This window comes from Bifidobacterium sp. KRGSERBCFTRI (assembly GCF_025908335.1).
Window position 1 is genome coordinate 2,531,885 of sequence record NZ_CP109653.1, and the last position, 230,686, is coordinate 2,762,570.

Here is a 230,686-nt window from a genome sequence, read left to right on the forward strand (position 1 = left end):
TGTCGGTCGCGCCTCCCCGGCTCGACCGGCTCGTTCCGCCCGGGCGTGCGGTTGTCCGCGGCCCGGGTGGAGCCGCTGTCGCGGATGCCTTGGACCCAGCGCCGCGGGGTCGATCGCGCGATGTCGTGCCTGGCCCTGATCTCCCGGGATGGCTTGCCGCTCTCGCACGACTGCGCGATCTGCCGTTTGAACGCCTCGTCGTGGTGGCGGGGATGCTTCGGGTCGGCCATCGTCGGCCTCCAATCCCATGTCATTCGTCCCTCATCGGACTGTCTAATACATTGTAGCCAATCCAATGATGCCCTCGACCTGGTGTTCGAACATGAACGAGAAGGTTCTGCGCTCCACGTCTTTTCTGCCGTCGGTATCCACCACCAGCAGAATTTTCCCATTACGCCAGGCTTCATCCTGCGCGCCTTGGATCACCTGGCCGGCGAAGGGCGATGTGGCCACTCCGTCGCTGATGAAGCCGATGATGTCGGAGCGGCCTCGGGCCAATCCGCGGGCGAGCGCGTTGTGATGGTAGCCGAGTTCGTCAGCGGCCCTGCGCACCTTGCGGCGTGTGGATTCCGTGATCCGCACGTCCCGGTTGTCGTTCACCGCCCATGAGGCGGTTGCGATGGAGATCGGCCACGTCCCGCAATGTCACTTTCGCCATGCCCGCGTATCAGCCCCGTCCGACGCCTAGCGCATCAGGTTGCGCAGGACGTACTGGAGAATACCTCCGTTGCGGTAGTAGTCCGCTTCGCCTGGCGTATCGATGCGAACGACGGTATCGAATTCGGTCGTGGAACCGTCCGCGTGGGTGGCGGTGACGTGGACCGTCTTCGGGGTGACGCCCTTGTTGAGTTCCTCGACACCGGAGATGTCGTAGGTTTCGGTGCCGTTCAGGCCGAGGCTCTCATACGATTCGCCTTCGGGGAACTGCAATGGCAGCACGCCCATGCCGATGAGGTTGGAACGGTGGATGCGTTCGAAGCTTTCGGTGATGACGGCTTTGACGCCCAGCATGACGGTGCCCTTGGCGGCCCAGTCACGGGAGGAGCCGGTACCGTATTCCTTGCCTGCGAGCACGACGAGCGGCACATCATGGTCGATATAGTCGCGAGACGCTTCGAAGATTGTGGTCGGCTTCTTGTCGAGGAAGTCGTAGGTGTAGCCACCAGGGGTGATTTCCTCGCCGACGGAGGCGAGCAACTGGTTGCGCAGGCGGATGTTGCCAAACGTGCCACGGACCATGACCTCATGGTTGCCTCGACGGGAACCGTAGGAGTTGAAGTTCTTCGGTTCGACGCCACGGTCGGTCAGGTATTTGCCTGCCGGGCTGGAGGCCTTGAACGCGCCTGCCGGGGAGATGTGGTCGGTGGTCACGGAGTCGCCGAGCAGTGCGAGCACGCGGGCGCCGTGGATGTCCTTGACCGGATCCGGGGTGGCCTTCATGCCGTCGAAGAAGGTCTGCTTGCGCACGTAGGTGGAGTTCTCATCCCATGCGAACAGTTCGCCTTCCGGCACGTCAAGGCCCTTCCAACGGCGGTCGCCTTCGAACACGGAGGCGTAATCCTTGAGGAACATCTCGCGGCTGACGGTGCCATCCACCACTGCGGCGACTTCCTCATTGGTAGGCCAGATGTCCTTCAGGTACACGTCGTTGCCGTCCTGGTCCTTGCCGAGCGGCTGGGTTTCGAAATCGAAATCCATAGTGCCGGCGAGCGCGTAGGCGATGACAAGCGGCGGGGACGCGAGGTAGTTCATCTTGACGTCCGGGCTGATGCGGCCTTCGAAGTTACGGTTGCCGGACAGCACGGAGGTGACGGTCAGGTCGTTGGCGTTGATGGCCTCGGAGATTTCCGGCAGCAGCGGGCCGGAGTTGCCGATGCAGGTGGCGCAGCCGAAGCCGACCAGCTGGTAGCCGAGCGCGTCGAGATCATCCTGCAGACCGGCGGCCTTCAGATAGTCGGCGACGACCTGGGAGCCCGGAGCAAGTGACGTCTTGACCCACGGCTTGGGCTTCAGTCCCTTGGCATGCGCGTTGCGGGCGATCAGGCCGGCGGCGATCATGACGGACGGGTTGGAGGTGTTGGTGCACGACGTGATGGACGCGATCGCCACGTCGCCGTTCTTGATATCGAAGTCGCCGCGGAAGTCAGTGGATACCGCGATCGGCTTCTGCACGGTTTTGTCGGTTTCGTATGCCGGTAGCGTGGCTTCGAACTTCTCTTTCGATTCGGACAGCCTGATGCGGTCCTGAGGACGCTTCGGGCCTGCGATGGACGGCACAACGGTTCCGAGGTCGAGTTCCAGGTATTCGGAGTACTGCGGTTCTACGTAGTCCGGATCGGTGGCGTCGCCCCAGAGCTTGTTGGCTTTCGCGTAGGCTTCGACGAGAGCGATCTGCTCTTCGGAACGGCCGGTCAGACGCAGGTAGTCGAGGGTGACGTTGTCGATCGGAAAGATGCCACAGGTGGAGCCGAATTCCGGTCCCATGTTGCCGATGGTGGCGCGGTTGGCCAGCGGCACGGAAGCGATGCCTTCGCCGTAGAATTCCACGAATTTGCCGACCACACCGTGCTGGCGGAGCATGTCGGTGATGGTGAGGACCACGTCGGTGGCGGTGACGCCTTCCGGAATGGATCCGGTGAGCTTGAAGCCGACGACGCGCGGCACGAGCATGGAGATCGGCTGGCCGAGCATGGCGGCTTCGGCTTCGATGCCGCCGACGCCCCAGCCGAGCACGCCCAGACCGTTGACGGTGGTGGTGTGCGAATCGGTGCCCACGCAGGAGTCGAGGTAGGCGAGGTCGCGACCGCGCTCCCCCGCCTTGGTCATGACGACTTTGGCGAGGTATTCGATATTGACCTGGTGGATGATGCCGGTTCCCGGCGGCACCACGCGGAAGTTGCGGAAGGCCTGCTGTCCCCAGCGCAGGAACTGGTAGCGTTCGCCGTTGCGCTGGTATTCGATGTCCATGTTCTGTTCGACCGCGTCGGCCACGCCGTACTTGTCGATCTGCACGGAATGGTCGATGACCATGTCGGACTGGACCTGCGGGTTGATGACTTCCGGATCTCCGCCAAGCTCCTTGACGGCGTCACGCATGGTGGCGAGGTCGACGATGCACGGCACGCCGGTGAAGTCCTGCATGACCACGCGGGACGGGGTGAACTGGATCTCGTGGCTCGGCTGTGCGGCCGGATCCCAATCCAACAGAGCCTTGACATGATCATCCGTGATGTTGGCGCCATCGATGTTGCGCACCAGGTTCTCAACGAGAACCTTCAACGAATACGGGAGATGATCGATGCCCGGCAAATCCGCGATACGGTAAAAGTCGTAATCCTTGCCGCCCACCTTCAGGGTGTCGAGCTGGTCGTCGCGCACAGACATGCTACCTCCGAGCTTTTGTGGCTGGTTGAAACTTTCCAGCAGCCGATTATCCGTTGCCAACGATACAGCCACGTTACTTCAGCACTGGCGTGTCTTCTTGAAACGTGAGAAAATGGCGACTATTTTCGGCACGCACCACAGGCACAGCACGAAAACGATGGCGGACACCACAAGCGCGACGCCCGTCGCCGCGAGCATTTCGCCGGACGGTATCACGAGCGCGAAGAAACGCGCGACGGGCGGAATGAACATGCCGGCCACGCCCGCCACGGCGAACGCCAATACCAGACCGCCTCTCCACGAGTTGAGTGGACGGGCCACGCGCGCCAGTACGAAGATGCCCATCATCAGCAGGATAATCGCGTTGACGCCACGAAGCATGCCCAGCTGCGCGGCGGAATGCTGTGCGTCCCAGCCCATGAACTTCGGCAACAGCCACGAATCGGCGAGAATCGACAGAGCCGTGGCGATGCCTCCCGGCAATGCGAAGTGCACCACGCGCCTGAGGAAGCCCGGAATGTAGCGGCGCGTGTTCGGCGCAAGCGCGAGGATGAACGCCGGCATGCCGATGGTGAGTGCGCCGATGTAGGTGATATGGCGGGGCAGGTATGGGAATGGGATCTGCGTCAGCACCACGCCGAGCGAGATCAGCGCGGAATATACGGTTTTGACGAGGAACAGGCTGGCCACGCGTTCCATGTTGGCCATGACCTGGCGTCCACGTGCCACCACATCGGGCAGATGCGAGAATTTCGAATCGACGAGCACCACTTGTGCGACGGCTTTGGTGGCGGGTGCCGCGTTGCCCATCGCGATGCCCAGGTCGGCCTCCTTGATGGCGAGCGCGTCGTTCACGCCGTCGCCGGTCATCGCCACGACATGATCGCCTAGGTGCAGCGCCTGGACGATCGCCTTCTTCTGGTCGGGCAGGACACGGCCGAGCACGTCCACGTTCTCCAGTACTTTCGCCAGTTCCGTGATGTCGGCGGGCAGTTCTCGCGCGTCCATGAACCGTGGCTCCTCGTCTCCGGTGAGCCGTACTTTTCTTGCGATCGCACCGACGGTGACGGGATTGTCGCCGGAGATGATGCGGCAGCGCACGCCCTGTTCGCGGAACCAGGCGAGTGTGGCTTCGGTGTCGTCGCGAATGTGCTCGGAGCATAATACCAGCGCGACGGGCCGCGATGCGGGGTCGATGGCGGGATCGCTTTCGTAATCGGCGGGCGCCTTGCCGTCATGCCGTGCGATCAGCAGCACGCGGTTGCCGTCGTGTGCGGAATCGTTGACCAGTCGAAGAACGTCGGCGTAATCGCCATCCAAGTGGGACAGCACGACTTCCGGCGCGCCCATCGTCCATACCGCGCCGTCATCGGCAATCGAGCTCCATTTGCGTGCCGACGAGAACGGAACGCGCGCCGCGACGGGACCGGCGGAGAATCCCTGCTTGCCCAGTCCGTTGAGAATCGCCAATCCGGTGCCGTTCGGCTGTCCTTCGTTCGACAGGTCGTACAGCGCCTGTTTCACGGCATGTTCGTCAACGGTATTGGCTCCGATGCCATCCAGCATGCGTATTTCGTTGAGCATGATGCCGCCGTCGGTGACGGTGCCGGTTTTGTCGAGGTTCAGGCAGTCCACGCGTGCGAGGGTCTCCACGGATTCGAGCTCCTGCACGAGCGTGTTCTTGCGTGCCAAACGGATGGCGGCGAGCGCGAAGTTGAGCGAGGTGAGCAGTACGAGGCCTTCGGGGATCATGCCGACCACGCCAGCCACGGCGGACACCACGGCGGAACGCCATTGGCCGGTGGAGATGGCTACGTCCCAACCGCCGACCGCGTGCACCTGCGACCAGATGAGCAGCACGCACAGCGGCACGACGAGGAAGGTCATGAATTTGAGGATGGTGTTGATGCCCTTGTTGAGGTCGGACACGGTCTTTTTGTAGACCTTCGCCTGCGCGGTCAAGGTGGCGGCATAGCTGTGCGCGCCGACCGCGTTGACCTTGACCAAGGCCATGCCGGAGACCGCGGTGGATCCGGAATAGATGTCGTCGCCTTCGTTCTTGCGCACGGTGCGCGATTCGCCAGTGAGCATGGATTCGTCGAGTTCCAGGCCCCAGGTGCGCACGATCTGCGCGTCGGCGGGAACCTGTTCGCCGGAGCGGATCCACATGAGGTCGCCGAGCACGATTTCGTTGTGCGGCACTTCGACGTCCTTGCCGTCGCGTCGTACGAGATAGTCGGAGGCTACGAGGATGGAAAGCTTGTCGAGCGTTCGTTTGGCTTTCAGCTCGGTGACGATGCCAATGCCGGTGTTGATGAGGATGACGAGGCCGAACACGGCGTCTCTCCATGATCCCGTGACCAATACCATGACCATGGCGGCGAAGACGATGCCGTTGAACAGGGTGAACACGTTGGCTCGCACGATGTCGGCGAACGAACGTGACGTGGACGATTTGACGGCGTTGACCTGCCCGCTTTCCGTAAGGGCGGCGACTTCCGCTGCGGTGAGCCCCTTTTCACTGGTTTCAGGCATGGTTTGACTTTCACTCATGCTGCCAGCCTACCGCTTGGCGATGCGCACCCGCAGGCTTTTCCCGTAAAGCTCCGGCAAAATTCAGGGTTTTCTCAGGGTGCGTTCAGCGCCACTCATCCGAACCGATTCGAACTCACCCGAATGCGTGGAGCGGTTCACTGTTTGCCGCCGTGGCTGATGGTGGTGACGAGGATTGTTCTGTCGTGCGGGTCATTGTTGGCTATGCCGGCTACCGCGTCGGCAAGCGGCGTCGCATCCGTCATGCGGTCGTTGATTGTGAGCGTCGCAGCGAACAGCGTGCTGTCGGTCGGCGTGGCGATCGGGTTGAGCAGTGCCACTGGAATGCCCGCCTGTCTTGCGGTTGTCAGCGTGTCGTACCAGCCGTCATGGTTCACGCCGGACATGTCGATTCCCGAAATGACGATGATGCTGACCATGCGTTGCGCCATATCCTCGACCGCTTGCCGGGCGGTGTCCTGCATGTCGACCGTGCCGGCGACCGGCAGATACACCGGCCTGAGCCCGCCCGCCTCCATGGCATCCAACGCCAGGCGATCGGTCTGTTCGTCTTGGGAGCCGATCATGGCCACGTCGAGACTGTTGCGGTCCTTCATGCTGTGGGCGACCGCATCGCCTGCGGACTGCGTATCTCCCACCGCGGCATTGTTCGGCGTGCAGCCGGCCAGCATGGAGATGCCGAAGACGGCTGCAAGGAGACCGGCTGCGGCACGCCGCGCGAAACCGGTCATCGTGTGGCTTTCCTGAATAGCGCCACCGTTTCGACATGGTGGGTGGTCGGATAGATGTCGAATGCGCGAATATCGGCAAGATCGTATCCGAGCGAGGCCAATGTGGCGGTGTCGCGTGCCAGCGATGCCGGGTCGCAGGCGATGTATACGACGCTTCGCGCGCCGGATTCGGCGATCTGCCTGCATACCTTCGCACGTGCGCCGGCACGCGGCGGATCAAGCACCACGATATCGGGTTTGGCCAAATCGTTGCGTACGTTGGCAAGCGTCTTGGCCACATCGCCCACACGGGCGTCGACATTGCCCAAATGGATGGCCCTCAGATTGCGTTGCGCGTGTTTGACAGCGGTCTTGCCACCTTCCACGCTCAGCATGCGCGTGCGGCCGGCGCTTAACGTGGCCAACGGCAGCGTGAACAGGCCGGAACCGGAATACAAATCCCACAGGCATGCGGAAGTGGCGCCGTCAAGCTCGCCATGCACCAAGGACATCACATGGCCGGTCAACGCGATCGGCGCGTGACGGTGCATCTGCCAGAATCCGCCGGCGTCCACACCATATTCGAATTCACGTCCGCACACCGTCACCTTTTCGGTAAGCTCGCGATTGCCCGCCGTCACCTCGCCATCGACGAGCACGGCGTAGTTGTCGGCGATTTCGGCATTGCCGCGAGGCTCGGGAACAGACAGACGAATCTGCGATCCGGGAGTGAATCCCCCATCCCACACGTGTTCCTTCTCGGCCACGTTAAGCAACGCGCGACTGGCCAACGGCATGGTGTCGATCGGCACACGCACGTGGGTGCCGCGTCTGCGCATGGACGGTCGGCCGTTCTCGTCCGCGATCATCTCGATGCGGGTACGCCAGTGCAGCCCCTGCTCCGCCTCATCCTCGGGCATGCGCTCGATCGGCACGTCAACGTCGACATGGCCGAGACGTCTCATCTGTTCGGCGATGGACGTGGATTTCCATTTAAGCTGTCCGGGCAGTGAGACGTGCACCAAATCGGCACCGCCGACGCCGCCGCCCATGGCAAGCGGACCCGCCAACGGCCATACGGGTTCGACGCGGTCCTCGCTGGCTTCCAGCACTTCCGTCACTTCGCCAGTCCAAAAACGGTCCTCGCGATCATGTGGCTCGTCCAACACGACGCGTACCAGCTCGCCCGGCAACGCGAATCGCACGAACACGACGCGTCCGTCGATGTGGCCGACGCAACGGCCTTGGTCGGCATATCGTTCGATGCGGATGGTCGATTCCATCAGTGCTGTTCCTCCGTTTCGTTGTTGTCGTCCATCGCGTCGGCGTTTGGTTCGGCCAACGTCTTATGCCGATGCATGGGGGTGGCCACGATGAGGTACGACACCCAGATGGCCAACGCCCAGAACGGAATGCCCATGAGCAGACGTGCAGTGCCGAGCCAGCCGACCTGGTTGGACAGGTACAACGGCACCTGCACCACCAGTCGCAGTGAGAACACACCGATCCACAACGCGGTGATGATGGTGTACGCGCGGTTCAATGCCTTGTCGCCACGCCAATCGGCAAGCCATGCGCGCAGATGCTCGGTTGGCAGTGTCCGGATGAATTCGATCACCAAGCCAAGTCCCGGTACACGTACCATCAACGAAATGGCGAGCAGCACGATGTAGAAGGCGTTGGTCAGGAATCCGAACATGTAGTAGTTGCGCGCCTCGTGGCTGTTCCATGCCCAGATCAGGCAGATGCCGACTGCCAGAAGGCCGGAGACGGCGCCCATGACGGATTGGCGTTGGCATAGGCGGACGATCACCTGCAGTACGGCGAGGGCTGCGGATACGCCGATGGTCAGATGCAGGTCGGAGGTAATGACGAACATCACCACGAACACCACGCCCGGCAGCATCGATTCGACGACGCCGCGCGGACCGCCGATCGCGTCAATGACGGAGAAATCGTCGGCATCGCCGGCGTCGGCGAGCGCGCCGAGGCCGGTTCTTTTCTTGATTTCGGTTTCAGCCATGCGTTTGTGTTTTCGTGGTCGTCGTTCGCTCAGCGCACTTCGGAGAACATCGGTCCACGCGACAACGTGGTCTTGACCTCGACCTGCTGGTCGGAGTCAAACGGTCCCTTCGGCTGGCCTGGAATGTCCATCGTCCTGCCTGCCTGTTCGGCTTCGGCGGCTTCCTTGGCGGCCTTGCGTTCGGCCGGGGCGACCGGCGGATGCATCGGGATGAGGTCACGCGGGGCCAGCGGGTCCTCGCCGCGTTCCACGACGATGTTGGAGAAAAGCTGGTTCAGCGCCTTGGTTTCGGCGTGGTCCGGATCGGTGGCGGCTTTGCCGGAGAAGATGCCGCGCAGCATCCACCGCGGTCCGTCCACACCGACGATGCGGGTGACGACCTTGCGTCCGCCCTTGACCACGACCGGCAGTGTCAGTTCGGTGCCGAACACGCCGTCGGTCTCCTTGGCGTCTTTGTTGGCCTCAACCAAGTCGGCGCGCACGTCATCCCACAGTCCCATGGTCTTCGGCGCGGCGAAGGCTTCGATCTCCACGCTGGAGGATCCGTAGGTGATGGTGGTGCCGAGCACCTGCTGGGTGGCGCGGTTGGCCTTCACGCGCAGTTCGATGCCTTGGAGGAACGGCAGATAGTAGGCACCCATGTCGAGGTATTCGTCATAGTCGGGCACGTTCTCGTCGTCGACGTCCCACGGACCGTGCTCATCGCCACGGCCGTCGTACTCATCGGACGGTTCCGGAAGGATGGTTTCCTGAATTCCACCGGCGGGCGCCTCGGCGGTTTCGGAGATGGCCTCATCGGCCTTGTCGTTCTCTTCGGCGGCGGCTTCAGCGGCTTCCTCGCTCTGACGCTTCTTCTTGCCGAATCCAAACAGTCCCATGATGTTCCTCATTTCATTACGGTTGCAACCGTGACTAGCCTAGCACCCATGCTTAATACGGGCTGGGAATCGGAGTGTGTCCTCCCGTTGCCCGGCATTGGCCGGATGACGGCCGCAAAAACTCACACGTCGTAGGTGATGCTCAGCGGCGCATGATCCGACCATCGCAGGTCGTAGGTCGGAGCTTTGTCGATGACGAATCCGCGGGCCGTTTCGGCGAGTTCGGGTGTGGCGAACTGGTAGTCGATCCTCCAGCCGACGTTGTTGTCGAAGGCGCGGCCCCGCTGGCTCCACCAGGTGTACGGTCCTTGGATGTCTCCGCACAGGGAACGCATCACATCCACGAATTCCAACTCCCCCAGCCATTTGTCCACGTAGGCGCGTTCCTCGGGCAGGAAGCCGGCGTGCTTCTCGTTGGCTTTCGCGTTCTTGATGTCGAGCGGCGTGTGCGCGATGTTGAAATCGCCGCACAATACCGCCTGCTTGCCGCCGTGCGCCGCTTCATCGCGCAGTTGTCCCATACGTACCAGCATGGTGTCGAGGAAACGGTATTTCTGCTTCATTTTCTCCGGATCGTCAGTGTTGCCGGCGTGCACGTACACGCATACGACAGTGACGGTGTACCCTTGCGGGGTCTTCACATCCGCTTCGATCCAACGGCCGGAATCGACGTCCTCGGCAAGTCCCGGCAGTCCGTAGCGCTTGTCGATGACGGGCAGCGCGGAGAGCAGACCGACGCCGGCGCGTCCCTTGATACGGCAGATCTCGTTCATGCGATCAAGCCCGCTTTGGTCGGCGATGCGTCCGGCGGTCGCGTATTCGAAGCCGAATTCGTCGAAGATGGGGTCGATTTCGTTTTGCGGGGCGCGTACTTCCTGCATGCACCACACGTCCGGCGTGTTCTTCGCGGCCCATTGCTCGATGCCTTTGCGTTTCGCCGCGCGGATTCCATTCACATTCGATGTCGTGATTGTGATCGTCATAGCGCCTTAGCCTAGCCGGAATACAAGAAAACCTCCCTTGTGGGAAGGGAGGTTTTCCAGATGGCTGACGCGATCAGTCGAGTCCGAGCTGCAGCTTGCCGCCTGGGATGGCGTCCAGCAGGTCGCGGGTGTACTGCTTCTTCGGATGGTCGAAGACCTCGTCGGTGGTGGCATGCTCCACCAGCTTGCCGTGCTGCATCACCACGACCTCATCGGCGATCTGACGCACCACCGCCAGATCATGGGTGATGAACAGGTAGCTCAGTCCCTTTTCCGCCTGCAGGTCGTTGAGCAGGCGAAGCACCTGGTCCTGCACCAGCACGTCCAATGCGGAGACGGCCTCGTCGCAGACGATCACATCCGGATCGAGGGCCATGGCGCGCGCGATGGCGATGCGCTGCCTTTGGCCGCCGGAAAGCTCGTTCGGATAACGGCTCATCACCGATTCCGGCAATTCCACCATGTCGATGAGCTCGCGCACACGCTTGGCACGGCTCTTCTTGTCTCCGATGCCGTGGATGCGCAGCGGCTCCTCGATGGACCGGTAGATGGAGTACATGGGGTCGAGCGATCCGTACGGGTTCTGGAACACCGGCTGCACATGACGTCGGAAGTCAAGCAACTCCTTGCCCTTGAATCCGGAGACGTCTTTGCCGTCGTAGGTGACGGTGCCGGCGGTCGGCTCAAGCAGTTTCAGCACCATGTTGGCCACGGTGGATTTGCCGGAACCGGATTCGCCGACGATGGCCAATGTGGTGCCCTTCTTGATGGAGAAGCTCACATCGTCGACCGCCTTGAACATCTCCTTCTTGCGCGGCAGTTTAAATTCCTTGGTCAGGTGATCCACCGTGATGATGGCTTCGCCCTTCTTCAGGGAATCCTCGTTCACCGCGTGCTCCATGACCGCGGTGGCGTCGCCGCCATGCTCCTTGACGGAGATGATGCGCTGCGATGCCAAGGACGGCGCAGCGGCGACCAAACGCTTGGTGTACGGATGCTGCGGATGCTGCAGCACTTCCAGTGAAGGACCGGATTCCACGACCTGGCCCTTGTACATGACCACGATATGCTGGGCGCGTTCCGCGGCCAGACCGAGATCGTGGGTGATGAACAGCACCGCGGTTCCCAGGGAATCGGTCAGCATGTGCAGATGGTCGAGGATCTTCTTCTGCACGGTCACGTCAAGCGCGGAGGTCGGCTCGTCGGCGATGAGCAGTTCCGGACGGCAGGCCAGACCGATGGCGATCAGCGCACGCTGACGCATGCCGCCGGAGAATTCGTGCGGGAACTGGCGGGCACGGGTGGCGGCGTCAGGCAGACCGGCCTCGGACAGCAGACCGGCGATGCGGTCGTCCATGGTGGAGCCGACCACATACTTCTTGGCGATGTACCATGCGTCATCGTCCTTCACCCCGGCCTTGATCAGGCCATCGGCCACACGCCAGCGGGTTTCGGATCCCGGAACCCATTCCTCGGCGAACCGGGCCATGATCTTGTCAAGCTCGTCACCGCTCTTGCCGATCTTGACAAGAGCCTCCTTGGCCGCGGCGATCAGATCAGGCAGTTCCTTGGAACCAAGGAAGGTCTCATCGTCATTGCCCTTGAGCTCCACTTCGTCACCGGCCAGGGCCTTGGCGAATTCGGAACGCTTTTCGTGGTCGATGTCCATGTTGTTGGCCACCAACGCTTCCTTGACCTGGGTGCCGATGCGCCACACCGGGTTCAGGTTGCTCATCGGATCCTGCGGGACAAGACCCATCTTGCTACCACGGAGCTTGTCGAAATCCTTCTGCTTGAAGCCGGAGATCTCCTGGCCATCAAGCTTGATGGAGCCGCCGACCACATGGCCGGTTCCCGGAAGCAGGCCAAGCACGGCCATGGCGGAAGTGGATTTGCCGGAACCGGATTCGCCGACGATGGCCACCCACTGGCCGGGATACACGCTGAAGGACGAGTTGCGCACGGCATGCACGGCCTTGCCTTCATCGGTGGTGAAGTCGACCTGGAGGTTCTTGACCTCCAACAGCGGCCCGTGGGCGCGCTGCATGGCCTCGAGGTTGTTCTCGGTATTCATTTCAGTCATCGAATATCCCTTCACTTACACTCAGGCCGTACGGCTCTTCGGATCGAGCGCGTCCTTGACGGCGTCGCCCATCATGATGAATGCCAGCACGGTGATGGCCAGCGCGGCGGACGGGTAGAACAGCACCATCGGGTCAGTACGCAGGATGGACTGCGCGTTGGAGATGTCTCCGCCCCAGCTGACCGTGGTGGTGGGCAGGCCGACGCCCAGGAAGCTCAGCGTGGCCTCGAGCACGATGTAGGTGGCCAGCGAGGTGGTGCCGACCACGATGATCGGAGCCAGCGAATTCGGCAGGATGTGGCGGAACAGGTTGCGGATCGGGGTGGATCCCAGAGCGGTGGACGCCGTGTTGAATTCAAGGTTCTTGGCTTCCATCACAGCACCTCGCGCGATTCGTGCCACGGAGGTCCAGCCGAACAGCGTCATCACCAGAATGATCTTCCAGATGGAGCTGCTCGTTTTGAACATCTGGAGCACCACGATGGCGCCAAGCAGAATCGGCAGCGCGAGGAAGATATCGGTCAGTCGGCTCAGCACGGCGTCGACCCATCCTCCGAAGAAGCCGGCGATTGCGCCGATCAGCGTTCCGAGCAGCACCACCAGCAGTGTGGCGAACACGCCGACGCTCAGCGAGGTGCGGGTGCCGTAGACCACACGGGAGTATACGTCGCAACCTTGCAGGTCGAAGCCGAACGGATGGCCTGAGGAAGCCGGCTCAAGGGAATTGTCGAGCGTGCAGTAGTTCGGGTTCTGCTTGGTCAACACGCTCGGGAACAGCGCCACGAACACGATGAAGATGATCAGCAGTCCGGAGATGATGAACAGCGGGTTCTTACGCAGGGTTCGCCATGCGTCGGCCCACATGTTCGAAGCCGGTGCGGATTCGTCCATCGAGTCGACGGCCTTCAGGGGCGTCTCATCGAGCGGTGCCACATAGCGTTCCTGTCCCGGAAGCACGGTGGAAGGATTGGTCTCATTCATTTCGGTCATTTCTTGTTCCCTCCCTCGACTCACGCGTAACGGATTCGCGGATCAAGCGCGGCGTACAGCATGTCGACCAGCAGATTGCAAACCACGAAGATCAGCATGAGCAGCGTCACGATGGACACCACCAGGTTGCCTTCTCCCTTGAGGATGCTCTGATAGGTCAGGTAGCCGATGCCATGCACGTTGAAGATGGTTTCGGAGATCATCGCGCCGCCCATCAGTGCGCCAAGATCCTGGCCCAGATAGGTGACGACGGGGATCATGGAGTTGCGCAGCACGTGGCGCAGCATGACGGATTTGTTGTCCATGCCCTTGGCGCGCGCGGTGCGCACATAGTCGAGGGCGATGTTGGACGAAATCTCCGTACGGCTCAGACGGATGATGTACGCCATCGATACAGAGCCAAGCACCATGGCCGGCATCAGCAGATCAAGGAATCCTGGATTCGTTCCGGCGGTGACCGGCAGCAGATGCCACTTCACACCGAGGAAGTACTGGCAGAGGAAGCCGGTGACGAAGGTCGGCACGGAGATGAGCAGCAGGGAGAAGATCAGGATGACGGTATCGCACCACTTGCCCTTCTTCAGGCCGGAGATCACACCGAAGATCACGCCGAAAACCGCTTCGAACACGAAGGCCATCAGGGCGAGCTTGATGGTCACGGGGAAGGCGCGGCCGATCACGTCGATGACAAGCTGTCCGGAGAAGGTCTTGCCGAAGTCGAGGGTCAGCGCGTTCTTCAGGAACAGCAGATACTGGACGATGAACGGCTTGTCCAGATTGTATTCGGCACGGATCTGGGCCGCGACCGCTTCGTTGACCGGCTTGTCGCCGAACATCGCCTTGACCGGGTCGCCCGGCAACGCGAACACCAGGGCATACACCAGAAGCGTCGTGCCGAGAACCACAGGGATCATCTGCAGAATGCGTCGCAGAAGATACTTGCCCATTGGTTTCTCCTTTTGATTACTCACTCGTTCGCCAGCCGTTTGCGGCTTCGTCCCCTACGCTCACGCGTATAGGACATGAGGCCCGGGGCGGCCGGCGCTTGCCCCATTACGTATCAGTGATACTGCACCACAATGCTTTATATTGCAGTTTCATGAAAGACAGCTGAAAATATACCCCACGCGCGGACATCTTCTGTTGATGTCGCATGTCCAGCCGTCATGGACCTCCGATGGAAGCCCCGTTTATTACGCGGAAAGGAAGGAACGGATATTCGAATCCGTTCCTTCCTTCATGTCGATCCTACGAAATCAAAATCAGAGAACGGCTCACTTGCCGGACTTGGTCATGTTCTCGTAGACCGGCAGGTTCTGCCAGTTCATCTCGAAGCCGGAGACACCGGTCGAGGCCACACCATAGGCATTGGCGTAGTACAGCGGAACGGCCGGCAGGTCGTTGAGCAGCACTTCCTGTGCCTGCTGGTACAGCTTGTTGGCGTCTGCGACGGACTTGGAGGCAGCGGCCTTGTCGCACAGCGCATCGAACTCCGGGTTCTTGTAGTCGCCATCGTTGGAGCCGTTGCCATCGGCAGCGGCGGAGGCGAAGTTCTGCACCAGGTAGTTTTCGGCGGACGGGTAATCCGGCTGCCAGCCGCTACGGAACGCGCCGTTCACCTTGCGGTCGGACACGGCGGTGCGGAAATCGTTGAAGGTCGGGTACGGGTTGGTGGCGGCCACGCCGGCGCCCAGCACGTTGTTGATGGAGTTGACCACGGCGGTGTAGATGACTTCGTGGCCACCATCGGCGTTGTAGGCGAAGGTGAGCTTGTCATCGGAGGTCCACGGGCTGATGGCGTTGGCCTTCGCCCACAGTTCCTTGGCTTTCTTCTCGTTGTACTTCAGGTTGCCGGAACCCTTGAGGGAATCGGAGTAGCCCGGGGTCAGCGGGGAGGTGAAGTCGGCGGCCGGGGTGCCGGTGCCGTTGAGCACCTTCTTGCAGATGTTCTCGCGGTTGATGGCCATGGAGACGGCCTGGCGACGCAGGGTGCCTTCCTCGGTGTCGGCTTCGAAGTGCTTCAGCTTGGCCGGGATGGTGAACTGCTGGATGACGGAGCCGGCCTTGTTGTAGGCCTGTACGGTGGAGTCCTTCTGGAAGGTCTTGGTGGCGGAGGCCGGGACGGACTCCATCACGTCGAGGGAACCGGACTGGATGTCGGCGTAGGCGGCCTCATCCTTGGTGTAGACCTTGAAGGTCACGCCGTCGTTCTTGGCGACGCGGTTGCCCTTGTAGTCGGGGTTCTTCACCAGCACGATCTGGTTGTCGTGGTCCCAGGACTGGAACTTGTACGGGCCGTTGCCGACCGGCTTCTCGCCGAAGGCCTTCGGATCCTTGAAGAAGGATTCCGGCAGCGGAGCGAATGCGGTGTAGCCGACCTTGATGGCGAACACGGAGTCGGAACGGTTCAGGTCGACGGTGAATTCATGGTCGTTGACGACCTTCAGGCCCTCGAGCTGTTCGTCGCCCTTGAGCTTGTCTCCATCCTGGAGCTTGTCGTAGCCCTTGATGGTGGAGAAGAAGGAGGAGCCGAGCTGTGCGTTCTTGGCGTTGGCCGTGTAGCTCCATGCCTTGGTGAAGGATTCGGCGGTCACCGGGGTGCCGTCGGTGAACTTCCAACCATCCTTGAGCTTGATGGTGTACTGGGTGGCGTCATCGTTGGACTTGATGGACTCCGCCACTTCGTTGGAGGCGTTGCCCTTGGCGTCGAAGGAAATCAGACGTGCGAACAGCAGGTCGAGCGGCTTGCCGCCGCCGGTCTCGTTGCAGTCGCCCGGGATGAGCGGGTTCTGCGGTTCGGAATTGTATGCGGTGATGACGTTGGAACCCTTGTCAGCGGTGGAGTCACCGTTGGAAGAGCCGCAACCGCTGAGCAGCATGCCGAATGCGCATGCGGCCGCAGCGAAAGCCAGAGCTTTCTTCTTCATGGAATTCATATTCTCCTTATCCATTATTTCCAGAGCCGTAAGACCCTGCTCAAAAAGAAGGCGGGCGTCAATACCGTGGCATCAACGTCCGTCTTCGTTCTGATGGTGGGTTCATTATCGCTCGATTGAGGGACAACCGCTCCATATCCGAGGGAGGCCCATGCAAAATAGCCAAATCAAAACTCATCATCTGATAAAACAATCCGTTTTTCCCTCTTATCGCCGGGACAACTTATCCGCATCGTGTGTATGGACGGACGCGGACATATCCGTTCGCTGTCAGCGTACTTTGCCAATCCGCGTCACGCCCGTGGAAACGCCTGCCCGTATCGTGCCTTCAACTGTTCGATGGACACGTGTGTGTAACGCTGCGTGGTCTTCAGCGAGGAATGCCCCAGCATCTCCTGCACCTCACGCAGGTCCGCTCCCCCGTCGAGCATATGGGTCGCCGCACTGTGGCGCAACGCATGCGGACTGATGTCTGGCACGCCGGCCTCCCGTGCCCGGTCGTGCACCACCTTGCGCACCATACGTTGATCGATCCGCCCGCCCTGCGATCCCAAAAAGAACGCGTCGTCCGACATGTCACCGCATAGTACGGGACGGCCATGTTCCAGCCAATCGCGCAAGGCCTTGTCGGCTGGTGCGCCGAATGGCATGACACGCTGCTTGTCGCCTTTGCCGGTCACTTTCACCGTGCGGTTGCCGAATGTCACGTCGGCCACGTCGAGTCCGACCAGTTCCGCCACACGCATGCCGGTGGCATAGAGCAGTTCCAGCATGGCCGCGTCACGCAGCGCGATCGCCTGTTTTTTCATATTCGGTTCCTGCGATCGCGCCTCCATGCCGTCCTCATCAACGCGGTCCATCAGCTGCTGCGCCTGCGTTTCGTTCAATACCGCCGGCAGCGTATCGGGGATTTTCGGCGTCTGCAACGAAGCCGCCGGGTTGGCGGACGCCATGTCATGGTCGTACGCCCATGCGAAGAATCCACGCACGGCGACGGTTTTGCGCGCCATGCTGCTGCGTGCGTGATTTTTGGACGATTCGGCCATCCACAGGCGCAAATCCTCGATGGTCACCTCATTCAGATCCACGCAACCCTGTTTCCGCAACGCCACCAAGCATTCCTCGACATCGCTGCGGTACGCCCTGCGGGTGTTTGCACTCAATCCACGGTTGGCTTTCAGATAGGCGTCGAATCCGTCCAACGCATCATCGAAACACATGCAAACCACCTTCCGCTTCGTCTGAAATGAACAGACACCACGCAGACACCGTATAAATGCCATTCCGCAACGCGATCGAATGTCATCTCACGCGATGGCACGATTCCATTATGTCCCCATACCGATAGACTGATGACGATTAGGCATCCTACGAACAGGCGGTATTATGACTCGTCATTCCATTCATGACGTACAGCATCCGACAGCCGAAAACCCCGATGATGGGATTGTGGCCCGCGCCATCGACCTGACCAAGGTCTACGGCTCAAAAGACAACGAAGTGATGGCGTTGGATCATGTGAATGTGGAATTCAAGCGCGGTGAAATGACCGCCATCATGGGCCCTTCCGGTTCCGGCAAGTCCACGCTCATGCATTGCATGGCCGGACTCGACGCCCCTTCGTCCGGCAAGGTGATGGTGGAGGGCCTCGAGGTCTCCTCCATGAACCAGAAGCAGCTGACGGATCTGCGCCGCGAACAGATCGGGTTCATTTTCCAGTCGTTCAATCTGGTGCCGACGCTGTCCGCCGAGGAGAACATCCTGCTGCCATTGCAGATAGCGAAACGTCCGATCGACCGCGACTGGTTCAACCAAGTGGTCAAGGTGGTCGGTCTGGAGAAGCGGCTCACGCACCGTCCAAGCCAGCTGTCCGGCGGCCAGCAGCAGCGTGTGGCCTGCGCCCGCGCCATCATGGCACGACCGTCCGTGATCTTCGCCGACGAGCCGACCGGCAACCTCGACTCGCGTTCCAGCCGTGAAGTGCTTGGCTTCCTGCGCGATTCGGTACGCGACTACGGCCAGTCGATCGTCATGGTCACCCACGATCCGCGTGCGGCCTCCTTCGCGGACCGTGTGCTGGTGCTCGCCGACGGCAACATCACCCGCGACATGCAGCATCCGACGTACAACGAGATTCTTGAGGTGTTCGCCGGCGACGACGACATCGACGATGTTTCCAAGTACGCCGCCTCCACCGCCGTTCCGACCGTGACGGAGGACTCGCAGGCATGATTCGCATAGGATTGCGCGACGCGCGCAGCCATTTCGGCCGTTTCATCATGTCGATCGTGGCCATCGCGCTCGGCGTGAGTTTCGTGGTCGGCTCGTTCTGTTTCCGCGAAATGCTCAACAACCAGGTTTCACAGATGATGTCCACCAATGCGGACCATGACGTGTACGTGCGCGGTTCGCAGGAGAAGAAAAAAGATTCGTCGGCGATGTCGATGGGATCGACGAAAAACTACAACGATGTCGACGTCGATCTGGCGGGTACGATAGCCAAGGTCGACGGTGTTTCCTCGGCACGCGTCGTGCACATGCTGTCCGGCGTAGTGCTGCTCGACAAGCATGGCGATGCGGTGACCACCATGGGGTCTCCGACGCTCGCCATAGGCATGGGCAAGTCGTCGCCGTGGCGGTCCGCCAAGTTCACGACCGGCACGTGGCCGAAGAACGGCGATGAGATCGCCCTTCATTCCTTCGCCGCCGAACAGTCGGGTCTGAAGGTCGGCGATAAGACGAAAATCGTCTATCCGGACGGCGCTCATAAGGTGACCGTCAGCGGCATCTTCACCACCGATGCCAGCCAGGCAGGCGCCATCATCATCGCCATCGATCCCGCGACGGCCAAGGAACAGGCGAACAAGCAATCGGACGATCCGGACAAGACTGCGTTGATCAGCGTCTACGGCAATAAGACCACGCCGCTTGACGACAACGCGCAGCAGCAGCTGGCGGACCGTATCAACAAGGCGCTGCCGAGATCGGCGAAGGCACATGCCATCACCGGTGATGAATACCGTGACGAATCAACCAAATCCACGCAGGACGCGCTCGGCTTCATCCAACCGCTTATTCTGATTTTCGCGGTGATCGCATTGTTTGTCGGCTCGTTCATCATCGCCAACACGTTCTCCATGATCGTGCGCGAGTCGATGCGCGGCTATGCGCTGCTGCGTTCCATCGGCGCTTCTCCCCTGCAAGTGTTCTCCACGGTGATCGTGCAAGCTCTGTTGCTGGGCCTGGTAGGTTCGCTCGCAGGCATCGGGCTCGGCTGGGGCATGGTCAAACTCATCGCATCCGGTTTGGCGAATATGGGTATGCCATTGACCGGCGCCACCAATCCGACCGTTTCCGACATGCTCGTCGGCCTTGTGGTCGGCATTGTGGTGACGTTGATCGGTGCGGCCCTGCCGGCGCGAAATGCGGCGCTTGCCCCGCCGATTCAGGCGATGAACGAAACCGTCAATCCGGAAAAGTCTGTCCTCGCACGTGGCATCCTCGGCACCGTCATGGTGCTGTTGGGCTTCCTGAGCTGGGGCTTCACCTACGCTTTGGCCGCCGCGGATGGTGACGGCGGTCCGACGCCGTGGAAGGCGCTCAACAGTATCGCTGTCGGCTGGCCGCTCGGTATTGGCGCGGCGCTGGCCGTGATCGGCGTGATTGTGGCGGGACCGGCATACGTGTCCACCGCGGGCGCGGTGCTCGGCTGGCTGCCATCGAAGGTCTTCACCGTGACCGGGCGTCTCGCGCAACGTAACATTTCTCGTTCGAAACGTCGCACGTCCAACACCGCAGCCGCCCTGTTCGTGGGAGTGGCGATTGTCAGCTGTCTGGGCGTGGTGGCCACGTCGGCGAAGGCTTCGGTCAATTCGCTGGTGGATACCGGGCTCAAAGCCGATTTCGCCGTATCTTCGGCTTCGGCCGGGCAGATTCCCGACCAGGCCATCAAAGACATCAAAAAGGTCGATGGCGTGAATCATGTGGTGTCGAACCGTGTGGTGCTTGGTGTGAAATATGACGGCAAAGCCATCAACGGGTTCACGTTCGCCACACAGCCGGAACTGTTCACCAAGATCTTCGCCGCCGAAACCACCGAAGGTGATGCCGCTGCCGCGTTGAAGGATGGCAAGCTGCTCGTCGGCAAGACCATTGCCGACGATCGTGGATGGCATGTGGGTCAGAAGGTCAAGGCCACGGCCGAGAACATCGTGGTAGACAAGGAGGCCACAGCCAAGGCGCAGGCCGATTACCAGGCCAAGGTGCAGGCGCATGTGCAGGAATTGCAGTCGCAGGCCCAGCAATTGGCCGCATCCGGCGACTTGACAGGAGCGCAGGCCAAGGCTTCGGAAATCGAACAGTACACGAACGACGCCAAGAACGTCGATCCGAAAACGCTGGTCAAGACGAAGAAGGTCACCACCGGAAAGACGCTGACCATCGGCGCGATCGTGTCGAATTCCGTATACCGCGATTTCGCGATCGTCAACGACGATTTGGCCGAGCAAATCGGCAACAAGCAGACCATGTTCGTCATGCAGGCGTTCGTCACGGACAAGCGGGGCGCCGACACGGCCCAAGTCAAGAAGGCCCTGAAGAAAACAATCAAGAAATACTATACAATCGTCGTGTTCGATCGTGACGAGTACAAGTCCACGATGAGCTCGATGATCGATCAGATGCTCATGGTCCTGTACGCGTTGCTGGCTTTGTCCATCATCATCGCCATTTTCGGCATCGTGAACACGCTGGCGTTGAGCGTGTCGGAACGCACCAAGGAGATTGGTCTGCTCCGTGTCATCGGCACGTCACGTGGCCAGGTGCGTGGCATGCTTGGCATCGAAGCGGCGATCATCTCCGTGTTCGGCACGGTGTTGGGTTTGATCGTCGGCGTCGCCGCGGGAGTGGTGATTCGTGCGGTCTACGCGTCCGAAGGTTTGGAGACGCTGGCGATTCCGTGGTTGCAGCTGCTCGTGTTCCTGCTGCTATCGATTGTGGTCGGTCTGGTGTCCAGCATCTCCCCCGCCTCCCGCGCGTTGAAGCAGCCGGTCCTTGACGCCGTGGCGAGCGAGTGAGACAGTTGGAGCGGAACATCGAAAGGAGGCAGCAATGCCTATTCCCAATGAGATTCCAGTAGGAGCGCGCATCGTGGTGCGCACCTTGGAAGGCGTCGATCCTACCGATCATCGTATGAAGTTCCGCGATTACGTAGGCCACGTGCGTTCGTGGGACGGTCAGAAACTGGAGATGACGCGCGATGCGGCGGCGAACGGCTCACGTCCCGAGCAGCGTGTCACGATTCCCGCCGACGAAATCGTGACGATCAAGCCGGTGCCGGAACGTTCCATGACTCGGCCACGTCCGTAGTCGCATACCTCCCCCTACCGCGCGCAAAGACAAGAGCGCCGCAATCGCACTGATTTTCTGCGATTGCGGCGCTTTTGCATAGCGATGGCGTCAGTCGTCAGACCACGGAACGCGCCTGCGCGATCGCGGTACGCTCGCCGTCGAATCGCACGATATGCTCGCCTCTGCGGGCGGATTCCAGCAGCGTGCGCTGCCAATCGTTTTCGGGAATCGACAGTTCGACCGTCGCGCAATGTTCGGCGTACTCCGGCTGCCTGCTGGCGGCCTTGTAGTCGCGGAACGGTTGGCCTTGGGCGAAGAAACGGTCCATTTGCTTCACGTCGCCTTCCGTAGGGCGCACGCCGGTATCGGCCATGTCATGCAGCACGTTGGCCACCAACGTCAATCGGTTGGCCATGTTGCGTAGCAAGGTCTCCACGTTGGCCGCGTCCTCCTCCACCATGGCACGTGTGCGGTTCGGATCGGTCAGCGCCACGCGCGTCATGTCACGCCAGGACCCGGCTGCGAGCGCGGCCGCGATGTTGCGGTTCGGGTTGGCCACCAGCTCGTTGATCATGGCGGTGGCGATGACGTGAGGCATATGTGAGATGAGCGCGGCGCAACGGTCATGGGTGGCGTCGTCAAGTACGATGAGCCGGTTGCCGCAACGGTTCACGATCATGTCGGCCACGGCGCGGAACCGGCGGTATTCGGTGTGTTCGTCGACGGTGATGGCCCAGAGCGCGTCGTCATAGAGTGTCGGGTCGGATGCCTCCCAGCCGGACAGTTCGTTGCCGGCCATCGGGTGTGCTCCGACGTAGCAGCCGTCAAGACCAATGGCTTTGACTTGGTCGCGGACCATGCCTTTGACGCTGCCCACGTCGGTGAGCGTGGTTGTTTCCGTGTCGATCAATGGTTTCAATGCGCCGAGGATTTCGGGCATGGCCTTGAGCGGGTTGCACAGTACGAGCACGTTCGGTTTGGTTTCGGCGAGTGCCGCCAAGGTGGGTTTGCAGATGATGCCGTCGGCTTCGGCGGTGGCGTAGGGGCGGTCGTTGTGGTTCCATGCGGTCACTTCGCAGCCGGCGTTGACGAGTCGGCGTGCCAGTGATCCTCCGATGAGGCCGAGTCCTACGATTGCGATGCGTGGCTTCACCACATCAGCTCCCTTCTGACGGTTTCGTCGTTCTGCCAATCGTCCGGCAGGTGGCTGTCGTCGAGTCGTACGCCGCCTTGCGGCAGCATCCATGAGGTGACGGGCGGGTTGGGGTGTTCCCTCCGCGGGTAGACGGCGAGTGTTTTGGCCCAGTCGCCATGTTCTGCGATTTCCACAAGCGCGTCGCGGAAACGTTCCTTCCAAGGGGCGGCGTCGAGGGTGACGATGAAGCTGTATGTGCCGGTGCGTCCTTTGATGGGCCGTGAGATGAAGCTGGTCATGTTCAGTCCCGCGTCACGGAACACGTCGAGCAGGTTGGCGAGCACGCCTGGGCCGGTGACGAGCGGGATGAGCGTCAATACCGATTCGTATTCGACGTTAGCTTCGGCGCGTGGTTTGGCGAGCAGCCGTGCGACTTCGGCGCGTGGCGAGAGCACGAGGAAGTCGGTGGCGGCTCCTTGGTAGTCCTGGATGGCGGTGCCGATGCGGGTGATGTCGTACAGTTCGCCGCAGATGGCGGGACCGAAGGCGATTTCACCTGGGATAAGGTCCCGGCAGGCCGCCGCGTTGGATGTGGCCGGCTGTGTGGAGAGCCGATGTTCGGCGATGAATCGTTTGCATTGCGCGAGACCGTGCGGATGGGCTGTGGCGATGCGCGCTTCGGCTGGATCGGCTCCTTGCGCCACGTATGCGTCGAATTCGACGTTCACACCGACGCGTGCGAATCCGACAAGGTCCTTCGCGTCGATCAGCGCGTCGAGGTTGGGCACCACGTACCCTTCGACGTTGTTCTCCCAGGCCACGATTCCCCAGCCGTCGCCGTGCTGTGCGGCGTCGAGAATCTGCGGCACATCGTCCATGGGCATCAGGTCGAAGCCTTGCGGTTCGAACCGTGCCAACTCTTGGGCGGCATTGACGGCCGCCTGATGGGTGAAGGTGCCTTGTGGCCCCAGATAGAACAGCTTGCGTGCGCTCATTGCCGCCTGTGCCTCCTTGTTGCGGGTCATCCTAAGCACCTTAGCGCATTCGCGAGGCTGTGGAGGGGTCTAGTCCACCGGTTGGGCGGTGTCATGGTCCGGTTCAGACGATTCGTTCTGGTCATATTCCGTGGAGTCATCCTCAGTGCGCGGCGGCATCGTGAACCAGCTCTTGGGCAGCGCCAGCATGATCAATGGAATCAGCACCACGCCGTATAGCCAGAAATAGCCGGCGTTGTTGCTGAAATACGGCAACGTCGCCGTCTCGCCGAATCCGACGGGAATCATGGCGTCCCCGCCCGGACCGTAACCGGCCATGACGGTCCAGACCACCAGTGATGAACTGATCAGATGCAATGCGAGGCCCGACACGCCATCACGTGAACGCGCCGACCATGTCGAGATGATGACCAGAGCATATGCGATCACAAGACCGTAGGGAATATTCGCCGACGCGCCCATGCGGTGCGCCATCGTGCCGATCACGCCGACGACGGCACCGGCGAGCAGGTCAACCAAAAACCGCGCCCATACCGGTAGACGATGCGACCACGGCAGCAGCCTGCGGTCGATGCCGTCCTGTGATTGCGATTGCGGTTCCGGCTGTGTTTCCTGCGTGCGTTGCGTCATGTCCTCCACTATGCCCTACGTTCCTTACAAAACAGCAAGAAAGGCAAGAGATACGCGGAAAACCGCCGACATCTCTTGCCTTTCTTAAGCGTTTAGCTCACTAGCGGAACACACTACCGTTCCCGCGAAGCGCCAAAACAATGCGAAGAATCACTTGTTATTCTGAGCGTTGTTCTGGCGACGCTGCTTGGCGCGCCACTTGTACCAATCCTCACGGCTCAGAATGATCTTGCGCACGCGGATGGACTCCGGAGTGACTTCCACGCACTCGTCCTCGTTGGCGAAGTCCAGGGACTCTTCGAGGCTCATCTTGATCGGCGGGGTCAGGGTTTCCAGCACGTCCGCGGTGGCGGAACGCATGTTGGTCATGTGCTTGGCCAGCGTGATGTTCACATCCAGCTCGTCCGGCTTGTTGTTGATGCCGACGACCTGGCCCTCGTACACCGGGGACTGCGGCTCGACGAAGAAGTTGCCGCGTGCCTGCAGACGCTGCATGGCGTATGGGGTGGCGACGCCCTGACGGTCGCAGACCATGGAGCCGTTCTGGCGGGTCACGATCTGGCCGGCCCACGGAGCGTAGCCAGCGGAGATGGAGGAGGCGATGCCGGTGCCGCGGGTGGCGGACAGCAGCGCGGTGCGGAAGCCGATCAGACCACGGGACGGCACAGTGAACTGCAGACGGACCCAGCCGGTGCCGTGGTTGGTCATGTTGTCCATGCGGCCCTTGCGGTCGGCGAGCAGCTGGGTGACGGCGCCCATGTACTCTTCCGGCACGTCGATGGTGGTGTTTTCCATCGGCTCGTTGACCACGCCGTCGATGGTCTTGGTGACCACCTGCGGACGGCCGACGGTCAGTTCGAAGCCTTCACGGCGCATCTGCTCGGCAAGCACGGCCAGTGCGAGTTCGCCACGGCCCTGCACTTCCCAGGCATCCGGACGGTCGGTCGGCAGCACCTTGATGGACACGTTGCCGATGAGCTCGCGGTCGAGGCGGTCCTTGATCATGCGGGCGGTGAGCTTGTGGTCCTTGCCTTCGGTGCCGGCAAGCGGGGAATCGTTGATGCCGAAGGTCATGGAGATGGCCGGGTCGTCAACGTGGATGAGCGGCAGCGGACGCGGATCGTCCGGGTCGACGATGGTCTCGCCGATCATGATGTCGTTCACGCCGGCGACGGCGACGATGTCGCCAGGACCTGCGGATTCGACCGGGGTGCGCTCCAGGCCCTGCGTACGCAGCAGCTCGGACACGCGGAAGTTCTCGATGGAGCCGTCCACACGGGACAGGCCGTAGGTCTTGCCCTTCTCAAGGGTGCCGTTGTAGATACGGACCAGACCGAGTCGGCCGAGGAAGTCGGAGGAATCGATGTTGGCGACGTGGGCCTGCAGCGGAGCGCCCTCCTCGTATTCCGGAGCCGGAATGTTCTTGATGATGGCCTCGAACAGCGGCTCGAGGTTGTCGTTGTCCGGCAGACCGCCGTTTTCCGGCTGGTTTTCGGAAGCGTAACCGGCCTTGGCGGCGCAGTAGATGACCGGAAGGTCGAAGAGGGAATCCTCATCGAGGTCGATGCCTTCCTCGATGACGTCCTGGGCCAGGCCGAGCAGCAGGTCGGAGGATTCACCGACGACTTCGGAGATTCGGGCGTCCGGACGATCGGTCTTGTTCACGCACAGGATGACCGGAAGCTTGGCTTCGAGGGCCTTGCGCAGCACGAAACGGGTCTGCGGCAGCGGGCCTTCGGAAGCGTCGACGAGCAGCACGACGCCATCGACCATGGAGATGCCGCGCTCCACCTCGCCACCGAAATCGGCGTGGCCAGGGGTATCGATGATGTTGAGGGTGATGCCTTCCGGATGGCCGTACTTGGCGGCCAGCGGGCCGGTGTACTGCACCGCGGTGTTCTTGGCGAGGATGGTGATGCCCTTCTCGCGTTCCAGATCGTTGGAATCCATCACACGGTCCGGGACTTCCTCACGCTCGTTGAACACGTGGGACTGGGCCAGCATCGCGTTGACCAGGGTGGTCTTACCGTGATCGACGTGTGCCACAATCGCTACATTTCGGATATCGCCGCGAACCGCCATCGAAACCTCTCTTAGTGTTGCTGTTCTCTTACGTAAACGTTCGGTACGTACATGCTATCGGTACTTAAAAATCCGTACTTACACACAAACCGAGCCAATTCTAGCGAAGCATTACGACACATGGAAAACGGCGGACCTGTCAGATCATGCCGACAGGCCCGCCGTCAATCGCGCGAAGAGACGCGCGGACCTTAATCCTCAAGCTCCTTGCCAGTGCGTTCAGGCAGGCACAGGGCCGCCACGCAGGCGAGAATGAACGCCACGGCGAAAACGATGAATGCCACGGCCTTGTTGCCACCGGACAAGGTCAGGAACCATGGCATCAGCAGCGGCGCGATGATCGCGGCCACACGACCGCAAGCCGCGGCTGCACCGGAGGCGGCGCCGCGCAGACGCGTCGGATAGATTTCCGGAGTCACCGCGTACAACACGCCCCAAGCGCCAAGGTTGGACGCGGACAGCAGCATGCCGAAGCCCAGCACAGCGGCCACGGAACCGGCTTGGGAGAAGGCGAACGCGGCCACGGCGGACACGGCGAGGAACACGCTCAGGGTCTTCCTGCGGCCCCAGATCTCCACCAGCCATGCCGCGAGGAAGTAGCCGGGCAGCTGTGCGATGGCGATGGCGAGCGTGTAGCCGAACGACTTGGTCAGCGAGCCGAACTGGTCGGCCAGCAGAGACGGCATCCACGTGAACGCGCCGTAGTAGGAGAAGTTCACGAAGAACCATGTGGCCCAGATGGCTGCGGTGCGCGCAAGATACTTCTTGCCGAACAGCTCGCGGGTTTTGATCTTCGGCAGCGGCTCGCCCTTCGGGGATGCGACCGGTTCGACGCCTCCGGCCTGTTCGAAGTAGCGCACGGCCTGCTCGGCCTCATCCTCACGTCCCTTGGATTCGAGGAATCGCACGGACTCAGGGATATGAATGCGCGTCACGATGGCGTACAGCAGCGGCAATGCTCCGATGAGCAGCGCCCAGCGCCATCCCCAATCGCCGGTGTTAGGAATGACGAAATAGCCGATGCAGGCGGCGATGATCCAGCCGATTGCCCAGAAGGATTCCAGCAGCACCGTCATACGGCCGCGTTGTTTGGTCGGAGAGAATTCCGAGACCAATGTGGAGGCGACCGGCAGCTCGGCGCCCAGGCCGAGGCCGATGACCAGTCGAGCGATCAGCAGAGCCGCCAGCGACCATGACAACGCCATACCGCCATTGGCCAGACCGAAAATCACCAGCGTCGCGGAGAAGACCGTCTTGCGGCCAACGCGGTCGGCCACGAAGCCGCCAAGCGCGGCGCCGATCGCCATTCCGACGAAACCGATGGACAGCACCCAGCTTTTCTCGGTCGGCGTCAGATTGAAATGCGGGTCGGCCGCGATGGCGGCCACGACGAACGACACCAGACCAACGTCCATCGCGTCGAACGCCCATCCAATACCCGAAGCCACCAACAGCTTCCTGTGCGCCTTGTTGAACGGCAGTCGGTCAAGACGCTCGTTGCGAGTCAGCGAGACCTCTCCCCCAACAGTTTGTTGCGATGCGGACATCAACACCCCTTTATCATTGTTTTCCTATTGTGTCGTGAGCTCGTTCAAGCCCGACGATGGCAGGCGATCACGCCGTCATCAATGCGGATAACGCGTCGTCATCCTGGAAAGCAATTCGAGTGTCGTCCGATTCGGATGCCGTTCCGGCTTCGGTCCACAAATCCGTTCCCGGCTTCCGGCTGTACCGGTAGACCGCCGCCGGCCTGTTACGGCCGATCCGCAGTTTCTCACCGGTGTCTTCCAACAGTCCGGAAGCAAGCATTTTACGGCGGAAATTCGCCAAATCGATACGCTGTCCGGCAATCGCCTCGTACACGTCATGCAGTTGGCTCAACGTGAATCGCTCGCCCACCAATCGAGTGGCGATGTCAGGCGATTCGATTTTGCCGCGAAGCCGGTTCATGGCGTATTCGACGATGGTGCGATGGTCGAACGCAAGTTCCGGAAGATGGTTGACGGGGAACCACTTGACGTTGTCCCCTCCGGCGAAGTCGATTCGTCCATCGGCCTCGCCCACCAGGGCCCAGTACACGATGGACACCATCGGCAGACCGCCATGCGAACGTGCCGGATCGCCGAACGTGTAAAGCTGCTCAAGATATTTCGGATGCAGCGACGTCGTCGATTCCAGTGCGGCATACGCCGACTGTTCCAATGAATGGTCGGCCCTCAGACCGCCTCCCGGCAACGCCCATTGCCCCAAAAAAGGCTGACGGACGCGTTTGACCAGCGGCATCCACAGGGTGGAGCCCATGCCGGACGAAGCGGCACCAGCGCCCACATCTGACTGCGGAACCGGTCCCAAAGCCAGAATCACCACGGATACGCCGACCTGCGGAGGCTGCTTGCGCCGTTCCGAGACATTGCCCATGATCAATTGATGGCCTCTTCCAATACTTCGAATTGCTTACAGGAAAGGAGTCTAACACTTATAGTCAACATGACTATAAGTGTGTCGAGTCGCTCATAAACACCAAGAGCCCCCAACGGGGCTCTTGCAAAGTTCAGGCCACGATGTCGTTGGCGATCAGCTCGCGGGCCACTTCACGGTATTCCTTCGCCGTCTTGTGGTTCGGCGCGTAGATGGTGATCGGCGCGGCCGCCACCGTGGAATCCGGCAGCTTGATGGAACGCGAAATCACGGAATGGAACACCTTGCCTTGGAACGCCTCGTAGATACGCTGCAACACCTCCTCGCAATGCAGGGTACGGGTGTACATGGTGACCAGCACGCCATACACTTCAAGGCTCGGATTGATGCGCGACTGCACCTTCTCGATGGATTGCATGAGCAGCGCCACGCCACGCAGCGCGAAGAATTCGGCAGCGACCGGAATGATCACACCGTCGGCCGCGGTCAACGCGTTCACCGTCAGCAGGCCCAACGATGGCTGGCAGTCGATGATGATCACGTCGTACTCGTCCTTGACCTGGCGCAGCACACCGGCAAGCACCTGCTCACGTCCCACTTCGGTGACCAGTTGCACTTCGGCGGCGGACAGATCGATGTTGGCCGGCATAATGTCGAGATTCTCGAAATCGGTGTGGTGAATCACGCTGTGCACGTCCATGCGCGGATTGAACAACGCCGTGTACACGGTATCCTCCACCGCGTTGGCGTTGATGCCGAGACCCACCGTGGCGGCGCCTTGCGGATCGAAGTCGACGATCAGCACGCGCCTGCCGTATTGGCTTAGCGCGCCGCCGATATTGATGGAACTGGTGGTCTTGCCGACGCCACCCTTCTGGTTGCACATGGCGATGACCCTTGCCGGACCGTGCGTCTGCAGCGGCTCCGGTGCGGGAAACGTCTCATAATCACGTCCAAGCAAATCCGTAGGCATACCGTTTACCTTACCAACATCCTCGTGTCAAAAATTCCACTGTTTCCATGCTAGCCCATCATCGCCGTCAGAAACGGCAGCAACACATGCATCTCATGCTATCTTGCCCTTGGATGCGAGGTCAGATATGTCTCGATGAGGTTCTCCGGGCTTACATGCGTGTAGATCTGCGTGGTGGTGACGCTCGCGTGACCCAGCAGTTCCTGCACGGTGCGCACGTCGGCCCCGCCTTGGATCAGATGCGTGGCGAAGGAATGGCGCAATGTGTGCGGATGCAGGGGCTTGTCGATATGCGCGCGTTCCCCGGCCGCACGGATGATCTCCCACACCGATTGCCTTGACAGTCGTTTGCCGCGCTTGTTGAGGAACAACGCGCGTCGTTCGGTGGGCCCTTTCGCCTTCGACTCGAGCTGCGGCCGTCCGTTTTTGAGGTATCTTGCGATCGCCTCACATGCGTAACTGCCGACCGGCACCAGACGTTGTTTGGAGCCTTTGCCCATCAATCTCGCAACGTTCGATTCCAAGTCGACATCGTCAAGATTCGCGCCGCACGCTTCCGACACGCGGGCTCCGGTGGCGTACATGAATTCCAGCAACGCCTTGTCGCGCAGCATCGCGGGATCATCGGGCATGTCCGCCATGCCTTCGGATTGAGGCCGATTCTGCGAGACGGGGATCGCGTCCAGCAAACTGGCCACCTCGTCCACAGTGAGCACGTCAGGCAGCGTCGTCGCGCCTTTGGGAGCCTTGACCTGTGCCGCAACGTCATTGGACACCACATGTTCGTTCAGTGCGAAGCGATGGAATGCATGGATGCTGGCCAGTCTTCGTGCCTTGCTGCGCGCGGATTCTCCGGAATCGTCAAGAAAGGCGATGTATCGTTCCACGTCCTGCGTGGTCACTGCATTAAGGTCTTGAATGCCTTGCGTCGCAAGCCAGCCGTTGTATTTGCGCAGGTCCGAGTCATATGCGCGCACCGTGGCTTTCGCAAGTCCTCGTTCCACGTCGATGTACGCGAGGAACTGATCAATCAAGCGTTCGATATCCGTCATCGTGGTCCTCCGTTTGCATCGTCATCATTTGTCGTGTCCGTTCCGTCACGCTCCCGTACGGAACGCGTTGCCCGCATGGAGGATTCCAAGGACGTTCGTTCCAAGTGGAAGCCGTCATTGGATGGAAATCAACATTCCGGAAAGTCTATTCAAAGTATCCGGTATGGGGAACGCGATACGCAAGAACCCCCGTCCGTTTGCCGGATCGGGGGTTCTGAAGTTCACAGGTGAACCGTCGGGGAAACTCAGGCTTCCTTCGGAGCGTTCACGTCAGCCGGAAGAGCGGCCTTGGCCTGCTCGACGATGGCCTTGAAAGCCTCCGGATCGGAGACGGCCAGCTCGGCGAGAGCGCGACGATCCAGCTCGATGCCGGCAAGGTGCAGGCCCTGGATGAAGCGGTTGTAGGTGATGCCTTCGGCGCGGACGGCAGCGTTGATGCGCTGGATCCACAGCTTGCGGAAGTCGCCCTTGCGAGCCTTGCGGTCGCGGAAGTTGTAGGTAAAGGAGTGCAGCAGCTGCTCCTTGGCCTTACGGTACAGGCGGGAGCGCTGGCCGCGGTAGCCGGAAGCCCTCTCGAGAACGACGCGACGCTTCTTGTGGGCGTTTACTGCGCGCTTGACACGTGCCATATTTGATTCCTCAGCTTTCTATTAAGTCTTTGTTTCTAAGCTCTCGCTATGCTCAGCGACCGAGCAGCTTCTTCATGTTCTTGCTCTGGGAAGTGGCCAGAACACCGTCGGCCTTCAGCTCACGGCGCTTACGAGCGGACTTGTGCTCGAGGTTGTGGCGCATTGCGGAGCCGGCGTGCATCAGCTTGCCGGAACCGGTCACGCGGACGCGCTTGGAAGCGGCGGAATTAGTTTTCATCTTCGGCATTGCTGCCCTCCTTGTTTGTTACTTCGTTTCGGAAGTCTTCGGTTTGTCGGATGCCACGGCTGCCTTGGCTGCGGCTGCGGCCGCTGCCTGGGCCTCCTGCTTGGCCGCCAGACGAGCCGCCTGACGAGCCTGGCGCTCGGCACGGGACTGATCGCCACGACGACGCTGCTCGGACTGGGTATGGACCTTCTTGCCCTTCGGCGCAAGCGTCATGATGATGTTGCGGCCTTCCTGCTTCGGAGCGAATTCGACAGTGCCGTATTCCTCCACTTCGCTGGCGAGACGCTGCAACAGCTCGACGCCGCCGATCGGTCGGGACTGCTCGCGACCGCGCAGCATAATGGTGACCTTGACCTTGTCTCCGCCGTTCAGGAAGCGCACAACATGGCCCTTCTTGACCTCGAAGTCATGGTCGTCGATCTTCAGACGGAAGCGAATTTCCTTGATTTCCGCGGTGCTCTGGTTGCGGCGCGCCTCACGAGCCTTGATCTTCTCGTTGTACTTGTACTTGCCGTAATCGATGAGCTTGGCGACCGGAGGCTTCGCGTTGGGCGCCACCTCGACGAGATCGAGGTTCGCTTCCTTTGCCAGGTTCAGTGCGACGGAAGTCGCGATGACTCCCACCTGCTCGCCGTTCGGGCCGATCAGACGCACCTGGGAGACGCGAATCTCGTCGTTAATGCGTGGTTCGTCGCTGATGATGACTCCAATCCTCATATTCCATGCAACGGAACATCCTTTGATTGGCAGTTTTCCAAAGTCTCGATTGTTCAAGGCATGCCAAAACGCATCACAACGCGCCGTAAACCCGTAAGAGCGGCTTACATATCTCACCGAGACGACCGGTGGAAGGCATCTGCCTGAACCCGAGGCCCTGAAAGGCTTCCAGGTGGGGATATCCCGCTTTCTTGATTTCTCAAGCCTTGTAGATAATACCACACCCCGGGACCAGCGCGTGTCGCACCGGTCCCGGGGTGTTCGTCACCATTCGGACGGCATCCGCCGTCAGGCGATGGCGATGACGTCTGGCTTCTCGCCGTCGTGCACGAAGTAGACGTCGTACCACGTCAGGAACGAGTACACGGTCCAGATCTTGCGGCGATCGTCGGTTTTGCCGGCATAGTTGTCATCGATCATCTTCAGCAGCGCGTCCTGGTCGAAGAACTGGCTGACGTAATCGCGTTCGAACACGGAACGGACGTACTTGTAGAACTTCTCCTCACGCAGCCACTTCTTGATCGGCACCGGGAAGCCAAGCTTCTCACGGTCGTACCATTCCTTGGGCAGATGACGTCCCGCCGCCTGGCGGAACGCGTATTTCGTGTTCTCGTCGGTGATGAGGTACTTGGTCGGCACCTGCTCGGCCACGCCCATGAGCTCCTTGTCGAGCAGCGGCACACGCAATTCCAGCGAATGCGCCATGGTCATCTTGTCGGCCTTGAGCAGAATGTCACCCGGCATCCACTGATGCATGTCAAGGTACTGCTTCTTCTTCAGTTCGCTCAGACCCTTGCCTTCCACACGCGCATACGTCTTGTCGACGATGCTTTGCACGCTCGGCGCCTTGCGGTATTCAGGCTTGAGCAGCTGTTCGGACTGCGATTCCTCAAACACACGTGCCTGTCCGATGAAGCTTTCCTCGGCCGGCGCAAGATTGGCGTACAGATGCCATGCGCCCGGGAAGGTCTTGCCCTTGCAGAACCGGGCGATCGCCTTGCGCGCGCCGGCTGGCAGATGCGTGAGCCAGCGAGTCACCACCTTGATGGGCTTGAATTTGGTGTGCACGCCGTAGTCGATGTATCCGGCGAACAACTCGTCGGCGCCTTCGCCGCTCAGCACCACCTTCACGTCTTTGGCGGCCAATGCGGACAGGAAGTACAGCGGCACGCAGCTCGGATTGGAGTCCGGCTCGTCGAGATGCCATTGGATGCGCGGGAACGCGGCGAACGCCTCCTCGTCGGTCAACGACTCGGCGGTGTTGTTCAGTTTGAGCAGTTCCGCCAGTTCGCCGGCCTGCTGCGATTCGTTGTACGTGCCTTTGCCAAAACCGATCGAATACGTGTGCTGCGGACGCGCCACGGCGGCGACGTAGCTGGAGTCGACACCGCTCGACAGGAAGGAGCCGACCTCCACATCGGCGATCTGGTGCGCCTTGACGGAATCGCACACCGTCTGGTCGATCGAGTTCACCAGCTCGCCCAGCTTCTGCTTGCCTTCGCGGAAATCCTCGTCGTAATACCGGTGGATGTCCATCTTGCCATCCCGGTACGTGAAATAGTGCCCTTCCGGCAGCTTGTAGACGCCTTTGAAGAAGGTCTCACCGATCGCCGGATACTGGAAGGTCATATACGGCTTCAACGCCTCGGCGTTGAGCTCCTTGACGAAATCGGGGTGGCGCAACAGGCTCTTGATCTCCGACGCGTACATGAACGTGCCGTTCATCTTCGCATAGTAGAAGGGCTTGATGCCGAAATGGTCGCGCGCGCCGAACAGTTCCTGCTTGTTCTTGTCCCAGATCACGAAAGTGAACATGCCACGTACGCGCTGCAGCAAATCCACACCCCACTGCTCATAGCCGTGCAGCAGCACCTCGGTGTCGCTTTTGGTGGTGAAGGTGTGTCCGGCCGCGATCAATTCCTCACGCAGCGTCTGATAGTTGTAGATCTCGCCGTTGAAGGTGATGACCTTCGAACCATCCTCGTTGTAGATGGGCTGCTGGCCGCCGCCGAGGTCGATGATGCTGAGCCTTCGATGGCCGAGCGCCGCATGCTCGTCGATGTAATGGCCTTCGCTGTCCGGCCCGCGATGCGCGATCATGTCGGTCATACGTTGGAGGACCGGGCATTTCACGTCAATGGGCATATCGTTGACGAAACCAGCAATTCCGCACATTATCTGCAATCCCTTCAAAACAAACTCGGTGTCAGTGTACCAGCATCCGCATGTCGAAAAACCGCCGCCGCGCCTCCGAACCGATTCATGCGTGACAATCTCCACAGGTTTCAGACATTTTAGGTATGCCGCATAGCCATGAAAATGACGATTCTTTCCTTTCGTCCGTCACGGCTACACTACCGGGTATGGATTTCCACGATGCCCGCACCTGCGTGATCTTCGGCGCAGGCGATTATTACGATGAGACCCCTGCGATTCCGGATGACGCCTTCGTCGTCGCCGCGGACGGCGGCCTCGACCACGCCCGCGCCTTCGGCATCGACGCCGATTTCGTGGTCGGCGACTTCGATTCGATTACCGGCGACCGCCCCACGCAAAACGACCGCACCATCGCATTGCCTTCGGAAAAGGACGATCCCGACCTGCTGTCGGCTTTGAAGATCGGCTGGCTGCGCGGCGCGCGCACGTTCCACATATACGGCGCGCTCGGCGGACGAATCGACCATACGATTTCCAATATCCAGCTTATGGCGCTACTGGCCGACCGTGGCGCGACCGGCTACCTGCACGGCGACGGATCGATCGTCACCGCGATCTGCGACGGCGCGCTCGATTTCCCGGCGGACGACGCCGTTGCGGGACGCATGGTCTCCGTGTTCTCCCACAGCGATATCTCGACCGGCGTAAGCGAAACGGGATTGAAATACGAGCTGCACCACGCCGACATGAGCAGCACGCGCGTCAACGGACTGAGCAACGAGTTCCTTGCCGGCAGGCCGTCCCGCATCACGGTGGAGCATGGCACGCTCATCGTCACGTTCCCCATCGAGGCTCCCCTGCCGCACGTGGCGCGATGGCATGGCTTCTCCGGAGATCTCGGTGCATTGGACACGGACGTATCCTCCGCGCTGGTCGAGCCAAGCGGCCGTTGAACGCATGCGGGACATGCATGTGAGCGTTCACTGAAAATCGCACTGCATTTTGGAACACGCGCCTCGGAACGTTGCCCTAAGTACAGGTGACGCACTACAGTGGACGGTGTTGGTAAACAATGGCTTCAGTGTGCCTGGCACACGCGTGGCCTACCCTAAAGGGAGAATTACATGACAGTTAAGATTGGTATTAACGGCTTTGGTCGTATCGGTCGTCTGGCTTTCCGCCGTATCTTCGAGCTGCAGGCTCGTGGCGGCCAGGCCGGTGACATTGAGGTCGCTGCAATCAACGATCTGACCACCCCGTCCATGCTGGCCTACCTGCTGAAGTACGACAGCACCCACGGCACCTTCCGTCATGACGATGGCACCCCGGTCGAGGTCACCTCCACCGACGACTCCATCGTGGTCGACGGCAAGGAATACAAGGTCTACGCCGAGAAGGATGCCAACAACATCCCGTGGGTCAAGAACGACGGCGTTGAGTTCGTGCTCGAGTGCACCGGCTTCTACACCTCCGCTGAGAAGTCCCAGGCCCACATCAACGCTGGCGCCAAGAAGGTCCTGATCTCCGCTCCGGCCAAGGACGAGACCACCCCGACCATCGTGTTCGGCGTGAACCACGAGACCCTCAAGGCTTCCGACGTGATCGTGTCCGCCGGCTCCTGCACCACCAACTCCATGGCCGCCATGGTCAAGCTGCTGGACGAGAACTGGGGCATCAAGGCTGGCTTCATGACCACCATCCACGCCTACACCGGCACCCAGATGATTCTCGACGGCCCGCGCTTCCCGAAGGCTCGCAACAACCGCGCCGCCGCCATCAACACCATTCCTCATTCCACTGGCGCCGCCAAGGCCATCGGCAAGGTCGTTCCGTCCGTGAACGGCAAGCTGCAGGGCCACGCCCAGCGCATCCAGGTTCCGGATGGCTCCGTCACCGAGCTGACCACCGTCCTGAACAAGGAAGTCACCGCCGATGAGATCAACGCCGCCTTCAAGGCCGCCTTCTCCGACACCGACTTCTACGGCTACAACGAGGATGGCATCGTGTCCTCCGACATCATCGGCGACACCCACGGTGGCGTGTTCGATCCGACCCAGACCGATGTCAACACCGTTGACGGCCTGACCATGGCTCGCACCGTCTCCTGGTACGACAACGAGTACGGCTTCACCTGCAACATGGTGCGTACCCTGCTGTACTTCGCCGAGATCTCCGAGTGAATCGGCGCGGAGTAATCCGCACGGTTCGTCTCTGAACCTCAGAACAAAGGGGCTTTCGCTTCGGCGGAAGCCCCTTTTCGTATCCGAAACGCCGCAACGGACACGTGGAAGGCTTATTATGGGCGGCATGGCAAAGAAAAAGCATGAGAAGGGCGCCGGTTCCACACCGGCCACCGTGCAGTTGGAAAAAGCCGGAGTTCCGTTCAAAACCTACGAATACGCGCATTCGAACGATCACATGGATGACGGTTATGGGGTTGAGGCCGCCACCAAGCTCGGTTTCGACGAGCATCAGGTGTTCAAGACGCTGATGGCGGACACCGGCTCCGAACGCGTGGTCGGCGTGGTGCCGGTCAGCGGACATATGGATCTGAAGGCGCTGGCCGCGGCAGTCGGCGCGAAGAAGGCGGCGATGGCCGATCCGAAGGTCGCCATGCGCGAATCCGGCTACGTGGTCGGCGGCATCTCCCCGCTTGGCCAGCGCACACACCACAAGACGGTGCTTGACGAAAGCGCGCTGCAATACGACGAAATCCTGCTGTCGGGCGGCAAACGCGGTTTCTCAGTCGGCGTCAATCCCAACGATCTGCTCAAGGTGCTCGACGCGGTAGCGGCGCCGATCGGCACTTGGTAAAAAACACGCCGATACATCACACCAATACATAAGTGGGTGGTCGGAACAACACGATGTTCCGACCGCCCACTTGCGTAAGCGAAAGGTTCGCGCTATTTGCGCAGTTCCGCAGGAAGCACGAAATGCATGTTCTCCTTGATGGTTTCGATGGTGCTCACATCCTGGTAGCCAAGTTCTTGCAACGCTGCGACCACGCCGGAAACCAGCTCGTCCGGCACGGAGGCACCCGAGGAAATACCCACGGATTCGACACCTTCAAACCATGCGGGGTCAAGTTCCGAAGCATCATCAACACGATGGGCGCGACCAGCGGCGCCAACAGCCGTTTTTGAGGCGTACCGCGCGCTAAGTCCCTCCTGAGCGACTTCCATCAACCGCACGGAATTCGAGGAATTCGCGGAGCCGACAATCACCACGCAATCGGCTTGCTCGGCAACGAGCTTGACCGCCGCCTGACGATTCGACGTGGCATAGCAGATATCGGAGTTCGGCGGCATTTCAAGCCATGGGAAACGAGCTTTGAGCGCGGTGATCGTGCCAGCGGTCTCATCGACGCTCAACGTGGTCTGCGTAAGCAGCACCAATTTCGTGTCAGGTTGGAAATCCAACGAGTCGACGTCGGACGCATGCTCGATCAAATGCACATGTTCCGGCGATTCCTCCACCACGCCAACGGCCTCATCGTGGCCTTTATGCCCAATGTAGATGATCTCGTAACCTTCCTTGACAAAACGCAGCACCTCGCGATGCACTTTGCTTACCAGCGGGCAGGTGGCATCGACCACATGCATGCCGCGCGCCGTGGCCTCGGCTTTGACCGCCGGAGACACGCCGTGGGCGGAAAATACGATTGGGATGCCGGCTTCGGCGGCGGCATCGGGGATCTCAGCCAATTCCTGCACGAACACCGCGCCCTGCGCGGCCAAATCCTCGACGACATGCTTGTTGTGCACGATCTGGCGGCGCACATACACCGGCGGCAATCCGTCGGCACGTGGCGTATCGGCGGATTTGAGAATCGTCCGCACCGTCAGAATCGCCCTATCCACGCCGGCGCAGAATCCGCGCGGATCCGCCAGCACGATGCGTTTGCCCATGTCAAGCCGCCTTCCAATCGTATCCATCCATCACAACAGCAATCACCAATATTAAGGCACGGGCGCCGTCAATCGACATCGGCCGTCTTCATCCGCAGAATTTCCACACGACAAACGCATCCACCACCACATCGTGAGCGGTAACATAGTAGCGGAAACACAGTCGACAACACTATGGAGTGATTTATGACCTGCACCAATCTGCCGCCACGCACCGGACAGCAATTTTCCATTTCGCATGGCGATTACCATGCCGTCGTCACCGAGTTGGGCGCGACGCTGCGCAAACTGACCTACCAGGGCGAGGACATCATCGTCTCCCCCGGTCCGGATGACATGGTGACCTGCTGCCACGGCCAGCTGCTCATCCCGTTCCCGAACCGCATCGAGAATGGCGAATACACCTTCGAAGGCAAGACCTACACGCTGCCGATCGACGAGCATGAGCGCCACAACGCCATCCACGGCTACGGCAAGCGCGCGTTCTGGAAGCTTGTCTCCCTTAAAGAGGATGCCGTGACCCTCAGCTGGCGCGCCCCCAACATGGAGGGATATCCGTTCGACATCGTGGTGACCGCGACGTACAGCCTCGCCGACGATGGCCTGCATCTGAACATCAGCGCCTACAACAACGGCGATGCGGACGCACCGTGGGCCTTGGCCATCCACCCGTGGCTCGCCAACGGCTTCAACGGATACGGCGATGAGATCGACGCCCACAACGCCAAGTGCAGCCTGACCGTGCCGGGGCGCACGCATGTCACCGTCAACGAGAACCTCATTCCGACCGGCACCGAGCCGGTGGACGGCACCAAGTACGACCTGCGTAAGGACACGCTGCTCACCGAGCAGCCGTTCGACGACGCTTGGACGGATCTGGAGCATGCCGAAGACGGCACCGTCACCGCGGTGTTCACCCGTCCGGACGGCAAGAAGGTGCGTGTGGGCGGCGACGAGACCGTCACCTCGTTCCAGGTGTGCACCGGCACCGGTTTCCCGGCCATCAAGCATCCGGCCGGCGTGGCGGTGGAACCGCAGACGGCATACGCGAACGCGTTCAACACCGGCAAGGACCTCATCGTCATCAAGCCGGGCGAGACGTCAAGCACGGCGCTGTTCATCGGGATGCTCGACTGATATAATCACCATCGGAATAAGTCCCGGCCACACAGCGGACGCCGAATTTGGCAAACGTCTCGCTCGTGTGCGATAATCCCGAAGGCTTATTAATCGCAAGTAAAGGAGTCCAATCATGGGCATGCGCGGACGTAAGCGCAAGGATCGTCGTAAGAAGGCCGCCAATCACGGCAAGCGCCCGAACGCCTGATCCCTGCCGGCGCGAATAGCGTCACAGAGCATGGAAAACCCCGCGGAATCATTACGGTTCGCGGGGTTTTCCCATATTCAGACGCTGATGCGGCGGGCACGCCTCGCGTCACATCAGCGTGGCACTTGGCGCATGAAACGCCGCACGTCCTTCCAATTACTCGTCACAACAGTGGTCGAGTGTCGCCTCAAGCCTGTCGATCAGGCTTTGCGGCGCGTGTTTCGGCCGCAGGTACGCGCGCATCGCTGCGATCAGCGCACGTTCGCGTTCATCGCAACAGGTCTCCGGGTCGAAGCAGTCCCCGGAGGCCACGACATGCACGCTGGCATGCGTCACCTGCGTCACCACACCGTTCGTGTTGGTGGTGGTCGAAGTAATGGAGATGTGCCGTTCCATTGGTTCGCTCATGGTCGATCCTTCCCGGCAGTGGCATAGCCACGTTCCTTGGCGTAATTGGCAAGCTCACGTTTCAGCTGTGTGCGGGCGCGGTTGAGCCGGCTCATCACAGTGCCGATTTTCACGCCTTGTTCCTCAGCTACCTGGCTGTATGATTTGCCGTCGATCGCGGCGTCGATGAAAACCTGCCTGCGTTCCGGGGAAAGCCGGTTCAAAGCGGCCATGATCTCCTCCGGCGCGTAGGCGTCCAAGTATTCCTGTTCGGCGGATTTGAGCTGTTCGGAGGAATGTTCGGACGCGGAATACAGGTCCCAGTCGTCGTATTCGCCGGTGGAATCGTTGGCGCGTTGCGGCCGTCGCTTGGCTTTGGCGTACTGGTTGAAATAGGCGTTGCGTTCGATGGTGGTCATCCAAGCCGCGAAATTCGTTCCTTCTTTGAAGGAGTCGAACGCCTTGAATCCACGTTCGAAGGTGTCCTGCACCAGATCCTGCGCGTCGTCGGGATTGTTGGTCAGTTTCATCGCCTGCCGGTACAGCGAGTCCACAACGGGCATGGCAAGCTTCTCAAACCGCGCGCGCCGGCCCGCCATGGATTCCATTTCTTGTTCAGTCACACCCTCATTGTAACTTCCCCGACGTCACACGTCGTGCACATGGTTGCCGCTAAAATGGCTCTTCGGTATCCGCTCGGCGTCTCATACACAGGGAGAACACGAAAACATGGCTTTGACTCTGGAATCGGCGGCCCGACTGCTCGATAGGCACGGACTGCTGCGCGAAATCATCCGCGGCGATGTCTGGACGCTTGATCCGCACGACATCAAGGGATTCGACGAGCCGTTCTCCGCAATCACCTACGACACCCGCAAGGTGGAGCCGGGCACGTTCCTGTGCTGCAAGGGCCGTTTCAAGGCCGAATATCTGCAGGGCATCGACGAACGCGGCCTTGCCGCCTATGTGTCGGAGAACGACTTCTCCGACGCCACGCAAGCTCCGGGCCTTATTGTGGATGACGTGCGCAAGGCCATGGCTTTGCTATCGGCTGAATTCTATGGTCGTCCGCAGGACCAGTTGAAGGTGGTCGGCATCACCGGCACCAAAGGCAAGACCACCACCGCCTATCTCACGCAGGCGATGCTCAATGGCTGTTCCGGCGGCAAGTGCGCGCTGTTTTCCTCCGTGGACAATTGTCTTGACGGCCACACCTACGTGGAATCCGATCTGACCACGCCGGAATCCATGGATGCGTTCCGCATGATGCGCGAGGCCGTTGATAACGGCATGGAATATCTCGTCATGGAGGTCTCCTCGCAGGCCTACAAGGTGGACCGCGTGTTCGGTCTCACATTCGACGTGGCCGCGTTCCTCAACATCAGCCCGGACCATATCAGCCCGATCGAGCATCCGACGTTCGAGGATTATCTCCACTGCAAGCGTCAGATCGTCAAGAACTGCCGTGCCCTCGTATTGGGTGCCGATTGCGCGCGCGCCGACCTCATCCGGCAGGACGCACGTCATACCAGCGTTCCCGTCACCACGTTCGCGCTTGGCGGCGATTCCATGGCAGACGTCATGGCCGCGCCGGCGAATGACGATCACAGCCGCTTCTCCATCGTCATCGACGGCACCTCGATCGGCGAGTTGAGCCTGACATTGGACGGCGATTTCAACTATGCGAACGCGGCGGCGGCCGTCGCGATCGCCCGTGCGGCCGGTTTCGATTTCGGTTCCGCACAGGCCAAGGACGCGTTGCGTGAGATGGAGCCGGTACGCATCGCCGGACGTATGGAGCATTTCAAGGACACGCGGTCGAACACCATCGCCATTGTTGATTACGCGCATAACTACGCGTCTGTCACCGCGTTGCTTGACTACGTCGATCAGCGTTACGGCAGCGAAAAGCCGGAAATCACGCTCATCACCGGCTCCGCTGGAAACAAGGCATACGATCGTCGCGCCGAAATCGTCCACGCCGCGCAGGACCGCATCGACCATCTCGTGCTTACTTTCGAAGACACCGACGACGAGCCTGTGGAACAGGTCTGCGCGGACATGAACGACAGCGTCACCAACCCGCAGCTTGACGTGAAGACCATTCTCGACCGTGCCGAAGCCGTGGAGACCACGGTAAGCCGCGATCGCAAGGATCCCGAGCATCTGCACATCATCCTCATCATCGGCAAGGGCAACGAACGTTGGTTCAAAGACCACGGCAAGCACATCCCTTACGAGGGCGACGACCGCATCGTGGAACGTGTGTTCCGTCTCAAATAACAACTAAGGTGAAGGCATTATGACACGATTCCAACCGATTCTGCTGGGCAGCGACATCAACGTCTACGGCATGGCCAGGGCGTTCCATGAGGAGTACGGCATCGTTTCCGAGGCGTATGCGTATTTCCAGCTGAGCCCCACGAAATTCAGCCGTATCGTCAACGCGCACATCGTCGACGATTTCAACAACTTCGTCACGTTCCGTAATTTCATGCTCAAGCTCGGCAAGCGTATGAAGGCCGAGGATCCGGAACGCGTGCTGCTGCTCATCCCCTGCGGCGACGTGTACGCCAATCTGCTGAGCCAGTGCGGCGACGATCTTCGCGAATATTTCGTATACAACACGCTTGACGTGAACCTTTCGCGCCGGCTCGCCTACAAGTCCACGTTCTACCAGATCTGCGAGCAGTATGATCTGCCCCATCCGAAGACGCGCACCGTCACCGCCGATGAGGTGAAGGCAGGAGCCTACTGTGATTTGCCGTTCAGCTATCCGGTGGCCATGAAGCCCGCGAATTCGGTGGAATGGCTCAACATCGATTTCGAGGGCCGTCGCAAGGCCTACATCTTCAACGATCCGGCCGAATTGGAGACCATCATCAAGCGTGCGTACGATGCCGGATACACGTCCGAAATGGTGATTCAGGACTTCATCCCCGGCGACGATTCCCGTATGCGTGTGCTGAACGCCTATGTGGACCAGCATCATCGCGTGCGTATGATGTTCCTCGGCCACCCGCTGCTGGAGGATCCCTCCCCTGTCGCCGCGGGCAACTATGCGGCCATTCTGCCCGACTACAACGAGGGTGTGTTCCGTCGTATCAAGGCTTTCCTCGAGGACATCAAGTACGAGGGCGTGGCCAATTTCGACATGAAGTACGACGAACGCGACGGCGAGTACAAGCTGTTCGAAATCAACCTTCGCCAGGGACGTTCCAGCTATTTCGTCACGCTGAACGGCTTCAATCTGGCGAAGTATTTCGTCGACGACCTCGTCGAGGACACGCCGTTCGACGGCAACACCCTGTTCGGCCGCGGTTCGAAGCTGTGGCTTGAGATTCCGAAGTCGATTTTCCTTGATTACGTCGCAGAAGGCGCTGACAAGGAAACCGGCAAGCGCATGCTCAAGTCGGGCGATTGGGGTACCACCTTGGAGTATTCCAAGGATATGAATCCGCTGCGTTGGCTGATGATTCGGCACATGTTCTCGATTTACAAGAAGAGCTATGCCAAGTACTTCACCAAGAAGGGCGAGCTTAAGTGAAACGACCGTTTTTCGCCGTACTGGGCGGCATGGGCACGCTGGCCACCGAAAGCTACATCCGCTTGGTCAACCGCGCCACGCATGCCCATTGCGATCAGGATTATCTGGACTACATCGTCTTCAACGATTCCTCCGTGCCGGACCGCACCGCGTACATTCTCGGCGAATCCGACGAGAATCCCTTCCCCGTACTCGCCGACGATATCGAGAAGGCAACGGCGATGGGCGCGAGTTTCATTGTGCTCACCTGCAATACCGCGCACTATTTCTATGACGATTTCCAGGCGTTGACGACGGTGCCGATTCTGCATATGCCACGCGGCGCGGTGGCACGCATGGCTCAGCGTTATCCGAAGGATCGTTTTCCGCGGGTCGGTTTCCTCGGCACCGTGGGTTCGCGCAAATCCGGCGTGTACAAGCGTGCCGTCGAAGAGGCCGGGTACACGTTCGTCGAACCGACCGACGAGTTGCAGGCCCGTATCACTTCGTTGATTTATGACGATGTGAAAGGTAGTGGCGAGCTCAATCTGGAACGCTACGAATCGGTGTTGCGCGATATGCTCGATCCGGCAGGCCCCTGCGCGTGCGACACGCTGATATTGGGCTGCACCGAGCTGAGCGTGCTCAACGAGGCGTTTCCGCTGCCCCAGCTGCCGGTCATCGACGCGCAGGCCGTGCTGGTGGAAGATACCGTGGCGCGGGCCGAAGCGTTGCGCGCGTAGCTATTATTTGTCACGCCTATCTTCGACTGCTTAGGCGTCGGACGATAAAACAAGATTGTGGGTGGCTTCCCATTGCCTGGGGAGCCACCCATAATCTGTTTTACATGGACGGTGTACGCCGCACGTATGGCGTCATCGTCCGATGTTGTTTCGCTTCGTCACTTCGTTTCGTTTTCCGAAGCCGTTTCCGCATCCGCCGGTTCGTTGGCATCCGCCGCCTCATCCATTTCATCCGCATCGGCGTCTGCTAAAACGGAATCGTCCGGACCGACGCTGCCGAAATCGTTGATGTTGAAATCAGGGTTGGCGTCGGATTCGAAATCCACGTCAGCCTCGTCCTGCTTTTTGCGCGGTTCCGGATCGACGGCTTCCTGGAACACACGTTCGGCCTTTGGCTTCTTCAGGTCGGGGTTGATCTTCTCCTCCAGCATGAGTCGCGCATCACCGGCGGTTGTGAAGCTGCCACAGACGAGCACGCCATGACCGTAGCCGACGCCCAGTTCGTCATCGGCATCAACCATGTTGACGGCTTCCTGGATGGCGTCCGGCAATTCGGGAATGCAGGTGACGCGTTCCGGCCCGAAAACACGGTCCGCGATCTTCTTCAGATCCTCAGCCGGCATCACTCGGTCACGCCACGAGTTCTCGGTGACGATCACATGGCTCAGCAACGGTTCGAGCACGCCCAGATACTCCTCGACCTGCTTGTCCCCCATCATGGCGACCACGCCGACGAGCTGCTGGAAATCATAGTTCTCTTCAATGGCGGCACGCAGCGATTCGGCCGCGTTCACGTTGTGCCCGCCATCAAGGATGATGGTAGGCGAGGTACGAATTTGTTCGATACGTCCCGGAATGCGTACGCTGCTCAACGCTTCGGCCACCAAATCGCCGTCCAACGCGCCGTTGACGGGAATCACCACTTCCGCCGCGCACAGTGCGGCGAGCGCGTTGTGTGCCTGATGCTCGCCGAATTTGGCGATCGGCACTTCCGTGTAGGTGCCGTTCGGGGTGCGCAGGGTGGCCACCTGGCCGCCGACGGCCGGCACTCGGGTAACGACTTCCGATTCGACGCCGTCGCGCACCAAGCTGGCGTGGTTCTCCTTGGCCGCGGCCTCGATAATCGGCATGACCTCGTCCTCGTGTGGCTGGCGGCCGATGATGGCGGTGCAGTTCGGCTTGATGATGCCGACCTTTTCCGTGGCGATTTCCTCCACGGTGTCGCCGAGCCATGCCATGTGGTCCATGTCGACCGGGCCGATGATGGCCGCGTCCGCGTCGAGCACGTTGGTGGCGTCCCATCGGCCGCCCATGCCGACTTCCACGATGGCGACGTCGACCGGCGCGTCGGCGAATTTCCAGATGGCCATGGCGGTGAGCACTTCGAAGAAGCTCATCTTCGGCTTGCCCAGCTCGTCCATTTTCATGTCCACGATGGCGACAAGGTCCTTGACCTGGTCCCAGGTGTCGACGAAATCGTCGTCGGACAGCTGCTGGCCGTCGATGGCGATGCGCTCGTTGACGTGTTCCAGATGGGGCGAGGTGTATAGGCCCGTACGCATGCCGTAGGCGCGGCAGATGGCTTCGGCCATGCGTGCCGTGGAGCCTTTGCCGTTGGTGCCGGTGATGTGGATGACGCGGAACGACTGCTCCGGATGGCCCATGATGTCGAGGATCATCTTCATGCGTTGCAGGTCGAGATTGGTGGTGTTGCGTTCCGATGGACGGCTCATGATGTCGCGTTCGACGTCGATCATGCTTTCGTTGTTGCGATTGGGATGTTCGAATGACATATTTCCCGTTTTCCTCCCGTACCTTGCGGACAGCACACTAAACTTTTCCCATTCTAGATGTCCGCATGAACGTTGCGCGCCGGGAAAAGTTATAGGATGGGTTGCGGTAATTTCCGTACGTTACGAATGCATGTTCAGGAGATGTGATGGGCGAAGTCATTACTGACAAGGACAAGGAATACGAGAAGATGGAGCGGGAGTCCGCTCCGGGACCGGATCAGGCCATGAGCGATCGTGTGAACAATCGTTCGCTGCGTCCGCGTTCCGAGGCGTTCAAGGAGTTCATGACCACCGGTTGGGATGACAACGAGCCGCAGATCGAGCCGTTGGAGTCCTCCAAGTACACGCCGGCGCGTCTGGAGGCGTTGGGCAAGGCGTTCCCGGGCGAGCGTATCGTGATTCCGGCCGGACAGCCGAAGGTGCGCAACAACGATTGCGATTACGCGTTCCGTCCGGATACGACGTTCTCCTACTACACCGGTTTGGGTGAGGATTTCGAGGCCGGCGCGGTGCTGGTGCTGAATCCCGTCGATCCGGATTCTCCGGAAGCGAAGGCCGGCAAGACGCATGTTCCGGAACTGTTCGTGGCTCCGCGTGCCAACCATTACACGCAGGACTTTTTCATGAACGCCCATTATGGCGAGTATTGGGTGGGTCCGCGTGCCGGTGTGAAGGAAATGACCGCGATGACCGGCATCGAAACCAACGACATCGCGCAGCTGCCCGACGCGTTGAGCAAGGATGTCGGCACTGAGGCCGGCGCGGTGCGCGTGCGCGTGATTCGTGAAGCCGATCCGGCGATTACCAGCATGGTCGAGGAGATCCGTGAAGCCAACGGTTTCGCTGATCCGGACAATAACACCGCTGCCGATGACAAGCTGCACGAATTCGCCGCCGAGGCACGCATGTGCAAGGATGAGTATGAGGTTCGCGAGATGCGCAAGGCCGTGGCCGCAACCAAGCACGGTTTCGACAACATTCTGCGCAAGATTCCGTCTTCCCTTGGCAAGCCGCGTTCGGAGCGCATGCTGGAGGGCGCGTTCAACGCCATCTCCCGCGAGGAGGGCAACGAGGTCGGCTACGACACCATCATCGCTTCCGGCGCCCACGCTCCGATTCTGCATTGGATGCGCAATACCGGTACCGTGGAGTCGGGCGAGCTGCTGCTCATCGACGCCGGTGTGGAGGTCAACAGCCTGTATACCGCCGACATCACCCGCACGTTCCCGACCAACGGCAAGTTCACCGATTTCCAGAAGAAGCTGTACCAGGCCGTGTTGGATTCCCAGCAGGCCGGTTTCGAGGCGGCCAAGCCGGGCGCCACGTATTCGGACATCCATCATGCGTGCATGCGCGTGATCGCCGAACGTCTGCATGACTGGGGTATTCTGCCGGTCGATGTCGAGGAGTCGCTCTCCCCTGAAGGCCAGCAGCATCGCCGTTGGCTCGCCTGCGGCGTGGCCCACCATCTGGGTCTCGACGTGCATGATTGCGCGCAGGCGCGTTATGAGTCGTATCAGAACGCCAAGATTCGTCCGGGCATGATCTTCACCATCGAACCGGGCCTGTACTTCCGTGAGGATGATCTGCTGATTCCGCCGGAATACCGTGGCATCGGCATTCGTATCGAGGATGATGTGCTCATGACGGAGGATGGTCCGGAATGGATTTCCGCGGGCATTCCGAAGCGGATCGACGATGTCGAGGCGTGGATGGCCGATATGGCCGCCGAAGGTGCGAAGGCCTGAGGATGCATCATGCCCACGCCTGAATTCGTACTCGAACTTCGTAAGAAGATAGGCCACGATCTGTTATGGCTCATGGGCGTCTCCGGCTATGTCGAGGACGAGCAGGGCCGTGTGCTGTTGGGACGGCGCTCCGACACCGGCGAATGGGCCATGGTGTATGGCATCAACGAGCCCGGAGAGGAACCGGCCGATACCGTTGCCCGCGAGGTCAAGGAGGAGACCGGCGTGGATGTGGTCGTCACCGATCTGGTGTCGGTCAAATCGTCCAGAAAGGTCCTCACCTATGCGAATGGGGACAACACCATGTACATGGATCACCTGTTCATCTGCAGGCCCGATCCGAATGGCAACACGGAGCCGTTCGTCGGCGATGAGGAAAGCCTCAGCGTAGGCTGGTTCTCCCCTGATGCTCTGCCCGAACCGTTGGCAGCCACCACGGTGGAACGCATGGCTTACGTACGCGAATATCTGAAGGCCAAGGCGAATGGTGATTCCCATGCCCAGTTTGCCTTCAACGGCACCATCCGCTGAAATCGCCTTCCATACATCATAAAATGGAATCCCCGCAACGTTTCAAGCGTTGCGGGGATTCCTTTTTATTAGATTCCGTGGATCAGCTCACTGCTGGGCGGCAAGCAGCTCATGCAGATGCTCGCGATGCTTGCGCTGTTCGCGCGGATCGGGCACCGGCAGGGAGGCCAGCAGCTTCTGCGTGTACGGGTTCTGCGGATTCTGCATGATCTGGTCCGCATCGCCATGTTCCACGATCTGGCCCTTGTGCATCACCATGATGCGGTCGGCGAGCATGTCGACCACGGCGAGGTCGTGCGTGATGAACAGGCATGCGAAGCCGATTTCGGCCTGCAGCTTCTTGAACAGTTCCAGCACCTTCGCCTGCACCGACACATCCAACGCGGAGGTCGGTTCGTCGGCGATGAGCAGGCTTGGCTTCAACGCCAACGCGCGTGCCAAGGAGGCGCGCTGGCGCTGGCCGCCGGACAGCTCGTGCGGGAAACGGTTCATATAGGCGCGCGGAAGCTGCACCATCTCAAGCAGATCGCCCACATACTTGCGGGCGTCTGATACCGACGAAAACTTCTTGTGCACGATCAACGGTTCGGCCACGTTTTCCGCGATGGTCATCAGCGGATTGAACGAGCTGCCCGGATCCTGGAACACGAAGCCGATGTCGGCGCGTTTGGGTTTGAAGTCGCGTTCCTTCACACCGTTCATTTCTATGCCTAGAACGTTCAGGGAACCGCCGGAAATCTTCTGCAGGCCTGCGATGGCACGGCCAGTGGTGGATTTGCCGGAACCGGACTCGCCTACCAGACCGAGCACTTCGGAACGGTGGATGGTGAAGTCGATGCCGTCCACGGCCTTGAAATCAGGCTGCATGAGATGACCCGGATACGTGATGGTCAGTCCCTTGGCCTCGACCGCGATGGGCTGATCGCGCCAATCCTTCTCACGTTCGATGACCTTGCCATCGGCATCCTTGACGACCAGTTTCTGGCCAATACGCGGCACGGCGGCAAGCAGACGCTTGGTGTAGTCGTCCTTCGGCGAGTAGAAGATCTGCTCGACGCTGCCCTGTTCGACGACGTGGCCGCGGTACATGACCACGACCTCATCGGCGATGTCGGCGATCACGCCCATGTTGTGGGTGATGATGAGCACGGATGCGTCGAACTCGTCGCGCGCCAGACGCAGCAGGTCGAGGATTTCGGCCTGCACGGTCACGTCGAGGGCGGTGGTCGGCTCGTCGGCCAGAATCAGGCCGGGGTTGAGCACCAGGGCCATGGCGATGACGATGCGCTGCTTCTGGCCGCCGGAGAACTGGTGTGGGTAGTAGTCGATGCGGGTTTCCGCGTCCGGAATGCCGACCTTCTTGAGAATGTCGATGGACTTGGCACGGAGTTCCTTCTTGTCCTTCATGCCATGGGCGCGAAGGCCTTCCTCGATCTGCCATCCGATGGTGTACACCGGGTTGAGCACCGAATTGGGCTCCTGGAACACCATGGCCGCTTCGGCGCCGCGCATTTCGCGCAGCTGTTCGCCGGACAGCGACAGCACTTCCAGCTCTTCGGTGCCCGCGCGGTTCGACAGGTACACCGCGCCGGAGGTCGTAGCGGTCTCCGGCAGCAGCTTGATGAGGGAGCGTGCGGTCACGGACTTGCCGGAGCCGGACTCGCCCACCACGCCGATGACCTTCTTACGGGGAATTTCGAAGCTGATCTTGTCGATGGCTTTGATGGAACCGGCGTCGGTCATGAACGAGACGCTGAGGTCCTTGATCTCGGCGAGATTGCCTTCCTTGATTTCACTCATCGGTTCACTCCCCTTCCTCGGAAGCCCATTCGGAAGCCACGAATGACGGATCACGGTCGGTGACGGTCACCGGTTTGTCGCTGGCTCCCATCGGATTCTTCGCCGCCTCAAGTTCGGCGACGACCTCGTTGCGCTTGCCTGGCTCCTGGCTGGGGTCCACGGACGTGTCCTCGATGGAACCCACCACTTCGCCTGCGGACTTGCGGGCGCGCAGACGCGGATCGGCCAGATCGTTCAGCGATTCGCCCACCAGGGTGATGCCCAGCACGATGAGCACGATGGCCAGACCCGGGAACACGGCGGTCCACCAGATGCCGGCGGTCACATCGGAGACGGCGCGGTTGAGGTCGTATCCCCATTCGGCGGCCGCGGTCGGTTCGATGCCGAAGCCCAGGAAGCCCAGGCCCGCAAGGGTCAGGATAGCTTCGGAGGAGTTCAGCGTCAGGATGACCGGCAGGGTTCGTGTGGAGTTCTTGAACAGGTGCTTGGTCATGATGCGCCACGTGGAGGCGCCGACCACGCGGGCGGATTCCACGTACGCGGATTCCTTGATGCGGATCACTTCGGCACGGATGGTACGGAAGTATTGCGGAATATAGACCACGGTGATGGAGATGCCGGAGGCGAAGATGCCGCTCCACAGGCCGGACTGGCCGTGGGAGATCATGATCGCCATCAGAATCGCCAGCAGCAGCGACGGGAAGGAGTACACGGCGTCGGCGATCATGACGAGCACACGATCGACCCATCCGCCGAAATAGCCGGAGACCAGGCCGAGCAGCACGCCTGCGAAAATCGACAGCAATACCGCGACGACGATGGCGATGACGGCGGTGCGGGCACCCCAGACCACACGGCTGAACACATCGTAGCCACCTGCAGTGGTGCCCCAGATGTGTTCGGAGGACGGTGCCGCCTGGGCCGGGAAGGAAACGCCGTCGGCGCCCTTGAGCTGCGCGTAGCTGTATGGCGCGATGAGCGGCGCGAAAATGGCGACCAGCAGGAAGAACGCCGTGAGCACGAGGCCCGTGATCAGCATGCCTTTCTGCCAGCCGACTGCGACGCGCAGTTCCTTGATGATCGGAATCTTATGCCAGAATGGCGTCTTGTTGCCGAGCTTGAGCTCGTCCAGACGATTGTCGCCTGGAACGGTGACCTTGTTGGCAGATGCTGCGGTCATGTCAGTACCTCACTCTCGGGTCGACCAACGCGGCGATGACGTCGACGATGAAGTTGACGACGGCCACGATGATGGCGATTAGGATAACGATGCCCTGCACGGCCACGAAGTCGCGTGCCTTCAGGTACTGCGACAGCATGAAGCCGAGACCCTTCCATTCGAAGGTGGTTTCGGTGAGCACCGCGCCTGCGAGCATCAGGGCGATCTGCATGCCCATGACGGTGATGATTGGAATCAACGCCGGCTTCCATGCGTGCTTGTTGAGCAGGCGTTTCTCGGAGACGCCGCGGGAACGTGCCGCTTCGACGTAGCCGGAATTGTAGGTGGCGATCACGTTGGTACGCACCAAACGGATGAACACGCCGGCGGTCAGCAGGCCCAACGCAAGGGCCGGCAGCACAGCGTGACGGAGCACATCAAGCAACACGGACATGTCGCCCAACTGGATCGCGTCGATGATATAGAAGCCGGTCGGCGAGACCAGTCGGGAGAACTGCATCTCGCTGCCAAGCGATGAGCGCCCGGATGCCGGCAGCACGTTCAGCCAGATGGCGAAGATGAGCTTCAGAATCAGGCCGAGGAAGAACACCGGGGTGGCATAGCACAGGATGGCGAAGGTGCGGATGCCCGCATCGGCCGCGTGGTCACGCTTGCGTGCGGCGATGCGTCCCAAGCCGATGCCGACGATGAGCGCGACGATGAGCGCGAGGAATGCCAGTTCGAATGTGGCGGAGCCGTAGTGGACGAGGATGCTGCTGACCTTCTGGTTGTCGGTCAGCGTGGTGCCGAGATCGCCGTGCAGCAGGCCGCCAAGATAATCGATGTACTGCACGATGAGCGGACGGTCGTAGCCGGCCGCATGGATGCGCTTCTGCAGTTCTTCCGGGGTCAGGCGGCCGCCGAGTGCGGCGGAGATCGGGTCGCCGGTGGCGCGCATCACGAAGAAAACGATGGTTACAAGAATGAATACTGTAGGAATGATCAGCAGAAAGCGTGTGAGCACGAAACGGAAGAATCCGCTTGAAAGCTTGTTTTTCTTGGCTTTCGGCTGAGCCTCGGTTGCGCTTTGCGTCACGTCGGGCTCCTTTTTCCTTATTGGTGTTTCAGATACAAATTGAGCCCCTGCCCATCTTAAGGGTGGGCAGGGGCGATCAAAACCTTTATCAGGCCTTGGTCACGGAAGCGTAGCGGAAGCGGAAGGAGGCGTCGAGGACGACACCCTTCACGCTGGATCCGGTGACCGCGACCTGGGCACCCTGCAGCAGCGGGATGGTGGAGAGGTCTTCGGTCTCGAGCTTCTGGATTTCCTTCAGGGTGTCTTCGCGGGCCTTGGCGTCGGTCTGGCCGGCCTGCTTGACGATCAGGTCGTTGACGTCCTTGTTGGAATAGCCGTTGTTCACGAAGTTGCCGTCACGGAAGAACGGGGACAGGTAGTTGTCCGGATCGGAGTAGTCCGGGAACCAGCCGAGCTGGTAGACCGGGTAGGAACCGTCCGAATCCTTGGTGACGTTACGGTCCTTGTTGTACTGGGTCCATTCGGTGGACTGCAGGTCGACCTTGAGCAGGCCGCCTTCCTCGAGCTGGGCCTTGATGGCCGCATACTCGTCGGCGGAGGACTGGCCGTAGTGGTCCGGGTTGTACTGGAGCTTCAGGTCTACCGGGGTCTTCACACCGGCGGCTTCGAGGGTCTTCTTGGCCTTGGCCGCATCCGGCTTGCCGGAACCGTCGCCATAGGCTGCCTTCAGGGTGTCGTCGTGGCCGGACAGGCCATCCGGAATGAAGGAGTACAGCGGGGTGTAGGTGCTCTTGTAGACCTTGGTGGCCAGCTCGTTGCGGTCGATCAGGCTTGCGACGGCCTGACGCACGGCCTTGGCCTTGTCGGCGTTCGGCTCGCTGGACTTCTCGCCGTACGGCATGATCTTGAAGTTGAAGGCAAGGAAGCGCTCTTCGCCGCCCGGTCCCTTGACGACCTTGACCTTGTTGTCCTTGGACAGGTCCTCGACGTCGGTCGGGGTCATGGAGCGGTAGGCCACGTCGACCTGGCCCTGCTGCACGGCCATCTTCAGGTTGGAGGAATCGGCGAAGTACTTGACCTGCACAACGTCGTTCTTAGCTGGGGTCAAACCCTTGTAGGAATCGTTCTTGGCATATGCCAGGGCCTCGTTCACCTTGTAGGAGGTGAGCTTGTACGGGCCTGCGAAGGCGTTGTCCTTGACGACGGTGTTGGCATCGGTCAGTTTGTCGGCGGAGAAGGACTCTTCGTCGACGATCGGGCCGGCCGGGCTGGAGAGCACCTGCTTCAGGGTCACGTCGTCCTTGACCGCGGAGTGGAACACGACGGTGGTGTCATCCTTGGCCTCGACGGACTCGATGTTGGCCAGCAGGGAGGACGGACCGTTCTCGTCGTTGATCTTCTTGATACGGTCGAAGGAGAACTTGACGTCGGAGGCGGTCAGATCGTGGCCGTTCGCGAACTTCAAGCCCTTCTTGAGCTTGACGGTGAACTCGGTGCCGTCGGCGCTCCAGGTGCCGTCATCGGCGGCGATGTCCGGAGACAGCTCGGAAGTGTTGTAGTTCTGCGCGTACAGGAACGGGAACACCTGAATCTGCACGGCGTAGGAACCGTTGTCGTAGGAGCCAGCCGGATCAAGGCTGGTGATCTTATCGGTCGTGCCGACGGTGATGGTGTTGCCAGTTGCGGCGCCACCGTCCTTCACGCCGCCGCAGGCGGCCAGGGAAGCCAGAGCCGCGACAGAAGCCAGAGCGGCGATAACTTTCTTGCGATTCACTATGGAATCCTCTCTTTTCTATCCGAATCGCCCCTGTGCAAGGCGATATAGTGACAAGAATCGGCGCGCAATGTTAACCGTACGTTTCATTGGAGGCCGTTTTACCCACCTACCTTATATTCGCCGTTTTCTGCTATGCATTAAAACGGCGAAATTCCAACGTTTTAACGACTAGTGAAAGAAAATAAGAAAAACCAGCCATTTTATGAGACGGACCCAGCCAAAGTCGCATTCAAGGTCTACGTCCTTCTTTTTTACTCATTGCTTTCGCACAGAGAGACCCAGATAAGCGCGCGACACGCGGCACAACATGAATTGCATTAATCAATTAACGGCGTTAATATATTAAGAAGTTCAACGAGGGTCCATGCACTGTCGCAAGGAGGTGAGCATGAGTAGGTACAGCGCCCAACAGTCATCGATTTCGGAAAACAACCGTTCCCGCATCCTGCAATACCTGTACCACAATGGCATCTGCTCACGCGCGCAGATCGCCAAAGCCATCAAGCTCACTCCGGCGGCAATCACCAAAATCACCGCGAAACTGCTGGCGCAGGGCATCATCGACGAAACCGGCGACATGGACGGAGACAAGAACCGCCGTTCCATCGGCCTGAATCTCAATTGTGCCAAATACCACATCATCGGCGTGAAGTTCGCCCGCAGTCTGGTGCAAATCGCGGTCTTCGACCTCAAGTGCAACCGTATCTTCCTGTCCGACTTGCCTACCGTCAGCGAAGAGCACATCCCCGAAACGGTGGAGCGCATTCGAGATACCGTACGCCAGCTCATCAAGGACGACCCCAGCATCGTGGCCGTCGGCATGGCGGTTCCGGGGCCCTATTTAAAGGACGAAGGACGCACCGCTTTGGTCTCCTCCATGCAGGGCTGGAGGCAAATCAACTTCATCGACGAATTCAGCAACGCATTCAGCGTCCCCGTGTTCGTCGAACAGGACGCCCGCGCCGGCGCGCTGGCGCAGTTCCTGTTCAATCCGGAACTGTCGGAAGGTTCCCTCGCCTACTATCTGCTTGGCGAAGGCATCGGCCTCGGAGTCATCGACAACGGCACCATCTACTACGGCGAGCACGGCACCGCCACGGAAATCGGACACGTCTCCATCGACGTGAACGGCAAGCCATGCGACTGCGGCAATGTCGGATGCCTGGAACGCTACTGCTCCGCCAACGCCATCCACGAACAACTCAACGCCAACCCGAGCATCGTTCCCGGATGCGAGACGATGACGCATGCGCAGGCTTGCGCAGCACTGTTCGCCAAGGCGAACGCGGGAGACGAGACCGCGACGCTTCTGATGCTCGATGTTGCCCGATACGTTGGGTACGGCGCGGTCACCATCATCAACGCTTTCAATCCGACACACATCGTTCTTGGAGACATCATCGCGCAAGCCGGCCAGCCGTTGCTCGACGAAGTCACACAAGTCGTGCGCGAACGCACGATCCCCGAAATCGGGCGCAACACCCGAATCACCCTGTCCGCCCTGCCCACCGACGCCACCGTTACCGGTGCCGCCGCCGTGGCCATCACCAATTTTCTGGAACATCCATCGATGTTCTTCGACGTCGCATAGCACGCCGCCCACCAAAGAAAGGAACCACCCATGTCCAAGCCAATCGTCATCGCCCTCGGTGAAATCCTGTGGGATATGCTCCCCACCGGCAAGCGCGCCGGCGGCGCTCCCGTCAACTTCGCCTACCACGCGTCCCAGAACGGCGCAGAAAGCTACGCCATCAGCGCCGTCGGTAACGACGAGCTGGGCGCCGAGCTGCTCAACGATGCGCACAAGGCCGGCATCAACACGCTGGTGCAGACCAACGAATACCCGACCGGCACCGTCGCCGTGGCACTGACCAACGGCATTCCGGAATACACCATCGTGCAGAACGTGGCTTGGGACCACATCGGCTACACCGACGAACTCGCCGAGGCCGTGTCCAAGGCCGACGCCATCTGCTTCGGCACGCTGGGTCTGCGTTCCCAGGAATCGCATGACACCATCATCAAACTGCTCCAGCATGCCAAGGAAGGCGCGCTGAAGTTCTTCGACATCAACCTGCGCGCCAACTTCTACTCCAAGGAGCTGATCGAGGAGCTGCTGGGATACGCCAACATCTTCAAGATCAACGACGACGAGCTCATCATGATGCGTGAGATGTTCTCCATTCCGGAGGGCAACGACGAAGAGGCCTGCAAGTGGTTCATGGATCGCTTCGATCTGGAGTACACCATCCTGACCGGCGGCGCGACCTTCAGCACCATCATCGCCAAGGACGGCGAGACCTCCACTCTGCTGACCCCGCATGTCGAGGTGGCCGACACCGTCGGAGCCGGCGATTCCTTCTCCGGCTCCTTCACCGGCAAGATCCTGTCCGGTGCCTCCCTCAAGGAAGCGCATCGCGCGGCCGTGAACACCGCCGCCTACGTGTGCACCAAGGAAGGAGGCTGGCCGGCCTACCCGACCGAAGGCGTTCCGGATTACCTCGCCGCAGCAGCCAAGTAAGCGTATCTTCTCCTTTCATCATCACCGATTCCGCATGCCGTCAAATAACGGCATGCGGAATTTTTTTTACCGGTTTTGCGAAGTTTCGTCGGTATGATGAATCGCCGATAGCATAATTTGGTTTGTCGGATAAACCGTGGTATCTTGAAATGTCTGGCTATAAAGCTGGAAGGTTTGATAATTCAATATTTGGGGATGATCGGTTTCGACGGTGACCTGTTCGTCGCAGGGAAGCGTGCCGAGAACGTAGGGTCCGCTCGTGGATGCCCCCTACAAAAGAATAAGTGCTAAATCTAACCGCACTGAGTTCGCTCTCGCTGCCTGAGCTTCGCGCCAGGATTAACCAGTGAGCAGCCGCTCCGTTCACTCCCCCTCGTCTTTGGGGGGATGTTGAGCGTCGTTTAGAAGACTTGCCTTACCGGCTGAGCCACAGGGCCGGCAAGGGACTTTTACTGTAGATATGCTCGCCATCAGTTGTCTGCGACATCGATGGGGGCAGAAAAACCGCCGCACGGCCAGCAGACTACGCACGTAGAAGACTGAGGGTTCGGTCATCGGACCGGGGTTCGATTCCCCGCATCTCCACGGATTGAAAGCCGCCAGAAATGGCGGCTTTTCCTTTATTTCCAACGGTTTCCGCCACTTTTGCAATTCGCTGCAATTCACCCTTTATCGCGATATTTCTCAAAAACATGGGCAAAATGTGGGCACGAATCATGTGTCAGCAATGACGGCTTTCTGTATTGGTAATCACATTTCTCGTTCGGTGAAACAGCGCATGTCGGCAGCAACGCCTCCGTATCATCGAAATAACCGTCCGGCGCCTTCCAATATTACAAGCCGCCGGCCAGCCAACCATCGAAAGGGACGATATCATGGCGAAGCTTACAGAGGAAATGAAGGATTTCATCAGCAGCAATCTCGCTTGGGTGGCCACCATCGGCAAGGATGGACACGTCGATTTGGGGCCGAAAATGAGCACGTTCGTCATCGATGACACTCATATCGGCTATCACGAGCGTACCGCCGGTCAAATGTACCGTAATCTGCTCGACGGCAGCGAACTGGTCATCGCAGTGGCCAATCTTGAGCAGAAGCGAGGTTATCGTTTCCGTGGCAACGTCACTCTGCATTCCGATGATGCGATCTACGATGAGCAGGTCGCCGTGGCCGAACATAACGGCACGAAGAAGCCCATGACCATTCCCGTTCTGGAGATCACGGAGATTCAGGACTTGACGCCAGGGGCGACCGCAGGCAAGACCATCGTCAAGGACTGACGCCCGTTCAACGCATACGGCTAATACCATCCATCCAAACGCGGAAACGCGCTCTGGCCCTCCCTTGGAAAGAAGGTCCAGAGCGCGTTTCGTTTTTCTGTCAAGACAAAAAGAGCTAGATCAAAGTATTTCCGCTCCGTCATGCAGTGACGTTGCGCAATAACGCTATTTGATGATCGGTCTCAACGGCGCGGACACGTCCACGTTATGCTTGTCTCCAATCACGTTCGGATCATTGACGATCTTGTCCACCACCGCTTTCTTGAGCTTCAGGTCCGAGGAATCACCCCATACGATCACGCGGTCTCCCCCATTGAGTTCCGTGGTGATGGAATCCTGGGTCGCCGCGGTGACCTTGGTGATGGAGTTGCGCATCGATTCCGGCAGTGAGCTGAGAATCTTCAACGCTTCCTTGATAGGACGCCTAGACAGGCTCGCATCGACGTTCTGCACTTCGATGACGGGAATGCCTTCCACGGAAACGCCGCTGACGGAATTGAGCACGCGGCCCTTGCTGTCGACCGCCGTCATATGGTCCTCGCTGGTTTTGAGCATGGCCGCGGGTTTCTGCGCCTTGATCGTCACTTCAAGCGAGTTCGGCAGCTGTTTCTTCGACTTGGCTGACGTGACTCCCGGAATCGCCTTGATCTGCTTCTCCACGGCTCCATCCGAAACCAGGAACAACGATTTTCCGGACTGCTGCCTCGCGATGTCAAGCACCTGCGATTCACTCACCCATTCGTTGGCGCCGACCACGCTGATGTTGCCTGGCTCCAAACGGAACACCGACGAGAAGAGGAACAGCCAGACGACAGCTCCCAAAACCACGGCTACGACAAGACCGATGAGCACGCGCAGGACTATGGCTCGCGCGCCGGCCTGACGGCGTTCCTTGAGCCGTTCGCCGAAATCAACCACTTTCGGACGTGTCATGATGCCGATCGTGCCGGTGGTCTCCTGCAGGGTTTTGGAAACCAGGTCCTCGCTTTGCAAACGTCGCGCGTCTACGAAGCCTTCGGCTTTTGAACGGTCCGCGTACCCTTCAATCGACCGTCCTTCGGCATGCTCCGATGAGATGGACCGTCCGGAACGTCGTCCGCCCGACTGGTCCGTCTCCTGCACATCCTTGCCGGAACTGATGACCCGTCGAGCCATCAGCCCTCGCAATCCCAACGATGCGCTTCAAGAGCATGCAGGATGACCTCGTCCATCTGCGTGATGTCGCCGGCGCCTACGGTGAAGATGACGTCGCCATGATGCGCGCGCATCACCATCATCTGGGCCGCGGTGTGCATGTCTTCGACGCCACGGATCCAGTCCTTTGCCGGTTCATGCTCAAGCTTGAGCGCCTCGTCCACGATGGTGGCCGGAGTCACGTCGGGGAAATCCTCCTGCTTCTCGCGCGCGGGGAAGATGCCGGTAACGATGACGTCATCGGCCTTGGCAAGCGCCTGCGCGAATTCAGAGCTGAAGAAACGCGTGCGGGAGAACAGGTGCGGCTGGAAGATCACACGGATCTTGGACTGCGGGTAGCGGCGACGGGCCGCATCCAGCAGCGCAGCGATTTCGGTCGGATGATGCGCGTAATCATCGACGACCGTCACTTGGCTGACGGTGCCACGGACCTGGAAGCGGCGTGCGGCACCGAGGAACGAGGTGACCGCCGCGGAGGCACGTTCGACGTCCATGCCCAACAGCGCGGCCGCGATAATCGCCGCGGAGGCGTTGCGTGCGTTGTGGATGCCGGGAACGGTAAGCGTCACTGCGATGCGGCGCTCCTCTTCGCCGATCAGTCCGCCCGGAATATGCAGCGTGAAATGTTCGGCTCCGCTTTCGGCGGTTTCGCTTTCCGATTCGATGCGTACCAGCGTGGCACCGTTCAGGTCGCCCAATTCGGCGGCGTTCCGTGTTGAATAGACGATCGTGCGTCCGGCCACGGTGGCGTCAAGCGCACGTAGCACGGCAAGGTTGCCTTCGTCGTCGCCGCACATGATTACGGCTTTGGTGGCGTGTCCGGCATGGTCCACGAATGCGGCCCGATAGTTGTCCTGCGTGCCGTAGTGGTCAAGGTGGTCGGCTTCGGAATTGGTGATGATGGCGATTTGCGGATGGTATTTGGCGAAGCTGCCGTCCGATTCGTCGGCCTCGGCCACCAGCACGTTGCCCTTGCCGGCATGGCCGCCGTCCAAAATGGCACCGTCTTTGCCTTGGATGGAACCGCCGATGGCGTAGCTCGGATCGGCGAGCTCGCCTTCTCCGGCGTTCACGAGAATGTGCGCCAGCATGGAGCTGGTCGTGGTCTTGCCGTGGGCGCCGGCCACGGTCACCGCACGTTTCGCGTTCATCAGCAGGGCGAGGATGTCGCTGCGGTGCACGATGCGCTCCCCTGCCTCATGCGCGGCGACGATTTCCGGATTGTCCGGCTTGATGGCGCTGGAGAACACGACGGTGTTCTTGCCTTCGACGTTCTTCGCCTGCTGGCCGAATTCGACGGTGATGCCGAGGCTTTGCAGACGGTCGGTTTTGGCGCTTGGCTCACGGTCCGAACCATCGACCTCGACACCCTGCTCATGCAGCATTTCAGCGAGCACACTCATGCCCGCGCCACCGATGCCGATGAAATGCGTGGCACCTAGGTCATGCACCGTCTCTTCAGGTGCGAACGACGCATGGGTTGGGTCAAGAATTATGGTACCGGCTTCACGCTGGTTGTCAGACACGATTGCTCCTCGTAAATTGTTTTCAAGCTCATTTCATTATGGCCGCACCCATGGTCTCCCACGGGGTGCGGTCATGATTGTTCGGCCGGTTAATCAGCTGGCTGATCGATTAGCGCGAGCACGCGCTTCGCCATGACTTCGGCGGCGTCGCGGATGCCGTATTTCCACGCGTTGGCACCGTATCGGGACAGCTTGTCCGGATCGGCGAGCAGTTCCGGCACATGGCCACGGACCCAATCCGGGGTGAAATCGCCATCCGCCACCATCAAGCCCCCTTCCGCGTCGACCACGGGCTGCGCGTTGAAACGCTGCTCGCCATTGCCGATCGGCAGAGGCACGTAAATCGCCGGCAGTCCCAAAGCCGTCAGCTCGCTGACCGTGCCGGCTCCGGAACGGCAGATGATCAGATCGGCGCAGGCGAACGCCAGATCGATGCGTTCCAGATAGGGAGCCACACGGTAGTCGCCATCCGAAACGTGGTCGGGGCCAAGCTCGCCGAGCACGTCCTCTCCGGCGCTTACCGACACCAAGGAACGCACTTCGTCGTCTTTGCCCTTACCGGTCAGATGAATCACCTGGGCGTGCGCAAGCAGATCCTTGGCGGAAGCGGCCACAGCCCTGTTCACGTTCACCGCGCCCAAGGATCCGCCGGTGATGACCACGAGCGGACGGTCCGGATCGACGCCAAGCTGCGCCGCGGCGGCTTTACGAGTGGCGGTACGGTCATGTTCCAGATCGGACGCCAATCGTGCGATTGCCGGACGAAGCGGCAGGCCCACGCGTTCGACTTCGACGCCCCTGCGTGGTTTCAGTCCTGGCTGGGCGTATGCGGCACCGATCATGGACGCCCAACGCGCGCCCAGCTTGTTGGCCATGCCTGCGCGTGCGTTCTGTTCGTGAATCGCAATCGGAATGCCCATGCTGTGCGCGGCCGCGTATACGGGTGCGGACGTGTATCCGCCGAAACCGACGACCACTTGGGCCTGATGCCGGGTGAGGATGTCACGTACTTTGGCCTTCTCGGCCTTCCATTTGGCTGGAAACTGCAGCGCAGCCTTGTTGGGCCTGCGCGGGAACGGCACTTTTTCGATGGTTTCCAGTTCGAAACCGGCCTGCGGAACCAAATCACGCTCCAGACCGACGGCGGTGCCCACCACCGCGATATCCGCTTCCGGTTCAAGCTCGCGAATCACATGCGCCACGGCGAGCAGAGGATTGACGTGGCCTGCCGTGCCGCCACCGGCAAGAACGATATGCTTCTGATTGCTCATAATCCACGAGCTTAGCCCACCATGCGGCGGCAGGCCACGCGGCATACCGCCGCCGATGCAGATACTTACATTTCGTCTACGTTTCTTTTGCTTGCTTCGCAACTCGCATGACGGGAACCGATTACAGTATGCGGTTCTCGGCTTTGACCTGCGGCTGCTCCTTCATCAGGCTGATGGCCACGCCGGCGGCCCCCAGACACATGATAAGAGACGATCCGCCTGCTGATACGAACGGCATCGGCACGCCCATGACCGGCAGCAGGCTGACGACGACGCCGATGTTGACAAACGCCTGGCCGACGATCCATACCGCGATGCACACCAACGCCATGGTGATGTACCGGTCGCGGACCTGCACGGCCACCATCAGCATGCACCACGTCATGACGATGAACAGCAGAATCACCATGGCTGCTCCGACGAATCCGGTTTCCTCGCCGATGATGGCGAAGATGAAATCGTTGTGCGCTTCGGGAAGATAGCCCCATTTCTCGCCGGAATTGCCGATGCCGACGCCCAACAAGCCGCCGGATGCGATCGCGTATTTGCCGTGGACCGCCTGATAGCACACGCCCTGCAGGTCGGACGGAGAGCAGGTCCGGTAGGCCGCCATGATGCGGCCGAGTCGGTTGGGGCTGGTCAGAATGAATCCGACGATACCGCATATGCCAAGCAGCGCGGCTCCGGCAAGCCATTTGCCGGGGAATCCGCCAAGCAGCAATGCAATGCCGCCAATTGCGAGAATAATCAAGCCCGTACCAAGATCCTTGCCGGACATGACCAGGCAGAACGCGCACAGATAGCCGAGAATAAGCTTGGAGTACGCGCGGGGCGCGCCGACCTTCTTCACCTGCTTGCGCGCGTTGATCAGCTCGTTCGGCATCCAGATGCATAACGCCAGCTTGACGATTTCCGCGGGCTGCATGGTGAACACGCCCGGAATGCCGATCCATCCTTTGTTGCCGTTGACTTCGACGCCCAATGGCGTCAGTGTGGCGGCCTGCATGACCATGGCGCCAAGCAGGAACCAGAAGCTGATCTTTCGGTAGAAGCTGGCCGGCAGCATCATCGTGATGAATGCTATGACCAGGCCGAACACGCAGTACATGCCCTGTTTCAGCGCCTGCGCCCATGGCGACTGCCCGTTGGCGATCATGTTCACCGAAGAGCTGGAGAACACCATGATCACGCCGAAGATCGTGAGGATGATCACGCATAGGCGGAATCCGTGGAAGCACCATAACGGGTTGGCGAGATTACGCGTTCCGCCGTTCTTCAACGGTTCTCGTGTCTGTGCCGCGGCGCCGTCCGTCATGTTCGGGCGGCTTGCGGAAGACGTGATGCTACGGCTGGCCTCAGGCTTCCCCATGCTCATTCACCCAACGCTGAGCCTGCTGCGCGAACTGGTTTCCGCGATCGGCGTACGACTTGAACTGGTCCATGGACGCGCAGGCCGGAGCCATGAGCACCACATCGCCGGATTGCGCGTAAGTGCCGGCAGCATCGATGGCGCGGGCCATGACGGTGTCGTTGTCCGTGGGATCGATGATGGACATGGGAATGTCGGGAGCGCTTGCCTTGAACGCGTCCAGCATTGGCTGCTGGTCCTTGCCGATGATGATGGCCGCCTTGATGGTGCGCGCCTGGTCGGCGACGAGCTGTTCGAAACGGCTTCCTTTGGCAAGTCCGCCGGCGATCCACACCACGGACTTGTCCGCGAAGCTGTTAAGCGACGCCTTGGCCGCATGCGCGTTGGTGGCTTTGGAGTCATCCACGAAACGGATGGTGCCACCGTCGGACGTTTTGGCGACGGCGACGGTCTGGATGCGGTGGCCGCCCGGCGTGAACTGCTTGAGCGCGGCCAACGCCTTGTCTTTGTCTGCTCCGAGACCCAACACCAGCGCCAACGCGGTCAGGGCGTCGGCGAGCAGATGCGGGTAGACCGTGCCATCCGGCTCGGTCAGATGCGTGAAATCGGTGACCTTCGCCACTTGGAACGGCTTTCCCGCTTCTCCGCCGGCAATGCCGGACATGTCGACGATCCAGCCATCTTTCACACCGATCTGCCCGTCCTTCGGCTCGGCCAACGTGAAGCCGATCCGGCGGCATTCCGGCGCGGTCTGGGCCGCGAACGCCAGTTTGGTGACGCGTTCGTCGTCGGCGTTGTAGACCAGCGCCTTCTTGACGTTGTGGAACACCTTCGCCTTGTCGGCGGCATAGTTCTCGATGCCGCCATGCCAATCGAGATGGTCGTCGGCGATGTTGGTGATCGCCGCGCAGTCGAGTTCCAGAGAATAGGTGAAATGCAGCTGGAACGAGCTCAGTTCGACGCAGAGCACGTCGTTCGCGGGGTCGACGGCGGCATGCGACACGGCTTTGCCGATGTTGCCGACGGCGGGAGCGGCCAGGCCGCATGCGGTCAGCATTTCGGAGGTCATTTCCGTGGTCGAGGTCTTGCCGTTGGTGCCGGTGATGCCGATCCACTGCGCCGGCTTGCCGGTGGTGTTGCTGTTCACGCGCAGCTGCCAGGCCAGTTCGACTTCGCTCATGACCGGTATGTTGCGTTTCTGCGCCTCAAGGATGAATGGCGTGCGCGGGTTGAAGACCGGCGAGGTCATCACCATGTCGGTATTGTCCCAATCGATTTGGTCGAAGGAATGCAGGTCGGCGTCCGGCTTCTTCTCATCCACGCCCAGCACTCTGCCGGCACGGGAGCCCAGCACTTCCATCATGCTTTGCCCGGAGACACCGAGACCAGCCACGATTACGGTCTTGCCATCCATATTCATATCCATCACCCTCCAATCGGAAACGTCATTTGCCGTGATAGCACACTTATATTGCGGGCGTAAAGCCGCGCCCGCAATCGTGTCACAGGCCGGAACGGGCCACCCAATCGCCGTAGAACAGCACCAAGGCGATCAGCACGAACAGCATCTCGATCATCCAGAACCGGACCACGACCTTCACTTCCGGCCAGCCCTTCAATTCGAAATGATGATGGATCGGGGCCATCTTGAAAACGCGCTTGTGGGTCATCTTGAAGTAGCCGACCTGGATGATGTCGCTCATGGTCTCGATGACGAACAGACCGCCAAGGATGATCGCCAGGAATTCGGTGTGCGTGGCGATGGACATGGCTGCGAACAGACCACCAAGCGCCAAGGAGCCGGTGTCTCCCATGAAGATGGAGGCCGGATTGGAGTTGTACCACAGGAAGCCGAAGCAGGCTACGGCCGCGCACGCCGCGATGATGGTCAGGTCAAGAGGATCGGACACCGCATAGGTGAAGCCTGGATGGTCCGAACCCTTGAGGTGGTAGAACTCCCAGAACGCGATGATCGCATAGCCGATGAAGGCGATCATCGAGGAGCCGGCGGCCAAGCCGTCAAGACCGTCGGTCAGATTGATGGCGTTGGTCCATGCGGTCATCAGGAAATTCACCCAGATCACGAACAGCACGATGGCCACGACACGACCGGCGAATTCAAAGCTGAAGAACGGCTTTTCGATGAAGCTCATGCCGGCCTGGGCGCTGGGGAAGCCGGATTTGGTCGGCAGAATCAGCGCCAGCACCGCGTATATGGTGGCGAGGATGAACTGTCCGATGAACTTGCCCTTGACGGTCAGTCCCTCGCTCTGCTTCTTGCGGACCTTCGCGAAATCGTCGATGAATCCCAAGAATCCCATCGACAGCATGGCGAACAGCACCAACACCGCGGACCACGACGGCACCTCTCCCCTGGTGAGGAACCGATACAGTGCCGAGGAGCACCAGCCGAGCACCACCGCGAGGTTGATGACCACGCCGCCAAGCGTCGGCGTGCCGCGCTTGACGAGATGCGACTTCGGGCCATCCTGACGGATGTACTGTCCGTAGTTGAGTTTGTGCACCAACTTAATCAGCAGCGGAGTGCCCACAATCGTCACGACGAGCGACACCATAATGCCGATGATGAGTGAAATCACCTGATCTTCTCCGTTTCAGTCAGCTATGATCGGCACGACGCCGATTCCGTCAGTTTTGCGTCCAACGCTCCGCCAGAGCGCTCAATCCGGACGCGTGGGATCCTTTCAGCAACACCACTGTACCCTCATGGTCGGTCGCAAGCCGGGTGACCATTCGGTCGGCCTGTTCGGCATCATGCGCCCATTGCACCATCGTCGGGTCGGCGGCAACCGCCTTGCCGCCCTGCGCCATGGCCTCGGCAAGCGCGTCCAACGCCTCGTCGGAAGTACTGCCGACCGTCACAAGCGCGTCCGCACCGCCCTCGACGGCGTATCTGCCGACGTCCTCATGCAGGCGATGCTCATCCGGTCCGAGCTCCAGCATGGCTCCGAGAACCGCTATTCTGAACGGCTGCTGCTCGGCGCCGGCATGCCAGCGCGACAGGCCATCGAGTCCGGCCTTCATGGAATCGGGGTTGGCGTTGAACGAATCGTCGATCAGTGTGAACGACGTTTCGGGCTTGGTGACGGTGGACACCGCCATGCGATGCGGGCTGATGCTCGTCACGTCGGACAGGCCGGAGGCCACAGCGTCAATCGGCATGCCCAACGTCATCGCCACCGTGGCTGCGGCAAGCGCGTTCATGACGTTGTGCTGTCCGCAGATGCCGAGCGTGACGTTGGCGTGCCGGCCTGTCTTGTCTTCCAGTACGAATGACGGATGGTCGAGATCGTCGCAGCGCACGTCGAGCGCGGTCGTGTCCAGTTGCGCGTCTTCTTTCTGCGGCAGGCCGAACCACAGCACATCGGCCGGAGCGATGGCGCTCATCGCGGCCACATGTTCGTCGTTGGCGTTGAGGATGGTCAGGCCGCCCGGCACCAGTCCGCGTACGATTTCCGATTTGGCTTGGGCGATGCGTTCCGCAGAGCCGAATTCTCCCAGATGCGCCACGCCCACCTTGAGCACCACGGCGATGTCCGGCGGAACCAGGGAGGTGAGGTTGGCGATTTCGCCCACGTGATTGGCGCCCATTTCCGCCACCAGGAAACGCGTGCCGGCGTTCACCTTGAGCGACGTCAGCGGCAGGCCGATCTCATTGTTGAACGATCCGACCGGAGCGACGGTGTCGCCCATTTTGGACAGCAGCGATTTGAGCAGATCCTTGGTGGTGGTTTTGCCGACAGAACCGGTGATGCCGATGACGGTGAACGGCGATTCCAGCGCGCGCCGACGCTCGATATTATGCTTGGCGAGCGCTCCCAACGCCTTGACGGTGTTTTCTACGACGATCTGCGGCACCTGCGCGCCCGCGATTTCGTGGTCGACCAGTGCGGCCACAGCCCCCTGCGCGCCGACCTTCGGCACGAAATCATGACCGTCGACGCGTTCGCCGGCAATCGCCACGAAAACGGATCCCGGCACGATCTGGCGCGAATCCGTGAAGGCGCTGATGGCCACCGGTTCGTCGGTCGGCACGGTCGTCGGCATCAACCGTCCATCAACCGCCTGCGCGATCTCCGTCAGGCTCATCGGCATCATGGTCGGGCTGCTCACTGTCGTTACTCCTCTAATGGTTGGGTTTGTGTTTGACGTGGAGAATGTTTCGTTCCACGTTTAGTTCAGGTCACGCGAGACGCGTAACGCGCTTTTGATGTTGGCTTTCCTCACGCCGGCGGCCAGCACCATGGCGATGGACAGGGACAGCGAACGGCTGTCCGTCTGGCCGTATGCCGTCGCGGCCTGCGCCGCAAGCAGGTCGGATTCCTGGGTTCGTCCCGCGATGCGGGTCTGTTTGCCGACCGCGCATCCGAATTTTGCGACGAGTTTCGCAACCTCGGCATCGCTCAAACCATTGTCATCGCAGGCAAGCACATCGACGCTGACCGATTGCAACGCGTCCTCACGCAGGGTCTCTTCATCCAACGCGAGGATCACAGCGGCTGCGCCGTCTTCGGCGCACACCGCCATGGTACGTTGCACATCGATGGCCGACAGAGGATATTCCAGATTGAGGAAGCGTTCCAATGACTGTGAATCGGACGAGCTGATCACGCCGACGGGGTTGCCCAGCATGTGCAGGAAATCCGCGAGGTTCCTCACTTCGGATTCCACGATCTCCCTGTTCTTCCCCGTGATGGCGAACACGGCCAATGCGTCGGACGGATTGCCGGCCATGTCGCTCACCAGTTTGCCGAGCTGTCCCATGGTGGGTTCGGCGTAGATGAGCGGAATCTGGATGTCGTCGGTTTGACCGCGCAGCGCATGGGGCACGATCGCGCCATATGCTCCCTGCTCCTGAGCCTGCGACAACTGGTGCACGTCCACATCGGCGGACGGGACGAACAGTGCGCCGGGACGCACCGATTCGACATCATCCGCGATGGAAGTGATCGTCACTTCAGCCGCCGACGTCGGATCAAGATCGAAACCGTATCGGCTGGCAAGCAGCCCTAAAGTCATTCGTCTGTTCATGGATTCGCTGACCGCGCTCACCTTTCCGCCCCTCCGTGTCTGAATACGTATTCGCTCACCAATTCACCGGAATAGCATCCGTGCGAGGTGAAGACGCCGGCACTTCATACTTCTGCATAAGGAATTCACCAATCTCCGCGGTGACAGGACCCGCCGTCAAACCGCCGAAGCTGCCTTGGGGGTCTTTGAGCACCACGGTGATGACGAAGCGTGGATTATCCGCGGGAATGATCGTCGAGTAATCGCTGATGATCGAGGTCAGTTGGCCGTTCGCTCCGGCGACTTCTGCTGTGCCTGATTTCGCCGCCATACGATAGCCGTCGACCTTCACGAAAGTGTTGTAGTGTTCAGCGGACGATTCCATGGCGTTGAGCATCTGGCTCGCCACGGATTCGTCGATGACGCGTGTCGCCTCGCCCTTGGACTGCTGCTCTTCGACATGCCCCGCGGTGTCGGTGATGGACTTGATGATGCGTTGCGGCTTTTTGACGCCCTTGTTGGCTATCACCGAAATCGCGTTGGTCAGCTGCATGACGTTCACCGTGTACCCTTGACCGAACAGCACGGTGTTGCGGGTTCGCCTGTCCCAGCTATCCGAGGGGTGCAGCACGCCTTCGGATTCGCCTGGCAGGTTCAGTCCTGTGGCCTGTCCGATACCGAATTTGCTGATGAAGTTGTACCGCTGCTCGTTGGTCATCTTGTCTCCGGCAATGACCATGCCAACGTTCGACGACTGTTCGAGGATGCCGGCGAGCGTCCAATGTTCGTTGCCATGGTCCACCGCGTCCTTATAGGTCTGTCCTTCCACGGTCACCGTGTTCGGTACCGTGAATTTGTCATCGATCTTGTGCAATCCCAGTTGCAGCATGCCCGACATGGCCAGCACCTTGCCGATGGAGCCAGGTTCGAAGGTCTCGCTCACCGCCCGGGAGGCGCCCATCTTCGCCTGGTCGCTTCCGGCCTCGGTCGTATCGCTGTCCGCCAAAGCGAGGATGTCGCCCGACTGCACGTCCTGGACCATGGCGATGCCCCAAGCGGAATGGTATTTGTTTTCGCTGTCGCTCAGCACTTTCTCGGTGTACCATTGCACATCCCGGTCGATGGTGAGGGTGACGTCGGATCCGTTGACCGCGTCTTTAGATTCGGTCATGGTTCCGGGGATTTCGACGCCGCTGTTGCCCTGTTGGTACACCTGGTAGCCGTCACGGCCCGTCAATGTCTTGTTTTCCATCTGCTCGATGCCGGCCACGCCCTTGCCGTCGGCGTCGACACCACCCAATAGCGAGCCCATCAAAGTGCCGTTGGAGTACAGACGTTCGTTGCTTAATTCCGCGTAGACGATGCCGCCGAGGTTCAGCTTGGAGATTTTACGCTTGACCGCAGGCGTCACGTCCTTCTTCAATACCACGTATTGCCCGCTGATCGACAGTTTGGCGCCCAGTTCCGTGGCGTCCATGCCCAATACGGGGGCCAGCAGACGAGCCACGGCTGCGGCTCCCGTCACGCCGACCGGCTTGCCGTTGATCTGGTGGCAGTTGCTGCCGGTCTGTTTGGTGCAGGTGGTCGGTATGAACGCCTGCGCCTGTTCGGGGTTGCCGATGATGGTGTAGCGTTCGACGCTTTGCGCGAGAATCGCGCCATTGGTATCCATGATCTTGCCGCGTCGAGCCTTCAACGTCACGGTGGTGGTACGGCTTTGCGCCGCGGCCTGCGCCATGCCTTTGCCGTTGACCAGTTGAATATTGGCAAGTTGGATAAGGCAGGTGGTGCCCATCAGCGCCAGAACGACGCCGATGGCCATGGTTTTCGTCAACAGGTTCTTGTGGAAGAACGTGTAGATCCTGCGGATAGGGTTCACCGGGTCTTGTCTCCACTTGCGTTTGCCTGATAGCCGTTCAGATCGATGGTCAATGCGCCTTTCTGCGGGACCATGCCCATCTCTTCGGCCTTGCTCGGCAATGAGGCGTCAAGTTCGTCGAGCTTGGCCTGATCGTCCTCGACGTCCTGGGTCAGCTGGGTGATATGCGTTTCGATTTGGCTCGCCTCGAAGGAATTCTGCACCATTTGGGTGCGCAGCATCAGCGAGCCCAGCAGGCATACGCCAAGGAACACCGCGGCGATGACCAGGTGCAGCAGCGGCGTGCTGCGGGTCCGCGTCCATGTGATGAGTTGTTCGAAGCCGTGACGGATGCCGTTGCCTTCGACTCTGGTCCCTTTGATGACGTGCAGTTCGGGACGCGTGGTGCCGATGGTCTCGGTCTGGCTTTTGCGGCCGGCCGGAGCCGCATTCGAAGCGATCGTTCTTGGTGCCGCCACTTCAGTCCCTTCTTCCTTGTCTGGTCATGCTTGCGTAATCCGCGCCTTGGTCGAACCGTTTGCGCCATCGTGCGGGAATCGGTCTGGTCAATTCCACCGCGCGCAATCTGACGGACGCCGATCGTGGATTGTTGGCGATTTCCTCCGCGTCCGCCTTGATGGCGCCGCGGGTCAGTTCCTTGAAGAACGGCATCATGTCGGGCGGCACCACGGGCATATCCGCCGGAGCGTCGACCTTAAGCCCTTGGTTCATGAAGGCTTTGACGGTTTTGTCTTCCAACGAGTGGTACGACTCCACCACCAGACGTCCTCCCACGGCAAGGTGGTTGGCGATTTGCGGCAGCGTGCCGGCAAGCTTGTCCAGTTCGCCGTTGACTTCGATGCGCAGCGCCTGGAAGACGCGTTTCGCGGGGTTGCCGGCGGGACGGTGGGCCTGCGGCACGACCTCGTCCACCAAACGATTGAGCTGGCCCGACGTGGTCAGCGGCTCGGTTTCACGCCGGCGTACGATTTCCCGTGCGATCTGCTTGGAGAACCGCTCCTCGCCGTATGCGCGGAAGATACGCACCAAATCGGCGAACGAATATTCGGCGAGCACCTGCTCCGCGGTCAGGGGCTGCGTCACGTCCATACGCATGTCGAGCGGCGCGTCATGGGAATAGGAGAAGCCACGTTCCGTCTCATCGATCTGCAGGCTGGACAATCCGAGGTCCATGAACACCGCGTTGACCTTGTCGACGCCTTGGTCGGAAAGCACTTGGGAGAAGTCGTCGAATGCCGCGTGCACGGGCGTGAAACGGTCGGCAAGGCCTTCCATTTCCATGCGTTTCGTGGCGAGCGCGAGCGCCTCGGTGTCCCGGTCGATGCCGATCAGGCGGGCGTTGGGGCTTGCTTTGAGGAACGCTGTGGAATGCCCGGCGAGGCCGAGGGTGCAATCCACCGCGATCGAGCCGGGCTTCGCCAATGCCGGTGCCACCAAGTCCACGCAATCGCGGAGCAGCACCGGCTGATGAATCGTCGTCACGTCTGTCATTAGAACTCCATCGCCGGCAATACGTCATCGGCAATGTCGGAATATCCTTGTTCCTTGTCGGCCAAGTAATCCTCCCATGCCTGTCTGTTCCAAATCTCGGCCCGGGTTCCCACGCCGATCACCACAATGTCGCTGCCCAGATTCGCGTAATCGCGGAGCATCTGCGGCACAAGCACGCGTCCCTGCTTGTCTGGTTCCTGGTCGACCGCGCCGGAAAGGAACACACGCAGGTAGTCGCGTGCCGCCTTGTTTCCCATGGACGTGCGTTGGATCTGCACCGCGATCCGTCTGAATTCCGATTGCGGCAGCAGGTAGACGCATCGTTCCTGGCCTCTTGCCATCACCATGCCGGAGCCCAGTTGGCTGCGGAACTTCGCAGGCAATGCCATACGTCCTTTGGCGTCGATTTTCGGAGTGTAGGTGCCCAGCAGCAATGGCGGCAAGCCCGCCATCATGCCGCCGGATTGAGCCGGGTCATCGTCGGAGACGGGTTCTGCTCCAATGTCATGGACCATTACCGCACCTCCTTTTTGCCCACACTCGGCCCACCAATCCGAGACACTTTCCCCACTCTACCCCACCGCTCACCATTTTTCCCCACGAAAAAGCAAAAATGCCTCAAAATATTGTCGATTTCTCCCCATATTTGAGATTGCGCGTCCGCACCGTACAGTTCCGGCGTTGTCAGCCCATCGCGATTCGCCGCGGCCAATCGCCGCTCGTAGAAGCCTTGGGGTACATTAGAGTGCCTTAAGTTTTTGATGAAGGGACAGCAATGTCGAGTTATTCCGCCCAGTTGCGTGAGGAGCAACAGGCCGTCAGCCGCGCATATGATCGTCTGGACGCGTTGAGGGCGCAGGCTCGGTCGCGTCTCGACACGGTCCGGGCCGCAGGATCGCACGGTTCGCCCACGCAACGCACCGAACGCGATTCCTTCGCCACCATGTACGAGGACCGTCTCACCCAGCTTCGTGCGGTGGAGGATCGTCTGGTTTTCGGCAGGCTCGACGACGTGCATGGCGCGCATCGCTACATTGGGCGTATCGGCCTGTCCGATGAGGATCATGAGCCGATTCTCACCGACTGGCGCGCCGACGCGGCACGCCCGTTCTATGAGGCGACGCCTTCGAATCATGGCGACATCGTCATGCGCCGGCATATCACGTTGAGTTTCAGGGAAGTGGTCGGCGTCGAGGATGAGGTGCTCGACGTGCATTCCGATCAGGTCGGCGAGGCGTCCTCCAATGGCACATTGACCGGCGAGGGTGCTCTGCTTGCGTCGCTTAACGCCAAACGCACCGGCAAGATGACCGATATCGTGGCCACCATCCAGGGCGAGCAGGACCGTATCATCCGTGCGGACCTCAACCAGGCGGTGGTGGTGCAGGGCGGTCCGGGAACCGGCAAGACCGCGGTCGCGTTGCATCGCGCGGCCTACCTGTTGTATACGCATCGTCGCGCGTTGCAGCGTTCCGGAGTGCTGGTGGTCGGCCCCAGCTCGACGTTCCTGCATTACATCGACCAGGTGCTCCCCTCGCTGGGTGAGACAGGTGTGGTCAGCCGTACCATCGCGGATCTGATTCCCGGCATCATCGCCACCGCGCATGACGACCCGTATGCGGCCAAGCTCAAGGGTGAACGCCGTATGGCCAAGGCGATCGCCAATGCCGTGGCGGCTCGTGAACGCGTGCCTTCGCATCTGCCGGTCATCCGCATCAACGGTTTCAACGTGCCGATGGTACGTGCGGATATCGAGCAGGCCATCGCCGATGCCAAGCGCACGCGGCAGCCGCATAACAAGGCGCGCGAGACCTTCGTGCGCGACATGCTGTCGGCCATGCGCAACCGGTACGTCGAACGGCTTGACTACGAGCCGGAGCAGGCCGAGCTTAACGATGTGATGCAGCAGTTGCGTATGAACGACGATTTGCGCAAGACGCTGAACCTCGCATGGCTGCCGATGACCGGCGAATGGTTGGTCGACCAGCTGTTCGCGAAACCGCAGCAATTGCGCCGTTTCGCCCCCTGGCTCGAAGAGCGTGACATCGAGACGCTGACGCGTCCGAAGGGCTCGCCCTTCACCGTCAGCGACGTACCTCTGCTGGATGAGGCCATGGAATTGCTTGGACCGGATCCGAAGGCCGTGGCCAGGCAGAAGGCGTTGGATGCCAAGCGCGCCGAGGAAGAGCAGTTCGCCAAGGACACGCTGGCGCAGGCCGGTATCGGTTCCGGCATCGTCACTTCGCAGATGCTGGTGGACAATATCAATGGTATGGACGCCGAATTAACCGCGCAGCGCGCCGCGGCCGACCGCGAGTGGACGTATGGCCATATCGTGGTGGATGAGGCGCAGGAGCTGACCGCGATGGATTGGCGCATGCTGATCCGTCGTTGTCCGTCGCGCTCGTTCACGATTGTGGGCGACGTGGCGCAGACCTCCGCGTTGGGCGGTACCCGGTCCTGGCGTCGCATGATGGACCCGCTGTTCGGCGAACGCAACTGGCAGCTCAACGAGTTGACGATCAACTACCGCAATCCGAAGGAGGTGTCGCAGCTCGCCAGCGATTTCGCCTCGTCCGAAGGCCTGTACATCTCCACGGTGAACGCCGTGCGTGGCGTCCCGGATTCAGTCAAGCGTCTCACCTTGCGTGACGATAGCCTGATCGGCGACGCCGTCGCGCAGCAGACCGTCGAGTTGGTGCGCGCCTACGTTTCCTCCGACGGTACCGGTCGTGTGGCGATCATCGCGCCGGACGATATGCTCAAGCCGTTGCGCGCACGCGTATACGCACAACTTCAGGATGAGCTCGACCCGAAGGAATTCGACAGGCTCGATGCCCAGAGTTCCTGGGACGAGCAGGTCACCGTATGTTCCACACAGACCGTGAAGGGTCTGGAGTATGATGCCGTGATGGTGGTCCAGCCCGGACGAATCGAGGAGAACGCGCCGTCGCGTATCGTAGCGGCCTCCGATTTGTATGTCGCCATGACGAGGCCCACGCAGCGTCTGCTTATACTGCGGACAAAAGACGACGAAAAGCTGCTCAAGCTATATGGTAGGAACCATGCCTAAAGCATTGTTACTTGAAAACATCCATCCCGACGCGGCGCAGTCGCTGCGCGACCATGGCTTCGAGGTCGAGTGCCTCAAGGGAGCCCTGAGCGAGGACGAGCTGATTGATGCGTTGGAAGGTGTCGACCTGCTCGGCATCCGTTCCAAGACCAGTGTGACCCGCAAGGTCATCGACGCGCGTCCGACGCTCACCGCGGTCGGCTGCTTCTGCATTGGCACCAACCAGGTGGATCTCGAATACGCGGGCAAGAACGGCATCGCCGTCTTCAACGCGCCGTATTCGAATACCCGTTCCGTGGTGGAGCTGGTGATCGGCGACATCATCTGCCTGATGCGCCGCATTCCCGCGCACACCCATCATATGAAGCACGGCATGTGGGATAAGTCCGCCTCCGGCTCCCATGAGGTCCGAGGCAAGACGCTCGGCATCATCGGCTACGGCAACATCGGCTCCCAGCTTTCCGTCGTCGCCGAGGCGCTTGGCATGCGCGTGCTGTTCTACGACATTGAAGAGAAGCTCGCCATGGGCAACGCCCACCGTTGCGACACGCTCAACGAATTGCTGGAACAGTCCGATGTGGTCACGCTTCATGTGGATGGACGCAAGTCGAACACGGGATTCTTCGGCGAAGACCAGTTCGAGCATATGAAGCAGGATGCCATCTTCATCAACCTGTCCCGTGGTTTCGTGGCGGATTTGGATGCGTTGAAGAAGCATCTGGATTCCGGCCATCTGTCCGGCGCGGCGGTGGACGTGTTCCCAATCGAACCGAAGAAGACCGGCGACGAGTTCCTGACCGACCTTGCGGACGAGGACAACATGATCCTCACCCCGCATATCGGCGGCTCCACGCTTGAGGCGCAGAAGTCCATCGGACAGTTCGTCTCCCAGCGTCTTGAGGATTATTGGTTCAAGGGTTCCACCATGTTGTCGGTGAATCTGCCGCAGATCACCCTGTCCGACATCAAGTCGAATTTCCGCATCGCCCACCTGCATGCGAATCTTCCGGGTGTGCTGGCACGCGTCAACCGTGTGCTGGGCGAGGACGGCATCAACATCGCCGCCCAGGCCTTGGGCACGGAAGGCGAGATCGGCTATGTGGTCACCGATGTGGCGCAGCGCCCGGACCAGAGGGCTCTCGACCAGCTCGCCTCCATCGAGGGTACGATCCGCATGCGCGTGATCAGCTGAGCACGCAATACGAAACGTTACGATAATGCGGGCGGGGTTCCAACCATCAGGATTGGAACCCCGCCCGCATTATATATGCTGTATTTGCTTACAGATGCGGCACCCGTCTCACGCCATCATTCGGAACTTGCGCCCTTCAGCTCGTCGATGGCCCTTTGGAAGTCCTCCAGATTCTCGAAATTCTGGTAGACGCTGGCGAAGCGCATGTACGCCACCATGTCCAAGTCACGCAGCGGCTTGAGAATCGCCTTGCCGACCTCATCAGATTTGACTTGGGCCAATCCTCGTGAACGAAGATCCTCCTCGACCTTCTGCCCCAGCATCTTCAGATCGTCCTCGTTGATGGGACGGCCCTGGCATGCCTTGCGCACGCCGGAAATCACCTTATTGCGGTCGAATTGCTCGACGTTTCCGGAACGCTTCACAACCAATAGCATGGTCGTCTCCAATGTGGTGAATCGCTTGGAGCATTTCGGGCATTCGCGCCTGCGACGGATGGAGTGACCATCGTCGCTAATACGGGTATCGACCACCTTGGTGTCTGGATTCTGGCAAAACGGGCAATGCATGTTGTCCAGAATAGACTGAGCCCTTGAAATAAGCCACGCTTGGCGGCCCCTACGCCTCATGGGGAACAATGAGGCGCTGCCCCGCATGCAAAGACACCGTATCAAGGTTGTTCAGCCGCATCAGTTCATCCACCGTATCTCCGACATTGCCACCCTCCGGAGTGATGCTCGCCGCATACCTCCACAAGGTGTCGCCGGGTTGCACCGTATACACGACGACAGCGGTGGAATCCGGCGCGGACTGCGCACTTCCGGGCGCGATGAATCCAAAAAGACACCAGGCAAAACCGGCCGCCATGATCGCCATGGCGATTCGATTTGCCACATTTCCGATATTCGCCGCACCGTTCACCACGCCACTCCTTTTCGAACAGCTGTTCTATCGAACGCTTGTTCCAAGTATGGCACATATGTTCGATAAACGCAAACACACCTCGAACAGATGTTTGATTTTATCGGCGTTTCGCGTTATGCTTCTAAGGAACTACGAAAGGAGCCCATCGTGAGCACCATCCCCTTCACGCCCAAGAAGAGCGACGAGCGTCCGGATGAAAGCACGTTGACCGACCGCCAGCGCAAGGTGCTTGACGCCATCAAAACGCATTTGGCCAAGCAGGGATTCGCTCCTTCGTTCCGTGAGATTGGTGAGGCCGCAGGGCTTAAAAGCCCGTCATCCGTCAAACACCAGCTTCAGGTTCTTGACGAAAAAGGCTTCATCCGCATGAACGCGAACAAGGGGAGGGCCATCGAAGTGGTGAACCTCAATGACGAGGAGCCGAATGGAAAAGTCGCCCAGGTCATCCCGTTCCCCAGTCAGGACGATGCATGCGGCTCCATCATGGCCTCGCATGACGTTCCACTGGTCGGGCGCATCGCCGCCGGCGTGCCGATCACGGCCGAGCAGCATGTCGATGATGTGATGAGGCTTCCCGAACGGCTTACCGGCACCGGCAATCTGTTCATGCTTGAAGTGCACGGTGATTCCATGATCGACGCCGCCATTTGCGATGGTGATTTCGTGGTGGTCCGCGAGCAGAACAGCGCGGAGAATGGCGATATCGTCGCCGCATTGCTGGATGACGAGGCCACGGTCAAGACGTTCCGCAAGGATCACGGCCATGTCTGGCTGATTCCGCACAATCCGGCCTACTCCCCCATCGACGGCACGCATGCCGAGATCATGGGCAAGGTCGTCACCGTGCTGCGCAAGATCTGATTGCTTTCACACGTTAAACGGCAAAGGGCGTCGAACATACCATTTTGAGGCATGTCCGACGCCCTTTGCCATACCCTTTGCCATACCGCGCGGTTGTGCATTCACCTTGCGAATCCATCAAGAATGAACGCGAGGGCATTTCAAAATGTCGTCGCATTCTTGAAGTTCGGGAGCACGGTTCAGAAATGCAGTTCCTTGCGGCTGTCCGAATCGTATCCTTCAGGTTCAAGCTGGAAGGTGGTGTGCGGCACGGATACGGGGAAGTGCTCACGCAGGCAGTTCTGCAATTGGGAGAGGACGTCGGCGGCATCATCCATGGTCAGCCCGCGCTCCACTACCACATGGGCCATGACGACGGGCATGCCGGTAGAGACGGTGCTGGCGTGCAGGTCGTGCACGGCCACCACGTGCGGCACCTGCTCAAGATGTTCGCGCACCTCGTCCAGATCGAGTTCCTGTGGGGTTTCCTCCAGCAGCACGCGCACGGCGTTGCGCAGCAGCACGAACGCCCGGGGGATCATCATCAATGCGATGATGCCGCCCGCGACGGCATCGAAGCCGGCCCAGCCCGTTGAGATCAGCACGATGGCTGAAACGATCACGGCCACGGACCCCAATGCGTCGTTCATGACTTCGAGGAACGCGGCTTTCATGTTCATGTTGTCCTCGCTTTGCCCCGCGAGGATGAAGATCGAACCGACGTTGGCGGCAAGGCCGAGTATGCCCATGAACAGCAGCAACCGCACGTCATGCACTTCGTCGGCGGCTCCGCCGAACAGCCTCATGCCGGCTTCGACGAGCGCGTAGATGCCGACGATCAGGAGCACGAGCGCGCCGACCGCGGCGGTGAGCACTTCGAGTCGCGCCCATCCCCAGGTGCGTTTGTTGCTGGGTTTGCGTTGCATGAGCACCGCGGTGACGGTGGAGGCGATCAGCACCGACATGTCGGTGAGCATGTGGCCGGCGTCGACCAGCAGCGCCAGCGATCCGGTGACGATGGCGCTGACCACTTCGGCGATGAACACCGTGGAAGTCAGCCCCAATGACATCATGAGTCTTTTCTGGTGTTCGGCCCCGCTTGCGGCGGTCGTGGCGTCCACACCCGCATGGTTGTGTGCCATGATGGGTTTCCTTTCGTCGTCTTTGGTTCGATCCGCGGCTATTGAAACCGCTTCTCAATACCATTTTCATTCGTCTCAAAACGCAGGAAACCCCAGCCCGAAGGCTGGGGTTTCCAAGTTCTGCTGACAGCCTAGCGGCTCACCGCTCCCCTGTCAATAAAGTCAAACCGTCAATTAAAAACCGAACTGGGCGGCGGTTTCCTTCAGCGTCTCCGCGGAACGCTTCAGGGCCGCGAGCTCACGGTCGGACACCGGGGTGTTGATGGCGGTATTGACGCCGGAACGGTTAAGCAGGGTCGGCACGGACATGCACACGTCGGAGATGCCGTGGAAGTCGTGCAGCATGGAGCTGACCGGCAGGATGCGGTTGGAGTCGCGCATGACGGCTTCGATGATGTCCACGCCGGACATGCCGATGGCGTAGTTGGTAGCGCCCTTGCCGTTGATGATCTTGTAGGCAGCGTTCTTGACTTCCTGGTGGATCTGCTCACGCACTTCGGCGTCCAGCGGATCGTGGCCCGGCAGCGGGGTCCAGTCGCACATCGGGACGCCGCCGATGGTGGCGGAGGCCCACAGCGGGACTTCGGAATCGCCGTGTTCGCCGGCGATGTAGGCGTGCACGTTCTTGACGTTGACGCCGGTCTGCTGCGCGATCAGGAAGCGCAGACGGGCGGAGTCGAGGTTGGTGCCGGAGCCGAAGACCTGGTTGGCCGGCAGGCCGGAGATCTTCTGGGCCACGTGGGTGGCGATGTCGACCGGGTTGGTGATGAGCATGTAGATGGCGTTCGGAGCGACCTTCACGAGGCCCGGAATGATGGCCTTGAGGATGTTGATGGTGGCACCGACCAGCTCGAGGCGGGACTGGCCCGGCTTCTGGCGCGGGCCTGCGGTGATGACGATCATGTCGGCGTCACGGCAGATCTCCGGATCGTCGGAGCCGTCGATGGTCACGGTCGGATAGAAGCTGGAGCCGTGCTGCATGTCGAGCACTTCGGCCTCGACGCGTTCCTTGGCGATGTCTTCGAGCACGATCTCACGTGCGACGCCACGCTGAGCAGCAGCGAAAGCGAGAGTAGAGCCGACTGCGCCGGCACCGATGATAGCGAGCTTTGTGGGCTTGATTGGTGAATCCACCATGTGCTTTACCTCTCTTTTGAGCAAGAAGAACGTCCCGCGTTGTGGCAGGGTATTTTCTTTCGATTTCAACCCTACTTTATCCATACAGCATGACGTTTCGCCGTGAATCCGCATGATTTGCAACCACTGAAAAGTGATTTTCGTCACAGCTTTTGTGAGCGCTCACATACACTGCACCCGTTGAAATGCAGCTGTTGCAATCCGTTGCAGCGTTTGCACGGCCGCTCCGGCAAACGTCATCGGGAACGGCTTGCACGGAAGCTCAGTCGATGGCCTGCTCCACGATCTGCGCGGCCAGCTGGTCGTCGACCTCCGCTTCGAGCATCATGCCGTCGTCGCGGTATTCGACGTTGACCACCCTGCCGTACTCGCGCACACGGGACATGAGCGAGCCGGCGGCGTACGGCAGCAACGCCTCGACATGCACGTTTGGCGTCGGCAGCATCGATTCCACCTTCTCGCGCAGCGCCTCGACACCTTCTCCCGAGAACGCGGAGACAATATACGCGTCCGGCATCAACGCCTCGACCCGCTCACGCGCGGCCTCATCCATACGATCGGCCTTGTTGAATGCCACAATCGTGGGAATCGTTTCCACACCATCAATGTCGGAAAGCACGTCATTGACCGCGTCGATCTGTGAGAACGGATCAGGATGCGATCCATCGACCACGTGCACGATCAAATCCGCGTCGGCGACCTCCTCCAACGTGGATTTGAACGCCTCAATCAGCTGCGTGGGCAGGCGGCGCACGAAACCGACGGTGTCCACATACGCGTACAGTCGCCCGTCCTTGGCTTTCGCACGGCGTACGGCGGTGTCCAAAGTGGCGAATAGCGCGTTCTCCACCAGTTCCGCGGAACCGGTCAGCCGGTTGGTCAACGACGATTTGCCGGCGTTCGTATAGCCGACCACGGCGACGGTCGGCAGGCCGAAGCGACGGCGCGCGCCACGTTTGACGTCACGGGCGGGCGCCATCTGTGCGATCTGCCGGCGTAGTTTGGCGATTCTGCTGCGGATCACGCGACGGTCCATTTCGATTTTCGTCTCGCCCGGACCACGGGAGCCGATGCCGGCGTCGCCTGCCGCACGGCCGCCCGCCTGACGCGACAGCGACCCGCCCCAGCCGCGCAGTCGCGGCAGCATGTATTCGAGCTGTGCCAGCTCGACCTGCGCCTTGCCTTCGCGCGACGTCGCATGCTGTGCGAAGATGTCGAGGATGACGGCGGTGCGGTCGACCACCTTCACTTTGGTGGCGTCTTCCAATGCGCGTCGTTGGCTCGGCGGCAGGTCATCGTCGACGACGATGGTGTCCGCCTCGTCCTGCGCCACGATGCCAGCCAGTTCGCGCGCCTTGCCGGAACCCACGTATGTGGCCGCGTCCGGCTTGATGCGGTGCTGCAGCAGGCCGTCGCACACCACGGCGCCCGCGGTTTCGGCGAGCGCGGCGAGTTCTCGGAGCGATTCCTCGGCCGCGGCCTGCGTGGTCTCGCGGCTGGACCATACGCCTACGAGCACGACGCGTTCGAGCCTGACTTTACGGTATTCGACTTCGGTGACGTCCTGGATCTCGCCCAGACCCGCCACATGCTTCAATGCGTTGCGGGATTCGCGTTCCTGCCACTGTTCGTCGTGGGTTTCGCGAAGGTGTTCCCCGCCGTTGGTATCAAGCAGCACGTCGGATTGGTCAGCGAGCACGCCCGTGACGTCGCCTGCGGTCATGCTCTGCTCGATATCGTTGTCTTGGCTCAATGGCACCTCTCACGGTTGAACTATGGTGTCTTTATTATCATCATTGTCTAGAGACATGGGCATCCATGCTTTCGCCACGTGGACGGGCGCGGCGAAAAACACCATGGATTGCCGCAGACGAGCGTTTGCAAGGAGATCGGACATGGCACAGGCCGAACAGTATTTCGCGGCGGAGCCGCAGTCGAAGGACGTGCGCAAAACACTGCACGTCACGTTGCGCGGCAACGAGGCGGACGTGGAGGTGTCAAACGGCGTGTTCTCCGGCAACCGCGTGGATTTGGGCACGTCGGTGCTGCTGCGTCAGGCGCCGGAACCTCCCGAGGAGGGCACGTTCCTCGACCTGGGCTGCGGTTGGGGGCCAATCGCGTTGGCGTTGGGCTTCGCTTCGCCGAAGGCGGACATCTGGGCGTTGGACGTCAATGAGCGCGCGCTCGAACTGACCCGGCGCAACGCCGAGCTCAACGGCATGGGCAACATCCACGCGGCCACGGCCGACGGCATTCCCGCGGAGACGACGTTCGACCTGATCTGGTCGAATCCGCCGATTCGCGTCGGCAAGGAAGTCCTGCACACGCTGCTCATGACATGGCTTCCGCGGCTGAACGCGGGAGGCGCAGCATATCTGGTGGTGCAGAAGAATCTGGGTTCCGATTCGCTGATCCCGTGGCTCGCCACGCAGCTCGGCGACGGATATGAGGTAAGCAAGTACGCGAGTTCGAAAGGCTTCCGCGTCATCGAGGTTATGAAGGCATGAGATTCGAATATCCCTCCCAACTGCCGGTTTCCACGGCGCGCGACGACATCGCCGAAGCGGTCAGAGCAAGCCAGGTGGTGATCATTTCCGGACAGACGGGTTCCGGTAAGACCACGCAGCTACCGAAGATCCTGCTTGAGCTGGGCCGCGGCTCGCATGGCAGGCAGATCGTGCACACGCAGCCGCGCAGGCTCGCCGCACGTACCGTCGCCGAGCGAATCGCCAGCGAAATGGGCGTGAAGCTGGGCGAGGAAGTCGGCTATCAGGTGCGGTTCACCGACGAAAGCTCGCCGAAGACACGGCTGCGCGTCGTGACCGACGGTATCCTGCTGGCGCAGATCCAACGCGATCCCAAGCTCATGCAGTACGACACGATCGTCATCGACGAGGCGCATGAGCGCAGCCTGAACATCGATTTCCTGCTCGGCTATCTGACCGCGTTGCTGCCGAAACGACGCGATCTGAAGCTCGTCATCACGTCCGCCACCATCGATTCGGTGAAGTTCCAGGAGCATTTCGAACACGCGCTGCATACGAAAGTGCCGGTGATCGAAGTGTCGGGACGCACCTACCCCGTGCAGATCGTGTACGAGCCGTTGGGTACCGCGCCGGCGCTGATGCGCTCCGTGCCGGGCTTCGAAACCGGCGCGATGCCGGGAGACGCTGACTACGAGAGCCTGTCCGCAGCGCCGGATGGTAGGGATGGCCGCGATTCACGCGATACGAACGTGGACATGCCCACCGCCGTGGCACGCGCCTGCGCCGAACTGGTCATCCATTCAAGCCACGACCGCGGGCCACGCGACATCCTCGTGTTCGCCTCCGGCGAGCGCGACATCCACGAATTCGAAAACGCGCTGCGCCGCCATTACGGACCGCGCGCGGTGGACATGCGCCGCCCCGACGCGATCGAGATCGTGCCCCTGTTCGCCAGGCTCTCCTCGAAGGAGCAGCATAAGGTGTTCGAGCCGCACGAGCATCAGCGCATCGTGATCGCCACGAACGTGGCCGAAACGTCGTTGACGGTGCCGGGCATCCGCTATGTGGTCGATCCGGGCACGGCGCGCATCTCCCGTTATTCGAAGACGGCGAAGGTGCAGCGACTGCCGATCGAACCAATCAGCCAGGCGAGCGCGAACCAACGTTCGGGCCGCTGCGGCCGTATCGCCGACGGCATCGCGATCCGCCTGTACTCACGTGAGGATTTCGAGACGCGTCCCGAATTCACGGAGCCGGAGATCCTACGCACGTCCTTGGGCGCGGTCGCCCTGCACATGCTGTCGGTGGGCGTGGCGCGCACCGCGCGGGATGTGACGGATTTCGGTTTCATCGACCCGCCGGATATGAAGGCCGTATCCGATGGTTTCAACGAGCTGACCGAACTGAAGGCCATCGCCCGCAAGCATGGCGAAGTGGTGTTGACGCATACGGGCCGCATGCTGGCGCGCATCCCGATCGACGTGCGTTTGGGCCGCATGATCATCGAGGCCGCGAAGTCAACCACGCCGAACACACTGGCCGCCGTATTGGTGGTCGTGGCGTTCCTCAGCCTGCAGGATCCGCGCGAACGTCCCGATGAGAACCGTGAGGAGGCGGACCGCATCCACAACCGGTATGCGGACCCGACCAGTGACTTCCTGACCGCGTTGAACCTGTGGGACCGCGTGTTCCAAGCTGATGGCGAACCAAGCAATTCCGCACTGCGCCGCATCTGCAAGACCGAGTACTTGAGTTGGCTGCGCATGCGCCAATGGAAGGATCTGGTCGCCCAGCTGCGCGAAATGTGCCGGGAGTTCAAATTCAAGCTCGGCGAGCCAATCCCCGTGTCCCGCCCACCGTTGGAAATCCGCCAGCTACCGCTCAACCAGCAGGCAGCGCATTCGCTGTGCTGCTCATGGGACGCGCAGGGCATCCACACGTCCATGCTTTCCGGCCTGCTGTCCATGATGGGCATGCAGATCGTGCGCGAGCCGAAGGCTTCCGATTTCGCCGGGCTCAAGGGAGCGGCACGGGCACGCGCGATGAAACGTGCGCAGAAGATGGCGAAGAACGACTATCAGGGCGCGCGCGGCACGCATTTCGCCCTGTTCCCCGCCTCCGCCGTAGCCAAGTCGACCCCGCAATGGGTGATGAGCACCGAACTGGTGGAGACAAGCCGGCTGTGGGCGCGGTACTCCGCCGAAATCGACCCAGCGTGGGCCGAACCGCTCGCCGGAGCGTTGACGCGCACCACCTACGCCGATCCGCACTGGTCCGGTTCGCGTGGCTCGGCCGTGGCGAGCGCGAAGGTGCTCCTGTACGGCCTGCCGATCGTGCAGGACCGCACCGTGCAATGGGGGCGCATCAACCCGCTCGAGGCACGCGACTTCCTCATCCGCCAAGGCCTGGTGGAAGGCGACATCCAGCAACGGTTCTCCTACGACGATTTCGTCATGCGGAACCGCGACATCCTCGAAGACGCGGCCGACGACGCGAGCCGCACCCGCCAGGTGGCGCAGACCGTCGGCGACGAGGACCTGTTCGACTTCTACAACGCCATCATCCCCAACACCGTCACCAGCGTGGCCGACCTGGCGAAATGGTGGAAGACAAGGCACGACGAGCAGCCCGACCTGCTGGATTTCGACCCGGACAAGGTGGAACGCCTCGCCGACTCCGATTCGGTGTCCTTGGACGACTATCCCGACCATTGGCATACGCTCGGCACCGACGGCTCCCCCATCGACCTAAGGTTGAGCTACATCTACGATCCGCACGACCCGAACGACGGCGTCACCGTGCACGTGCCGTTGAAGGCGCTGTCGCGGCTGACCCCGGAACAGTTCACATGGAACGTGCCGGGACTGCTGGACGGGCTCATCGTCGGCATGATCAAATCATTGCCGAAAACCCTGCGCGTACAGTTCGTACCCGCCCCGGACACGGCACGCAGGATCCGCGCCTGGATCGACGAACGCTACCCCGACCTACCCGGCTCCGGAAGCCAGCAAAAACCAAACCTGGCCCCCGAAAACGAGGATGGCGTCGCCGCATGGCCCGACCTGCCACACGCGTTCACCCAAGCGGCCATCAGCATCGTCGGCGCGCAAATCCACCCGGAAGTCCTCACTGGCGAACTGTGGAACAAGCTCGCACCATACCTGCGCATGACCTTCGCCGTGGAACAGCAGCTGCCACCCAACCGCAAGAACCAGCACGGCAGACGGCACGCGCGAGGCCCCGTCAAAACACTCGGCACCGGCAAATCACTCGTCGATCTGCAACGCAAATTCGCCGAGCAGGCCAAAGCGTCCGCACGCCACATGGTCGAGAAACAAGCCCGAAACGCCGGAGACCAAGGCAAAATCGTCGAAAAAGCCAACCTGCTCAACAAAGCGGGAGCAACCACCGAAGCACGCGCCACCATGCTCTGGCAAGGTGCACTCGACACGCTGCGCCTGCCCGGTGAACGCATCTCCTCACGCTGGCTCGGCACGGAAGCGCTCATGCTCGCCTCCGCCCCCTACAAGTCCACGAAGGAACTCACCGAAGACCTGCAATTGGCCGCCGTCAAACGACTCCTGCCGAACGTGGACCAGCTGCCCGACGACGAAGCGCTCGCCAACGCAGTGCTCGACGTGCGCGAAGTGTACGAGGACACCGTGTATGCGGTGGCGCATGACGTGATCGCCATACTGAAACGGTATGCGGAAGTCGACAAAGCCGTGTCCGGCAAAGCCGACCTGCCCCTGCTGAGCGTGCTGCAGTCGATCCGCGAGCACATCGCCACGCTCGTCTTCCCCGGTTTCATCGGCAAGACGCCACCGGACGCATTGCCGTCCATCGAACGATACCTGCACGCCGACCTGCTGCGCCTCGCCAAGGCGAAAAACGACAAGAACCGCGATGTGCGCTGGGCATGGGAAGCCGACGAAGCCAAACAACTCGCCGACAACACCATGGCGAAAGCACAACGCGAACCAGCCGGCCCACGCCATGAAACACTCATGAAACAGGCCGAGACCTTGCGCTGGATGCTCGAGGAATTCTACGTATCCCTTTGGGCGCAGGAACTCGGCACGCCGAAACCGATCAGCCTGCAACGCATCAAAAAGGCCATCGCCTAGCCACCGACCAAACAACCCAACGGATTGTTCCGTTTCCTCAAACCAGTCAACGCTTCTTGAAGAAACGGAACAACTGCGATTCCCGAATCAACAACCCTGCAAACAGGCTCGCCACCATCACACCGGCGAACACAGCCAACGGCGTACGCACCGCAGCCGCCAACACCGCCACCCAATGCGCCACGATGAGCGATGCCATGAGCACCGCGTGCGCGCAGTAGATCGGACGGATGTGCGTCAGCGGCTCCACTCCCCTGCCCCGGTCCGCGAGCTTGCCGCCATACAGGTTGCTCCACAGGCAGGCCGCGCCGAAGATCACCAGTCCGACACTCAGATATTGCTCCGGCGCATGCACTTCATCGCGCATGATCGGAGTCAGGTACGTGTAGAACACGTAGCTTGCGGCCGCGCCGCACACCACGTCGAGCACGCCCAGCTGGATGCAGCGGTCGAAGAACAGGCGAAACTGGGACAGGAAGCCGATTTTTGCCGCATGGCTGTTGCGCGGCAGCACGGCGACCATGCCGATGATGAGCACGACGGTAAGCGCGTTGACCAGATGGAACGCCCAACGCCAGCCGAACGCGTTGGCCACCCAAGTGCCGACCGGCACACCCACCACGGAGGCGATGGAGAAGCCGGAGAACACCCATGCGATGAATTTCGTGCGGAAGGTGTCGGTGGCCACATCGGGCGCGTAGGTCATGGCGATGGCCACCAGTGTGCCGGACACCAGCGCGATCAGGATGCGTCCGGCCATCAGCACCGCGTAGTTGGGAGCGAAGGCGCACAGCAGGTTGCCCGCCAGGAACACGCCAATCAGCGTCATATGCGTGGCGAACCGCGGGAAGCGCGCGGACAGGGCCGAACCGAGCGGCGTGACCGGCGCGTACACGAACGCGAACAGCGACACCAGATTGCCGACCGTCACCTCCGACACCTTCAATCCGACGGCGATGTCCGGCAGGATGCCGACCATGATGAATTCGCTCATGCCGAGCATGAAGCTCGAGGCGATCAGGATAAGCACCGGAAGATTGAAGAACCGTTCCTTTGCCATGCCGCATTTCCCTTCCACACCGGGACATCAATCGATTGACGTAACCAATCCGAGGCGACACTATGCCATGCGCGATACAATATGACGCACGATGACACGCAAGACGAACAGCACGCGCAAAGCACGGAAAACCCGCAATCGCAAGCCCCTCAATCTCAAGAATCTCCGCACCATGTGGCGGAAGGCGAATCCCGTCGCACGCATCGGCATGGTCGCCACCGCGACCGTGGCAGCGATCGCGGCGATCGCCATCATCGTGGGGGCGGTGCGCTTCATCGGCTGGCGCGTGCAGGTGAACGAGGCGCTCACCGCGCAAAGCCAGTCGCAGTCGCAATACGACTTCAATCCCGGCAACATCATTTCCGACGGCACGTTCTTCAACGGCAATGCGTTGAGCGAGCAGCAGGTCAGCACCATCATCGAACAGCAGGGCGTGGCCTGCAGTGGCGAACGATGCCTGAAGTCCATGACGTTCAGCACCGAATCGCAGTCCGCGGACGAATATTGCCAGGCTTATGATGGTGGCCCGAACGAAAGCGCGGCGGCGATTGTCTACAAGGCGGGCAAGGCATGCGGCATCAGCCAGAAGGTGCTGCTCACCGTGTTGCAAAAGGAGCAGCATCTGCTCACGGCCACCAATCCAAACGATTTCCAATTCAAAGCGGCGATGGGCCTGAGCTGCCCGGATGATGCGAACTGCGACCCCACCTATGCCGGCTTCTTCAAACAGGTGTACGGCGCGGCCAAACGGTACCAGTACTATCTTCGGCACGAGGGACGCTACGGCTACCATGCCGGACGGCTCAATTACATCCAGTACAATCCAAATGCCGGCTGCGGCGGCAGCAACGTGTACATCGAGAACCGGGCGACCGCGCTGCTGTACATATACACCCCGTATCAGCCGAATGCCGCGGCGCTCGAAGCGGGGGCCGGTGAAGGCGATTCCTGCTCGTCATACGGCAACCGCAATTTCGCGATTATCTACCATTCGATGTTCGGCAGCCCGCGAGGCTGATGCATCCCAATGAGGATATGCCGTTCGAGCATATCCTCGACCAGTCCGACACCGATTCCCCGTGGCCTTTCCGCCATAGACGTGTGCGAAACGCACGAGCAAGGCCGCCGCCCGGTTTATGTTCCGGACGGCGGCCTCGTGTATGACGTTTTGTCTATCGATGGTCCGCGATCACAGCTTCGGCAGATACTTCTTCAGCTCGAACGGGGTGACCTGCTTGCGGTACTCATCCCATTCCTGATGCTTGTTGCGCAGGAAGTATTCGAACGCATGCTCGCCGAGCACATCCGCCACGAAGTCGGACTTCTCCATGATCTTCAGAGCCTCGTCAAGCGATTCCGGCAGCGGCTGGATGCCCATGGCCTGGCGTTCGGCGTCGGTGAGCTCCCACACGTCGTCACTGGTCGGCTCCCCCAGCTGCATCTGCTTGTCGATGCCATCGAGTCCGGCGGCCAGCAGCACGGAGTATGCGAGGTACGGATTGGCGACCGGGTCCAACGCGCGGAATTCCATACGGGCGGAGTTGCCCTTACCTGGCTTGTACTGCGGGATGCGCAGCAACGCGGAACGGTTGTTATGGCCCCAGCAGATGTAGCTCGGCGCTTCGGCACCGCCCCACAGCCTCTTGTAGGAGTTGACGTACTGGTCGGTGACCGCGCAGATCTCGGCCGCGTGGTACAGGATGCCGGCGGCAAACTGACGTGCGGTGACGGACATATTGAATTCCTGGCCGGCCTCGTAGAACGCGTTGGCATCGCCTTCGAACAGGCTCAGATGCGTGTGCATGCCGGATCCCGGAGCGTCGACAAGCGGCTTCGGCATGAAGCTGGCATGGATGCCACGCTCCAGAGAGATCTCCTTGACGACGGTGCGGAAGGTCATGATGTTGTCGGCCGTGGTGAGTGCGTCCGCATATCGCAGATCGATCTCGTTCTGGCCTGGCCCCGCCTCATGATGCGAGTATTCCACCGAAATGCCCATCTGTTCGAGCATATTGACGGTGGCGCGGCGGAAGTCCATGCCAGGGCTACGCGGCACGTGATCGAAGTAACCGCCCTCGTCGATTGGTTTCGGTGTACGGGACCAATCATCCTGCTTCTCGAACAGGTAGAACTCGATTTCCGGATGCACGTAGAACGTGAATCCCTTTTCCTTGGCTTTGGCCAGCGCCTGCTTGAGCACATGGCGTGGATCGCCCAACGATGGCTCGCCATCGGGGGTGAGCACGTCGCAGAACATACGTGCGGTGCCCTGCGGGCCTCCGCGCCACGGAAGAATCTGGAACGTCGACGGATCGGGCTTGACGATCATATCGTCTTCGGACACGCGGGTGAGGCCTTCCACGGCGGAACCGTCGAATCCGAGCCCTTCCTCGAATGCGGCTTCCAGTTCCGCCGGCGCGATGGCCACGGACTTCAGTGTTCCCAACACATCCGTGAACCATAGACGAATGAAGCGCACGTCGCGTTCCTCGACCGTGCGCAAAGCAAACTCTTGCTGTTTATCCATAGTGTCCAATCGTTCCATGCGCATGTTACGAACGTCGTTAACACATGCCGTGTCGCGACATGTCAGCGTGCGACTTCGAGGGCTTCCTCCAGCGTGAAGGCGCGCGCGTACAGCGATTTGCCGAGAATCGCGGCGTCCACGCCCAGTTCGGCGAGCTCCTTGATGTTGCGCAGGTCGTCGAGCTTGGAGATGCCACCGGATGCGGTGACCTTCGCGTCGGTGCGGGACGCCACTTCGCGCAGCAGCTCGATGTTCGGGCCGCTCATCATGCCGTCGCGTGCCACGTCGGTGACCACGTAACGGGAGCAGCCGACGGAGTCGAGGAACTTCATGGTCTCGAACAGGTCGCCACCTTCCTTCACCCAGCCGCGGGCCGCGAGGGTGTGGCCGCGCACGTCAAGGCCGACGGCCACACGGTCGCCGTACTTCTTGATGACGGAAGCGGTCCAGTCGGGGTTCTCCAGAGCCGCGGTGCCGATGTTCACGCGGGCCGCGCCGGCTTCGAGCGCCGCGTCGAGCGAGGCGTCGTCGCGCACGCCGCCGGACATTTCGATGTTGACCTTGTCGCCCAGTTCCTTGACGATGGCGCGCAGCTGGTCACGGTTGTTGCCGGTGCCGAATGCGGCGTCGAGATCGACGAGGTGGATCCATTCCGCACCCGATTCCACCCACGTGCGGGCGGCTTCCAGCGGGGAGCCGTAGTCGGTTTCGGAGCCGGATTCGCCTTGGCGCAGGCGCACGGCCTTGCCATCACGGACGTCGACGGCGGGAAGCAGCGTCAAAGACATGTCATACCTTTCGTTGCGTTGAACGGTTTTCGGCCGTTCAACGGATCTTGCGATTACCGATTTGAATTTACGATTTTGCGATTGTTGCGATTGCCTTGCACGAATCCGCGTTCAGAACGTCGCAACCCAGTTACGCAGCAGCTGCGCGCCGGCTTCGGCGGATTTCTCCGGATGGAACTGCGTGGCGAACAACGGTCCACGTTCGTAGGCGGCCACGAATCGGCTGCGCCCGTAGGTGCACCACGTCACATGCTCTTCCGCATCGCCGAAGTCCAGCTGGTCGGCGGAGGTGTCGGCAGGCGAAGCGCTCATCGCGGCAAAGGAGTGCACGAAATAGAATCGTTCGTTCTCCACGCCCTTGAGCAACACGGAACCTTCCGGCGCTTCGACGGTGTCCCAACCCATGTGCGGCACCACGTCGGCGTCGAGCAGCTCGACATCGCCCTTGATCAGACCGAGACCGGGCGTGCCGTCGCCATGTTCCATGCCACGTTCGAACATGATCTGCTCGCCCACGCAGACGCCGAGCACCGGGCGGCCGGCGCGCAGACGGTCTTTGATGACCCTGTCTCCGCCGACGCTTTTCAGTCCTTCCATGCATGCGCCGAACGCGCCCACACCCGGCACCACCAGTCCGTCGGCTTCCAGAGCCTGACGATGGTCGGACGTGAGGGTCACGTCGAGGTCGAGATTGGCCAGCGCGCGCACCATGGAACGCACGTTGCCGAAACCGTAATCGAACACCACCACGGAAGTCATGGGCGCTCTCCTTCTTTTGCTTGCCGAAGAATCCATCCTTCGGGGAAAAACTTATTCGATGCTTGACGAACCACGACCGAATCGCGTGTGCTCGGCGAGGATCTTCATGGCGTCATCACGGGTCAGGCTTGCGGAATCGACGGTTTCCACGCCGGAATCACGCACCCCCTGAACGTCGGTGATGCCCAGCAGCAGGTCTTCGACGAACGGCGCGGTGGAGGTGAGCAGCACCGGTGGCGCGAACGTCTGGCCGACCTTGCCTTGCAGGTACATCGTCGCCTCGAGCTTGTCCGCACGGTTGATCGCGAGGACGGCAGGCATGCCGGAGACCACGGTGGTCAGATCTTTGATGGCCGCTTCCGGGCCATCGCCGTCGAGATTGCGTAATACAGCGACCGCGCCTTGCGGTGAGGCGAGGCATTGCGCGGAGATGTCGGACAGTTGGCAGAACGCGGCGAACAGGCGTGCGGAGGCAAGTCGGGTGATGATCACCGCGACTTTCGCACGGTTGCCCAGCAGCCCCTGCAACTCGTCGTCGAATGACAGCGAGTTCTCGGCTTCGGACAGTACCGCGTCGGCTTCCTTCGATTGCAGGCCGTCCTGCGATTCGTCGGAAGACGCATCGGAATTAACCGTCTCATCCGGCTGATCGAATGGCACCTGCGCGGGAGCATCGTTCTGTTGGGCAGCTTCCTCGTCCTGGAATTCCTTTTCGAAGCCGGCCATGGCCGCTTCCAGCTCCTCTTCGCTGAAATGCATGCCGTCGTCGTTGGTCTTCCCCAAGCCGTCGAAACCGTTCAAATCGTCCTTGTCGTCGGACATCACAGCGCGCCCTTCGTGCTGGGAATGCCGTCGACGCGCGGATCGGGTTCGATGGCGAAACGCAATGCGCGGGCCAAAGCCTTGAATTCGACTTCGGCGATGTGGTGCGGGTCGCGGCCGGAAATCACGTGCAGGTGCAGGCAGATGCCGGCATGCATGGCGATGGATTCCATGACATGGCGAACGAGCGAACCGGTAAAATGCCCGCCAATCATGCAGTATTCGAAGCCTTCCGGCTCTCCGGTGCACACGCAGTACGGGCGGCCGGAAATGTCGACGACGGCTTTGGCGAGTGCCTCGTCGAGCGGCACGGTGGCGTCGGCGAAACGGCGGATGCCACGCTTGTCTCCGAGGGCCTGCTTCAGAGCCTCGCCGAATACGATGGCGATGTCTTCGACGGTGTGGTGCGCGTCGATGTCGGTGTCCCCGGTGGCTTTGATTTTCAGGTCGATCAGCGAATGCTTGCCGAGCGCCGTCATCATGTGATTGTAGAACGGCACGGATGTGTCGATGTCGGTTTTGCCGGTTCCGTCGAGGTTGAGACTCAGCTCCACCTTGGATTCGCTGGTTTCACGAACGATGGTTGCAGTACGTGCCATGTTGCGACTCCTTTTGCGATGTTGCAGTTGCGATATTACAGCTACGATATTGCGATTGCGGTGGTTGCGTCTTCCGCAGCCACCGCGATTCTGTTCTGTTTCAAGCTTATTGCCGAATACTGTCACGAACTTCCGTTCCGGACAGTATCCCAGCTTGCGTTCCGGCTTGTTCAGCCCTGTTCCACGATGCGCAGCACTTCGACCAACGCCTCACGGAACCGTGCCATTTCCTCGTCGGTGCCCATGCACACTCGCATCCAGCCTTCCGGACCGACGACGCGGATGAGCACGCCGCGCTTCAACAGTTCGTCGAAGATGCGGTCGCGGTCGTCGAAATGGCCGCCGAAGAGAATGAAGTTCGACTGGGTTTCGGCCACTTCGAGCGGCTGGCCCTTGTAGGTCTGCTCCTTGAGCCATGCGGAGGTGGCGTTGCGGGTTTCGCGCAGGTGCGCCACGCGGCTCAGCTGTTCGTCGGTGTGTTCGAACGCGGCGAGGGCGGCGGCCTGGGTGACGGCGGACAGGTGGTACGGCATGCGCACGATGCGCACGCAGTCGATGATGCCCTTGTTGGCGGCCAGGTAGCCGACGCGTGCGCCGGCGAAGGCGAACGCCTTGCTCATGGTGCGGCTGACGGCGAGGTTTTCGTATTCGCCGATGAGTTCCAGCGCGGTGGGCGTGCCCGGATCTCGGAATTCGATGTACGCCTCGTCCACCACGACCACCGGATGCACGCCTTCGGCGGCGCCTGCCACTTCGGCGGTACGGGCGGCTTCGAGCACGCGCTTCAGATCTTCCGGCTTGAGCGGGGTGCCGGTCGGATTGTTCGGGCTGGTGAGCACGATCATGGCCGGCTTGACGTCTTCGATCGCCTTGATGGTGGCGTCCACGTCAAGCGTGAAGTCGGCGTTGCGGTGCGCAAGCTTCCACGTGGTGAACGTGTCGCGCGCGTATTCCGGATACATGGAGTACGTCGGATCGCAGCCGAGCGCGATGCGGCCGGGGCCACCGAACGCCTGGAACAGCTGCAGCATGATCTCGTTGGAGCCGTTGGCGCCCCACAACTGGTCGACGCTGAGCTTCACGCCCGATTCGCGTTCCAGATATGTGGAGAAAGCCTTGCGCAGTTCGATATGCTCGCGGTCCGGATAGCGGTTGAGCGTCGGGGCGATCTCCTTGACACGCTGGGCGATGGTTTCCACCACGGCCGGTTCGGGCGCGTACGGATTCTCGTTGACGTTGAGGCACACCGGCACGTCGAGCTGCGGCGCGCCGTACGGTTCTTCGCCGATCAGGTCGTTGCGCAGCGGCAGATATGCCGGAATCGCGTTGCTGGAAGTCTCGCTCATCGGAGGCCGGCCTGCTCTTCCTGTTCCTTGATGGTCGCCTTGTTGTACGGGTCGTCGATGAAGCGGCTCAGCACGCATTCGCCGTGTGCCGGCAGATCTTCGGAGACGGCGAAGGCGTTCACACGGGCGGCGAGGGTCTTCAGTCCCTGCTCGTCGTATTCGATGACTTCGACCGGCTTCATGAAGGTGTGCACGCCGAGGCCGGCGGCGAAGCGCGCGGTGCCGGAGGTCGGCAGCACGTGGTTGGAACCGGACATGTAGTCGCCCAGCGGAACCGGGGAGTACGGGCCACGGAAGATGGCGCCGGCGTTGCGGATCTTGGCGATCACGGCATCCGGATCAGCGGTCTGCACTTCAAGGTGTTCGGCCGCGTACGCGTTGGCCGCGTCGATGGACTGTTCGATGCCGTCTGTGAGGATGATGCCGGACTGGCGGCCGCGCAGCGACGTGTTGACGCGCTCGGCGTGTTCGGTGCGAGGCACGCGGTACTTGAGGCTTTCCTGCACCTTGTCGGCGATGTCTTCGCTGTCGGTGATAAGCACGGAGCCGGCGAGCTCGTCATGTTCGGCCTGGCCGATCAGATCGGCGGCGAGCCAGCTTGGGTTGGCGCCCTTGTCGGCGATGATGGCGATTTCGGTCGGACCGGCGACGGCGTCGATGCCGACGATGCCGGAGACCATGCGCTTGGCGGTGGCGACGAAGATGTTGCCCGGGCCGGTGATCTTGTCCACCGGATCGCACAGGATCTCGCCGTCCTGCGGTTCGGAGCCCTTGGCGCCGTAAGCGAACATGGCGATGGCCTGAGCGCCGCCGACCGCGTACACCTCGTCCACGCCGAGGATGGCGCAGGTGGCGAGGATGGTCTTGTCCGGCAGACCGTCGGAGCTGCTGCGGCTCGGCGGGGTGGCGATGGCCAGCGATTCGACGCCTGCGGCCTGCGCCGGCACCACGTTCATGATGACGGAGCTCGGGTAGACGGCCTTGCCTCCCGGCACGTACAGGCCGACGCGCTGCACCGGAATCCAACGTTCGGCGACGCGCGCGCCTTCGGCCAGGTCGGTGTGGAACGGGGCCGGCACCTGGGATGCGGATACGGCGCGGCAGCGGCGCACGGATTCCTCGATGGCGGCGCGCACTTCCGGATCGAGCTCGTCGACGGCGGCCTTCATGGCCTCGACCGGCACACGCAGATGCTCGGGACGGATATGGTCGAACTTCTCCGCGAAGTCGCGCAGGGCCGCAGCGCCGCGGGCCTTCACATCATCGAGAATCGGCTGTACGAGCTCAGTGGCCTCGTTGGTGCCCATCTCGGCGCGGGGCATGGCTTCCAGCATTTCAGCTCGGGTCAGCTTCTTGCCGCGCAGGTCAATGATTCGCATATAGTTTTCTTCGCTCATAACGCCCCATGGTAACAACGCCAAGTCACGAGAACGTCCCGTCGTCTCACATTCAGCCGCATTGTGAGACACGCAGATCCGCCGTTTTCCATGCCATGCCGATTTCCGCGAAAAATATATGCCGGTCGACGCCATTCAGCATCGGCCGGCAATCAAAAACCTGTTCAGGTCAAACCGTTCAAGTCAAACCGCTCAGGCCAACGGAAGCGAGCTCGGTCCGAAGAGAATCTTGATTTCGGCGAACAGCGACGTGTCGCGTTTGACGCGGAACCGGTCTCCGAACGTCAGCACCTTGGCGTTGCCTTTGTCGTCCATCAACGCCAGTTTCACCTCGCATGGGCCGGGATGGCTGGTCAGAATCTGCCCGAGCCGCCGCACATGCGACTGGTCGAGCGCGATCGGCGGCAGCACAATCGTCAGCGGACGTTCATCCTGCGCCTCCAACGTCGGCACGGTGAATTCGGTGGCGCGCATGCTCACTGTCTCATCGCGCTTCTCCACCTGGCCGCGGATCTGTACCACGGTGTCGACGGCGAGCTCGGGCGCGGCGGCCTCGTACACCTTGCCGAAGAACATGCATTGGATGGAACTTTCCAAATCCTCGACGGTTACGATGGCCCACGGATTGCCCTTTTTCGACACGCGGCGGTCCACATTCGTGATCAGGCCCGCGATCGTCACCTGCTGGCCGTCCGGCATGCTTCCCGCGCGGTCGATCAGGTGCGCTATCGACATTTCGCGCAACGACACCAGAATCGACTGCATGCCGCTCAACGGATGGTCGGACACGTACAGGCCAAGCATCTCACGTTCGAAGTTGAGCTTGGTTTTCTTGTCCCACTCCTCCACGTCGGGCACCTGCACCATGGCGTCTCCCATGGCGGAATCGTTCTCTTTGGAATCGTCCAGGTCGGCGAACAGGTCGAACTGGCCTTCCGCCTGCTTGCGTTTCAGGCCGACGACCGAATTGATGGCCGTTTCGTGGATGGTGAACAGCGCACGACGGTTCGGGTCGATCGAGTCGAACGCGCCGGCCTTGATCAGCGATTCCACCAATCGCCTGTTCAGCGCCTCCAACGGCACGCGTTTGATGAAATCGGTGAAGTTCACGTACTTGCCGTGGCCGTTCTCACGTTCCGCGATGATCGCATCGACCGCGTTCTTGCCGACGTTGCGGATGGCGCCGAGGCCGAATCGCACGACGTCGCCGACTGCCGAATACTCGTACACCGACTCGTTCACGTCCGGAGAAAGCACCTGGATGCCCATGCGTCGCGCCTCGCCCAGGTACAGCGCGGTCTTGTCTTTGTTCGTGCTGGCGCCTTGCAGCAGGGCGGCCATGAACTCCACCGGATAATGCGTTTTCAGATACGCGGTCCAGTAGGAGATCAAACCGTATGCGGCCGAATGCGCCTTGTTGAACGCGTAGCCGGAGAACGGCACGAGGATGTCCCACACGGCCTGCGCGGCCTCTTCGGAATATCCATGCTCCTTCATGCCGGCGAAGAACGGAATCTTCTCCTTGGCCAGCACTTCCGGCTTCTTCTTGCCCATCGCTCGACGCAGCACGTCTGCCTTGCCCAGCGAATAGCCGGCGAGGATTCGCGCCGCGGACTGCACCTGCTCCTGGTAGACGATCAGACCGTAGGTCTCGTCGAGCACTTCCTTAAGCGGTTCGGCCACTTCGGGGTGGATTGGCGTGATCTTCTGCAGACCGTTCTTGCGCTTCGCATAGTTGGTGTGCGAATCCATATCCATCGGACCTGGACGGTACAGCGCGATCAGTGCGGAAATATCGTTGAAGTTGTTCGGCTTCAACGTTTTCAGCAGCGAGCGCATGCCGTCGGAATCGAGCTGGAACACGCCGAGCGTGTCGCCACGGGACAGCAGGTCGTAGGTGGGGCGGTCGTCCAGCGGAATCTTCGTATGGTCGATGCGTTCCTTGCCGTTCGCCTCGATGTTGTTCAGGGTGTCTCGAATCACCGTCAAGTTGGAAAGTCCGAGGAAGTCCATCTTGACCAGACCGAGCGTTTCGCACGTATGGTATTCGAGCGTGGTGGTGACGGTGCCGTCGGTACGTTCCAGCAGCGGCGACGTGTTGGTGATCGGCTCGCTGCCCATGATGGTGGCGCAGGCGTGCACACCGGTCTGACGAATCAGACCTTCGATGCCCATCGCCTCGTCCGTGATGCGTTTCGTGTCCGGGTCGGAATCGTACAGTTCGCGGAATTCGCGTGCTTCCGCGTATCGTTTCGCGCTTGGGTCGAAGATGTCGTGCAGCGGAATGTCCTTGCCGCCGGTCTGTGCGGGAGGCAGGGCTTTGGTGATCTTGTCTCCGACGGAGAAGTCGTATCCCATGATGCGGGCGGAGTCCTTCAGCGCCTGCTTGGTTTTGATGGTGCCGTAGATCACGCACTGCGCCACTTTGTCACGTCCGTATTTCTCACCCACGTAGTCGAGCACGCGTCCACGACCGTCCGGGTCGAAGTCGACGTCGATATCAGGCAGTGAGACACGTTCCGGATTGAGGAATCGTTCGAAGATCAGACCATGTTCAAGCGGATCAAGTTCGGTGATGCCCATCGCATACGCGACCATGGCGCCTGCGGCGGAGCCACGGCCCGGCCCCACCATCACGCCGTGGGCCTTCGCCCAGTTGATGTAGTCGGCCACGACGAGGAAGTAGCCGCAGAACTGCATCTGGCAGATCACGCCGCATTCGTAGTCGGCCTGCCGCAGCACTTCGAGCGACGGCTTGCCGTTGTACCGGCGTTCCAGGCCTTCCTCGACCTTCTTCAGGAACAGCGACGTCTCGTCCCAGCCTTCCGGACAGTCGAATTGCGGCATGAACGCGCCGTCTTCATGATCGTCAAACATGACGTTGCAGCGTTCGGCGATCTCCAACGTGTTGTCGCACGCTTCGGGAAGGTCTTTGAACAGTTCGCGCATTTCCTCGGCGGATTTGATGTAGTAGCCGGTGCCGTCGAATTTGAATCGGCCCGGCTCGTCCAGCGTGGAGCCGGAGTTGATGCACAGCATGGCGTCCTGCGCGCCGGCGTCTTCGGCACGCGTGTAATGGGAATCGTTGGTGGCCAGCAGCGGCGCGTTGAGCTTTTTTGCGATGTCGAGCAGCCCGTCGGTCACTTGCTTTTCGATTTTCAGGCCGTGGTCCATGAATTCGATGTAGAAATTATCGCGGCCGAAAATGTCTTGGAATTCGCCGGCGGCACGCAACGCGTCATCGAACTGGCCCAGGCGCAGACGAGTCTGGATGATGCCCGACGGGCAGCCGGACGAGGCGATGATGCCTTTCGAATATTTGGCGAGGATTTCCTTATCCATACGCGGATAGCGCATGACTCGGCCTTCAAGGTTCGCGTCGGTGGAGGCTTTCATGAGGTTGACGAGGCCTTCGTCGTTTTCTGCCCACATGGTCAGGTGGGTGATGACACCGCCGCCGGACACATCATCCGGGTTACGGCGGCGATGCAGCGGATCCAGATCCGGATTCCAGTTGGTGTCCCAGCTCACACGGGTGGGGTCCTGACGTGCGGTTTCCGGCGTCACATAGGCTTCGATGCCGATGATCGGCTTGATGCCGGCGTTGACCGCGGCGCTCCACATCTCATACGCGCCATGCATGTTGCCGTGGTCGGTGATGCCGACGGCCGGCATGCCCAGTTCCTTGGCGCGCTTGACCAGATCCGGTATTTTCGATGCGCCGTCGAGCAGCGAATAATGCGTGTGATTATGCAGTTGCACGAAATTTGCGGAAGTAGCCATGCGTTCCAATTTAGCTGGGCTTCATGACGGCGTGGAGTCGTTTCTGGCCGTCCGGCCACACTTTTATAGGGACTGGTCGGCGTGCCGTGCGCGCATCACGTCAAGCGCATGCTGCAGGTCGGCGGGATAGTGCGATTTCACCGTGGTCCACACGTGCGTACGCGGATGGCGGAATTCCAATTGCATGGCGTGCAGCCATTGCCGTTCAAGGCCAAGCGCCTCGCTCAGCTGCGGATTCGCGCCGTACATGGCGTCCCCCGCCAACGGATGCCCGATGGATGAGAAATGCACGCGGATCTGATGGGTGCGGCCGGTTTCCAGGTTCACGGATACGAGCGTGGCTTCGCCGAAACGTTCCATCACGTCCCAATGCGTGATGGCCTCTTTGCCGGCCGGTGTCACGCAGAAGCGGAAGTCGGAGACTTTGGCGCGTCCGATCGGCGCTTCGATGGTGGCTTTGTCTTCTTTGAGATTGCCCTGCACGAGTGCGTGATATGTTTTGACGACCTCATGTTCGGCGAACTGCCGGCGCATCTCCACGTACGCAAGATCGGACTTGCATACGAGCATCAGTCCCGATGTGCCCACGTCGAGTCGTGACACGATGCCTTGACGGCCTGCCGCGCCATATGACGTGATGTGCACTCCCCTGTCGATCAGGCTGCCAAGCACCGTCGGACCGGTCCATCCGACGGATGCGTGCGCGGCGACGCCGACCGGCTTGTCCACCACGACCACATCGTCGTCCTCATAGACGACGGCCATGTCATGGGCGATCGGTTCCGGTTCGGACCGTTCCTCGACGATGTCGAATTCTACGGTTTCGCCTGCCTGCAGGGTCGACGATTTGGAAATGTCCCTGCCGAGCACGCGCGCCTGTCCGCTTTCGATGAGGTCGGCCGCCTTGGCCCGGGAAATGCCAAGCATTTTGGCGACCGCGACGTCGAATCGTTTGCCGACGAGCGCGTCGGGAGCGGGTACGAGACGGCTCATGCTGCTTTCGCCCCGTCGTCGGTTGCGTTCGCATCATCACCAAGCGTCTTGCCGTTGGCCTCGTCAAGGTCCTTTTGGCTGAACGGTTCCCCGAGGAACAGCAGCAACACCGCCGCAACGCCCGCGAGCATGAGGAAGATGTCCGCCACGTTGCCGATGGACCATCCGTAGTTCAGGAAATCCACGACCTTGCCGTTGAGGAACCCTTCCGCATAGATGACGCGGTCGATGAGGTTGCCGAACGCTCCTGCGAAGGCGAAGGCGAACAGCACCGTCCATTTCATGGAAATGGTGCGGACGGCAAGTACGACCAACGCCACGCAGGCCGCCATCGCCAGCAGGGAAATCAGCCACGTCATGCCGGAGCCCATGCCGAGCGAGGCGCCTGGATTACGCACCAATGTCAACGAAAGCAGGCCGGGAATCACGCGTATGGTACGGCCATCGGCCAATGCGGACAAAGCCCACATCTTGGTGAGCTGGTCAATTGCGATCGCCGCGATCGCAATACACGCAAAGACGGCCACGCGGTCGCGCAGCCGTCTTTGATCATTCTTCATGATGTCAGACACAGGCTAATCTCAGTCGTTGTTGTCCTGAGGGTCCTGGTCGTAGTTGTTCGTATCGGACACCTGGTTGACGAGCTGGCCGAGGAAGTCGGTGAGTCGTGCACGGTATTCGGTTTCGAACTGCTTGAGGCCCTTGATGTTGCCTTCGATGACCTTGGTCTGGGTCTCGAGGTTGTCGCGGACCTGCTGGGCGTAGTCGTCGGCAGCGGTACGGGTCTTCGAATCGTAGTCGAAGGCGCGCTTCTGCACTTCGGCTTCGTAGTTGTCGGCCTCGGTGTGCTTGTCGGAGAAGTACGTGTCGGCGTCCTGGGTCTTCTGAGCCAGGTAGCCGTCGCCCTCTTCCTGCTTCTGCGCGAAGTAGGCGTCGCCTTCCTGCTGCTTCTGCTCCAGATAAGCGTCGCCATCCTGCTGCTTGCCGGCCAGATAGGCATTGCCTTCCTCGGTCTTCTGCGCAAGGTAGGCGTCGCCCTCCTCGGTCTTCTGGTTCAGGTACGCATCGCCATCCTGCTGCTTCTGTGCCAGATAGGCATCGCCATCCTGGGTCTTGCCGGACAGGTAGTTGTCGGCGTTGGCGCGGGTGTCGGTGGAGTACTGGTCAGCCTCGGAACGAGTGCGGTTGGAGTAGTCGTTGGCGCTGCCGATGATCTCTTCGTACTTGCGCTGGCTTTCCTCGGTGATCTCCTTGGCCTTGGCCTTGCCCTTGTCGACGTACTGGTCGTGCAGCTGCATGGCCAGCGTCAGCATGGCGGTGGCGCGCTCCGGCTCGGTATTGGCGCTTGCCGCGGCACCTGCGATCTTCTGCAGGCTGCCGGTTTCGGTGCTCGGCTCGGACTTGGCGACCTGTTCGCGCAGCTGTGCCTCGCGAATCTGGGAATCCTTCAGCTGCTGGGCAAGCTGCTGAATCTGCATGGCCTGCTGCTTCACCTGGGCATCCTGCTGCTGGGACTGGGCAGCATGCTCCTGAGTGAGCTGCTGGGCCTGAGCGACCTGGTCCTGCGCTTCCTGAAGCTTTGCGGTGAGCTGATCGATCTGCTCCTTCTGACGCTGAGCCACGACCACCTGCTCCTGGGCCGATGCCAGCTGACGGGACAGGTCCTCGGTCTGTGCGCGGAACGTGTCACGCTCGTGCTGCACGGCGGTAAGCTGCTCGCCAAGGTCGGCCTGACCGGCCGCTTCGGCTGCCTGGGCGGTGAGCTGATCGACCTGCGCGGACAGACGATCGATCTGCCCCTTGAGCTGCTCGTTCTGGGAAGACAGCGCACGATTGCTTTCCTCTGCCTCGGAAAGCTTGGCGGCCGCGGCCTGAGCGGCCTGAGCGGCCTGGTCTCCCGCACCAGCTGCCTGCTCGGAGGCGGACTTCAGCGTCGCGTTCTCCTGCTGCAGGGACTGGATCTGAGCATTCAACTCGGAAATCTTGGAATTGAGTCCTGCGACATCTGGGCCAAGAGACTGCGTGGCCTGTCCGCCGGCAACTGCCTGCTTGCCAAGGGCTTCCACCGTCTCGGTTACCTGATCGAGGAAGTCATCGACTTCATCGACGTCATAGCCTTCCTTGAACCTTACGGTCTGGAAAGTATGCTCCCTAATATCTTTCGGCGTCAACAGAGCCATAAATCCTTACACCTCGCTTTGGGCTTGATGCCTTACTGTTGTTGCTTTCAGTGTTCGACTCTAGCACGAAACCATAGATATTTTGCGGAAAAACGGTTTTTTAGAGGTGCTAAATAAGGAAATCAATGACCACAAGAACGAAATAAAGCACAAGATACGCGACGTCAAAATAGATCGGTCCGAGCGGAACGGGACGAATATACTGCCGCAACCACCTTAACGGCGGCTCCGTCAGCTGGTAGATGGCGTCGAACAACGAGGCCACGATTCCGCTTGGCCGCCACGTCGGCGACAATGCCAACACCCAGTCGAGAATCATGCGGACGAACAGCACCAGGATATAGGCGTTGACCAGAAAATGGACGACGCTACCAATTATCGAGAGAATCACGTTGCCACTGTATCAAGCGCGCATAACAAAATGCCCCCGCTTTCAGTGGGGGCATAATCGTCTGATTTGTGCTTGCTCTGTGCTACACGGCTCAGTCGGCGAACAGGTCGTGGGCCGGACCCTTGTCTTCAGGCTCCTCGACCTTGATGTTCACTTGGGCCGGGCTCAGCAGGAACACGCGCGGAGTGACGCGTTCGATGGAGCCGCGCACGCCGAACACCACACCGGCGGAGAAGTCGACGATGCGGTATGCCACGGCTTCGGCCACACCTGTCAGGTTCAGCACCACCGGAATGCCGTCACGAATGGCGCGACCGACCATCTGCGCATCGTCATAGGTCTTCGGATGGATGGTGGTGATGCGACTCACTCTACCCCCCTGGAACGGGTTGGACTGCTCACGCGGAGCGGACGGCGTGGAAGCGGAAGCCGAAGAGGAAGGCATCGGGGTGACGGAATGATCCGAATCGAACGAGGTCTCGCCGGTGTCGACGTCATCCTCGAAATCATCCTCACCCTCGGCGACGTCGGACATTCCCAAGTACGACATCGCGTTCTTCATGAAACCTGCCATGTATGTTCCTTTCGCGTCTACGCGTTGACTTTAGCGCAGGAAATCCGGAATATCGAGGTCGCCCGGATCGTTAGCCGAAACCACTTCATGCTCGGTGGTCTGGTCGAACGAGGCGACGTTCTGGTCCGGAGTGGACGGAATGTAGCTGGACAGCGGCTGCACCTGCGGCACCGCCGGAGTCTGCACCGGCTGCGGCTGCTGGGCGGGAGCCTGCACGCCGGCGGACAACGCGGACAGCGGTACCGTGTTTCCCTTGGCCGCGGCCGGCTTTTCTTCGGCCGGCTGGTCGGGCTTCTTAGAATTGGCATCGAAACCTGCCGCGATGACGGTGACACGCACCTCGTCGCCGTAGGCGTCGTCCAGGGACAGGCCCCAGATGATCTGCGCTTCCGGATGGATGGCCTTCTGCACCAGCGCGACCGCGGCTGCGGCTTCCTGCAGCTTCAGGTCGGTCGGACCGGCGATGTTGATCAGTGCGCCATGCGCACCCTCGATGCTTTCCTCCAGCAGCGGCGAGCTGATGGCGATTTCCGCGGCCTGCGTGGCGCGGTCCTCTCCCCGAGCGGAACCGATGCCGAACAGCGCGGTGCCGGCACCACGCAGAATCGCGTTGACATCGTTGAAATCAACGTGGATGTACGAATTCGAGGTAATCAGGTCGGTGATGCCCTGCACGCCGGCCAGCAGTGCGGTGTCGGCGGTCTTGAACGCGTCGACGATGCCAATGGTGCGGTCGGACAGTTCCAGCAGTCGGTCGTTCGGAATGACGATCAGCGCGTCGACTTCCTTGCGCAGGTTCTCGATGCCGAGCGCGGCGGAAGCGGAACGCTGCGGACCTTCGAAGCTGAACGGACGGGTCACCACGGCGATGGTCAGCGCGCCCTGCTGGTGGGCCGCACGTGCCACGATCGGGCTGGCGCCGGTTCCGGTGCCACCGCCCTCACCGCAGGTGACGAACACCATGTCGGAGCCCTTAAGCGCCTCTTCGATGTCGGACTGGTGATCCTGCGCCGCCTTGGCACCCTTTTCCGGGTCGGCGCCAGCGCCCAGACCACGGCTGGAGGCATCGTTCAGCGAGATCTTGACATCGGCGTCGGATCGCAGCAGATCCTTTGCATCAGTGTTGATCGCAATAAATTCGACGCTTTGAAGACCCTCCGCAATCATGCGATTGACAGCGTTGCCTCCGGCTCCACCGACACCGACGACCTTGATGTTGGTCTTGTCGTTGAAATTGTCAGTCTGGGCAATCTCGCTCACCATTGTCTCCTGTTCACTCACGTATATGAACAACTCTATCGCAATCGCGCCGATGATACGCGCACTTTTCCAGGCGTGTACCACCGTTTTTTCACTTTTTTGCTGTCAGCATGTTCATTCTGCCTGCGTTGACCCCTTCAGTCATTTGTACACGGCTCTTCGAACATGCGTGACGGGCTTTAGTAGCTGGCATCCATCGGGTCATCCCCGAACAGCGCCTCACGCTCCTCGTGCGTGGTTTCCCGGGATTCCAACCATCCGTAAGGCAGATGCACCTTTTTGGCGAAGCGCACGCGCCCCCTTGGCTTGTCGGCGATGCGTTCTGGGAACCGAATGTTCGGGTCGAGTCTGCCTATCTCGCGCCGGACATCCTCAAGATTTTCACATTCCATGAACGCACGGCGTGTGGAACCGCCCACGGGGAAGCCCTTCAGATACCACGCGACGTGCTTGCGCAGGTCATGCACGGCCATCCGCTCGTCACCATCATAGAATTCGGTCAGCAGTTCGGCATGCCGTTCGATCACGCGGCACACGTCGCCCAGCGTGGGGTCGACGCGCTCGTCACTGCCGGCGAACGCGTTCTTGATGTCGGCGAACAACCATGGACGGCCTTGGCAGCCGCGGCCGATCGCAACACCCGCGCAACCGGTTTCGGCGACCATCGCCAACGCGTCGTTGGCACCCCAAATATCCCCGTTGCCGAAGACGGGAATATCAAGCTCGGAAACCAGCTCGCCAATGCGGGACCAATCGGAATGCCCACCGTAATATTCGGCGGTGGTGCGCGCGTGCAGGGTGACGGCCTTGCAGCCTTCCTCCTGCGCGATGTGCCCGGCTTCGAGGAACGTCTCGTGTTCATGGTCGATGCCGACGCGGATTTTGGCCGTGACTGGTACGTTGGCCGCGTCGCACACCTTGACCACGCGTTGGATGATCTCACGGAACAGGTCCGTCTTCCATGGCAGCGCGGATCCGCCGCCACGACGCGTCACCTTGGGCACCGGGCAGCCGAAGTTGAGGTCGACATGGTCGGCCATGTTCTCGTCGATGACGATTTTCGCGGCCTGCTCCACAATCGAGGGATTGACGCCGTACAGCTGCAGCGAACGAATCTTCTCGCTGGGTGCGAAACGGCATAGGCGCAGGGCTTTCGGATTGCGGGCCACCAATGCGCGCGCGGTGATCATTTCCGCCACGTACAGACCGTCGGGACCGTAGCTTTCGCAGATCACGCGGAACGGCCAGTTGGTGACGCCCGCCATAGGCGAAAGCACCACCGGCGTTTCGACGTGCACCGGACCCAGATCAACGGGCTTTATAACGGGAGGAACCGACGGCCGTTCCGCGTCGGTACGCGGGTCGAGCACGTCGGATTCCTCGTAGGCATTCACAATGCTATCTGGCATAGGTCAGACTTGTTCCGTTCGATATGACCGATTCGGGGCGATCAGTACAGGCCACCGGCTTCGGCGATCTTGACGGACTCAGGCCAAGCCTCGCCGCCCATTTCGACCGGCATCTGCGGCACGCTGACGCGCTTCTCGCCGATGCGCTCGGCGATGTAGTCGGCCACCTTGTCGAGGCTGACGCGCTCCTGCTGCATGGTGTCGCGTTCACGGATGGTGACGGCCTGGTCGTCGAGGGTGTCGAAGTCGACGGTGACGCACAGCGGGGTGCCGATCTCGTCCTCACGGCGGTAGCGACGGCCAATCGCGCCGGCCTCGTCGTAGTCGATCATCCACTCGTTCTGGCGCAGGTCGGCGGCGAGCTTCTGGGCCACGGACTGCAGGTCCGGCTTCTTGCTCAGCGGCAGCACGGCGGCCTTGACCGGAGCCAGACGCGGGTCGAGATGCAGCACGGTGCGCTTGTCCACACCGCCCTTGGTGTTCGGAGCCTCGTCCACGTCATAGGCGTCGACGAGGAAGCACATGAGGGAGCGGGTCAGGCCGGCGGCCGGCTCAATGACATACGGCACGTACTTTTCACCGGTGGCCTGGTTGAAGTAGCTCAGGTCCTCGCCGGAGTGCTCCGCGTGCGCGGACAGGTCGAAGTCGGTACGGTTGGCGATGCCTTCGAGCTCGCCCCAATCGGAGCCCTGGAAGCCGAACTTGTATTCGATGTCGACAGTGCGCTTCGAATAGTGGGCCAGCTTCTCCTTCGGATGCTCGTAGTGGCGCAGGTTCTCCGGCTTGACGCCGAGGTCGAGGTACCACTGGGTGCGGGCGTCGATCCAGTACTGGTGCCAGGCTTCGTCCTCGCCGGGCTTGACGAAGAACTCCATCTCCATCTGCTCGAACTCACGGGTACGGAAGATGAAGTTGCCTGGCGTGATCTCGTTACGGAAGGACTTGCCCATGTTGGCGATGCCGAACGGCGGCTTCTTGCGGGAAGAGGTCATCACGTTCTTGAAGTCCACGAAGATGCCCTGCGCGGTTTCCGGACGCAGATAGTGCAGGGAGTTCTCGTCCTCGACCGGGCCGAGGTGGGTGCGCAGCATCATGTTGAAGTCGCGCGGTTCGGTCCACTTGCCGCGGGTTCCGCAATCCGGGCACACGATGTCGGCCATGCCGTTCTCCGGCAGCTTGTCTCCATGCTTCTCGGCATAGGATTCCTCAAGCTTGTCGGAACGCTGGCGCTTGTGGCAGTTAAGGCATTCCACCAGCGGATCGTTGAAGACGGCCACGTGGCCAGAAGCCACCCACACGGGGGTCGGCAGGATGATGGAGGTGTCCACGCCCACCACGTCGCCACGGGTGACGACCATGGAGCGCCACCATTCGCGCTTGATATTGTCCTTCAACGCCACGCCGAGCGGACCGTAATCCCATGCGGAACGGGTTCCGCCGTAGATTTCACCGGCGGGAAAAACAAAGCCACGACGCTTGGCGAGGGATACGACTTCATCGAGTTTGGATACAGCCACAATGCACCTTCTGGATTGAATGGTTTGGGGTCTTTACAACCGCACAGCCTACCGTCACATGCTGACAGCCCAGCCGCCGTCCCGCATGCGCACGGGAGACCATGCGGCAAGCGATCGGAACGGCGGCAGACGATGCATTACACAAAGTAGGCTGGAGATATGCTGTACCACAACCCGAATTCGCGCGGCCGGCGAAATGTCTTGCGCATCGTGGGCGTGCTTGTCGTGCTTGCGGTCATCGCCAGCGTCGCCAATTTCCTCCGCACCACCACCAGCGACGCGGTCAGTAACGTCAAGCCGCAGATCGAAACGATGCAGGACATCCGGCAGACCGCGCAGGACAGCATCACGTTCGCGCAGAGCCTGGATGATCCGGATCAATTCGCCGCACACATCGAAACCGTGCAACAGTATATGGACGATTACGACCGGCTTGCCGACACCAAGCAGATCAAGTATCTGCTGTCGGACAATCCGCAGGAACGCATCATCGGGCTGTTGTACCGCGACCAGCAGCGCACCATCATCGACAGCATGCGTGTGGCGGCCCATAATCTCGACGCACAGACCAAGGAGCTGCTCAGCGCGGTCGACGCGGCCATGGCGGACGATTTCAGCCAGCATGCGGCGCAATGGCTGCTGCAGGTGGACGATCCGACGCAGGTGAACGAGCTCATCGACCGATACGGCAAACAGCGTGAGTATTCGTCGATGCGGGAAATGCTCACCGGACTGGAATCATTGCACAAGCTGCGCTCGGACGTGAAGCAGCAGGTCTCGTCCGCGGTCAGCAATCTGCACAGCGAGGAAGCCTCGGCGGCTGCGATCGCCGTACCTGAGCGCAACGGCGATCTCGATCCGGCCGGATGGTACACGCTCGCCACGAACGTGGTATCAACGATGGGCGTGCAGATCGAGCAGACCATGGAATTCAACTGCGGCGGCCAGTCAGGTGAGAATCCGAACGGATTCGTGGCGGCCTATTACTGCCAGATGCCCGACCGCACGCAGCGGGATGTCGTGCATATCCTCACCACGCACCCAGGTTGGACGCAGACCGCGCGAAGCCCTTGGCTGGTGGACATGGTCAAGCACGAGCTCTCGCACCGTTCGATCATGGTCTCCTGCGGCACCACCCAACCGACGATCGCGGCCGACCGCACCGAGGCGGTGACGAATTCCTATTCGGTGCTGTTTTTCGGGGCCGATCGCAACCGCATCGCCGACCAGCAGCAGGGCGTCGCCGAATACGCGATGGATGCGCACAGCGACCAGCTGGCCACAGCCATCCACGATGGCAATTGCGGGTGATGTGAGTCGGTTTCCGCTTGGCGACTATTGCACATCCTTGAATTCGATAGTCCAGTTCTTCGCGTCGTCGCCAAGCACATTGCGCACATACTGCTCTAGAATAGTCCACGCGCGAGCTTCGGCTTGGGCAAGCAACGCCGAATCGGTTTTCGCCTGCTTCAGCATGCTTTGCTGGGCCTTATCAAACATTTCCGTTTTCTCTTCGGCGGTAATCGAAGTGGCGAAACCAGTGCTCACCAGCGGTTTGCTGAACGACTTCTCATTTACGTCCGGATCATCCAACACGTGAGCTGGAGGCACGGTAATGATTACTTTATGACCGTTGGCATCTGGACTAATTGTTACTTTATCGGCATCAATACCGTACTTCACGATGCCACTGTATTCCATCCACATACGTTTGTAGCCATTATTGAAAAACCACGATCCCTCATGACTGAGCTTGGCCGTGTTGTGGTAATAACATTTTAATGTGGCCATCTGTGCGATATACGTGGCATTCGAGAAAGTTGGGATAGCTTCTTTCTTTTCCTCGCCGCACCCTACAGCAGAACATGCAAGCGTAGCAACACATAATGCGGCAATCGCACGTTTCATGGAACGATTATTCGTCAGCATGCGCGGTCTCCTTAGTGAGCTTTACGGTCTCGGCCTTCTGCAATTTGTATCCTTTTGCTTCCACGAGATCCTTGGTCAACGCATCCACAGTTTGTTCAAGATTGCTGGCAGCAATAGAAATAATGTCTCCGTTTGTCTTGGTTTCCTGTTGCGCATCCTGCTTGCAAAGCTTGATCACCTCATCAATTTCAACGGACGGATTGTTCTCGAAAAAGTCGAGGCTGCCGCTATCAACCACGACGTCCCCAATAGTCGGCTTCGGCAGAATCGGAGTGACGGTCTTCGCGGTATCGTCCACTTCGAACGTGATATCGCTCATCTTGACGCCAGCAGTCACCGTCGCCTCATATGCAACATGCCACTTGTCCTTACCAGCATTGTCTTTCTTTACAGCAACACCGCCATAATGGAATTTCGCGGTCGATAGATCGTCGATATTCACAGCCGCCTGCAACTGGCTTTCCACACTGATGGTAGATTCGGTCCTTGCATTGTCAAAAACAGGTTTAACGACACCGTTCCACACAAACAGGACAACTGCAACAGTGACAATTGCCGCAACAGCGCCAAACAACACCTTACGCAACTTTTTTGCACTGAGATCGCCGAACAACCTATCGCAAAGACCGCCCCGCCTCCTTCGACTCCCGTCATTTCTCGCCAACGCACATTCCTTTCACGGTTCTCTTCCGTCAACAATTCTATCCCCGCACGCAAATACATAGGGACGTCACAAACGTCTCAGGAAATAATACGGGGAAGCCCATCTCGTGGAATGATTATCGGAAATAATCCGATATTTGATGACGTTTCATCATAATGAAAATGCCCGCCATGTCTTCCTGCAAGGCAGGACAGCACACATACCACTTACTACTTCCACGCCGGCTTAAACATTCGGATGGGATACTCAAAAGAGCGTGGAAGAGGCGACCTGCTATTCAGCACACGAAATGCTGCAGCCGAACGTACAATGGTCGCCCCATGTCTTCGCTATTCGGCGATACCGTTTTTGGACTAAATCAGCCAATCGGTCACGTCCTTCTCGGAAACAGATTCCGAGAAACGGTGCCCGGTAAGCCATGTACCGCTGCCTGCCATTTTCTGGAGCGTGGATGCACTGTTGCCGATATCGGAGCTGGCGGAAGTGCAGAACGGAATGATCGTCTTACCTGCGAAATCGTTGGATTTGACGGAATCGTTCACCAGCCAAACAGGTGCCATCCACCAAATCGGGAAGCCCAGATACACAGTGCTGCCGGCACCGACCATGTCATGGACCGGAATCATTCGCGGCCGGCACGTTCCTTGACATAACCGACGAAGCGGTCGACCGCCTCAGGGGTGTCGTGGCGAAAGAACATGCTGGTCTTGGTGTCAAGGCCCGCGATGGTTGCCATCTCGCTGTCGGAGAGCCGGAAATCGAAAATGTTCAGGTTTTCTTCCATGCGCTCCTTGTGCGTGGACTTGGGCAGAGCAACGATGTCGCGCTGGGTGAGCCAACGCAGGATCACCTGCGCGACGGACTTGCCATGCGCCTCGCCGATCCTGGCCAGGGTGGGATTGGAGAACATGTTCTGCATGCCCTCCCCGAACGGAGCCCATGCTTCCTGAGCCACGCCCCGCTTGACCATGTTCTTGCGAGCTTCGATCTGCTGGTTGAGCGGATTAGTCTCGACCTGATCGACCATCGGGGCGATCTCATTGAAGGCGACCATATCGGCCAGACGATCCGGATAGAAGTTACTCACGCCGATGGCGCGGATCACGCCGTCCTTGTAGAGCTTTTCGAGTGCACGCCACGCGCCGTAGGTATCGGAAAACGGCTGGTGCAGTAACACCAGATCGAGATAGTCGGTGCCAAGCTTCTTCAAGGACACATCGACGGACCTCAGCGTGTTCTCATAGCCGTAATTGCTGATCCAGATCTTGGTAGTGAGGAACAGATCCTTACGATCGATACCGGAATCCTTGATTCCTTGGCCGACTTCGGCCTCGTTGAAGTACGACTGTGCGGTGTCGATATGGCGGTACCCGGTCTCGATGGCCTCGCGCACGCAGCGAGGAGCATCGTCCTTGCTGATCTGGAAGACGCCGTATCCGATCTTCGGAATCTCAATACCGTTGGCAAGTTTCACGTATTCCACTGTTTTTCCTTCCATAAATTCGTCGGTATTCAGTGCCGGCATGTATGCCGTTCTGACCCCCACGATAAAATCCGGTAGCTGCTACCGGTCAAATTACGGCACGCCGGTACTATCTACCGGTATTAATAACCGGAAATGTGACATGATAGGTACAAACAAAAAGAACAATGCGCCTCAAGCCCGACCCCATCCGGCGGCACCCGCCGAACGTCCTGCCGCGCAGCGTCCGAAAGGAGCCACGTATGGCAATCACGGCAGTGCCACTCCATAAGAACATGAAAACCTATACGATGAAGCAGGCCTGCAAACTAACCGGCATGAATTACGAAGCATTGAAGTTCTATTGCAATTCAGGACTCGTGCCCGGTCTCAAACGAGACCAGAACAACCGACGCGTCTTCGACGAGCGATGCATCGCATGGATCAACGGCCTGACATGCCTCAAACGCTGCGGTCTGGGCATCAAGGAGATGCGGCACTACACGCAACTCTGTCTTAAAGGTGAGTCATCGATACCGGAACGTCAGGAAATCCTTGCCGAAAAACGCGAGCATCTGGAGACGCAACTGGAGGAACTGCGTAAAGCCATCGCATACATCGATGAAAAACAGCGCTTCTACGCCGACGTGACTGCCGGCAGGACGGCATACTGCAGCAACGTCATCGACACGACGCAAAGCGACTGACTGCGTTCCGTAGGTGATTTTTGCGTTCCGTAGGCGGTCAGCTTCGAATCCGGACACGAGCAAACGCCTAATTCCAGGCATCTCGCCGATGCTTATCCGGCAGCAACCACCTACGGAAGCCCAAAATCACCTACGGAATCGCGCCTGTCAAGGGACGCAGATAGATTAACCACTGTTGTAAACATGCGGGGGTGCTTGATGTCCAAGTCCATCAAGCTGAGATAGGCATGAACGCCTGACCCTTTGAACCTGTTGGTTAGGACCAACGTAGGGAGCAGATCATGAGCGATGACCCATCCACCAATGACGCACTCGGCACATTGCGTGCCGCCATCAAACAAGCCGTCACGGACGTGCGCGGGCAGACACCATTGGCGCAGTCGTTCACCAATTTCGTAACCATCAATCTGGTGGCCAACGCGCAGCTCGCCGCGGGCGGCACCGCGGCCATGAGCTATCTGCCGGATGACGTGATCGCCACCGCCGAAATCGCAGGATCCAATTACATCAACGTGGGAACGTTGCTGCCGTTCTTCAAGAACGCGCTGCCCGAGATCGCGCGCAAGCTACATGAGAACGGCAAAACCTGGGTGCTCGATCCGGTCGCGGCCGGCATCGGCGAGACACGCACCGCCATCCTCGAATCGTTCCGTGACGTTCCGCCGACCATCGTGCGCGGCAACGCCAGCGAGATCATCGCGCTCGACGCGATGTGGGGACTCGCCGACGCCGACAGCACCACGCCCGCGACCCGTCCCGCCGGCGTGGAAGCCGTCGATGAGGTCGATGCCGCGGTCGACGCGGCCAAGCGTCTCGCCCGCCATCTGGCGAAGCGCTCCCCCGTTGGAGCAGGCGCGGTCGCGGTGTCCGGCGCGGTTGATCTGGTGACCGACGGCGAGCGCACGTTCCGCCTGCCCGGAGGCAGCGCGATGATGACGAAGATCACCGGCGCCGGCTGTTCGCTCGGCGGCGTGACCGCAACGTATCTTGCCGTGGCCGAGCCGCTGGTCGCCGCCCTTGCCGCGTCGCTGCTGTATGATCGTGCGTCCGAAATCGCCGAAGTCAAATCCGATGGCCCCGGTTCGTTCCAGGTGGCGCTGCTCGACGCGCTGTGGAACGTCACCGCCGACCAGGTGGCCGCGTCCGACATCATCGAAACCAACTGACCGCAACGTTCCGTGGATGGTTTCGCACCATCGCAATCGTATATACGGAATATATACGTTCAGTGCGGTGCGACGGAAAATAAACGGAAAATAACAAGACTTCTTCTGGAGCACTTACCCAAAGAACAACAAAGGGGAGACCAATGAATAATTATCCATTCGCCTCGATGCGCGACTGCTTTGATATGAGCGCGTATTTCGTGGTCGGTCCGCAGGATTGCAAGGGCCGGCCGGTGACGGATGTGGTGGATGACGCGTTGCGTGGGGGCGCGACGTTCATCCAATTGCGCGCCAAGAACGCGGATGCGAAGGATATCACCGAAATGGCCCGCGATATCGCGCAGGTCATCAAGAACAGCGGCAAGTCCGATTCCGTGGCGTTTGTGATCGACGACCGCGTGGATGTGGTGTGGCAGGCGCGCGACAAGGGCATCAAGGTGGATGGCGTGCATATCGGCCAGACCGATATGGAACCGCAGGAGGCTCGCGCGCTGCTCGGCGAGGATGCCATCGTGGGCCTGTCCGCCGAGACCGAAAGTCTGGTGAAGCTTATCAACGAGCTGCCGAGCGGCTGCATCGACTACATCGGCGCCGGCCCGCTACATGTGTCCACCACCAAGCCGGAGGCTTCCGTGGGCGGCAACGACGGTTCCGGGCACACGCTTGACGAGGAACAGATCAACGCGATTTGCGCGGCGAGCGAGTTCCCGGTAGTGGTCGGCGGCGGCGTACATGCCGACGATATGGAGATGCTGGCCCGTTCGAAGGCGGCCGGCTGGTTCGTGGTGTCCGCGATCGCCGGTGCCGACGATCCGGAAGCGGCCACCCGCGAAATGGTGACGCGCTGGAAGGCGGTGCGCGGCGACGCGAAGCACGGCTATGCGCCGCGTGTGAAGTAGTCCGTCGTACAGGAAATCGACAAGCCCGCTGAGATGAGCGAGAAGTTCCGCAAAGGTGGTTCTACACTGTATCAGTGAGCTCAGTGAAGATAATCAATGAATCAGTGAGCCTAATAAGGAGAGTTACCATGACCAGCACATTGCCACCGGTATTGAGCATCGCAGGATCGGATTCGTCCGGCGGTGCCGGCATTCAGGCGGATTTGAAGACCATGCTCGCCAACGGCGTGTTCGGCATGACCGCGATCGCGGCGCTGACCGCGCAGAACACCACCGGCGTGACGATGGTCACCAACACTCCCCCGGAAATGCTTGCGGCGCAGATCGACGCGGTGTTCGAAGACATTCCGCCGGTGGCGGTGAAGATTGGCATGGTGTCCAGCGCCGAGCTCATCACCGTGATCGCCGACCGTCTGACCGCGCACAACGCGAAGAACGTGGTGCTCGACCCGGTGATGGTGGCCACGTCCGGCGCGAAGCTCATCGAGGATGATGCCATCGCGGCGCTGACGTCCAAACTGTTCCCGCTGGCCACTGTGATCACGCCGAACATGCCGGAGACCCAGGTACTGTGCGACTTGGCCGTAGAGCAGGGTGCGGGCGCAATCGACTATGAGAACGGCGAATCCATCTCCACCGAGAACGACATGGTGACCGCAGGTCATCTGCTCGCCGGCCATTTCGGCTGCGCGGTGCTCGTCAAGGGCGGCCACGGCACGCATGACGCGAGTGACGTGCTTGTCGAGCCGGATGGCAAGATCACCTGGTTCCGTTCCCGTCGCATCAACAACCCGAACACGCACGGCACCGGCTGCACACTGTCTTCCGCCATCGCCAGCCATTTGGCTCTTGGCGAGGCGCTGCCGACGGCCGTCGACCATGCCAAGCTGTACCTGACCGGCGCTTTGGAAGCGCAGCTCGATCTTGGACATGGTTCCGGTCCGATGGACCACGCGTGGAAGTGGCGTTGAGCCAAGCCACGCGAACCACGGCAACCGTTGGAACAGTACAACAAGTAATCGCACGAAAACACACGAGACAACGCTGAGAAAGGTAATCATGACGCTCGATCGCAACGCAGAAAAGCAGGAAGTGCCCGTCAATCCGGAAACCGGCAAACCGTATATCAACACGCTTGCCGCAGTAGCCATCTCCCCCGCCGGCGCCAGCCCGGAGAAGTCCACGTACGTGGCGCAGGCCGTGGATGTGATCCGTGAATCCGGCCTGCCGAACGAGACGAACGCCATGTTCACCAACATCGAAGGAGACATCGACGATGTGCTCAAGGTGATCCGCGACGCTACCATGAAGCTCGCCGGCCAGGGATACCGCACCGACGTGGTGATCCGTCTCGACATCCGCCCCGGTTTCGAAGGACAGATCCACGCCAAGCAGGAACTGGTAAACGAGATTCTGTCGAAATAACCCCCTTTACAGTGGTGAAACGAAACCATTCCATGTAAAAAAGCGCGCTTTTTCTTGGCAAAAGCGCGCTTTTCGCGTTTATTTGGGTATAGTGTTGCGATTATGACGACAATGAAGGAAATCGCCGAACAAACGGGGGTATCCATCTCCACTGTATCCCTGGTGCTCAACGGACGCGACGAAGGCAGGGTAAATCCCGCGCTCGCCAAACTCGTACGCAACAAAGCGACCGAGCTCGGGTACAAGATCAATCCGTTGGCGCGAAGCCTGCGTACCAACAAAACCCGAATCCTCGGCTTCATCAGCGAGGAAGTTGCCACCACACCATACGCAGGCGGCATCATTCTGGGCGCGCAGGATGCGGCCAGTGCCTACGGCTACATGCTGTTCACAGTCAGCACCGACGGCAAGGCGAGCGAGGAGAACGAAATCGCCACGTTGAAACGATACGGCGTGGATGGATTCTTCTATTCGAAGATGTCGAACCGCATCGCGCATGTGCCTGAATCGTTGAGCGATTATCCCGTGGTGATGGTGGACGCCACCGATTATGAGAACAAGGTTCCCAGCGTCGAGCCCGACGAGTTCATGATCGCTATGACGCCACGATACGGTTGCTGCAGGCCGATTGCAAACGTATCGCGTACGTGGGTTGCGCGGAAAACATGATCGCGCAGGACGGTCGTCTTGCCGGCTACTGCACCGCGTTGCAGGAGGCCGGACGTGCGTTCAACCCATCGCTGGTATGCAACGTAATGAACGACGGTCCAGCTTTACGCGCCGTGAACAAGTTGTTCGACGACGAGCATCCGGACGGCTTCTTCTGCTTCAATGATGCGCGCGCCTGGTATGTGTACGAATGCGCGGCAAGAAGAGGGCTTACGGTAGGCAAGGATATTTCCGTGGTCGGCGTGGACAACCACCGCGTGTTCGCAGAGACACTTGAACCGCAGCTGACCACCGTCGAACTGCCACATTACGAAATGGGCTATTGGTCAGCCTGCAAGCTGATTTCCATGATTGAAGGCAAGGATGTGGATACCAGTTCATGTCCATCCGCCAGAGCTTCCCTGCCGCCGCTTGATGCGCCGATTCCGGCGAAGATCCACTGCGCATTGTTGGAAAAAGATTCCGTCATATCCTGATTTTTCTGTTTTTACAACGATTCAAATGCTTACGATTGTTCGCACAGCCATTTTCTATACATGAAAATTGTGCGTTTGTTCACGACACGCCGAATAAAGCAATCGTGCCAACAGTCCGCCAGCAGTTGATTCAGGCTTAATTTCAACTATCCGCAAATCCTTACAAACGTTTGACGTCAAACGATTGACGTCAAACGATTGACGAAGCAGTTGCAACATGCTATCTTGAAGCCATGTTCGCTTTTCGGCACGGCAGCTGAAATCAGAGCAGGCGCAAGCCAAAACAACATCGGAAGCGATCGCTGCCGCGCGGCAGCGGCAGCGCGAAGAGAAAAAGAGAATCAAAATGGCAAGCAAAACACGTTCTGTATGGAAGAATCCTTCCTATCTGCAGAGCTCCTTCGGCATTTTCATGTTCTTCTGTTCCTGGGGCATCTGGTGGTCCTTCTTCTCCCGCTGGCTCACTGACCCGACCCACGGTCTGGGCATGAGCTCCGCGGAACAGGGCCAGATCTACTCCATCAACTCCTTGGCCACCCTGGTCATCATGTTCGTTTACGGCACCATTCAGGACCAGCTGGGCATTAAGCGTAAGCTCGTGATCTTCATCTCTGCGGTCGCTGCATGCGTTGGCCCGTTCGTGCAGTTCGTGTACCAGCCGATGCTGACCGCCGGCGGCACCACCCGATTCATCGGCGTGCTTCTCGGCTCCATCGTGCTGTCCGCAGGCTTCATGGCCGGCTGCTCCCTGTTCGAAGCCATCACCGAACGTTACTCCCGTAAGTTCGGCTTCGAATACGGCCAGTCCCGCGCTTAGGGCTCCTTCGGCTACGCTGTCGTGGCACTGTGCGCAGGCTTCCTGTTCAACATCAACCCGCTGCTGAACTTCTGGGTTGGTTCCATCTGCGGCCCCAGCATGCTGTGCGTCTATGCTTTCTGGGTTCCGGCCGAGCAGAAGGAAGAACTCAAGAAGGAAGCTGATCCGAACGCAACTCCGACCAACCCGTCCTTCAAGGAAATGGTCTCCGTCCTGAAGATGCCGACCCTGTGGGTGCTCATCGTCTTCATGCTGTTCACCAACACCTTCTACACCGTGTTCGATCAGCAGATGTTCCCGAACTACTACGCCTCCCTCTTCCCGACCACCGAAATCGGCAACGCCACCTACGGCACCCTGAACTCCTTCCAGGTGTTCCTTGAGTCCGCCATGATGGGCGTCGTCCCGATCATCATGAAGAAGATCGGCGTGCGTAACTCCCTGCTGCTCGGCGCCACCGTGATGTTCGCCCGTATCGGTCTGTGCGGCGTGTTCCATGACCCGGTCTCCGTCTCCATCGTCAAGCTGTTCCACTCCATCGAGGTACCGCTGTTCTGCCTGCCGGCGTTCCGCTACTTCACCCTGCACTTCGACACGAAGCTGTCTGCCACCCTGTACATGGTTGGTTTCCAGATCGCTTCCCAGGTCGGCCAGGTGATTTTCTCCACCCCGATGGGTGCTCTGCATGATGCCATGGGCGACCGTCCGACCTTCTTCACCATCTCTGCCATCGTGTTTGCGGCTCTGGTCTACGGCTTCTTCGTCATCAAGAAGGATGATCAGGAAGTCGGCGGCGATCCGTTCTACACTGACAAGCAGCTCAAGGCCATGAAGGCCGCTGATGCGGAAGTGAAGGCCTGAGTCTCAGCCCGTACTAAGTCGGCGTACGGCGTCGATGGTGGTCGCAACCTACATCCCTTCTCCCGCGATCATCATCGGTACCGTACGCATCATAACAACAATCGTGGTGTCCGAAGCGTTTCCCTTTTTCCGCTTTGGGCACCATCTTCAAAAAGCTTTTTATCCAACAATTCATAACCCAGATTCAGAAAGGCATTCAACGATGACTGGCTTTACTCCGGACGCACCTGTCCTTCACGAAATCAAGAACCACAGCGAGGAACTCACCAAGGCAGAGGCCGGTGTCGCGGCCTTCGCAGCCAAGCGTAACAACCGCTGGTATCCGAAGTTCCACATCGCATCCAATGGCGGTTGGATCAACGATCCGAACGGCCTGTGCTTCTACAAGGGCCGTTGGCACGTCTTCTACCAGCTGCACCCGTATGGCACCCAGTGGGGTCCGATGCATTGGGGTCACGTCTCCTCCGCCGATATGGTCAATTGGAAGCGTGAGCCGATTATGTTCGCCCCGTCTCTGGAAGAAGAAAAGGACGGCGTCTTCTCTGGCTCCGCAGTGATCGGCGACGATGGCAAGCTCAAGTTCTACTACACCGGCCACCGTTGGGCCAACGGCAAGGACAACACCGGCGGCGACTGGCAGGTACAGATGCTCGCCGAACCAGACAACGATGAGCTGACCAGCGCCACTAAGCGCGGTATGGTCATTGATTGCCCGACCGACAAGGTGAACCACCACTACCGCGACCCGAAGGTCTGGAAGACCGGCGACAAGTGGTACATGACCTTCGGTGTCTCCTCTGCCGAGAAGCGCGGCCAGATGTGGCTGTTCTCCTCCGACGACATGGTCAAGTGGACCTATGAGCAGGTGCTGTTCGAGCATCCGGATTCGAACGTGTTTATGCTTGAGTGCCCGGACTTCTTCCCGATCAAGGACGTCGAAGGCAACGAGAAGTGGGTTATCGGCTTCTCCGCCATGGGTGCCAAGCCGTCCGGCTTCATGAACCGCAACGTCAACAACGCCGGCTACATGATCGGCACTTGGACTCCGGGTGAGCAGTTCAAGCCGGAAACCGAGTTCCGTCTGTGGGATTGCGGCCACAATTACTACGCGCCGCAGTCGTTCAACGACGGCAAGCGTCAGATCGTCTACGGTTGGATGAGCCCGTTCGTCGAGCCGATTCCGATGCAGGACGACGGCTGGTGCGGCAACCTCACCCTGCCGCGTGAGATCACGCTGGGCGCCGACGGCGACCTGCACACCGCGCCGGTGGCCGAAATGGAAGGCCTGCGCGAGGATACCGTCGATTTCGGTGCGATCGATCTGGACGTCAGCGGCGAGAAGACCATTGTGGACGATGCCGAAGCCGTGGAAATCGAAATGACCATCGACCTGGCCAACTCCACCGCCGAGCGTGCCGGCCTGCGTGTCCACGCCACCGAGGATGGCGCCTACACGTCCGTTGCGTATGACGATCAGATCGGCCGCGTGGTGGTCGACCGTCAGGCCAACGCTCAGGGCGATCGCGGCTACCGTACGGCACCGCTGTCCGAAGCCGAACTTGCCGCCGGCGAACTCAAGCTGCGCGTGTACGTGGACCGTGGCTGCGTGGAGGTGTACGTCAACGACGGCCGTCAGGTGCTCAGCTCGTACAGCTACGCGTCCGAAGGTCCGCGCGCCATCAAGCTCGTGGCCGAATCCGGCACGCTCAAGGTCAAGTCCCTGGTGCTTCACCACATGAAGTCCATCGGACTGGAATGATAGACGTCTGTCATGGTTGACAGGCAAACGACCATAAGGCAGTAGCAAGGGGTATATGGGAAGGCCTCCGCATCGGAAGGGTGCGGAGGCCTTTCTATATCTGTCTCTCTATATCTAAAGTGATATCTGGGATGGTATCCAACGCACGTTATCTCTCGTTACTGCCGTACTTGCTGTGCGGGTTTGCCTACGTTCCGCCCCACCGTCTATACTGGCGAGCCGGTAACAATCTTTTCTGGCCGATTGGCGGGCAGGCTCCTCACCTTACTGATTTCCCGCAGTCGGTCACGTGCGCGTCCACTTTGACGCAGAAAGCAAGGTGAACGATGGCGGAATCGCACGTTCAACACAAACTACTCGGTATGGCGAAGCGTCGTATTCCAACGCTGATCGCCGTCATCACACTGCTTGTCGTATGGGAGGCATGGGTGCGATTGGGGCACGTGCCATCCACGATGATCGCCGCCCCCAGCGAAATCGCGCAGGCAACCGTCGAAACCTGGCCCACACTATGGCCGGCGACGCAGGTCACGCTACTGGAAGGCACCGTCGGATTCCTGCTGGCCGTGGCATGCGGCATCTTGATCGGGATTCTGCTGTATTGCTCCCGTGTTGCGAACGCCGCACTGTTCCCACTGCTGTCTGCCGCGCAGACGATGCCGTTGATTTCGATCGCACCGCTGTTTCTGATCTGGTTCGGTTTCGAAGTTTCCGGCAAAATCGTGATTGTGGCCGTATTCGGCTTGTTTCCGATCGCCGTGCAGACGGTTCGCGGGCTTGAGGCGGTGCCGCAGTTCTATTCCGATGTGGCGTTGACATGCGGCGCGACCCGCGCATGGACGCTGTGGCATGTGAAGCTTCGCGTCGCCGCACGGCAGATTTACGGCGGCATCCGCGTATCCGCCGCATACATCTTCGCCACCGCCACCACTGCCGAGTATCTGGGTGCGCGCAAGGGCCTCGGCATCTGGCTGCAGGCGGCTTACAATTCGTTCCGCACGCCGCTGATCTTCTCGGCCACGCTGGTCATCATCGTCATCACCGGCATACTCATGTGCCTCGTGAATCTCAGCGAACGCCTGCTGCTCGGCCCAGCCGACGCGGACGCCGATCCGGACGCGGACCAGTGAAAACGCAACAATCACCATTGCGGCCCTCATCATCGTCATGCACACCCGTATAATGGGACTCGCTGTTTAGCCAATGTGTGGCAAACCGGCAATGTTCCACAGCTTCGGCGTCAAACGGTCAACCGGGCGGCGGCAGGCATCATAAGGAACGTCGGGGGCATTGGACGAGCGGGGGCCTTAGCCCTTCGTATCGTTTTCTGCCCGAACCCCGCCCGCAGCGTCATCCCTAGAAAACGGTAGAGAAGCAAGATTCAAGGGAAATCGCAAGGTATGAAGAAGACCATCTTCAGCAAAGCAATCGCAATCCTCGGCTCGATCGCCATGCTCGTCGGCGTGGCCGCATGCGGGCAAAGCAACGACTCCACGAAAACCGCGGCGGACGGCAACGGCCTCACCAAGGTGACGTTCATGCTTTCGTGGGCGCCCGACACCAACCATATCGGCGTGTATGTGGCGAAGAACAAAGGCTATTTCAAGCAGGCCGGTCTTGACGTGGACATCGTGGCGGTGGCGCAGGCCGGCGCGGAGCAGGCCGTGAACAACGGCATGGCGGATTTCGCGCTGTCCAACCTCACCAACGTGGGCATTTACACGCTTAAGGGCGCGAAAATCAAACAGGTCATGCAGGTGCAGCAGAAGCCGAGCGCCATCTGGTGTTCGCTCGCGTCGAACAAGGACATCAAGTCCCCGAAGGATTTCGACGGCAAGACCTTCGCCACGTTCGGCTCCAACGAATCCGACGCGGTGATCCGCCGCATGATTCAGACCGACGGCGGCAAGGGCACGTTCGACAAGGTGACCGTCGGCACGTCCACCTTCCAGACGCTGTCCAGTGGCAAAGCCGATTTCGGTGGCTTCTACGCCACGTGGGAGGGCGTGCAGGCCGACATGTACGGCCCGAAGCTCAACTGCTTCAGCGAGCCTGATTACGGCGTGCCGGGCAACGCCGACGCCATCGGCATCATCACCAACACCAAGACCATCTCGTCCAATCCGAATCTGGTGCGAAAGTTCGTGCAGGCCACCAAGAAGGGTTATGAGTACGCCTACGCGCATCCTGGCGATGCCGCCGGAATCCTCGTCAAGGAGGCTCCGGACGCGAATCTGAAGCCGGCTTTCGTCAAGAAGAGCATGAAGACCATCGTGGACGGTCAATATTGGGGCGATCCGGCCAAAATCAAGGACGGCTCGTTTACTTTCGGTACCAACGATCTGAAGGGCACGCAGGAATATTTCGACTTCCTTGCCAAAGCCGACACGTATACCGATTCGCATGGCAAGGTGATTCACCAGGCTCCGCAGTCGAAGGATCTCGCCACCGACGAATTCCTGAAGTAGCGGATTTTGAAATAACAGCTTTCTTAAGAAACGAATCCTGCTTAAGAAAGCGAATATTGAAATAACGGATTCCCCTAAGAGAAAGACCGGCCGATGACGCTCACACCCTCCGGCAAACGCAAGATGATTCTCGATGTCGACACCGGCATCGACGATGCGCTGGCTTTGGCGTATCTCGTCTCGTTTGACGACGTCGAGATACTGGGCGTCATCGGCACCTATGGCAACGTTTCGACTGACACCGCCGTACGCAACACGGCTTATGTACTGGAACGGTTGGGGTTCCGGGACGTTCCGGTGATGTGCGGCTCGACGCGCCCCTCCTGGGCGGCCGCGTTCATTCCCGACGCCGGCTGCGCGCAGTTCCACGGCACGGATGGATTGGGCGGATTCGGCCCGTCCGCTGATTGTGCCGTCGGACGGCATACGTCTGTTTGTGACGATTCGAACATCCAGACACTCAATCCGGCACCCAATGTGTCCGATTCGTCAGGATTGGATGTTCGAGCGATGCGCGGGCTGATTTCCGTTGGCGGATATGACGTGCACGACCTTCACGCCAATCCCGCAGCCGACTCGTTTTCGCTTTCGTTTACTGTCCGCGATGCCGGCGGCGACAACGATTGTGAGGACCGTTCCCACTCCCCTGTCGCTCTGCCGGACGGCGTTCGATTCCTCATCGACGCGGTTCGCTTCTACGGTAGTGACGTCACGGTGGTGGCGACCGGCCCGCTGACCGACGTCGATGCGGCGCTTGCCGCGGCACCGGATATCACTAGCCGGCTCCGGCTGGTAATGATGGGGGGAACGCTGACGCAGGAAGGCAACTGTTGGGATGCGACCGCCGAAACGAACATCATCCAGGATCCGGAGGCCGCCGACCGCGTGTTCCATTCCGGTGCGGATGTGACGATGGCCGGACTGGACGTGACGCATCAGTGCCTGTTGGGGTCCGACGCGACCGTACAGTGGCGTCAGGCCGCATCGCAATCGCAGGATGGCGACGTGCGGACGTTCCTTGCCGATATCGCCGACTTTTCCATCGCGGCCAATTTCGCCGCAGACCCCCGACTATTCGCAGCCGGCATGCCATTGCACGATCCGCTCGCCGCAGCCGTAGCGGTGGATCCGAGTTTGGTGGAATGTTTCGATCTGCCGATGAAGGTCGAAACGGAGACAGGCGATTTTCATGGCACGCGCGGCCGCACCATCGGCGATCCGGCCGGAATGATTGACCCGTCGGCGCCACGCGTGCATGTGGCGCTCACCGTGGATCATGATCGTTTCGTGGCTGATTTCACGTGGCGAATCGCGCAACTGGCAGGCGATTAAAAGCCGTTTTAGGAGCGGAAAAGAAAAAGACCCCCGCGGGGGTCTTTTTCTTATTTCTTCACGTCCTGCAATTATTGACGGCCTACGGCCGGCTCAACATTACCCTCGCGGCATAGCCGCTCGGGCGTGAAGCTGGAACAGCCCACCGGGCTGTTCCTTATCGCTTCACGCCTCCAAAGCGACGATCGCGGTGAATATAGTGGTCGATGGAGCGCCACAGCACATCACGGCCGCAATCCGGGAACAGTTCCGGCACGAAGTCGAGTTCCGCGTAGGCGGCTTCCCACGGCAGGAAGTTGGACGTGCGCTGCTCGCCGGACGTGCGGATCACCAGATCGCAATCGGGAATATCCGGGTTGTACAGGTGCTCGGCGATCATCTTCTCCGTCACACGATCGCCGGAGATCTTGCCGTCACGCACCTCACGTGCGATGGCCGCGCAGGCGTCCGCGATTTCGGCGCGGCCACCGTAGTTCAGGCAGAACACCACGTCGATGGTCTTGTTGTTCTTGGTTTTCTCCTGCGCCACTTCCAGCTCGTCGATGACGGATTTCCACAGCTTCGGACGGCGGCCGGACCAGCGCACGCGCACGCCCCACTCGTTCATCTGATCGACACGACGGTGGATGATGTCACGCGAGAAGCCCATAAGGAAACGCACTTCCTGCGGCGAACGCTTCCAATTCTCCGTGGAGAACGTGTACAGAGACAGGTAGCGCACGCCCGCTTCGATGGCGCCGGCGATGGTGTCGAACACCACCGGTTCGGCCGCCTGATGGCCGTCGGTGCGGATGAGTCCGCGCTGCTGGGCCCAACGGCCGTTGCCGTCCATGATCACGCCGACGTGGCGCGGAACCTTGTTCTTTGGAAAATCGGGAATGATCGACGGGTCGGAAAACGGTGCCGCCGGAATGTCAAGGGATTTGTAATCCACGTTCTCAAAAGCCATACCCGCTAATCTAGCAAGCGCATGGAACGAATCGGCCGTTCCAAATAGTATTCGCCCCATTCTTCCACTATTTGGTGGGTTTCCCGTTGAATCGACGCGGACGCCGGAACACCGTCCAGCTCCCCCCAATCGCCATCGACAAGCGCCGAAAGCCGGCAAATCGCATCCCACGACACCGCTTCCGATTCGGGGGTATGGTCGGCGGCGCACATCAGGCCGCCGGCGGGAATCGAAAAATACCAGGACAGCGCAGACGAAATCGGCTCGCCGCACACCACGCAGACGCGCAGACGGGGTGTCCAACCAGCGATCGCCAGTGCGCGCAGCACGTACGAATCGCCAATCGTGGACGGCTCGTGCGCATGTTTGGCAAGCGCGTTCAACGCGCCCAATACCAGCCGGTATTGTGCGACCGCAGGCTCCTTTTCCGTGGCGACCAGCTTGTCGGCGGTTTCGCAGATCACGTTCGCCGCCGTATACGCTTGAAAATCGGCGCAAATCGGCCCTGCATACGCGGCGATCGATTCGGCTTGGGACACGACGTCGAGCGAACGACCTTCCGCAATGAGCAGCGCCACGCGCATGAACGGTTCGAGTCGGCCTCCGAAACGCGATTTGGTACGGCGCACGCCTTTCGCGACGGCGCGTACTTTGCCATGGTCACGTGTGAGCAAGGTGAGTATGCGGTCGGCTTCGCCGAGTTTGGCGGTGCGCAGCACCACGCCTTCGTCTTGATACAGCGGCATCGCACCTCCTTTTCTTGCCGTTCATCGCATCCTGTTATGCATACGCTCGCCGCACGTGCGCGTTCCGAAATACATTCGCCCCGTCAGTAGATGAACAGCCCCCAGAACGCGAACACCAGCAATACGCAGAACATGGCGGCCACGGTCAGCCAGAACATCACGCGTCCGAACCGCGTGGAAGCCAGCACCGGCTGCCGTCCGCTGACGATTTCGCCGATAGCACCCTTACGTGGCGGCCACTGCGCGATGCCTCGATGGGTTGCCTCTTCGATCAGCCGCATGAACACGCGGGACCATGCCCACACCACGGCGACGCACACGATCTGGATCACCGGCCAGCTCCAATACATCACGCCCGGATTCTCCACTGGGGCACTGCCCCATGCCAGTTTGACCACACCCATGATCACATCGCCAAGGCCGGCGCAGAACAGCACGAACGTGGCCATAGTGGCGATAGTCAACGTGACCAGCGAGTTTTTGAACCCTTGCGCAAGCCCCAGCCGATACCGTCGTCCGTGGGCACGCGCCCAGATCTTACGCATCAGCACGGCGAGCCACAGCACGCCTGCGGCAAGCAGCAGCACCAGCATGCTGGCATGCAACGCGACCAGGTAGATGGTCAGGCCGCGATTGGCTTTGAGGTCCAATGGCACTGCGATTGACTGGTACATTCTGGTGCCGGCCACGCGTTCGCTGGTCTGTTTGAGTCCGTGCGTGGTGCCGACGGCCCAGTCGACCACATCGTCCACGTACGCGTCGGCGAACGGGGTTCCGGAATTGGCTTCGTCGCCGAGCCTCAGCACATGGTTGGCGATGGGGTACGTGCGTATGGTGACGTCCCAGTTGCCGGCCTGGTGAGCCAGATCGACGATTTTCTCCGTGCCTTCCACCTGCGCGGTCATGACGTCTTTCGTGCCATACGCCACCAATGTCGGAATGGCATACGCTTTCGGCGTCAACGTGTCGATGTCGAGGTTGGTGAGTCCGAACAGGGACGCGTCGATATTGAATACGCGGCGGACGATCGACTGGTAGCCGTCATGCGCGCCGACGAGCGCGAAGTCCTGTGCGGCGAGGAAGCCCAGCGAATACCGCGGCTCGTAGACCATCGGACTGAGCAGCACCTGAAAAGCGACGTCCGGATCGCGCTGCAGCAGATACGATGAGATCCATGTGCTTTCGGAAGTGGCGTAGATGCCCACTTTGGAGGCGTCCACCGTATCCATTTTCCGCAGGAGGTTGATGACCTGGTCGTAGATGGCGGCGGAACCCGGGTAGTCGCGATTGGCGTCGTTGGTGGACCAGACCGGCTTGTCAAGCACCGCCGTCACGAATCCCGCCGAAGACAGGTCGGAGGCCATGTCGCCGAAGGAATTGTCGCAGGTGCCATAGCCGGCGCCGTGCATGAAAACCACACCGGGACGTCCGTTCCCAGCCCCTTTCGGTTTGCGGATCAGCACTTTGATGTTCTGTATCTCACCGGTGGAAGGCCGTTTCGCTTTGATGGTGACGTACCGTTTCGCCACCTCGTAATCGCCTTTTTTCGCCAGTTTTTCGCCGGATGGATTGGCGAAGGTCACGGCGGTGTTGGCGTCAAGCGTTTCGATGGTCTGCTCGGTCGGCTCGTAGTTCCATGTGGATGCCGTCAGATTGGCCACGGACACCAGAATGCCCAGCAGCATGATGAAAATAGGCAGGTTGACCATGAGTCGCCGTCCGCGCGTCCACGGTTGATGTTGCGGTTGCGGACGCGCGGGCGATGAAGCCGATTCTTGCCGTAATGATTGGCTGGCGGCTGATGATTGACGTTCCTGCTCTGACACGCCGCTCATTCTACCGGCCTTTGCTGAGAAGCCTGCGATTGCATGCTACCGACGGCACGCTGGAACATGGCTTTCAGCAGTTGCCGTTTTGCGTCACCGGCACGACCACCGGACCGGTGGCGGTGGCAGGCAACTGACCGTCGGTCTCCATCTGCGCGGCGATCTCCTGCGCCTTGGCGAGCAGGGTTTCCACGATCTGGTCTTCCGGCACGGTCTGGATGACCTTGCCCTTGATGAAAATCTGCCCCTTGCCGTTGCCGGAGGCCACGCCCAAATCGGCTTCGCGAGCCTCGCCCGGACCGTTGACGATGCAGCCCATGACGGCCACGCGAATCGGCGCGGTCACGTCCTTCAACCCTTCGGTCACCGCGTTGGCCAGCTGAATCACATCCACCTGGGAACGGCCGCAGGACGGGCAGGAGATGATGTCGAACTTACGCGGGCGCAATCCCATGTATTCCAGCAGCTTGCAGCCCACCTTCACTTCCTCCACGGGAGGCGCGGACAGTGAAACGCGGATCGTATCGCCGATGCCTTCGGCCAGCAGCGCGCCGAAGGCCAGGCAGCTTTTGATTGTGCCTTGCCAGGTCGGGCCGGCTTCGGTGACGCCCAAATGCAGCGGCCAATCGCCCTTGGAAGCCAACAAACGGTACGTCTGCACCATGGTGACCACATCATGGTGCTTGACGGAAATCTTGAAATCGTGGAAGCCGACGTCTTCGAACATGCGCGCTTCCTTCATCGCGGACGCCACCAGCGCCTCCGGTGTCGGGCCGCCGTATTTGGCGTACAGCTCTTTATCGAGCGAACCGGCGTTCACGCCGATGCGCAGGGAAATGCCCGCATCCGTGGCGGCCTTGCAGATCGAAGGGCCGACCTCGTCGAATTTGCGAATGTTGCCGGGGTTCACGCGCACGGCCGCGCAGCCGGCGTCAATGGCCTGGAACACGTACTTGCTTTGGAAGTGGATGTCGGCAATCACCGGAATCGGCGATTTTTTGACGATTTCCGGCAATGCGTCGGCATCATCCTGGCTTGGCACGGCCACACGCACGATATCGCAGCCGGCCGCGGTCAGTTCCGCGATCTGCTGCAGGGTGGCCGGTACGTCAGCCGTCAGCGTATTGGTCATGGATTGCACTGAAATCGGCGCTCCCCCGCCGACCGGCACCGGGCCGACCATGATGCGGCGGGACTTGCGGCGCGGATGCAGCGGGCTTTCGCTGATGGCCGCGTCACCGGTTTTGCGGAACGGTTTTTCGATTTCTGGCATACGTGATCCTTGCATGTGCGAGGCGCGTTATGCGCCCCGCGATGGTTCTTACGGCTTGTGCTCTTTACTTGTTTATCAGCTTGTCGGCGCGGGCGCGAGCCTCCTGCTCGAGTCGGCTCATTTCCTCCACGGAAGCGAACAGCGGGTTGCCGCGCAGTTCGGCGTCCATCTCGTCAAGCACTTCGCGCACGGTGTCGACGATGCCGAGGTATGGCAGACGGTGTTCGAGGAACGCGTGGACGGCCTGCTCGTTGGCCGCGTTGAGCACGGCCGTATGCTTTTCGGACGATTCGAGGCAGTGCCGGGCCAGGTTCACCGCGGGGAACGCCTCGTTGTCGAGCGGCTCGAACGTCCACGTGGCCGCCTTCGTCCAATCGCATGCGGCGGCGACGTTTCCGAGACGTTCCGGCGCGGACAGGCCGAGAGCGATCGGCAGGCGCATGTCCGGCGGCGAAGCCTGCGCGATGGTGGCGCCGTCGCGGAATTCCACCATGGAATGCACGATGGATTGCGGATGCACGGTCACGTCGATGCGGCTCGGTGGCACATCGAACAGTCGGCTTGCTTCGATGACTTCAAGACCTTTGTTCATCAGCGTGGACGAGTTGATGGTCACGACCGGCCCCATGTTCCATGTGGGGTGGTTCAAGGCCTGTTCCGGCGTGATGTCGGTCATTTGGTCGCGCTTCCAGCCGCGGAACGGACCGCCGGACGCGGTGACGACGAGCTTGGACACTTCGCCGTGTGTGCCGGAACGCAACGACTGCCAGATGGCGGAATGTTCGGAATCGACCGGATTGATCTGCTTGTCGCGTACCTGCGCGCTAAACAGCAGGTGTCCGCCGGCCACCACGGATTCCTTGTTGGCCAATGCCAGCTGGGAGCCTGCCTGCAGTGCCGCGATGGACGGTTCGAGGCCGATGGAGCCGGTGATGCCGTTAAGCACCACGTCGGCGCCGGAGCCTGCCATGGCGATCACCGCGTCAGGGCCGGCTGTGATGTTGACGTTGCCTGCGCCGGCCTGTTCCAACGCCTCACGTAGCGCGGGGACAGCTTCCTTGTAGAAGATCGCGACGGTTGGCACATGGAATTTCGCCGCCTGCTGCGCAAGCAGTTCGACATGTGCTCCGCCCGCGGCGAGACCCGTCACGGTGAAGCGGTCGAGATGACGTGAGATGACGTCAAGGCCTTGGGTGCCGATGGATCCGGTGGAGCCCAGAATTACTACGGTTGATGGTTGCATGGGTTATGCGCTGCTCTCCGTATGATATGCCGATGTTCCGGTATTGGTTTGGACTATGTAAGTTGGGACTGTGTAGTCGAGGCTGTGTAGTTGGGATTGTGTAAACGCGAGAACAGGCTGACGATTCCGCCAGCCTGTTTATTACCGTTGGTTCACTCGAAGGACGGGAACGACAGATCCGGAATATCGAGATTGTCGTCGTTGCCCGACGCCGGGAAAATCGACCTGAAAGCCGGGCTTGGTTCCGGCTTTTTGTCCTCCTGCTGCTTGTCCGCATCGGATTCGGCGGACGGTTCAGTTGCCGGGCCAACTGCCGGTTCTACGGCAGGTTCAGCCGGAGCGGCCGGCTCGGCCGGAGCCTGTTCAACAACCGGAGCCGGAATGACAGTTGGGTTCGAATCCGGAACCGGAGTGGCCGGAGCGGCCGGTTCAGGCGTGAAGGATGGCGGCACCGAGGCTGCGAGGGAGCTCAGGCTCGTCGAACCGGTGGTGACCTGAGGCAAGTCGGACGCGGACAGGCTCGGAACCTGCGGCGTGAACGTGTTTTCCGTCTGGTTCGTCTCATTGATGGTGTGGGCCAGATGCGCCAACGCGGCCAAAGACGGATCCTGCTGCGGCTCGGGTTCAACCGGAGCCGGCGGGAATGCCGGAGCGGCTGGAGCCTGCGAATCGGTCGCGGTCGGAGCCGGAGCCTTTGGCGCGGCATCTTCCATCGCATCATCGGCAAGCGGATCGAACGCCTGGGTCTCTTCAACGGCGCTCGGCGCGGAAGAAGCGGAATCGGTCTGCGGCTGGAACACCGGCGGAACCACCGGAACCGCAGGCGGAGTGTTCGTCGGCGTGGCAGGCACGCTCACCGGGGAGGTGACCGCGGACGTGAAGATCTCATGCTCGGCCTTGTTCAGCGCGTCGAAGGAATCCTCTTCGCTCGGCGTGACGGTTGGCACAGTAGGAGGAACCGGAGCAGCCGGAACCGTGGCGGAAGGAGCTGCGAACAGCGGTGCGATCATCTGGGTTTCGCCAGCTGCGGAATCACTGGAAGCCGGGGCAACGGACGGTGCGGCCGCGGCCATCGCCTCTTCGGAGGGTTCACCGACGAAATCCGCGACGCGCGCATACGATTCGAGTCGGGTCAGCAACTGCGCGCAGGCGGCCAGATAGTAATCCACCTGACGTTCGTCATATCCCCTCTTGCCTTTGCGCTGAGTGAAGATCACGTTGCTCAAGGTCTGGGAATTCGTGTCGGCGATCGCCTTGGCGTCCGCTTCACTGACTTCCTCGACACCCAGCTCGCCGGCGGCTTTCGTCAGGCACTTGTCGATCACGCTGTCGACCTGCTTGCGGTCGTAGCTCGGATTCTTGCCCTCGCCCGGCTTGAACCGTTGGCCATGCTCGCGTTCGGCATGCGCGTCGAGCTTCTTGAACAGGTCCTCGGTCTGCGCCTTCCATGCCACACGGCCATGCTGGGAGATTTCCCACGTGGTCTGCTTGTCGACCACGGCACGTTCCAGACGGGCAAGCGCGGCATCCACTTGGGCGATCACATAGCCGCCCTTGACCAGTTCGAAGGAGACGTTCTGAATATCATGCTGGGTGAGTTGCGCGCCCTCACCTTCATACAGCATGTGCGCACGTTCAAGGAAAGCATCCACCTGTTCCGCATCGTAGCCCCACTTTCGCTTCGCGGCATGAGCGATTCCCGATGCGTTCTTCTCGGTTTCAGGTTCCTGTGCCATTGGCGTTCGACCTCCTGCTACACGTATTAACGTCACTACTTTACGTGATTGATTCGACGCAGACGCCGCAAAAGATGAAAATTCAGTGAATCGACACGTGCGGCTCATCGCTCGCACGGCGGTTTCGTACCGATCAAGCGGCATCATATCCGCCATGCCGACACACGAGTGCGGCTCATCGCGCGGATACGGTACAGTAGTTCGTTGCGGGCGATTAGCTCAGTTGGTTAGAGCGCCACCTTTACACGGTGGATGTCGGGGGTTCGAATCCCTCATCGCCCACTTTTCGCAACGCCGTGAAAAATCAAGGAATCGCATATCATCCCGCGTAATATCAACGCGCGCACCCGTGTTTTGCCCACATTCCGCCCACGTTTTGTTTGTGTTTTGCCGGAAAGTCCACGTAATAGCGAAATCCCCCAAACCCAATGGGCCCGGGGGATTTTCGTATACGCGAGAAAATCGCGAAAAGTCTTGGTTTACTTGCCCTTGCCGAACGCGCGCAGGTGAATACCGTTCCAATCGGAGCTGACGGTCAGCGGAGTGGCGGCGTTCATGCCGGCGGTCTTGGCCGCGGACTGCACGGTGCTGGAGCTTGCGGCACCCGGACGTCCCGGCTTCGGGGTGAGCACCCACAGCGGGCCGTCATCGCCGAGAACCGCATAGGCGTCGACAATGGTGTCGGCCAGTTCGTCCTCGTCATCGCCATCACGCCACCAGATGATCACACCATCGACTGCGGAGTCATAATCCTCGTCGACCAGCTCCTCACCGGTCAGTTCCTCGATCTTGGCGCGGATCGAGTCATCCACATCATCGTCCCACAGCCATTCCTGTACCAGGTCGCCGGCGTGGAAACCGAATTCTTCAGCGTTATCAGATGCCGTTTGATTCACGTTCGTCAATATACCAACACTGCTCGAACATATACGTTACGAACGCCGGAATCGCCCACTTTTCGAGATGAAACGGCGATTTCCGCCTGTATCACGCCTATCCCCTTCCGCCGCACGCTCATTGCTTGACGGTGCATTGCGGCAGTGAACCGCCTTTACCATCGCGGATGGCGACCAGCGCGTCGTACGCCTCATCCAACGTGCCCACCTTCACCACGTGGAGGCCCTGTGGCACATGACCGACCACGTCAGAGCAGTTGGATTCCGGGGCAAGGAACCACGTGGCCCCGTCGCGCTTCGCGCCGATCATCTTCAACCGGATGCCGCCGATCGCGCCAACCTTGCCTTTGGCGTTCATCGTGCCGGTACCCGCGATGGTCTTCCCGCCGGAAAGCTGCTCTCCGGTCACCTTGTCGATCAGACCGAGCGTGTACATCATGCCCGCGGACGGGCCGCCGATGTCATCGACGTGCATGGACACCTTCATACCGGACACGTCATAACCGTGCGCCTTGAGGAACCGCTTCGCGGCCGTGGCCGCGGCGTTCTGCGATGAGGACATCTCCTTGTTGCTTTCCTTCGCATAGTCCTTGGCGCTTTGTCCGACGGGGAACACGGCCTCCTGCGGAATCACCGTGGCCTTCGGATTGGCCCATGCCAGCAACGCCTGCGCGTTGGTCACAGGATATCCGGGAACGCCTGAGGCGTTGACGGTGACGAGCAGTAGTTTGCCGGAGTCCTTATGCGTCTTCACGCCGGACACGTCGATGACCTGCTTGCCTTCGACTTTTCCGAGCACGTCCTGGGTCGGTCCCGGCTCCTGCACCACGTACGCGCTGGGCGCAATAAGCACCAGCACGCAAAGCACGGCCACGATCGGTCCGGCGAGATATCGCCAAGGGCGAACATCGAACCACCGTCCGACCTGACGCCAACGTCGTCTGATACGTGGCAGAAGGCCTTGAGACGACCCGTTACGTGTACTTTTGGCGTGAACTCGCTGTGTTTCCTGCATATCGGCCATGCCTCCCATACTATGGAAGGCAACGAACTTAACAATCGCGTGGAACAAAGGCAGGAAACGGTATGGATGAGAATGCGATCCGCCAGTGGCTTATCGATTGCTTCGGACCGATTCAGGGCGAGATGGCATGGAACCAGCTTTCCAACATGCCGGAAGCCGTACGCGACCAGCTGATGAGTCAGGATCCGAGCACGCTGCCCAAGCCCGAAGAGGTCAAGTCCATGATGCAGGCGTTCACCGCCGGCGGACTCAACACCATGGGAGATATGCAGCAGGCCGTGGAACAGGGGCCGATCAACATCAAACTGGCGAAATCGCTCGCGTTGCAGCAGGCGAATGGTGCCGGATCGGACAGCAGCGTGAACGCCGAAACCGGCGAAATCGCAAGACGTGCCATCAGCGAGGCGAACCTGTGGCTTGATACCGCTTGCGAATTCAACCCGGCGCAAGGCGAGACGCAGCTGCTCACCCGCGCCGGCTGGGTGGAGGACACAATCGACGCGTGGGCGCAGTTCGCCTCCCCCGTGGCCGAATCGATGAACGACGCTCTGGCTTCGATTCTGTCGCAGCGTTTCGGCGACGGCGAAATCCAGACCGAGATTTCCGGGGTTTTCGCAGGCCCCATCGAAATTCCGATTCCGGACGAAATGAAAAATCCGGCGAAGCTGATGCGATTCGTCGGCAACACGTCGTTCGCCATGCAGTTGGGGCGTGCCGCCGGCGACCTGTCCCATGAGGTGCGCGGCAGCTTCGATCAGGGCATCGCGCTGCTGAAGAATCCCGCCGGCGGACTGATCGTGCAGAACGTGACCGAATACGCGAAGTCGCTGGACATCGACGTGAACGAAGTGATGGGCTATCTTGCGCTGCAGGAGCTTGCGCATGCCAGGCTGTTCGCCTCCGTGCCGTGGCTGATGCCCCGCTTCGAGGCGCTGCTGGGCAAATACGCGCGTGGCATCACCATCGACATGGATGCCATGGAGGAGCAGATCCGTGAGGCGGAGTCCATCGATCCGGATTCCATGGCCAGCGCGGTGAACATCACCAAGGTGGCGTTCCCGGACACTCCGGAGCAGAAGCAGGCCATGAAGGCGTTGGAGAATCTGCTTGCCTTGGTGGAGGGCTGGGTGGATGCCGTCGTGTGGCGTGCGGGCATGGCGCATATTCCGCATATCGAACAGCTTCGTGAGATGTTGCGCCGCGAACGCGCCATCGGAGGCCCTGCGGAACGCACGTTCGAAAGCCTGATGGGCATGCAATTGCGCCCCAAGCGCATGCGTGAGGCGGCCGCGCTGTGGGAAAGCATCGGCGCGCAGGAAGGCCCCGAGGCGCGCGACGCGAAATGGTCGCATCCGGATCTGCTGCCGCAACTGCCGGACGAACAGTCCGAGGATAGCTCCAACGAAGAGAACGGCGCCGCATCCGCCACTACCGGTACGGAACAGACCACGGCGCAACAGGATATTCCGGACAGCATCGATTGGGATGCCGAACTGTCCAAGCTGCTCGACGAGGAAGAGCACAAGGGCGATGACGCCGATGGCACGAACGACGCCGACGGTACAGATGACGCCGGCGATACGAACGCTTCCGGCGACCCGCAGTCACCGGAAGAAGCGTGATTTCCTGCGCCCGCGATCGGACCCATCGTCTTCGCGGGCGCGCGCATAGGACACGTCGAGTGTGTCTTCGGCACGCGTGACCGCCACGTACATCAATCGCCGTTCCTCTTCCAGAAGGTCGCCTTCGGGCGGTGAACCGTATGGAATCAGCCCTTCGGAGCACCCGATCAGGAACACGTGTTTGAATTCCAGGCCCTTGGAGGCATGGATGGTGGAGATGGTCACGCCTTTAACGTCGCCGCCTGCGCCAAGTGCTTCCAACATGGCCAAGCGGGTCTGAGCGTCATCCGCGAGCGCGGAGTTCTGCCATCCGCTGTCTCGTTTGACGCGGTAGCGCAGGTGTTGTTCGCCCAGTGCCCGGCAGAGGATTTTCTGCTGCGCGTTGACTCGGGTGAGGATGGCGCAGTCGCCCGGAGATGCTCCCTCGTCCACGAGTCTGCGGATGCGTGCAGCCACGCCCCGGGCTTCTTCGAGATCGCTGTTGTAGACGGTTTGCGCGACTCGGCGGCCTTGGTCTCGCTTGGAGTTGAGTTTGAGATAGTCGGCGCGTTGCGGTGAGGCTTCGAGCACGCGGTTGGCGTAGTTGACGATCTGCGGTGTGGAACGGTAGTCGTTGTTGAGTCTGACGTCGGCGGTGAGGGGGCCGAATTCGGAGGCGAAGTTGAGCAGGTTGTAGCTGCTGGCTCCGGCGAACGAGTAGATGGTCTGTGCCGGGTCGCCGACCACGCAGATGTTGCGGTTGTCACCGAGCCATCGGGTGAGCAGCCGATGCTGCAGGGGCGAGACGTCTTGGTATTCGTCGACGGTGAGCCATGTGATGCCGGAGCGGATGCTGGCCGCCACGTCTTCGTCGCTTTCGATGAGGTGGCAGGTGATGAGCAGGATGTCGTCGAAGTCGATTTCGTTGCGATTGGTTTTTTCGGTTTCGTAGGCTTTGTAGACATCCACGAATTGGCTTGGTTCCAGTCCTGCCGGCGGCTGGTGGTGGATGGCCGCGCAGACGCGTTCATAGTCTTCCGGCGCGATGAGCGAGATTTTGCACCAGTTGATTTCGGCTTGCAGGTTGCGCACGGTGTCGTCGTCCACCTGCTGGGTGGTGACTCGGCGTAGGGAATGTTCCACGATTTCGCGCGGATTGCGTGAGATGAACGGCATGGGCCCTTCGCATACGTCTGGCCAGATCCGACGGAGTTGGTGTAGTGCCGCGGAGTGGAAGGTGGCGGCTTTGACGTCGGATGCGACGTCGAGTTGGGATAGTCTGTTGCGCATTTCCGCGGCCGCTTTGACGGAGAAGGTCACGGCGAGCGTGGCGTGCGGATCCCATGCCTTGATGGCGCATGCGTAGGCGATTCTTCGGGTGACGGTCCGCGTTTTGCCGGCACCTGCGCCGGCGATGATACGGACGGGACCGCGCACGGCGGTCGCCGCCATGCGCTGCGCATCGTCCAGTCCGTCGAGAATCGCTTCCGCTGTTGCATCCATATGCTCCATTGTGGCAGATTGCGTGACGATACGGACGCCATCGGCGCGATTAACCGTGAATTCGTGGCAAGTCGCGCCCTTATTAGCCTTCAGTGTGTATTAAGGTTGGAATTGTGACCGAACGAAGCAGATTTATGATGGCCGCCTTGGCGAGCGCGGCGATGCCGAACGCCACCATCGCTGGCACGCGTGACAGCGAGCAGGTCAACGCCACCGACAAGGGGTATGGCATTGATCATGCCGTGGTGCAGGACGCCGCGGGCAAGTTGTATGACACGTTCGCTTCGAACACGCCGAAGGGACGCAAGCGTCTCGCTGGTCGCGTGCGTGCCGCGCAGACGTTGATGGGCAACCGCGAGTTGGGCGGATTGGGATTCGACGTCGATCGCGTTCTGGCGTTCTCCAACGGCGAACAGGAGAGGTCCGTCACAGGAGACGTTTCCGTGATGATCGCCACGCATCATGATGGTCAGGCGCGTCCGCTGACGCTGCTGACGTTGGACGACTGTGCCAGCGTGGGCACCGCGTTGGGCGCGATACACCGTCTCCGTCCGGATTTTCTGCAGGAGGCCGGCTATCCGGTATTCTCCACGGGGCAGATTCGCGCGCAGCTGACCGCATGGATCAAGCGTTTGCGTCAGGCTGGCCATGTGCCGCAGGAGATCACGACGAGCTGGTCCGACGTTCTTGAAACGGACGGCCTGTGGTCGTTCGCCACTTGTCCGGTGCATGGTGGCCTGTCCGACGGCGATGTGCTGTTCTCGGGCTCGTCGATCACCGCCATCACGAACTGGCAGGATATGCAGGTCAATGATCCGGCACGTGATTTGGCGTGGATTTTCTCCAAACTTGACGAAAACCACCGTAATGCGCTGCTCAGCGCGTATGGACGCATGCTGGGCAATCGTCTGGATGATCTGATCATGCTGCGCGCCAACCTGTGGCTGCAGATGGAACAGGTGGGCGATTTCATCAGCGCGTTGAATCAGGCCGATAGCGTCAAGATCATGCAGTTCAAGGCACAGGTGGAGCGTTTGGCTCACCAGTTGGGTATGCTCACCGCGAAGAACCACAGGCCGAGCGAGACGCGTCAGGACGAGCAGAAGGCCGGCAACCGTCCGCCGAGCACCATCACCGTGGGCACGTTGCTGGACGAATCGGAACGTCGCAGGCAGGCGGCGGCGCAGCAGAATAACGATGCCGACGCGACCGGCGAACGTCATATCGACGCGACCGATATGGATGATGACAGGACCGGCGATTTCGACGTCACCGGCTCCCAGCCCGTCCGTAAGACGAAGCAGATCGTCGATGACGCCACGGAAGCGTTCGATGTGACCGCCGCCGAACATATCGCCTCTGCCGGCATGGTTTCCGGCAATGCCGATTCGGACGATACGAGCGAACGTGAGGAATCCCCCGTCAGCACGTTCGTTCCGGAGCAGTCCGCGAGGGAGCGTCACGAGTCGTTGCCGTCCAGTTCGACCATTGTGATCAGCACGTTGCAGACCGCCGATGGCAGTGACGACACGAACGAGGAGGAAATTCCTCAAGCCCATAGCGAAGCGGCGACCATGCTCATTCCGCTGCTCGAACGCGATGAGGCCACTATGCAGAAGGCCAAAGCGGAGGTCGACCGGCTGCAGGCCGAGGACGCCACCGATGAGAAACCGCGCGTAGAATAAGCGCATACATTGCAAACGACTTTGCACACGAACACCCTTACAAGGAGCATCATGGATATCGAACTGGGCATTCAGAACGTGGCGCGCACCGTCACCTTCAGCACCGAGCAGAGCGCCGACGAGGTGAACAACGTCATCGCCGAGGCCGTGGAGAATGGCAAGACCATCAACCTGACCGACGACAAGGGCCGTCGCATCGTGGTGCCGGCCGGTTCTCTCGGCTATGCCATCATCGGCTCCGAAACCAAGCACGCCGTCGGCTTCGGCAATCTCTGATCGTCGCCTGCAAACGCGTTGGACACGTTCCATATGAAAAAGGCGTCGGACCATATCAGGTTCGACGCCTTTTTCATATTCGATTCATGTATCCGGTTCACGCTTGGAAATTCCATATCCGGATTTCATGCGGCATGTGAGCTGCCGACGCGACCGATCAAATCCACACCCCGGCACAAGATTTCGCGTACGGTGTCGTCGTCGGTAAGGTTCTCGCCCAGACCGTTCGGCTTGCCTTTGCCATGCCAGTCCGAGCCGCCGGTCACCAGCAGATCGTGCCGTGCGGCAATCGTCAGCAATCGTTCGCGCTGTTCCGGAGGATTGCCGCGATGCCATACTTCCAAGCCGTCCAAGCCGTCGGCGATCATCGCGTCAAGCTGCTCGTCGGACAGCAGCCGGCGGTTGCGTTGCGGATCGCCCGCATGCGCGGCGACCACCACACCGCCCGCCCCCTTGACGGCGGCGATGACCTCGTGCGTCGACGGCGACGGCGTGGGAATGTAATACTTGGATTTGGCGCTCACCGCGTCGGCGAACGCGTCGGAACGCGTCTCGTACACGCCCGCCGCGACCAGCGCGTCGGCGATGTGCGGACGGCCGATTGTGGTGCGCTCCCCTTCCTTCACTTGGGCGAGCACATCGTCCCACGTAATCGGAAAATCCTGCGACAGCCGCTCAACCATGCGTTTCGTACGCCGCAATCGCGCCGCACGCGTGTTGGCGAACATGCTGGAAATATGCTCGTTGGACGGATCGTATTGGAAGGCGAGCATGTGCACGGACACATCTTCGTCGACGGCGGTGATTTCCGTGCCCAGCAGTAACGGCAAACCGATTTCCTCCGAGGCTTCCGTCGCCTCGTCCCAGCCGGCGGTGGTGTCATGGTCGGCAATCGCCACACCATGCAAGCCAAGCTTCCTTGCCTGCTCCACCAGCGTGCGCGGCGTCTCCGTACCGTCGGAAAAGACGGTATGGCAATGAATATCCCAACCTTGTGCGGGTGGTTCCGCGTAACTCACGTGACTCATATGACTATCGTAAGCTCGAATCCGCGGTTTTTCGCGTAGACTGAGACATGACAACGTTTGTATTTTGATTTTCCAAGGATTGACGATGAGCGATTTTGAAGGCCAGGCCGCTGTGGACGCAGCCGATGACGAAACGAGCGTCGGCACAGCCGTCGCCATGGACGACGACTACACGAAGCCGCGCGGATGGCGTCACGGCGCAACGTGGACGTATCTGATCATGCTGCTCGCTTCGGCGGTGGCATTGCTCGTATCGTTCATTCTGTCGGCGGACACGCTGAAAATGGCACGCAATCCCGGGCAGAAGCTCAACTGCGATGTGAACGCCGTGCTGTCCTGTTCCACGGTGGCCGAATCCTGGCAGGCGGAAATCGTGAAGTTCGCCGGATTGAGCTTCCCGAACGCGTTCTTCGGCATTGCCGCCGAATCGGTGTTCGTGACGATCGCGGTGATCGGATTGTCCAAGGTGGCCGTGCCGCGTTGGTTCGCGCTGTGCACGTGGCTGGGCGGCCTTGCCGCGTTGGCGTATTCGTATTGGCTGACCACGCAGTCGCTGTTCGTCATCAACGCGATGTGTCCGTGGTGTCTGGTGCTGATGTTCTCCACCACCGTGCAGTTCATGGCGTTGTCGCATGCCACGGTGGCCGTGCAGGATATGCCGTCCGGTCATGCTGGATTGCGCAAGTATTACCGGCTGAATTTCGATCTGATGGTCGATGTGGTGTGGATTGTGGCGTTGATCGTGGTCATTCTCGTCAAGGATGGCCCGATGCTGTTCGCCTGATACGGTTTGCATCGAGCCTTTTGCGATGAAGGCCGACCCTGCGGGGCCGGCCTTTTGCCTATCCGCTTTTCGTTTGCTGCCGCAGCGGTTACAGCAGTTCGATTTTGCCTACGATGGTGGCGCTGCCGGTAAGCTTCACGTCTTCGTCGGTCACGTCGACGCGCAAGGTGCCGCCACGTACGGTGATGGTCCAATGGTCGATGCCGGTTTTGGCGCGCAACGTGATGGCGGTGGCGCATAGGCCCGTGCCGCACGACAGGGTTTCGCCGCAACCGCGTTCGTTGACGCGCATGGTGGCCTCGCCCGCATCGTCGCCTTCGCTTTGCTCGTCGATGCGCACGAACTCCACGTTCTGGTCCGACGGAATCTCGGGCGCGACGACCGGCTTGGTGACCAGATCAAGGTCTTCGACGTTCGGCAGGCTGGCGAACGCGTCCTCGAGCACGGCCACGACGTGCGGATTGCCCATGTCCACGAACGTGCCACGCGCGGAACCGGACGTGCCCGGAATGGTCACTTCGTAACCGTCGACGTCGCCACGCTTCCATGCGCCCATCTCCACCTGGAACACGTCCTTGCCGAGGCCCGGCACATCGCCGAGCGAAGTCAGGACCTTCACGCCGGCGCGGGTGCCGAGATGGAACGGCTTGCCGCCCGGCTGGTCGGCGATGCCCTGCCGCTGCGCGAACAGCGTGATCGCACGTGTGCCGTTGCCGCACATCTCAGCCAGCGAGCCGTCAGCGTTGCGGTAGTCCATGAACCAGTCCGCATCGCCCGCCGCGCAATCGGCGATCTGCCTTTCGTTCACATCGGACACCGCCTGCGGATGCGCCAGACGGATCAGGCCGTCGCCGCCGATGCCGAAATGTCGGTCGCACAGGAATCGCACTTCATCGGCGGTCGGCTCGTGCGTACCGTCTTCGTCGAGATACACCACGAAATCGTTGCCGGTGGCGTGCGCTTTGTAAACAATGCTTGGAATGCTCATACCAGTTCACTCTACACGCGGTAGGCTATTGAAAGCGTTTGGCGTATGCGCCTGCGGGCATGCGCGCGATGGCAAAGGAGGACGTATGGCTTCAACGGCACCTATCGGCGTTTTCGATTCCGGTTTGGGGGGTATTTCCGTAGCGCGTGAGATCCGCCGCGACATGCCGAACGAGCATGTGCTGTATTTCGGCGACTCCGCGAACGCTCCGTACGGCACGAAATCGCCCGAACAGGTGCGCGAACTGTCCGACGTCATTGTGAAACGATTCGTGGAACAAGGCGTGAAAGCGGTCGTGATCGCCTGCAATACCGCCACTTCCGCCGCAGCCAACGAACTGCGCGACACATACGACATTCCGATCATCGGCATGGAGCCGGCATTGAAGGTGGCTTGCGACCGTGGTCACGGCAAGCGTCAGCGCGTCATCGTGGCCGCCACTCCCCTGACGTTGCGTGAACGCAAGTTCGCCGTGCTGATGGACCGTTTCAAGGCCGACCATACGATTTTTCCGGAGCCCTGCCCCGGTCTGGTGGAGATCGTGGAGCATGGGCAGCTTGACGACCATGATGTGGTGATGCGCACGCTGCACCAGTATTTCGACCAATACGATCTGTCCACGATCGACTCCGTTGTGCTCGGCTGCACGCATTTCGTGTTCTACCGCGATTATTTCCGCGAACTGCTGCCTGATACGGCGGCGATCATCGACGGCAATGAAGGCACCGTGCGTCACCTTGGCGTGGTGCTCGAATCGTTGGGCAAGCTCGCTCCGGAAGACGCGGAAGGCAGCATCGATCTGGCCAATTCCGACACTTCCGCACGAATCGCGCAGTTGGCGCAGTCGCTGCTTGATCGCTGAGCGCGAATGTCCCGACAGACCGCGTAAAGTCGAATGAAAACCCGGCAAAAGGGACGGACTTGCGAAAGGACGGGCGCATATGGCCAACAGGACAGCGATGATCGACGTCGGCGGCGGTTTCCGCGCGATTTACGGCGCGGGTGTGATGGACCGCATGCTGGAGGACGGCATACATGTCGACCATTGCTATGGTGTTTCCGCCGGCAGCGCCAATATGGTTTCCTACATTTCCGGACAGCACGGGCGAAACCACACGTTCTACACGCAGTACGCGTTCCGTAAGGAATACGCGAGCTTCGACAGCTATGTGAAGAACCACAATTACGCGAACCTCGACTACGTGTACAGCACGCTGAGCAACCACGATGGCGAGAATCCGGTGGATTACGAGGCGTTTGCGGCGAATCCGACCGAATTCACCGTGGTGGCCTGCAATGCGGACGATGGTTCCACGAAGTATTTCGACAAGTCGGACGTCGGCTACGACAATTACGACATCATGAAGGCGTCATCGGCGGTGCCGGTGGCGTGCGAACCGTATGTGATCGACGGCGTCCCGTATTACGACGGGGGCATCGCTGATCCGATTCCGGTGCAGAAGGCCATCGATGACGGCTATGACCGCATCGTGGTGATTCTCACCCGTCCGAAAGACACCGTACGCGAACAGAAGAAGGACATCGGCCCGGCCACGATCCTGAAGCGCACGCACCCGGAGGCCGCGGAAAAGCTGATGAACCGCTATCAGACGTACAACGACGAGATGGCGTTGGCCAAGGAATACGAGAAGGATGGCCGTGTGCTCATCCTCGCGCCGGAAAGCATGTACGGCTTGAACACGCTGAGCAAGTCGTTCGAAGGTCTGGAACGCATGTACCGCGCCGGATATGCGGCGGCTGCCGCGATTCCAGCGTTCTTGGAAAGCTGAAATCCGTTCTTCCGCAGCGCTGTCATGCGTTTCCAACGGCCCTAACGGCAACCGTATGACAGTGATCGCATGACAGCAATCGTACATACGACGATTACATGGCAGCCGTCGTATGTACGTTACGGCATCGCAACACGCGTAACCGGGCGGCGGCTATGCTGGAACGCATGGAAAAGCAGAATCGTATTTTTTCCGGCTTTGATGCCGATGCCATCGATCGCACTACCGCCGCAGATCTGGCCGAAGTCGGTTCCGACAAGTGGACCCGCTACCCCGGCTGTATCGGCGCGTTCATCGCGGAAATGGACTACGGCCTGGCGCCGTGCATCCAGCAGGCCATCGACAGCGCCTGCGACCATTGCAAACTCGGTTACATTCCCGAACCGTGGAAGCGCCGCGTGGCCGAGGCGTGCGCCGGCTGGCAGAAAAGCCACTACGGCTGGGACGTGGATCCGGACATCATCCGCGTGGTGCCGGACGTGTTGGAAGCGTACGAGATCTTCCTGCGCGAGCTGGTCGGCGCCGGCAATGCCGTGGTCGTGCCGACGCCCGCGTACATGCCGTTCCTGAGCGTGCCGAAGCTGTACGACGTCGACGTGATCGAAATCGAAATGCTTCAGGGAACCGACGAAACGACCGGCGAGCGCGAATGGCTGTTCGATTTCAACGCCATCGAACGCGCGTTCGCGGCTGGCTGCCATGCGTTCGTGCTGTGCAATCCGCACAATCCGATCGGCAAGGTGCTTACGTTGGCCGAGGAGCAGCGGCTGTGCGAGCTGGCGGAACGGTACGACGTGCGTATTTTCAATGATGAGATTCACGCGCCGTTCGTGTTCGAGGGGCGTCATATTCCGTATCCGACCATCAGCAAGGCGGCCGCGCGGCAGTCTATGACCGCTACCAGCGCGTCGAAGTCGTTCAACATTCCGGGTACGAAGTGCGCGCAGGTGCTGCTGACGAATCCGGCGGACCGTGAGATGTGGGCGGAACGTGCGGAGTGGAGCGAGCATCAGACCGCCACGATCGGTGCGATCGCCACCACCACTGCCTACAACGAGGGCGATCCGTGGTTCCAGGACGCGCTTTCCTACGTGCGACGCAATCTTGGGTTGTTCGACAAGCAGATGCGCACGCGGTTCTCGGGCGTTGGCTATATTCGCCCGCGCGGCACGTATATCGCATGGCTGGATTTCGGCCCGCTTGGCATTGACGATCCGGCCGCGTATTTCCTTGAGAAGGCGAAGGTGGCGCTGACCGACGGCCGTTCGTGCGGCCGCGCGGGAGCCGGCTGCGTGCGCGTGAACATGGCGATGCCGTATCCGCTGCTGGTGGATTGCCTCAACCGTATGCATGACGCGTTGCAGGCGGACGGTTTGCTTTAAAGTTTTCCGTCTTTCGTGTGTGACCGACGCTATGGGCGGCCACACACGCCATATTGCGGGAAAATCCGCCGAATCATTGCGATTGCAACGGTTGCGCTATGGGCGAATAGCAGCATGTTACGATGGCCGCACACCACCGTCGGTGGACGCGCGACGCGAATCCAGCGTATGCGTTTCATTGAGAAGAAGGCTTTACGAATATGCGATTCCCCTACAGCGGCAACGGCACATGGACGCCCGACTACCACTGCGGTTTCATTGATGCCGTCAAACGTTTTTTCATCGGCTACATGGAGTTTCGGGGGCGTTCCAGCAGACGCGAGTTCTGGCTCGCCATGCTGTTCTTCATTCCGGTCAGCGTGCTGATATTCCTTATTCCGGCTGCCGGAACGGTGTCCGGAATACTGTGGATGCTGGCCACCATGGTACCGATCATGGCCATCTCCTTCAGAAGGCTGCATGATGCCAACCGCACCGGCTGGTGGTTTCTGCTTGGGCACGTCGGCACCATTCTGGCCCTTGCGATGCTGGTCGTCATTGCGTTCGGCCTGGTCATCATCGAAATCGGCATGATCATGGTCATCCCCCACGAGCCACCGAAACTCGACTTTCATGACCCGAACAGCTTCCCGGGAATGCTGCTCACGCTGTTCTATGTCAGCCTCGGCATGGCCGGCATCTCGCTGATCATCCAAGCATTCCTGTACTCGCTGCCCAGCAAGCCCGAGGGCGTCCGCTTCGACTGATGTTCTCAGCGGCATCCCGCCCCTCTTCCCTCCCTGCATTACCCTCTTAGCCCTTTTGTATGGAAACGTTCCATCTCACATTGAGACAGAGCAGTGAGCTCGGTTAACAAAACTCCTATAATCACGTCTATTGTCTTTCCGCCGTCATAAGCGACGGAATGTCAACATCAGAGGAGAAAACAATGAAGAGAAACATGCTCCACCGCCTGGTCGCCATGGCCGCGGCGGGAACCGTGCTGATGTCGGTCGCCGCGTGCCGCTCGTCATCCGATGACAACGCCGCCACCAGCAATTCCAGCGACACCTCGCTGATTTCCGTGAACAACAGCGAGCCGCAGAACGGTCTGATTCCGAGCGACACCAACGAAATGGGCGGCGGCAAGGTCATCCGCTACCTGTTCGAAGGTCTGGTGAGCTTCGACGCGAAGGGCAAGCAACATCTCGAAGTCGCCGAGAGTATCACCCCGAACGAGGATGCCACCAAGTACACGATCAAACTGAAGAAGGGTTGGAAGTTCACCAACGGCGAGGCAGTAACCGCCCATTCCTTCGCCGACACCTGGAGTTTCGCCGCCAATGTGAAGAACGCGCAGAAGACCTCGAGCCGCTTCTCCACCATCAAGGGCTATGACGAGCTGCAGGATCCGAACGTCGATCCGAAGGCCACACTTTCCGGTCTTTCCACTCCGGACGACTACACGCTGGTCGTCGAGCTGAACAAGCCTGATTCCGTGTTCCCGACCAAGCTCGCGCACCAATCCATGTTCCCGCTGCCGAGCGTGGCATTTAAGGACATCAAGAAGTTCGGTCAGGCTCCGATTGGCAATGGTCCGTACAAGTTCAAGTCCTGGTCGCATGACAAGAACATCATCATCGTGCCGAACAAGGATTATAAGGGCAGTCGCAAGGTATCCAACAACGGCATCGAATACCGCGTCTATACGAATGAGGATTCCGCTTACTCCGACGTGCTGTCCGGCAACCTCGACGTGATGGATCAGATTCCGCAGTCCGCGGTGAAGACCTTCCGTCAGGATTCCAGCGTGATCGCCTACAGCCAGGCAGGATCCTCATTCCAGTCCTTCGTCATTCCGGAACGTCTTGAGCATTTCGGCAACGACGAAGAAGGCCAATTGCGTCGTCAGGCCATTTCCATGGCCATCAACCGCGACCAGATCGTCAAGAAGGTTTACAACAACACGAAGACCCCGGCCACCGATTTCACTTCACCGCTCGTCCCCGAATATGTGAAGAAGCTGGAGAAGAACGGCGACAACCTGAAGTACAACGCTTCCAAGGCCAAGGAACTGTGGAAGAAAGCCAATGCCATCAAGCCATGGTCCGGCAACTTCCGAATCGCCTATAATGCCGATGGCGGCCATAAGGAATGGGTCGACGCCGTGTGCAACCAGATCAAGAACACACTCGACATCGACGCCGCCGGCGAACCGTACGCCACGTTCAGCGACGTGCGCAACCAGGTGACCAACCGCACCATCAAGACCGCGTTCCGTTCCGGCTGGATGCTGGACTACCCGTCCGCCGAGGATTACCTCAACCCGCTGTACGCATCCAGCTCCGCCGACGGCCATGGTTCGAACGATGGCGATTACAAGAGCGAAGAATTCGACAAGCTCCTGAACGCCGCGCTCGCCCAGACCGACGTGAAGAAGCGCACCGAGGACTTCACCAAGGCCCAGGAAGTGCTGGCCAACGACCTGCCGGTGATTCCGCTGTGGAACGACAACGTCGCGGCCGTGTCCGCAACGAACGTGAAGAACGTGTCGTTCGACTACACCAACCTGCCTACCTACAACACCATCACCAAGTGACGGCTTCGTTGTGACGTTTCGCTGCCAATCGGCAACGAAAAATGAGTGGGGGTTCGAATCCTTAATGGATTCGAACCCCCACTCGGCGTTTTACAGCCGTTTCGTTTATTTGCTTACGGCGTCAAACCTATGGCGTCAGCTCTGCACGTAGCTGCCCTTCGGGGACTTCCAACCGCAGTTCATCATCTCGCTGTTGAACACCATCGCACCGTCGCCATGGGCGGGGACGACGATCATGCCACCGTCGCCGTGGTGACGGGCCACACCGTCCAGCGCGGCCTTCGCAGCCTCGACCGGATCTTCCTTGGCATACAGCACACGGTCGGAAACCTGGTGTGCGGCGACTTCCTTGACGAACGCCTCACCGATGCCGGTGCAGGAGATTGCAACGGAATCGTTGTTGGCGTAAGTGCCGCAACCCGGCAGCGGCGAATCGCCAACACGGCCCGGCATCTGGTTGGTGATGCCGCCAGTGGAGGTGCCGGCTGCGATATTGCCGGACGCGTCACGTGCGACGGCGCCGATGGTGCCATGCTTCTCCCATTCGTCGCCATTGGACTGCGCCTCACGCAGGGATTCCTGACGGGCCGGGGTGATGAAGTACTCGCTGTCGCACAGTTCGATGCCCCACTCCTTGAGCAGGTTATCGCCCGGCTTGGCGAACATGACGTGCTTGGTCTTCTCCTTGATGGCGCGCGCCACATTGATCGGGTTCTTGGACGTGGTCAGACCGCATGCGGAGCCGACTTCGCCGTCAACGCCGGTCATCAGGCAGGAATCCATGGACACGATGCCTTCGCTCGTCAACGCGGCACCACGGCCAGCATTGAATTCGGGAGCATCCTCCATGACACGAATGGCCGCGCAGACGGCATCCTCGGCCGGAGCGCCCTGTTCCAGCAGCGCATAGCCGGCTTCAAGGGCCCTGTTCAGATCCTGCTCCACCTGGGCGCGACGTTCCGGCGTGTCCTTCTTGCCGCGATTGCCAGCGCCTGCGTGGATCACCAGAAGGATTCCATCCGGATCAGCCTGGGCAACCCGGACCGTCGACTGCGGCAATGCTGCTTCGTTTGTTGACATCTTCTCTCCTTCAGATATCTCGCTTATGTTTGACATTCGCAGATATCTTACGCCGGTTGCGGCAACGAAGCGCCCGACATGCGCAAAAGCGATGCCGTCGCGCCGTTACGCAATCAAAAACATATCGAAGCGCGACTGCGTCCTTTCTTACGTTTCATACTTTTGCAAATCGCAATCTCGTATTTCATGGTGCTCCTCCGTTGGTAGTGCCAGTATGTGTCAAGCGCATCGTTCCCCGGACAAAATCACGTTCTTAAGCAAAGCCACGCTTGTAAATCGGAAACACAAGTCGTTGTGGCCCCTACGGATTCATGTATATCGAAATGGCTGAATAATTATCCATCGCAAAAACTCTCGTAAGCAACACCTATCGAGATAAATGTAGCTTATTTTAACGTTAGCTACACTTATGCGGATAAGTGTAGCTAACGCACATGCGATGCGACTGATAGATTGACAATAAATGGATATTCGTATACTTATTCGTATACTTTTTTATGCGTTTTCAAATCTCGCAGAGGAGAAACATGTCAGCCGCATCGATCCTTGACAGCATGGTCTCCGTCACCAGCCTTAACCACGGCGGAGCAAGCAAAGCATTAAGTCAGGTGGGCGACAACCATCCAGTCGTCGTACTCAAAAACAATCAGCCCAGCGCGGTCATAATCACGCCCGCCGACTATCGCCGGCTCACTCAGGCTGAAGAAAATTTCGCGCTATACCGCAAAGCCGTGGAACGCCTACGCAACGATGACAGCACACTGCTAACCGATGCAGACGTATTCGGCGAAGATTATGAGCCGATTGATGACGGTTTTGAACCAGAATTCGAATAAGGTCCATCAACAACCGGCAAGTGGACAATTTTGTATATTTTGATATGGCGATGCAGGTTGTATGAAATCAAGAAATCGACGTCTTGCACAGCCAGATTGAATATAGTGGATGGCATTGCGATACGTACAGGTTTCACTTTTGGTCGGAGCAGTATCCATGCACAAAGGCGATTTATCAATCACACGAGGAGCTGACTGAAATGGCAGCGTTCGGCAGGCCGGAATATGACCGTTATGTACGTCTTGCGGAAATGATGATTTCATTTCTAAGAGACCATGGATACAACTACGACGCCAATCTCGATCAAGACATCCTTGACCATGATGGACCGGGAGTGCCAGTCGAAAATGGCGTTGACGCCATCATCGAGTTCAACCTCACTCCTCCGAAGGATATGATCACCTTGTTTGGACAAGTTCATGATGAAAATCCTTGGTGCGACGAGGAATACGAACAATTTCGCGATTACCTGCGAGAACGCGAAGATGAGCACCAATCGGGTAAATTGATTCCGCCATCCGCAGATTAGAACGCCCCCCACACACACAAGTAATAATCGTTTGCACTGTTCATCGTAGCGGGCGCGGAACTCATTCTCACTTCCCGCAGTGACACCGTATGCCAGATAAAAAACCGGGAACGGACGCGACGTTTGAATTACGACGAACCCGACTCCCGGCATCGCGACTGCTTCTCAAAAGATGTGTGCTTGACTCACATGGATGGTACTGAGAACCATTCGCTTGCGATCTGCTTCCGCACACATGCTGGCGCGATGTAAATACAACGCAGGCACACGGCAGATACAAATCAAGTCTGTGCAAAACTTCCAGCCAGCAAAGAAGCCGACCGGAAAGCCACAGGCCACTCTAGTCGTATGGTCGAATATTCACAAATTAACTGACCAAACCGACATATGTCATGTGAAGTGAGCGATAAATCAAAAAACGGCAGTTCAAAAGCGGACCATCTCAATACACGTATCCCATATGGGATACGACCGGTAGTGAAGGTCCGGTCGTACACGCTTATCGTATTTCAATCCACACATCCCGTATGGGATGCGACGCACCGCGTCTACGAATTTCCGTGATCGTAGAAATTTCAATCCACGCATCCCGTATGGGATGCGACTTGCCACGATTAAACATACATCCTCCTTTCGTGTTTTGCTTCAATTTTTCTTAAGCAATTTCTGCACTGTTTTTCCGCAGTATGGGGCCGCTGGTTTCCATCAGGAACTGCACCATATGACCGCCCAGACGAAAACAGGCACCAGCCCGCCGTGCCTGTATATTCCCGAGACGCAGCCCAAAAACGAATCCGCCGGCTGCAACCGGCGGCGCTCGGGAAGGAAAGGACGATGGCGATACCGATGCCCAAACAGCAAGATATCAGGAGACTGGACCGTCAGGGAGTGTCCAGGTCGGAGATCGCGAGGAGGCCGGACGTGGACCGCGCCACGGTCGCGAAATACGCCGACATGGACGACATGACGCCGAAACCGCCCACGGACAGGCGCCGCGGCTCCAAGATCGACCCGTACGCGGCGTTGGTCGACGGATGGCTCGAGGCCGACCGCAGGCCGCCACGCAAGCAGCGCCACACCGCCAAACGCGTGCACGACAGGCTCCGCGCGGAGACCGAGTACGACGGCGAGTACACGACGACGCCGGAGTACGTGAGACGCTGGCGCGAGGCGAACCGGAGAGGTTCCGACGGATACGGCGAGCTCGTCTGGGCGCCCGGCGTCGCGCAGATCGATTTCGGCGTGGCGAAGGCCCGCATCGCCGGCGAGCTCGTGGACGACCACTGCCTGGTCGTCACGTTCCCCCATTCGAACATGCGGTACGTGACGAGCCTGCCCGGGGAGAACGCGGAATGCCTGTGCCACGGGCTGGTCGAGGTGTTCGAGCACATCGGCGGAGTCCCGCCAGTGATCGTCATGGACAACGCCACCGGCGCGGGACGCAGGAACGCGAGGGGCGAGGTGACGCCCGCCGCGGTGCTCGACGTGTTCGACATCAAAAAATCGCTGTCACACAAGGGCAACCCCTACGACAACGCCGTGGTCGAATCGACGAACAGGCCGCTGAAGAAGGAGCTCGTGTACCGGAACCACTGCACCACGATCGAGCGACTGAGGCATGACCCCGACGACTACGTGTGGTGGTCCGACAACCAGCGGCTCCGCTCCGCCCTCGGATACCGGAGCCCGAAGGAATTCACCGAACAGGGACTCGTCCTCTAAGAAACCGTCCAACACGCTGTTGCCAATCCACTCGTGCTCTACGAGCCCGTCGGCACCGGCAAGACGCATCTCGCGGTCGCGTTGGGCAGGCTCGCGTACATGCGCGCGATACCTGTCAGGTTCTTCACCGCGACCGGGCTGCTTATGATGCTGCGCCGCGCGAAACGGGAAGACCGGCTCGACACGGAGCTCCGGCAGATCGCCAGGGCGAGGCTCCTGATCATCGACGAGTTCGGCTACATGCCGATCGACAAGGAGGGCTCCAGGTTCCTGTTCCAGGTCATATCGGATTCCTACGAGACCCGGAGCATGGCCCATATCATGAACATCGAGTTCTCCGGCTGGGGGCGCGTGCTCGGCGACAAGAACATGGCCGCCGCGTTGATCGACCGCACCGTGCACCACGGAAGGCTCGTCAGATTCGAGGGAGGCTCCTACCGTAGCGAGCACGCCCTCATGACCAGATAGCTAGGAAGAAAAGGGTGGCGGATTCCGACGTCGCAGTTTCTGTTGGAGACCAGCTGCCTATGCTGCTGAAAAATAGTGCCTATACTGTGGATGCCAACTTGCAGAAACACACCAGAGCGCCGCCGCGCACCCGCTCCGGTCGATTTCAATCCATGCTCTCCGTAAGGAGAGCGACCCCTCTACTGGTAAGGAGACTGATTATGGTCGATATTTCAATCCACGCTCTCCGTAAGGAAAGCGACCCGACCGCGAGGTAGTCGGATGATTGCATGGCGATATTTCAATCCACGCTCTCCGTAAGGAGAGCGACCACCGCGCCATGCAGTATTTCAGTACTACCCCGTTATTTCAATCCACACTCTCCGTAAGGAGAGCGACATAGCGAGGCCGTCAGATACGAGCTTCCCAAACTCATTTCAATCCACGCTCTCCGTAAGAAGAGCGACACTCCAAAAACCACTGCATACACTGTTACACCTAATTTCAATCCACGCTCTCCGTAAGGAGAGCGACATGGAAACCCCGCGCAATTCCGATAATTACGATATTTCAATCCACGCTCTCCGTAAGGAGAGTGACTTACCGTGACGGGCACCGCCACGTACGTCAACCCATTTCAATCCACGATCTCCGTAAGGAGAGCGACACCGGAGAGCGTCGGCAAATGGCGAAACTATTATTATTTCAATCCACGCTCTCCGTAAGGAGAGCGACAATATCAGAGGCGCATGCCAAGCGCAACTCAGATATTTCAATCCACGCTCTCCGTAAGGAGAGCGACCTCTAGTGTCCTAAGTTATAGGCGAGACTTGTGATTTCAATCCACGCTCTCCGTAAGGAGAGCGACGATTCTCTATGGTGATACTCATGATTCGTCCTTAATTTCAATCCACGCTCTCCGTAAGGAGAGCGACATATCCTGCGTGACCAGCTCGTCACGCTGCGGCAGATTTCAATCCACGCTCTCCGTAAGGAGAGCGACTGCCCGTGACGCGAATCGCGTAGCCGGTCAAACCATTTCAATCCACGCTCTCCGTAAGGAGAGCGACGCCTGGGCGTGATGGACGTGGGCGACTCGACCGTGATTTCAATCCACGCTCTCCGTAAGGAGAGCGACGCGTGGAAGCAGCTTTTCGTCAGCTATGGCGCAAATTTCAATCCACGCTCTCCGTAAGGAGAGCGACCGTATCCTCCCTGATCGTCCGCGGCCAGGTCGGAATTTCAATCCACGTTCTCCGTAAGGAGAGCGACGGCCACCGTCATTCGGATATGCGGCAGGCTTGGAATTTCAATCCACGCTCTCCGTAAGGAGAGCGACCATTGAGAGCGTGGAGTCGCGGGAAACTCACGATATTTCAATCCACGCTCTCCGCAAGGAGAGCGACCTGGCGTCCATTGACGATGGAACAGTCCGAAGCGATTTCAATCCACGCTCTCCGTAAGGAGAGCGACTTCGGGTTCCGGGGGAGTGTGGCCGGGAAGCACATTTCAATCCACGCTCTCCGTAAGGAGAGCGACACGCGACTAAGACTGCCCACCCACCATTAAAGGAATTTCAATCCACGCTCTCCGTAAGGAGAGCGACGTCATCGATCATCATGCCGTGGCGAACTTCACCGATTTCAATCCACGCTCTCCGTAAGGAGAGCGACCGGGTTCAGCTGCGCCTTGGTCAGGTCGGCGCTATTTCAATCCACGCTCTCCGTAAGGAGAGCGACGTTTCGGGAAATGCAGCCGCACATGACGCAATAAGCAATTTCAATCCACGCTCTCCGTAAGGAGAGCGACGCGTATTGCGGGCGAATCATGTCGCCATGCTCGGCATTTCAATCCACGCTCTCCGTAAGGAGAGCGACGCAGAGTATTATGGCCCGCTTCGGTGCCTTCGATATTTCAATCCACGCTCTCCGTAAGGAGAGCGACCCAGGCACAGGACGGCACCAACCGCACCGTCATGATTTCAATCCACGCTCTCCGTAAGGAGAGCGACCAGGCCGCCGACCATGTCGGACACCAACTGCATATTTCAATCCACGCTCTCCGTAAGGAGAGCGACGCATGCCGACTGGCAGGGAATGGCTCCGTTCTGATTTCAATCCACGCTCTCCGTAAGGAGAGCGACTTGACAACGACGGTATCCTGCGCTGCGGTCTTGACATTTCAATCCACGCTCTCCGTAAGGAGAGCGACATACAGGCGCGGGAAAGCGCCATAACCGCGTACGAATTTCAATCCACGCTCTCCGTAAGGAGAGCGACCCCGCGTTCTATTGGAACGCCAAAAGTCAAGAGATTTCAATCCACGCTCTCCGTAAGGAGAGCGACAAGAGTGTCTGAGAGATTTCCAGAGTGTCGTAATTTCAATCCACGCTCTCCGTAAGGAGAGCGACTTCGCATGTGCTGGGATTCTTCCTCTTCATCCATATTTCAATCCACGCTCTCCGTAAGGAGAGCGACTCGCTTGATGCTTATGGCGTGGCTCAGGCTTGATATTTCAATCCACGCTCTCCGTAAGGAGAGCGACTGTCCGCCCCTGCCTCATTGTAGTTGGGGATATAATTTCAATCCACGCTCTCCGTAAGGAGAGCGACGTGCAATGAGCGTTGACGTATTCAACGCGCTGAATATTTCAATCCACGCTCTCCGTAAGGAGAGCGACTAGCACGAACTGGGAAGAGGCGGATGCCAGCAAATTTCAATCCACGCTCTCCGTAAGGAGAGCGACTCGAATATGAAGAACGCACCTCGTACATCGACATTTCAATCCACGCTCTCCGTAAGGAGAGCGACCGGCAGACACCACCGGCCGCCATGCGCTCCATTGGCATTTTAATCCACGCTCTCCGTAAGGAGAGCGACCTGCTGCGCGAACGTCGGAATGCCGGACACGTTATTTCAATCCACGCTCTCCGTAAGGAGAGCGACTTTGGAGCACGGCTGGATCGGAGAGAACCCCATTATTTCAATCCACGCTCTCCGTAAGGAGAGCGACGCCACACCGAGCGCAACGGGTCGCTGCTGACCCTATTTCAATCCACGCTCTCCGTAAGGAGAGCGACGTGCGCCTCTTCTGGGAAGAGGTCGTAGACGAAGCCATTTCAATCCACGCTCTCCGTAAGGAGAGCGACCAACCAAGTGGCCGAAGCGCTGCTCGGAGCCGGCAAATTTCAATCCACGCTCTCCGTAAGGAGAGCGACCGTTCCTCGCGGGAATTGTAGAGGCGAGTGTCGGAATTTCAATCCACGCTCTCCGTAAGGAGAGCGACCCTTCCACGATGCGATCACCTCGGGCGTGAAGACATTTCAATCCACGCTCTCCGTAAGGAGAGCGACTGGATGTCTGCACGACGTACCTGCACCGGTATAAATTTCAATCCACGCTCTCCGTAAGGAAAGCGACCATGCAAGCGCAAGAAAAACTTCGTCAACAGACGATTTCAATCCACGCTCTCCGTAAGGAGAGCGACAAATACGCAAAGTCAAGATGCTGGTGCTGCGAGAATTTCAATCCACGCTCTCCGTAAGGAGAGCGACCCGCTCCCCACGCATCGGCGTCCATCTTGCGCTTATTTCAATCCACGCTCTCCGTAAGGAGAGCGACGGTGGCGCATGAGGTTGTGGTGGCGGCGGGAGATATTTCAATCCACGCTCTCCGTAAGGAGAGCGACTCTGCCAGAAAGTGAATCTGAAAGCTCAATGGCGATTTCAATCCACGCTCTCCGTAAGGAGAGCGACGCGGCGCTGGTGAACCGTATCGGCGGTACTTATGTATTTCAATCCACGCTCTCCGTAAGGAGAGCGACGCGGCGCTGGTGAACCGTATCGGCGGTACTTATGTATTTCAATCCACGCTCTCCGTAAGGAGAGCGACTCTCCCTCTACGCCGCAATATTTGCGATTGCCGAATTTCAATCCACGCTCTCCGTAAGGAGAGCGACGCGCATTCAAAAACGGCTTGTCCCCAACGGTTAGATTTCAATCCACGCTCTCCGTAAGGAGAGCGACCACCTGGAAGTAATTGCTGGTGCATTCCGGATTATTTCAATCCACGCTCTCCGTAAGGAGAGCGACCAGGCGCGTGGCTATCGCGCCATTTGCGAGACATTTCAATCCACGCTCTCCGTAAGGAGAGCGACCCAATAAACAGCGTAAAAATGACGGGACATGGTAATTTCAATCCACGCTCTCCGTAAGGAGAGCGACCATCCGCCATGATTCAACGCCATCCTTCATCTCATTTCAATCCACGCTCTCCGTAAGGAGAGCGACCAACTTCCAGCAGGAATACGTTCCAAGATAAGGAATTTCAATCCACGCTCTCTGTAAGGAGAGCGACTCTTGGGGAGGCTGACTGACATGACGCGCAGTAGATTTCAATCCACGCTCTCCGTAAGGAGAGCGACCGACGCTCCTGCGGGTAACGCTCGTAATCAGGCTATTTCAATCCACGCTCTCCGTAAGGAGAGCGACCGCCACGTCCGACCATCACGCCGACCTCGTCGCGATTTCAATCCACGCTCTCCGTAAGGAGAGCGACCATCGCCGCGCAGCAGTCGCGCATCGTTGAACTCATTTCAATCCACGCTCTCCGTAAGGAGAGCGACCAACTACAGCCTCCCGCTCAACCTGAGTGACCTGATTTCAATCCACGCTCTCCGTAAGGAGAGCGACCTGGTATCACCAATTTTCCAACCTTCATGACGGTATTTCAATCCACGCTCTCCGTAAGGAGAGCGACCGGCCTCGTACGCGACGTGGTCGTCGCCATTGCAAATTTCAATCCACGCTCTCCGTAAGGAGAGCGACCACACGCCACATTCATCAACGCCATCAAGGGAGAATTTCAATCCACGCTCTCCGTAAGGAGAGCGACCACGGACGGCTGGTATACGGCGGCCGAGGTACGGATTTCAATCCACGCTCTCCGTAAGGAGAGCGACCTCGCCGACCGGCTCACCGACCTGACCAACCTCGAATTTCAATCCACGCTCTCCGTAAGGAGAGCGACCCTCTTCGGTCAGGCTAAACGCCTCGTCCAAGGTATTTCAATCCACGCTCTCCGTAAGGAGAGCGACCTTGACTGGTTCGAATTGCATGTGCGCGTATGGTAGATTTCAATCCACGCTCTCCGTAAGGAGAGCGACCCAAAAGCGTCTGAGAGACTTCCAAGGTGTCATAATTTCAATCCACGCTCTCCGTAAGGAGAGCGACCCCACGGCTCAACACATGGCTCCGCGACCAATGGGATTTCAATCCACGCTCTCCGTAAGGAGAGCGACCATGTACTCCGCCCATCGTCCCATGGAGTCTCGATTTCAATCCACGCTCTCCGTAAGGAGAGCGACCGGACTGGCATGATTCGGCTGACGTCACTTATGGAATTTCAATCCACGCTCTCCGTAAGGAGAGCGACCGTCGGTTGGTGCCGCATCAAGATGCACCTTGTAATTTCAATCCACGCTCTCCGTAAGGAGAGCGACCACCGCACAGCCAACGATGTCGCCAATACGAAAGCATTTCAATCCACGCTCTCCGTAAGGAGAGCGACCTATCGGATAACTAAGGGATGTAACCGTTTGTACCATTTCAATCCACGCTCTCCGTAAGGAGAGCGACCCTGTACGGTGCTGCCCCAATACAGATTTTCCTTTTTATTTCAATCCACGCTCTCCGTAAGGAGAGCGACCTTCCAAATCATCGAGACGTTGCGCGATCTCGTGAGATTTCAATCCACGCTCTCCGTAAGGAGAGCGACCTGGACGCTCCCCAAGCCGAGGGGGTGGCTTCATATTTCAATCCACGCTCTCCGTAAGGAGAGCGACCCGTGCAGCTGGACATTTTTGTCCACTTTCTGAGACGCAAGCCAGCTGCTTGGCTTTAAGCATATCAAACAACACCACCGGTACGACGAACAACATGCCTAAAACGAGCAGCTGTCTTTCTGTCTCATTTTAATGTCCACTATTTAGTTTTCAAACGCCCACGAAAATCACAATTCGGATTTCGACAGTTTTTCAGGTGCGAAAGGCACCCCTCATCATGAGCGCTTCCACTTCGCACAAACACCATTTCAAGACCGGCCACCTTGCCGAAACCACAATACCGCCGGCTAGAGAACACGCTCCAGATGCCGGACGTCACACGTCACACTCAAACACTCAACCCGGCATACCCCACACCATATCGTTATGACACCATGCCATTTTACCCTGTGCTATATCATCATCACATCATTAACCGGCAAACTCCGTTCATGCCCATAACGCTCAATCCTATCCGCATATCGAGCGCCAAGTTTATAAAAGCGCAGACTGTCCTCATCAATATTGGCAATCTTCAACAAATCGTGCACCAACACCAGATAATCGGAAGGACTCACCGAGCATTCGAAAACACTGTTCTGTACACGCTGTCCGTATTTCATGCATGTCTTCGCCACCAAACGAAGACGACGCTTCCCCTCAGGGGTTTCCGTACTCACATCGTACGCAACCACAACCATCATGGTTTTTCACCTCCAATAACACATCACCACGAATCATCGCATACCGCCACACACAGCTACGCACCTTTTACTTCCACATAAATGGCGGGTAATCATCAAGATCACCCCGCAACGATCGAGCTAGCAGCAGCGCTTGCACATACGGAACCAATCCCCACGAAATTTTTTCTTGCAGGAACGGATGAAGAATCTGATCACTCTTCTTTTTCTGCCACGCCGTAAGCACTTTCTTCCGCCCGAAATCAGACAGCAGCACCCCGCCATTCTCCCGTATTTCAAAATCCCCCGGCTTAACAGCGCCTGTATTAACCAATGTCAGAACGAAGCGGTCAGCCAACACCGGGCGAAACTCTTCAACTAGATCCAATGCCAGAGAGGCTCTCCCCGGCCGATCCGTATGCATAAAACCAACATACGGATCCAACCCCACACCTTGCAAAGCCGCAATGCAATCATTCGTCAATATGGAGTAGCAAAAAGACAATAATGCATTCAGCCTGTCCAGCGGAGGTCTCCTCGACCTACTGGTGAAAAAGAAATCATCTTTATTCTTCAGAACCAAATCGTCAAAAGCGTAGAAATAATCTTTGGCAGCAAGCCCTTCGACACCCCTCAACTCATCAATCGTCAAGCTTTTTCGAGCTTTTGACAATGCCGCCGACAATTTGCCGCTCTGCTCGGCAAGTCGGTCGATGTTCACCCGCAAAGCATGATCACGTTTCGTGCGTTCGAGCACCCATTTCGCATTGTAAAGCTTGCCAACAATGAAAGATTTCGCATAACGCAAAGATTTTTGTTCGTCATCCGCGACTCGAAATTGTTCACGGCGAAGTAGCACATTACGATTCTCCTCCCCTAACACGGAACAGTAATAATGACCTCTCGGTGAATAGAATGCCATAGAAACGCCCAGTTTGCCGCAGCGCCCCATAAGAGCAGGCGAAGCACCCTTATACGAGAAACACATGATTCCTTCAATTGACCGTAATGGCACTTTCGCCAAGGTTTGGTCATTCTGATAAATCACAACATTATCGTTCTCCAAGGCAAGATAGGCATCTTCTGTCATCACAAACAACGTGTTTAACAGCTGCTTCATCACTCCCCGCTTTCCTTGAGCCGTTCTTCGATATATGCTTTTGCCGATTTCATCTTCCGTAATTCAGGCAGGCACAAATCCCGTAGAGAACATGCCGAACACGATCTGGTCTGTTTCACTTTGGGAGTCCATCCACGGGAGAAAAGATCATGCATTTGCAAGAAGTCAGCTTCGACCATGTTGCGAAGATCTTCGTCAAATTTTACCCGCTCACGACGTTTTGTCTGCTGATAGAACAAAGCACCTTCAGGAATATCACACGCGAGCATTTCTTCCAAGCACATCGCTTCCGCGCATAGCTGTAAACGATCAGCATCAATCGTTTTGGATTTGCCGTGTTTGTATTCAATCGGATACGGCAACCACAATCCATCTCTTCCGTGAAGCGGAACACCATCATTAGACTTATGGAATTCCACAACATCACAGGCTCCAGTTATGCCGAGCGCTCGCGAATAGACTCTCAAATCCCGCATGATCAGCATATCGCCGCGAGATTCAGAAGCCGCATAATCGTGGGCGCGTTCATGTTCCAGATGCCCCGCTGTGGTCAGATAATTTTCTGACCACAGCTGCTCGATATGAATAAGCGCCCATTGACGCTTGCAGAATGAGAAATGCTGAATACCCGAAAGGGCCAGCCAATCTGCTTCTGAATAACCATCTGGCCCTTTCATATAAGCACCTCTCATCTAGGCTTGGACGCTGTAATCAGCGGCCTTCGATTACTTCGTAGCGAAGGCCTGGAATGGAAGCGTCATCTACATTCACGGTTCCATCCGCGTCAACGGAAACGGAACGATGAACTTTGGCCGAAGAATACTGGCCCCCCTTGCAGTTATGTGCAAACCAGACGACATCCAGCACTTCCATCGATCCCGACGGACGTGCCGAACTCTCATCATTCTCGAACAGCGTGACCAGAGCTTCCTTGATTTTCTCTGCATCCTCTGCGCTGAAACCTGTTCTTTCCGCCAGCTGGGGGCTAATGCTTCCATAAGTTACATATACGGCACGTCCAGAGACACGATACTTCATGCCCATGGTGTCGGATGATTTTTTACCGGAATCCGTAGTCTCGCTGTTGACCGATTTAGTGATTTGCACATCGTCAATTGCGATGGGATTAATGGAGAATGCCGGCTGAATCGAGACCGGTCCGCGTACGCCAATCGAAACCTCATCGGTATCCTTGGCCTTCTTAAAGGCGAAAACCTGACCAAAGGACCGCACATCAAGCCAACGCTCGCACACCTTACCGAAGACTACATTCTTCTGCTTCTGCTCATCCTTCGGCAAGGTCTTCAGATATGTATTGAACCTGTCCGACAGCGATTTGGCACCATCATCGGAACGATCATCAGACTGCACAAAGACTGATTCTCCTGCATCCTGCAGACGGTTGCGGATCTTCCTCTTCAAGGCGACGTCGGAAACCTCACCCAGCCCTTCTGACGTCGTTCTCGGACGATTACCATTCAACGGATCACCATTGGGATTTGCGTTATTCACCGCAAAGGCAATCGCAAAATCAATCTTATTTTCCAAAGCTGCCATAATCACATACTCCTTACTTATAGGCGATGAATCGACTCTGATAATTACAAAAGTCAGTTGTTGCTATTATTTTTTTGAGAAATCTCTTGCGCTTTACGCTTAGATGCTCTCCGCTGACATGAATATCCCAGAAGAAACATTGGCGAAAGCGCCTTATTATCTTCAAAATCCCCTTCCTTAAACAAAGCCATAACATCGTCGACTTCATTACGGAACCAGGACCCACCGTTTGCCGATTTAAGGTATGGCGTAAGCTGCTTCCACAATGTGCCCCACGTCGTATAGGGCTTCGCCGTGAAATTGCTCATCAATTTGATTGCATTGGTTGGACGGTCCTTGACTCCCTGCTTACGCAAGACGCTTTCCTCGAAATTGTCGGCAAGCGCCAACAACCTTCCATACAGATAATCACGATCATCTCGATTCGGTTCAAGATACATGGTTATTACGTCCTCCTGTCTATGCTGTTTTCTTGTTTCATCGATATAGTGTTTTTTCCATAGGCTGCAAGCGATTTCAAAATCACGACGCCAGACCCTGATATTGTCGTATCCCATAGGCTTGGTGACCTTATGACATGCGGCATTCAAAATCGACATGGGAAATTGCGCTCCGCCAAACATACATTCAATAAGCCGTTCCTTCACATCTTTCGCGAAGCGTTTATAGCTCTTGCTGCTCCTATCAGACGTGCCACAAGCACAGTTGATAATGTCAGTGAACGATGGAGCCCCTTCATACTGAACGACATTAACCCGCTCAGCTCCCTCCACGATGCTTTTTTTGAAAAATGTAAGAGGCCAAGCTGCATCGACATGCCATTGCAGTATGCGCTTAATGTATTCGTCCTTCTGAAGCTCGCAGTAGAACGTTACGCCTAAACGCCCCGTTGTAGCAGCATCCAAGATGACGACAACCATCGGATCATTGTGCGTCTTCAGATCCTCCGCACCCTCATATCCTCTCAGAACCCTTGAGAAAATTTTTGCATACTGAACATTTGTCGCATTTAGCGCATCGCTGATGTCGTCATGAAGCGCTTTGGATTCGTCAGCTATTGGCGAGAGGAAATCATCAAAATCAAAAGATCCTGACTGCGGATTCAATACGGGCTTTTCCTCAGGTCTTTTTATTGCCCAGACAACGATAGCCTGATTGCCTGTCAACGTTCCATGATTATTCACCAACCACCGCAAAGTGGAGTTGATTTTCTGAGAGGACGCACTATCAACCAGCAAAGCTTGTTCCTTACTGGAAAAACGTCCACGAAAAGTAAAATTCGTAGAATCATTAGCAGACAATAGCTTGGCATTGGCATCGGAGCTAACTACCTTTTTAGGGAAATTAGTGGTTGGCGTATAAAGATCCTCGCCAAAAACATCCTTCCCCAGCCTGTGTTGAGAACGCTGCAGATACGCAATCCAACGATTCCGAATATCAACGTCATTCGATAAATCAGAATCTTCGAGTCCGATTTGAACCTCGAAACAAACACCGGCTTTATCGTCCTTATCCGTTAGCTCCACGCCATAATGCGCAGCAGCCTCGCTGATGCTATGCTCCGACACACACTTGAAAACAGCTTCAAGCTTGGCGTCATCACCTTTCCATTTTGCAAGCTGCTGCAAGTACATGCTCGTCTTCTCAGGACTGCGCCCACTATCGACGTACTGTAACTGATCAAACAGCGGATGCGGTACTGGCTTAATGGTCCTTCCCATCGATTCCTCTGTACAAGGAATGATGATGGTGCTCTTTCTCTTGGCAACACCTCTGATACAACCATTCGCGTCCACAAGCACTGTCAGCGAAACCGGAAGAGTCGTATGCCCGTACGGAATCAGCGCCCTCTTCGCAGCGTCAGCGTCACCATCTTTCTCTGCACTATGAGGAGTCTGACCAGACGCCCCCTGTATCATTTCGTAGGTAGTAAGCAAATTACCAAACAGACTCATCGTTCACTCCTCCTCTACTGATGTAACGTTCTTGCCTAAGTTGAATTCTTTAACGTTCAAACCATGCCTAACGATGTGCCGATCGAGAAGCGGCGAATCCGGTGATTCGAATCTGATAACGCCATCCTTCATAATCGGCATCCAGAAGCGCGAAATCAGATTATGGTCAGGATTCTCATCCGGATACGAGAATCCATGAAACATATATCCCATGTTCCATTCTCCATAAGAGTCGTAGAACCCTTCTCCCCCTCCGAATTCACACGGTTCGACATAAGCTTGGCATTCCCTAGCACCCAGAAAAATATCGCGACGGCCTCCTTGACGCACGGACCTCATCGCAATGTTGTGATGTTTGTTTTCATCACGATCATCAGCAAGTTCCTCCCTCAGGTCGTTCCATTCAAAATGCGCAAGAACTTGATACCTCACATCCTTTAAATATGTGTAGTATGAAAGATCATTTTTAACATTTTTTTTCTTGGGCTGGTACACAATAGTGCGAACACCTCTGCTCTCCGTCTGAATCTTATTCATGACTCGCACAGCATCAATGACCCACTTAAACGTGGGCTTCCAATAGATGCTCTCCGTAATCCCCTTCAATGCTTGATACGTTGGCACCTGATACGAGTACTTCTCTCCACCAACACGCGTGGCGACTTCCGAGAACAATGCGTATCTACCCCAAACTTCATATTCGATTGAATTCCGATGCCGTTCCATATAACTCCTTTGTAAACGGTCTTCCAAAGCTATTGGTTAATAGCGTACCACAAAAAATTTCTTATGCCATATATAGAATCTAATAGGCGTTTCGCGGCATACGCTTTATCGACTATCCTTGTGCCTGTGGGATTCCCACTGTCATCGCGCCAAGAGCGATGTGGATTGAAAATATATTTGGCATATGTGTTGCCCCCCCCCAAAAAAAAAACTACGGCTCTCTCGCATACTCCTTGGAGCTTGCGAGAGAGCACTCATCCTTCCTACATCAGCAGGAGAGGCATCTCCGCCTCCCGTACTACGCCGTACTTGTCGTTGTAGTATTCCTCATTCAGCAAGAAAACTCCAAAATCCTCATTTGCTAACGAGATTGCATGCTTCCTGGCCAAACCACGATAGTCATCATCGAACAGGGAAACCGTATATTCCTGCAACCGCCTTAGCACTGAGATTTTCTCGGGTAATTCTCCCCTGTGGAGCATATCAAGTAACTCAGTCGCCTGACCATACGGGACCACAACATTGTGCGTGACATCCGGAATTACATGGAAGTTATCGCTAACCGTCTGAAAAGCCTGAGCAAAGCACAAACCGTACTTTCCTCCCGTAGTATTCGTGAATTGAGATCGATCACATTCGTTGAAGGACAACAGATCATAAGCAGTCGTCGCTCCCTCCGCCCTTCCCCGAATTGGGCAATCCGTATAGCCTCCTTTACCATTACCGTCCTTCTTACGGAGAAGCATGTCATAGTACTGTTCCAGAATATTCGAAGACAGCAAATCCTTTCCTGGGTAGTTCTCCATAATCTGTAAAGTGAGCTGCTTACCCATTGCGATATCCGGCAGATACCTTTCCATGCTGTCTTCAGCTTTCAATGGATAGACATACACATTCTTTGGTTCTACCGATTCACCATTCCTATTGCAGCGCCCAGCGGCCTGCATAATACTGTCCAGACCAGCCATCGCCCTGACCACGCAAGCAAACGAAATGTCAACACCTGCCTCAATAAGCTGTGTGCTCACACAAATCACAGGTTTCGGATTGCCTGGATCAAGCAGCGCACCGATTCTGTTCAGACAATCCGTTCTATGCCTTCCACACATGGCAGTACTGAGATGAATCAGCTCAAACTCATGATTCACATCAAGTCGTTCCAAGCATTGGAAAATCTCACGCGCTTCCTTTTTCAGGTTGACGATTGCCAAGCAATTGCCGTTCTCCCGCGCCTGCTGATAAATAATCTGCCCTAGTTCATCGCAGCTTTTATTTTCAGTTGAAGCAACGATTCTTGTACGTCGAAGCTTGTCTTCATAGCTTTCCGTTTCAGCAATAAGATCAGGCTTTTCCGAAAGGAGCAGATTCTCTCGTTTGGTTTTTTCAAGTAACGGCTGCGTCGCAGAGCACAAAAGAATCGTTGAATTGGTAATCTTCGATAGGAAGCTGACGATCTCATTGAACAGATTGATTGTGTTCATCGGCAACGACTGTATTTCATCAAAAATGATGACACTGTCGGCCATATTATGGAATTTCCGGAGTTTGGTTCCGCGAGCAGACATGACAGTCTCAAGGAATTCCACCATAGTGGTAACAATTATCGGATTGTCCCAACGCTCTGCCGCCAACTTGCGCTGATGCTCCCCGGCATCCTCAAACTCACTCGACGCATTATCCGCTACATCAGCGGAACGTTGCATACCTGCAGTGGAGTAATGCTCCAATAGAACATCGCTATCGGCGCTCAGACCAAGTACATCTCGGAAAGTCTTTGCCGTCTGAGTTGTGATAGACAAATATGGAATCACGTAAATGATCCGGTGCTTTCCTGTCTTCAGCGCATGATGCAACGCAAAATTTAGCGACGCCAACGTTTTACCGCCGCCAGTCGGAATCGACAAACGATAAATCCCGGTTTCCCGCGCCCCCGCCAAACAACACTGTTCATTAATCTGATGTCTTATCCTGTTTATTTCCGAACTCGAATCAAAAGATCTCATGCTTTTATCGAGTCGACTAATCAGATTCTGCCAATCAACCGCATTAGGCCGATACTGTTTTCGGGTCTCGAAACAAGCAGCATCCGTCCTATCCGCATCCACCAGTCGCGAATAAATCAGTTTAACGAGCAAACCTAGATAGAAGTATATGCTATCTTTCGACAGCCTCAGCGATTTAATTTTCTTCAGGAAACAAGCGATATCTTCCGCTGAACCTCGGAAATTCGATTGCAGATCGAGCGCCAAACCGTTAAGCCCCCGCTTGATTTCTTGATACGCATACTTCTCGTTGCTTTTGTCCGACTCCGTGAACCCAAGAAGAAAAGCTCTATTCCCGGACTCGTCAATGCAATCAGGAAGACCTCCGTGATGTTTAGAAATGGCAAGCTCAAGAATTTCCTTTGCTATCTCTTCAATTTCCCCTTTCGACTCGAAAAAATCATTGACGACAAACGCCCCTTGACGGGCATGCTGCACATCTCCCCTATGCCCATCATCCGATAACAGATATGTTTGGAACTGCTGAGCAACCTTCCCGACATCATGCAAGACGGCTGCCGTACGTGAAATATCAGCGAATTCATCCTCGAAACCACTAGCCAATCTTCCTGTACCATGAAGATGGTCATACAAAGTCTGAGTATTGCCTTCCTCATCTTTACGAGCTAATAGAACCATAACCTGCTCCTTTACAGATACCCCCCTGAATAGTCTTTACTCTACCGCATTCCAGCAAAAGATAAAAACGAAATGATTGATTCGAAGATTACCGTATGATTGATTCGAAGATTATCGTCGCCAAATACCTGTGCATACGTAGTACGCCCCAACACAAATAGCAGTAGGGGGTGTGTTTCTCCTGCCAAACTCGACAGGAGAAACACACCCCCACATACTATCGTCAGTCAGCCACCCAGCCAACCACCTCAGACCTTAGCAACCTCCACGCCCAGCTCGGCGCCGGCTTCGACGCTTACACTGTCGGACGAGGTGTCATGCGCCACGAGGTCCTTGAACTGTTCGACCTTGGCCACATCGTCCGCGGGCACGGTCACCTTCAGCGTGATGCGGTCGGAAATTTCCAGGCCAGCGGCCTTACGGGCCTCCTGCACGGCGCGGATCACGTCGCGGGCGTAGCCTTCGGCCAGCAGGTCGTCGTTCAGTTCGGTGTCGAGGATCACGAAGCCACCGGTCGGCAGCGCGGCGGACACGGAGTTCGCAGCCTCCTGCGCGTTCTCCTCCTCCACACGGTTGATCAGCTCGTATTCGCCTTCCTCAAGCGCAATCTCGCCGTTCGGAGTCTCACACACAGGCACGCCGGCGGCGTCCACATGCCAGGCACCGCTCTTGGACGCCTTGATGGCGAACTGCACGTCCTTACGCAGGCGCTTGCCGGCCACACGCGCGTTCACGCGCAGCTCGTTCACGATCTTCAGACCCTGGGAGCCGGCGTCCTCCAGCGTGCAGAACTCGATATCCTTCACGTTGAGCTCGCCCTTCAACACGTCGCTGTAGGCGGCGACCGCATCCGGGTTCTCGACCACCACGGTCAGCTTGGCGAGCGGCTGGCGCACGCGAATCTGCTTGGCCTTACGCATGGAAAGCGTGCCGGAAACAACCTCACGCACCTTCTCCATCGCGTCCACTAGCTTGGCATCGTCCTGCAGCACGGCACCCAGCTCGGTGGTCTCGCCGGTCTTCTCGTCGGCAAGGAACGGCCAGTCGGCCAGATGCACGGATTCGCCGCCAGTCAGGCCGCGCCACACGGCTTCAGCCTCCATCGGAGCCAGCGGAGCCAGCACGCGCATGAAGGTTTCCAGCACGGTGTACAGCGTGTTGAACGCGTTCTCATCACCGGCACCGAAACGTTCGCGGTTGTTGCGGATGTACCAGTTGGTCAGCACGTCGATGAAATCGCTCGCCGCATCGCACGCGTCGGAAATGTAGAAGTTGTCCAGCGCATGCTGGGTCTTCTCCACTAGGCGGCGCAGACGGGCCAGCAGGTAGCGGTCCATCTCCGGCAGCTTCGCCACTTCGTCGGCACGCAGCTTGCGCGCGTCGTACCCGGCCGCGTTGGCGTACAGCGTGAAGAAGTAGTAGGAGCTCCACACCGGCAGCATGACCTGGCGCACGGTGTCGCGGATGCCATCAGCGGTGACGATCAGGTTGCCGCCGCGCAGGATCGGCGAGCTCATGAGGAACCAACGCATGGCGTCGGAGCCGAAGTCGTTGAACACGCCGTTCACGTCCGGGTAGTTGCGCAGGTGCTTCGACATCTTCTGTCCGTCGGAGCCGAGCACGATACCGTGGCAGATCACGTTCTTGAACGCCGGCCTGTCGAACAGGGCGGTCGCCATGACGTGCTGCACGTAGAACCAGCCACGGGTCTGGCCGATGTATTCCACGATGTAGTCGCACGGGAAGTGCTGTTCGAAGGTTTCCTTGTTCTCGAACGGGTAATGGTACTGGGCGAAGCTCATCGAACCGGATTCGAACCAGCAGTCCATCACGTCGCTGATGCGGTGCATGTGGCTCTTGCCAGTCGGGTCGTCCGGGTTGACGCGGGTCAGCTCGTCGATGTACGGACGGTGCATGTTGATATTGCCGTCCTTGTCGCGCGGGTAATCGCCGAAATCGGCCTTCAGCTCGTCAAGCGAGCCGTACACGTCCACGCGCGGGTACTTCGGATCGTCGGAGACCCACACCGGAATCGGGGAACCCCAGAAACGGTTGCGGGAAATCGACCAATCGCGTGCGTTCGCCAGCCACTTGCCGAACTGGCCGTCCTTCACGTTGTTCGGAATCCAGTTGATCTGCTGGTTGAGTTCGAGCAGGCGGTCCTTGATCTTGGTGACGGCCACGAACCAGGAGCTCACCGGCTTGTAGATCAGCGGGGTGGCGCAACGCCAGCAGTGCGGGTAGGAGTGCACGTAGCTCTTCTCCTGGAAGAGGATGGCGCGCTGCTCCTCCGGAATGCGGGCCAGCGGGCCGTCACCGGCGCGCAGGTTGCGCAGGATCGGCTTGTTGGCGTCGAACACGTACAGGCCTTCGTAATCCGGGCACAGCGACGTGAACTTGCAGCCCGCGTCGAGCACGTCGATGCTCTTGATGCCCTTGGCGTTGAGCGTGTTCATATCGTCTTCGCCGTACGGTGCCTGGTGCACGAGGCCGGTACCTTCAACGGTGTCGACGTAGTCGGCGGTGAAGATCTGGTAGCCTTCCGGCCCCGGCACCTTGCCTTCGACGGCGTTCTCGTCGCCCGCGAAGTACGGGAAGACCGGATAGTAGCGCCAGCCTTCCATTTCGGCGCCCTTGAGCTCGCGCACGATCTCGTAGTTCTCGCCGAGTTCCTTCTCGTAGGAGCCGAGCAGCGGCTTGCCGAGGTAGAACTTCTTGCCGGCGAACTTGCCTTCGGTCGGACGCACCTCGACATAGTCGATGTCGGCACCGACCACGATGGCGAAGTTGGTCGGCACGGTCCACGGAGTGGTGGTCCAGAAGACGGCGTAGGCATCCTCCTCGTCGCGCAGCTTCACGGCCACGGACACAGTGGTGTCCTGACGATCCTGGTACACGTCCGCATCCATGCGCAGCTCGTGCGCGCTCAGCGGGGTCTGGTCCTTCGGGCAGTACGGCAGCACGCGGTAGCCCTGGTATGCCAGTCCCTTGTCGTACAGCTGCTTGAAGGCCCACATCACGGACTCCATGTACGTGATGTTCAGGGTCTTGTAGCCGTGCTCGAAATCGACCCAGCGGGCCTGACGGTGCACGTAGTCCTTCCACTCGTTCGTGTACTTGAGCACGGACGCGCGGCAGGCGTCGTTGAACTTGTCGATGCCCAGTTCCTTGATCTGGTCGACGGAGTCGATGCCCAGTTCCTTCTGGGCCTCAAGCTCGGCCGGCAGACCGTGCGTGTCCCAGCCGAACACGCGGTTGACGCGGTGGCCCTTCATGGTCTGGTAACGCGGGATGACGTCCTTCGCGTAACCGGTCAGCAGGTGGCCGTAGTGCGGCAGGCCGTTGGCGAACGGCGGGCCGTCGAAGAAGACGAATTCGTTCTGGCTGTGGTCGCCGGAAGGACGGCGTTCGATGGACTTCTGGAAGGTGTCGTCCTTATCCCAGTAGTCGAGCACGGACTCCTCCAGCTTGGGGAAGCTGGGGTTCGGCGCGACGTTGGCGCTCTGCTCGCCGGCAGCAGCCTTCGGATACACATGATTGGTGGATTCGCTCACCGTATGCTCCTCGTTTGGCGGTTTCATTACTTACCTTACGAGGACGATGGCTTCCGTGCGATCGCGCACGTCCGGCACCGCGGTACCACCTCGCTTGCCGCACTTCCCTGTTGTTCCCACGCAGGTTGTCCGCCTGCGCAGGTCTCGTACGACCGCTTGACATTCGGCTGTTCGGGCCGACCCCGCCGGTTCTACTAAGCCTCGCCAGAAAGCGTCGGCCGTTCTTCCGGAAACTCCCCGCTGATGACGGATCATCGCTTTTCGTTTCAAATCGTCAGCCTAGCACGCCGTACGAACGTAGAAACGCGAAAAGCCGCACGGTGTCCACCATGCGGCTTTCGTAATCGCAAAACAATCGAAATACAATCGGCAGGCCGACCACGAATCGACCGAAGACGATCGCGCTCGGCGGCGAATCAGCCTTCGTTCAGCTGAGCCTCGAGCTGCCTGACGATACCGTCGTGCATCTTCTCGGTGATCTTCACCTTGAGCAGGAACACGACCGCGCTCAGGATGATGACCGCGAGCGGCACATAGAAGGCGCAGATCTCGAAGATCCGGATGTTCGCGGCGGTCATGTCGGCTGCGGTGGCGTTGCCGATCATGCCGGCGGCGATGGCCACGGCTCCGACGATGCCGTTCGAGCACGCGCCCGCGATCTTGTCGAGCATCGGACGGACAGACAGGGTGACGGCCTCGTTGCGCTTGCCGTTCTTCAGCTGGCCGTACTCGATGGAATCGGTCAGGGAAAGGATGGCCGTCATCTGGATAAAGGTCTGCGGCAGATAGAAGAAGACAAGACCGACGGTGACGACCGGCAGGCTGGTGGGGTTGATGATGAACAGCAGATAGCCGATGACCATAAGCACCATGCCGCCGAGGTACAGGTAGCGGCGCGGAATGCGCTTGTTCAGAATCGGGTACAGCGGAGCCATAACGATGCCCGCGACGACGGAGACGACGCCGACGATGGAATAGGCTGCAGAGTTGTTCAGAATGAACTTGAACAGATACATGAGCACGCCGGTGGTGGCCACGTTGGCGATGGCGTACAGCAGGTAGGACAGGGCCACCCACAACAGCTGGTCGTTCTGTGCGAGAGCCTTGAACGCGGCGAGCGGGCCGCCGTTGTCCTCGGCCTTGGTGCGCAGGGTGCTGGAGCTTTCCTTGGTGCCGAACGCGACGGAGCACACGGTGAGGACGCCGAGAATAGCCACGATGATGGCGAAGCAGGTCCAGCCGCTCTGGCTCTCCTGATGCTTGCCGGTGAAGATGTAGCTGAAGTAAGTGACGATCGGAATGACCACGATGGTCAGGCCGTTGTAGCCGATGGAGCCGCCGAAGGAACCGAGGGCGGTGTAGGTGGAGCGCTCATGGGAGTCGGAGGACAGCGCCGGGATCATGCCCCAATAGGAGATGTCGCGCAGGGAGTAGAACACGTCGAGCACGATGAAGGTGATGACGAACAGCACGATGAACAGCGTGGTGTTGACGTTCACCAAGCCGAACAGGCCGGTGTAGACCAGCACGAGCAGAACGGCGGAAACGGTGCCGCCGATGAGCTGCCACGGCTTGAAGCGCCCCCATTTGGTATTGGTGTTGTCGACGATGTTGCCCAGCAGCGGATCGATGAAGATCTCCGCGATGCGGATGACAACCACAAGGCCGGTGATGACGCCGATGAGCTTGGTGGCGAGCGCCTTGTCGACCCCGGAGAACAGCGAGCTGGTGACGTAGACGATGAAGTAGGTGCTCAGCGCGTTGTAGAAGGCGGATTGGCCGACGTTGCCGAACGAATAGGCCACGCGGGACAGCAGACTGCCTTTCCTGGTTGGCTTCGCAGACTGCTGCGTCTCCTTCGGTGCGGCTGCGACATTGGATTCTGCCATCGTACTTCTCCTTAGAAGTTGTGATTGAAGCTGTAATCGGAAATCATCATTTAATTTCGCATGAGTTAAGTATATCCCTTTACCCCTGTTTAGTAAAATTTAACATCTGCGTTGTGCACTGTTGGGCGTGTCGCATTTTGTGCGATTCTGCACATATACATATCATATTGTGTGCGATTCGCGGTATTTCGCCGACAGTAGACAAACAAAAGGCGATTGATGACGCAGCATCATCAATCGCCTTTCATATTTTTCCGCACATACGTACGCTAGGCAGCCCGTTTCGACCGGGCAGATCGCTTCGATCGGGTCTGCAATTTTGGCCGCGATTCACGTTTCGGCTGCGCCGGCACGAAACTATCTCGCACTTCCAGCGTCGTCGACAGGTACGCATGCTGCCGTACTGTGCGCTTGCTGGCAATCGCATCGGCCAAGGTGAGAATCGCAACGCGCGCAAGCTCGTTCTGGTCGATTGAGAACGTGCTCAACGGTGGCGACGTAAGCTGTGCGATCGCCTGGTTGTTGATGCTGATGACGCTGATGTCGCGGGGCACGATCACACCAACCGCGTTGAACGCCTGCAGCACGCCGACCGCGATGATGTCCGCCGAAACAATAACTGCGTCAGGCAGTGCGCCGTTGTGGTCACGGATAAACTGCTCCCCCAGCTTGCGACCATTCTCCACGGTGAACAAGCCGTCAGAATACACCAGTCCACGCAGGTCGAGACCATAACGGCCCATTTCACGCCGAAAATATGTGGCACGCCCCTCTTCGTCCACCTCATAAAAATTCGTCAGCCTCCCCTTGCCGCCGATGAATCCGACACGCTTCATGCCAGCCTTCGCACATGCTTCGACCGCGTCATGCATGGTCTGCTGTAGGTCGGGCTGCACGGAATCAAACAGGTTCGGTGCGGGATTCACATCGATGAACACACCGTATGGCATGACCTCATGCAACTTCTCAAGGTCGCTTTCGGCTATGACATTGGCGCCGATAGCCATGAAACCATCGAATTTCCCCTTCTGATTCAACATCTCGTCAAGACTGTGGAAAACAGTGAGCTCCATACGCTGCTGTTTGGCGTTATGTTCCAGCGCCGAACGCAAATCGGCAAAATACGAATCACGCAGCGTTTCGTCGGACTCCTCGTTGTCCAACAAGGCTACTTCATGCGGAATGACGATACGCTTGGCCTGGGCGCTGTATCCCAAATCCTCGCTGGCGCGGATGATCGCGCGACGCGTCTCCTCACGCACGGACAGCGTCGGATCGCCATTCAACAGACGCGACACCGTGGCCTGCGAGAATCCCGTACGTTTCGCAATCTCCTTGATGGTCGCCATCGCTCCCTCGCCCTCCCATGGATGCCTCATCAGATTTTAGTAAAAGCATTACTAAATCCATCATACTACATTACCGAACGTATTCTTATAGCCATGACACAGCCAGAGCAATCACGGAAACCGCGAATCGCGCATCAGTCCACGGAACGGATGAACGAACTGCGTGCACAACAAAAATCCTTTGCCCTGCAGAACATGCGGAGCAAAGGACTCGGCAACGCCGGTCTGCCTTTCAAAGCGACCGGTCATAAAGGTGGCATCAGTCGGCAGGGTTCCAAACGCGGCTGACACCGTGGAGAAACGCGGTCACCGTCAGCCCCACGGGCCTGCGGCTGGAAGCGCCCGCCCTTCTGCGTGGCCGACTTGCCATGTGAGCCACCCCTCGATGACGCCACGCTCCGCATCGGTTCTACCGGACGCGTATACATCAGGCCTCTCCCCGGTGATGCCGCGGATAGAACCATGCACATATCCACATTTTTCACGGAGACGGTTGCGGGGCTGCCGGCTTTCCATATACCGTCAGCGCATGGAAAGCTTTGGACACAATACATTTTTCACATTAGAGCAGGCACGGGAGGAGGCGGCGAGACGGCATCTTGAATGCAGGCAGGTGTTGTCGCGGATAAGGTCACGCTCCTCGGTTCCACTCTATGTAAGCCACGGCACAGCGCTGGAGCTGCATGGCATGATCGCCACCATGAATTATTTACCCGGATATGGTTCGGAGCTCGTTCACGTTTCGGTGTGCCGGCAACGCGACTTACGGAAAATACAGGGAATGAAATTCCATTACGCAAGACATGGCATAGACGGGGTGCACGCCGACGAATTAGTGTCAAGCGTCTCCGCGATGCAAGCAGTCTGTCAGATTGCGCCCTATGTCGACGAACGAAGTCTGGTGATCGCCATGGATTGGCTCACTTGCGCCAATCCCGATTTACGCGTCTGCACTCACGATGAGCTCTCCGACTACATCCGGAGTGCGCCGCGATTCATTGGGAGCGCCAAATGCAGAAAGGCCTTGCGCCTGTCCAAACCAGGTACCGATTCCCCGCAGGAAACGGTGCTTCGTTTGGAGAGCGATGCCTACGGGCTGCCTGAGGCACATGTCAACTATGAGATCATTGACCACATACGCGGCTCGGGCACGATGAAGGTGGATATCGCCTACCCGGATGACCGCGTCTGCATAGAATACGACGGAAATTACCACTACACCCACGGCCGCTGGATGTATGACCTCGATAAGCGGAACCGACTGAGGGATCTCGGTTTCACTCCTTTTGTCGCCACCCGCGAGCATCTGGCTTCCAAGCAGAAGCTGAACGAGCTGTTCGGCATGGTCGCCCGAGCGATAGCCAGTCACCGTTACGGCTTGGACTAGTTCCGTAGGTGGTTTTTCGCTTCCGTAGGTGGTTGGTCAGAGTATCGGGGTTGGAGAAAGGCTTTATTCTGGCCGTTTTCATGCCGGGTATTCAGACCCAACCACCTACGGAACACCCAAACCGCCTACGGAACCGCATGAGTAGTCCCCGCAATGGATTTTTCGCCATTGATTCGGGGAATCCATGAAAAGCCACAGCGGGCGCACCCTGCGTAAAAGGTCATGCCCGCCGATTCATGGGAGCCATATGCGCAAGGGCCGTGCGGAAGCCACATATGTGGCTTCCGCACGGCCCTTGCATTCGTTGAACACTACCGTTCAGCCTGTCCAATTCACCAAGAACGGGACAGGAACGAAGCAGAAGGAGCCTTACTCCAGTTCCACGGCGCCCGTGTACAGCTGGTAGTACTCGCCCTTCTGCGCGATGAGCTCGTCATGCGAACCGCGCTCGATGATGCGGCCATGGTCGAGCACCATGATCACGTCGGAGTTGCGCACGGTGGACAGGCGGTGCGCGATCACGAACACGGTACGGCCCTTCATGAGATTGTCCATACCGGCCTGCACCACTTCCTCAGTACGGGTGTCGATGGACGAGGTGGCCTCATCAAGGATCATGGCCGGCGGGTCTGCCACTGCGGCGCGTGCGATGGAGATCAGCTGGCGCTGGCCTTGGGACAGACCGGAGCCGTCGCCTTCGAGCACGGTCTGGTAGCCGTTGGGCAGCATGCGGATGAAGCTGTCCGCGTTGGTGAGCTTAGCGGCGGCGATGCACTCCTCGTCGGTGGCGTCGAGCTTGCCATAGCGGATGTTGTCCATCACGGTGCCGGTGAACAGATTCACGTCCTGCAGCACGATGCCGAGCGACTTGCGCAGGTCGGGCTTGCGGATGCCCTTGACGGAGATGCCGTCATACAGAATCATACCTTCCTGGATGTCGTAGAAACGGTTGATCAGGTTGGTCACCGTGGTCTTGCCGGCACCGGTGGCGCCGACGAGCGCGACCTTCTGGCCGGGCTTGGCGAACCAGGTGATGTCGTGCAGCACGGGCTTGTCCGGGTTGTAGCCGAAGGTCACGTCGGTGAAACGCACGTCGCCCTGCAGCAGGGTCAGGCGCCCGTCCGGCGAGGTGATCGCGTTCTCGCGCGCCTTCCTCGCCACTTCCGCGGCCTTCGGGCTCAGCGACTGCGCGGCCTTCAGGGAACGGCTGCCGTCGTCGCCTTCCTCACGCTTCCAGGCCCAATGGCCGGTTTCGTGGTCCACTTCGGTCATGGTGCGGCCGTCTTCGCCGAGCTCGACGTTGACGAGTGTGACGGAGCCGCCGTCGTCCTCGGGCTTCTCATCCATCAGCTGGAAGATGCGGGACGCGCCGGCGAGCGCCATCATCACCATGTTGAACTGCATGGAGACCTGGCCGAGCGGGTTGACGAAGGAGCGAGACAGTGTCAGCAGGGAGATGAGGGCGCCGAGGGTGAGCTTGCCCGCGCCGGCGAGACCGAAGTTGCCCATGCCGGAGAGCGCCATGAATCCGCCGACGATGGCGAGCAGGATGTAGAGGATGTAACCCATGTTGCCTACGACGGGCATGGTCACGTTGCCCCAGGTGTTCGCTTCGGCGGAGGCCTTGTACAGTTCCTCGTTCTTCTCGTCGAAGGTCTTCTGGGTGGCGTCCTCATGATTGAAGACCTTGATGACCTTCTGACCGTTGACGGATTCCTCGACAAAGGCGTTCACGTCGCCGATCCACATCTGCTGCTTGACGAAGTAGCGGCCGGAGCGGGAGACGATGGCGCGCACGACCACGAACAGGATCGCGGCGAACACGAGTACGAAGATCGTGACCGGCACCGACAGCCACAGCATGGAGACCAGTGCGGCCAGTGCGGAGATCGCGGAGGAGAACATCTGCGGGAAGGACTGGCTGATGGCCTGGCGCAGGGTGTCGGTGTCGTTGGTGTAACGGCTCATGATGTCGCCGTGCTCGTTGGTGTCGAAGTAGCGGACTGGCAGGGTCTGCTGGTGGGCGAACATGTCGTCGCGGATCTTCTTCAGCGTGCCTTGTTCGACGGTGACGATGAGCCACTGCCACAACCAGCTGCAGAACGTGCCAGCCGCATACAGACAGCCCATCAGCGTCAGCGCGCGCAACAGCGGTCCCCAATCAGGATCCGTTGCGCCGACCATCGGCAGGATGTAGCTGTCGATCAGCGATTGCAGAAACAGAGCGGAGCCGGCTTGGGCGGCCGCGCCGACCAGAATGCATACCACGATTGCGATGACATGCCATTTGTATTGGAAGATGTAGTCGAAGATACGTTTGGTGGTGCCGGGAGCGGCTTTCTGCATTGGCGGCTTAGCGCCCGGCTTCACGTCCGGATTCATATCCGGCTTGGATTGCATGGTTTTTCCAGTGTTCTTTTCAGCGGTTTTCCCAGTCATGTCCATCCCTCCTTTCACTTCAGCCCCTCAGGCTGTGCCTGGTTTTTGGTTTGAGATTCGTAGATGGATCTATATTCGTCGCAGGTTGCGAGCAGTTCGTCGTGCGTGCCGGCGGCCATGATTCGGCCGTCTTCCATGACAAGGATCATGTCGGATTCCTGCACGGATGCGATGCGTTGCGCGATGATGATTTTCGTGGTGTCGGGAATCTCGTTGTGGAACGCTTCGCGGATCAGCTTGTCCGTCTTGGTGTCGACCGCGGAGGTGGAGTCATCGAGGATGAGGATCTTCGGTTTCTTCAGCAACGCTCGAGCGATGCACAGACGCTGGCGTTGTCCACCGGACACGTTGGTTCCGCCTTGTTCGATATAGGTGTCGTATTTGTCGGGGAATTCCTGGATGAAACCGTCAGCCTGGGCCAGTTGGCATGCGCGGCGGATTTCCTCGTCGGTGGCGTTCGGGTTGCCCCAGCGCAGGTTGTCCGCAATGGTGCCGGAGAACAGCACGTTCTTCTGTAAAACCATGGCCACTTGGTCGCGCAGGATTTCCAGATCGTACTTGCGCACATCCACACCGCCGACTTTAAGCGAACCGTCGGTCACATCGTACAGTCGCGGCACGAGCTGCACGAGACTGGACTTGGCCGAGCCAGTGCCGCCGACAATGCCAACGGTCATGCCGGAACGAATCTTGAGGGTGATGTCGTCCAGCACCGGTTTTTCGGAATTGTCGGAATAGCGGAAGGTGACATGGTCGAAATCGATCGAACCGTCGGCAACCGTCTTGACTGGTTCGGCGGGGTTGGTGACGGTGCTTTCCTCGTTGAGCACCTGGCAGATACGTTCCGCGGAAGCCTGCGAAATGATGCACATGACGAAGATCATGGACAGCATCATCATAGCCATGAGGATCTGCATGGCGTATGTGACCAATGCCGTCAGATCGCCGGTGGTCAATCCCAATGCGGCGTTGTTGCCGGACGAGACGATCTGCCGCGCGCCCATCCAAGCAATCAGAATCATCGAAACGTACACACAGACCATCATGAGCGGACCGTTGAAGCTCATCACACGGTCGGCCTTGCTGAAATCCTTGTAGATGCGCTGCGAAATACGGCCGAACTTCGCGATCTCATGGGATTCGCGGGTATAGGACTTCACCACACGGATGCCCTGCAGATTCTCGTCCACCACATTGTTGAGCTTGTCATACGCGTGGAACACACGCTCGAACACCGGATGCACGTACACCGCCAGACCACACAGACCGAAAGCGAGAACAGGGATGCACGCCAGGAACACCAAGGAAATGGACGGGCTGATGCGGAACGAGAAGATCCACGCCACGATCATCATGATCGGGGCTCGCACACCCAGACGAATGATCATGGAATAGGCGTTCTGCAGGTTGGTCACATCGGTGGTGAGCCTGGTGATGATCGAGCCGGTGGAGAACTTGTCAATATTGGTGAAGCTGAAGCCCTGCACCTTCTCGAATTCGTCATGACGCAGGTTCTTGGCGAATCCAGCGCCGGCGATCGCGGCGAATTTACCGGCAAGGAAGCCAGCCGCGAGCGAACATAGCGAGCACGCCAGAAGAATCAGACCGAATTTGACGATGGCGGGCATGCTTTTGCCGGTGATGCCTTCATCAATCAACGACGCCATCACCGTGGGGATGAGGATTTCCAGAACACCTTCGACCACCACAAATATCGGGGTGAGAATGCTGGGCTTCCTATATTCACGCAGCGATTTGCCAAGCGTGCGTACGAGATGCCGCTTTTGTTTTGGCTGCGATTGCACCGCAGCCGTTGTCACGTTTGTTCCGCTCACTTACTCTTCCTTTCCTGTTTCGTCTTCCTGTGATGTTTTCCGTACAGTTGGTTGCGATTCGCATTCCCGCGATTGCCGTTCCCACGATTCCGCCTCGCACAATGCCAGGCTGGAATAGCGACTTTCGTCACCGATCAGCCCAGTGGAGACCAGATTGGTCTGCATCACGTCGAGCACGTGCATGAATTCGCGGATCTCGTCATCGCTCAAACCCTGAAGAAGAATGCCTTCCATAGCGATGGCGTTGGCTCGCAGCGCCTCGGCTATATCGCGCGATTTGTCAGTGAGCACGATTTTCTTCAACCGCGCGTCCCTCGGCACGGATTCGCGCACGATAAGCCCTTTGCGTTCCATCAATGCGAGCACCCTGCTCGACGTCGACCGGGTGATGCCGAAGCGGCGTTCCACATCCTGCGGGAAGATCTCCCGTTCCGAATGGCGCGCGAGGAAGGTGATGATGTCGATGTTGCCACCGCTCAGACTCTCCACTTCCATAGGACGCGTCACCGTAAGATACCGGTTGATGACGTTGTGCAGCGATCGGATGGCGACGCTTGGAGGCTTGCATGCGCCCCGCTCCCATGCTTCGGCGAACGCGGGGTTCACCGAAGCCGTTCCATCGTTCTGTATATCGTTCACGGAACATAAGATAACACGTTGTACATGCAACAGTTGCATATGCAACATTCAGCGTGTCGTGTGTGACGGAACCGGATCGCAGCACACCGAGCGCAATATTGTAATCGCAAAATCGCTTAAAAATAGCCAAAAATAAGCTCGGAACAAGCCGAAACCAAGTATGAAAAAGCCGAGGATGTGGTCCGCACCGGTTCATTCGCGGGCCACATCCTCGGTCTAAATCCTTGAAACTCCTTTTGCTTACGTCTTGTTTACGTCAATCCGTCTTATTCGGCGGTTTCGGCGATTTTGGCGTATTCGTCGAGCATGAAGGCGGTGATGGCCTTGCCGCCGTCGCTCATCAGCATCGGCATGGAGTTGATCGGCATGGACTTGAGGAACATGCGCATCATGTCGTTGTCGGGCAGCTGCGGCAGATTGCCGGCCTCGCCTTCCGCATACACGGATGCGACGATTTTGGAGCCGACCGGATCGTCGGCCCATTCGCCGAACGTGGACCATTCGTCGAGCGGCAGGGCCTTGCCGTCGCCGTCGAGCGTGACGACGGCCACGGCGGCGATGTCGCGGCTGGACGTGCCGACTTCGACGGTGTATTCGCCGGCTTCGACATGCCAGTCGTTGAACTTCTCGGACCAGTAGGCGAAGGCGCGCTCGTCCAGATCGAAGGTAATCTCAGCCGATTCGCCGGCCTTGAGGAACACCTTTCGGAAGCCCTTGAGCTCATGCTTCGGGCGGGCTACGGCGGCCTTGCCTGGAGCTACGTAGACCTGCACGGTTTCGGCGGCGTCCACGTCGGACGTGTTGGTGACGGTCGCGGTGACGTGTGCGGTGTTGGCGCCGGTCTTGGCGACGTTCACGCCGTCGATCGCAAAGGTCGCGTAGCTCAGGCCGAAGCCGAACGGGTAGTCGACGGCCTTGTCGTACGTGTCGTAGTAGCGGTAGCCGACGAACACGCCCTCACCATAGTCGACGTGCCCCTCCTCACCCGGCCAGTTGATCATGCTCGGATCGTCGTTGATGTTCATCGGAATGGTCTGTGCCAGCTTGCCGGACGGGCTGACCTTGCCGAAGATCACGTCGGCGAGCGCCGGACCGCCCGCCTGGCCAAGCAGCCAGGATTCGAGGATGCCCTTGGCGTTGCCCGCCCATGGTGCCACGGAGACGACGGATCCGTTGGACAGCACCACGACGATGTTCTTGTTTTCGGCGGCGACGGCTTTGAGCAGTTCGACCTGCTTGGCTGGAATGTCGAGGGTTTCACGGTCGAAGCCTTCGGATTCGGCGGCTTCCGGAAGGCCGAGGAACATGAGGACGACGTCGGCGTTTTTGGCGGTTTCGACGGCTTCGGCTTCGAGCGTGCGATCGGCCGGTTCGAGGTCGAGGGTGAAGCCCGGTGCGAACGCGACGTCGACGCCCCGCGCGGCGAGGGTGTCGAGGAAGCTGGTCATCTTGGTCGGGGTGATGTGGGACGAACCGCCGCCCTGGTAGCGCGGAGTGCGGGCGAATTCGCCGATGACGGCGATTTTCGCGTTTGCAGCGACCGGCAGGATGTCGTCGTCGTTTTTGAGCAGCACCATGGATTCGATGGCGGCCTGATGGGCCACCTCGTCGTGGGCGTCCACGTCGAAATGGTAATCGTCGATGCTCATGGCGGAGCGCGTCTTGTTCACGAGGTCGACCATGCCTTGGGCCATGCGGTCGAGCTGTTCGGGCTGGATGCGGCCGTCACGTGCGGCGTAGACGATCTGGTCGTCCGTGTAGCTCGGCGGCATTTCAAGGTTGAGGCCGGCGTTGAGGGAGGCGACGCGGTCGTGGTCGGCGCCCCAATCGCTCATGACGATGCCTTCATACCCCCATTCGTCGCGGAGCACGTCGGTGAGCAGCCAGCGGTTTTGTGCGGAATGCACGCCGTTGATGCGGTTGTAGGAGCACATGATGGTCCATGGCTGGGCGGTTTTGACGATGTGCTCGAAGGCCGGGAAGTAGATCTCGCGCAGCGCCCGCTGGGAGATGTTGGCGGATACGCGCAGACGGTCGGTCTCCTGGTTGTTGGCGGCGAAGTGCTTGAGCGAGGTGCCCACGCCCTTGGACTGCACGCCGGCGACGATGCCGACTGCCTCATGGCCGGCCAGATACGGGTCTTCGGACCAATATTCGAAGCAGCGGCCGCCGAGCGGATTGCGCTTGATGTTGACGCCGGGACCGAGGATGACGGCGACCTTCTCCTGGATGCATTCCTCCGCCATGGCCTCGCCGACCTGGTGGATGAGTTCCGGATTCCACGAGCTGGACAGGCCCGCGGCCGGCGGGAAGCAGGTGGCGGGCACGGAGTTGTTCAGATCGACTTCGCCGGTGGTGGCCGAGTTGGACTTGCGCAGACCGTGGGGTCCGTCGGTGATCATATAGCCGGGAATGCCCTTGGCTTCAACGCCCTGCAGATGCCAAGCGTCGCCGCCGGAAGTTAGGGATGCTTTCTCTTCAAGCGTCAGGTCATTGACGGAAGGATAGGTGTTTTCGCTCATACGTTCCTCTTTCGCATCGTTTTCTTGAGTTCGTATCGGTTAACCGGCTTGTGGAATCTCAACCCCGAAATCTTTACTAACCGGTCGGTAGGTACTTTATCAAAATCAACATCGCAACACGCCAATCTTCTTTGAAAAATCAGTTAACCGACCGTAAAGTAACTGCAAGTATTTACCACTTGAGAGAAATGGCGATTCATAAGCATTGCAGCGCACATGAATCGCCATTCATGGAAGGCAGGAGAGGGAATCATCATGGCCAACGAAGAAGTCGACCGAAGAGCGGAGATTCTCAATGCGGCCGTCGAACTGTTTGGAATGCTCGGCTATTACGGCACTTCCCTGCAGAAAATCGCCGATCGCGTAGGACTCACCAAGGCTGGCGTGCTGCATTATGTCGGCAGTAAGGAAGGACTGCTCACAGCCGCGCTGGACGAAGTCTACGATTCCGAAACGGAAGATATTCTTACCGACATAGTACGTGAGCCACGCCCGTTGATCGCCGACATGTGGCGCAGAATCGTGGCGGTGAACGCACGCAGACCGATTCAGGTGCACATGTTTTCCACGTTGAGCGCCGAAGCGATCGACCCGAACCACCCCGCACACGAGTACTTCGCCAACCGTGAGCTGCATAATGCCGACACCGCACTCAACATCCGTTGGCAAGTGCCCGAAGGTGTTGATACGCGTCGGCTGCTTAATGCGGGATTCGCCATGATGGATGGCGTGCAGCTGCGTTGGCTGCGCACGCCCGGTCAGGATCTGAACGCCATGTGGGCGGAATGCGAAGACGCCCTGTTCCCCCTGCCCATGTGGGAGGACTACCGCTAAGCCTCTGCCCCGGCACTGCATTAATGTATGGATGCAGACGTAAAAGGAGACATGTATGCGGATTCTGCTGGCACCGGACTCGTTCAAGGAAGCCGCTTCGGCTGAAGCAATCGCACAGGCGATGGCTCGCGGCATTAAGCGTGGCAATCCGCAGGCGGAATGCCGGCTCATGCCTCTTTCCGATGGCGGCGAAGGATTGACGCAAGCCTTGGTTCATGCCACCGCCGGCACGTTGCACAATGTTGAGACAGTTGATGCGATCGGCCGCCCGATTACCGCTCAGTTTGGCTTTCTTGGCAATAATCATGCTTCTTGTATTCTCCACACCGCCGTAGTCGAGTTGGCTTCGGCAAGCGGACTTGAACGGGTCTCCCCCGCCGACCGCAATGCGTTGTCCGCTTCCACGTTCGGCACCGGCTTGCTGATTCGTGCTGCGATTGACGCTGGCGCGGATCGTATTGTGCTTGGTTTGGGCGGCAGTGCCACTACGGATGGCGGCACGGGATTGGCTCGCGCGCTTGGATTTCGTTTTCTTGATACGGCAGGTCATGATATTCCGCTTGGTGGCGGTTCTCTTGTTGATTTGGAGAGGATTGACGATTCGGAAGTTCCCGATTTTGTAAAAAATGTTCCGATTGTTCTCGCCTGCGATGTCGCCAATCCTTTGACCGGACCAGAAGGTACTGCGCATGTGTTCGCTCCGCAAAAAGGCGCGAACACAGCACAGGTCGAACTCCTCGATCAGGGACTCGCGAATCTCGCACACGCGATCATGCAATACAATGGCCGCGATATTGAGCGCATTCCCGGTACAGGCGCCGCGGGCGGTACCGGCGGCGGGATGCTCGGCCTGTTCAATACAACAGTGCGGCCGGGAATCGAACTTGTGCTCGATCTTGCGCATGGTCGAGAAGCATGCGCATGGGCCGACGTCATCATCACCGGCGAAGGTTCCATCGACAGTCAGACACCGTACGGCAAAGTGCCGAATGGCATTGCGAAACTGGCGCAATCGCAAGGAAAACCAACTATTGCCATTGGCGGAACGGTAACCCGCGATCCACACACCATCGAAGCGTTGAACGAGACCGGCATCGTCGCAACGTTCGGCATTGCGCCCGGGTCGGCGGATCTTGCGACGCTGATCGCCAATACGGAACGCAATGTCGAGATTACGTGTGCCGCAATCGCCGGCACACTGCGCGTTGCTTCGGCTACTGCAGTAGCTGCAGCTACTTCACCTTGCGAATCAGCATGATGAACACCGTGCCCAGCAGCACCGCAACCACAGCGATCGGGAACAAAGCCGTATAACCGCCAGTGGCAAGCACAATCGCGACGGCAAGCTGCTGTATGGCGTTCATCACCGCGGAACAGTCGGCGTTCATTGACGATGGCAACTGGTTCAACGCATGCGTCTGATCAGGCACCAGTACGAATCCGGAAGCGGCCATAAACAGTGCGTATGCCACAACGATGACCCATTCATGTGAGCCGCCCACGATCGGCATTTCGTAGGCGGCTCATATCAGACTAGCGTGTCGATTATTAGGTTCTGCGACACGGCTTATTTCGTTTCGCTTTTACGCGACGGTGAAGGTGGTGCGCTTCAAGTGTTCGCGACGGCTGGAATGACCGATAAGCACTTCGAATTCGCCCGGTTCGACGATCCGGTTAGCTTCCGAATCGACGATGGTGCAATCGGAAACCGGAATGTCGAAGGCAACGGTCTTACTTTTGCCTGGTTCGAGTTCCACGCGCTGGAATGCTTTAAGTTCACGATCAGTCCAGCTGTAGGAGGTCACGATGTCGCCGATGTAGAGCTGTACTACTTCCGTGCCCTTGCGATCGCCCGTATTGGTGAGGGTGATTTCGGCATGCACAGTGTCGGTTTCGGCGAATATGCCGGATTCCGGAACGTTGGTGATGGTCGGATCTCCGTATTCGAACGTGGTGTAGCTCAGACCCTCGCCGAATGCGAATGCCGGATTCTGCGTGAGGTCGGCGTAACGGTTGCCGTGCTGGCCTCGAATCTGGTTGTAGTAGACCGGCAGCTGTCCTGCGTGACGCGGGAAGGTGATCGGCAGGCGTCCGCTCGGTTCGGTTTCGCCGAGAATGATTTCGGCGATGGCCTGGCCGCCCTTCATGCCCGGGCTTGGAGCCCACAGCAGAGCCGAAGTGCCTTCGGCTGGAGTTTCGTCAACAATCACGCCATTGGTACCGATCACGGATGCCGGCAGCACTTGCGGCTTGGAGCTGACGAGCACCACCACGAACGGCTTGCCGGTTTCGCGAGCCACGTTCGACAGTGCATCGATCAGTGCATTCTGTCCGCCGAGCAGTTCAAGCGTGGCGGTGGAGCAGCCTTCGCCAATGGCCTGGATCACATCGCCCACCACGGCCACGATCAGGTCGCTTTTACGTGCGTTTTCCACGGCTTCGCCAAGCAGTGCGCGATCAATCTTGGCGGAAACGCCGATCTTCGGGCGAGGCTGTCCATCCGGGTAGAACTCGCCTTCCGGATCGGGCACCAAATCCACGATGTTGGCACCGCGAGAGTACACGACCTCGCAACCTTCCGGAGCGAGCTGCTTGAAACCATCAAGCACGGTGGTGATCATTTCACGCGGGTGGCCGTCAGGCATCCAGTTGATCTGGCCGGAGCTGCCTGCCCAGTCGCCCAGCTGGGTCTGGACGTCATCGGCGAGCGGGCCAACGACCGCGATACGCTTCGCACCGGCCACGTTGAACGGCAGTGAACCGTCGTTCTTCAGCAATGCCACGGCTTCGCGAGCCACTTCAAGGTTGAGCTGCTGATGCTCTTCGGAACCGATCACTGCATCGATACGCTTCTGGTCGGGCAAGCGTGGATCTTCGAACAGTCCAAGACGGAACTTCAGTGCGAGAATACGAGCCACGGCGGCATCGATCAACGATTCGTCAAGCAGACCGGTCTTCACGGCTTCGATCGCACCCTCGTAGAACTTTGGCGTGGTCATCACCAAGTCGTTGCCGGACTTGACCGCATCGGCAGCAGCCTGCACATAATCAGGCTTGACCTTCTGCTCCCACACGGAACGGCCGACGTTGTCCCAGTCGGTGATGAGCGTGCCCTGATAGTTCCAAGCGCCACGCAGTTTGTCGGAAAGCAGCCACTTGTTGAAGGTGACCGGCACACCTTCGATGGATTCGTAGCCGAGCATGAAGGTGCCACAGCCTTCCTTGGCTACGCGTTCGAATGGCGGCAGGAACCAGGATTCCAGCTTGCGGTGGCTCAGGTCGGCTTCGGAAGCGTCACGCCCTCCCTGTGTTTCGGAATAGCCTGCGAAATGCTTGGCGCATGCGAGGATCGCGTCTTTGGCGAGCGGCTCGCCCGCCTTGGCTCCACCTTGATAGCCCTTGACAATGGACGATGCCATTTCGCCAATCAGGTACGGATCTTCGCCAAAGGTTTCGCCTACGCGGCCCCAACGGGTGTCTCGCGCGATGCACAGCACCGGGGAGAACGTCCAATGCACGCCGGTGGCTGACACTTCCTCGGCGGTGGCACGGCCCGCGGCCTGTACCTTTTCGGAATCCCACGTGGTTGCCATGCCCAGCTGTTCCGGGAAAATGGTGGCTCCCGGCCAGAAGGAATAGCCGTGAATGCAGTCGTCGCCGATCACCAGCGGAATGCCGAGACGGGTTTTGGCGTTCACCGTTTCCACGGCTTTCGGCAGATCGGACGGCGAGGTGTGCAGAATGGAACCAACGTGCTTGTTGACGATCAGATCGTCCAAATCGCCGCTTCGCGCGTCAAGCTGCATCATCTGTCCGACTTTTTCCTCAAGGGTCATTCGACCAAGCAGATCGGCGATGCGTTCCTCAGTAGGAAGTTTCGGATTCCTATAGGGCAGATTTACAGTATTTTCAGTGGTTTCGGTCATGGATTGCTCACTTTCCTCATTGAAGCGATTTCCTTTAATTACCAATTGGTATTTTAGTATATCATATGCACATCCGCAACTCGACATAAACCCGTCAACGCAAAAGGCGAGGGACCATCAGACCCTCGCCTTTTCGCACGCGCATGCAATGCCAATCTCAACAAGTATTCAAAATCAACGATATGCATCCCACAACGGGGATGGAAACAGCATGTTTTCCATCTGAGCCCACTCTTTGCATAAATCAACTTCAGGCTCGCGCAACCACCATAATTGCACACCATCCATGATTTCCATGGCCTTACGCACCACCGGTCGTATACTCGACTTCCATGAACCCAATTGCGGAGGAATCAGCCAAGGATATTGCGAATAGTTCTCCCAAATATCGTCCATACGAGCAGTGAATTCATCATGCAACGGATGTTCAGGATTCAACGATTCCGCAGAAAGCACGGTAAACTTTGAAACAGACACCCCCAAGTATGCCAAAACCAAGCGTCACTATATGTGGACGCAGCAATGAACAATTCCCCTATGACAACTAGCATGGGGAGACATTATTTGTAAAGCATAAAAGAAGGTCCATTCAAATGGAGAAGCCGAACGATATTAAAAGAGACTCCATATCAGTGAATTACTTTTTGAATACTGCTGCGTACAGCGGTCTCTTCTCCCTTCTTTCGGTTATTCTCACCGGCCAAGTTTCTGCGGCGTCATCGCTATATGTTGGGCTGGCGCTCGGAATTTTATCTCTTTTTTCTAGAGGCAGTACTGTTTTTATAGGTAGCCTGATTGAGCGTTTCTCAACGGTATCCCTCACCGAGGCCGGTTTCGGATTCATGGTTTTTTCACTTTTGCTGCTACAACCGGCAATGGGTGGTTTTATCGGCTTCCTTTTTGCGGATTTGGCTTTGCTGGGACTCGGTCTTTCATTGGTTAATTTTGCCCTACGAGGGCATATCATCGCTACAGTAAAGGATAAAAAAATTCAGGCTTCTTTGTTTGCTTTAGTGACTATGGCAGCCAATCTTGGATCCGCGATTGGACCTCTGGGCTCGAATTACATATATAAAGCTTTCGGACAAACGCTCTTTATTGCAATCATCGTCGGACTCTATGCTTTTTCTGCTTTACTAGCTCCAATAGCGCTGACTCATCATGTCTTCATACGCAATGAGAAAAGCGGCGAGGAAAACACTTCCTCCATCGTGAAGACCATTACAGACTCGCTGAAAAGTCCCGGTACGGTTCTTGCCATCCTGGCGGTGTTCGTGGGCAGTATAATGAATGGTCAGCTTTTTGCCGGAATGGCATTGGAATTCCACTCGTTATCCGATAGTCCAGTCATAAGAGGATTGTTCTATTCCATTGATGCCATATCGGTCATAGCACTGCAAATGCCGGTAAGTAAGATCATCTCGCGCAATATGACCAAAGAACATAATGCCACCTCATTCATAGTCAAAAGCCTGGGGATTTATGGAATTTCCTTCGCACTATTCGCCTGCGGAGTCTCGTCGTACTGGTGGATATGCATCATTTCCTTGGTTGTGTTCTCCATTGCAGAATGCATCTATGCGCCATTAATCAATATTGCTCTGGTAGAGGCACAGCCAGATAAGCCTTTGGTGGACATTCTGAACTATCGGCTGATAATTGCAGCCATTGGTGAATCGGCAGGCTCATTCCTTGGCGGTTGGATCGTTCCGGCACTACGTCCTGCAGGATTGACGGCTTGGTATTGGTGTGCACTGGCGTTAGTGGGAATAATGCCTGCAGTCGTCACTAATCAAATTAGAAAACGTGGACAAAGAATCATTCGTCATTGAAAGAAAAAGTCTTGGTGAGTACACCGGAAGGGGAATGACATGAAAGTATTATTGCTGCAACAGCCCAAATCTTTCTCAAATTATCCTAAATGGATTGAGGAAATCCAAGAACGTTTCGATTGTTTAGAAGTTATGGTCTTCACCTCGAACGATCGAGCCGCACACCATAGTTGGCCGAGCTCCGTCATCAAGGAAATCGAGGTTTCCGATTATTCCTCTGATAGCGCTACCGCAAAATTCTTTGATATTGTCAGGAAATTTAAACCAGATAGGATAGTTTCCAGCTCAGAGGAAGACGTACTGAGGGTTGCAGAGGCGAGAAGTTTATTTGGAATTCCCGGTTTACAGCATGAACTGGCGTTAAGCTGTCGAGATAAAGTCACGATGAAACAATCGGCCCTTGATGCCGGATTAAAGATTATTCCCTATACCACCTGCCAAGGCTTTGGAGATATTATTTCGGCGTTCGATCGTTGGGAGACGGTTGTTCTCAAACCTCGATGGGGCGCAGGGTCTGCAGGCATTACGATATTGCATTCGAAAGATGACCTGCCTGCTTTAGCTACCAAGCCGGAATTCATACGAAACGTGCATTCAAACCAGTATTACTTAGAGGAATATTGTTCCGGTTCCGTCTACCATGTGGATGTAGTCTATATCAATTCCGGTTCGATTCTGATCTCACCATCACGGTACCTTGTCCCGCCACTGGATTTCGAGAAACAAAACACCGGTTCCGTGATGTTGGATGAGAACGGTGCCGACTATTCCGAGCTGCTCCGACTGACAAAGCAATTAATTGCATCTTTCAACGATCAGACGATTCCGAATGTGATGCATATCGAATTCTATAAGAATGAAACCGGTGATTTCGTATTCGGGGAAATGGCGGCACGCAGAGGAGGCGGTCTCATCAAGCAGGAGCTGGCAGCCGCCTATGGCATAGACCAAAGCAAGGCCAACTTCCTATTGGAACTTGGTCTTGTCGATGCGGATGCGAATATTACGCGATCATCTCAGTATGGCATACTGCTGGAAACCGCTGGATTGAACTGGCCAAAGGAAAAAGAAATCCCGGATTGGGCGGTTTTGGAATCTGTGGGCAAGAAAAAAGGTATCGCTCATAACTCTGTTGATTCTGACAGGAAATTTCTTATTTCCGGCAAGAATGAATCTGAGATTATTCAACGTTCTAATTATCTTATAAATAGTCAATATAATGAGTAAAATTAACTTTTTACAGAGGGACAATTGTAACTAATTCTGCAGCAGGTTCTATATATGACGAATTATTATGTAGAATTGGTAATTCTACTGAATCTAGACTCTTCCGTAAAATAATGATACTAGTATCGCTAGGGATGTTGGGAACCAGCATTGGCGTCTATACGGGAAGCGCAGCAGGTAGTCTGACTGCATCAAAATGGTCGACATCTCAAGAAACCAGCATGTCTCTTTCAGCAAACTTTTCAGGCACTACCACAATAGAAGATAAGCAAAATGAGGGTGGCCGTCAGGTCACCCCCGAACGTATGCGGAACACACATAAAATCAGCGGCATGCATCCCAGAGGGGCGCGGGAAACAGCAGATTCTCCATTTCGGACCATTCCTCACACAAGTCCACTTCCGGTTCGCGCAGCCACCACAGCTGAATGCCATCCATGATTTCCATGGCTTTGCGCACCACTGGCCGCATGCTGCCGGCCCATGCGCCCAATTGCGGCGGAACCACCCACGGGTATTTCGAGTAGTGTTCCCAGATGTCCTCCATGCGTCCCATGAATTCGTCATGCAATGGGTGATCCGGGTTCAGGGATTCCACCGACAGCACGGTGAACAGCTGCACCATCATGCGGCGGCGCGAGTTGTGTTTCACCAGGTAGCGCAGATACGCGGGAAAATGCGGCGCGGACGGGTCGCTGCCCGGCATGCCCGAAGAGAAGAAGTCCTCCGGCGTGCCGGTCTGCCCGTAGTATTCGTCATATACCAGCGCCAGCATTTTGTCTTTGTTGTCGACGTATCGCAACACGCCTTGTTTGGAGATGCCGACCCTGTCGGCCACGTCTTGGATGGAAATGCCATTGAATCCACGCTCACTGATCAGCTGAACAGCCGCATCCAGCACTTCCGCTCGACGCTCCTGCGGTGATTTTCGGATACGTTTCGAAGTCTCTTCCTCTGCCATGATTCCGAGTCTAATGCACCTTGCGTCGATTGCCGTTGATTGACTGCCTATGGCACGTCATCGTGAGAGGTATCCGCCCGAATCCATCCATGACGCCATACGCGAGTCAGATCCCACGCCTCAAGATTGCCGCCGTTGCGAGGATCCCGCGGCGGTTTCCCTTCGCCACTACCCGGTTTCGCGGAGCGCGCAAGCTGGTAGCTCCAATAGATCTGCCCCGCCGACACGTCCCATGCCGCGCGTTGCAATCGTGACACTTGGCGGTATGCAGCCGATCGGTTTTGGCTGTGTAGGGCCCACTGATTCTCCACGCACCACTCGCCCACCAGCACGGGAATACGACGGGCCGCCGAACGGATGGCGATGCCACTCGCGCCCACCAGCATCCGGTACAGCCATGGCAGTCGCCGCGATCGCAGGTACAGCCGGCGTGCCGGTCCCGAAAACAGCGGATCCTCCATCGCGATGAGATACTGATGGGTGTCGAGCATGACGTTGCGCATGCCAGCACGACGAAACCAACCGCCCCAGCGGAGTAGTCGGAAACCGTCATGGAATACGATCACGGTTTCCGGACGTAGCACGGCGCGTAACCGGGCGTAAGCGTCGCGGTAGAAGCGCTTCAGAAACCGCAGTGAGACATACATGCTACCGGAAGCCTCATGAGAGTCTTTCGCCGTGTTCGACGTGCTATGGAACACCGACCAGCTCACTGGTTCGTTGAGTACTTCGATGCTGTGCAGGGCCGGTTCGTCGCGGTATCGGCGAGCCAATCGCTCCAGCACGTTCAGCGTGTACTCCACCAAGTCCGTATTCTGCGCCCATTTGCACACACCCGTCAGACCGCCGTTGTCGAAACCGTTCTGCGATTCGGGAACGGTATGCAGGTCAATCATAATCTTCAATCCCGTCTCCCGCGCCCAGCGGAACGCGCGGTCGAGGTACGTGATGCAGCCCGGATGCCCGGGCCAGTCGCCGAAGATGAAATACGGTATGGGAATGCGTACGAGGTTGATTCCGTGACCGACGATAATACGGAAATCCTCCAAGGTGATGTAGGTTTCGCGGTGCCGGCGCAGTTCCTCGGCGAGATTCCGTTCGGACCAGAGGGATACGTGCGTGCGGTGCATCCAGATTTCATCGTCTTCGGCGCTGCGGGTGAACGGTTTCGGATCCATCCATTTCTCCAGCACCAGCCAGTTGCCGAGGTTCACGCCGTCGATTCGCTCGTCGATGCCTAGCACCATGCGTCTCACCGCCCTTACGTTCGGGGGTTGCCCGACTTTTCGCTTCCGCCCATCACAACCCATGGCAAAACCCATTCGGCCCAATGGGCCAAGGAACCGCGCGTCATTCGCAACGTTCCTTGGTCCATTGTATGCGCCCCGCGAGCGGCCACGCGGCCGCTCGGAATCGGATCACAGCCGGATCAGGGTCGTTGAATGATCGTGGTGGCCGGCCGGGCGGGATCAGTCGACGGGCTTCGTCTCGTCCGCCTCGTAGTCGAAGAAGTCGAAGTCGGCGGTCTTCTCGTGCAGAGCGGCGTCGGTGATGGCGATGCCGACCATAGTGCCGGTGAATTCGCCGTACTTGCAGTATTCGTCAGAGAAGGTGGTAGTGTCGAAATCCGGGCCAATCTTGGTCCAGTTCTCGCCATCATAACCCCACTCGAACCAAGTACGACGACCTTCGATATTCAAACGGAAATAGATCGGCTTGTCTTCCACAGCAACGCGAGTGTCAAGCATTTCCGTCTTTTCACCGTTTTCGAGACGCACAATCGAAATCGCGCTGCCGCCAAGCGTCTGTGAATAATACTTGCGCAGGAAAATATTATTCATGTTGTCGTAGTAGATGGTCAAGCCAGCGCTGTGCTGGTAGACTTCCGGCTCGAACTCCATCTTCGTGGTGACGGTGGCGTACACGCTGGTGAGTTTGCGTGCGATCAGGCTCGTGCGGTTGAGCGATGCCAACGATTCCTTGCCGCGGATGCGCAGCCAACCGGGGCGTTCCGTCACGTTGGCGAAGGTGGTCGGCATCTGCCGCGGCGAATAATACCAGTTGCCGATCGCGCCGCCGTCGAAGTCGTCGTGCCCGGGAATCTCCGGCATCGGCGCATCCGGCAGATCCGGCTCTTCGACTTCGAGTTTGGCCAGATTGGAGCCGTCCGCCATGCGCAGCCAGCCGTCATTCGTCCATGTCATCTTCTGAATGGCGGTTTCACGGCCAAGCGTACAACGTAATTCCGGCACAAACGGACGGCTGGTCAGGTGCACAAGATATGTCTCGCCGTTCGGCAGATCCACGTAGGAGCCGTGCCCGGACTTCTGCAGCACGGAATCCGGGTTGAAATAGCGCGGCTTCAAATGATCGTCATCAGCACGCTCGTTTGACTCCTTCGGCTGCGAAGTGACGAGCGGACCATTCGGATCCGGCTCATACGGACCCCACACATTGCGGGAACGGCCCATGGTCACGGCATGGTTGTAGCCAGTGCCACCCTCGGCGCACATAATGTAATACCAGCCGTCACGCTTGGTCAGATGCGGAGCCTCAATGCAGCCACGATCAGTAGCGCCACGCCATATACGCTTCGGATAGCCAACCACATGCTTGGTTTCCGGATCATATTCCACACAGCAGATCACGCCCGGCTTCTCATAGCCTTCACGGGTCTCCCACTCCAAGCTGACGATGTACTTCTTGCCATTGTCATCATGTAAAATGGACGCGTCGAAACCAGAAGATGTCAGATATACCGGCTCGCTCCACGGACCTTCAATGCTCTTTGACTTAATCAGATAATTATTCACGTCGAAATAGCGTGCATTCATGGAGTTCATAACGCCGTAAATCACGTAAAACATGTCCTCTTCCTCACAATACGTGAGACATGGAGCCCAAATGCCCTTAGCGCTCGGCAGCTTGGTGAGGTTCGGCTTCGTATCATCAGTAAGCACGTGGGTGAGCAGCTCCCAATGCTTCATATCCTTCGAATGGTAAATCGGAATACCCGGGAACCATTCGAATGTAGAGACAGCAACATAGTAGTCGTCGCCTTTACGGCAGATGGCCGGATCAGGATTGAAGCCTTTGAAGATCGGATTATGCAGCATTGTCGTTCCTTAATGTTCTTGATATCACGCGTTGCTTTGTACGATTCTTGCGTCCGACGGAATCACTTTTGGACGGGGAACCAGTTTTGGGCGATGCAGCGTCCAAGGTCCCATGCGTCCCAGCCGATCCAGCCGGGAGTGTTGACAGTGTCAGTGAGCAGCTTGTAGTTCCAGTAGTAGAAGCCGCTGCCCTTGCTCCATGCGGCGAGCTGGGATTCGGCTAGGCCCCGGTACAGCGAGCGCTTCTGTTCGGCGGTCAGGGTTTCGACCTGAGCCCCTTCCTCGCCGTTGAGCACGCTTTGGCCGCCGTGGGTGTCCACACCGCAGCCGACGGAGTTGAACAGGCACCACTCCCCCACAATCACCGGGAAGTATTCGCTCATCTCGGCGATCATCGGCGCATAGGTATTCCTCACGAAGTCGTCGTAGCCCTCCGCTGTCTGCGGGCAACCCATCGTTTCGGCGGTCATGAGGTATTGGTGGGTATCGAGGACCACGTTCTTAAACTCGGGCGCGAGCTTGCCGTCGGGGCCGCGCATGAAGTCCTTCCACTGTTCGATGTCGAAACCGTCGTGGAACACCACGACTTTGTCGGTCGGCAACGCGCCCTTGTCAGCGTCGCGCAGACGGTGGTAGGCGGTGATGTAGAAGTTCTTGAGCCAGTCGAATGCGATCGGGCCGGTGCCTTCGGCGAGTTCCGGATCGACCGCCTTGTAGCGTTCGGTCACGTTCGCCATCGGCCAGCAGGTGGCGGTGTTCGGCTCGTTGATGATTTCGATGCCCATCAGCGCCCGACGATGGCCGTACCGCTTGGAGAGGCGTTCGAGCACGGACAGCACGAATTCGACTTCGTCGGGCAGCTGCGCCCACTTGCACACGCCGGAGATGCCGCCGTTGTCGAAGCCGTTTTGGCTCATCGGTGCGGTGTGCAGATCGATAAGGATGGTCAGGCCGTATTTCTCGGCCCAGTTGAAGGCCTTGTCGAGTTCGTCGATGCAGCCGATGAACGGCGCGCGGTCGCCGAAGATGAAGTACGGCACGGGGATGCGCACGGAGTTCAGTCCCCACGATTTGATGGTGGCGAAGTCGCGCTCGTTGATGTATTCGGCGCGGTGGGTCCTGATACGGGCCTCGTAGACGGCCGGATCAAGTTGCGTCGGCAGATAGTATTCGTCATCGGCAGTGGTTCCATCGAATAATGCCGGGTTCATCCACTTTTCCAGAACCAGCCAGTTACCCAGGTTCACGCCCTTGATGTAATTAAGGTCCATATGCACTCCTTCGTACGCTTTCAATCATATTTTTTATTACTTAGTAATTACTAAGTTAGATGATAGTACATTTTTCTCCTCCCCGCAACTCGTCTCGGACATCTCTCCGAACCGCTGTCGCACTATTTCGCATAAAGCACCCTTTGCGAAAATCGTGGGACCGACAATCAAAATCGTGCAGCAATTTCACAGAATCATGCGATTAATCATAAGAAAAAAGCCTCTTTCTTGCGGGAAGAAAGAGGCAACCTGCAGCCGGAGAGACGATTACTGCTTATCGCTGGCGAATCGTTACGTGCAAGGCACTCACCGAGGCAGCGGGCAACGTTACCGTCAGCTCGGCACCGCCGGCAGATTCGTGCACGCTCACGGCACTATCCACGTCCACGGCATGAGTGCGCACCAGATCCGAATGCTCCACTGTGTTGCAATCATGCGGATCTTCGGAAGCAAGCGTTTCCATCGAATCAACCTGAGCGCCGCACGGCAAATGCAGCCGCACTTCGGCACCATCGTTCATATGCGCATTGGTGAGATTAATCAGCAGCTGCGTGCCATCCTCATTACGTGACGCAAACGTATACACGGCAGAATCCTCGGAATCGTTACGCGCCACATCAAGTGCGGTCATGCCACGATGCGCCTTATACATCATGAACACATCGTAGTTAGGCGTAAGGATGGTCCGATCGCCTTCAGTCAAGATCAGTGAGTTAAGCACATTGATGGTCTGCGCGTTACACGCCATGGTCACCTTGTCGCAATTACGCTGCAGCAGATCCAACGTAAGCGCGGTGGTGATGGCGTCACGCATGGTCACCTGCTGCTTGAGCGCAGGGCGTGCGAAGAATGCGGTCTTGTGCCAATTGCCCCATTCGCCGATGATTAGATCGACATGCGCGAGCTTGGAATCCATAGCCACCTCCGGCTCATGAATAAGCGCCAGGCCGTCATTCATCAAACGCCACTGATCACGCAGAATATCTTCAAGTTCGAGGCATCCCTCAATCACCGCATTCCAGCCGTCTTCATCGAACCGGGTGGGAGTGTCGGCATCGTTATCCACGTTCCAATTGTAGAAGTGCAGATCATAGCCGTCGATATTCGGCTGACGATATTCGGCAAGACCGCGGAAGAAATCCTGGGTCCACTGCACGCGTTCGCGCGGCTTGTTGCCGTCGGGACCGCTCGCAATAGCATACATTGGGGTCGGCGCGAACACATCGGTGGTGAAGCTCGGCATGGCGGATGCGAACCTGCGGTATTCATTGAGGTAGGTCCGCGGAGTCATGGTACCGCCGCCAGCCCACACTTCGTTGCCGATCCCCCAATATTTCACCCCGTAAGGTGCCTTATGGCCGTTAGCCTCACGTTCCTTGGCAAGATCAGTGGGCTGCGCACGATTGCAGTACTCCATCCAATCCTTCATTTCGGCGACCGTGCCGGAAAGCATGTTGATATTGATCCACGGTTCAGCGCCGAGCATTTCACACAAACGCAGGAATTCGTCGGTGCCGAAGCTGTGATCGTCCAGCTCATAGGTGGCGAAATTCTCGTTGAAAGTGGTTTTACGTTCGCTTTGCGGGCCCACACCGTCACGCCAATGGTAGGTATCCGCATAGCATCCGCCCGGCCAGCGAATAACCGGCGGCCTCAATGCACGCAAAGCATCCAATGTGGCCTTGCGGTAGCCACGCTCGTTTTCGATCGGGGAATCCTCTCCCACCCATAGACCTTCATCAATGCATTCGCCAAGGAATTCAATGAATTGGCCATGCAGTTTCGGATCGATACGACCAATCGTACTGTTCGGGTCAATGCAGACAACCATGGTTTGCTCCTTTTGCCGTAGTGCTCACATCTGCAACGTTCGTAATTCGTATGGTTCTTGTAGTTATTGTGCCGCACAATATATGCGAAATGGCCGAAGATTCCAGGAGAGATGATGAAAGAATCTCCGGCCAAGTTATTTCGAAAAGCGCCGACGCTACTTCACCTTTTTAATCATCAGAATGAAGATGCAGGCGAGCGCCACCATAACGATTGCCGTCGGGAACACCAGTCCGTACGAGCCGGTAGCTACCACAATGGCGGAGGTGACAATCGGGCCGACCATCTGACCGAGAGTAGTGGCAATGTTCAAAATGCCCAAATCCTTCCCGGCCTCTTCTTCATTCGGCAGAACGTCAACATTGAGCGCCTGATCGACGGAACCGTACATGCCGTAGCCGAAGCCACCGATGGCGGAGAAGAGAATCATGCCCAACGCGTTGTGCATGAGCCATGGCAGAGCATAACCGATGGCGAGCAGCACGCTTGCGGCCACAACCGGAATCTTACGGCGACCGATTTTGTCGGAAATCGGACCTGCGGAAAGCGCGGAAATCAGGGAGACAACCATCAGCACCAAGCTCATGGTGGAAATGGTGGCCGCGGAATCTTCAACACTTTGACCAATGTAGTCCTGCAGAATATACAGCTGGTAGTTGAGAATCATGTAGTAGCTGAACAGCAACAGGGAACGGCCGATAAATGCCAGCCAGAAGTCGCGAGCGCCTTTGGTCGGCGGACGGAAGCTCATGATAATACCCTTGAAATCAACCTTTTCCTTAGGCATATCCTTGCTGGACTTTTCCTTCGGCCAGAAGACCACGGCAAGCACACCGGAAAGACCCATAGCCACACCGGACGCGATGAAGCCCGGGAGCTGCAGGGTGATGAACTGCGCACCAACAATCTGACCAAGAGCAGAACCGAACAACGTACCTGCAGAGATAAATGCGGACATGGTGCCGCGCATATCTTCAGGAATACGGTCAGACAAAGATGCGATGACCGGTGCGATCATCATGTTCAGACCGACCATGGAAATGCAGTAGCTGATGCCAATGCTCACACCGTCCGGCAGAATGCCGATGAGGAACAGCGAAATGCCCGCAACAATGCCGCCCGATGCGATCCATGGCGTACGACGTCCGAAGATCGAGCGCGTACGGTCAGACATGTTGCCAACCACGAGGTTGGAAATCAGCGAGGCCAATGCCGTGGCTGAATTCAGCACGCCGAAAATGGCGTCTTTGCTGTCGGGCGCGATATCAGCCAAACGCTGCGGCAGCAGCACTGCAGCAACGATCCGCAACGCCAGCATCCATGCGAATGAGAACACGAAGAACGCTACGCAGAAACGCGTTTTGTCGATTTTGGAAAGCTCGTTGGCATGTTCCGCAGGCCGTGCGTCAGTCATGCTTGTCTCCTTATCTTTATCTTTCTTTTTCAAAGTCAGCCCTCTACGTTTTTGCCGAATCTTCAATGATCATGCAAACAACAGGCAAGAGAGGCGTTGTGTTGAAGTCAACTCTCATCGGCTTCGTCAGTTATCTTATATCTTAAAGATATAAGATAACAAATCGGCGTGTCGAACAACGACCTACTTTCAAGCACAGCAATCAACCGCATAACCGCAATATCGAAACCACATGAAAACGCATGTGGACAGCGGCAATAGTATTCTTCAAATCAGTATGGAATCACAGGAAAACACATCAGCAAACAGCATCAAGAGCCGTCCAATCAACCAAAGAAAACGACTCTCCCCAGCGCAGCGACGCAAACAAATCACACAAGAAGCGGTAACCCTAATCACGCAATACGGGTCATACGGCTTCCCCATGCAAGCATTAGCCGATGCAGTTGGCATGACCCTGCCCGGACTCAACCATTACGTCAAAAACCGAGAAGAATTACTCTCATTGGTCATCGAAACGTTCTACGACTCCGAAGAAGAAGGCAATGCCCACACGGCATTGGGCGCAGCCATCAGCCACTGCGACCAAACAGATTCAGCAACCAAAGAACGCCGACATCTGCCCGGCGCATTGCACGAAACCGTGCGCCTCAACGCCAAACGTCCCGAACTTGTCGCACTGTTCATGCGCCTCGCCATCGAAGCGTCCGATCCAGAACACCCAGCCCACAAGTTCTACCAGAACAGACACAGTTCGATTTTGATCGACATGACCAGCGTGGACTGGGAACTACCGGAAGAATACCGCGATCCAGAACGCCTGCATGACCTCATCGTCACCGCGTTCTTTGCCATGGACGGCGTGCAAATCCAGTCGTTAACCAATCCCAGCGAATCCATGATGCAACTATGGGAACGCGCAGAACACATCCTATTCCCCTCCCCCACATGGGACGGCTACCGCTGAACAGAGCGCAAACAAGCAAAGACACCGCAAACGCAAAAAGGCGTTTGCCTGCGGCGACCGGTAACCGATCACCATAGGCAAACGCCCCGCAACACAACACCGGCTTGCGAAGATGGCAGGAAGAGAAGGGAAACTTGCCATCCGGCATTCAACAAACCTCTGCCACAACCAAGCCGACGCGTTACGCACACATTCGCATCAGCCAGGCAGCTCCCGTCAGTCCAGCACAAACGTGTTGAACGAACGCGGAGCAAGCGTCACCTTGATACCGCGATCGGCATTGCAAGGATCGGCAAATTCAAACGGACGCTCCTCTTCGAGAGCGTTCTGGGCCACCACCACAATGGTGCCATCCGGATTACGGAACGCAATAGCCATCGAATTGAAATGACCCGTAGTGCCAAGCACATGCGCACCCGGCTTGACGAAATGCGAGAAATGACGCATCACATAATATTCCGGATTACGGCGAACCTCATGCGTATCCGCAGTAATGGTGAACAGTGAATTCTGCCACCACCCCCACGTAGAATCCTGATCGTCAAGAATCATATTCCAATAAGTGTAAGCAGTCGCGCCATTACGCAAATAATGGTTGATCAAGTGGAAAATATACTCCGCATATTCCCACGTATTATCACCCATACCGCATTCGGATTCAGACTGAATCAGCTCGATTTCAGGCCAGGATTCATGCGTACGCGCAATACAGTTCTGGCCGGCCCACTGGTAAGCGATGCCCTTGATGTACTTGCGAGCGCCATCGTCGAACAGAATATTGTCGACAAAACGGTTGTAATTATTCAGCTTCATGCCGTAGCCGCCGGTCCACGCCATATCTTCCGGACCATTCAGCGTACCCAGCCAAATATCGGTGTCAAGACCAGCTTCGCCAAAAGCAGGTCCAAGATAATCGCGGATGAACACCTTGAGCGCTTCGGAATCCCACAATGCACTCGGGAACTTCTGATCGGCAAACACCTCATTCTGCACATGCAGCTGATTCACGGTAATGCCATGCTCGGCATAAGCTTGAATGTACTTGACGAAATACTTCGCATATGCCTTAAGATTCTCAGGAGTCTGCACCAAACGACCATAGTTATAAGCCTTCGGACGCTTCATCCATGTCGGCGGGCTCCACGGGCTGGAGAACAGTTGCATGTTCGGCTGCCATTCCTGCGCGCGATGAATATACGGAATCAGCGTCCGCTCATCATGCTCGACGGAGAAATGCTCCATCTCATAATCGCCGTCGGTCTCGTTATAGCTATACCAATGATCGGCGAAATCATTGGCACCGACCGGCGCACGATTGAAGGTGAAGTTCATCTCATCCGGGCTGAACAGTTCCTTGATGATCTGATCACGTTCCTCTTCAGTAACCGTCTGCAGAGGAAGCCAGCCAAGCTCGTTGAAGCAGCCGCCGAAGCCACGCAATGCCTGATATTCATTGCCATCAAGCTGCAGATCGGAAGCGGAAGTGGCATGCGTGGATTCAATTTCGGATGATTTGTCGGCAAGCTTGTTGTCTTGCGTTGTCGCGATCCAAGTAGTCATGGAAAGTCCTTAGTATTGTCGCTGATTCTTTGGATTTATATTTATTCGTTTTTTGAGTTGTTTTTATTTGATTATTGGGATTTAGTTATCGATATTTAGTTTTTGAGATTGAATTATTGAGATTGAATTATCGGCAACGCAATTTCATTTCAGTAAGTGCAAAAACCGCAGGATGCCGCGATAATCTATTCACAACACGCTCCAGGCCGCTCTAGCCAAGTCTTTACGGTCTTAAACAGATTATCGCGGCATCCTGCTCGTAACGCTATGACGTTACGTTTGCACTGTTATTTAGTTTTGCATTGTTGTTCAGTTTTGGAAAAACTTCCTATTCCCTCTCTCCCTCTCCTCTCTCGAAATTGAGGGGAGGGGGAGGAGGTGGGGTTACTTGACCTTCTTGATGGCCATGATGAAGAAGCAGCCGATGATGGCCAAGGCGATGGCGGTCGGGAAGGCGAAGTTGTAGCCGAGGGACACCACGATGGTGGACATGATGACCGGGCCGCACATCTGACCAAGGGTGGTGCCCATGTTCAGAATGCCCAGATCCTTGCCAGCCTCTTCCTTGTTCGGCAGCACATCAACGAGCAGAGCCTGATCGACCGCGGAGTAGACAGCGTAGCCGAGGCCAGCGATGCCAGCGAACAGATACATGCCCAGGGTGGACGGGATCAGCCACGGCATGGCAATACCGATAGCGAAGAGCACGGAAGCCACGACAACCGGAACCTTACGACGGCCGATGAAATCGGAAACCGGGCCGGAGATGAAGGAGCCGACCAGAGACATGACCATCATGATCATGGAAACGACGGACACGGTGACAGCGGATTCCTTGACGGACTGACCAATGTAGTTCTGGATGATGTAGAGCTGGTAGACGTTGATCATCTGGTAGCTCATGATCATGCAGAAACGGCCGGCGAAAGCCTTGTAGAAGTCGTGGGCGCCAGCGAACTTCGGCGGACGGAAGGATACGAGGACGTCCTTGAAGGAGCCCTCTTCCTTCGGCAGGAAGTCAGCGGACTGTTCCTTCGGCAGGATGATCACGGCGACGATGCCGCCGAGGAACATGAGCACGCCCGCGACAGCGAAGCCGGCAGTCAGGTTTTCGATGAAGAATGCGCCGATCATGGTACCGATCGGAGCACCGATGGTGGAGCCTGCGCCATAGAAGGCGGACATGGTGCCGCGGATGCCAGACGGCACGCGGTCAGACAGCACGGCGACCAGCGGGGCGATCATGCAGTTGAGGCCGAACATGCAGGCGCAGTAGAAGATGGTGAGCAGCACGGCGTTATGCGTGGTGCCGGTCAGGAACAGGGTGACGCCACCGAGCACCGCGCCGAAAACGATCCACGGAGTACGACGACCGAACCTGGAGCGGGAACGATCGGAGAAGTTGCCGAACATCAGGTTGGCAACCAAGGATGCCACCGCGGTGAACGCATTGACGATGCCAACGAGAGCATCCGGATCAGCGCCTTCGATGGTCTTGTAGTGCATCGGCAGCAGCACGGCGGAGACGATGCCGAGACCCGACATCCACAACACGCCGAACAGCAGGAAGCCCGCACCGAAACGGATGGTGTTGACCTTGCTCAGTGGCTTGCCGGTTTCAGGAGACAGCTGCGGATCCTTGTCTGCAGCGGCGATGTTGGCGTTATAACACACCAAACGCTCCTCTTTGTTTGCGATTGCTTCACTCATGAAACCCTCTCCTTCGATTCATGTTTCAGTAGTGTTTTCTGTGATATTCCTGTTTTCCGATAGGGCTTCTCTGCCCAGCCAGCTAACTACCATTTGGTAACTAGCCGGTTTTCGTCATAGATGCCCTTTCGAAAGAACGCAAGTCAGACGCGAATTTTTCCGACGGCAGCGTTTTCAAATAGCAATCCACAACGATTCGCCCCATACAGCAACTTCAGTTTTTATTACTTAGTAACTGCTTAGTTAAAGCATATTACAATCTCTTGTATCTGTCATTTGCCGGCGTGTCCCAACGTTTCCAACACACTTCCTCTCCCCCTTCTTGTAACTTAGTAAGCACAAGAGAGGAGAACGCATGCGTCGCCACATCGAAAGCAAAACCAAGAAACGAATGAGCGCAGAAGACCGCAAGAAAGCGATTCTCGAAACCACGGTCTCTTTCATCTCACAATTCGGATTCTGGGGATTTACCATTCGCGACGTGGCACAAGCTCAGAACATCACCGAAGCAGGACTCCTTTACTACTTCAAATCCAAAGAACAACTCCTTGAAGCGACACTCAAATACGCCGATCGCACTAACCAAATCGCCATTGCAGAGCATCTTGGCGTCGAAGGCGTGACCGGCGAAGTCTTGCAAGACGGCATCGCATACCATTGCGATCTCGGACTCAAGGCCATCTCCACGGGAACCGTGGAAACCAACGCAGGCCGACCCGAAATGGTTCGCCTCTACACCCTGCTCGAAAGCGAGGCCCTAAGCAAAGACCATCCGGTGCACGAGTATTTCGAACAGCGCGAAATCAATCTGCTGAAGGAATACACGTTCGCAGCCAAACGAGATGGCGTCGCCGATCCGGAACGCACCGCACTGCAGGTGCTATCCGCCATGGAAGGCTTGCAATTGCGGTGGCTCAACGGATCTCACGATATCGATTTCGTTGGAGAATGGAAGGCCCTGATCGACCTTCTCATTCCCTAAACGTTCTCTTCTCGAGTTCTCTTATCGCAGATTTCAGCCGGCGATCACCGCAACATTCCAGCGGCCAATCGTCAACGGATCACCCTGCTTAACGGCTGCACCTTCCTTCAGCACGACTTCAGCATTTGCAACCTCATCAATACTGCCGTCGGTGGCGATGACGACCGGAGCGACCACTACTTCACCCGCAATCGGGCTTGCAACAGTAACTTCGTCGGCGGAATAGTTGAGCAAATACGTCACGTTCTCGCCGAGGGCATTCACACCCTGGCGAACCGCGACCTGTCCCGCGAGCGCGGTTCCAGCGCCCTCGACGCCGGCATGCTCCACAGCCTCTCGCATAACCGCACGAATGGAATCGGCGTCAAGCAGTGTGGCGACCCACTCGGCATCGCCCTTGCCGAATGCGTGACGGGTGACTGCGGCGTAATCCTTCCAAGCGTAGTGTCCATAAGATGCGAGCACCTCAGTATCGGCGTCGGCGTTCAACAGTTCGATCAGCGACTGAGCATCGGTGGACGCGGTTTCGGCGAGCGCACCTGCGAATTCCACGGAAACGTGGCCGTTTGGGCGGGTGAACTGGTTGTACGTCATGCCGAACACGTCGGTGAGATTGTGCGGCGCGCGGTCGTGCCATACGGTCACCTCGTCGTCGGTCACGAAGGAGCGCATGGTGGAGACGAGGTGTCCGCCGTTGGAGACGAATTCACGCAGGCGATCGGTCGTTTCCTGCGGAGCACAGTACAGCGCCGGGGTCACAATCATCTCGTATGAGGCCAAACGCTCGGCGGGAGCGTCGGAGGGGATGAAATCGCATTCCACGTTGAGCTCGAACAGCGCGTCGTAGACATTGCGCACCACGTCGTTGTATTTGAGGGTGCCGCCGAATGGGAAGCCGGCTTCGATGAGGAACCAGTCGAGCGCGGTCAGCGATTCGTTGCTGACCATGATAGCTACCTTGTTGTGCTTCTTCAGGTGGACGAGCCGCTCCCCCACTTCCGGTTTGGCAATCTCGCGACCGAATACGCCGGCTTCGCGGTACGTGGGGTTCGGTTCGAGGTCGTGGCTCAGCAGGCCCTTCCAATATGTTTCAAAGGAATTATGGATGGAGTGCCAGTGCCAGTATTCCACCATGTCGGCGCCGGAGGCGAGATGGGAGTAGGCCTGCAGGCGCAGCTGGCCGGGGAATGGCACCCAGCCGTGCTGGCCTTGGGCCTCGGTTTCGAGCACCAGGTAGTTCTGGCCGTTCTTGGTGGAGCGGGTCATGTCGCCGCCGAAGGCGATCTCCTTGCCGGTCAGGTCGTCTTCGGTCGGGTGGTAGATGTCCACGCCGGTGATGTCCACCGCGGTCGCGGCCTTGAAGTGGTCGACGGCCGGCTGCACGCCGTAGGAGTATCCGCGCCATTCGAAATCGAAGTTGTGGGTGATGAACTGGTCGTCATGCGCGTATTCGCGCACGATGTCGGCCTGCCACTGCAGGAAGGCGCGCACCTGATCGCGGCGGAACTTGTCGAATTCGCCGCCCAGGGACTCGTTGATGGTGGCGGTCACGTCCGGGAAGTCCTCCCAGGAGTCGATGCGGTTGGACCAGTAGTCGAGGCCGAAGTGGTGGTTGAGCTCGTTCAGATCGCCGTGGAACTTCTCGCGCAGATACTTGACGAACAGGCGCTGCATGTCCTCGGAGACGGAATCGTAGTATTTCGTCTCGTTGTCCACCTGGTAGCCGATGACGGCCGGATGGTCGGCGACGTGGGAGATGAGCTTGCGGATCACACGTTCGCCGTAGAAGCGGTAGGTGGCGTTGACGATGTCCATGATCTGGCGCGCGCCATACTTGCCCTGTCCGTTCGGCGTGACCGCGAGCACGCTCGGGTCGAGCTTGACGAGCCAGCTGGGCACCGCGTAGGTCGGCGTGCCGACGATGACATCGATGCCGGCACGCTGCGCGGCGTCGAGCGCACGGTCCACATAGGTGAAGTCGAATACACCCGGTTGCGGTTCGCAGGTGCTCCACGTGGATTCGGCGATGCGGATGACGTTCAGCCCCGCGTCCTTCATCATTTTCATATCCTCATCGATGCGGTCGATGCCTTTCATCATGAGGTATTCGTCATAGTATGCTGCGCCAAAAAGGATGTGGTCCACTTCGTTGCGACTCATGGTTTTCTTGTTCCTTACGTCTTCGCTGACTACGGTCGAGATTTTTATCTAACAAGTATTAGATATAAGAAATATATTATCTGCCCGCACATATGTCAAGAGGCTTGGAAATAAGGCGTGTCTTACCTAATAAACATTAGATATACGACCAGCCGCTACTTTTTACCGGTATCCGTCCCATACCGGAGAGGGAAAAATCAACCGTTCGAAGGCGAGCCATTCGTCATACAGGTCGATCGGCGGTTTGCGCATCCACCGCAGCTGGATACCGTCCATCGCCTCGATGCATTGCCGTACGATCGGCCGCATATTATCCCATCCGCCGACTTCCGGAGGCAGTTTCCATGCGAACTTTGAGTAATGCTCCCACGTCAGATCCGGTCGGTTTTCGAAATACTCGTGCAGTGGATGGTCCGCGTTGAACGATTCGGTTTCCAAAACCATGTACAGCTGCAGCAGACTGCGGCGTTGCGCATTGTAGCGGACCAGAAACCGCAGATATGCGGGAAACAGCATGCCGTCAGAATCGCTGCCGGGCAATCCCGACTTGGCGAAGTCGGCGGGTGTGCCCTGCTGGTCGTAGCTATCGGTGACCAGCAGCGACAACAACCGCTCCTTGTTGCCGATGTAGTGCAGCAGTCCGGGCTGGCTCATGCCGATGGCGTCGGCGATGTCCTTGAGCGACGTGCCGTAGTACCCCTTCTCGCCAATCAGCTTACCCGCCGCCGCGATGATTTCGCGTTTGCGCTCTTCGGGCGATTTACGAACCCGCTTTTTCCCCTCGGTAACCATATGGAACAGCGTACCATCGGACGGGCCCTCGGCCGGTCACGCCTGGAAGACGTCCGGATGCTTCGGGTCGCCCGGTTCGTCGGCGAGCACACCCTCAAGGCCGAGAAACTCCTGCCAGAATTCCAACGAATTGCCGTATGGGATGGCCTGGCTTCCGCGCGCCTGCAGGTTCGCCTTGGCCTCGAACACGTCCTCCTCGCGGATGCCGTCGAAGTAGCTTTCCAGTCGGTCGAGATTCGTCGGATCGTAGAACAGCGAGCCGATGATTTCAGTAAGCCGCTCGGCGCGGGCCACCGGCAGCGAATCCCAGTGGCGGAATTCGATGAAGTTCTTCAAACGCACGTCGTTGAAGTGCGTGGAGATCACATGGTTGATCTCGTACGCGTTGAGCTCGCGGTCCGGGTACACGTCGTTCGCGTTCTCGTAGAACGCCGGATGGTGCAGATCGGTGCCGGGCACCGCCAGCGCTTCGGGCGTGTGCGTCAGGTCGGCGAACATCATCGGCGTGGACAGCACGTCCACCGCGTAATCCTCCCAACCGAAACGCGGATCGAACAGGCCAGGAATGACGTTCGTGCGCTGGAAATCGAGATAATCCCACATGCGCTGGCGTAGCGGCGGATAAGGATTCTCCCCACCTTCGAAATACGGAGTGTTACGGAAGAACCATGCCAGAATCGGGCCGATCACCGTGCCCAACCGCAGTTTGGCGATCGCGTCCTGTTCCGAAACGTAGTCGATGCTGACCTGTGTCGAAGCGGAGCAACGCATCATGCACGGACCGAACTGTCCGACACGTCCCAGGTAGGCGGTCATCGCCTTGTATCGGTCCTTCGGATTGACGGGAATGTCGGCGTAACTGGATTTCGGTTGGTAACCATAGTTGACGAGTCGGAAACCAAGTTCTTCGAGGATGGGGTCGACTTCGCGGCGGAACGCGCCGTACAATGTGGCGAGCTCCTCCGGCTTGTGCAGGATGCCGATGGACGTTTCCAACTGTCCGCCCGGTTCCAAAGATACGGAGATGCCGTCACGGGCGAGTCCGACCAGTCGCCCGTTTTCCCAGTATTCCTTGTTTTCGTCGTAATACGGGCGGATGCGGTTGAACAACGCTTCAATGCCGTTGCTTTCGTAGTAGGTCACCGCGGTATCGTCGCTGTTATGTACCGGCAGGTGTTCGATTTCCACGCCAAAACCGCCGGTGCCGCGCTGTTGGCAGCCGGATTCGAAGAATTTGATAAGGCTTTCCACATGCTTCGGATTCGGCTCGGTCAGCAGGTGCGCGTACGTGATCTTTGGCGTTGTCATAGTGGCCATCCTAACGAAAAGCGCCATTCGCAACGCAGGCTACGCTATACGGAAAATCGATAACCGACCATCATTCCCCATCGATTTGGCTGGCGATTTGAATGCCGATTCGACGACCATCGATTTTACGATCGCCGAATCAGCCGTCGATTTGGCGGCTCAGATACCGTCGAACCGACGTCGGAAAGTTTCCCAACGTCGGTTCGACGGAAATAAGAATGGCGATTCAAGCGGCCTTCTCGCTGTTGCGCGCCTCTTCGGCTGCGCGGTGCGCCTTCTTGGCCGCGGAGATCATCAGTTTGATGCGGTTGAGCTGGTTGGCTTCCGAAGCGCCCGGATCGTAATCGATGGACACGATGTTGGCTTCCGGATGCAGTCGGCGGATCTTGCCGAACATGCCTCGGCCTGTCACGTGGTTCGGCAGGCAGGCGAACGGCTGCGCGCACACCACGTTCGGACATCCCGATTCGATGAGTTCCAGGATTTCCGCGGTCAGCAGCCAGCCTTCGCCGGCCTGCACGCCCACGGACGTGACCTCGTCGGCCTTCTTGACCAGTTCAGGCATCGGCAGATCCTGCGAAAACTTGCCGTGAGCCAGATCGATCGCCTCGCGTACCGGAGCGTTGTACAGGTCGAGGCCCTTGCGCATCAGCGCATAGCCGATCTTGCTGCCGCCCATGCCGAGGTAATGCTCGTTCCAGTCGGAAATGTACGGTCGGGTGGTCATGAATTCCATGATGCCCGGCACCACGGCCTCGCAATCCTGCGATTCGATGACATCGACCACATGGTTGTTGGCGTCCGGCTGGTACTTGACGAGGATCTCGCCGACCACGCCGACGCGCACCTTGCGCGGCTCGTCCTTCAACGGCAACGAGTCGAACGACTTGACGATTTCCTTGACGAGCGTCGGATACGGCAGGTATCCCTTGCCGATGAACTTGCGCGCCGTCTTGGAACGACCGTGGTTTTCGAGCGTCTCGCGCACGATGGTGTCCCACGTTTCGTACAGCTTGTTCGCGCTGCCGGGGGTCACTTCGTACGGGCGCACGCGGTACAGGCATTTCATCAGCAGGTCGCCGATGATAAGCGCCTTGACTGCACGGTGCAGCAGCGCCGGCGTTGCGGTGAAGCCCGGGTTGTCCTCGATGCCCTGCGTGGAGATGGCGATCACCGGAATCTGCGGATAACCGGCGTCCACCAGCGCCTTGCGGATCAGGCCGAAGTAGTTGGTGGCACGGCACATGCCGCCGGTCTGCGTGATCGCAAGCGCGGTGTGGTCCGGATCGTATTTGCCTTCCAGAATCGCGTCCACGAGCTGGCCGATGACCATGATGGCCGGATAGCAGGCGTCGTTGTTGACGTATTTGAGGCCAGTTTCCACGTCCTCACGGCTGGCGTGCTCCAGAATGTCGAACTTGTAGCCGCCGGAGCGGATGACGGATTCCACCAGAGAGAAGTGGATCGGGCTCATCTGCGGGGCCACGATGGTGTAGTCCTTCATGTTCTTGCCGAACGGGATGCGGTTCGCATACTTGGACAGGGTCGCCGAGTTGTGTGCGGACGCGCCCTTGCCATTTGTCTGCGTTTTGGCGGTTTCTTGCGATTCGCCCTTGCCGTTTTCCGCCGCGCGCTTGGATGCGGCCGTGACGGCTTCGGTGAGTTTCGGATTGGCTTTCATGACGGTGTCGAGCATGACCTGGCGACCGGGGGTCGGCGCTTCGGTGCCGGTCTTGCGGAATCCGTCGTTCTTCTTGTTGCGTTCACGCTCTTCGACGGCGGCCTTGAGCGAGCGCAGACGGATTTTCGCCGCGCCCAGGTTGGAGACCTCGTCGATTTTCAGCATGGTGTACACGTCGGCCTTGTCCGCCAGGATCTCGGACACCTGGTCGGTGGTGATGGCGTCGAGGCCGCAGCCGAAGGAGTTGAGCTGCACGAGCTCGAGTCCCGGATAGGAGGCCACGAAATGGGCCGCCGCGTACAGACGCGCATGGTAGGCCCACTGGTTGGTGACGCGCAATGGCATCTTGGTGACCTTGCGGTCGTCGACGTGGCGGAAGCCGTTCGCGTTCTTCTTGCGGGGATCCTCTTCGCCTTCGGCGAGGAATTCGCTCAGGTTGAGCTTCTCCCCCGGCTGCAGTTCGCAGATGGAGTCTTCGGACAGCACCACCATGCCGAGCGCGCAGATGGTTTCCGGAATGCCGTGGTTGATTTCCGGGTCGACGTGGTATGGGCGGCCGGCGAGCACGATGCCCTTGCAGTCGTGTTCCTTCATGTAGGCGAGGGCCTTGAGGCCTTCCATCTGCACGTCGTGCTTGAACACTTCGTTTTCGGCGTAGGCGGCCTTGACCGCGGTTTCGGCTTCCTCGCGGGTCACGTTGGCCCAGGCGAATTCCTCGACGATGCGGTCCACCATGAGCTCATGGTTGGCCATGTTGAAGTACGGGCGCATGTAGCGCACGCCTTCCTCGCGCAGTTCGGGCATGTTCGCGCCGATGACCACCGGATAGTTGGCCACGACCGGGCAGTTGTAGTGGTTGTCGGTGTTGGGAACGAAGTTCTCCTCATAGCTCACGCACGGGTAGAAGATCGTCTTGATGCCCTTGTTGAGCAGCCACTTGATGTGGCCGTGCACGAGTTTGGCCGGGTAGCAGATGTTTTCGGAGGCGATCGATTCGATGCCGGTTTCGAACAGTTCGTGCGAGCTGCGGCCGGAGATCATCACCTTGAAGCCGAGCGAGGTGAGCAGCGTGAACCAGAACGGGTAGTTCTCGTACATGTTGAGCACGCGTGGAATGCCGATTTCGCCGCGGGTGGCCTTCTTGTCGGTCAGACGACGGTAGGCGAAGCAACGCTTGTATTTGTAGTCGTACAGGTTGGGCCTGTCGGAACGCTGCTTCTTGGAATCGCCGCCGCGTTCGCAACGGTTGCCGGTCACGTAGCGGGAGCCATCCTGGAACGTGGTGATGGTGAGCTTGCAGTGGTTCTGGCATAGCTTGCACACGTCGCGTTCGGTGGTCATGGACAGGTTGTCGAGGTCGCTGCCGGACACGATGCTGGATGCGGTGTGCGTGACGCCGTCGATGTCGACGGTCTTGCCTCCGTCGGCGTCCGCGTCACCATCGTCGAGTCCGTCGGCGATGTCGGTGTAATGCATGCGCGCGGTCAGCGCGGCACCGTATGCGCCCATCAGGCCGGCGATGTTCGGTCGGGTCACCTCACGTTCGGTGAGCAGCTCGAAGGCGCGCAGCACGGCGTCGTTGAGGAACGTACCGCCCTGCACCACCACGGTGTCGCCCAGCTCGCCGGAATCGCGCAGCTTGATCACCTTATACAGCGCGTTGCGCACCACGGAATAGCACAGGCCGGCCGCGATGTCCTCCATCGAGGCGCCTTCCTTCTGCGCCTGCTTGACGGAGGAGTTCATGAACACGGTGCAGCGCGAGCCCAGGTCGACCGGATGCGTGGAGTTGAGCGCGGCCTGCGTGAATTCCTCAATCGTCAGTCCCATGGACTGCGCGAACGTCTGCAGGAACGAGCCGCAGCCGGACGAGCATGCCTCGTTGACGGCGATCGAATCGATCACGCCGTCGGAAATCGCCAAGTATTTCATGTCCTGGCCGCCGATGTCGATGACGGCGGTAACGCCCGGCGAGACCATTTCCGCGCCACGATAGTGCGCCATGGTCTCCACCACGCCCTCGTCCAGGTGCAGGCCGGTGGTGATGAGGCCTTCGCCGTATCCGGTGGCGCAGGAGCGTGCTATCCACGCGCCTTCCGGCAGCTGGCTTTGAATCTGCTTGACGATGTTGACAGCGGCCGTCAGCGGGCTGCCTTCGTTGGTGGCGTACGACGACCATACGATTTCGCGGTCGTCGTTGACGAGCGTCGCTTTGATGGTGGTCGATCCGGCGTCGATGCCGAGGAAGTGCGGACCTTGCGCGCCTTCCAGCGTGCCGATGTGCACATGCTCGCGGTGGTGGCGCTTGTTGAACGCCTCACGGTCCGCTTCGGTCGGGAACAGCGGAGGCATGGTGGGGGTGTTGGCCGGCAGATTCTTCAGGTCTTCAAGGCTTTTCAGAATATCGGCGCAGGTGCGTGCTTCGAAATGCTGGCCCTCCTCAAGCTGGTCCGGTTCGCCGGCGAGCAGCGCGGAGCCGAACGCCACGTACAGGTGCGCGTCGGTCGGCACGATGAATTCGTCGACTTTGTCTTCGAGCGCGCGGTGGAACGCCTCGCGCAGTTCGGACATGAAGAACAGCGGACCGCCCAGGAAGATGACGGTGCCGTGGATTGGTCGGCCGGACGCCAGACCTGCGATGGTCTGCGTGGCGACCGCCGTGAAGATGGATGCGGCCAGATCGGGCTTGGCCGCGCCGTCGTTGATGAGCGGCTGAAGATCGGTTTTGGCGAACACGCCGCAACGGGAGGCGATCGGATAGAGCGTCTCGTAATGCTTGGCCATGTCGTTGAGGCCAGCCGCGTCGGTGTCGAGCAGGGTGGCCATCTGGTCGATGAACGCGCCGGTGCCGCCTGCGCAGGAACCGTTCATGCGCTGTTCGGGAGTCGGCTTCAGATATGTGATCTTGGCGTCCTCACCGCCAAGTTCGATAATGACGTCGGCTTGCGGATATTCCTCGTCGATGGCGCGGGTCTCGGCGATGACCTCCTGCACGAACGGCACATGGAGATTATCGGCCAAGGCAAGGCCGCCGGAACCGGTGATGGCCAGACGAATCGGCTCGTCGCCGCGGCCACGGGCCTCAAGTTCTTTGTGGATGTCCTCCAGCAGGCCCGCCACGGTGGCACGCACGTTGGCGTGGTGGCGACGGTAATCGGAGAAGAGCACCGCGTCGAGCGAATCGGTCTGATCGAGCACCACGGCCTTCACCGTGGTGGAACCGATGTCAAGACCTACGCGCAACGGCTTCGTATCGCAGGTGTTGTCTGCGGTAACTGCTGCTTCGACCATGTACTGTACCTCTATCGTTCTCATCCGCCGGGTTGCGTCCGTGCCGACACGAACGCCCTGCCCCGGTTATCCAAGTATGTAATGGTAGTCTGTGCCCCTGCCTAATTCGGCACGGTATCGCATAAAGCGCACGACACGACGCATAATTAGACAACGAATATAGTCAGCTTGCCTAATTCCAACCGTCCGTACACGAACCGTTCAAAACCATTCAGGAAGCCGCCCCCTCCCCCGCAGCGCGGTCCTTGCCGTAGATTTCGGGAATGAACCGCGTCTGATCGTGTAGTTCCGACCACAGCACCACCTGCCCGCTTTCCAACGACTTGGGCACATCGATGATGCGCTGGTTGGAGCTGCCGCGAAACTGCAGCAGCGAATCGTGCAGATCCTTGATATACCGGCCATCCACGAGAATATCGATCTGTTCGAGCAGTTCACGCTTGTCGGGGCTTTCGCCTTCGCGCATGAGCTCCTCCCACGTGTAGCCCGTCCAGCACCAGATGTCCTTGGTGCGGCCGAACCGCTCCCGGATCTTGCGTGAAAGCGGCAGCAGCACGCCGGTGTTGAGCAGCGGCTCGCCCCCGAGGAAGGTGATGCCCCGCACGTACGGCAGGCTCAGATCGGCCATGATCTGAGCTTCGAGCCGGTCGTTGTATTCGTGGCCGGCGCGGAAATCCCAGATCGACGAGTTGTAGCAGCCTTCGCAGTGGAATGGGCAGCCGGAGACGTACAGCGAGCAGCGGATTCCCTCGCCGTCGGTCATGAGGAACCGCTTGTAGTCGGCGATCATGTTGTGGCTCATCGCGTTCGTCCATTGTCCGGCGCGCGGGTTGCTGGCGCGGTTTGTCGGAATGAACGGCCCGCGGCCGGTTTCGCCGGCCGCGAAATCACGGCGAGACACAGCGGGATCGGCGCTGCTTACCATACGTTGCTCCTGAATTGCCTGTTGTTTTGCGATTATTGCGATTGATTACTTGGCTTCCTCGAACCATTCGCGTTCGGAACCGTCGTCAAGGGTGACATGGCCGGTTTCGCCGCTCATGTGCTTGACGCGGTGCGCGATTTCCTCATGTCGGCCGTGCACCATCGGGCGCTGCACCGGATTGCCGAGGTAGCCGCAGGTGCGCTTGGTCACGTTGCAGCGGTCCGGGTCGGAGTTGCCGCATTCGGGGCACTTGAAGCCTTCTTCGGTCGGTTCGAAGTCACCTTCGAAACCGCATTCGTAGCAACGGTCGATTGGCGTGTTCGTGCCGAGATAGCCGATGCCGATGGTGTAGGCGTAGTCCCACACCGCTTCGAGCGCCTTCGGATTGGCCTGCAGGCACGGGAATTCGCAGTAGTTGATGAAGCCGCCGGACGCGTAGTACGGGAAGTCCTTCTCGTAGTCGAGCTTCTCCATCGGCGTGGGCTGCAGCCACACCGGGTAGTGGAAGGAGTTGGTGTAGAAGTCGTGGTCGGTGACGCCGTCCACTTCGCCGAACTTCTCGCGGTCCATGCGGTTGAAGCGGTCGGTGAGCGATTCGGCCGGCGTGGAGTACACGGAGTAATGGTAGCCTTCCGCGGTGCTCCAATCCTTGCACAGCTCGTTCATGCGCTTGACGATGGACAGGGCGAATTCCTTGCCTTCCGGATCCCAGTCGTGGTCGCGCATCCAGTCCTTGCCATAGAACACGCTGGTCGCCTCATACAGGCCGATGTAGCCGAGGGACACGGTGGCGCGTTCGTTGCGGAACAGCTGATCAACGCTGTCGTTGGCGCCGAGACGGCCGAATGCGCCGAAGCGGAACAGGGTCGGGGCGTTGACCGGAGTGGCCTGCTTGCAACGCATGATGCGGAACTGCAATGCCTGATGGGCGACGGTCATGCGCTCGTCGAAGATCTTCCAGAAGCGGTCCTTGTCTCCGTGGGATTCCAATGCGATGCGCGGAATGTTCACGGTGACCACGCCGAGGTTCATGCGGCCGTCCTCGACATCCTTGCCGGTCTTCGGGTCGATCCAGCCCTGCAGGAAGGAACGGCAGCCCATCGGCGCTTTGAAGGAGCCGGTGATCTTCACGATGTTCTCGTAGAAGATGACGTCCGGGTACATGCGCTTGGTGGCGCATTCGAGGGCCAACTGCTTCAGGTCGTAGTTCGGGTCGCCCGGATCGGCGTTCACACCGTGCTTGATGGTGAAGACGAGCTTCGGGAAGATGGCGGTGTGATGCTCGGAACCAAGGCCGCGGATGCGGTTGAGGAAGATGGCGCGCTGGATTTCGCGCGCGAACCAGTCGGTGCCGAGACCGAAGCCGACGGTCACGAACGGGGTCTGGCCGTTGGACACACGGTTGGAGTTGATCTGGTATTCCATGGTCTGCATGGCGTCGTAGATGGCCTTGCGGGTCTGGATCTTCGCCCAGATTTCACGCAGCTGCTGCAGACGGTCGGACGTCTTGTCGAACGGCTCGTCCATCGGCAGTGCCGGACGATCCTTTTCGAAGTGCAGGCGCTTCGGCTCGACGGCCTTGGCCATGCGCACCTGACGTTCGGCGATCTCAATCGGCAGATCGTCGGGCATGATCTCGTGGGCCTGCTCAAGGAACTTGTCGTAGTCCTTCTTGGCGTATTCGGCGAAATGCTCGTCGGCGCGGTTGGCGGTCTGGCCACCGTACTGGCTGGAGGCCACGTCCTTCATGATCTGGGTGATCTGCGTGGCGGCGATGGAGATACTGTTCGGCGAACCCATCGGGGCGTTGCCGAGGGTGAAGCCGTTGGCGAGCATATCCCAGTAGTTCGGCAGCGAGCAGTTGGACTGCGCGGTGAACGGCGAGTAATCGGCGTCGTGGAAGTGGATGTCGCCCTTCATGTGGGCGTTGGACACCGCGTCCGGCAGCATGGAGAAGGCGGATGCCTTGGACACCGCGCCGGCCAGCAGGTCACGCTGGGTGGAGTAGACGTTGGAGTCCTTGTTGGCGTTCTCACGCACCAGCGCCTCGTCGCGGTCCACCAAGCGGCGCACGGCCTCGTTGATGTCCGTGGCCTTGGCGCGCTCGATGTCCTTGTTCAGACGGTAGTTGGTGTAGGTGCGGGCCACGTCGTACAGATGGTCCTCGATGAGCCCATGCTCCACGAGGTTCTGGATGTCCTCGATCTTCGCCGGACCGTTGTAACGGTCCTTGATTTCGGCCTCGACCTGATTGGCGATGTCGCGAATCAGCCGTTCCTCCTGAGGACCGATTTTCTTGTCGAGGTCGGCGAAAGCCGATTTCACCGCGCTGATGATGTTGATCGGATCGAAATCGACCACACGCCCGTCGCGCTTCTCGACAAGCACCTTGACCATTTCCGGCGCGTTCTCGGTTTTGGTCGCAACGCCTTCCAGAGTCTGGGTTTCCATGTATATTTCCTTTCCGGGCCGGACCCATCCGGCCAGGTTTCATGCTTCGTCCGCATGCCCGTTCGTACCTACAGATGCACACTCTACGCCAAGGTTGGCACTAAATGTAGTGTCACCACGCCGCTAGAGAAACTATATATTCTACTTTTGGCGAGATTTCGCCATTTTTTGCCTTGTGTGACAAAAGTAACGATTTCATCTCGGAGTGTCGTTTTGACACAGCCCCACACACCGTACTATCTTCACGCACGGAGCATTCGCAACACTCGAACATATGTTCCATTTGTCCGCAAGATGATGGAATCTTGACTTATGACTTGGAACCCGGATTACAACCCACCGACGGCGCAGCGGACGTCGAAGCCGCTGCCCCGTCTGGCGTCGGAAACCACCGCCGACAATCCTTGGCCGGTGAGCCTGCTCAGCGAGAAGTTCTACACGGCGGTCGAACGTTGGCCCTCCGTATGGGTGGCCGGGCAGATCACGCAGATCAACACGCGTCGTCAGGGAAGCGCCTACATCACGCTTCGCGACGACCAGCAGGACATCGCTATGGAAGTCAACGGCTTCGGACGGTTCGCCGCGGCGGCGGCGCCGTTTGTGCAGGGCGACCGTGTCATCATCCACGGCAAGCCGAACGTGTGGATGAAGCGCACGTCGCTGTCGTTGCGCGGCGACGCGATCATCGCGGCCGGCGCGGGCGGCAGCCTGAAGGCCATGATCGACGAGCTACGCAAGAAGCTTAAGGGAGAAGGTCTGTTCGACGCCGATCGCAAGAAGCCGTTGCCAGAATTTCCGCATTGCATCGGCTTGATCTGCGCGCCGCAGGCACGTGCGGAAGGCGACGTCATCACCAACGTGCGTCTGCGTTGGCCCGTCGTCGGCTTCAAGGTGACGCATGTGCACGTGCAGGGCGAGCAGTGCCCGTCGGACGTGGTGGCGGCCATCCGGCAGCTGGATGCCGATCCAGATGTGGATGTGATCATCGTGGCGCGTGGCGGCGGCGCTTTCGAAGATCTGATTGGCTTTTCCGATGAGAACGTGGTGCGCGCCGCGGCGGCGGCCCACACTCCCCTGATTTCCGCCATCGGGCATGAGGACGATTGGACCCTGCTGGATTTGGTGGCCGACCTCAGGGCCTCCACGCCGACCGACGCAGCGAAGAAGGTCGTGCCGGACGTGCATGAGCAGATGCAGCTGATTCAGGTGAACCTGGACCGCATGCGCGTGCGCATCGACGCCACCGTCTCCAACGAGACCAGGCTTATCGAAGGCTACGCGAACCGTCCAAGCCTCACCCAGCCGCTCACCATGTTGGAACCGCATCAGCGTTTCCTTGATGACGCACGCACAAGAATGCGGATCGGTCTGACCCGTATTCTTGACGACGCGAGCCTGACCATCGAGAAAGCGCACGCGTCGCTGACCGCGCTGAGTCCGCAATCCACGCTTGACCGCGGGTACGCGGTGGTGCAATGCGCCGACGGGCATGTGCTTGACGACGCGGACAAGGTGAAGACGGGCGACCAGCTGACCATGACCTTGAAGCACGGCATCGTCGTGTCTGAAGTGAAAACCGTAACGAAGGAGTAGCACATGAGCAACGAAGCAGCACCGGCATCCAGCCTGACCGACAAGGAACGCGAAGCAATCGCGCAGATGCCATACGAGGAGGCGCGCGACAAGCTCATCCAGGCCGTGCAGGCGTTGGAGGCGGGCGGCCTGAACCTCGACCAGTCCATGCGGCAGTGGGAGATCGGCGAGGCGTTGGCCAAGCGCGCGCAGAGCCTGCTTGGCGAGGTCCGAGCCAAGCTCGACGCCGCGCAGGCCGAGCAGGCCACCGCGGCCAACACCGCAGGAACGCAAGACAATCTGGCCTGAGCATCCGTCGCGGCACAGCCGCTCCCCTCACCTACGGACGTTCCACCGGAACGTCCGTCAAACGGCTTGAGCCCGAACAATCAGGTCCGATTACCCGTCATGTCGAGTCCATATTGTGTGTACAATGGTGACTCGTTGCCTCAGTAGCTCAGTGGATAGAGCACTTCTCTCCTAAAGAAGGTGTCGTAGGTTCGATTCCTATCTGGGGCACTTTTTCATATCCCCGTACATTGTCGGCGCGCACCGCCATCGGCAGCATCCAAGATCAATCGCACGTCCGCAATCCGGACAACACCATCTCACCGCCACCCTCCAGCACAGGCACAATGAGCATCCCTCTGTTATAGTGGCAAACGGATACTTAAGCGGTTGAGTGAATGTATCCAAAAGGTTCCCCCTTCTGCTATGGAAGCATCGGAAAGCAACCGCACAACCCATACATCACCTTTGGAAGACCAAGGGATCAGCATGCAAGACATACCATATTCCTCTATTGTGGAACGGCTGGCGCACACGAATCCGGTAGGACAGTTGCCCGGACCGCTCTCCTACAAGCTGCTCGACCAGTTCACCATGCCGATGCTGCCCACAGAACCGCAATGCACGAACGTCATCGCCTGCATCCGATATTCGAATAACATGCCGGTCGTCACCGTCTAGCCGCGGACTTAGCCGACCCGCACAATCGCCAGCAGCGCCTTGTGGTCGCTGCCGTCCACTTTGACTGTGCGCACCTGTCCGGCCTGCATGCCGGAATCCAGTACGATATGGTCGATTCCGGCGAACGACGGCACGTAATCGACATTCGCAGGCCATGAGAATTTCAATCCCTCGCCGGCCTGACGGGAGGCGTCGGAGAAACGGTTTCCCAGAATGTTGCGGAACGGCGTATGGTCGTACGTCGCGTTGAAATCACCCATGAAAACGTACCGTCGGCTAGTGTCGAAACGTAGTTTCGCCAGTTCGTCGAGCGACCGCTTCCACTGCTGCCAGTAATCGTTCGTCGGCGACGTGGTATGCACGGATACGAAACGCACCTGCGTGGCTCCCCCATTGAACGAAACGGTGCCGCCCGGCATGAACGACGCGCTCGAATCGACATCGTCATCGGAAGGGTCGTCAAGCGGACTCGCCGACCAAAGGCCGTTGCCGTACACGCCGTCCGAACTCGACACCTGCGCATAGGGCAGATACGAGGCGATGCCGGCACGGTTCAGATCGTCCACGAAAGCGTCGGTCGTCTCCTGCAACGCAAGCACCTCGACGTGTTCGCTGCGCACCAGATCCACGATCTCACGCGCATCGGCGCGCCCTTTGTACACATTGCACGTCATCAGCCGCGCGTAGCCGTCATCCGTGTTGACGGTTTCGCCGGACGCCGCCGCGACTGCGGCACGTGGCAGTTTCGAAGGCTGGTAGAAGAACGGATACTGCCAGAACGTCTGCAACGCAATCGCCAGAACGGCCATCACGATGGACACCGTACGTTTGGAGATGATGGCGCAGACGAGCGCGATTACGGCGAGCAGCGTGAACCATGGCACTAGGGAGACGACGATCGGCATATACGGCAACGCCTGCAGTTCTTCCGGCAGCATGTGCGTGACAGTGCCCAGCAGCGCGGCGAGCGCGAATATGAAGGCAATCACCGCGCAGATGAAATTGCGTACGCGATGCGTTTTCGTCTTATTCAGCGTGCGTAGCGGCTTGACCGGTCTCGTTGCGGCCGGTTTTGCTTTAGCCCGATTCGCTTTGGCCGACGCTTGCGATTTGCCCGTTGCCGGCCCTTGCGGCTGGCGTGTTTTTGCCTGAGCCATACCATTCCCTTGTTTTTTCGGAACGCACGTCCGCGACCATCCATGTCCGCCCGTGTCCGTTTATGTCCGTTCCGTTGATGTTCCGACGGTTTCCTTCACGCCTTCGGCTTAGTCGTCGAGGCCGAGCTCGTGGCGGATGCCGTCGATGATGATGCGGCTGGCAGTGGTGCCGCGTTCACGCGCGTTTTCCTGCAGCATCATTTTCAGATCGGATGGAATTTTGAAACTCATGAGCACACGTTCGCCGTTGCCGTTGCCATTGCCACGGCTGCGGGTGTCCTGCACGCTGGTCAGCGGAGCGGTGGACGCTGCCTTCGCACCACCGTTCGGTTTTCTAATGGCCATCAGGCGATCACCTCCTCAAGTTCGCTGTAGACATCCTCATACCCGTTGAGATTGCTGGGGAATGCATGGCCGATTACCTTCTGCATGCCCACCCTCTTGGGTACCGAGGCATCGAAGACGCTGGCACCGCGTTCGCGGATGAGATTGACCGCGTTGCCCGCCAGTTTGTTGTTCTCCACTTTGAGCAGCAGCAGCGCGTACGGCTTGCCGGCCGCGTCGAGGCTTTCCGCGGTTTCCAGCGCGTGGCTGAGTTCGAATGGGCCCTGCGTCGCCGGCACGATCACGAAATCAGACACATCACAGGCCACGTCCACCACGTTGCCGGCCGGCGGGCAGTCGATGATGACGAGTTCGTCATCCGCCATGGTTTTGCGCAGTCGTTTCAGTTTGCCGATATTGGCGGAGTCCACGGTGAACGGCAGGGTTTCGCCGGCGTCTTCGGCGTCGCCCGCCCATGTGGTGGCGTCGCCTTGCGGATCGGTGTCCAGCACGGACACGTTGCGGTTGTGCCGTGCGGCCGCGGTGGCCAACGCCATGGCGGTGGTGGTTTTGCCGCTGCCGCCTTTGAGGTTGATGACCGAGATGATCATGAAGGTTCCTCCGCTTCGACAATCAATTTATATAAGACGTATATACTTTTTATATATTGGATAGACGACAGTCACGCTGACGGCGTAACGGCATTGGCAATGTAAAAAATAGCGGCGACGCACTCTTGCCAGTTGCTTTGACGGGTAACGAAAAATCCCGAGGAGCTCAGCTCAACTCGGGATTCGAAAAGAGTAAACGCGGCGACTTGCTACTCTCCCACACCCTCTCGAGTGCAGTACCATCGCCGTGCTAGGCCTTAGCTTCCGAGTTCGGAATGGGACCGGGCGTCTCACCTAGGCTATGATCACCGCAAGAGAAAACAATACGCGAACATGCGGCAATCGGCAAACTTCGGCGTGTCGCGCACTGCAATCGCATTCCCCAATCGCCAATGATCGCCAGTAATCGCGCGAATGCCGGCAATCGCAATGCATATGCGCTACAGTCGAAGCAATGCCGCAACAATTGCGGCGTGCTTACGAAAGAAGGCCAGCAATGACGATCGCCTCCTGCGGTTCCGTTTCCGCAACCACTTTGGGTCTGCCGAATTCCACTGCGATTCCCGCCGAGAAGGCGAGGCTGCCGAAAGGCCTGTTCGTGGCGAAGATTCCGGTTTCCGCCAAAACAAAGCAGCGATTGGCGAACGACATCGAATCAATCACCATGCTGTCGCTGCTGCAGGCGCGCAACACGAAGCTTGCCGCCGGTACGCGCGTGCCGGAAATACTGGTGATCGGCCTGCGTTTGCACGAACCAAACGCCGCCGTTCCGACGGATATCGTCGAATTGATTGCGATGCAACGCAAGTCGGGCATGCTGTTCGTTTGCGTACGCGACGCCGATTTCGAAGGTACGACGCGTCAGGAGTGCGCGTTCGCCGTCCGTCGAGCGCTGCCGGCACGTGCCGGGCACACGACCACATCCAAGGTGTTCGCTTCCGATTGGCAGCCGGCCGGCGAGGCCACGCTGAACGCCACGGATCCGGCGGTCGATTCCATGGACGCCTTGTGGGAGTCGCTATGCTCGCAGGTGATTCTGGACGACCCCTCCCCCATCGACGTGAACACGCGTCTTGCCCGACGCATGCAGATTGCACAGCTCACCGCGCAGGTCGACAAGCTCACCCGCGACCATCAGCGTGCCAAGAATCCCGAACAGCGCAATGAAATCTACGCGAAACTGCACAAGATGAAGCGCCAGTTGGAGGAACTGCAAGGGCAATAATACCGCCATAATACAAAGCTCGGCTGTAATCGTTGTGATTGCATGCGATTACAGCAACCGCAACGCCTATAGCCGAGCCGTAAGCGAGGTTTGGCAACGTGACCAAAGCGCGCTCTCAACAACGCGCCACAGCCGCGAAGCCGCTAGAAACCAAGTCTGGTGCGGCCGAACTGGTCAAGCCAGCGCAGAATCGCGCCTTCACGCAGCGCCCACGGGCAGATTTCGATTTCCTTGACGTCAAGCGCCTTCATGATCTCATCGATCACCAGGCCGCCGCCGACGATCTGATACGTGCGTTCCGGCGTGACGCCCGGCAATGCGGTGCGCTGGTCCGGGGCGATGGCCGCAAGACGCGGTAGCCAATCCTCGAGCTGGTCGATCGTCATGATCGACGTGTCCACACGGCCCGGTTGGCGCATCACCGCACCGGCGAGACGGGCCAGGGAGCGAATCGTCTTCGACGTGCCCACGGCATGCATCGGATGCTTCGACTTGGGGAACGCCTTGACCATTGGCTCGAGGATCTTGCGGATGTTCTTGCGGGCAGCTTCCAGATTGTCATCATCCGCGACGCCGCTTTCCGGCAGGAACTCGCGCGTCACGCGGCCTGCGCCGGCAGGAACGGACAGTGCGACTGTCGGATCCTCGTCGGAGCCCATGGCCACTTCGAGCGAGCCGCCGCCGATGTCGATGACGAGCAAACGGCCGGCATCCCAGCCATACCAACGGCGGGCGGCCAGGAAGGTGAGTCGGGCCTCATCCACGCCGGACAGCACGGTGACCGGCTGGCCGATGGCCTCTTCGATCTTGCGTAGGATCTTGCCTCCGTTCGGCGCTTCGCGTAGTGCGGAAGTGGCCAGGACCAGCAGCTGGGTGATTTCGTATTCTTCGGCGAGTTTCATCGCCTTTTCAACCGCGCTGAGCAAGGCTTCGATGCCTGCTTTTTTGATGCTGCCGTCATCTTTGAGATACTGCATCAGGCGAATGGTGCTTTTGGTGCTGGCCTCGGGCTCGGGGCGCGCGCCCGGAGCCGCGTCGACGATGAGCATGTGGACGGTGTTCGAACCGATGTCAAGCACGCCAAGTCGGGTGGCGTGCGAATGCAATGTAACCATGGTTCACAGCTTAATAACTTAAGCGATTAACCTATTGCACGACATGCCTTGATAACCTTTGCAAATATGCCCACCCTCGGAAAGGAGGGTGGGCACCCAATAATCACAGTGCGGGAAACGATTGCATCGGCGTGAAAAATCGCGCTTCAGGCATATGTTTCAGCCGAATATCTCAACCACGCACCTCAGCCACGCACTTTGGCTACGAAATCACCGAGTCGCTTCAATCCTTCGCGCAGGGCTTCGCGGGAAGCCGCGTACGACAGGCGCACGTGCGTATCCGCGGTGGCCTCGCCGAAATCGCGGCCAGGCGTCAACGCGATATGCGCTTCCTTCAGCGCACGTTCGCAGAACGTCCACGCGTCGAGACCGGTGCCGGAAATGTTGAAATACGCATAGAACGCGCCATTCGGCTCAACCTCCAGCGGCAGACCGATCTCGGCCAGACCGTCCACCACAATGCGGCGGCGCTCCAGCAGTTCCTGACGGCGTTCCTCGCACACGGCCAGCGTTTCCGGCGTGAAGCAGGCGAGCGCCGCATGCTGGGTCGGCGTGTGCGCGCACAGGAAGAAGTTGGTGGCGAGGTCGTCCATGGCTTCGAGCGCGTATTCGGGCACGACCATCCAGCCGAGCCTCCAGCCGGTCATGCCGAAGAACTTGGAGAAGCTGGAGCAGACGATGGCGTCCGGATCGCAGGCCAGCACGGATTTCACGTCGGATCCGTCCGGTTCGCGGTCGGCCAGGTCGAGGTAGGTCTCGTCGACGATGCGCCATGCGCCACGCTCACGGGCTAGGTCGCACACGGCTTTCAGGGTGTCGAAGGCGATGGTGGTGCCGGTCGGGTTGGACGGCGAAGTGATCATGACGGCCTTGGTGCGGTCCGTCCAGTATTCTTTGCACAGTTCCGGCGTCAGGTGGAATCGGGTGGCGGCGGACGCCGGCACGTCCACGACTTTGCCGCCGAACGCGCGTACCAGCTCGCGGTTGCACGGGTAGGACGGGTCTGCGATGAGCACTTCGTCGTCATCGTTGACCGTCAGCGCGGCGGACAGCAGCAGTGCCGTCGAACCGCCTGCGGTAATCGCGATGCGTTTCGGGTCGACGTCGACGTGGTGACGTTCCTTATAGAAATCGGAAATCGCCTGGCGCAGTTCCGGCAGGCCCATCGCCGCGGTGTACGGCAGCGGACGGCCGTCATACTGTTCGCGCATGGCGTCACGCACGGCCGGCGGCGCGCCGAAGTCCGGCTCGCCGAGGCTCAGCTTGACCACATCGGTGCCGTTGGCGATCATCTCATCGGCCATGGCTCCGAACACCATGGCGCGGAACGGATTGGCAATCTGCGCGCGCTTCGACAACTGCGGCTGCACGCCATTCTCAACATTTTCCATATTCCTGTTTTTACCACGTTTCGTACAACGCCGCCTGCCGACTGTCATTCCCCGGAATCGTCCGCCTTTCCGGAATCGTCCACGATTTCGCGGTAAAGCCGTTCCAACCGTTCGTCGCGCACCTTCTTACCGAGCTCGCATTCCCACACCACGATGACTTTCCAGCCGTCCGCTTCGAGTTCGGCGCGCTGCCTCGCGTCTCGTTCGTGATTGCGCAGCAGTTTCGCGGTCCAGAATTCGACGTTCGATTTGGGCACGCGTGTGGCTTTCGGACAGCCTTCGTGCATGTGCCAGAAGCAGCCGTTGACGAATATGATCGTACGGTATTTCGGTAGTACCACGTCCGGGTGGCCTGGGTATCGCTTGTCGTTTTTGCGGAATCGCAAGCCTTTGGCAAACAGAAAGCTACGTACCATCCGTTCGATGGATGTGTCTTTGCCGCGGATGTGGGACATGGTGTAGCTGCGCGTGCCCCGCTCGTATTTTTCGGGTTTGCCGGTTTTTCTAGGTTTGCCGGTTTTCTTGGGTTTGCCGGTTTTTCCGGGTTTGGCTGTCTGCCTGCGATGCTCTGCCGTCACGGCTTCCCATTATGGCAAAAGGGCCGATCAATCGTTTTCGCATAACGCGTGCCGCCGTCGCATGTGGCGTACGCTGGTCATTGCAACGTAGCAAACAGGCAGTTCAAAACAAGGAGATTTCATGGCACAGATCAATGTGGCGATTCTCGGCGCGGGCCGTATCGCGCAGAGCATGGCCGAAACGTTGGTGAAAATGGCGGCGGATGACCGGTACCGTGATCTGGTCGCACCGTACGCGGTGGCGGCCCGCGACGGCGAGCGCGCAGCGGCGTTCGCGGCGAAATACGGTTTTCCGGTGTCGTACGGATCGTATGAGGAGCTTGTCGCCGATCCGAACGTGAATCTTGTGTATATCGCCACTCCGCATAACTTCCATGCCGAGCAGGCGATTTTGTGCATGCGCGCCGGCAAGGGCGTGCTGGTGGAGAAGGCGTTCGGCGCGAACACGCAGCAGGCGCGTGAGATATTGGACGTTTCGGATGAGACCGGCATGCTGTGCACGGAGGCGATTTGGACGCGGTATATGCCGTCGCGTGGCATGATCGACGATATCATCGCGTCCGGCGTGATCGGCGAGGTGCAGGCGATCGACGCGAATCTGTGCTATCCGACCACGGCGAAGGCGCGTATCACCGATCCTGCGCTGGCTGGCGGCGCGCTGCTGGACGTCGGCGTGTATCCAATCAATTTCATCGACATGATCATGCATAATGCGCCGATCGCACGTGTTGAATCGTCGATGCAACCGTATGAAACCGGCGTGGACGCGCACAATTCGATGACGTTCTATTACCAGAATGGTGTGATGGCCACCGCGCAAAGCTCGATTCTGTGCCATTCGGACCGTATGGGCGCGGTGTGGGGCACGGAGGGGTATCTCACGTGCCAGAACATCAACAATGTCGAGGCGATTGACATGTTCGACGGCTCGCATGCCGTCACCGCGCATTATGACGTTCCCGAACAGTTGACCGGCTACGAGTATGAGGTGGCATCGACCGCACAGGCCATGCTGGACGGGCGTACCGAATGCGATGAGATGCCGCATTCCGACACGTTGCGCATCATGGAATGCATGGATTCGCTGCGTGCGGATTGGGGTCTTAAGTACCCGTTCGAAGCGTAGCGATGCGATCGATGACGTGGGCGTGACGCGCTCCGCCCACGTTATAATTGCCCCTTGCGGCGGTTTGGAAACGCATGGAAGGAGCGTCATGGAATTGCTGAGGATGCTGAAGTACGTGCTGGGCACGGAAGATGAGACGCAGCAGCCCCGGCAAACGCAATCCTCTGCCAAGAATGCCAACAACGCCAAACCTGCGCGGACCGGACAGACCAAGCAGACGGGACAGGTTGCGCGACGAGTCACGCAACCGCAACTGCAACCGCATGCCACGCCGCAACGTCAATCGCAACGCCGTCAATCGCAGCAACACCAATCGCAACGGCCTGCAAAGCTCACCCCGCAACCGCTGTTGCCAGCCGACCGCATCGACAAAGCGCGTGACATCATCGGCAATATCGAAAAGCACGAATTGAGCGACGAGCAGATCAGCGCGATCGCCGGCGCAGGTCACAACACCCTCGTGCTTGCGGGCGCGGGAACCGGCAAAACCACCACCATCATCGGATATATCGCATGGCTGCTCGCCACGAAGCGCGCCGCCCCCGAAGAGATTCTCGTATTGTCGTTCACCAAGGCGTCCGCGGGCGACATGTCGCAACGCATCATGGCAAGCACCGGCAAAACGATCCGCGCATGCACGTTCCACAGTCTCGGCCTGGAAATCTGCCGTGCGGCCACCATCGCCAACCGTCCCATCATCGACGGCCATGCGTCGAACGCCGTGGTACGAGACACGTTTGACCGGCTGCTCGCACAGAACATCCCCTACCGTCTGCTCGCATTCAAGCTCATGTCGAAGGAGCTGTTCGGCAAGTATGGCGCCGCCGCGAAACGTGAGGATTTCCAACTGCCGACGGATGATTACGCTTTCAACCAGTACAGGCAAAGCCTTGTCGAAAACGCGCAGACCATCATCCAGCACATGCGGCAGAACAATATCGGCATCGACGGCATGCGCGAGCTCAATGAGAGGCGCGGCGGCAAACATATCGGCCGTAATCGTGAGATGCTGCAGCTCGTCGAGCCGCTGTACAACGCGTATGTCGGCAATTTCCGCGCGACCCAGGGCATCGATTTTCCCGGTATGATCACCGACGCCATTCGCTGCGTAAGGCGCGGCGCGTACCGTCACCTGTACAAATACGTGCTCATCGACGAGTATCAGGACATGTCGCGGCCACGTTACGAGCTGATCCGCGCATTGCGTGAGCAGAGCGATTTCACGCTGTTCTGCGTGGGCGACGACTGGCAGTCGATCTACCGTTTCGCCGGCAGCGACATTCATCTGATTCTCGATTTCGCCGATATTTGGCGCGATTGGGGGCCGACACGCATGTTCCAGATCACGACGACGCGACGGTTCCGGCAGAGTCTTATCGATGCGAGCGGCGCGTTCGTCATGCAGGACAAAAGCCTGTACGCCAAGCAATTGCGCAATCCGAGCGACAAGAAGGATTATTCGCTGAAGGCGCTTGGCGGCGCAACGCAGGAGGAGCGCTTCGACGCGATCATCGAGCAGTTACGCAAGCTGCCGAAAACCGCGTCGGTACTTATGCTGGGACGTTACAAAAGCGATCTGAATCTGCTGTCACGCAACGATCGCGACGGATTGTTCCAGATTGACGAGCACACTGGTGGCATTGTGTTCCTTGAGAAGCCAAAGATGGATATCGAGTTCATGACCGCGCATAAATCCAAGGGTCTGCAACGCGACTTCGTTTTTCTGCTGTGCTGTTCCGGCGGTTTGAAAGGCTTCCCGAGCGCGATTCCGGAAGAGCCGCTGCTCGGCCTGCTACTGCCGGAAGTGGAACGCATGCCGCACGCGGAGGAACGCCGGCTGTTTTACGTGGCGATGACGCGTTGCAAAAAGAAGCTGTTTTTCGTGGTGGACCAGTCGCGTCCGTCACGTTTCATGTACGAATTGCACGACAAGATCTGCCCGAACATCTTCCGCGGCGTGAAGCTGCCACCGCAGTGCCCGAATTGCGGTGAGGCATTGCGATTGCGGCACACCGGCTCCGACCCGTCCCGCACGTTCTACGGTTGCACCGGCTTCCCGAATTGCCGGTTCACGCAGCAGTGCAAGTGAAAGAGTGAACGAACAAGACACATACTCCTTTTGTGTCGCACGATTCTATTTTTCGGCTCTTTTTTGGAATCGTGCGACAAACATTCGGCGACACATACCCCCAAACCACGTTTTCCAAGCCAAAAACACATGAAAGATACACTTAGAAGGTATTTGTGGGGTTCAATTTGTGTCACGATTCAAAATTTCACCCCAAAATCGGAATCGTGACACACGTATCACACTCCCTGTCGCATATTTCGCCGCGCATCTACTCAAATTGAGCAAGCAACGTTTATCCTGGAATCAACAGGATGGTGAGAATGGCAGAACGGAATAACTGGACGCGTGAACAAACCATGATGGCGTTCGCACTGTACCGAATCCTGCCCTCTGGAAAATGGGACCAGCATAATCTAACTATTCAGAAACTCGCAGACCATATCCATCGTTCGCCTTCAGCAGTTGTTTTCAAGCTCGGCAATCTAGCCTCCCTTGACGAGAACAGGATGACCAAAGGCCTAACCAACCACAGCAAATTAGACCAAAAAATATGGGACGAGTACGCGGAACGCGGCGATGCTCCGGTGTTCGAATCTGCCCAGCTGCTGGCATCGGCATTGAACGGCGCGGACGACCATCCCGACACGCACGCCGATTCCGTCGTGGAACAAATCGTCGCGCCACGAGTCGGCTACGACCGTCCGGCTGTGGTCACAGAACGAATCAACCAGCAGTATTTCCGCAACACGCTTGTCCACAACTACCGCGACCGTTGCTGCATCACAGGAATCGCGATCGACCCGCTGCTCATCGCCAGCCACATCAAACCATGGAAGGATTCGTCTCCAACGGAGAAAGTGGCCGCATCGAACGGCCTGTTGCTGAACGCGTTCCACGACAAGGCTTTCGACCAGGGTCTGATCACCCTCGACAACGATTTCGCGATTCATGTCTCGCCGCACGTCGAGCACACGGAGATCAATGACGAATGGCTGTACCGTTACGATGGACGGCGCATCTCCCTACCTGTCGTCTGCAGCCCATCCC

The 230,686-nt window shown here is 58.9% G+C and carries 178 protein-coding genes, 2 tRNA genes, 1 rRNA gene, 1 other RNA gene, 5 pseudogenes, 1 CRISPR repeat array and 1 riboswitch (1 of these 189 only partly in view); of the genes and pseudogenes, 65 read left to right on the forward strand and 122 right to left on the reverse strand.

Annotation, left to right across the window (positions count from 1 at the left end):
- The 14 genes and pseudogenes from OGI63_RS10980 to OGI63_RS11045 form a co-directional block, all read right to left on the reverse strand.
- A pseudogene (locus OGI63_RS10980) lies at positions 1–230 on the reverse strand (IS3 family transposase); the annotation flags it as partial.
- A 43-nt stretch (positions 231–273) separates the two neighbouring features.
- A complete protein-coding gene (locus OGI63_RS10985; RefSeq protein ID WP_231836955.1) occupies positions 274–582 on the reverse strand; it encodes a hypothetical protein in 309 nt (102 codons plus the stop codon).
- A 102-nt stretch (positions 583–684) separates the two neighbouring features.
- Entirely contained in the window at positions 685–3,384 is a 2,700-nt protein-coding gene (acnA, locus tag OGI63_RS10990; RefSeq protein WP_011743408.1) for an aconitate hydratase AcnA, read from the reverse strand.
- Positions 3,385–3,462: 78 nt separating this feature from the next.
- Positions 3,463–5,937, reverse strand: a complete 2,475-nt coding sequence (locus tag OGI63_RS10995) for an HAD-IC family P-type ATPase (protein ID WP_011743409.1) — start codon at positions 5,935–5,937, stop codon at positions 3,463–3,465.
- A gap of 137 nt (positions 5,938–6,074) precedes the next feature.
- Positions 6,075–6,668 carry a hypothetical protein gene (locus OGI63_RS11000; protein WP_011743410.1) on the reverse strand — a complete coding sequence of 198 codons (594 nt, stop codon included), beginning with the start codon at positions 6,666–6,668 and terminating at the stop codon, positions 6,075–6,077.
- The gene (locus OGI63_RS11005) at positions 6,665–7,930 is read right to left on the reverse strand and encodes a class I SAM-dependent RNA methyltransferase (protein ID WP_011743411.1); all 1,266 of its coding nucleotides are present in this window, start codon (positions 7,928–7,930) and stop codon (positions 6,665–6,667) included. Before OGI63_RS11005 ends, OGI63_RS11000 begins: the two co-directional genes overlap by 4 nt.
- Positions 7,930–8,670, reverse strand: a complete 741-nt coding sequence (locus tag OGI63_RS11010) for a DUF3159 domain-containing protein (protein WP_011743412.1) — start codon at positions 8,668–8,670, stop codon at positions 7,930–7,932. Before OGI63_RS11010 ends, OGI63_RS11005 begins: the two co-directional genes overlap by 1 nt.
- 29 nt (positions 8,671–8,699) lie before the next feature.
- Positions 8,700–9,548 (reverse strand): DUF3710 domain-containing protein, encoded by an 849-nt coding sequence (locus tag OGI63_RS11015; RefSeq protein ID WP_011743413.1) that lies wholly within the window; start codon positions 9,546–9,548, stop codon positions 8,700–8,702.
- Between the two features lie 122 nt (positions 9,549–9,670).
- Positions 9,671–10,531 (reverse strand): exodeoxyribonuclease III, encoded by an 861-nt coding sequence (locus OGI63_RS11020; protein WP_003810666.1) that lies wholly within the window; start codon positions 10,529–10,531, stop codon positions 9,671–9,673.
- Between the two features lie 73 nt (positions 10,532–10,604).
- A complete protein-coding gene (locus OGI63_RS11025) occupies positions 10,605–12,614 on the reverse strand; it encodes a dipeptide ABC transporter ATP-binding protein (protein WP_011743414.1) in 2,010 nt (669 codons plus the stop codon).
- A gap of 21 nt (positions 12,615–12,635) precedes the next feature.
- Positions 12,636–13,604: an ABC transporter permease gene (locus OGI63_RS11030; RefSeq protein WP_003810669.1), complete on the reverse strand. Its 969-nt coding sequence runs from the start codon at positions 13,602–13,604 to the stop codon at positions 12,636–12,638.
- Positions 13,605–13,624: 20 nt separating this feature from the next.
- Positions 13,625–14,551, reverse strand: a complete 927-nt coding sequence (locus OGI63_RS11035) for an ABC transporter permease (protein WP_011743415.1) — start codon at positions 14,549–14,551, stop codon at positions 13,625–13,627.
- A gap of 327 nt (positions 14,552–14,878) precedes the next feature.
- Positions 14,879–16,531: a peptide ABC transporter substrate-binding protein gene (locus tag OGI63_RS11040; protein WP_035011216.1), complete on the reverse strand. Its 1,653-nt coding sequence runs from the start codon at positions 16,529–16,531 to the stop codon at positions 14,879–14,881.
- 302 nt (positions 16,532–16,833) lie between these two features.
- Complete coding sequence (locus OGI63_RS11045) at positions 16,834–17,760, reverse strand: tyrosine recombinase XerC (RefSeq protein ID WP_041777355.1); 927 nt, start codon at positions 17,758–17,760, stop codon at positions 16,834–16,836.
- 166 nt (positions 17,761–17,926) lie between these two features.
- On the opposite strand from OGI63_RS11045, the gene OGI63_RS11050 reads away from it, so the two are divergent.
- From OGI63_RS11050 to OGI63_RS11060, 3 genes are read left to right on the forward strand one after another with little or no spacing between them, the layout of a single operon-like run.
- Positions 17,927–18,772 carry an ABC transporter ATP-binding protein gene (locus tag OGI63_RS11050; RefSeq protein WP_011743418.1) on the forward strand — a complete coding sequence of 282 codons (846 nt, stop codon included), beginning with the start codon at positions 17,927–17,929 and terminating at the stop codon, positions 18,770–18,772.
- A complete protein-coding gene (locus tag OGI63_RS11055; protein ID WP_011743419.1) occupies positions 18,769–21,615 on the forward strand; it encodes an ABC transporter permease in 2,847 nt (948 codons plus the stop codon). Before OGI63_RS11050 ends, OGI63_RS11055 begins: the two co-directional genes overlap by 4 nt.
- A gap of 34 nt (positions 21,616–21,649) precedes the next feature.
- The gene (locus OGI63_RS11060; RefSeq protein WP_021913854.1) at positions 21,650–21,907 is read left to right on the forward strand and encodes a DUF6725 family protein; all 258 of its coding nucleotides are present in this window, start codon (positions 21,650–21,652) and stop codon (positions 21,905–21,907) included.
- 97 nt (positions 21,908–22,004) lie between these two features.
- On the opposite strand, the gene OGI63_RS11065 is transcribed toward OGI63_RS11060, so the two are convergent.
- The 12 genes from OGI63_RS11065 to asnB all read right to left on the reverse strand — a co-directional run bounded on the left by OGI63_RS11065 (position 22,005) and on the right by asnB (position 34,942).
- Positions 22,005–23,135: a prephenate dehydrogenase gene (locus OGI63_RS11065; RefSeq protein ID WP_080505094.1), complete on the reverse strand. Its 1,131-nt coding sequence runs from the start codon at positions 23,133–23,135 to the stop codon at positions 22,005–22,007.
- Complete coding sequence (locus OGI63_RS11070; protein WP_264309071.1) at positions 23,039–24,019, reverse strand: prephenate dehydratase domain-containing protein; 981 nt, start codon at positions 24,017–24,019, stop codon at positions 23,039–23,041. Before OGI63_RS11070 ends, OGI63_RS11065 begins: the two co-directional genes overlap by 97 nt.
- A gap of 69 nt (positions 24,020–24,088) precedes the next feature.
- On the reverse strand, positions 24,089–24,649 hold the full coding sequence (locus tag OGI63_RS11075; RefSeq protein WP_011743422.1) for a hypothetical protein: 561 nt from the start codon (positions 24,647–24,649) through the stop codon (positions 24,089–24,091).
- A gap of 150 nt (positions 24,650–24,799) precedes the next feature.
- Complete coding sequence (typA, locus tag OGI63_RS11080) at positions 24,800–26,731, reverse strand: translational GTPase TypA (RefSeq protein WP_003810688.1); 1,932 nt, start codon at positions 26,729–26,731, stop codon at positions 24,800–24,802.
- A gap of 191 nt (positions 26,732–26,922) precedes the next feature.
- Positions 26,923–28,278 carry an MFS transporter gene (locus OGI63_RS11085; protein ID WP_011743423.1) on the reverse strand — a complete coding sequence of 452 codons (1,356 nt, stop codon included), beginning with the start codon at positions 28,276–28,278 and terminating at the stop codon, positions 26,923–26,925.
- Positions 28,279–28,345: 67 nt separating this feature from the next.
- Positions 28,346–29,155: an NUDIX hydrolase gene (locus tag OGI63_RS11090; protein ID WP_138296735.1), complete on the reverse strand. Its 810-nt coding sequence runs from the start codon at positions 29,153–29,155 to the stop codon at positions 28,346–28,348.
- 127 nt (positions 29,156–29,282) lie between these two features.
- Positions 29,283–30,122 (reverse strand): ParA family protein, encoded by an 840-nt coding sequence (locus OGI63_RS11095; protein WP_011743425.1) that lies wholly within the window; start codon positions 30,120–30,122, stop codon positions 29,283–29,285.
- A 98-nt stretch (positions 30,123–30,220) separates the two neighbouring features.
- Complete coding sequence (gene xerD / locus OGI63_RS11100; protein ID WP_003810696.1) at positions 30,221–31,174, reverse strand: site-specific tyrosine recombinase XerD; 954 nt, start codon at positions 31,172–31,174, stop codon at positions 30,221–30,223.
- Between the two features lie 245 nt (positions 31,175–31,419).
- Positions 31,420–31,803: a 50S ribosomal protein L20 gene (rplT, locus tag OGI63_RS11105; RefSeq protein ID WP_003810697.1), complete on the reverse strand. Its 384-nt coding sequence runs from the start codon at positions 31,801–31,803 to the stop codon at positions 31,420–31,422.
- A gap of 52 nt (positions 31,804–31,855) precedes the next feature.
- Positions 31,856–32,050: a 50S ribosomal protein L35 gene (rpmI, locus tag OGI63_RS11110; RefSeq protein ID WP_003810699.1), complete on the reverse strand. Its 195-nt coding sequence runs from the start codon at positions 32,048–32,050 to the stop codon at positions 31,856–31,858.
- 18 nt (positions 32,051–32,068) lie between these two features.
- A complete protein-coding gene (gene infC / locus OGI63_RS11115) occupies positions 32,069–32,767 on the reverse strand; it encodes a translation initiation factor IF-3 (protein WP_035010673.1) in 699 nt (232 codons plus the stop codon).
- A 288-nt stretch (positions 32,768–33,055) separates the two neighbouring features.
- A complete protein-coding gene (gene asnB, locus OGI63_RS11120) occupies positions 33,056–34,942 on the reverse strand; it encodes an asparagine synthase (glutamine-hydrolyzing) (RefSeq protein ID WP_011743427.1) in 1,887 nt (628 codons plus the stop codon).
- 188 nt (positions 34,943–35,130) lie between these two features.
- Between asnB and OGI63_RS11125 the strand changes: the two genes are divergently transcribed.
- From OGI63_RS11125 to ybaK, 3 genes are all read left to right on the forward strand, one after another.
- Positions 35,131–35,877 carry a thiamine diphosphokinase gene (locus tag OGI63_RS11125; RefSeq protein WP_011743428.1) on the forward strand — a complete coding sequence of 249 codons (747 nt, stop codon included), beginning with the start codon at positions 35,131–35,133 and terminating at the stop codon, positions 35,875–35,877.
- Between the two features lie 171 nt (positions 35,878–36,048).
- Positions 36,049–37,104 carry a type I glyceraldehyde-3-phosphate dehydrogenase gene (gap, locus tag OGI63_RS11130; protein WP_003810708.1) on the forward strand — a complete coding sequence of 352 codons (1,056 nt, stop codon included), beginning with the start codon at positions 36,049–36,051 and terminating at the stop codon, positions 37,102–37,104.
- Between the two features lie 127 nt (positions 37,105–37,231).
- Entirely contained in the window at positions 37,232–37,738 is a 507-nt protein-coding gene (gene ybaK / locus OGI63_RS11135; protein ID WP_033499760.1) for a Cys-tRNA(Pro) deacylase, read from the forward strand.
- Between the two features lie 92 nt (positions 37,739–37,830).
- Here ybaK and OGI63_RS11140 read toward each other — a convergent pair whose 3' ends face one another.
- Complete coding sequence (locus OGI63_RS11140) at positions 37,831–38,835, reverse strand: 4-hydroxy-3-methylbut-2-enyl diphosphate reductase (RefSeq protein WP_041777356.1); 1,005 nt, start codon at positions 38,833–38,835, stop codon at positions 37,831–37,833.
- A gap of 186 nt (positions 38,836–39,021) precedes the next feature.
- Here OGI63_RS11140 and OGI63_RS11145 point away from each other — a divergent pair, with 186 nt between their 5' ends.
- Positions 39,022–39,972 (forward strand): aldose 1-epimerase family protein, encoded by a 951-nt coding sequence (locus OGI63_RS11145; protein ID WP_003810714.1) that lies wholly within the window; start codon positions 39,022–39,024, stop codon positions 39,970–39,972.
- A 115-nt stretch (positions 39,973–40,087) separates the two neighbouring features.
- Positions 40,088–40,162, forward strand: a complete 75-nt coding sequence (locus OGI63_RS14285) for a 50S ribosomal protein bL37 (protein WP_003817083.1) — start codon at positions 40,088–40,090, stop codon at positions 40,160–40,162.
- A gap of 156 nt (positions 40,163–40,318) precedes the next feature.
- Here the strand turns inward: OGI63_RS14285 and OGI63_RS11150 are convergent, their stop codons facing one another.
- Complete coding sequence (locus OGI63_RS11150; protein WP_003810716.1) at positions 40,319–40,570, reverse strand: hypothetical protein; 252 nt, start codon at positions 40,568–40,570, stop codon at positions 40,319–40,321.
- Positions 40,567–41,157 (reverse strand): sigma-70 family RNA polymerase sigma factor, encoded by a 591-nt coding sequence (locus OGI63_RS11155; RefSeq protein WP_011743430.1) that lies wholly within the window; start codon positions 41,155–41,157, stop codon positions 40,567–40,569. The genes OGI63_RS11150 and OGI63_RS11155 overlap by 4 nt, the downstream gene beginning before the upstream one ends.
- 121 nt (positions 41,158–41,278) lie before the next feature.
- On the opposite strand from OGI63_RS11155, the gene OGI63_RS11160 reads away from it, so the two are divergent.
- Genes OGI63_RS11160 through OGI63_RS11170 form a run of 3 tightly spaced genes read left to right on the forward strand, consistent with a single transcriptional unit; the run spans position 41,279 to position 44,818 of the window.
- Positions 41,279–42,832: a UDP-N-acetylmuramoyl-L-alanyl-D-glutamate--2,6-diaminopimelate ligase gene (locus tag OGI63_RS11160; protein WP_011743431.1), complete on the forward strand. Its 1,554-nt coding sequence runs from the start codon at positions 41,279–41,281 to the stop codon at positions 42,830–42,832.
- Positions 42,833–42,851: 19 nt separating this feature from the next.
- Positions 42,852–44,096 carry a carboxylate--amine ligase gene (locus OGI63_RS11165; RefSeq protein WP_264309049.1) on the forward strand — a complete coding sequence of 415 codons (1,245 nt, stop codon included), beginning with the start codon at positions 42,852–42,854 and terminating at the stop codon, positions 44,094–44,096.
- Positions 44,093–44,818, forward strand: coding sequence for an aspartate/glutamate racemase family protein (locus OGI63_RS11170; protein ID WP_011743433.1), 726 nt, complete (start codon positions 44,093–44,095; stop codon positions 44,816–44,818). Before OGI63_RS11165 ends, OGI63_RS11170 begins: the two co-directional genes overlap by 4 nt.
- A 158-nt stretch (positions 44,819–44,976) precedes the next feature.
- Here the strand turns inward: OGI63_RS11170 and OGI63_RS11175 are convergent, their stop codons facing one another.
- Positions 44,977–46,611 carry a bifunctional folylpolyglutamate synthase/dihydrofolate synthase gene (locus OGI63_RS11175; RefSeq protein WP_080548140.1) on the reverse strand — a complete coding sequence of 545 codons (1,635 nt, stop codon included), beginning with the start codon at positions 46,609–46,611 and terminating at the stop codon, positions 44,977–44,979.
- Between the two features lie 146 nt (positions 46,612–46,757).
- Between OGI63_RS11175 and OGI63_RS11180 the strand changes: the two genes are divergently transcribed.
- Together OGI63_RS11180 and OGI63_RS11185 are read left to right on the forward strand one after the other, a co-directional pair.
- Complete coding sequence (locus OGI63_RS11180) at positions 46,758–48,359, forward strand: aminopeptidase P family protein (protein ID WP_041777358.1); 1,602 nt, start codon at positions 46,758–46,760, stop codon at positions 48,357–48,359.
- Positions 48,360–48,368: 9 nt separating this feature from the next.
- Positions 48,369–48,890, forward strand: a complete 522-nt coding sequence (locus OGI63_RS11185; RefSeq protein WP_011743436.1) for an NUDIX hydrolase — start codon at positions 48,369–48,371, stop codon at positions 48,888–48,890.
- An 87-nt stretch (positions 48,891–48,977) separates the two neighbouring features.
- Here the strand turns inward: OGI63_RS11185 and OGI63_RS11190 are convergent, their stop codons facing one another.
- The 4 genes from OGI63_RS11190 to OGI63_RS11205 all read right to left on the reverse strand — a co-directional run bounded on the left by OGI63_RS11190 (position 48,978) and on the right by OGI63_RS11205 (position 54,659).
- The gene (locus OGI63_RS11190; RefSeq protein ID WP_011743437.1) at positions 48,978–50,690 is read right to left on the reverse strand and encodes a dipeptide ABC transporter ATP-binding protein; all 1,713 of its coding nucleotides are present in this window, start codon (positions 50,688–50,690) and stop codon (positions 48,978–48,980) included.
- 4 nt (positions 50,691–50,694) lie between these two features.
- Positions 50,695–51,870: an ABC transporter permease gene (locus OGI63_RS11195; RefSeq protein WP_003810731.1), complete on the reverse strand. Its 1,176-nt coding sequence runs from the start codon at positions 51,868–51,870 to the stop codon at positions 50,695–50,697.
- A gap of 1 nt (position 51,871) precedes the next feature.
- On the reverse strand, positions 51,872–52,945 hold the full coding sequence (locus OGI63_RS11200) for an ABC transporter permease (RefSeq protein ID WP_011743438.1): 1,074 nt from the start codon (positions 52,943–52,945) through the stop codon (positions 51,872–51,874).
- 88 nt (positions 52,946–53,033) lie between these two features.
- On the reverse strand, positions 53,034–54,659 hold the full coding sequence (locus OGI63_RS11205) for an ABC transporter substrate-binding protein (protein WP_011743439.1): 1,626 nt from the start codon (positions 54,657–54,659) through the stop codon (positions 53,034–53,036).
- A 391-nt stretch (positions 54,660–55,050) separates the two neighbouring features.
- Between OGI63_RS11205 and OGI63_RS11210 the strand changes: the two genes are divergently transcribed.
- From OGI63_RS11210 to OGI63_RS11225, 4 genes are all read left to right on the forward strand, one after another.
- Complete coding sequence (locus OGI63_RS11210; RefSeq protein WP_011743440.1) at positions 55,051–56,253, forward strand: ROK family transcriptional regulator; 1,203 nt, start codon at positions 55,051–55,053, stop codon at positions 56,251–56,253.
- A 30-nt stretch (positions 56,254–56,283) separates the two neighbouring features.
- Positions 56,284–57,183: a carbohydrate kinase family protein gene (locus tag OGI63_RS11215; protein ID WP_003810740.1), complete on the forward strand. Its 900-nt coding sequence runs from the start codon at positions 56,284–56,286 to the stop codon at positions 57,181–57,183.
- A 191-nt stretch (positions 57,184–57,374) separates the two neighbouring features.
- Positions 57,375–57,771, forward strand: a transfer-messenger RNA (tmRNA) gene (gene ssrA / locus OGI63_RS11220).
- 287 nt (positions 57,772–58,058) lie between these two features.
- Positions 58,059–58,463 (forward strand): pyridoxamine 5'-phosphate oxidase family protein, encoded by a 405-nt coding sequence (locus OGI63_RS11225; RefSeq protein ID WP_003810744.1) that lies wholly within the window; start codon positions 58,059–58,061, stop codon positions 58,461–58,463.
- Between the two features lie 165 nt (positions 58,464–58,628).
- On the opposite strand, the gene OGI63_RS11230 is transcribed toward OGI63_RS11225, so the two are convergent.
- From OGI63_RS11230 to mraZ, 12 genes are all read right to left on the reverse strand, one after another.
- Positions 58,629–59,618 (reverse strand): cell division protein FtsQ/DivIB, encoded by a 990-nt coding sequence (locus OGI63_RS11230; RefSeq protein WP_003810745.1) that lies wholly within the window; start codon positions 59,616–59,618, stop codon positions 58,629–58,631.
- Positions 59,618–61,183 carry a UDP-N-acetylmuramate--L-alanine ligase gene (murC, locus tag OGI63_RS11235; RefSeq protein ID WP_011743442.1) on the reverse strand — a complete coding sequence of 522 codons (1,566 nt, stop codon included), beginning with the start codon at positions 61,181–61,183 and terminating at the stop codon, positions 59,618–59,620. The genes OGI63_RS11230 and murC overlap by 1 nt, the downstream gene beginning before the upstream one ends.
- 89 nt (positions 61,184–61,272) lie before the next feature.
- Complete coding sequence (locus OGI63_RS11240) at positions 61,273–62,454, reverse strand: UDP-N-acetylglucosamine--N-acetylmuramyl-(pentapeptide) pyrophosphoryl-undecaprenol N-acetylglucosamine transferase (RefSeq protein ID WP_011743443.1); 1,182 nt, start codon at positions 62,452–62,454, stop codon at positions 61,273–61,275.
- A 121-nt stretch (positions 62,455–62,575) separates the two neighbouring features.
- On the reverse strand, positions 62,576–63,829 hold the full coding sequence (locus OGI63_RS11245) for a putative peptidoglycan glycosyltransferase FtsW (RefSeq protein ID WP_003810751.1): 1,254 nt from the start codon (positions 63,827–63,829) through the stop codon (positions 62,576–62,578).
- On the reverse strand, positions 63,810–65,249 hold the full coding sequence (gene murD, locus OGI63_RS11250; protein ID WP_011743445.1) for a UDP-N-acetylmuramoyl-L-alanine--D-glutamate ligase: 1,440 nt from the start codon (positions 65,247–65,249) through the stop codon (positions 63,810–63,812). The genes OGI63_RS11245 and murD overlap by 20 nt, the downstream gene beginning before the upstream one ends.
- 76 nt (positions 65,250–65,325) lie before the next feature.
- Positions 65,326–66,423, reverse strand: a complete 1,098-nt coding sequence (gene mraY / locus OGI63_RS11255) for a phospho-N-acetylmuramoyl-pentapeptide-transferase (RefSeq protein ID WP_003810755.1) — start codon at positions 66,421–66,423, stop codon at positions 65,326–65,328.
- A gap of 49 nt (positions 66,424–66,472) precedes the next feature.
- Positions 66,473–67,942, reverse strand: coding sequence for a UDP-N-acetylmuramoyl-tripeptide--D-alanyl-D-alanine ligase (locus tag OGI63_RS11260; protein WP_011743446.1), 1,470 nt, complete (start codon positions 67,940–67,942; stop codon positions 66,473–66,475).
- A 75-nt stretch (positions 67,943–68,017) separates the two neighbouring features.
- Positions 68,018–68,896 (reverse strand): hypothetical protein, encoded by an 879-nt coding sequence (locus OGI63_RS11265; protein WP_033499725.1) that lies wholly within the window; start codon positions 68,894–68,896, stop codon positions 68,018–68,020.
- 34 nt (positions 68,897–68,930) lie between these two features.
- Positions 68,931–70,733, reverse strand: a complete 1,803-nt coding sequence (locus OGI63_RS11270; RefSeq protein WP_011743448.1) for a peptidoglycan D,D-transpeptidase FtsI family protein — start codon at positions 70,731–70,733, stop codon at positions 68,931–68,933.
- The gene (locus OGI63_RS11275) at positions 70,730–71,191 is read right to left on the reverse strand and encodes a hypothetical protein (RefSeq protein ID WP_003810762.1); all 462 of its coding nucleotides are present in this window, start codon (positions 71,189–71,191) and stop codon (positions 70,730–70,732) included. The genes OGI63_RS11270 and OGI63_RS11275 overlap by 4 nt, the downstream gene beginning before the upstream one ends.
- A 1-nt stretch (position 71,192) precedes the next feature.
- Entirely contained in the window at positions 71,193–72,224 is a 1,032-nt protein-coding gene (gene rsmH / locus OGI63_RS11280; RefSeq protein ID WP_011743449.1) for a 16S rRNA (cytosine(1402)-N(4))-methyltransferase RsmH, read from the reverse strand.
- Entirely contained in the window at positions 72,224–72,679 is a 456-nt protein-coding gene (mraZ, locus tag OGI63_RS11285) for a division/cell wall cluster transcriptional repressor MraZ (protein ID WP_229086408.1), read from the reverse strand. The genes rsmH and mraZ overlap by 1 nt, the downstream gene beginning before the upstream one ends.
- A 320-nt stretch (positions 72,680–72,999) precedes the next feature.
- Between mraZ and OGI63_RS11290 the strand changes: the two genes are divergently transcribed.
- Together OGI63_RS11290 and serA are read left to right on the forward strand one after the other, a co-directional pair.
- The gene (locus OGI63_RS11290; protein WP_011743451.1) at positions 73,000–75,297 is read left to right on the forward strand and encodes a HelD family protein; all 2,298 of its coding nucleotides are present in this window, start codon (positions 73,000–73,002) and stop codon (positions 75,295–75,297) included.
- Positions 75,290–76,489, forward strand: a complete 1,200-nt coding sequence (gene serA, locus OGI63_RS11295) for a phosphoglycerate dehydrogenase (protein WP_003810774.1) — start codon at positions 75,290–75,292, stop codon at positions 76,487–76,489. The genes OGI63_RS11290 and serA overlap by 8 nt, the downstream gene beginning before the upstream one ends.
- 116 nt (positions 76,490–76,605) lie before the next feature.
- Here the strand turns inward: serA and nrdR are convergent, their stop codons facing one another.
- Together nrdR and OGI63_RS11305 are read right to left on the reverse strand one after the other, a co-directional pair.
- Positions 76,606–77,058 (reverse strand): transcriptional regulator NrdR, encoded by a 453-nt coding sequence (gene nrdR, locus OGI63_RS11300; protein WP_021913880.1) that lies wholly within the window; start codon positions 77,056–77,058, stop codon positions 76,606–76,608.
- 49 nt (positions 77,059–77,107) lie between these two features.
- Positions 77,108–77,413, reverse strand: a complete 306-nt coding sequence (locus OGI63_RS11305) for a LysM peptidoglycan-binding domain-containing protein (RefSeq protein ID WP_011743454.1) — start codon at positions 77,411–77,413, stop codon at positions 77,108–77,110.
- Between the two features lie 87 nt (positions 77,414–77,500).
- On the opposite strand from OGI63_RS11305, the gene lexA reads away from it, so the two are divergent.
- Complete coding sequence (gene lexA / locus OGI63_RS11310) at positions 77,501–78,274, forward strand: transcriptional repressor LexA (RefSeq protein WP_003810781.1); 774 nt, start codon at positions 77,501–77,503, stop codon at positions 78,272–78,274.
- A 179-nt stretch (positions 78,275–78,453) separates the two neighbouring features.
- Here lexA and OGI63_RS11315 read toward each other — a convergent pair whose 3' ends face one another.
- The 3 genes from OGI63_RS11315 to hflX form a co-directional block, all read right to left on the reverse strand.
- The gene (locus tag OGI63_RS11315) at positions 78,454–79,395 is read right to left on the reverse strand and encodes a cation diffusion facilitator family transporter (RefSeq protein WP_011743455.1); all 942 of its coding nucleotides are present in this window, start codon (positions 79,393–79,395) and stop codon (positions 78,454–78,456) included.
- 174 nt (positions 79,396–79,569) lie between these two features.
- Positions 79,570–80,532: an L-lactate dehydrogenase gene (locus OGI63_RS11320; RefSeq protein WP_003810784.1), complete on the reverse strand. Its 963-nt coding sequence runs from the start codon at positions 80,530–80,532 to the stop codon at positions 79,570–79,572.
- Between the two features lie 262 nt (positions 80,533–80,794).
- Positions 80,795–82,255, reverse strand: coding sequence for a GTPase HflX (hflX, locus tag OGI63_RS11325; RefSeq protein ID WP_113736380.1), 1,461 nt, complete (start codon positions 82,253–82,255; stop codon positions 80,795–80,797).
- Positions 82,256–82,427: 172 nt separating this feature from the next.
- Here hflX and OGI63_RS11330 point away from each other — a divergent pair, with 172 nt between their 5' ends.
- The gene (locus OGI63_RS11330; protein WP_011743458.1) at positions 82,428–83,039 is read left to right on the forward strand and encodes a class I SAM-dependent methyltransferase; all 612 of its coding nucleotides are present in this window, start codon (positions 82,428–82,430) and stop codon (positions 83,037–83,039) included.
- Positions 83,036–87,145 (forward strand): DUF3418 domain-containing protein, encoded by a 4,110-nt coding sequence (locus OGI63_RS11335; RefSeq protein ID WP_011743459.1) that lies wholly within the window; start codon positions 83,036–83,038, stop codon positions 87,143–87,145. The genes OGI63_RS11330 and OGI63_RS11335 overlap by 4 nt, the downstream gene beginning before the upstream one ends.
- 46 nt (positions 87,146–87,191) lie before the next feature.
- Here OGI63_RS11335 and OGI63_RS11340 read toward each other — a convergent pair whose 3' ends face one another.
- Positions 87,192–88,205: an MFS transporter gene (locus OGI63_RS11340; protein ID WP_085347241.1), complete on the reverse strand. Its 1,014-nt coding sequence runs from the start codon at positions 88,203–88,205 to the stop codon at positions 87,192–87,194.
- A gap of 91 nt (positions 88,206–88,296) precedes the next feature.
- Here OGI63_RS11340 and OGI63_RS11345 point away from each other — a divergent pair, with 91 nt between their 5' ends.
- Positions 88,297–89,223 carry a hypothetical protein gene (locus tag OGI63_RS11345; RefSeq protein ID WP_011743461.1) on the forward strand — a complete coding sequence of 309 codons (927 nt, stop codon included), beginning with the start codon at positions 88,297–88,299 and terminating at the stop codon, positions 89,221–89,223.
- Positions 89,224–89,394: 171 nt separating this feature from the next.
- On the opposite strand, the gene glnA is transcribed toward OGI63_RS11345, so the two are convergent.
- The 16 genes from glnA to OGI63_RS11425 all read right to left on the reverse strand — a co-directional run bounded on the left by glnA (position 89,395) and on the right by OGI63_RS11425 (position 108,550).
- Positions 89,395–90,732, reverse strand: coding sequence for a type I glutamate--ammonia ligase (gene glnA / locus OGI63_RS11350; RefSeq protein ID WP_011743462.1), 1,338 nt, complete (start codon positions 90,730–90,732; stop codon positions 89,395–89,397).
- 62 nt (positions 90,733–90,794) lie between these two features.
- Entirely contained in the window at positions 90,795–91,520 is a 726-nt protein-coding gene (gene priA / locus OGI63_RS11355; RefSeq protein ID WP_003810825.1) for a bifunctional 1-(5-phosphoribosyl)-5-((5-phosphoribosylamino)methylideneamino)imidazole-4-carboxamide isomerase/phosphoribosylanthranilate isomerase PriA, read from the reverse strand.
- A gap of 111 nt (positions 91,521–91,631) precedes the next feature.
- Positions 91,632–92,279, reverse strand: a complete 648-nt coding sequence (gene hisH / locus OGI63_RS11360; RefSeq protein ID WP_003810827.1) for an imidazole glycerol phosphate synthase subunit HisH — start codon at positions 92,277–92,279, stop codon at positions 91,632–91,634.
- Between the two features lie 51 nt (positions 92,280–92,330).
- Positions 92,331–93,101: a hypothetical protein gene (locus OGI63_RS11365; RefSeq protein ID WP_003810830.1), complete on the reverse strand. Its 771-nt coding sequence runs from the start codon at positions 93,099–93,101 to the stop codon at positions 92,331–92,333.
- Positions 93,101–93,700 carry an imidazoleglycerol-phosphate dehydratase HisB gene (gene hisB / locus OGI63_RS11370; RefSeq protein ID WP_011743463.1) on the reverse strand — a complete coding sequence of 200 codons (600 nt, stop codon included), beginning with the start codon at positions 93,698–93,700 and terminating at the stop codon, positions 93,101–93,103. Before hisB ends, OGI63_RS11365 begins: the two co-directional genes overlap by 1 nt.
- Before the next feature lie 170 nt (positions 93,701–93,870).
- A complete protein-coding gene (locus OGI63_RS11375; RefSeq protein ID WP_011743464.1) occupies positions 93,871–95,046 on the reverse strand; it encodes a histidinol-phosphate transaminase in 1,176 nt (391 codons plus the stop codon).
- On the reverse strand, positions 95,043–96,425 hold the full coding sequence (gene hisD, locus OGI63_RS11380) for a histidinol dehydrogenase (protein ID WP_107646377.1): 1,383 nt from the start codon (positions 96,423–96,425) through the stop codon (positions 95,043–95,045). Before hisD ends, OGI63_RS11375 begins: the two co-directional genes overlap by 4 nt.
- 210 nt (positions 96,426–96,635) lie before the next feature.
- Positions 96,636–100,226, reverse strand: a complete 3,591-nt coding sequence (gene dnaE, locus OGI63_RS11385; RefSeq protein WP_011743466.1) for a DNA polymerase III subunit alpha — start codon at positions 100,224–100,226, stop codon at positions 96,636–96,638.
- 63 nt (positions 100,227–100,289) lie between these two features.
- Positions 100,290–101,219, reverse strand: coding sequence for an RluA family pseudouridine synthase (locus OGI63_RS11390; protein WP_003810838.1), 930 nt, complete (start codon positions 101,217–101,219; stop codon positions 100,290–100,292).
- Positions 101,216–101,779: a signal peptidase II gene (gene lspA, locus OGI63_RS11395; protein WP_011743467.1), complete on the reverse strand. Its 564-nt coding sequence runs from the start codon at positions 101,777–101,779 to the stop codon at positions 101,216–101,218. The genes OGI63_RS11390 and lspA overlap by 4 nt, the downstream gene beginning before the upstream one ends.
- 21 nt (positions 101,780–101,800) lie before the next feature.
- Positions 101,801–103,399, reverse strand: a complete 1,599-nt coding sequence (locus OGI63_RS11400) for a DivIVA domain-containing protein (protein ID WP_011743468.1) — start codon at positions 103,397–103,399, stop codon at positions 101,801–101,803.
- Between the two features lie 109 nt (positions 103,400–103,508).
- Positions 103,509–103,790, reverse strand: coding sequence for a YggT family protein (locus OGI63_RS11405; protein ID WP_011743469.1), 282 nt, complete (start codon positions 103,788–103,790; stop codon positions 103,509–103,511).
- A 91-nt stretch (positions 103,791–103,881) separates the two neighbouring features.
- Positions 103,882–104,364 carry a cell division protein SepF gene (locus tag OGI63_RS11410; RefSeq protein ID WP_011743470.1) on the reverse strand — a complete coding sequence of 161 codons (483 nt, stop codon included), beginning with the start codon at positions 104,362–104,364 and terminating at the stop codon, positions 103,882–103,884.
- Positions 104,365–104,394: 30 nt separating this feature from the next.
- On the reverse strand, positions 104,395–105,624 hold the full coding sequence (gene ftsZ, locus OGI63_RS11415; protein ID WP_113736384.1) for a cell division protein FtsZ: 1,230 nt from the start codon (positions 105,622–105,624) through the stop codon (positions 104,395–104,397).
- 179 nt (positions 105,625–105,803) lie between these two features.
- Positions 105,804–107,033 (reverse strand): tRNA dihydrouridine synthase DusB, encoded by a 1,230-nt coding sequence (dusB, locus tag OGI63_RS11420; protein ID WP_003810853.1) that lies wholly within the window; start codon positions 107,031–107,033, stop codon positions 105,804–105,806.
- A 41-nt stretch (positions 107,034–107,074) separates the two neighbouring features.
- On the reverse strand, positions 107,075–108,550 hold the full coding sequence (locus tag OGI63_RS11425; RefSeq protein WP_011743472.1) for a glycine--tRNA ligase: 1,476 nt from the start codon (positions 108,548–108,550) through the stop codon (positions 107,075–107,077).
- A 159-nt stretch (positions 108,551–108,709) separates the two neighbouring features.
- On the opposite strand from OGI63_RS11425, the gene OGI63_RS11430 reads away from it, so the two are divergent.
- Positions 108,710–109,861 (forward strand): hypothetical protein, encoded by a 1,152-nt coding sequence (locus OGI63_RS11430; RefSeq protein ID WP_011743473.1) that lies wholly within the window; start codon positions 108,710–108,712, stop codon positions 109,859–109,861.
- A gap of 24 nt (positions 109,862–109,885) precedes the next feature.
- Here OGI63_RS11430 and OGI63_RS11435 read toward each other — a convergent pair whose 3' ends face one another.
- From OGI63_RS11435 to OGI63_RS11450, 4 genes are all read right to left on the reverse strand, one after another.
- The gene (locus OGI63_RS11435) at positions 109,886–110,479 is read right to left on the reverse strand and encodes a DUF4230 domain-containing protein (RefSeq protein ID WP_229060142.1); all 594 of its coding nucleotides are present in this window, start codon (positions 110,477–110,479) and stop codon (positions 109,886–109,888) included.
- Complete coding sequence (locus OGI63_RS11440; protein WP_227561621.1) at positions 110,466–111,143, reverse strand: DUF4230 domain-containing protein; 678 nt, start codon at positions 111,141–111,143, stop codon at positions 110,466–110,468. Before OGI63_RS11440 ends, OGI63_RS11435 begins: the two co-directional genes overlap by 14 nt.
- Before the next feature lie 353 nt (positions 111,144–111,496).
- Positions 111,497–111,769, reverse strand: a complete 273-nt coding sequence (locus tag OGI63_RS11445) for a flavodoxin (RefSeq protein WP_021913383.1) — start codon at positions 111,767–111,769, stop codon at positions 111,497–111,499.
- The gene (locus tag OGI63_RS11450) at positions 111,766–112,641 is read right to left on the reverse strand and encodes an aldo/keto reductase (protein WP_011743476.1); all 876 of its coding nucleotides are present in this window, start codon (positions 112,639–112,641) and stop codon (positions 111,766–111,768) included. Before OGI63_RS11450 ends, OGI63_RS11445 begins: the two co-directional genes overlap by 4 nt.
- 227 nt (positions 112,642–112,868) lie before the next feature.
- Between OGI63_RS11450 and OGI63_RS11455 the strand changes: the two genes are divergently transcribed.
- From OGI63_RS11455 to OGI63_RS11505, 11 genes and pseudogenes are all read left to right on the forward strand, one after another.
- A complete protein-coding gene (locus OGI63_RS11455; RefSeq protein ID WP_041777361.1) occupies positions 112,869–113,312 on the forward strand; it encodes a MerR family transcriptional regulator in 444 nt (147 codons plus the stop codon).
- A gap of 177 nt (positions 113,313–113,489) precedes the next feature.
- A riboswitch (TPP riboswitch) is annotated at positions 113,490–113,603 on the forward strand.
- Positions 113,594–114,478, forward strand: coding sequence for a hydroxyethylthiazole kinase (locus OGI63_RS11460; RefSeq protein WP_011743478.1), 885 nt, complete (start codon positions 113,594–113,596; stop codon positions 114,476–114,478). Its footprint overlaps the riboswitch before it by 10 nt.
- A gap of 143 nt (positions 114,479–114,621) precedes the next feature.
- Positions 114,622–115,371: pseudogene (locus OGI63_RS11465) on the forward strand (thiamine phosphate synthase); the annotation flags it as partial.
- Positions 115,372–115,505: 134 nt separating this feature from the next.
- The gene (thiD, locus tag OGI63_RS11470) at positions 115,506–116,348 is read left to right on the forward strand and encodes a bifunctional hydroxymethylpyrimidine kinase/phosphomethylpyrimidine kinase (protein ID WP_003810900.1); all 843 of its coding nucleotides are present in this window, start codon (positions 115,506–115,508) and stop codon (positions 116,346–116,348) included.
- Positions 116,349–116,436: 88 nt separating this feature from the next.
- Positions 116,437–116,802, forward strand: a complete 366-nt coding sequence (locus tag OGI63_RS11475; RefSeq protein ID WP_003810902.1) for an MTH1187 family thiamine-binding protein — start codon at positions 116,437–116,439, stop codon at positions 116,800–116,802.
- Between the two features lie 102 nt (positions 116,803–116,904).
- A pseudogene (locus tag OGI63_RS11480) lies at positions 116,905–117,947 on the forward strand (LacI family DNA-binding transcriptional regulator).
- A 298-nt stretch (positions 117,948–118,245) separates the two neighbouring features.
- Positions 118,246–119,625: pseudogene (locus tag OGI63_RS11485) on the forward strand (MFS transporter).
- 202 nt (positions 119,626–119,827) lie between these two features.
- A complete protein-coding gene (locus tag OGI63_RS11490; protein WP_011743482.1) occupies positions 119,828–121,384 on the forward strand; it encodes a glycoside hydrolase family 32 protein in 1,557 nt (518 codons plus the stop codon).
- A 326-nt stretch (positions 121,385–121,710) separates the two neighbouring features.
- Entirely contained in the window at positions 121,711–122,514 is an 804-nt protein-coding gene (locus OGI63_RS11495) for an ABC transporter permease (protein ID WP_011743483.1), read from the forward strand.
- Positions 122,515–122,784: 270 nt separating this feature from the next.
- The gene (locus tag OGI63_RS11500) at positions 122,785–123,852 is read left to right on the forward strand and encodes an ABC transporter substrate-binding protein (protein WP_011743484.1); all 1,068 of its coding nucleotides are present in this window, start codon (positions 122,785–122,787) and stop codon (positions 123,850–123,852) included.
- 93 nt (positions 123,853–123,945) lie between these two features.
- Positions 123,946–125,184 carry a nucleoside hydrolase gene (locus tag OGI63_RS11505; protein WP_011743485.1) on the forward strand — a complete coding sequence of 413 codons (1,239 nt, stop codon included), beginning with the start codon at positions 123,946–123,948 and terminating at the stop codon, positions 125,182–125,184.
- A 157-nt stretch (positions 125,185–125,341) separates the two neighbouring features.
- On the opposite strand, the gene OGI63_RS11510 is transcribed toward OGI63_RS11505, so the two are convergent.
- From OGI63_RS11510 to OGI63_RS11535, 6 genes are all read right to left on the reverse strand, one after another.
- The gene (locus tag OGI63_RS11510; protein WP_003810914.1) at positions 125,342–126,133 is read right to left on the reverse strand and encodes an isoprenyl transferase; all 792 of its coding nucleotides are present in this window, start codon (positions 126,131–126,133) and stop codon (positions 125,342–125,344) included.
- 5 nt (positions 126,134–126,138) lie between these two features.
- Complete coding sequence (gene recO, locus OGI63_RS11515; RefSeq protein WP_011743486.1) at positions 126,139–126,879, reverse strand: DNA repair protein RecO; 741 nt, start codon at positions 126,877–126,879, stop codon at positions 126,139–126,141.
- An 83-nt stretch (positions 126,880–126,962) separates the two neighbouring features.
- Positions 126,963–128,588 carry an alpha/beta hydrolase family protein gene (locus tag OGI63_RS11520; protein ID WP_003810918.1) on the reverse strand — a complete coding sequence of 542 codons (1,626 nt, stop codon included), beginning with the start codon at positions 128,586–128,588 and terminating at the stop codon, positions 126,963–126,965.
- A gap of 190 nt (positions 128,589–128,778) precedes the next feature.
- The gene (gene ispG, locus OGI63_RS11525; protein ID WP_011743488.1) at positions 128,779–129,978 is read right to left on the reverse strand and encodes a flavodoxin-dependent (E)-4-hydroxy-3-methylbut-2-enyl-diphosphate synthase; all 1,200 of its coding nucleotides are present in this window, start codon (positions 129,976–129,978) and stop codon (positions 128,779–128,781) included.
- Between the two features lie 64 nt (positions 129,979–130,042).
- Positions 130,043–131,221, reverse strand: coding sequence for a 1-deoxy-D-xylulose-5-phosphate reductoisomerase (dxr, locus tag OGI63_RS11530; RefSeq protein ID WP_011743489.1), 1,179 nt, complete (start codon positions 131,219–131,221; stop codon positions 130,043–130,045).
- Positions 131,222–131,373: 152 nt separating this feature from the next.
- The gene (locus tag OGI63_RS11535; RefSeq protein WP_041777363.1) at positions 131,374–132,957 is read right to left on the reverse strand and encodes a DivIVA domain-containing protein; all 1,584 of its coding nucleotides are present in this window, start codon (positions 132,955–132,957) and stop codon (positions 131,374–131,376) included.
- 208 nt (positions 132,958–133,165) lie between these two features.
- Here OGI63_RS11535 and OGI63_RS11540 point away from each other — a divergent pair.
- Positions 133,166–133,239: transfer RNA gene (locus OGI63_RS11540), tRNA-Val, on the forward strand.
- Positions 133,240–133,436: 197 nt separating this feature from the next.
- On the opposite strand, the gene OGI63_RS11545 is transcribed toward OGI63_RS11540, so the two are convergent.
- The gene (locus OGI63_RS11545; RefSeq protein ID WP_003810925.1) at positions 133,437–133,862 is read right to left on the reverse strand and encodes a DUF3052 domain-containing protein; all 426 of its coding nucleotides are present in this window, start codon (positions 133,860–133,862) and stop codon (positions 133,437–133,439) included.
- A gap of 109 nt (positions 133,863–133,971) precedes the next feature.
- Positions 133,972–134,868 carry a PDZ domain-containing protein gene (locus tag OGI63_RS11550; protein ID WP_011743492.1) on the reverse strand — a complete coding sequence of 299 codons (897 nt, stop codon included), beginning with the start codon at positions 134,866–134,868 and terminating at the stop codon, positions 133,972–133,974.
- A 71-nt stretch (positions 134,869–134,939) separates the two neighbouring features.
- On the opposite strand from OGI63_RS11550, the gene OGI63_RS11555 reads away from it, so the two are divergent.
- On the forward strand, positions 134,940–136,499 hold the full coding sequence (locus OGI63_RS11555; RefSeq protein WP_003810931.1) for a zinc-dependent metalloprotease: 1,560 nt from the start codon (positions 134,940–134,942) through the stop codon (positions 136,497–136,499).
- Here OGI63_RS11555 and OGI63_RS11560 read toward each other — a convergent pair.
- The gene (locus OGI63_RS11560) at positions 136,482–137,990 is read right to left on the reverse strand and encodes an ATP-dependent helicase (RefSeq protein WP_041777364.1); all 1,509 of its coding nucleotides are present in this window, start codon (positions 137,988–137,990) and stop codon (positions 136,482–136,484) included. The genes OGI63_RS11555 and OGI63_RS11560 overlap by 18 nt on opposite strands.
- 125 nt (positions 137,991–138,115) lie before the next feature.
- Between OGI63_RS11560 and OGI63_RS11565 the strand changes: the two genes are divergently transcribed.
- Positions 138,116–139,666 (forward strand): phosphotransferase, encoded by a 1,551-nt coding sequence (locus OGI63_RS11565; protein WP_041777365.1) that lies wholly within the window; start codon positions 138,116–138,118, stop codon positions 139,664–139,666.
- A gap of 51 nt (positions 139,667–139,717) precedes the next feature.
- On the forward strand, positions 139,718–139,942 hold the full coding sequence (locus OGI63_RS11570; protein ID WP_003810939.1) for a DUF3107 domain-containing protein: 225 nt from the start codon (positions 139,718–139,720) through the stop codon (positions 139,940–139,942).
- 125 nt (positions 139,943–140,067) lie between these two features.
- On the opposite strand, the gene OGI63_RS11575 is transcribed toward OGI63_RS11570, so the two are convergent.
- Positions 140,068–140,970, reverse strand: a complete 903-nt coding sequence (locus tag OGI63_RS11575; protein ID WP_011743495.1) for a PHP domain-containing protein — start codon at positions 140,968–140,970, stop codon at positions 140,068–140,070.
- A 157-nt stretch (positions 140,971–141,127) separates the two neighbouring features.
- Between OGI63_RS11575 and OGI63_RS11580 the strand changes: the two genes are divergently transcribed.
- A complete protein-coding gene (locus tag OGI63_RS11580; RefSeq protein ID WP_011743496.1) occupies positions 141,128–141,754 on the forward strand; it encodes a vitamin K epoxide reductase family protein in 627 nt (208 codons plus the stop codon).
- Between the two features lie 88 nt (positions 141,755–141,842).
- On the opposite strand, the gene dapF is transcribed toward OGI63_RS11580, so the two are convergent.
- Positions 141,843–142,742 (reverse strand): diaminopimelate epimerase, encoded by a 900-nt coding sequence (gene dapF, locus OGI63_RS11585; RefSeq protein ID WP_011743497.1) that lies wholly within the window; start codon positions 142,740–142,742, stop codon positions 141,843–141,845.
- 85 nt (positions 142,743–142,827) lie between these two features.
- Here dapF and murI point away from each other — a divergent pair, with 85 nt between their 5' ends.
- From murI to OGI63_RS11610, 5 genes are all read left to right on the forward strand, one after another.
- Positions 142,828–143,604 carry a glutamate racemase gene (gene murI / locus OGI63_RS11590; RefSeq protein WP_011743498.1) on the forward strand — a complete coding sequence of 259 codons (777 nt, stop codon included), beginning with the start codon at positions 142,828–142,830 and terminating at the stop codon, positions 143,602–143,604.
- A 79-nt stretch (positions 143,605–143,683) separates the two neighbouring features.
- Positions 143,684–144,532, forward strand: coding sequence for a patatin family protein (locus OGI63_RS11595; protein WP_041777366.1), 849 nt, complete (start codon positions 143,684–143,686; stop codon positions 144,530–144,532).
- A gap of 155 nt (positions 144,533–144,687) precedes the next feature.
- On the forward strand, positions 144,688–145,914 hold the full coding sequence (locus OGI63_RS11600; protein ID WP_041777367.1) for a MalY/PatB family protein: 1,227 nt from the start codon (positions 144,688–144,690) through the stop codon (positions 145,912–145,914).
- A gap of 200 nt (positions 145,915–146,114) precedes the next feature.
- Positions 146,115–146,660, forward strand: a complete 546-nt coding sequence (locus tag OGI63_RS11605; protein WP_011743501.1) for a DUF805 domain-containing protein — start codon at positions 146,115–146,117, stop codon at positions 146,658–146,660.
- 158 nt (positions 146,661–146,818) lie between these two features.
- Entirely contained in the window at positions 146,819–148,492 is a 1,674-nt protein-coding gene (locus tag OGI63_RS11610; protein WP_011743502.1) for a peptide ABC transporter substrate-binding protein, read from the forward strand.
- A gap of 135 nt (positions 148,493–148,627) precedes the next feature.
- Here the strand turns inward: OGI63_RS11610 and OGI63_RS11615 are convergent, their stop codons facing one another.
- Positions 148,628–149,572 (reverse strand): isoaspartyl peptidase/L-asparaginase family protein, encoded by a 945-nt coding sequence (locus OGI63_RS11615; RefSeq protein ID WP_021913247.1) that lies wholly within the window; start codon positions 149,570–149,572, stop codon positions 148,628–148,630.
- A 527-nt stretch (positions 149,573–150,099) separates the two neighbouring features.
- Between OGI63_RS11615 and OGI63_RS11620 the strand changes: the two genes are divergently transcribed.
- The 4 genes and pseudogenes from OGI63_RS11620 to OGI63_RS11635 all read left to right on the forward strand — a co-directional run.
- Positions 150,100–150,408, forward strand: coding sequence for a type II toxin-antitoxin system prevent-host-death family antitoxin (locus OGI63_RS11620; RefSeq protein WP_033507555.1), 309 nt, complete (start codon positions 150,100–150,102; stop codon positions 150,406–150,408).
- A 200-nt stretch (positions 150,409–150,608) separates the two neighbouring features.
- A complete protein-coding gene (locus OGI63_RS11625; RefSeq protein WP_042990820.1) occupies positions 150,609–150,938 on the forward strand; it encodes a hypothetical protein in 330 nt (109 codons plus the stop codon).
- Positions 150,939–151,772: 834 nt separating this feature from the next.
- Positions 151,773–152,660, forward strand: a complete 888-nt coding sequence (gene istA / locus OGI63_RS11630) for an IS21 family transposase (RefSeq protein WP_113736378.1) — start codon at positions 151,773–151,775, stop codon at positions 152,658–152,660.
- Positions 152,661–152,690: 30 nt separating this feature from the next.
- Positions 152,691–153,128 (forward strand): annotated as a pseudogene (locus OGI63_RS11635) (ATP-binding protein); the annotation flags it as partial.
- Between the two features lie 142 nt (positions 153,129–153,270).
- A CRISPR array of direct repeats spans positions 153,271–158,948; the repeat unit is 33 nt; unit sequence ATTTCAATCCACGCTCTCCGTAAGGAGAGCGAC.
- A gap of 392 nt (positions 158,949–159,340) precedes the next feature.
- Here OGI63_RS11635 and cas2 read toward each other — a convergent pair.
- The 10 genes from cas2 to OGI63_RS11685 all read right to left on the reverse strand — a co-directional run bounded on the left by cas2 (position 159,341) and on the right by OGI63_RS11685 (position 174,441).
- A complete protein-coding gene (gene cas2, locus OGI63_RS11640) occupies positions 159,341–159,631 on the reverse strand; it encodes a CRISPR-associated endonuclease Cas2 (RefSeq protein ID WP_011743506.1) in 291 nt (96 codons plus the stop codon).
- Between the two features lie 67 nt (positions 159,632–159,698).
- A complete protein-coding gene (cas1c, locus tag OGI63_RS11645) occupies positions 159,699–160,730 on the reverse strand; it encodes a type I-C CRISPR-associated endonuclease Cas1c (protein WP_003811029.1) in 1,032 nt (343 codons plus the stop codon).
- Positions 160,730–161,407, reverse strand: a complete 678-nt coding sequence (gene cas4, locus OGI63_RS11650; RefSeq protein WP_011743507.1) for a CRISPR-associated protein Cas4 — start codon at positions 161,405–161,407, stop codon at positions 160,730–160,732. The genes cas1c and cas4 overlap by 1 nt, the downstream gene beginning before the upstream one ends.
- A gap of 34 nt (positions 161,408–161,441) precedes the next feature.
- Positions 161,442–162,287: a type I-C CRISPR-associated protein Cas7/Csd2 gene (gene cas7c, locus OGI63_RS11655; RefSeq protein ID WP_003811034.1), complete on the reverse strand. Its 846-nt coding sequence runs from the start codon at positions 162,285–162,287 to the stop codon at positions 161,442–161,444.
- 53 nt (positions 162,288–162,340) lie between these two features.
- Positions 162,341–164,242 (reverse strand): type I-C CRISPR-associated protein Cas8c/Csd1, encoded by a 1,902-nt coding sequence (locus OGI63_RS11660; protein ID WP_085347247.1) that lies wholly within the window; start codon positions 164,240–164,242, stop codon positions 162,341–162,343.
- Between the two features lie 3 nt (positions 164,243–164,245).
- Positions 164,246–164,968, reverse strand: coding sequence for a type I-C CRISPR-associated protein Cas5c (gene cas5c, locus OGI63_RS11665; protein WP_011743510.1), 723 nt, complete (start codon positions 164,966–164,968; stop codon positions 164,246–164,248).
- Positions 164,969–165,231: 263 nt separating this feature from the next.
- Entirely contained in the window at positions 165,232–167,649 is a 2,418-nt protein-coding gene (locus OGI63_RS11670; RefSeq protein WP_011743511.1) for a CRISPR-associated helicase/endonuclease Cas3, read from the reverse strand.
- A gap of 248 nt (positions 167,650–167,897) precedes the next feature.
- Complete coding sequence (gene ileS, locus OGI63_RS11675; protein ID WP_113736383.1) at positions 167,898–171,203, reverse strand: mupirocin-resistant isoleucine--tRNA ligase; 3,306 nt, start codon at positions 171,201–171,203, stop codon at positions 167,898–167,900.
- A 416-nt stretch (positions 171,204–171,619) separates the two neighbouring features.
- A complete protein-coding gene (locus OGI63_RS11680; protein WP_011743513.1) occupies positions 171,620–173,092 on the reverse strand; it encodes a glycoside-pentoside-hexuronide (GPH):cation symporter in 1,473 nt (490 codons plus the stop codon).
- Between the two features lie 269 nt (positions 173,093–173,361).
- Entirely contained in the window at positions 173,362–174,441 is a 1,080-nt protein-coding gene (locus OGI63_RS11685; RefSeq protein ID WP_011743514.1) for a LacI family DNA-binding transcriptional regulator, read from the reverse strand.
- 93 nt (positions 174,442–174,534) lie between these two features.
- On the opposite strand from OGI63_RS11685, the gene OGI63_RS11690 reads away from it, so the two are divergent.
- The gene (locus OGI63_RS11690; protein WP_003811048.1) at positions 174,535–174,729 is read left to right on the forward strand and encodes a hypothetical protein; all 195 of its coding nucleotides are present in this window, start codon (positions 174,535–174,537) and stop codon (positions 174,727–174,729) included.
- Positions 174,730–174,970: 241 nt separating this feature from the next.
- Positions 174,971–175,828: a hypothetical protein gene (locus OGI63_RS11695; protein WP_041777516.1), complete on the forward strand. Its 858-nt coding sequence runs from the start codon at positions 174,971–174,973 to the stop codon at positions 175,826–175,828.
- 369 nt (positions 175,829–176,197) lie between these two features.
- Here the strand turns inward: OGI63_RS11695 and OGI63_RS11700 are convergent, their stop codons facing one another.
- The 4 genes from OGI63_RS11700 to OGI63_RS11715 form a co-directional block, all read right to left on the reverse strand.
- Positions 176,198–178,210, reverse strand: coding sequence for an ABC transporter ATP-binding protein (locus OGI63_RS11700; protein ID WP_041777517.1), 2,013 nt, complete (start codon positions 178,208–178,210; stop codon positions 176,198–176,200).
- A 71-nt stretch (positions 178,211–178,281) separates the two neighbouring features.
- Positions 178,282–180,102: an ABC transporter ATP-binding protein gene (locus tag OGI63_RS11705; RefSeq protein WP_011743517.1), complete on the reverse strand. Its 1,821-nt coding sequence runs from the start codon at positions 180,100–180,102 to the stop codon at positions 178,282–178,284.
- Complete coding sequence (locus OGI63_RS11710; protein ID WP_231836964.1) at positions 180,103–180,741, reverse strand: MarR family winged helix-turn-helix transcriptional regulator; 639 nt, start codon at positions 180,739–180,741, stop codon at positions 180,103–180,105.
- Between the two features lie 266 nt (positions 180,742–181,007).
- Positions 181,008–183,263, reverse strand: a complete 2,256-nt coding sequence (locus tag OGI63_RS11715) for an exo-alpha-(1->6)-L-arabinopyranosidase (RefSeq protein WP_011743519.1) — start codon at positions 183,261–183,263, stop codon at positions 181,008–181,010.
- 255 nt (positions 183,264–183,518) lie between these two features.
- Between OGI63_RS11715 and OGI63_RS11720 the strand changes: the two genes are divergently transcribed.
- Both OGI63_RS11720 and OGI63_RS11725 read left to right on the forward strand, forming a co-directional pair.
- Positions 183,519–184,097 (forward strand): TetR/AcrR family transcriptional regulator, encoded by a 579-nt coding sequence (locus OGI63_RS11720; RefSeq protein ID WP_041777369.1) that lies wholly within the window; start codon positions 183,519–183,521, stop codon positions 184,095–184,097.
- 55 nt (positions 184,098–184,152) lie between these two features.
- Positions 184,153–185,355, forward strand: coding sequence for a glycerate kinase (locus tag OGI63_RS11725; RefSeq protein ID WP_011743521.1), 1,203 nt, complete (start codon positions 184,153–184,155; stop codon positions 185,353–185,355).
- Here OGI63_RS11725 and OGI63_RS11730 read toward each other — a convergent pair.
- The 3 genes from OGI63_RS11730 to OGI63_RS11740 form a co-directional block, all read right to left on the reverse strand.
- Complete coding sequence (locus tag OGI63_RS11730) at positions 185,330–185,608, reverse strand: hypothetical protein (protein ID WP_041777370.1); 279 nt, start codon at positions 185,606–185,608, stop codon at positions 185,330–185,332. The genes OGI63_RS11725 and OGI63_RS11730 overlap by 26 nt on opposite strands.
- Before the next feature lie 72 nt (positions 185,609–185,680).
- Entirely contained in the window at positions 185,681–188,023 is a 2,343-nt protein-coding gene (locus OGI63_RS11735) for a glycoside hydrolase family 3 N-terminal domain-containing protein (protein ID WP_113736376.1), read from the reverse strand.
- A gap of 174 nt (positions 188,024–188,197) precedes the next feature.
- The gene (locus OGI63_RS11740) at positions 188,198–188,521 is read right to left on the reverse strand and encodes a TetR family transcriptional regulator (protein ID WP_231836966.1); all 324 of its coding nucleotides are present in this window, start codon (positions 188,519–188,521) and stop codon (positions 188,198–188,200) included.
- Positions 188,522–188,616: 95 nt separating this feature from the next.
- On the opposite strand from OGI63_RS11740, the gene OGI63_RS11745 reads away from it, so the two are divergent.
- Both OGI63_RS11745 and OGI63_RS11750 read left to right on the forward strand, forming a co-directional pair.
- Complete coding sequence (locus tag OGI63_RS11745; RefSeq protein ID WP_003834150.1) at positions 188,617–189,855, forward strand: MFS transporter; 1,239 nt, start codon at positions 188,617–188,619, stop codon at positions 189,853–189,855.
- A gap of 39 nt (positions 189,856–189,894) precedes the next feature.
- On the forward strand, positions 189,895–191,082 hold the full coding sequence (locus tag OGI63_RS11750) for an ATP-grasp domain-containing protein (RefSeq protein ID WP_011743524.1): 1,188 nt from the start codon (positions 189,895–189,897) through the stop codon (positions 191,080–191,082).
- 324 nt (positions 191,083–191,406) lie between these two features.
- Here OGI63_RS11750 and OGI63_RS11755 read toward each other — a convergent pair whose 3' ends face one another.
- The 6 genes from OGI63_RS11755 to OGI63_RS11780 all read right to left on the reverse strand — a co-directional run bounded on the left by OGI63_RS11755 (position 191,407) and on the right by OGI63_RS11780 (position 199,673).
- Positions 191,407–192,042 carry a TetR/AcrR family transcriptional regulator gene (locus OGI63_RS11755; protein WP_003834147.1) on the reverse strand — a complete coding sequence of 212 codons (636 nt, stop codon included), beginning with the start codon at positions 192,040–192,042 and terminating at the stop codon, positions 191,407–191,409.
- Positions 192,043–192,089: 47 nt separating this feature from the next.
- Positions 192,090–193,289 (reverse strand): glycoside hydrolase family 5 protein, encoded by a 1,200-nt coding sequence (locus OGI63_RS11760; RefSeq protein WP_011743525.1) that lies wholly within the window; start codon positions 193,287–193,289, stop codon positions 192,090–192,092.
- Between the two features lie 222 nt (positions 193,290–193,511).
- Positions 193,512–195,158 carry a glycoside hydrolase family 43 protein gene (locus OGI63_RS11765; protein WP_264309050.1) on the reverse strand — a complete coding sequence of 549 codons (1,647 nt, stop codon included), beginning with the start codon at positions 195,156–195,158 and terminating at the stop codon, positions 193,512–193,514.
- A 62-nt stretch (positions 195,159–195,220) separates the two neighbouring features.
- Positions 195,221–196,429, reverse strand: coding sequence for a glycoside hydrolase family 5 protein (locus tag OGI63_RS11770; RefSeq protein WP_011743527.1), 1,209 nt, complete (start codon positions 196,427–196,429; stop codon positions 195,221–195,223).
- A gap of 274 nt (positions 196,430–196,703) precedes the next feature.
- Positions 196,704–198,260, reverse strand: a complete 1,557-nt coding sequence (locus OGI63_RS11775; RefSeq protein ID WP_011743528.1) for an alpha-N-arabinofuranosidase — start codon at positions 198,258–198,260, stop codon at positions 196,704–196,706.
- Positions 198,261–198,416: 156 nt separating this feature from the next.
- Positions 198,417–199,673 carry an MFS transporter gene (locus OGI63_RS11780; RefSeq protein WP_011743529.1) on the reverse strand — a complete coding sequence of 419 codons (1,257 nt, stop codon included), beginning with the start codon at positions 199,671–199,673 and terminating at the stop codon, positions 198,417–198,419.
- Positions 199,674–199,905: 232 nt separating this feature from the next.
- Between OGI63_RS11780 and OGI63_RS11785 the strand changes: the two genes are divergently transcribed.
- Complete coding sequence (locus OGI63_RS11785; RefSeq protein WP_011743530.1) at positions 199,906–200,640, forward strand: TetR/AcrR family transcriptional regulator; 735 nt, start codon at positions 199,906–199,908, stop codon at positions 200,638–200,640.
- A gap of 216 nt (positions 200,641–200,856) precedes the next feature.
- Here the strand turns inward: OGI63_RS11785 and OGI63_RS11790 are convergent, their stop codons facing one another.
- Together OGI63_RS11790 and OGI63_RS11795 are read right to left on the reverse strand one after the other, a co-directional pair.
- Complete coding sequence (locus OGI63_RS11790; protein WP_011743531.1) at positions 200,857–202,200, reverse strand: glycoside hydrolase family 30 protein; 1,344 nt, start codon at positions 202,198–202,200, stop codon at positions 200,857–200,859.
- Between the two features lie 384 nt (positions 202,201–202,584).
- Entirely contained in the window at positions 202,585–203,910 is a 1,326-nt protein-coding gene (locus OGI63_RS11795; RefSeq protein WP_011743532.1) for an MFS transporter, read from the reverse strand.
- Between the two features lie 355 nt (positions 203,911–204,265).
- On the opposite strand from OGI63_RS11795, the gene OGI63_RS11800 reads away from it, so the two are divergent.
- Positions 204,266–204,892: a TetR/AcrR family transcriptional regulator gene (locus OGI63_RS11800; protein WP_011743533.1), complete on the forward strand. Its 627-nt coding sequence runs from the start codon at positions 204,266–204,268 to the stop codon at positions 204,890–204,892.
- 33 nt (positions 204,893–204,925) lie between these two features.
- Here the strand turns inward: OGI63_RS11800 and OGI63_RS11805 are convergent, their stop codons facing one another.
- From OGI63_RS11805 to nrdD, 6 genes are all read right to left on the reverse strand, one after another.
- Positions 204,926–207,052: a beta-galactosidase gene (locus OGI63_RS11805; RefSeq protein ID WP_041777371.1), complete on the reverse strand. Its 2,127-nt coding sequence runs from the start codon at positions 207,050–207,052 to the stop codon at positions 204,926–204,928.
- A gap of 162 nt (positions 207,053–207,214) precedes the next feature.
- The gene (locus OGI63_RS11810) at positions 207,215–207,844 is read right to left on the reverse strand and encodes a TetR/AcrR family transcriptional regulator (protein WP_011743535.1); all 630 of its coding nucleotides are present in this window, start codon (positions 207,842–207,844) and stop codon (positions 207,215–207,217) included.
- A 36-nt stretch (positions 207,845–207,880) separates the two neighbouring features.
- Complete coding sequence (locus OGI63_RS11815) at positions 207,881–209,152, reverse strand: glutamate-cysteine ligase family protein (protein ID WP_041777372.1); 1,272 nt, start codon at positions 209,150–209,152, stop codon at positions 207,881–207,883.
- A 226-nt stretch (positions 209,153–209,378) separates the two neighbouring features.
- A complete protein-coding gene (locus OGI63_RS11820; RefSeq protein WP_041777373.1) occupies positions 209,379–214,124 on the reverse strand; it encodes an acyl-CoA dehydratase activase-related protein in 4,746 nt (1,581 codons plus the stop codon).
- Between the two features lie 211 nt (positions 214,125–214,335).
- Positions 214,336–215,049, reverse strand: a complete 714-nt coding sequence (gene nrdG, locus OGI63_RS11825) for an anaerobic ribonucleoside-triphosphate reductase activating protein (protein ID WP_011743538.1) — start codon at positions 215,047–215,049, stop codon at positions 214,336–214,338.
- A gap of 45 nt (positions 215,050–215,094) precedes the next feature.
- Positions 215,095–217,500, reverse strand: coding sequence for an anaerobic ribonucleoside-triphosphate reductase (gene nrdD, locus OGI63_RS11830; protein ID WP_011743539.1), 2,406 nt, complete (start codon positions 217,498–217,500; stop codon positions 215,095–215,097).
- A gap of 312 nt (positions 217,501–217,812) precedes the next feature.
- Between nrdD and xseA the strand changes: the two genes are divergently transcribed.
- The 4 genes from xseA (at position 217,813) to OGI63_RS11850 (ending at position 220,041) form a co-directional block, all read left to right on the forward strand.
- Complete coding sequence (gene xseA, locus OGI63_RS11835) at positions 217,813–219,093, forward strand: exodeoxyribonuclease VII large subunit (RefSeq protein ID WP_011743540.1); 1,281 nt, start codon at positions 217,813–217,815, stop codon at positions 219,091–219,093.
- A gap of 3 nt (positions 219,094–219,096) precedes the next feature.
- The gene (locus OGI63_RS11840; protein WP_003811124.1) at positions 219,097–219,381 is read left to right on the forward strand and encodes an exodeoxyribonuclease VII small subunit; all 285 of its coding nucleotides are present in this window, start codon (positions 219,097–219,099) and stop codon (positions 219,379–219,381) included.
- Positions 219,382–219,518: 137 nt separating this feature from the next.
- Positions 219,519–219,591 (forward strand) — tRNA-Arg (locus tag OGI63_RS11845).
- Between the two features lie 258 nt (positions 219,592–219,849).
- Positions 219,850–220,041 carry a hypothetical protein gene (locus OGI63_RS11850; RefSeq protein WP_229029412.1) on the forward strand — a complete coding sequence of 64 codons (192 nt, stop codon included), beginning with the start codon at positions 219,850–219,852 and terminating at the stop codon, positions 220,039–220,041.
- Between the two features lie 8 nt (positions 220,042–220,049).
- Here OGI63_RS11850 and OGI63_RS11855 read toward each other — a convergent pair whose 3' ends face one another.
- The 4 genes from OGI63_RS11855 to rrf all read right to left on the reverse strand — a co-directional run bounded on the left by OGI63_RS11855 (position 220,050) and on the right by rrf (position 222,446).
- Positions 220,050–221,198: an endonuclease/exonuclease/phosphatase family protein gene (locus OGI63_RS11855; RefSeq protein ID WP_011743542.1), complete on the reverse strand. Its 1,149-nt coding sequence runs from the start codon at positions 221,196–221,198 to the stop codon at positions 220,050–220,052.
- Between the two features lie 108 nt (positions 221,199–221,306).
- Positions 221,307–221,543 carry a hypothetical protein gene (locus OGI63_RS11860; protein WP_003811128.1) on the reverse strand — a complete coding sequence of 79 codons (237 nt, stop codon included), beginning with the start codon at positions 221,541–221,543 and terminating at the stop codon, positions 221,307–221,309.
- Positions 221,543–222,133 (reverse strand): AAA family ATPase, encoded by a 591-nt coding sequence (locus OGI63_RS11865; protein WP_011743543.1) that lies wholly within the window; start codon positions 222,131–222,133, stop codon positions 221,543–221,545. The genes OGI63_RS11860 and OGI63_RS11865 overlap by 1 nt, the downstream gene beginning before the upstream one ends.
- 196 nt (positions 222,134–222,329) lie before the next feature.
- Positions 222,330–222,446, reverse strand: a 5S ribosomal RNA gene (gene rrf / locus OGI63_RS11870).
- A 183-nt stretch (positions 222,447–222,629) separates the two neighbouring features.
- Between rrf and OGI63_RS11875 the strand changes: the two genes are divergently transcribed.
- Positions 222,630–223,358, forward strand: a complete 729-nt coding sequence (locus OGI63_RS11875; RefSeq protein WP_011743544.1) for a DUF4391 domain-containing protein — start codon at positions 222,630–222,632, stop codon at positions 223,356–223,358.
- Between the two features lie 143 nt (positions 223,359–223,501).
- Here the strand turns inward: OGI63_RS11875 and OGI63_RS11880 are convergent, their stop codons facing one another.
- The 3 genes from OGI63_RS11880 to OGI63_RS11890 form a co-directional block, all read right to left on the reverse strand.
- On the reverse strand, positions 223,502–224,473 hold the full coding sequence (locus tag OGI63_RS11880) for a Ppx/GppA phosphatase family protein (protein WP_011743545.1): 972 nt from the start codon (positions 224,471–224,473) through the stop codon (positions 223,502–223,504).
- Positions 224,474–224,658: 185 nt separating this feature from the next.
- Positions 224,659–225,864 carry an aminotransferase class I/II-fold pyridoxal phosphate-dependent enzyme gene (locus OGI63_RS11885; protein WP_011743546.1) on the reverse strand — a complete coding sequence of 402 codons (1,206 nt, stop codon included), beginning with the start codon at positions 225,862–225,864 and terminating at the stop codon, positions 224,659–224,661.
- Positions 225,865–225,908: 44 nt separating this feature from the next.
- Entirely contained in the window at positions 225,909–226,442 is a 534-nt protein-coding gene (locus OGI63_RS11890) for a very short patch repair endonuclease (RefSeq protein ID WP_011743547.1), read from the reverse strand.
- A 121-nt stretch (positions 226,443–226,563) separates the two neighbouring features.
- On the opposite strand from OGI63_RS11890, the gene OGI63_RS11895 reads away from it, so the two are divergent.
- From OGI63_RS11895 to OGI63_RS11905, 3 genes are all read left to right on the forward strand, one after another.
- The gene (locus OGI63_RS11895; RefSeq protein ID WP_011743548.1) at positions 226,564–227,568 is read left to right on the forward strand and encodes a Gfo/Idh/MocA family protein; all 1,005 of its coding nucleotides are present in this window, start codon (positions 226,564–226,566) and stop codon (positions 227,566–227,568) included.
- Between the two features lie 88 nt (positions 227,569–227,656).
- Positions 227,657–229,657, forward strand: a complete 2,001-nt coding sequence (locus tag OGI63_RS11900) for a UvrD-helicase domain-containing protein (protein ID WP_113736342.1) — start codon at positions 227,657–227,659, stop codon at positions 229,655–229,657.
- Between the two features lie 302 nt (positions 229,658–229,959).
- Positions 229,960–230,686, forward strand: the 5' portion of a protein-coding gene (locus OGI63_RS11905) for an HNH endonuclease (RefSeq protein ID WP_011743550.1). 44 nt of this gene lie beyond the right edge of the window; the window shows 727 of its 771 coding nt (coding positions 1–727); the start codon lies at positions 229,960–229,962; its stop codon lies beyond the right edge, outside the window.

Coding starts and splice junctions, on each gene's coding strand:
- acnA (WP_011743408.1), bottom strand. CDS start 3,384: ATGTCTGTGCGCGACGACCAGCTCGACACCCTGAAGGTGGGCGGCAAG.
- OGI63_RS10995 (WP_011743409.1), bottom strand. CDS start 5,937: ATGAGTGAAAGTCAAACCATGCCTGAAACCAGTGAAAAGGGGCTCACC.
- OGI63_RS11000 (WP_011743410.1), bottom strand. CDS start 6,668: ATGACCGGTTTCGCGCGGCGTGCCGCAGCCGGTCTCCTTGCAGCCGTC.
- OGI63_RS11005 (WP_011743411.1), bottom strand. CDS start 7,930: ATGGAATCGACCATCCGCATCGAACGATATGCCGACCAAGGCCGTTGC.
- OGI63_RS11010 (WP_011743412.1), bottom strand. CDS start 8,670: ATGGCTGAAACCGAAATCAAGAAAAGAACCGGCCTCGGCGCGCTCGCC.
- OGI63_RS11015 (WP_011743413.1), bottom strand. CDS start 9,548: ATGGGACTGTTTGGATTCGGCAAGAAGAAGCGTCAGAGCGAGGAAGCC.
- OGI63_RS11020 (WP_003810666.1), bottom strand. CDS start 10,531: ATGACGATCACAATCACGACATCGAATGTGAATGGAATCCGCGCGGCG.
- OGI63_RS11025 (WP_011743414.1), bottom strand. CDS start 12,614: ATGACTGAAATGAATACCGAGAACAACCTCGAGGCCATGCAGCGCGCC.
- OGI63_RS11030 (WP_003810669.1), bottom strand. CDS start 13,604: ATGACCGAAATGAATGAGACCAATCCTTCCACCGTGCTTCCGGGACAG.
- OGI63_RS11035 (WP_011743415.1), bottom strand. CDS start 14,551: ATGGGCAAGTATCTTCTGCGACGCATTCTGCAGATGATCCCTGTGGTT.
- OGI63_RS11040 (WP_035011216.1), bottom strand. CDS start 16,531: ATGAAGAAGAAAGCTCTGGCTTTCGCTGCGGCCGCATGCGCATTCGGC.
- OGI63_RS11045 (WP_041777355.1), bottom strand. CDS start 17,760: ATGTGTTTCGATGATGCGTTGGACGGATTCGACGCCTATCTGAAAGCC.
- OGI63_RS11050 (WP_011743418.1), top strand. CDS start 17,927: ATGACTCGTCATTCCATTCATGACGTACAGCATCCGACAGCCGAAAAC.
- OGI63_RS11055 (WP_011743419.1), top strand. CDS start 18,769: ATGATTCGCATAGGATTGCGCGACGCGCGCAGCCATTTCGGCCGTTTC.
- OGI63_RS11060 (WP_021913854.1), top strand. CDS start 21,650: ATGCCTATTCCCAATGAGATTCCAGTAGGAGCGCGCATCGTGGTGCGC.
- OGI63_RS11065 (WP_080505094.1), bottom strand. CDS start 23,135: ATGGATGCTGCCGCAAGGCGGCGTACGACTCGACGACAGCCACCTGCC.
- OGI63_RS11070 (WP_264309071.1), bottom strand. CDS start 24,019: ATGAGCGCACGCAAGCTGTTCTATCTGGGGCCACAAGGCACCTTCACC.
- OGI63_RS11075 (WP_011743422.1), bottom strand. CDS start 24,649: ATGACGCAACGCACGCAGGAAACACAGCCGGAACCGCAATCGCAATCA.
- typA (WP_003810688.1), bottom strand. CDS start 26,731: ATGGCGGTTCGCGGCGATATCCGAAATGTAGCGATTGTGGCACACGTC.
- OGI63_RS11085 (WP_011743423.1), bottom strand. CDS start 28,278: ATGTCCGCATCGCAACAAACTGTTGGGGGAGAGGTCTCGCTGACTCGC.
- OGI63_RS11095 (WP_011743425.1), bottom strand. CDS start 30,122: ATGCCTACGGATTTGCTTGGACGTGATTATGAGACGTTTCCCGCACCG.
- xerD (WP_003810696.1), bottom strand. CDS start 31,174: ATGACGGATATCGAACGCTTGATTGATCAGTTCCTCGCGTACATCGAC.
- rplT (WP_003810697.1), bottom strand. CDS start 31,803: ATGGCACGTGTCAAGCGCGCAGTAAACGCCCACAAGAAGCGTCGCGTC.
- rpmI (WP_003810699.1), bottom strand. CDS start 32,050: ATGCCGAAGATGAAAACTAATTCCGCCGCTTCCAAGCGCGTCCGCGTG.
- infC (WP_035010673.1), bottom strand. CDS start 32,767: ATGAGGATTGGAGTCATCATCAGCGACGAACCACGCATTAACGACGAG.
- asnB (WP_011743427.1), bottom strand. CDS start 34,942: ATGTGCGGAATTGCTGGTTTCGTCAACGATATGCCCATTGACGTGAAA.
- OGI63_RS11125 (WP_011743428.1), top strand. CDS start 35,131: ATGGATTTCCACGATGCCCGCACCTGCGTGATCTTCGGCGCAGGCGAT.
- gap (WP_003810708.1), top strand. CDS start 36,049: ATGACAGTTAAGATTGGTATTAACGGCTTTGGTCGTATCGGTCGTCTG.
- ybaK (WP_033499760.1), top strand. CDS start 37,232: ATGGCAAAGAAAAAGCATGAGAAGGGCGCCGGTTCCACACCGGCCACC.
- OGI63_RS11140 (WP_041777356.1), bottom strand. CDS start 38,835: ATGGGCAAACGCATCGTGCTGGCGGATCCGCGCGGATTCTGCGCCGGC.
- OGI63_RS11145 (WP_003810714.1), top strand. CDS start 39,022: ATGACCTGCACCAATCTGCCGCCACGCACCGGACAGCAATTTTCCATT.
- OGI63_RS11150 (WP_003810716.1), bottom strand. CDS start 40,570: ATGAGCGAACCAATGGAACGGCACATCTCCATTACTTCGACCACCACC.
- OGI63_RS11155 (WP_011743430.1), bottom strand. CDS start 41,157: ATGGAATCCATGGCGGGCCGGCGCGCGCGGTTTGAGAAGCTTGCCATG.
- OGI63_RS11160 (WP_011743431.1), top strand. CDS start 41,279: ATGGCTTTGACTCTGGAATCGGCGGCCCGACTGCTCGATAGGCACGGA.
- OGI63_RS11165 (WP_264309049.1), top strand. CDS start 42,852: ATGACACGATTCCAACCGATTCTGCTGGGCAGCGACATCAACGTCTAC.
- OGI63_RS11175 (WP_080548140.1), bottom strand. CDS start 46,611: ATGTCATTCGAACATCCCAATCGCAACAACGAAAGCATGATCGACGTC.
- OGI63_RS11180 (WP_041777358.1), top strand. CDS start 46,758: ATGGGCGAAGTCATTACTGACAAGGACAAGGAATACGAGAAGATGGAG.
- OGI63_RS11185 (WP_011743436.1), top strand. CDS start 48,369: ATGCCCACGCCTGAATTCGTACTCGAACTTCGTAAGAAGATAGGCCAC.
- OGI63_RS11190 (WP_011743437.1), bottom strand. CDS start 50,690: ATGAGTGAAATCAAGGAAGGCAATCTCGCCGAGATCAAGGACCTCAGC.
- OGI63_RS11195 (WP_003810731.1), bottom strand. CDS start 51,870: ATGACCGCAGCATCTGCCAACAAGGTCACCGTTCCAGGCGACAATCGT.
- OGI63_RS11210 (WP_011743440.1), top strand. CDS start 55,051: ATGAGTAGGTACAGCGCCCAACAGTCATCGATTTCGGAAAACAACCGT.
- OGI63_RS11215 (WP_003810740.1), top strand. CDS start 56,284: ATGTCCAAGCCAATCGTCATCGCCCTCGGTGAAATCCTGTGGGATATG.
- OGI63_RS11225 (WP_003810744.1), top strand. CDS start 58,059: ATGGCGAAGCTTACAGAGGAAATGAAGGATTTCATCAGCAGCAATCTC.
- OGI63_RS11230 (WP_003810745.1), bottom strand. CDS start 59,618: ATGGCTCGACGGGTCATCAGTTCCGGCAAGGATGTGCAGGAGACGGAC.
- OGI63_RS11240 (WP_011743443.1), bottom strand. CDS start 62,454: ATGAGCAATCAGAAGCATATCGTTCTTGCCGGTGGCGGCACGGCAGGC.
- OGI63_RS11245 (WP_003810751.1), bottom strand. CDS start 63,829: ATGAGCATGGGGAAGCCTGAGGCCAGCCGTAGCATCACGTCTTCCGCA.
- murD (WP_011743445.1), bottom strand. CDS start 65,249: ATGGATATGAATATGGATGGCAAGACCGTAATCGTGGCTGGTCTCGGT.
- OGI63_RS11260 (WP_011743446.1), bottom strand. CDS start 67,942: ATGATGCCGATGAGCCTGACGGAGATCGCGCAGGCGGTTGATGGACGG.
- rsmH (WP_011743449.1), bottom strand. CDS start 72,224: ATGACAGACGTGACGACGATTCATCAGCCGGTGCTGCTCCGCGATTGC.
- mraZ (WP_229086408.1), bottom strand. CDS start 72,679: ATGATGGCGGGCTTGCCGCCATTGCTGCTGGGCACCTACACTCCGAAA.
- OGI63_RS11290 (WP_011743451.1), top strand. CDS start 73,000: ATGTCGAGTTATTCCGCCCAGTTGCGTGAGGAGCAACAGGCCGTCAGC.
- serA (WP_003810774.1), top strand. CDS start 75,290: ATGCCTAAAGCATTGTTACTTGAAAACATCCATCCCGACGCGGCGCAG.
- nrdR (WP_021913880.1), bottom strand. CDS start 77,058: ATGCATTGCCCGTTTTGCCAGAATCCAGACACCAAGGTGGTCGATACC.
- lexA (WP_003810781.1), top strand. CDS start 77,501: ATGTTTGATTTTATCGGCGTTTCGCGTTATGCTTCTAAGGAACTACGA.
- OGI63_RS11315 (WP_011743455.1), bottom strand. CDS start 79,395: ATGGCACACAACCATGCGGGTGTGGACGCCACGACCGCCGCAAGCGGG.
- OGI63_RS11320 (WP_003810784.1), bottom strand. CDS start 80,532: ATGGTGGATTCACCAATCAAGCCCACAAAGCTCGCTATCATCGGTGCC.
- hflX (WP_113736380.1), bottom strand. CDS start 82,255: ATGACCGCAGGCGACGTCACGGGCGTGCTCGCTGACCAATCCGACGTG.
- OGI63_RS11330 (WP_011743458.1), top strand. CDS start 82,428: ATGGCACAGGCCGAACAGTATTTCGCGGCGGAGCCGCAGTCGAAGGAC.
- OGI63_RS11335 (WP_011743459.1), top strand. CDS start 83,036: ATGAGATTCGAATATCCCTCCCAACTGCCGGTTTCCACGGCGCGCGAC.
- OGI63_RS11340 (WP_085347241.1), bottom strand. CDS start 88,205: ATGGCAAAGGAACGGTTCTTCAATCTTCCGGTGCTTATCCTGATCGCC.
- OGI63_RS11345 (WP_011743461.1), top strand. CDS start 88,297: ATGACACGCAAGACGAACAGCACGCGCAAAGCACGGAAAACCCGCAAT.
- glnA (WP_011743462.1), bottom strand. CDS start 90,732: ATGGATAAACAGCAAGAGTTTGCTTTGCGCACGGTCGAGGAACGCGAC.
- priA (WP_003810825.1), bottom strand. CDS start 91,520: ATGTCTTTGACGCTGCTTCCCGCCGTCGACGTCCGTGATGGCAAGGCC.
- hisH (WP_003810827.1), bottom strand. CDS start 92,279: ATGACTTCCGTGGTGGTGTTCGATTACGGTTTCGGCAACGTGCGTTCC.
- OGI63_RS11365 (WP_003810830.1), bottom strand. CDS start 93,101: ATGTCCGACGACAAGGACGATTTGAACGGTTTCGACGGCTTGGGGAAG.
- hisB (WP_011743463.1), bottom strand. CDS start 93,700: ATGGCACGTACTGCAACCATCGTTCGTGAAACCAGCGAATCCAAGGTG.
- OGI63_RS11375 (WP_011743464.1), bottom strand. CDS start 95,046: ATGAGCGAGACTTCCAGCAACGCGATTCCGGCATATCTGCCGCTGCGC.
- hisD (WP_107646377.1), bottom strand. CDS start 96,425: ATGCGAATCATTGACCTGCGCGGCAAGAAGCTGACCCGAGCTGAAATG.
- dnaE (WP_011743466.1), bottom strand. CDS start 100,226: ATGGCTACTTCCGCAAATTTCGTGCAACTGCATAATCACACGCATTAT.
- OGI63_RS11390 (WP_003810838.1), bottom strand. CDS start 101,219: ATGAGCCGTCTCGTACCCGCTCCCGACGCGCTCGTCGGCAAACGATTC.
- lspA (WP_011743467.1), bottom strand. CDS start 101,779: ATGAAGAATGATCAAAGACGGCTGCGCGACCGCGTGGCCGTCTTTGCG.
- OGI63_RS11400 (WP_011743468.1), bottom strand. CDS start 103,399: ATGGCTCTGTTGACGCCGAAAGATATTAGGGAGCATACTTTCCAGACC.
- OGI63_RS11410 (WP_011743470.1), bottom strand. CDS start 104,364: ATGGCAGGTTTCATGAAGAACGCGATGTCGTACTTGGGAATGTCCGAC.
- dusB (WP_003810853.1), bottom strand. CDS start 107,033: ATGCCAGATAGCATTGTGAATGCCTACGAGGAATCCGACGTGCTCGAC.
- OGI63_RS11430 (WP_011743473.1), top strand. CDS start 108,710: ATGCTGTACCACAACCCGAATTCGCGCGGCCGGCGAAATGTCTTGCGC.
- OGI63_RS11435 (WP_229060142.1), bottom strand. CDS start 110,479: ATGCTGACGAATAATCGTTCCATGAAACGTGCGATTGCCGCATTATGT.
- OGI63_RS11445 (WP_021913383.1), bottom strand. CDS start 111,769: ATGATTCCGGTCCATGACATGGTCGGTGCCGGCAGCACTGTGTATCTG.
- OGI63_RS11450 (WP_011743476.1), bottom strand. CDS start 112,641: ATGGAAGGAAAAACAGTGGAATACGTGAAACTTGCCAACGGTATTGAG.
- OGI63_RS11455 (WP_041777361.1), top strand. CDS start 112,869: ATGGCAATCACGGCAGTGCCACTCCATAAGAACATGAAAACCTATACG.
- OGI63_RS11460 (WP_011743478.1), top strand. CDS start 113,594: ATGAGCGATGACCCATCCACCAATGACGCACTCGGCACATTGCGTGCC.
- thiD (WP_003810900.1), top strand. CDS start 115,506: ATGACCAGCACATTGCCACCGGTATTGAGCATCGCAGGATCGGATTCG.
- OGI63_RS11475 (WP_003810902.1), top strand. CDS start 116,437: ATGACGCTCGATCGCAACGCAGAAAAGCAGGAAGTGCCCGTCAATCCG.
- OGI63_RS11490 (WP_011743482.1), top strand. CDS start 119,828: ATGACTGGCTTTACTCCGGACGCACCTGTCCTTCACGAAATCAAGAAC.
- OGI63_RS11495 (WP_011743483.1), top strand. CDS start 121,711: ATGGCGGAATCGCACGTTCAACACAAACTACTCGGTATGGCGAAGCGT.
- OGI63_RS11500 (WP_011743484.1), top strand. CDS start 122,785: ATGAAGAAGACCATCTTCAGCAAAGCAATCGCAATCCTCGGCTCGATC.
- OGI63_RS11505 (WP_011743485.1), top strand. CDS start 123,946: ATGACGCTCACACCCTCCGGCAAACGCAAGATGATTCTCGATGTCGAC.
- OGI63_RS11510 (WP_003810914.1), bottom strand. CDS start 126,133: ATGGCTTTTGAGAACGTGGATTACAAATCCCTTGACATTCCGGCGGCA.
- recO (WP_011743486.1), bottom strand. CDS start 126,879: ATGCCGCTGTATCAAGACGAAGGCGTGGTGCTGCGCACCGCCAAACTC.
- OGI63_RS11520 (WP_003810918.1), bottom strand. CDS start 128,588: ATGGTCAACCTGCCTATTTTCATCATGCTGCTGGGCATTCTGGTGTCC.
- ispG (WP_011743488.1), bottom strand. CDS start 129,978: ATGCCAGAAATCGAAAAACCGTTCCGCAAAACCGGTGACGCGGCCATC.
- dxr (WP_011743489.1), bottom strand. CDS start 131,221: ATGCAACCATCAACCGTAGTAATTCTGGGCTCCACCGGATCCATCGGC.
- OGI63_RS11535 (WP_041777363.1), bottom strand. CDS start 132,957: ATGGCACAGGAACCTGAAACCGAGAAGAACGCATCGGGAATCGCTCAT.
- OGI63_RS11550 (WP_011743492.1), bottom strand. CDS start 134,868: ATGCAGGAAACACAGCGAGTTCACGCCAAAAGTACACGTAACGGGTCG.
- OGI63_RS11555 (WP_003810931.1), top strand. CDS start 134,940: ATGGATGAGAATGCGATCCGCCAGTGGCTTATCGATTGCTTCGGACCG.
- OGI63_RS11560 (WP_041777364.1), bottom strand. CDS start 137,990: ATGGAGCATATGGATGCAACAGCGGAAGCGATTCTCGACGGACTGGAC.
- OGI63_RS11565 (WP_041777365.1), top strand. CDS start 138,116: ATGATGGCCGCCTTGGCGAGCGCGGCGATGCCGAACGCCACCATCGCT.
- OGI63_RS11570 (WP_003810939.1), top strand. CDS start 139,718: ATGGATATCGAACTGGGCATTCAGAACGTGGCGCGCACCGTCACCTTC.
- OGI63_RS11575 (WP_011743495.1), bottom strand. CDS start 140,970: ATGAGTCACGTGAGTTACGCGGAACCACCCGCACAAGGTTGGGATATT.
- OGI63_RS11580 (WP_011743496.1), top strand. CDS start 141,128: ATGGACGACGACTACACGAAGCCGCGCGGATGGCGTCACGGCGCAACG.
- dapF (WP_011743497.1), bottom strand. CDS start 142,742: ATGAGCATTCCAAGCATTGTTTACAAAGCGCACGCCACCGGCAACGAT.
- murI (WP_011743498.1), top strand. CDS start 142,828: ATGGCTTCAACGGCACCTATCGGCGTTTTCGATTCCGGTTTGGGGGGT.
- OGI63_RS11595 (WP_041777366.1), top strand. CDS start 143,684: ATGGCCAACAGGACAGCGATGATCGACGTCGGCGGCGGTTTCCGCGCG.
- OGI63_RS11600 (WP_041777367.1), top strand. CDS start 144,688: ATGCTGGAACGCATGGAAAAGCAGAATCGTATTTTTTCCGGCTTTGAT.
- OGI63_RS11605 (WP_011743501.1), top strand. CDS start 146,115: ATGCGATTCCCCTACAGCGGCAACGGCACATGGACGCCCGACTACCAC.
- OGI63_RS11610 (WP_011743502.1), top strand. CDS start 146,819: ATGTCAACATCAGAGGAGAAAACAATGAAGAGAAACATGCTCCACCGC.
- OGI63_RS11615 (WP_021913247.1), bottom strand. CDS start 149,572: ATGTCAACAAACGAAGCAGCATTGCCGCAGTCGACGGTCCGGGTTGCC.
- OGI63_RS11620 (WP_033507555.1), top strand. CDS start 150,100: ATGTCAGCCGCATCGATCCTTGACAGCATGGTCTCCGTCACCAGCCTT.
- OGI63_RS11625 (WP_042990820.1), top strand. CDS start 150,609: ATGGCAGCGTTCGGCAGGCCGGAATATGACCGTTATGTACGTCTTGCG.
- istA (WP_113736378.1), top strand. CDS start 151,773: ATGGCGATACCGATGCCCAAACAGCAAGATATCAGGAGACTGGACCGT.
- cas2 (WP_011743506.1), bottom strand. CDS start 159,631: ATGATGGTTGTGGTTGCGTACGATGTGAGTACGGAAACCCCTGAGGGG.
- cas1c (WP_003811029.1), bottom strand. CDS start 160,730: ATGAAGCAGCTGTTAAACACGTTGTTTGTGATGACAGAAGATGCCTAT.
- cas4 (WP_011743507.1), bottom strand. CDS start 161,407: ATGAAAGGGCCAGATGGTTATTCAGAAGCAGATTGGCTGGCCCTTTCG.
- cas7c (WP_003811034.1), bottom strand. CDS start 162,287: ATGGCAGCTTTGGAAAATAAGATTGATTTTGCGATTGCCTTTGCGGTG.
- OGI63_RS11660 (WP_085347247.1), bottom strand. CDS start 164,242: ATGAGTCTGTTTGGTAATTTGCTTACTACCTACGAAATGATACAGGGG.
- cas5c (WP_011743510.1), bottom strand. CDS start 164,968: ATGGAACGGCATCGGAATTCAATCGAATATGAAGTTTGGGGTAGATAC.
- OGI63_RS11670 (WP_011743511.1), bottom strand. CDS start 167,649: ATGGTTCTATTAGCTCGTAAAGATGAGGAAGGCAATACTCAGACTTTG.
- OGI63_RS11680 (WP_011743513.1), bottom strand. CDS start 173,092: ATGGCAGAATCCAATGTCGCAGCCGCACCGAAGGAGACGCAGCAGTCT.
- OGI63_RS11685 (WP_011743514.1), bottom strand. CDS start 174,441: ATGGCGACCATCAAGGAGATTGCGAAACGTACGGGATTCTCGCAGGCC.
- OGI63_RS11690 (WP_003811048.1), top strand. CDS start 174,535: ATGACACAGCCAGAGCAATCACGGAAACCGCGAATCGCGCATCAGTCC.
- OGI63_RS11695 (WP_041777516.1), top strand. CDS start 174,971: ATGGAAAGCTTTGGACACAATACATTTTTCACATTAGAGCAGGCACGG.
- OGI63_RS11700 (WP_041777517.1), bottom strand. CDS start 178,210: ATGAATCCGGACGTGAAGCCGGGCGCTAAGCCGCCAATGCAGAAAGCC.
- OGI63_RS11715 (WP_011743519.1), bottom strand. CDS start 183,263: ATGAGCGAAAACACCTATCCTTCCGTCAATGACCTGACGCTTGAAGAG.
- OGI63_RS11720 (WP_041777369.1), top strand. CDS start 183,519: ATGGCCAACGAAGAAGTCGACCGAAGAGCGGAGATTCTCAATGCGGCC.
- OGI63_RS11725 (WP_011743521.1), top strand. CDS start 184,153: ATGCGGATTCTGCTGGCACCGGACTCGTTCAAGGAAGCCGCTTCGGCT.
- OGI63_RS11730 (WP_041777370.1), bottom strand. CDS start 185,608: ATGCCGATCGTGGGCGGCTCACATGAATGGGTCATCGTTGTGGCATAC.
- OGI63_RS11735 (WP_113736376.1), bottom strand. CDS start 188,023: ATGACCGAAACCACTGAAAATACTGTAAATCTGCCCTATAGGAATCCG.
- OGI63_RS11745 (WP_003834150.1), top strand. CDS start 188,617: ATGGAGAAGCCGAACGATATTAAAAGAGACTCCATATCAGTGAATTAC.
- OGI63_RS11750 (WP_011743524.1), top strand. CDS start 189,895: ATGAAAGTATTATTGCTGCAACAGCCCAAATCTTTCTCAAATTATCCT.
- OGI63_RS11755 (WP_003834147.1), bottom strand. CDS start 192,042: ATGGCAGAGGAAGAGACTTCGAAACGTATCCGAAAATCACCGCAGGAG.
- OGI63_RS11760 (WP_011743525.1), bottom strand. CDS start 193,289: ATGGTGCTAGGCATCGACGAGCGAATCGACGGCGTGAACCTCGGCAAC.
- OGI63_RS11765 (WP_264309050.1), bottom strand. CDS start 195,158: ATGCTGCATAATCCGATCTTCAAAGGCTTCAATCCTGATCCGGCCATC.
- OGI63_RS11770 (WP_011743527.1), bottom strand. CDS start 196,429: ATGGACCTTAATTACATCAAGGGCGTGAACCTGGGTAACTGGCTGGTT.
- OGI63_RS11775 (WP_011743528.1), bottom strand. CDS start 198,260: ATGGTTGTCTGCATTGACCCGAACAGTACGATTGGTCGTATCGATCCG.
- OGI63_RS11780 (WP_011743529.1), bottom strand. CDS start 199,673: ATGACTGACGCACGGCCTGCGGAACATGCCAACGAGCTTTCCAAAATC.
- OGI63_RS11785 (WP_011743530.1), top strand. CDS start 199,906: ATGAAAACGCATGTGGACAGCGGCAATAGTATTCTTCAAATCAGTATG.
- OGI63_RS11790 (WP_011743531.1), bottom strand. CDS start 202,200: ATGACTACTTGGATCGCGACAACGCAAGACAACAAGCTTGCCGACAAA.
- OGI63_RS11795 (WP_011743532.1), bottom strand. CDS start 203,910: ATGAGTGAAGCAATCGCAAACAAAGAGGAGCGTTTGGTGTGTTATAAC.
- OGI63_RS11800 (WP_011743533.1), top strand. CDS start 204,266: ATGCGTCGCCACATCGAAAGCAAAACCAAGAAACGAATGAGCGCAGAA.
- OGI63_RS11805 (WP_041777371.1), bottom strand. CDS start 207,052: ATGAGTCGCAACGAAGTGGACCACATCCTTTTTGGCGCAGCATACTAT.
- OGI63_RS11810 (WP_011743535.1), bottom strand. CDS start 207,844: ATGGTTACCGAGGGGAAAAAGCGGGTTCGTAAATCGCCCGAAGAGCGC.
- OGI63_RS11815 (WP_041777372.1), bottom strand. CDS start 209,152: ATGACAACGCCAAAGATCACGTACGCGCACCTGCTGACCGAGCCGAAT.
- OGI63_RS11820 (WP_041777373.1), bottom strand. CDS start 214,124: ATGGTCGAAGCAGCAGTTACCGCAGACAACACCTGCGATACGAAGCCG.
- nrdG (WP_011743538.1), bottom strand. CDS start 215,049: ATGGTAAGCAGCGCCGATCCCGCTGTGTCTCGCCGTGATTTCGCGGCC.
- nrdD (WP_011743539.1), bottom strand. CDS start 217,500: ATGGAAACCCAGACTCTGGAAGGCGTTGCGACCAAAACCGAGAACGCG.
- xseA (WP_011743540.1), top strand. CDS start 217,813: ATGACTTGGAACCCGGATTACAACCCACCGACGGCGCAGCGGACGTCG.
- OGI63_RS11840 (WP_003811124.1), top strand. CDS start 219,097: ATGAGCAACGAAGCAGCACCGGCATCCAGCCTGACCGACAAGGAACGC.
- OGI63_RS11850 (WP_229029412.1), top strand. CDS start 219,850: ATGCAAGACATACCATATTCCTCTATTGTGGAACGGCTGGCGCACACG.
- OGI63_RS11855 (WP_011743542.1), bottom strand. CDS start 221,198: ATGGCTCAGGCAAAAACACGCCAGCCGCAAGGGCCGGCAACGGGCAAA.
- OGI63_RS11860 (WP_003811128.1), bottom strand. CDS start 221,543: ATGGCCATTAGAAAACCGAACGGTGGTGCGAAGGCAGCGTCCACCGCT.
- OGI63_RS11865 (WP_011743543.1), bottom strand. CDS start 222,133: ATGATCATCTCGGTCATCAACCTCAAAGGCGGCAGCGGCAAAACCACC.
- OGI63_RS11875 (WP_011743544.1), top strand. CDS start 222,630: ATGACGATCGCCTCCTGCGGTTCCGTTTCCGCAACCACTTTGGGTCTG.
- OGI63_RS11880 (WP_011743545.1), bottom strand. CDS start 224,473: ATGGTTACATTGCATTCGCACGCCACCCGACTTGGCGTGCTTGACATC.
- OGI63_RS11885 (WP_011743546.1), bottom strand. CDS start 225,864: ATGGAAAATGTTGAGAATGGCGTGCAGCCGCAGTTGTCGAAGCGCGCG.
- OGI63_RS11895 (WP_011743548.1), top strand. CDS start 226,564: ATGGCACAGATCAATGTGGCGATTCTCGGCGCGGGCCGTATCGCGCAG.
- OGI63_RS11900 (WP_113736342.1), top strand. CDS start 227,657: ATGGAATTGCTGAGGATGCTGAAGTACGTGCTGGGCACGGAAGATGAG.